194 protein-coding genes and 3 tRNA genes (2 of these 197 running past the window's edge) are annotated in these 230,686 nt (G+C 66.2%); 97 read left to right on the top strand and 100 right to left on the bottom strand.

Annotated elements, in window-relative coordinates:
- From alr to ACVKN3_RS12700, 9 genes are all read right to left on the bottom strand, one after another.
- A protein-coding gene (gene alr / locus ACVKN3_RS12740) for an alanine racemase (RefSeq protein WP_354515279.1) crosses the window boundary here: on the bottom strand, positions 1-110 show its 5' portion. Its footprint begins 979 nt before the window's first position; the window shows 110 of its 1,089 coding nt (coding positions 1-110); the start codon lies at positions 108-110; the stop codon falls past the left edge of the window.
- Positions 111-221: 111 nt separating this feature from the next.
- Positions 222-1,190, bottom strand: a complete 969-nt coding sequence (locus ACVKN3_RS12735) for a CsgG/HfaB family protein (protein ID WP_354515281.1) — start codon at positions 1,188-1,190, stop codon at positions 222-224.
- Between the two features lie 302 nt (positions 1,191-1,492).
- Entirely contained in the window at positions 1,493-2,299 is an 807-nt protein-coding gene (locus ACVKN3_RS12730) for an SGNH/GDSL hydrolase family protein (protein WP_354515283.1), read from the bottom strand.
- Positions 2,280-3,701: a replicative DNA helicase gene (locus ACVKN3_RS12725; RefSeq protein ID WP_285402193.1), complete on the bottom strand. Its 1,422-nt coding sequence runs from the start codon at positions 3,699-3,701 to the stop codon at positions 2,280-2,282. The genes ACVKN3_RS12730 and ACVKN3_RS12725 overlap by 20 nt, the downstream gene beginning before the upstream one ends.
- 119 nt (positions 3,702-3,820) lie before the next feature.
- On the bottom strand, positions 3,821-5,041 hold the full coding sequence (locus ACVKN3_RS12720) for an alginate export family protein (RefSeq protein WP_354515285.1): 1,221 nt from the start codon (positions 5,039-5,041) through the stop codon (positions 3,821-3,823).
- A 277-nt stretch (positions 5,042-5,318) separates the two neighbouring features.
- Positions 5,319-5,765 carry a 50S ribosomal protein L9 gene (rplI, locus tag ACVKN3_RS12715; RefSeq protein WP_036142996.1) on the bottom strand — a complete coding sequence of 149 codons (447 nt, stop codon included), beginning with the start codon at positions 5,763-5,765 and terminating at the stop codon, positions 5,319-5,321.
- A gap of 115 nt (positions 5,766-5,880) precedes the next feature.
- Positions 5,881-6,111, bottom strand: coding sequence for a 30S ribosomal protein S18 (gene rpsR / locus ACVKN3_RS12710; protein WP_029214018.1), 231 nt, complete (start codon positions 6,109-6,111; stop codon positions 5,881-5,883).
- Between the two features lie 15 nt (positions 6,112-6,126).
- Positions 6,127-6,549: a 30S ribosomal protein S6 gene (gene rpsF, locus ACVKN3_RS12705; protein ID WP_036142999.1), complete on the bottom strand. Its 423-nt coding sequence runs from the start codon at positions 6,547-6,549 to the stop codon at positions 6,127-6,129.
- A gap of 193 nt (positions 6,550-6,742) precedes the next feature.
- On the bottom strand, positions 6,743-7,069 hold the full coding sequence (locus ACVKN3_RS12700) for a HesB/IscA family protein (protein ID WP_285402202.1): 327 nt from the start codon (positions 7,067-7,069) through the stop codon (positions 6,743-6,745).
- A gap of 125 nt (positions 7,070-7,194) precedes the next feature.
- On the opposite strand from ACVKN3_RS12700, the gene asnS reads away from it, so the two are divergent.
- The 6 genes from asnS to ACVKN3_RS12670 are packed head-to-tail and all read left to right on the top strand — an operon-like array spanning position 7,195 to position 12,460.
- Positions 7,195-8,598 (top strand): asparagine--tRNA ligase, encoded by a 1,404-nt coding sequence (gene asnS / locus ACVKN3_RS12695; protein WP_354515288.1) that lies wholly within the window; start codon positions 7,195-7,197, stop codon positions 8,596-8,598.
- A gap of 20 nt (positions 8,599-8,618) precedes the next feature.
- Entirely contained in the window at positions 8,619-9,431 is an 813-nt protein-coding gene (locus ACVKN3_RS12690) for a MalM family protein (RefSeq protein ID WP_354515290.1), read from the top strand.
- A gap of 7 nt (positions 9,432-9,438) precedes the next feature.
- Complete coding sequence (locus tag ACVKN3_RS12685; RefSeq protein WP_285402209.1) at positions 9,439-9,771, top strand: hypothetical protein; 333 nt, start codon at positions 9,439-9,441, stop codon at positions 9,769-9,771.
- Positions 9,772-9,799: 28 nt separating this feature from the next.
- On the top strand, positions 9,800-10,588 hold the full coding sequence (locus ACVKN3_RS12680) for an SDR family oxidoreductase (RefSeq protein WP_285402212.1): 789 nt from the start codon (positions 9,800-9,802) through the stop codon (positions 10,586-10,588).
- An 8-nt stretch (positions 10,589-10,596) separates the two neighbouring features.
- The gene (locus tag ACVKN3_RS12675; protein ID WP_354515293.1) at positions 10,597-12,048 is read left to right on the top strand and encodes an aldehyde dehydrogenase; all 1,452 of its coding nucleotides are present in this window, start codon (positions 10,597-10,599) and stop codon (positions 12,046-12,048) included.
- Positions 12,023-12,460, top strand: a complete 438-nt coding sequence (locus ACVKN3_RS12670) for a RidA family protein (RefSeq protein ID WP_456991854.1) — start codon at positions 12,023-12,025, stop codon at positions 12,458-12,460. The genes ACVKN3_RS12675 and ACVKN3_RS12670 overlap by 26 nt, the downstream gene beginning before the upstream one ends.
- On the opposite strand, the gene hutG is transcribed toward ACVKN3_RS12670, so the two are convergent.
- Positions 12,453-13,232, bottom strand: a complete 780-nt coding sequence (gene hutG, locus ACVKN3_RS12665) for an N-formylglutamate deformylase (RefSeq protein WP_036143020.1) — start codon at positions 13,230-13,232, stop codon at positions 12,453-12,455. The two genes, ACVKN3_RS12670 and hutG, sit on opposite strands and share 8 nt — an antisense overlap.
- A gap of 17 nt (positions 13,233-13,249) precedes the next feature.
- Positions 13,250-14,611 carry a glutathione-disulfide reductase gene (gene gorA / locus ACVKN3_RS12660; protein ID WP_354515295.1) on the bottom strand — a complete coding sequence of 454 codons (1,362 nt, stop codon included), beginning with the start codon at positions 14,609-14,611 and terminating at the stop codon, positions 13,250-13,252.
- Positions 14,612-14,786: 175 nt separating this feature from the next.
- On the opposite strand from gorA, the gene ACVKN3_RS12655 reads away from it, so the two are divergent.
- Both ACVKN3_RS12655 and ACVKN3_RS12650 read left to right on the top strand, forming a co-directional pair.
- Positions 14,787-15,350, top strand: a complete 564-nt coding sequence (locus ACVKN3_RS12655) for a C40 family peptidase (RefSeq protein WP_285402219.1) — start codon at positions 14,787-14,789, stop codon at positions 15,348-15,350.
- Positions 15,351-15,476: 126 nt separating this feature from the next.
- Positions 15,477-15,929 carry an organic hydroperoxide resistance protein gene (locus ACVKN3_RS12650; RefSeq protein WP_354515297.1) on the top strand — a complete coding sequence of 151 codons (453 nt, stop codon included), beginning with the start codon at positions 15,477-15,479 and terminating at the stop codon, positions 15,927-15,929.
- A gap of 81 nt (positions 15,930-16,010) precedes the next feature.
- Here the strand turns inward: ACVKN3_RS12650 and ACVKN3_RS12645 are convergent, their stop codons facing one another.
- A complete protein-coding gene (locus ACVKN3_RS12645) occupies positions 16,011-16,499 on the bottom strand; it encodes an FKBP-type peptidyl-prolyl cis-trans isomerase (protein WP_036144792.1) in 489 nt (162 codons plus the stop codon).
- A gap of 31 nt (positions 16,500-16,530) precedes the next feature.
- On the bottom strand, positions 16,531-17,787 hold the full coding sequence (locus ACVKN3_RS12640; RefSeq protein WP_354515299.1) for an MFS transporter: 1,257 nt from the start codon (positions 17,785-17,787) through the stop codon (positions 16,531-16,533).
- Positions 17,788-18,005: 218 nt separating this feature from the next.
- Here ACVKN3_RS12640 and ACVKN3_RS12635 point away from each other — a divergent pair, with 218 nt between their 5' ends.
- The 3 genes from ACVKN3_RS12635 to ACVKN3_RS12625 all read left to right on the top strand — a co-directional run bounded on the left by ACVKN3_RS12635 (position 18,006) and on the right by ACVKN3_RS12625 (position 20,662).
- The gene (locus ACVKN3_RS12635; RefSeq protein WP_036143027.1) at positions 18,006-18,305 is read left to right on the top strand and encodes an EF-hand domain-containing protein; all 300 of its coding nucleotides are present in this window, start codon (positions 18,006-18,008) and stop codon (positions 18,303-18,305) included.
- Positions 18,306-18,360: 55 nt separating this feature from the next.
- On the top strand, positions 18,361-19,023 hold the full coding sequence (locus ACVKN3_RS12630; RefSeq protein WP_285402227.1) for a class I SAM-dependent methyltransferase: 663 nt from the start codon (positions 18,361-18,363) through the stop codon (positions 19,021-19,023).
- A gap of 229 nt (positions 19,024-19,252) precedes the next feature.
- Positions 19,253-20,662 carry a DEAD/DEAH box helicase gene (locus tag ACVKN3_RS12625; protein WP_354515302.1) on the top strand — a complete coding sequence of 470 codons (1,410 nt, stop codon included), beginning with the start codon at positions 19,253-19,255 and terminating at the stop codon, positions 20,660-20,662.
- Between the two features lie 82 nt (positions 20,663-20,744).
- On the opposite strand, the gene rimJ is transcribed toward ACVKN3_RS12625, so the two are convergent.
- Complete coding sequence (rimJ, locus tag ACVKN3_RS12620) at positions 20,745-21,299, bottom strand: ribosomal protein S5-alanine N-acetyltransferase (RefSeq protein WP_285402231.1); 555 nt, start codon at positions 21,297-21,299, stop codon at positions 20,745-20,747.
- Positions 21,296-22,144 carry an S-formylglutathione hydrolase gene (gene fghA / locus ACVKN3_RS12615; RefSeq protein ID WP_285402233.1) on the bottom strand — a complete coding sequence of 283 codons (849 nt, stop codon included), beginning with the start codon at positions 22,142-22,144 and terminating at the stop codon, positions 21,296-21,298. The genes rimJ and fghA overlap by 4 nt, the downstream gene beginning before the upstream one ends.
- Before the next feature lie 148 nt (positions 22,145-22,292).
- Here fghA and ACVKN3_RS12610 point away from each other — a divergent pair, with 148 nt between their 5' ends.
- Complete coding sequence (locus ACVKN3_RS12610) at positions 22,293-24,182, top strand: DEAD/DEAH box helicase (RefSeq protein WP_285402235.1); 1,890 nt, start codon at positions 22,293-22,295, stop codon at positions 24,180-24,182.
- Between the two features lie 452 nt (positions 24,183-24,634).
- Here ACVKN3_RS12610 and ACVKN3_RS12605 read toward each other — a convergent pair whose 3' ends face one another.
- The gene (locus ACVKN3_RS12605; protein WP_354515305.1) at positions 24,635-25,531 is read right to left on the bottom strand and encodes a LysR family transcriptional regulator; all 897 of its coding nucleotides are present in this window, start codon (positions 25,529-25,531) and stop codon (positions 24,635-24,637) included.
- Here ACVKN3_RS12605 and ACVKN3_RS12600 point away from each other — a divergent pair.
- Positions 25,488-26,423, top strand: a complete 936-nt coding sequence (locus ACVKN3_RS12600) for an NAD(P)H-dependent oxidoreductase (protein WP_354515307.1) — start codon at positions 25,488-25,490, stop codon at positions 26,421-26,423. The two genes, ACVKN3_RS12605 and ACVKN3_RS12600, sit on opposite strands and share 44 nt — an antisense overlap.
- Positions 26,424-26,440: 17 nt before the next feature.
- Here ACVKN3_RS12600 and ACVKN3_RS12595 read toward each other — a convergent pair whose 3' ends face one another.
- The gene (locus ACVKN3_RS12595) at positions 26,441-26,782 is read right to left on the bottom strand and encodes a YkgJ family cysteine cluster protein (protein WP_036143039.1); all 342 of its coding nucleotides are present in this window, start codon (positions 26,780-26,782) and stop codon (positions 26,441-26,443) included.
- A 10-nt stretch (positions 26,783-26,792) separates the two neighbouring features.
- Positions 26,793-27,680, bottom strand: coding sequence for a KPN_02809 family neutral zinc metallopeptidase (ypfJ, locus tag ACVKN3_RS12590; protein ID WP_354515309.1), 888 nt, complete (start codon positions 27,678-27,680; stop codon positions 26,793-26,795).
- Positions 27,681-27,784: 104 nt separating this feature from the next.
- Between ypfJ and ACVKN3_RS12585 the strand changes: the two genes are divergently transcribed.
- Positions 27,785-28,219: an MAPEG family protein gene (locus tag ACVKN3_RS12585; protein WP_285405061.1), complete on the top strand. Its 435-nt coding sequence runs from the start codon at positions 27,785-27,787 to the stop codon at positions 28,217-28,219.
- Between the two features lie 6 nt (positions 28,220-28,225).
- Here the strand turns inward: ACVKN3_RS12585 and ACVKN3_RS12580 are convergent, their stop codons facing one another.
- Positions 28,226-29,800: a hemolysin family protein gene (locus ACVKN3_RS12580; RefSeq protein ID WP_285405060.1), complete on the bottom strand. Its 1,575-nt coding sequence runs from the start codon at positions 29,798-29,800 to the stop codon at positions 28,226-28,228.
- A gap of 122 nt (positions 29,801-29,922) precedes the next feature.
- On the opposite strand from ACVKN3_RS12580, the gene ACVKN3_RS12575 reads away from it, so the two are divergent.
- A complete protein-coding gene (locus ACVKN3_RS12575; RefSeq protein WP_354515312.1) occupies positions 29,923-30,702 on the top strand; it encodes a CPBP family intramembrane glutamic endopeptidase in 780 nt (259 codons plus the stop codon).
- On the opposite strand, the gene ACVKN3_RS12570 is transcribed toward ACVKN3_RS12575, so the two are convergent.
- Positions 30,699-31,295: a methyltransferase gene (locus ACVKN3_RS12570; RefSeq protein ID WP_285405058.1), complete on the bottom strand. Its 597-nt coding sequence runs from the start codon at positions 31,293-31,295 to the stop codon at positions 30,699-30,701. The two genes, ACVKN3_RS12575 and ACVKN3_RS12570, sit on opposite strands and share 4 nt — an antisense overlap.
- Positions 31,296-31,396: 101 nt before the next feature.
- Here ACVKN3_RS12570 and ACVKN3_RS12565 point away from each other — a divergent pair, with 101 nt between their 5' ends.
- The 3 genes from ACVKN3_RS12565 (at position 31,397) to ACVKN3_RS12555 (ending at position 34,504) form a co-directional block, all read left to right on the top strand.
- Positions 31,397-31,696 carry a hypothetical protein gene (locus ACVKN3_RS12565; RefSeq protein ID WP_285405057.1) on the top strand — a complete coding sequence of 100 codons (300 nt, stop codon included), beginning with the start codon at positions 31,397-31,399 and terminating at the stop codon, positions 31,694-31,696.
- Between the two features lie 100 nt (positions 31,697-31,796).
- On the top strand, positions 31,797-33,305 hold the full coding sequence (locus ACVKN3_RS12560) for a DUF1800 domain-containing protein (RefSeq protein ID WP_354515314.1): 1,509 nt from the start codon (positions 31,797-31,799) through the stop codon (positions 33,303-33,305).
- Positions 33,306-33,313: 8 nt separating this feature from the next.
- Complete coding sequence (locus ACVKN3_RS12555; protein WP_285405055.1) at positions 33,314-34,504, top strand: DUF1501 domain-containing protein; 1,191 nt, start codon at positions 33,314-33,316, stop codon at positions 34,502-34,504.
- Here ACVKN3_RS12555 and ACVKN3_RS12550 read toward each other — a convergent pair.
- Together ACVKN3_RS12550 and ACVKN3_RS12545 are read right to left on the bottom strand one after the other, a co-directional pair.
- A complete protein-coding gene (locus tag ACVKN3_RS12550) occupies positions 34,501-36,339 on the bottom strand; it encodes a glycoside hydrolase family 15 protein (protein ID WP_354515317.1) in 1,839 nt (612 codons plus the stop codon). The two genes, ACVKN3_RS12555 and ACVKN3_RS12550, sit on opposite strands and share 4 nt — an antisense overlap.
- Positions 36,340-36,386: 47 nt before the next feature.
- Positions 36,387-38,615: a DUF5916 domain-containing protein gene (locus ACVKN3_RS12545; protein ID WP_354515319.1), complete on the bottom strand. Its 2,229-nt coding sequence runs from the start codon at positions 38,613-38,615 to the stop codon at positions 36,387-36,389.
- Between the two features lie 167 nt (positions 38,616-38,782).
- On the opposite strand from ACVKN3_RS12545, the gene ACVKN3_RS12540 reads away from it, so the two are divergent.
- The 3 genes from ACVKN3_RS12540 (at position 38,783) to ACVKN3_RS12530 (ending at position 40,740) form a co-directional block, all read left to right on the top strand.
- On the top strand, positions 38,783-39,706 hold the full coding sequence (locus ACVKN3_RS12540; protein WP_285405052.1) for a peptidylprolyl isomerase: 924 nt from the start codon (positions 38,783-38,785) through the stop codon (positions 39,704-39,706).
- A 253-nt stretch (positions 39,707-39,959) separates the two neighbouring features.
- Positions 39,960-40,199 (top strand): ubiquitin-like protein, encoded by a 240-nt coding sequence (locus tag ACVKN3_RS12535; RefSeq protein ID WP_354515321.1) that lies wholly within the window; start codon positions 39,960-39,962, stop codon positions 40,197-40,199.
- Between the two features lie 226 nt (positions 40,200-40,425).
- A complete protein-coding gene (locus tag ACVKN3_RS12530) occupies positions 40,426-40,740 on the top strand; it encodes a hypothetical protein (protein ID WP_345782901.1) in 315 nt (104 codons plus the stop codon).
- Here the strand turns inward: ACVKN3_RS12530 and ACVKN3_RS12525 are convergent.
- The 5 genes from ACVKN3_RS12525 to ACVKN3_RS12505 all read right to left on the bottom strand — a co-directional run bounded on the left by ACVKN3_RS12525 (position 40,700) and on the right by ACVKN3_RS12505 (position 47,672).
- Positions 40,700-41,569, bottom strand: a complete 870-nt coding sequence (locus tag ACVKN3_RS12525; protein WP_354515323.1) for a DUF3014 domain-containing protein — start codon at positions 41,567-41,569, stop codon at positions 40,700-40,702. The genes ACVKN3_RS12530 and ACVKN3_RS12525 overlap by 41 nt on opposite strands.
- Positions 41,570-41,728: 159 nt before the next feature.
- Complete coding sequence (locus ACVKN3_RS12520; RefSeq protein ID WP_354515325.1) at positions 41,729-42,592, bottom strand: alpha/beta hydrolase; 864 nt, start codon at positions 42,590-42,592, stop codon at positions 41,729-41,731.
- A gap of 109 nt (positions 42,593-42,701) precedes the next feature.
- Positions 42,702-46,154 carry a methylmalonyl-CoA mutase family protein gene (locus ACVKN3_RS12515; RefSeq protein ID WP_354515327.1) on the bottom strand — a complete coding sequence of 1,151 codons (3,453 nt, stop codon included), beginning with the start codon at positions 46,152-46,154 and terminating at the stop codon, positions 42,702-42,704.
- A gap of 107 nt (positions 46,155-46,261) precedes the next feature.
- Positions 46,262-46,759: a DUF2199 domain-containing protein gene (locus ACVKN3_RS12510; protein ID WP_354515329.1), complete on the bottom strand. Its 498-nt coding sequence runs from the start codon at positions 46,757-46,759 to the stop codon at positions 46,262-46,264.
- Positions 46,760-46,793: 34 nt separating this feature from the next.
- The gene (locus ACVKN3_RS12505) at positions 46,794-47,672 is read right to left on the bottom strand and encodes an alpha/beta hydrolase (RefSeq protein ID WP_354515331.1); all 879 of its coding nucleotides are present in this window, start codon (positions 47,670-47,672) and stop codon (positions 46,794-46,796) included.
- 188 nt (positions 47,673-47,860) lie between these two features.
- On the opposite strand from ACVKN3_RS12505, the gene ACVKN3_RS12500 reads away from it, so the two are divergent.
- The 20 genes from ACVKN3_RS12500 to ACVKN3_RS12405 all read left to right on the top strand — a co-directional run bounded on the left by ACVKN3_RS12500 (position 47,861) and on the right by ACVKN3_RS12405 (position 67,271).
- Positions 47,861-48,202 carry a YXWGXW repeat-containing protein gene (locus tag ACVKN3_RS12500; protein ID WP_354515333.1) on the top strand — a complete coding sequence of 114 codons (342 nt, stop codon included), beginning with the start codon at positions 47,861-47,863 and terminating at the stop codon, positions 48,200-48,202.
- A 191-nt stretch (positions 48,203-48,393) separates the two neighbouring features.
- The gene (locus tag ACVKN3_RS12495) at positions 48,394-49,497 is read left to right on the top strand and encodes a Glu/Leu/Phe/Val dehydrogenase dimerization domain-containing protein (protein WP_036143059.1); all 1,104 of its coding nucleotides are present in this window, start codon (positions 48,394-48,396) and stop codon (positions 49,495-49,497) included.
- Positions 49,498-49,989: 492 nt separating this feature from the next.
- Positions 49,990-50,259, top strand: coding sequence for an acyl carrier protein (locus ACVKN3_RS12490; RefSeq protein WP_036143061.1), 270 nt, complete (start codon positions 49,990-49,992; stop codon positions 50,257-50,259).
- A gap of 8 nt (positions 50,260-50,267) precedes the next feature.
- Positions 50,268-51,053 (top strand): glycosyltransferase family 2 protein, encoded by a 786-nt coding sequence (locus ACVKN3_RS12485; protein ID WP_285405042.1) that lies wholly within the window; start codon positions 50,268-50,270, stop codon positions 51,051-51,053.
- Positions 51,053-51,661 (top strand): LolA family protein, encoded by a 609-nt coding sequence (locus tag ACVKN3_RS12480; RefSeq protein ID WP_036143065.1) that lies wholly within the window; start codon positions 51,053-51,055, stop codon positions 51,659-51,661. Before ACVKN3_RS12485 ends, ACVKN3_RS12480 begins: the two co-directional genes overlap by 1 nt.
- Positions 51,658-54,009: an MMPL family transporter gene (locus ACVKN3_RS12475; RefSeq protein WP_285405041.1), complete on the top strand. Its 2,352-nt coding sequence runs from the start codon at positions 51,658-51,660 to the stop codon at positions 54,007-54,009. Before ACVKN3_RS12480 ends, ACVKN3_RS12475 begins: the two co-directional genes overlap by 4 nt.
- Positions 54,006-55,271 (top strand): beta-ketoacyl-ACP synthase, encoded by a 1,266-nt coding sequence (locus ACVKN3_RS12470; RefSeq protein WP_354515336.1) that lies wholly within the window; start codon positions 54,006-54,008, stop codon positions 55,269-55,271. The genes ACVKN3_RS12475 and ACVKN3_RS12470 overlap by 4 nt, the downstream gene beginning before the upstream one ends.
- Positions 55,268-56,494 (top strand): beta-ketoacyl-[acyl-carrier-protein] synthase family protein, encoded by a 1,227-nt coding sequence (locus tag ACVKN3_RS12465; protein ID WP_285405039.1) that lies wholly within the window; start codon positions 55,268-55,270, stop codon positions 56,492-56,494. The genes ACVKN3_RS12470 and ACVKN3_RS12465 overlap by 4 nt, the downstream gene beginning before the upstream one ends.
- The gene (locus tag ACVKN3_RS12460) at positions 56,491-57,231 is read left to right on the top strand and encodes a beta-ketoacyl synthase chain length factor (protein WP_354515338.1); all 741 of its coding nucleotides are present in this window, start codon (positions 56,491-56,493) and stop codon (positions 57,229-57,231) included. The genes ACVKN3_RS12465 and ACVKN3_RS12460 overlap by 4 nt, the downstream gene beginning before the upstream one ends.
- Complete coding sequence (locus ACVKN3_RS12455) at positions 57,207-57,995, top strand: lysophospholipid acyltransferase family protein (RefSeq protein ID WP_285405037.1); 789 nt, start codon at positions 57,207-57,209, stop codon at positions 57,993-57,995. Before ACVKN3_RS12460 ends, ACVKN3_RS12455 begins: the two co-directional genes overlap by 25 nt.
- On the top strand, positions 57,992-58,261 hold the full coding sequence (locus tag ACVKN3_RS12450; protein WP_285405036.1) for a phosphopantetheine-binding protein: 270 nt from the start codon (positions 57,992-57,994) through the stop codon (positions 58,259-58,261). Before ACVKN3_RS12455 ends, ACVKN3_RS12450 begins: the two co-directional genes overlap by 4 nt.
- Positions 58,249-59,421 carry an ApeI family dehydratase gene (locus tag ACVKN3_RS12445; protein WP_354515341.1) on the top strand — a complete coding sequence of 391 codons (1,173 nt, stop codon included), beginning with the start codon at positions 58,249-58,251 and terminating at the stop codon, positions 59,419-59,421. The genes ACVKN3_RS12450 and ACVKN3_RS12445 overlap by 13 nt, the downstream gene beginning before the upstream one ends.
- Positions 59,414-60,367 carry an LpxL/LpxP family acyltransferase gene (locus ACVKN3_RS12440; protein WP_285405034.1) on the top strand — a complete coding sequence of 318 codons (954 nt, stop codon included), beginning with the start codon at positions 59,414-59,416 and terminating at the stop codon, positions 60,365-60,367. The genes ACVKN3_RS12445 and ACVKN3_RS12440 overlap by 8 nt, the downstream gene beginning before the upstream one ends.
- Positions 60,357-60,815, top strand: a complete 459-nt coding sequence (locus tag ACVKN3_RS12435; RefSeq protein ID WP_354515343.1) for an acyl-CoA thioesterase — start codon at positions 60,357-60,359, stop codon at positions 60,813-60,815. Before ACVKN3_RS12440 ends, ACVKN3_RS12435 begins: the two co-directional genes overlap by 11 nt.
- Positions 60,815-61,537 carry a class I SAM-dependent methyltransferase gene (locus ACVKN3_RS12430; RefSeq protein ID WP_354515345.1) on the top strand — a complete coding sequence of 241 codons (723 nt, stop codon included), beginning with the start codon at positions 60,815-60,817 and terminating at the stop codon, positions 61,535-61,537. The genes ACVKN3_RS12435 and ACVKN3_RS12430 overlap by 1 nt, the downstream gene beginning before the upstream one ends.
- Positions 61,534-62,712, top strand: a complete 1,179-nt coding sequence (locus ACVKN3_RS12425; RefSeq protein ID WP_354515347.1) for a beta-ketoacyl-ACP synthase — start codon at positions 61,534-61,536, stop codon at positions 62,710-62,712. The genes ACVKN3_RS12430 and ACVKN3_RS12425 overlap by 4 nt, the downstream gene beginning before the upstream one ends.
- Positions 62,709-63,185: an ApeP family dehydratase gene (locus ACVKN3_RS12420; protein ID WP_354515349.1), complete on the top strand. Its 477-nt coding sequence runs from the start codon at positions 62,709-62,711 to the stop codon at positions 63,183-63,185. Before ACVKN3_RS12425 ends, ACVKN3_RS12420 begins: the two co-directional genes overlap by 4 nt.
- Entirely contained in the window at positions 63,182-63,910 is a 729-nt protein-coding gene (gene fabG / locus ACVKN3_RS12415; protein ID WP_354515351.1) for a 3-oxoacyl-ACP reductase FabG, read from the top strand. Before ACVKN3_RS12420 ends, fabG begins: the two co-directional genes overlap by 4 nt.
- An 8-nt stretch (positions 63,911-63,918) precedes the next feature.
- Entirely contained in the window at positions 63,919-66,033 is a 2,115-nt protein-coding gene (yccS, locus tag ACVKN3_RS12410; RefSeq protein ID WP_354515353.1) for a YccS family putative transporter, read from the top strand.
- An 80-nt stretch (positions 66,034-66,113) separates the two neighbouring features.
- The gene (locus tag ACVKN3_RS12405; protein ID WP_354515355.1) at positions 66,114-67,271 is read left to right on the top strand and encodes an isovaleryl-CoA dehydrogenase; all 1,158 of its coding nucleotides are present in this window, start codon (positions 66,114-66,116) and stop codon (positions 67,269-67,271) included.
- A 1-nt stretch (position 67,272) separates the two neighbouring features.
- Here the strand turns inward: ACVKN3_RS12405 and ACVKN3_RS12400 are convergent, their stop codons facing one another.
- The gene (locus ACVKN3_RS12400) at positions 67,273-70,116 is read right to left on the bottom strand and encodes a S8 family serine peptidase (RefSeq protein ID WP_354515357.1); all 2,844 of its coding nucleotides are present in this window, start codon (positions 70,114-70,116) and stop codon (positions 67,273-67,275) included.
- Between the two features lie 214 nt (positions 70,117-70,330).
- Between ACVKN3_RS12400 and ACVKN3_RS12395 the strand changes: the two genes are divergently transcribed.
- The 7 genes from ACVKN3_RS12395 to ACVKN3_RS12365 all read left to right on the top strand — a co-directional run bounded on the left by ACVKN3_RS12395 (position 70,331) and on the right by ACVKN3_RS12365 (position 83,801).
- Positions 70,331-71,506 carry a thiolase family protein gene (locus ACVKN3_RS12395; RefSeq protein WP_285405025.1) on the top strand — a complete coding sequence of 392 codons (1,176 nt, stop codon included), beginning with the start codon at positions 70,331-70,333 and terminating at the stop codon, positions 71,504-71,506.
- Between the two features lie 162 nt (positions 71,507-71,668).
- Positions 71,669-72,055, top strand: coding sequence for a hypothetical protein (locus ACVKN3_RS12390; RefSeq protein ID WP_036143086.1), 387 nt, complete (start codon positions 71,669-71,671; stop codon positions 72,053-72,055).
- A 127-nt stretch (positions 72,056-72,182) separates the two neighbouring features.
- Positions 72,183-73,790, top strand: coding sequence for a carboxyl transferase domain-containing protein (locus tag ACVKN3_RS12385; RefSeq protein WP_285405024.1), 1,608 nt, complete (start codon positions 72,183-72,185; stop codon positions 73,788-73,790).
- A 96-nt stretch (positions 73,791-73,886) separates the two neighbouring features.
- Positions 73,887-75,233: an exodeoxyribonuclease VII large subunit gene (xseA, locus tag ACVKN3_RS12380; RefSeq protein WP_354515360.1), complete on the top strand. Its 1,347-nt coding sequence runs from the start codon at positions 73,887-73,889 to the stop codon at positions 75,231-75,233.
- Positions 75,234-75,308: 75 nt separating this feature from the next.
- Positions 75,309-76,739: an aldehyde dehydrogenase family protein gene (locus ACVKN3_RS12375; protein ID WP_285405022.1), complete on the top strand. Its 1,431-nt coding sequence runs from the start codon at positions 75,309-75,311 to the stop codon at positions 76,737-76,739.
- A gap of 13 nt (positions 76,740-76,752) precedes the next feature.
- Complete coding sequence (locus ACVKN3_RS12370; protein ID WP_354515362.1) at positions 76,753-78,183, top strand: esterase/lipase family protein; 1,431 nt, start codon at positions 76,753-76,755, stop codon at positions 78,181-78,183.
- A gap of 215 nt (positions 78,184-78,398) precedes the next feature.
- Positions 78,399-83,801, top strand: a complete 5,403-nt coding sequence (locus tag ACVKN3_RS12365; RefSeq protein ID WP_354515364.1) for an RHS repeat-associated core domain-containing protein — start codon at positions 78,399-78,401, stop codon at positions 83,799-83,801.
- A gap of 28 nt (positions 83,802-83,829) precedes the next feature.
- Here the strand turns inward: ACVKN3_RS12365 and ACVKN3_RS12360 are convergent, their stop codons facing one another.
- Together ACVKN3_RS12360 and ACVKN3_RS12355 are read right to left on the bottom strand one after the other, a co-directional pair.
- Positions 83,830-85,206, bottom strand: a complete 1,377-nt coding sequence (locus tag ACVKN3_RS12360; protein ID WP_354515366.1) for an FAD-containing oxidoreductase — start codon at positions 85,204-85,206, stop codon at positions 83,830-83,832.
- 32 nt (positions 85,207-85,238) lie between these two features.
- A tRNA-Arg gene (locus ACVKN3_RS12355) sits at positions 85,239-85,315 on the bottom strand.
- 143 nt (positions 85,316-85,458) lie between these two features.
- Here ACVKN3_RS12355 and ACVKN3_RS12350 point away from each other — a divergent pair.
- The 10 genes from ACVKN3_RS12350 (at position 85,459) to ACVKN3_RS12305 (ending at position 102,570) form a co-directional block, all read left to right on the top strand.
- Complete coding sequence (locus tag ACVKN3_RS12350; protein WP_285405018.1) at positions 85,459-86,004, top strand: hypothetical protein; 546 nt, start codon at positions 85,459-85,461, stop codon at positions 86,002-86,004.
- A 30-nt stretch (positions 86,005-86,034) separates the two neighbouring features.
- A complete protein-coding gene (locus tag ACVKN3_RS12345) occupies positions 86,035-87,270 on the top strand; it encodes a hypothetical protein (protein WP_354515368.1) in 1,236 nt (411 codons plus the stop codon).
- Positions 87,267-88,271, top strand: coding sequence for a hypothetical protein (locus ACVKN3_RS12340; protein WP_354515370.1), 1,005 nt, complete (start codon positions 87,267-87,269; stop codon positions 88,269-88,271). The genes ACVKN3_RS12345 and ACVKN3_RS12340 overlap by 4 nt, the downstream gene beginning before the upstream one ends.
- 13 nt (positions 88,272-88,284) lie before the next feature.
- Positions 88,285-93,573, top strand: a complete 5,289-nt coding sequence (locus ACVKN3_RS12335) for an RHS repeat-associated core domain-containing protein (protein WP_354515372.1) — start codon at positions 88,285-88,287, stop codon at positions 93,571-93,573.
- 509 nt (positions 93,574-94,082) lie between these two features.
- Positions 94,083-95,618 carry an L-piperidine-6-carboxylate dehydrogenase gene (amaB, locus tag ACVKN3_RS12330; RefSeq protein WP_354515374.1) on the top strand — a complete coding sequence of 512 codons (1,536 nt, stop codon included), beginning with the start codon at positions 94,083-94,085 and terminating at the stop codon, positions 95,616-95,618.
- A 15-nt stretch (positions 95,619-95,633) separates the two neighbouring features.
- The gene (locus ACVKN3_RS12325) at positions 95,634-96,401 is read left to right on the top strand and encodes a class I SAM-dependent methyltransferase (RefSeq protein ID WP_354515377.1); all 768 of its coding nucleotides are present in this window, start codon (positions 95,634-95,636) and stop codon (positions 96,399-96,401) included.
- Complete coding sequence (locus ACVKN3_RS12320; protein ID WP_354515379.1) at positions 96,401-97,429, top strand: quinone-dependent dihydroorotate dehydrogenase; 1,029 nt, start codon at positions 96,401-96,403, stop codon at positions 97,427-97,429. Before ACVKN3_RS12325 ends, ACVKN3_RS12320 begins: the two co-directional genes overlap by 1 nt.
- Complete coding sequence (gene murB / locus ACVKN3_RS12315) at positions 97,426-98,466, top strand: UDP-N-acetylmuramate dehydrogenase (RefSeq protein ID WP_285405011.1); 1,041 nt, start codon at positions 97,426-97,428, stop codon at positions 98,464-98,466. Before ACVKN3_RS12320 ends, murB begins: the two co-directional genes overlap by 4 nt.
- 129 nt (positions 98,467-98,595) lie before the next feature.
- Positions 98,596-100,767: a polyphosphate kinase 1 gene (ppk1, locus tag ACVKN3_RS12310; protein WP_285405010.1), complete on the top strand. Its 2,172-nt coding sequence runs from the start codon at positions 98,596-98,598 to the stop codon at positions 100,765-100,767.
- 81 nt (positions 100,768-100,848) lie between these two features.
- Entirely contained in the window at positions 100,849-102,570 is a 1,722-nt protein-coding gene (locus tag ACVKN3_RS12305; protein ID WP_354515381.1) for a sensor domain-containing diguanylate cyclase, read from the top strand.
- A 723-nt stretch (positions 102,571-103,293) separates the two neighbouring features.
- On the opposite strand, the gene ACVKN3_RS12300 is transcribed toward ACVKN3_RS12305, so the two are convergent.
- Both ACVKN3_RS12300 and ACVKN3_RS12295 read right to left on the bottom strand, forming a co-directional pair.
- Positions 103,294-105,564 (bottom strand): thiamine pyrophosphate-dependent enzyme, encoded by a 2,271-nt coding sequence (locus tag ACVKN3_RS12300; RefSeq protein ID WP_354515383.1) that lies wholly within the window; start codon positions 105,562-105,564, stop codon positions 103,294-103,296.
- Between the two features lie 29 nt (positions 105,565-105,593).
- A complete protein-coding gene (locus tag ACVKN3_RS12295; RefSeq protein ID WP_354515385.1) occupies positions 105,594-106,763 on the bottom strand; it encodes an acyl-CoA dehydrogenase family protein in 1,170 nt (389 codons plus the stop codon).
- Positions 106,764-106,948: 185 nt separating this feature from the next.
- Here ACVKN3_RS12295 and ACVKN3_RS12290 point away from each other — a divergent pair, with 185 nt between their 5' ends.
- On the top strand, positions 106,949-107,425 hold the full coding sequence (locus ACVKN3_RS12290; RefSeq protein ID WP_354515388.1) for a hypothetical protein: 477 nt from the start codon (positions 106,949-106,951) through the stop codon (positions 107,423-107,425).
- Positions 107,426-107,488: 63 nt separating this feature from the next.
- Positions 107,489-108,364: a DMT family transporter gene (locus ACVKN3_RS12285; RefSeq protein WP_285403149.1), complete on the top strand. Its 876-nt coding sequence runs from the start codon at positions 107,489-107,491 to the stop codon at positions 108,362-108,364.
- A gap of 29 nt (positions 108,365-108,393) precedes the next feature.
- Here ACVKN3_RS12285 and ACVKN3_RS12280 read toward each other — a convergent pair whose 3' ends face one another.
- The 3 genes from ACVKN3_RS12280 to ACVKN3_RS12270 all read right to left on the bottom strand — a co-directional run bounded on the left by ACVKN3_RS12280 (position 108,394) and on the right by ACVKN3_RS12270 (position 115,474).
- Positions 108,394-109,332, bottom strand: a complete 939-nt coding sequence (locus ACVKN3_RS12280) for a 5'-nucleotidase (RefSeq protein ID WP_285403148.1) — start codon at positions 109,330-109,332, stop codon at positions 108,394-108,396.
- Between the two features lie 97 nt (positions 109,333-109,429).
- Positions 109,430-110,188: an NAD kinase gene (locus ACVKN3_RS12275; protein WP_036143126.1), complete on the bottom strand. Its 759-nt coding sequence runs from the start codon at positions 110,186-110,188 to the stop codon at positions 109,430-109,432.
- A 366-nt stretch (positions 110,189-110,554) separates the two neighbouring features.
- Positions 110,555-115,474: an NAD-glutamate dehydrogenase gene (locus ACVKN3_RS12270; protein WP_354515391.1), complete on the bottom strand. Its 4,920-nt coding sequence runs from the start codon at positions 115,472-115,474 to the stop codon at positions 110,555-110,557.
- A gap of 272 nt (positions 115,475-115,746) precedes the next feature.
- Here ACVKN3_RS12270 and ACVKN3_RS12265 point away from each other — a divergent pair, with 272 nt between their 5' ends.
- The 3 genes from ACVKN3_RS12265 to ACVKN3_RS12255 are packed head-to-tail and all read left to right on the top strand — an operon-like array spanning position 115,747 to position 120,971.
- Positions 115,747-116,403: a TetR/AcrR family transcriptional regulator gene (locus tag ACVKN3_RS12265; protein WP_036143130.1), complete on the top strand. Its 657-nt coding sequence runs from the start codon at positions 115,747-115,749 to the stop codon at positions 116,401-116,403.
- On the top strand, positions 116,400-117,620 hold the full coding sequence (locus ACVKN3_RS12260) for an efflux RND transporter periplasmic adaptor subunit (protein ID WP_285403146.1): 1,221 nt from the start codon (positions 116,400-116,402) through the stop codon (positions 117,618-117,620). Before ACVKN3_RS12265 ends, ACVKN3_RS12260 begins: the two co-directional genes overlap by 4 nt.
- Positions 117,621-117,632: 12 nt before the next feature.
- Positions 117,633-120,971 (top strand): multidrug efflux RND transporter permease subunit, encoded by a 3,339-nt coding sequence (locus ACVKN3_RS12255; RefSeq protein ID WP_354515394.1) that lies wholly within the window; start codon positions 117,633-117,635, stop codon positions 120,969-120,971.
- Between the two features lie 167 nt (positions 120,972-121,138).
- Here ACVKN3_RS12255 and ACVKN3_RS12250 read toward each other — a convergent pair whose 3' ends face one another.
- On the bottom strand, positions 121,139-122,299 hold the full coding sequence (locus ACVKN3_RS12250; RefSeq protein ID WP_285403145.1) for an acyl-CoA dehydrogenase family protein: 1,161 nt from the start codon (positions 122,297-122,299) through the stop codon (positions 121,139-121,141).
- Positions 122,300-122,475: 176 nt separating this feature from the next.
- Here ACVKN3_RS12250 and ACVKN3_RS12245 point away from each other — a divergent pair, with 176 nt between their 5' ends.
- The 3 genes from ACVKN3_RS12245 to metH are packed head-to-tail and all read left to right on the top strand — an operon-like array spanning position 122,476 to position 127,195.
- The gene (locus ACVKN3_RS12245; RefSeq protein ID WP_354515396.1) at positions 122,476-123,420 is read left to right on the top strand and encodes an ArsR/SmtB family transcription factor; all 945 of its coding nucleotides are present in this window, start codon (positions 122,476-122,478) and stop codon (positions 123,418-123,420) included.
- Complete coding sequence (locus ACVKN3_RS12240; RefSeq protein WP_354515398.1) at positions 123,417-124,499, top strand: homocysteine S-methyltransferase family protein; 1,083 nt, start codon at positions 123,417-123,419, stop codon at positions 124,497-124,499. Before ACVKN3_RS12245 ends, ACVKN3_RS12240 begins: the two co-directional genes overlap by 4 nt.
- Positions 124,496-127,195, top strand: a complete 2,700-nt coding sequence (metH, locus tag ACVKN3_RS12235; RefSeq protein ID WP_354515400.1) for a methionine synthase — start codon at positions 124,496-124,498, stop codon at positions 127,193-127,195. The genes ACVKN3_RS12240 and metH overlap by 4 nt, the downstream gene beginning before the upstream one ends.
- 7 nt (positions 127,196-127,202) lie before the next feature.
- On the opposite strand, the gene ACVKN3_RS12230 is transcribed toward metH, so the two are convergent.
- The 8 genes from ACVKN3_RS12230 to ACVKN3_RS12195 form a co-directional block, all read right to left on the bottom strand.
- Positions 127,203-127,535 carry a lipid-A-disaccharide synthase N-terminal domain-containing protein gene (locus ACVKN3_RS12230; RefSeq protein WP_354515402.1) on the bottom strand — a complete coding sequence of 111 codons (333 nt, stop codon included), beginning with the start codon at positions 127,533-127,535 and terminating at the stop codon, positions 127,203-127,205.
- Positions 127,536-127,635: 100 nt separating this feature from the next.
- Positions 127,636-127,710 (bottom strand) — tRNA-Val (locus tag ACVKN3_RS12225).
- A 55-nt stretch (positions 127,711-127,765) separates the two neighbouring features.
- A complete protein-coding gene (locus ACVKN3_RS12220; protein ID WP_354515404.1) occupies positions 127,766-131,764 on the bottom strand; it encodes a pilus assembly protein in 3,999 nt (1,332 codons plus the stop codon).
- A gap of 121 nt (positions 131,765-131,885) precedes the next feature.
- A complete protein-coding gene (locus tag ACVKN3_RS12215; RefSeq protein WP_354515406.1) occupies positions 131,886-132,488 on the bottom strand; it encodes a pilus assembly PilX family protein in 603 nt (200 codons plus the stop codon).
- Between the two features lie 7 nt (positions 132,489-132,495).
- Complete coding sequence (locus ACVKN3_RS12210) at positions 132,496-133,716, bottom strand: PilW family protein (protein ID WP_354515408.1); 1,221 nt, start codon at positions 133,714-133,716, stop codon at positions 132,496-132,498.
- Positions 133,717-133,733: 17 nt separating this feature from the next.
- Positions 133,734-134,198 (bottom strand): hypothetical protein, encoded by a 465-nt coding sequence (locus ACVKN3_RS12205; RefSeq protein WP_354515410.1) that lies wholly within the window; start codon positions 134,196-134,198, stop codon positions 133,734-133,736.
- A gap of 10 nt (positions 134,199-134,208) precedes the next feature.
- The gene (locus tag ACVKN3_RS12200) at positions 134,209-134,787 is read right to left on the bottom strand and encodes a GspH/FimT family pseudopilin (RefSeq protein ID WP_354515412.1); all 579 of its coding nucleotides are present in this window, start codon (positions 134,785-134,787) and stop codon (positions 134,209-134,211) included.
- Positions 134,784-135,242 carry a type IV pilin protein gene (locus tag ACVKN3_RS12195; RefSeq protein ID WP_354515414.1) on the bottom strand — a complete coding sequence of 153 codons (459 nt, stop codon included), beginning with the start codon at positions 135,240-135,242 and terminating at the stop codon, positions 134,784-134,786. The genes ACVKN3_RS12200 and ACVKN3_RS12195 overlap by 4 nt, the downstream gene beginning before the upstream one ends.
- A gap of 199 nt (positions 135,243-135,441) precedes the next feature.
- On the opposite strand from ACVKN3_RS12195, the gene ACVKN3_RS12190 reads away from it, so the two are divergent.
- The 3 genes from ACVKN3_RS12190 (at position 135,442) to ACVKN3_RS12180 (ending at position 136,394) form a co-directional block, all read left to right on the top strand.
- A complete protein-coding gene (locus ACVKN3_RS12190) occupies positions 135,442-135,621 on the top strand; it encodes a hypothetical protein (protein WP_285403127.1) in 180 nt (59 codons plus the stop codon).
- A 116-nt stretch (positions 135,622-135,737) separates the two neighbouring features.
- The gene (locus ACVKN3_RS12185; protein WP_354515416.1) at positions 135,738-135,998 is read left to right on the top strand and encodes a hypothetical protein; all 261 of its coding nucleotides are present in this window, start codon (positions 135,738-135,740) and stop codon (positions 135,996-135,998) included.
- A gap of 159 nt (positions 135,999-136,157) precedes the next feature.
- Positions 136,158-136,394: a hypothetical protein gene (locus ACVKN3_RS12180; RefSeq protein ID WP_285403123.1), complete on the top strand. Its 237-nt coding sequence runs from the start codon at positions 136,158-136,160 to the stop codon at positions 136,392-136,394.
- Positions 136,395-136,404: 10 nt separating this feature from the next.
- Here ACVKN3_RS12180 and ACVKN3_RS12175 read toward each other — a convergent pair whose 3' ends face one another.
- The gene (locus ACVKN3_RS12175) at positions 136,405-136,830 is read right to left on the bottom strand and encodes a winged helix-turn-helix transcriptional regulator (protein WP_354515418.1); all 426 of its coding nucleotides are present in this window, start codon (positions 136,828-136,830) and stop codon (positions 136,405-136,407) included.
- Between the two features lie 111 nt (positions 136,831-136,941).
- On the opposite strand from ACVKN3_RS12175, the gene ACVKN3_RS12170 reads away from it, so the two are divergent.
- From ACVKN3_RS12170 to ACVKN3_RS12160, 3 genes are all read left to right on the top strand, one after another.
- Positions 136,942-137,706 (top strand): SDR family oxidoreductase, encoded by a 765-nt coding sequence (locus ACVKN3_RS12170; RefSeq protein ID WP_354515420.1) that lies wholly within the window; start codon positions 136,942-136,944, stop codon positions 137,704-137,706.
- 102 nt (positions 137,707-137,808) lie between these two features.
- Positions 137,809-138,246 carry a hypothetical protein gene (locus tag ACVKN3_RS12165; RefSeq protein ID WP_285403117.1) on the top strand — a complete coding sequence of 146 codons (438 nt, stop codon included), beginning with the start codon at positions 137,809-137,811 and terminating at the stop codon, positions 138,244-138,246.
- 76 nt (positions 138,247-138,322) lie between these two features.
- Entirely contained in the window at positions 138,323-138,661 is a 339-nt protein-coding gene (locus ACVKN3_RS12160; protein WP_354515422.1) for a cupin domain-containing protein, read from the top strand.
- 224 nt (positions 138,662-138,885) lie between these two features.
- Here ACVKN3_RS12160 and ACVKN3_RS12155 read toward each other — a convergent pair whose 3' ends face one another.
- The 7 genes from ACVKN3_RS12155 to murJ all read right to left on the bottom strand — a co-directional run bounded on the left by ACVKN3_RS12155 (position 138,886) and on the right by murJ (position 147,395).
- Positions 138,886-139,083: a DUF3606 domain-containing protein gene (locus ACVKN3_RS12155; RefSeq protein WP_285403113.1), complete on the bottom strand. Its 198-nt coding sequence runs from the start codon at positions 139,081-139,083 to the stop codon at positions 138,886-138,888.
- 1,040 nt (positions 139,084-140,123) lie between these two features.
- Positions 140,124-140,199, bottom strand: a tRNA-Thr gene (locus ACVKN3_RS12150).
- Between the two features lie 43 nt (positions 140,200-140,242).
- Positions 140,243-141,184 (bottom strand): 4-hydroxy-3-methylbut-2-enyl diphosphate reductase, encoded by a 942-nt coding sequence (gene ispH / locus ACVKN3_RS12145; protein ID WP_285403110.1) that lies wholly within the window; start codon positions 141,182-141,184, stop codon positions 140,243-140,245.
- A 47-nt stretch (positions 141,185-141,231) separates the two neighbouring features.
- Positions 141,232-141,738: a signal peptidase II gene (gene lspA / locus ACVKN3_RS12140; protein WP_036143164.1), complete on the bottom strand. Its 507-nt coding sequence runs from the start codon at positions 141,736-141,738 to the stop codon at positions 141,232-141,234.
- Positions 141,739-141,820: 82 nt separating this feature from the next.
- Positions 141,821-144,682 (bottom strand): isoleucine--tRNA ligase, encoded by a 2,862-nt coding sequence (gene ileS / locus ACVKN3_RS12135; RefSeq protein WP_285403108.1) that lies wholly within the window; start codon positions 144,680-144,682, stop codon positions 141,821-141,823.
- A 48-nt stretch (positions 144,683-144,730) separates the two neighbouring features.
- The gene (locus tag ACVKN3_RS12130) at positions 144,731-145,687 is read right to left on the bottom strand and encodes a bifunctional riboflavin kinase/FAD synthetase (protein WP_354515425.1); all 957 of its coding nucleotides are present in this window, start codon (positions 145,685-145,687) and stop codon (positions 144,731-144,733) included.
- A gap of 100 nt (positions 145,688-145,787) precedes the next feature.
- Positions 145,788-147,395 carry a murein biosynthesis integral membrane protein MurJ gene (murJ, locus tag ACVKN3_RS12125; RefSeq protein WP_354515427.1) on the bottom strand — a complete coding sequence of 536 codons (1,608 nt, stop codon included), beginning with the start codon at positions 147,393-147,395 and terminating at the stop codon, positions 145,788-145,790.
- A gap of 200 nt (positions 147,396-147,595) precedes the next feature.
- Here murJ and rpsT point away from each other — a divergent pair, with 200 nt between their 5' ends.
- Positions 147,596-147,859 carry a 30S ribosomal protein S20 gene (gene rpsT / locus ACVKN3_RS12120; protein ID WP_036143173.1) on the top strand — a complete coding sequence of 88 codons (264 nt, stop codon included), beginning with the start codon at positions 147,596-147,598 and terminating at the stop codon, positions 147,857-147,859.
- A gap of 252 nt (positions 147,860-148,111) precedes the next feature.
- On the opposite strand, the gene cgtA is transcribed toward rpsT, so the two are convergent.
- The 4 genes from cgtA to ACVKN3_RS12100 all read right to left on the bottom strand — a co-directional run bounded on the left by cgtA (position 148,112) and on the right by ACVKN3_RS12100 (position 150,645).
- Positions 148,112-149,179: an Obg family GTPase CgtA gene (cgtA, locus tag ACVKN3_RS12115; RefSeq protein WP_354515430.1), complete on the bottom strand. Its 1,068-nt coding sequence runs from the start codon at positions 149,177-149,179 to the stop codon at positions 148,112-148,114.
- Positions 149,180-149,266: 87 nt separating this feature from the next.
- Entirely contained in the window at positions 149,267-149,524 is a 258-nt protein-coding gene (gene rpmA, locus ACVKN3_RS12110) for a 50S ribosomal protein L27 (RefSeq protein ID WP_036111438.1), read from the bottom strand.
- A 20-nt stretch (positions 149,525-149,544) separates the two neighbouring features.
- Positions 149,545-149,859, bottom strand: a complete 315-nt coding sequence (rplU, locus tag ACVKN3_RS12105) for a 50S ribosomal protein L21 (RefSeq protein WP_036143179.1) — start codon at positions 149,857-149,859, stop codon at positions 149,545-149,547.
- A gap of 264 nt (positions 149,860-150,123) precedes the next feature.
- The gene (locus ACVKN3_RS12100) at positions 150,124-150,645 is read right to left on the bottom strand and encodes a DUF2059 domain-containing protein (RefSeq protein WP_354515433.1); all 522 of its coding nucleotides are present in this window, start codon (positions 150,643-150,645) and stop codon (positions 150,124-150,126) included.
- A gap of 226 nt (positions 150,646-150,871) precedes the next feature.
- On the opposite strand from ACVKN3_RS12100, the gene uvrA reads away from it, so the two are divergent.
- The 4 genes from uvrA (at position 150,872) to ACVKN3_RS12080 (ending at position 156,615) form a co-directional block, all read left to right on the top strand.
- The gene (gene uvrA / locus ACVKN3_RS12095; protein WP_285403982.1) at positions 150,872-153,874 is read left to right on the top strand and encodes an excinuclease ABC subunit UvrA; all 3,003 of its coding nucleotides are present in this window, start codon (positions 150,872-150,874) and stop codon (positions 153,872-153,874) included.
- A complete protein-coding gene (locus tag ACVKN3_RS12090) occupies positions 153,871-154,302 on the top strand; it encodes an acyl-CoA thioesterase (RefSeq protein ID WP_354515435.1) in 432 nt (143 codons plus the stop codon). Before uvrA ends, ACVKN3_RS12090 begins: the two co-directional genes overlap by 4 nt.
- Before the next feature lie 85 nt (positions 154,303-154,387).
- The gene (locus ACVKN3_RS12085; protein WP_354515437.1) at positions 154,388-155,848 is read left to right on the top strand and encodes a DUF4139 domain-containing protein; all 1,461 of its coding nucleotides are present in this window, start codon (positions 154,388-154,390) and stop codon (positions 155,846-155,848) included.
- An 11-nt stretch (positions 155,849-155,859) separates the two neighbouring features.
- Positions 155,860-156,615 (top strand): enoyl-CoA hydratase/isomerase family protein, encoded by a 756-nt coding sequence (locus ACVKN3_RS12080; protein WP_354515439.1) that lies wholly within the window; start codon positions 155,860-155,862, stop codon positions 156,613-156,615.
- Between the two features lie 11 nt (positions 156,616-156,626).
- Here ACVKN3_RS12080 and ACVKN3_RS12075 read toward each other — a convergent pair whose 3' ends face one another.
- The 3 genes from ACVKN3_RS12075 to ACVKN3_RS12065 all read right to left on the bottom strand — a co-directional run bounded on the left by ACVKN3_RS12075 (position 156,627) and on the right by ACVKN3_RS12065 (position 158,541).
- Positions 156,627-157,559 (bottom strand): Nudix family hydrolase, encoded by a 933-nt coding sequence (locus tag ACVKN3_RS12075; RefSeq protein WP_354515441.1) that lies wholly within the window; start codon positions 157,557-157,559, stop codon positions 156,627-156,629.
- Entirely contained in the window at positions 157,559-158,047 is a 489-nt protein-coding gene (locus tag ACVKN3_RS12070; RefSeq protein ID WP_285403987.1) for a dihydrofolate reductase, read from the bottom strand. The genes ACVKN3_RS12075 and ACVKN3_RS12070 overlap by 1 nt, the downstream gene beginning before the upstream one ends.
- Before the next feature lie 110 nt (positions 158,048-158,157).
- The gene (locus tag ACVKN3_RS12065; RefSeq protein ID WP_036143202.1) at positions 158,158-158,541 is read right to left on the bottom strand and encodes a winged helix-turn-helix transcriptional regulator; all 384 of its coding nucleotides are present in this window, start codon (positions 158,539-158,541) and stop codon (positions 158,158-158,160) included.
- A gap of 81 nt (positions 158,542-158,622) precedes the next feature.
- Here ACVKN3_RS12065 and ACVKN3_RS12060 point away from each other — a divergent pair, with 81 nt between their 5' ends.
- Positions 158,623-159,681 (top strand): SDR family oxidoreductase, encoded by a 1,059-nt coding sequence (locus ACVKN3_RS12060; RefSeq protein ID WP_354515444.1) that lies wholly within the window; start codon positions 158,623-158,625, stop codon positions 159,679-159,681.
- A gap of 19 nt (positions 159,682-159,700) precedes the next feature.
- On the opposite strand, the gene ACVKN3_RS12055 is transcribed toward ACVKN3_RS12060, so the two are convergent.
- The 3 genes from ACVKN3_RS12055 to lgt all read right to left on the bottom strand — a co-directional run bounded on the left by ACVKN3_RS12055 (position 159,701) and on the right by lgt (position 161,932).
- Positions 159,701-159,916, bottom strand: coding sequence for a hypervirulence associated TUDOR domain-containing protein (locus ACVKN3_RS12055; protein WP_354515446.1), 216 nt, complete (start codon positions 159,914-159,916; stop codon positions 159,701-159,703).
- 364 nt (positions 159,917-160,280) lie between these two features.
- Positions 160,281-161,075: a thymidylate synthase gene (locus ACVKN3_RS12050; RefSeq protein WP_285403991.1), complete on the bottom strand. Its 795-nt coding sequence runs from the start codon at positions 161,073-161,075 to the stop codon at positions 160,281-160,283.
- A 14-nt stretch (positions 161,076-161,089) separates the two neighbouring features.
- Positions 161,090-161,932, bottom strand: a complete 843-nt coding sequence (lgt, locus tag ACVKN3_RS12045) for a prolipoprotein diacylglyceryl transferase (protein WP_285403992.1) — start codon at positions 161,930-161,932, stop codon at positions 161,090-161,092.
- A gap of 224 nt (positions 161,933-162,156) precedes the next feature.
- Here lgt and ACVKN3_RS12040 point away from each other — a divergent pair, with 224 nt between their 5' ends.
- Complete coding sequence (locus tag ACVKN3_RS12040) at positions 162,157-164,130, top strand: alpha/beta hydrolase family protein (protein ID WP_354515449.1); 1,974 nt, start codon at positions 162,157-162,159, stop codon at positions 164,128-164,130.
- 104 nt (positions 164,131-164,234) lie between these two features.
- A complete protein-coding gene (locus ACVKN3_RS12035) occupies positions 164,235-167,114 on the top strand; it encodes a TonB-dependent receptor domain-containing protein (RefSeq protein WP_354515451.1) in 2,880 nt (959 codons plus the stop codon).
- A gap of 88 nt (positions 167,115-167,202) precedes the next feature.
- Here ACVKN3_RS12035 and ACVKN3_RS12030 read toward each other — a convergent pair whose 3' ends face one another.
- The 7 genes from ACVKN3_RS12030 to ACVKN3_RS12000 all read right to left on the bottom strand — a co-directional run bounded on the left by ACVKN3_RS12030 (position 167,203) and on the right by ACVKN3_RS12000 (position 175,005).
- Positions 167,203-169,617, bottom strand: coding sequence for a phospholipase effector Tle1 domain-containing protein (locus ACVKN3_RS12030; protein WP_354515453.1), 2,415 nt, complete (start codon positions 169,615-169,617; stop codon positions 167,203-167,205).
- A gap of 15 nt (positions 169,618-169,632) precedes the next feature.
- Positions 169,633-170,511: a hypothetical protein gene (locus ACVKN3_RS12025; RefSeq protein WP_354515455.1), complete on the bottom strand. Its 879-nt coding sequence runs from the start codon at positions 170,509-170,511 to the stop codon at positions 169,633-169,635.
- Between the two features lie 21 nt (positions 170,512-170,532).
- The gene (locus ACVKN3_RS12020; RefSeq protein WP_354515457.1) at positions 170,533-172,353 is read right to left on the bottom strand and encodes a type IV secretory system conjugative DNA transfer family protein; all 1,821 of its coding nucleotides are present in this window, start codon (positions 172,351-172,353) and stop codon (positions 170,533-170,535) included.
- Positions 172,354-172,496: 143 nt separating this feature from the next.
- Positions 172,497-172,997: a TPM domain-containing protein gene (locus ACVKN3_RS12015; RefSeq protein ID WP_354515458.1), complete on the bottom strand. Its 501-nt coding sequence runs from the start codon at positions 172,995-172,997 to the stop codon at positions 172,497-172,499.
- Positions 172,997-173,905: a TPM domain-containing protein gene (locus ACVKN3_RS12010; RefSeq protein WP_354515460.1), complete on the bottom strand. Its 909-nt coding sequence runs from the start codon at positions 173,903-173,905 to the stop codon at positions 172,997-172,999. The genes ACVKN3_RS12015 and ACVKN3_RS12010 overlap by 1 nt, the downstream gene beginning before the upstream one ends.
- Complete coding sequence (locus tag ACVKN3_RS12005) at positions 173,905-174,552, bottom strand: LemA family protein (protein WP_285404000.1); 648 nt, start codon at positions 174,550-174,552, stop codon at positions 173,905-173,907. Before ACVKN3_RS12005 ends, ACVKN3_RS12010 begins: the two co-directional genes overlap by 1 nt.
- A 78-nt stretch (positions 174,553-174,630) precedes the next feature.
- A complete protein-coding gene (locus tag ACVKN3_RS12000; RefSeq protein WP_285404001.1) occupies positions 174,631-175,005 on the bottom strand; it encodes a diacylglycerol kinase in 375 nt (124 codons plus the stop codon).
- 284 nt (positions 175,006-175,289) lie between these two features.
- On the opposite strand from ACVKN3_RS12000, the gene ACVKN3_RS11995 reads away from it, so the two are divergent.
- The 3 genes from ACVKN3_RS11995 to ACVKN3_RS11985 are packed head-to-tail and all read left to right on the top strand — an operon-like array spanning position 175,290 to position 178,741.
- On the top strand, positions 175,290-176,825 hold the full coding sequence (locus ACVKN3_RS11995; protein WP_285404002.1) for a peptide MFS transporter: 1,536 nt from the start codon (positions 175,290-175,292) through the stop codon (positions 176,823-176,825).
- Between the two features lie 57 nt (positions 176,826-176,882).
- Positions 176,883-178,163, top strand: coding sequence for an ATP-binding protein (locus ACVKN3_RS11990; RefSeq protein WP_354515463.1), 1,281 nt, complete (start codon positions 176,883-176,885; stop codon positions 178,161-178,163).
- Positions 178,160-178,741 carry a response regulator transcription factor gene (locus ACVKN3_RS11985; RefSeq protein WP_285404003.1) on the top strand — a complete coding sequence of 194 codons (582 nt, stop codon included), beginning with the start codon at positions 178,160-178,162 and terminating at the stop codon, positions 178,739-178,741. The genes ACVKN3_RS11990 and ACVKN3_RS11985 overlap by 4 nt, the downstream gene beginning before the upstream one ends.
- 42 nt (positions 178,742-178,783) lie before the next feature.
- Here the strand turns inward: ACVKN3_RS11985 and ACVKN3_RS11980 are convergent, their stop codons facing one another.
- From ACVKN3_RS11980 to ACVKN3_RS11970, 3 genes are all read right to left on the bottom strand, one after another.
- On the bottom strand, positions 178,784-179,773 hold the full coding sequence (locus ACVKN3_RS11980; RefSeq protein ID WP_285404004.1) for a sensor histidine kinase: 990 nt from the start codon (positions 179,771-179,773) through the stop codon (positions 178,784-178,786).
- A 26-nt stretch (positions 179,774-179,799) separates the two neighbouring features.
- Entirely contained in the window at positions 179,800-180,528 is a 729-nt protein-coding gene (locus ACVKN3_RS11975; protein WP_285404005.1) for a response regulator transcription factor, read from the bottom strand.
- Between the two features lie 118 nt (positions 180,529-180,646).
- Complete coding sequence (locus tag ACVKN3_RS11970; RefSeq protein WP_285404006.1) at positions 180,647-181,258, bottom strand: arylesterase; 612 nt, start codon at positions 181,256-181,258, stop codon at positions 180,647-180,649.
- Between ACVKN3_RS11970 and ACVKN3_RS11965 the strand changes: the two genes are divergently transcribed.
- Together ACVKN3_RS11965 and ACVKN3_RS11960 are read left to right on the top strand one after the other, a co-directional pair.
- Entirely contained in the window at positions 181,257-181,943 is a 687-nt protein-coding gene (locus ACVKN3_RS11965; protein ID WP_285404007.1) for an ABC transporter ATP-binding protein, read from the top strand. The two genes, ACVKN3_RS11970 and ACVKN3_RS11965, sit on opposite strands and share 2 nt — an antisense overlap.
- Positions 181,940-184,423 (top strand): ABC transporter permease, encoded by a 2,484-nt coding sequence (locus tag ACVKN3_RS11960; protein WP_354515467.1) that lies wholly within the window; start codon positions 181,940-181,942, stop codon positions 184,421-184,423. Before ACVKN3_RS11965 ends, ACVKN3_RS11960 begins: the two co-directional genes overlap by 4 nt.
- 8 nt (positions 184,424-184,431) lie before the next feature.
- Here the strand turns inward: ACVKN3_RS11960 and rimI are convergent, their stop codons facing one another.
- From rimI to pssA, 3 genes are read right to left on the bottom strand one after another with little or no spacing between them, the layout of a single operon-like run.
- Entirely contained in the window at positions 184,432-184,905 is a 474-nt protein-coding gene (gene rimI / locus ACVKN3_RS11955) for a ribosomal protein S18-alanine N-acetyltransferase (RefSeq protein WP_285404009.1), read from the bottom strand.
- A 6-nt stretch (positions 184,906-184,911) separates the two neighbouring features.
- Positions 184,912-185,382 carry a hypothetical protein gene (locus ACVKN3_RS11950; RefSeq protein ID WP_285404010.1) on the bottom strand — a complete coding sequence of 157 codons (471 nt, stop codon included), beginning with the start codon at positions 185,380-185,382 and terminating at the stop codon, positions 184,912-184,914.
- A complete protein-coding gene (gene pssA / locus ACVKN3_RS11945; RefSeq protein WP_036143247.1) occupies positions 185,382-186,173 on the bottom strand; it encodes a CDP-diacylglycerol--serine O-phosphatidyltransferase in 792 nt (263 codons plus the stop codon). The genes ACVKN3_RS11950 and pssA overlap by 1 nt, the downstream gene beginning before the upstream one ends.
- Positions 186,174-186,280: 107 nt before the next feature.
- Between pssA and ACVKN3_RS11940 the strand changes: the two genes are divergently transcribed.
- Both ACVKN3_RS11940 and ACVKN3_RS11935 read left to right on the top strand, forming a co-directional pair.
- A complete protein-coding gene (locus ACVKN3_RS11940) occupies positions 186,281-186,700 on the top strand; it encodes a DUF4124 domain-containing protein (RefSeq protein ID WP_285404011.1) in 420 nt (139 codons plus the stop codon).
- Between the two features lie 63 nt (positions 186,701-186,763).
- Positions 186,764-188,464 (top strand): proline--tRNA ligase, encoded by a 1,701-nt coding sequence (locus tag ACVKN3_RS11935; protein ID WP_285404012.1) that lies wholly within the window; start codon positions 186,764-186,766, stop codon positions 188,462-188,464.
- Between the two features lie 179 nt (positions 188,465-188,643).
- On the opposite strand, the gene ACVKN3_RS11930 is transcribed toward ACVKN3_RS11935, so the two are convergent.
- The gene (locus ACVKN3_RS11930; RefSeq protein WP_354515470.1) at positions 188,644-189,543 is read right to left on the bottom strand and encodes a hypothetical protein; all 900 of its coding nucleotides are present in this window, start codon (positions 189,541-189,543) and stop codon (positions 188,644-188,646) included.
- A gap of 248 nt (positions 189,544-189,791) precedes the next feature.
- On the opposite strand from ACVKN3_RS11930, the gene ACVKN3_RS11925 reads away from it, so the two are divergent.
- Entirely contained in the window at positions 189,792-190,115 is a 324-nt protein-coding gene (locus ACVKN3_RS11925; protein ID WP_036143256.1) for an H-NS histone family protein, read from the top strand.
- Positions 190,116-190,193: 78 nt separating this feature from the next.
- Here the strand turns inward: ACVKN3_RS11925 and ACVKN3_RS11920 are convergent, their stop codons facing one another.
- The 21 genes from ACVKN3_RS11920 to pilG all read right to left on the bottom strand — a co-directional run bounded on the left by ACVKN3_RS11920 (position 190,194) and on the right by pilG (position 220,002).
- Complete coding sequence (locus ACVKN3_RS11920) at positions 190,194-193,916, bottom strand: hypothetical protein (RefSeq protein WP_354515473.1); 3,723 nt, start codon at positions 193,914-193,916, stop codon at positions 190,194-190,196.
- Positions 193,917-194,053: 137 nt separating this feature from the next.
- Positions 194,054-195,337, bottom strand: a complete 1,284-nt coding sequence (locus ACVKN3_RS11915) for a threonine/serine exporter family protein (RefSeq protein WP_285404015.1) — start codon at positions 195,335-195,337, stop codon at positions 194,054-194,056.
- Entirely contained in the window at positions 195,330-195,782 is a 453-nt protein-coding gene (locus ACVKN3_RS11910; protein ID WP_285404016.1) for an NfeD family protein, read from the bottom strand. Before ACVKN3_RS11910 ends, ACVKN3_RS11915 begins: the two co-directional genes overlap by 8 nt.
- A 4-nt stretch (positions 195,783-195,786) precedes the next feature.
- Positions 195,787-196,758, bottom strand: a complete 972-nt coding sequence (locus tag ACVKN3_RS11905) for an SPFH domain-containing protein (protein WP_285404017.1) — start codon at positions 196,756-196,758, stop codon at positions 195,787-195,789.
- Between the two features lie 51 nt (positions 196,759-196,809).
- Positions 196,810-198,201: a sensor histidine kinase gene (locus ACVKN3_RS11900; RefSeq protein WP_354515476.1), complete on the bottom strand. Its 1,392-nt coding sequence runs from the start codon at positions 198,199-198,201 to the stop codon at positions 196,810-196,812.
- Between the two features lie 11 nt (positions 198,202-198,212).
- Positions 198,213-199,547: a sigma-54-dependent transcriptional regulator gene (locus ACVKN3_RS11895; protein WP_285404018.1), complete on the bottom strand. Its 1,335-nt coding sequence runs from the start codon at positions 199,545-199,547 to the stop codon at positions 198,213-198,215.
- A gap of 75 nt (positions 199,548-199,622) precedes the next feature.
- Complete coding sequence (locus ACVKN3_RS11890) at positions 199,623-200,840, bottom strand: ABC transporter permease (protein ID WP_354515479.1); 1,218 nt, start codon at positions 200,838-200,840, stop codon at positions 199,623-199,625.
- A gap of 1 nt (position 200,841) precedes the next feature.
- The gene (locus tag ACVKN3_RS11885; RefSeq protein WP_354515481.1) at positions 200,842-202,143 is read right to left on the bottom strand and encodes an ABC transporter permease; all 1,302 of its coding nucleotides are present in this window, start codon (positions 202,141-202,143) and stop codon (positions 200,842-200,844) included.
- Between the two features lie 15 nt (positions 202,144-202,158).
- A complete protein-coding gene (locus ACVKN3_RS11880; protein ID WP_354515483.1) occupies positions 202,159-203,373 on the bottom strand; it encodes an ABC transporter permease in 1,215 nt (404 codons plus the stop codon).
- Positions 203,374-203,383: 10 nt separating this feature from the next.
- Positions 203,384-204,691: an ABC transporter permease gene (locus tag ACVKN3_RS11875; protein ID WP_354515485.1), complete on the bottom strand. Its 1,308-nt coding sequence runs from the start codon at positions 204,689-204,691 to the stop codon at positions 203,384-203,386.
- A 29-nt stretch (positions 204,692-204,720) separates the two neighbouring features.
- A complete protein-coding gene (locus ACVKN3_RS11870) occupies positions 204,721-205,431 on the bottom strand; it encodes an ABC transporter ATP-binding protein (RefSeq protein ID WP_354515487.1) in 711 nt (236 codons plus the stop codon).
- 34 nt (positions 205,432-205,465) lie between these two features.
- The gene (locus ACVKN3_RS11865) at positions 205,466-206,737 is read right to left on the bottom strand and encodes an efflux RND transporter periplasmic adaptor subunit (RefSeq protein ID WP_354515488.1); all 1,272 of its coding nucleotides are present in this window, start codon (positions 206,735-206,737) and stop codon (positions 205,466-205,468) included.
- A gap of 277 nt (positions 206,738-207,014) precedes the next feature.
- Positions 207,015-207,578, bottom strand: coding sequence for a hypothetical protein (locus ACVKN3_RS11860; protein ID WP_285404023.1), 564 nt, complete (start codon positions 207,576-207,578; stop codon positions 207,015-207,017).
- 247 nt (positions 207,579-207,825) lie between these two features.
- Positions 207,826-207,963, bottom strand: a complete 138-nt coding sequence (hemP, locus tag ACVKN3_RS11855; protein ID WP_354515522.1) for a hemin uptake protein HemP — start codon at positions 207,961-207,963, stop codon at positions 207,826-207,828.
- 138 nt (positions 207,964-208,101) lie between these two features.
- A complete protein-coding gene (locus ACVKN3_RS11850; RefSeq protein ID WP_354515490.1) occupies positions 208,102-208,593 on the bottom strand; it encodes a chemotaxis protein CheW in 492 nt (163 codons plus the stop codon).
- Positions 208,590-210,299: a chemotaxis protein CheB gene (locus tag ACVKN3_RS11845; protein WP_354515492.1), complete on the bottom strand. Its 1,710-nt coding sequence runs from the start codon at positions 210,297-210,299 to the stop codon at positions 208,590-208,592. Before ACVKN3_RS11845 ends, ACVKN3_RS11850 begins: the two co-directional genes overlap by 4 nt.
- A complete protein-coding gene (locus ACVKN3_RS11840) occupies positions 210,292-216,471 on the bottom strand; it encodes an Hpt domain-containing protein (RefSeq protein WP_354515493.1) in 6,180 nt (2,059 codons plus the stop codon). The genes ACVKN3_RS11845 and ACVKN3_RS11840 overlap by 8 nt, the downstream gene beginning before the upstream one ends.
- 4 nt (positions 216,472-216,475) lie before the next feature.
- Entirely contained in the window at positions 216,476-218,509 is a 2,034-nt protein-coding gene (locus ACVKN3_RS11835) for a methyl-accepting chemotaxis protein (protein WP_036136907.1), read from the bottom strand.
- A 172-nt stretch (positions 218,510-218,681) separates the two neighbouring features.
- The gene (locus ACVKN3_RS11830; protein ID WP_354515495.1) at positions 218,682-219,227 is read right to left on the bottom strand and encodes a chemotaxis protein CheW; all 546 of its coding nucleotides are present in this window, start codon (positions 219,225-219,227) and stop codon (positions 218,682-218,684) included.
- A 7-nt stretch (positions 219,228-219,234) separates the two neighbouring features.
- Complete coding sequence (locus tag ACVKN3_RS11825; protein ID WP_036136911.1) at positions 219,235-219,609, bottom strand: response regulator; 375 nt, start codon at positions 219,607-219,609, stop codon at positions 219,235-219,237.
- Positions 219,610-219,645: 36 nt separating this feature from the next.
- Complete coding sequence (gene pilG, locus ACVKN3_RS11820; protein WP_081916779.1) at positions 219,646-220,002, bottom strand: twitching motility response regulator PilG; 357 nt, start codon at positions 220,000-220,002, stop codon at positions 219,646-219,648.
- Between the two features lie 300 nt (positions 220,003-220,302).
- Between pilG and gshB the strand changes: the two genes are divergently transcribed.
- Both gshB and ACVKN3_RS11810 read left to right on the top strand, forming a co-directional pair.
- The gene (gshB, locus tag ACVKN3_RS11815) at positions 220,303-221,247 is read left to right on the top strand and encodes a glutathione synthase (protein WP_354515498.1); all 945 of its coding nucleotides are present in this window, start codon (positions 220,303-220,305) and stop codon (positions 221,245-221,247) included.
- On the top strand, positions 221,244-222,104 hold the full coding sequence (locus ACVKN3_RS11810; RefSeq protein ID WP_354515499.1) for an energy transducer TonB: 861 nt from the start codon (positions 221,244-221,246) through the stop codon (positions 222,102-222,104). The genes gshB and ACVKN3_RS11810 overlap by 4 nt, the downstream gene beginning before the upstream one ends.
- A 184-nt stretch (positions 222,105-222,288) precedes the next feature.
- On the opposite strand, the gene ACVKN3_RS11805 is transcribed toward ACVKN3_RS11810, so the two are convergent.
- A complete protein-coding gene (locus ACVKN3_RS11805) occupies positions 222,289-222,576 on the bottom strand; it encodes a hypothetical protein (protein WP_354515501.1) in 288 nt (95 codons plus the stop codon).
- A gap of 126 nt (positions 222,577-222,702) precedes the next feature.
- Here ACVKN3_RS11805 and ACVKN3_RS11800 point away from each other — a divergent pair, with 126 nt between their 5' ends.
- The 5 genes from ACVKN3_RS11800 to ACVKN3_RS11780 all read left to right on the top strand — a co-directional run bounded on the left by ACVKN3_RS11800 (position 222,703) and on the right by ACVKN3_RS11780 (position 227,097).
- Positions 222,703-223,269, top strand: a complete 567-nt coding sequence (locus tag ACVKN3_RS11800) for a YqgE/AlgH family protein (RefSeq protein ID WP_285404032.1) — start codon at positions 222,703-222,705, stop codon at positions 223,267-223,269.
- 13 nt (positions 223,270-223,282) lie between these two features.
- A complete protein-coding gene (gene ruvX, locus ACVKN3_RS11795; protein ID WP_285404033.1) occupies positions 223,283-223,702 on the top strand; it encodes a Holliday junction resolvase RuvX in 420 nt (139 codons plus the stop codon).
- Positions 223,703-223,747: 45 nt separating this feature from the next.
- Positions 223,748-224,674 (top strand): aspartate carbamoyltransferase catalytic subunit, encoded by a 927-nt coding sequence (locus ACVKN3_RS11790; protein WP_036136919.1) that lies wholly within the window; start codon positions 223,748-223,750, stop codon positions 224,672-224,674.
- A gap of 69 nt (positions 224,675-224,743) precedes the next feature.
- Positions 224,744-226,492 (top strand): hypothetical protein, encoded by a 1,749-nt coding sequence (locus ACVKN3_RS11785; RefSeq protein ID WP_354515505.1) that lies wholly within the window; start codon positions 224,744-224,746, stop codon positions 226,490-226,492.
- A gap of 230 nt (positions 226,493-226,722) precedes the next feature.
- The gene (locus tag ACVKN3_RS11780) at positions 226,723-227,097 is read left to right on the top strand and encodes a BON domain-containing protein (RefSeq protein WP_036136924.1); all 375 of its coding nucleotides are present in this window, start codon (positions 226,723-226,725) and stop codon (positions 227,095-227,097) included.
- Between the two features lie 107 nt (positions 227,098-227,204).
- On the opposite strand, the gene ACVKN3_RS11775 is transcribed toward ACVKN3_RS11780, so the two are convergent.
- Positions 227,205-228,368 carry a PilT/PilU family type 4a pilus ATPase gene (locus ACVKN3_RS11775; protein WP_036136936.1) on the bottom strand — a complete coding sequence of 388 codons (1,164 nt, stop codon included), beginning with the start codon at positions 228,366-228,368 and terminating at the stop codon, positions 227,205-227,207.
- A 74-nt stretch (positions 228,369-228,442) separates the two neighbouring features.
- Positions 228,443-229,480, bottom strand: a complete 1,038-nt coding sequence (locus ACVKN3_RS11770; RefSeq protein WP_036136938.1) for a type IV pilus twitching motility protein PilT — start codon at positions 229,478-229,480, stop codon at positions 228,443-228,445.
- A 116-nt stretch (positions 229,481-229,596) separates the two neighbouring features.
- Here ACVKN3_RS11770 and proC point away from each other — a divergent pair, with 116 nt between their 5' ends.
- Together proC and ACVKN3_RS11760 are read left to right on the top strand one after the other, a co-directional pair.
- Positions 229,597-230,421, top strand: coding sequence for a pyrroline-5-carboxylate reductase (gene proC, locus ACVKN3_RS11765; RefSeq protein WP_354515508.1), 825 nt, complete (start codon positions 229,597-229,599; stop codon positions 230,419-230,421).
- Positions 230,418-230,686, top strand: partial view of a YggT family protein gene (locus tag ACVKN3_RS11760; RefSeq protein WP_285404036.1) — the start only. The gene runs 307 nt beyond the window's last position; only the first 269 of its 576 coding nucleotides appear in the window; the start codon lies at positions 230,418-230,420; its stop codon lies off the right edge, out of view. The genes proC and ACVKN3_RS11760 overlap by 4 nt, the downstream gene beginning before the upstream one ends.

Here is a 230,686-nt window from a genome sequence, read left to right as displayed (position 1 = left end):
TCGGCCTTGACCACGGCCATGACCCTTGCGCTGCCGGCCAACGCCCGGACACGTGCAAGGTTGTGGCGCAGCGCGCCCAGATGGATGGTGGCGACAGTGGTACGGCTCATGGCTCGACGGCGGCATGCCTGGCGGAAGTGACCGCCCAGTCTAGCCGCATCGACCGGGCAACCGTAGGGCACCGGGATGGCGGCCAGGGGACGGGGCCGCCATCGACGGTGTTATCTGGCCAGGTCGAAATGTTCCGAGGACACCCAGCCACGGTTGCCGTGCTCGTCCTCCACTTCCCAGACCAAGCCGACCTTGTCGCCCGTCGGGTAGACCACCATGCCGGGATCAAGCGAGCGCACCGCCTTGCCCTTCATCGTTGACGTGGCGAACATGCGCGTCGCAACACGTACCGTGCCGGATTGCCGCGCGTTGGCTGCCGACGCATTGCCGGGCATGCCGCCCATTTCGTTGACCAGCTTGGTGTACGCATCGAGGTAGGCCATGGTGATGACCTGGCCGATGGTGGTGTTGGCGTAACCGCCGATACCGGCACCGCCGAGACTCTGGCTGCCGAACAGCGAACCGCGGGCGCCGAGGCCGATGTCGTTCTTCTCGCCGTGGCCTTCGGTCATGGCGACCTGCTCGGATGAGCGAACGTCCGTGACGGTGAGCACGACGTCGGATGTCTTGGAACTGATGTTGATCGCCCCGACCAGGCGGCCGGTGCTGCCGCCGATCAGGCCGCTGGCGAGCGCGCTGAGCGCGCTGCCGCCGGCATCCGCGTTGGCGGAGATCAGATCCGGCACCATCACATAATCCGCGGCCTTGACCTGCCCCTTGCCCACGTTGGCGCCGCCGCGCAGTTCGCCGCCCGCGGCCAGCGCCCGCTCGCGCATGGCGGCGCCCATGCCCATGCCACGATCGAGCAGCGTGAAGCAGCCGGACTTGTTGATGAACACCTTGATCAGCTTGGTGGGCGAAGGCAACTGCTGCTGGGTCCACCAGTGCACGTCGCCCTCCGGCTCGATCACCGAAATGGTGCCGAGCTTGCGGGCACAATGGGGAATGGCGGCGACTTTTTCCTCGTGTTGTTTCTGCGCTTTTGCCACGAGCGGATTGGCCGCCGTGCATCCGGAAAGCGAAAGAGTAAGGCCAAGCGCAAGCGACGCCACGCCGGCGTGCCTGATCGAAATGTCCATAGGTGATCCTGTGTTATGCCGTCAAACCAGGGCACGATGCTAGAGAACCGACCGGACGCAGTAAGTCAGTCGATACCCGGAAACAAAGCAGGGCGCTGGCGCGTCTGATGTACGAATGCTTCGGAGGAAACGCGTCCGCATGCGACGGGATGAAACCTGTCACGGCACGGAAGCGATCGCCGATATTCCATCAGCGCGGCATACCCGAATCCATTGGGCGATGTCTTAAAACAACGTGTCAGGCCGCGAGCCGCGCGGACCTTCGTTGAGGCGGCATGTCTAACCCGGAAGCACCGATCGGGCTACCGTCCGTCACGTGCCCCGCTATCGGCCAGCGCCTTCTCGACAGCATGCTCCGCCAGCGGCGACATGACCGCGTATCCCTGTGCATTGGGATGCAGGCCGTCGTCACTGAGTTCGCGCCTGAGTGCGGTGTGGCCGTCGGTCATGGCCGGGGCGTAGTCGAGCAAAACAAGGTGCTGGCTGGCGCAGTACTGGCGAATCCACGCATTCAACGCACGGATGGTCGATGGCGGCCGGCGCACCGACTGATCCGCCACCACCCCATCGTGCACGGGAAGCAACGTCGACAGAACCACGCCAATACCATGGGCACGCGCCAGTTCGGTCATCGACGACAGGTTGTCCTCGATCATGCCCAGCGACGACGCACCGGTGTTGCCGGCGATATCGTTGGTGCCGGCGAGAATGACCACCACCGCCGGTTTCAGCGCGATCACGTCCGCGCGAAAACGCACCAGCATCTGCGGCGTGGTCTGCCCGCTGATGCCGCGATTGATATAGCCGTGCCCGGGGAAGAATTCGCCCACCGGGCGCCCCCAGAAATCGGTGATGGAGTCGCCGAAGAAGACCACGCGCTTCTCGCCCGGCTTCGGTGGCGGGTAGGTCGCGTTGTCCCGGGCGAAACGCGCCAGCAACGGCCAGTCGTTGAGGCGCTGCTCGATGTCCGCGCGCTGATCGACGGTGGGATGCTCGGGCAGTGTGATCTGTCCGGCGGCGGCTGACATGCCGGCATACAGGCACATCGACAGCCACGCCGCGGCCGCGATGACCCGGCGAGGCGCCGGATCAGTCGAACGAGCCCACATACGCATCCGGAGCCCAGTTCTCGAACTTGGTGTAATGCCCGAGGAAGGCCAGCTTGATCGTGTCCGTCGGACCGTTACGCTGCTTGCCGATGATGATCTCGGCCAGGCCCTTGTCGGGCGATTCCTTGTTGTAGTACTCGTCGCGGTAGATGAACATGATGACGTCGGCGTCCTGCTCGATAGCGCCAGACTCGCGCAGGTCGGACATCATCGGACGTTTATCGGCACGCTGCTCCAGCGAGCGGTTCAACTGCGACAGCGCAATCACCGGCACGTTGAGCTCCTTCGCCAGCGCTTTCAGCCCGCGGGAGATTTCCGAGATTTCCGTGGCGCGGTTTTCGCTGTTGCCCGGCACCTGCATCAGCTGCAGGTAGTCGATGACGATCAGGCCCAGGCCATGCTCGCGCTGCAGGCGGCGCGAGCGCGAACGCATTTCTACCGGCGACATGGCGGGCGTGTCGTCGATGAAGATCTTCGCATCCGACAACATGGTGATGGCGGAGGTGACGCGCGGCCAGTCTTCCTCGGCCAGGTCGCCGTTGCGCAGGTGCTGTGCGTGGACGCGACCCAGCGACGAGATCAGACGGAAGGCCAGCTGCGATGCCGACATTTCCATCGAGAACACCGCCACCGCCTTCTTGCCGCGCAGGGCGGCGGCTTCGGCGAGGTTGAGCGCGAACGCCGTCTTGCCCATCGACGGGCGCGCCGCGATGATCACCAGATCGGACGGCTGCAGGCCGGAGGTGAGCTCGTCCAGATCGGTAAACCCCGTGGAAAGACCGGTCAGCTGGCCGCGCTTCTCGTAGCGTTCGGTCAGCATGCGGAAAGCCTCGCCCACGGCCTCGCGCACCGAGACGATGTCCTTCTTGCCACGCGCGCCGGATTCCGCGATGCGGAACACGCGCTGCTCCGCCAGCTCCATCACTTCCTGGACGCTCTTGCCTTCGGGGCGGAAGCCGTCCTCGGTGATCGACGTACCAGCGTCGATCAGCATGCGCAGCACGGATTTCTCGCGCACGATGTCGCCATAGGCGCCGATATTGGCGGCGCTGGGCGTGGAGTTGGCCAGTTCCATCAGATAACTGGCGCCACCGACCATCTCGGCCATGTCGTTGGCGGCGAACCAGTCGCCCAGCGTCACGGCGTCGCACGGCATGCCCTTGTTGGCCAGCTCGTTGATGGCGCGCCAGATCAGCCGGTGGTCCTTGCGGTAGAAATCGTCGTCGGTGAGCTTGTCGGCCACCTTGTCCAGGGAATCCGGCGACAGCATCAGGCCGCCCAGCACGGCCTGCTCGGCCTCGATGGAGTTCGGCGGGATGCGCAGGGACTCGAACGCCGTGGGCTCACGATCGCGGCGGCGCTTGCGATCGCCGCGATCGCCGCGTTCTGGATTGAAAGACATGGTTTACCTCGTCATACGTCGGCGCGTGACCCGGGCCCGGGTCGCCGTCCGGCCATGATACGCGCCCCGGTCGCAGGCGTTGAGAGGATAAGTCTGTGGATAACCTGTGGGCGAAACCGTCAGCGCGGCATGTCGCCGAAACGATACTGCCCGATCAGCCAGAGCTTACGCTCGTCCACGCCGTGCCCGGCAGCCCGGTAATCGCCAAACTGGACATCCAACGAGAAGCCGTGGCCCAGGTCGGTCAGCACGCCGGCATCCAGTTCGCGACCCAGCACCGCCCCGCCCTCGTCCGCGACGAAGTGCCGCGAGGTGACCTGCCAGCCGATCTTCCGGCCGGCGTCGAGGGAGCCCAGCAGCCCGACGTAGCGCTCGCGCAGGCCGCTGCGCGGGATGCGGAAAGCCACCACCCAGCCGTTGAAGGCACGTGCCGCGCCATAGGCGACGTTGATGGCTTTGCGGCCGTTACCGTCCAGCCGTTCCTCACCCACCCGCAGCGACAACGCGGGCACGCCCCAGGTGGCGTCGATGAGGTGATAGCCGAGGCTGAACCGCGCGGGGTTGTTCGCATAGGCGTGCTGCCGCGCGGTGTCCGCCGTCCAGCCCAGGGTCGCACCCGCGGGCCCCACGGCCGCACTTCCCGTCCAGCGCACGCCGACCGTCTTCACCGACTGGGCGGCCACGGTGTCGTTGCGGATGAAATAGCCGTAGGCGGAGAGCTTGCCGAGGGCCAAGTCCTGGTCGACGTGGAGCAGGTGGGCGTCCAGCTTCCATCGGCGCTGGTCACGGTCGTGAAAATCGTAGCCGAGCGTGCGATTGACCCTGCCGAGCCAGTAATAACGAAGCTCCGCGCCCTGCCAGGCCTTCCAGGTGACGCCGACGCCGTCGAACGACTGCAGGCTTTGCCGCCACGGGTTGTTGCTGACGAAGCGCCCCCCGTCCAGGCGGATGTACTGCCGGCCCGCGCGCACGGCCACATCGTCGTTGCGCCAAGACACCCAGGCATTGCTGATACCGGTGGAGGACGGGTCCGCCTCGGCCGGATACGGCGTGCGGCGCCCGGAGCCGTCGTCGTACTGCTGGCCGAACAACGACCATGTGCGACTGGCTTCGCCGTAGGCGCTCCATCCGTTGCCGATCCGCCAGTAATAACCGACCCGCGTGCGCAGGGTGTTGGCATGGCCGCGCTTCGGCGCCCCGTCGGAATGCAGGTTGCTGTAGCGATACCGCACGTCGAGATTGAACGGGCTCTCGACCGGCGCATCCGCGGCCCACGCCGACGCCCCACCCATCCAGCTACCGGCCATGCCGAGGCACGACCGCCACCACCACTTACGCATCCGACGCCTTCCATCCACCCACGGGACACCCGACTCTAGGTGGCGGCACGAGGCCGGCCAAGGCGGAGCGGACGGTTGACGCGCAAAACGGCGTCGCTACGCCGGTCGCCCTCGGCGAACGGCCGCGACGGCGTGCGTCGGGGCGAGGCGGAAGCCTGAGACATTACGCAATGCCGCACGCCGTCGCCTGCCATGGCAAGCCGGGACGACACGTCGCGCGGCACCAACGAAAACGGGCGCCACAAGGGCGCCCGTCGGGTATCGCGGTAACCGGTGCTTACGCGCCGATGACCTTGACCTTGACCATCTGCTGCACATCGGCGTGGAGGACGACAGTGACTTCGTACTCGCCGGTGTTGCGGAACGGGCCTTCGGCCTGGATCACTTCGCTCTTGTCGACTTCCAGACCCTTGGCGGTCAGGGCCTCGGCCACGTCACGCGGGGTGACCGAGCCGAACAGCTTGCCTTCCGGCGAAGCGTTGACTTCGATGGTGACCTCGGCGCCGTCGAGCTTGGCGGCACGACCCTCGGCACCGGACAGCTGGTCCTTGGCCTTGGCTTCGTACTCGGCACGACGTGCTTCGAACGCTTCGAGGTTGGCAGCGGTCGCGCGGGCGGCCTTGCCGGTCGGGAGGAGGAAGTTACGACCGTAACCCGGCTTGACGTTGACCTTGTCGCCGAGGTTGCCGAGGTTCTTCACCTTCTCGAGGAGAATGAGTTCCATGGGTATTTCCTATCGTTTCGTTAGCACGGGATGGGCCCCATGCAGCCAGGACGGTTGTCCGAAATAAAACGTGTGACGCCGGACGCCCTCCCCTGTTCAGGGAGGGCTACCGCGATCAGACGTCGTGGTTGTCGGTGTACGGCAGCAGCGAGAGGAAGCGAGCGCGCTTGATCGCGGTCGCCAGCTGGCGCTGGTAACGGGCCTTCGTGCCGGTGATGCGGCTCGGGACGATCTTGCCGTTCTCGGTCACGTACTGGCGGAGGGTGTTGAGATCCTTGTAATCGATCTCTTTGACGCCTTCGGCGGTGAAACGGCAGAACTTGCGGCGGCGGAAGAACTTGGACATGGCTGTGATCCCCGATTAGTCGTCGCTGTCGCGATCGTTGTCGTTGTCGCGACCACCGCGGCGGTCGTCGCCGTCGCTGTCGTCGTCACGGCGACGCGAACCCTTCTGTTCATCCTTTTCCTTGCTCTTGAGGATGAAGGACGGCTCGGTGTCGGCCTCGTCACGACGGACGACCAGGTGGCGCAGCACGGCATCGTTGAAACGGAAGCCCGTCTCGAGCTCGTTCAGGGCGTTCTGCGAAACCTCGATGTTCAGCATCACGTAGTGAGCCTTGGCGAGGTTTTCGATCGGGTAAGCCAGCTGGCGGCGGCCCCAGTCTTCGAGACGGTGGATCGTGCCGTTGTCGCCTTCGATCAGCGCCTTGTAGCGCTCGATCATGGCGGGCACCTGTTCGCTCTGGTCCGGATGGACCAGGAACACGACTTCATAATGACGCATGGTGACTCCTTGTGGATGCACCCCTTACGGGGATGGCAGCCTCCCGTTCGTACGGTGAGGCAAGAAGACCCCTCCTTGGGGAAGGGCCAGCCGCCTATTGTAGGGAGAAACCGGGGGGTGTCGCAACCGGGGCGGCACGGGTGGCCTGTGAGGCGTGTATCGCCGACATCGTCGGCTCCTACGGGGGAGGGCTTCAGGCGACGGTGAACGACTCGCCGCAGCCGCATTCGCCCGTGGCGTTCGGGTTGTGGAACACGAAGGAGGCGTTCAGGCCCTGGCGCTGGAAGTCGATCAGGGTACCGTCGACCAGCGGGAGGCTGGTGGGATCGACCACGACACGGATGCCGTCGATATCGAGCACCTGGTCCTCGGCGGCGATGGCGCCGGCCAGGTCGACCACATAGCCGAAGCCCGAGCAGCCCATCCGCTTGACGGAGAAGCGCACACCGGCGGCCTGCGGGGCCCGGGAAAGGAAGCTGCGCATGCGCTCGGAGGCGGCGGGAGTGATCTGGATGCTCATCGATTCGTTTTATTGCCGTGGTATACCCGGGGAACGGTGCCGTTCACCTGACCCTTACATTATCATGCAAGGTCGTGTCCTACGCGCCAGCTTTAAATGCGGCGCCTTTTCCGGAGTTTCAATCGATGACGGTGGTAAGCGTCAAGCAGGCCCTCGCCGGCGGCACGGCCGCAGGCGAACACGAGGTGACCGTCCGCGGCTGGGTGCGCACCCTGCGCGAGTCCAAGGGTGGCCTCTCCTTCGTCAACGTGAGTGACGGCTCCTGCTTCGCGCCCATCCAGGTGGTCGCCACGGCCGATCTCGCCAACTACGAGACCGAGGTGAAGCACCTGTCCGCCGGCGCCGGCGTCATCGCCACCGGTCGGCTGGTGCCCTCGCAGGGCAAGGGCCAGGCCTTCGAGATCCAGGCCACGCGGGTGGAAGTCACCGGTTTCGTCGAGAACCCGCTCACCTACCCCATCCAGCCCAAGCAGCACTCGATGGAGTTCCTGCGCGAGGTGGCCCACCTGCGCCCGCGCACCAACCTGTTCGGCGCGGTGACCCGCGTGCGCCACACCATGATGACGGCGATCCACCGGCTGCTGACCGAGCAGGGCTTCTTCTGGATCAACACGCCGATCATCACCACGTCGGATGCCGAAGGCGCCGGCGACATGTTCCGCCTGTCCACCCTGGACCTGGCCAACCTGCCGCGCGACGACAAGGGCGGCATCGACTGGCGCAAGGATTTCTTCGGTCGCGAGGCCTTCCTGACCGTGTCCGGCCAGCTCAACGTCGAGGCCTACGCCCTGGCCATGAGCAAGGTGTACACCTTCGGGCCCACCTTCCGCGCCGAGAACTCGAACACCACCCGCCACCTGGCGGAGTTCTGGATGGTCGAGCCGGAGGTGGCCTTCGCCAACCTGGACGACAACGCCGACCTGGCCGAGCTGTTCCTCAAGGGCATCTTCAAGGCGGTGCTGGACGAACGCCAGGACGATATGGCCTTCTTCGCCGAGCGCGTGCAGTCGGACGCCATCACCCGGCTGGAGGCGTTCATCGCCAAGCCGTTCGAGCGCATCCAGTACACCGAGGCGGTCGAGATCCTGCAGAAGTGCGGCAAGTCGTTCGAGCACCCGGTGGCCTGGGGCATCGACCTGCAGACCGAGCACGAGCGTTACCTCGCCGAGGAACATATCGGCCGTCCCGTGGTCGTCATGAACTACCCCGAGGAAATCAAGGCGTTCTACATGCGGCTGAACGACGACGGCAGGACGGTCGCGGCCATGGACGTCCTTGCACCGGGCATCGGCGAGATCATCGGCGGCGCCCAGCGCGAAGAGCGCCTGGACTACCTCGACCGCCGCATGGACCAGTTCGGCCTCGATAAGGACGTCTACAACTGGTATCGCGACCTGCGCCGCTACGGCACGGTGCCGCACGCCGGCTTCGGCCTCGGTTTCGAGCGCCTGCTGGTGTACGTCTGCGGCCTGGCCAACATCCGCGATGCCATTCCCTATCCCCGTGCCGCAGGAAGCGCCGAGTTCTGACGAGCTTCCCTGAAAAAATCATGCCCCCACACGTCCTACGCCCCCTGCTGATCGCCGTGGCCCTCCTGGGCCTCGGCGCCTGCCACACGATGAGCGCCATCGTGCCGCCCAACTTCCGCCCACCGGAGAAGACCACGGCGGCCATCGATGCGGCGCGCAAGACGCTGGACGCGGCGACGCCCTGCTGCGGCAGCTTCGCCGACCTGTCCTACCAGGACATGCTGCCCTGGCAGCCGCAGCGGTTCGAACTGACCAAGGACAGCCCGGTCGCCAACCTCAATGGCGACCGCAGCTACTTCCTGGCGTTCCGCCTGCCCACCGGTGCCCAGCTGCCCTACACCATCGCCATGAAGTCGGAGCTCAACGGCCGCTGGCTGAGTTCCAGCTACTTATTCGCGCCCACGGTGGTGCTGCTGGACGACGCCTTCCAGCCGCTGCACGCCGAGGACATCCAGCTATGCGAATACATGGGCTGGACCAGCGAAACCACCGGTGCCTTCGGCAAGTTCAAGGTCGAGGACGAGAAAGCCCGCTACATGGTGGTGTATTCGTCGGCCAAGCAGCAGAAAGACCAGACCTACTGGGAACAGTCACCCAGCAGCTTCTCGGCCGAGGCGCCGGTGAAGATGAGCTCGGCCGGCAGCTTCAAGATTCCGCACGGCCCCGATGGCGTGCTGTTCCTCGGCATGCAGAACGACACCTACAAGCGGGCGATCAACAATGCCGTCTGCTCCAAGGCGTCGCAGGGCAACGGCGTGATCTCCACCCTCCGCAGCGTGGTCACCACCGACCTGCTGGGCACCGACGCCAAGAAGAAAGACAAGGACAGCTGACCCCGCCATGCAGACCCCGGTGATCCTCTATCTCGCGCTCCTGCTGGGGGCCATTGCCTTCTTCGTGCTGCACTTCGTCGCGCAGTGGCGCTTCACGGCGATTCTCCGCGCACGCTATCCGGACCAGTGGAAAACCATCACCGAAGCGGACACCGGCCGGCCCAACGGCATGGCCAACTGGTTGCGCGTGCGCCGCGTGCTGCGCTCGGATGCACCGGCCCTTTTCAACGATGCCGACCTCAACCGCTGGCAGGCCTGGTGGCGCCGCGCGCCCTGGCTGGCCTGGCCGTGCTGGCTGGCGGCGATGGCGTTACAGTGGTGGGCCGCGAAACAACGCTGACGCTTGCCATTCCAACGAGGGAGTTCGCATGGATCTTCGCCTCACCGGTCGCCACGCCCTGGTCTGCGGCGCTTCGCAGGGCATAGGCCGCGCCACCGCCTTCGAACTGGCGGCACTCGGCGCAAGCGTCACCCTGCTCGCCCGCTCGGCGGACACCCTGGCGGCCCTGGCACGCGAACTGCCCGCCGGTCAGCCCGGGCAGGCCCACGAACCCATCGCCGTGGACATGCTCGATACCGATGCATTGGCCACCGCCGTGGCGCGCATCGTCGGCCTGCATGCCGTGCACGTGGTGGTGAACAACAGTGGCGGCCCGCCGCCGGGGCCGGCTGCCAGCGCCACACCCGACGATTTCCTCACCGCCTTCCGCCAGCACCTGCTGGCGGCGCAGGTGGTCACCCAGGCGTGTCTGCCCGGCATGCGTGCCGCGCGCTACGGGCGCGTGGTCAATGTCATTTCCACCTCGGTCAAGGAACCGATCCCCAACCTCGGCGTGTCCAATACGGTGCGCGCCGCCGTGGCGGGTTGGGCCAAGACCCTGTCGGCGGAGGTGGCGCACGACGGCATCACTGTCAACAACGTGCTGCCGGGGTATACGCGCACACCCCGCCTGGAGGCCCTGGTCGAGGCCAGCTGCAAGGCAGGACGCAGCCGTGAGGATGTCGAGCGTGGCCTGCTGGCCAGCGTCCCGGCGGCACGCTTCGGCGACCCGGCCGAGGTGGCGGCGGTGATCGCCTTCCTGGCCAGCCCGGCGGCCGGCTACGTCAACGGGGTCAGCCTGAGCGTCGATGGCGGGCGCACCCGCAGCCTCAACTGACGGCACGCATGATCGTCCTGGCCAACTTCATCGACGGCGCACCGCGTGCACCCCACGGCGGGGCCTATCTCGATGTGGTCGATCCCGCCACGGGCAGCGTTTTCGCCAGCTGCCCGGACTCCGACGCCACCGACGTCGCCGCCGCGGTGGCTGCCGCCGGCCGCGCGGGACCGGGCTGGGCCACGACGCCGGCCGATGTCCGCGCTGCCTGCCTGTTCCGCCTGGCCGACCTGGTCCAGGCACGCCTGGATACCTTCGCCACCGCGGAATCGCAGGACAGCGGCAAGCCCGTCGCGCTTGCCCGCTCGCTGGACATTCCCCGCGCCATCGCCAACCTGCGCTTCTTCGCCGCGGCCGCCACGCAGTGGAGCAGCGAGTCGCACGGCATGGCGCACGGCGCCATCAACTACACGCTGCGCCTGCCGCTCGGCGTGGTCGGCTGCATCAGCCCCTGGAACCTGCCGCTCTACCTGTTCACCTGGAAGATCGCGCCGGCGCTGGCCGCCGGCAACACCGTGGTGGCCAAGCCGTCGGAGGTGACGCCCTACACGGCGTGGCTGCTGGGCACGCTGGTCACGGAGGCGGGCTTTCCGCCGGGCGTGCTCAACATCGTGCAGGGCACGGGCGCCCGCGTGGGCGAGGCCATCGTCACCCACGATGCGGTGAAGGCGGTGTCCTTCACCGGCAGCACGCGCACGGGCACGGCGATCGCCACCGCCGCGGCGGCCCGGTTGAAAAAAACGTCGCTGGAACTGGGCGGCAAGAACGCCACGCTGGTGTTCGACGATTTCGACTTCAGCGACGCGGCCATGGCCACGCTGGTGCGTTCCGGGTTCGCCAACCAGGGCGAGATCTGCCTCTGCGGTTCGCGCCTGCTGGTGCAGCGGGGCATCTACGAACGTTTCCGTGCGGCCTACCTCGATCGCGTCCGGGCCCTGCGTGTCGGCGACCCCGCGGATGACACCAGCGACCTGGGCGCACTCGTCTCTCGCGCGCACTTCGACAAGGTCATGGCGTGCATCGAGCGCGCCCGGGCCGATGGCGGGCAGGTGCTGTGCGGCGGCCATCGCGTCGCTGTGCCCGGCCGCTGCGCCTCGGGCTGGTTCATCGCCCCCACCGTCATCGAAGGATTGCCTGCCGAAGCAGCCGCCAACCAGGAGGAGATCTTCGGCCCGGTGGTCACGCTGCTGCCGTTCGACACGGAAGACGAGGCGTTGGCGATCGCCAACGGCACGCCCTACGGCCTGGCCGCCTCGGTGTGGACCCACGACGTATCGCGCGCCCATCGTGTCGCCGCCAGGCTGGATGTCGGCATCGTCTGGGTGAACTGCTGGATGCTGCGCGACCTGCGCACGCCGTTCGGCGGCACCCGGCAATCCGGCATGGGACGCGAGGGCGGCGTGGAAGCCATGCGTTTTTTCACCGAGGCCAGGAATGTCTGCATCGACCATGGGCACTGAGGGCATCCATACCGCGAACGCACCGGAACCGGTGGGCGCCTACCCGCATGCACGGCGCGTGGGGCCATTCCTGTTCCTCTCCGGCATCGGCCCGCGCAGGCCTGCCGACAACAGCATCCCCGGCAACGTCGTGGATGCCGATGGACGGCTGCTTCGCTACGACATCGAAGCGCAGTGCCGACAGGTGTTCGCCAACGTGCGCGCCGTGCTCGAGGCCAGCGGTGCCCGCTTCGAGGATCTGGTGGACGTCACGGTCTACCTCACCCACATGGCCGACGACTTCGCCACGTACAACCGGCTGTACGCGGAAGCGTTCGCCGGCGTGGATGCCTGCCGGACCACCGTGGAGGTGACCGCGTTGCCCACGCCCATCGCCATCGAGCTCAAGTGCGTGGCGGCCGTGGTCAGCTGACGAGGCAGGCCTCGAGCATCCCGCCGATCAGCGTCTGCACGCCCGCGGCCTGGCGCGGCAGGTATTCGAACGAGTCTTCGTCCATGTAGTTGATCTGCGCCAGCTCCAGCTGGATCGCGTCGATGCCCTTGTCCGGACGCCCGTAGTGACGCGTGATATGGCCGCCCTTGAAGCGTCCGTTGACTGCAAAGGTGTACTCGTCCTGCGCCTGCAGCAGGTCGACCACGCGCTGCTGCAGCGCGGGCGAGCAACTGGCGCCATCCGCCGTGCCCAGGTTGAAATCCGGCAGGCGACCTTCGAACAGCATGGGCACCTGGCTGCGGATGGAGTGCCCTTCCCACAGCACCACGCGCCCGAACTGCTTGCGCAGCCGGGCGATCTCGTCGCCCAGGGCCTGGTGGTAAGGCTTCCACCAGCGGGTGACACGGTCCGCGATCTCCGCGGCATCCGGTTCCGCGCCCGGCCGGTAGATCGGGCTGCCGTCGAACATCACCAGCGGCGCCAGCCCGGTTTCGGCCTGGCCCGGGTAAAGGGCGTGCCCATCCGACGGACGGTTGAGGTCGACCACGTAGCGCGAGGCGAACGGCTTGATGATGCTCGCGCCCATGTTCCGGGCGAAGTCGTACAACTCGGCCACGTGCCAGTCCGTATCCACCGATCGTCGGGCGCGGCGTTTCATCCGCGCGCCGATGTCGTCGGGAATGGCGCTGCCGTTGTGCGGCAGGCTGATCAGGAGCGGCGCGTTGCCGCGATGCAGGGTGTACGGAATCATGGGGCCAGTGTAAACGCTCAACCGGGTACGCGGTCACCCATGGTTACCATCTCTTCCGCCGACGTGGGATGGATGGCCAGGGTGGCGTCGAAGTCGTCCTTGGTCGCACCCATCTTGATCGCCACGGCAAAGCCCTGGAGGATTTCGTCGACACCCGGGCCGAGCATCTGCAGGCCGACGATGCGAGCGTCCTCGCCCACACAGATCAGCTTGAACCGCACCATCATCGGACGCTGCGCCAGCGCCAGCTGCATGGGCACGAACGACTGCTTGTACAGCTGCACGTCGTCGCCGTACGCCTCGCGGGCCTGCTGCTCGGACATGCCGATCGTGCCGAGCGGCGGGTGCGAGAACACCACGCTGGGCACGTTGCGGTAATCCAGCTGCGCGTTCGGTTTGCCGCCGAACAGGCGGTCGGCCAGCTTGCGCCCCGCCGAGACGGCCACCGGTGTCAGCGCCAGCCGCTGGGTCACGTCGCCCACCGCATACACGCCGGGCACGGACGTGTTCTGGAAGTCGTCGACCTCGATATGGCCCTGCCCGTCCGCATGCACGCCGATACGGTCGATGTCGAGTGAATGGGTATTCGCATGACGGCCGACGGCCCACACCAGCAGATCGTATGGCCCGGGGTGGCTGCCCCGGTCGCAGTCAAGCATCAGCACGCCGTCCTTTTCGTGCACCGCGTCGATCTGGCACGTGTAGTGGATGCCGATGCCATGCTTCTGCATCTCCTCGCCCAACTGGTAGGACATCTCCTCGTCGAAGTCGCTCATCAGGCGGCCGCGGACATACAGGTCCACCTCGCTGCCCAGGGCGCGAAGCACGCCGGCCAGTTCCACGGCGATGTAACCGCCGCCGACAATGGCCGTGCGCTTCGGGCTTTCCCGCAGGCGGAAGAAACCGTCCGACGTGACGCCGAGATCGAAGCCGGGCTTCTCCAGCGTGTTCGGCGTGGAGCCCGTGGCGATGACGATGTGCGGCGCGGTGAGCTCCCGCTCGCCGGCCAGGATGCGATCCGCAGCGAGAAACCGGCCGCGCTCGTGAACCAGAGTGACGTGCGCCTTGTCCAGCGACTGCCGGTAGCTGCCATGGATACGCTCGATGTAGGCGTTGCGCCGGTCGATGAAACGCGGCCAGTCCAGGCGGCCCGGTGTCTCGTGGAAGCCGTAGTCCACCGCGATGTACTGCGCCTCGGCCATCTGCGCCGCGAACCACATCGCCTTCTTCGGCACGCAGCCGGCGTTGACGCAGGTGCCGCCGAGTTCCGCCGGCTCCACCAGCGCCACCCGGGCGCCGTGTTTCCCCGCCCGAATGGCCGTCGCAAGACCTCCCGAGCCGCCGCCGATAACGATGAGGTCGAAGGCTTCCACGGTCATGCGGCACTCCATCAGGTCAAAACCGGAGGCTAGCCAGCCACCAGTGAAGATCGCGAATGAGCGAGCCTGTCCGTGAGATAAATTCGTGCGGTTTAGCAGGTGTTCCGTGCAACCCCTTGATTTGTTAACCTCATGGCCGCCTATCCTTCCTGGGGAACGATCCGTGGTATCTGCCTTGCCCACTTCCTGTCGTCCGTGGCGCCTGTTCGGGCGGCTGACGCTAGCCGTGGGCATGAGCCTGATCGCCGCCTGCGGCAGCGCACCGCCCAAGCGATCGTCGTCGCAGCAACGCAATCCCGCAGCGGCCGTACCGCTGGCGAAGAACCTCGAGTGGTCGACCCGACCGGCAGATGCGCCTCCGGCCGATGCCGCCAACGATGTGCTGTTCCGTGCCATCGGCCTGGTCGGCACGCCCTACCGCTGGGGCGGCAACACCCCGCAGGGCGGCTTCGACTGTAGCGGGCTGATCAATTACATCTACCTGACGTCCACGGGGCTACGCTTGCCCCGCACCTCGCAGGAGATGGCCGCGCTGGACAAGCCCAAGGTCGACGAATCCAGCCTCGCCAGTGGCGACCTGGTCTTCTTCGGGCGCGGCCACGTGACCCATGTGGGCGTGTATGTCGGCAAGGGCCGCTTCGTGCATGCGCCCAACTCCGGCGGCACCGTGCGCCTGGACGACCTGGACGGTTCGTACTGGAAGCAGAATTTCGTCTACGGACGGCGCGTCCTCAACTGAACGAAACACAACGGACCCCCTATCGTCACGCCATTTGAATTGTGCACGATTTAATTGTGTGGTCTTATAAGCCTCGTGGTCGGCCCGCCCGGCCCTCCCTTCCCTGACACGTCAAAGGACAACGCCATGAGCAACCTCTCGAAAGTGCAGAAGATCGTCTACACCGCCCATGCCAAGGTCGCCGGCGGCCGCGAAGGCCATGTCGAAAGCGACGACGGCCTGATCAAGCTCGACCTGCGCCTGCCGAAGGAAATGGGCGGCAACGGCGGCGGCAGCAACCCCGAGCAGCTCTTCGCCGCTGGCTACGCCGCATGCTTCGAAGGCGCCGTGCGCTTCGTCGCTGGCCAGAAGAAGGTCAAGGTCGACGACGCCTCGGTGGCCAGCAGCGTCGGTATCGGTCCGCGTGAAGGCTCCGGCTTTGCCGTGCAGGTCAAGCTCGAGGTGACCCTGCCGGGCGTCGACGACGCCGTGGCCCAGGAGATCGTCAAGACCGCGCACGAAGATGTCTGCCCTTACTCGCACGCCACCCGCGGCAATGTCGACGTGGACGTGTCGGTCAACGGCAAGGCGCTGGCCTAAACATCAGCCCGGCCGCTCGATGGCCGGAAAACAAAACGGCGCCCCATGGGGCGCCGTTTTTTTATGCCTGTGCCCGGGGGCTCAGTGCTCGCCGTCACCCTTGGGATGGGCGTGGCCATGGGCGATTTCTTCCTCCGTCGCGTCGCGCACGGTCTGCACGTCGACATGGAAGGTCAGGCTCTTGCCGGCCATGGGGTGGTTGAGGTCGACATCGACCACGCTGGAGCCGATCTTCTGCACCACGACCACGCGGTTGCCGCCTTCCTTCAGCGACAGCACGGTGGAATCACCGACGGCCAGACCCTTGCCCTGCTTCGGGAAATACTTCTTGGGCACGCGCTGGGTCATGCCTTCCTGGCGCGGACCGTAGCCGTTCTCGGGCGAGATCTCGATATCGAACGCGTCGCCTTCCGACTTGCCCTCGAGCCCGGCTTCCAGGCCCGGGATCAGCTGGCCATGGCCCAGCAGGATCCACAACGGCTCGCCGCCCTCGATCGAGCTTTCGACCTTCTCGCCATCGACGGTCAGCGTGTAGTGGAACGAGATGACCTTGTCCTTGCCAGCCTGCATGTTGGTTTCTACCGGAGGAAAACGCGGCAGTTTACCGACCGGGACGGCCGTCGTCACGCGGCCCGACCTTGCCACCGAAGCCGACGCCCCGTGCCTCGGGGCCCAGCCAGGTCAGCAGGGCCAGCAGCACCGCCACCACGGCGATCCAGGTGGACATGGCGAAGGCGAAGTCGCCGCCCCGCTGTCCCGCCAGCCAGGTCTGCGCGGTCGCGGTGATGGCGGCCAGCAGGTTGCCCATCTGGTAGGCGAAGCCGGGCAAGGTGCCGCGGACGGCATCGGGCGACAGTTCGTTGAGATGGGTGGGCACCACGCCCCAGGCACCCTGGACCATCACCTGGATAAGGAAGGCGCCCAGGCCCAGCAGCAGCAACGAGCCGCCATAGGTCCATAGCGGGATCACCGGGATCGCCAGTACCGCCGCGATGATGATCGCCCGCCGCCGGCCGATCCGCTCCGACAGCGAACCGAAGGTGAGGCCACCCACCAGGGCACCCAGGTTGAGCAGCGCGGTGAGCAGGAAGGCGGTGCCCGAGCCGGCGGGAATCTTCAGTGTCTCCTGCACGAACGTGGGGTACATGTCCTGCGAGCCGTGGCTGAACATGTTGAACGCCGCCATCAGCAGCATGAGGTAGATGAACAGCTTCCAGTGGCCGCGCATGGCGGCGAAGACGCCCTCGCGTGCCTGCGACCGGCGCCCCTCCCAGACCGGGGATTCGGGCACCTTGCGGCGGATATACAGAACAAGGAACGCTGGCAGCGCGCCCACGATGAACAGGCCACGCCAGCCGATGTGATCGACCAGCAGCCAGTTGACCAGCGCCGCGAGGAAAAATCCGCAGGGGTAGCCACTCTGCAACAGGCCCGAGACGAGGCCTCGCGAGCGCGCCGGGATGGACTCCATGGCCAGCGACGCGCCGATGCCCCACTCCCCGCCCATGGCGATGCCGAACAGGAAGCGCAGGCCCAGCAGGATGCCGAGGCTGGGCGCGAAGGCGCAGGCCACCTCCAGCACCGAGAACAGCACGATGTCGAACATCAGCACCGGGCGGCGACCGTAGCGGTCCGCGAGACGCCCGAAGACCAGCGCACCGATGGGCCGGGCCGCCAGCGTAAGGAACAGGCCGTAGGTGACCTCCTGCTTGGGCACGTTGAACTCGTGCGCCACGGCGAGGATGACGAAGGTCAGCAGGAAGTAGTCGAAGGCGTCCAGGGTCCAGCCGAGGAAACTGGCAAGCACCGTATGGCGCTGGGTGGCGTCCAGTTCGCGGAGCGCGGCGGGAAGTGGCATCAGAATTTCCTCAAGACTCCGGGGCGGCGCCGAGGCTAGCACAGCGCATCGGATCGACAGGCAGGCCGGCGCCCCGCCCGCTAGACTGGCCGCGATGACCTGGGTGCGAGGCGCGGGCCGGAGCCGATGGTTTACCGGCGAAGTACACGACCTGCACATGCGCCGGGGCATCGTCCAAAGCCCGCATCGGTCTCGATGCACCATCGACGGAGGGATTCATGAAGCACTCGCGTTTCATCGTTTCGATCGGCCTGGTCACGGCCCTGGCAGCCGGCGCCGTTTCCGCGCACCCCGCAGCCGCACCGCAGGCCGGCGACGACGCCCATGCGGCACCGGCCTTCAGCGACCTGGACAAGGACGGCAAGGGCTACATCACGCGCAAGGACATGCCCAAGGATGTCGAGGCCCTCAAGACCCTGCGCGCCCATATCCAGGAGGCCGACACCAACCATGACGGCAAGGTGGACAAGAGCGAGTACGAGGCCTACATGAGCAAGAGCCCGACGCCCCAGCACTAGCGCTTCCCGCCGGGCACCTCGCGTGCCCGGCGTCTTTTTCACGGACGGAGACGCCATGCACCCCGATACCCGGACACGCCGCCGCATCGCCTCGCGGTTCAGCCGCTACGGCGACCGCATCTACATCCACGGCAAGCTGGCCAGCGATCCGGTATACGCCGCCGCCGCGCAGGCGATTCGCGGCCGACCGCTACCCCTGCTGGATATCGGCTGCGGGCTGGGCCTGCTGGGGCACTACCTGCACGCGTGCGACGTGCTCGAGGGTTACGTCGGCATCGACCACGATCCGCGCAAGATCGCCATGGGGCGCGAGGCCGCGGAGCGCGCCGGGCTGACCGCGAGCATCGCGCTGCACGAGGCGGACGCCACGGCCACCCAGCCGCTGCGCGGGCACGTGGCCATGCTGGATGTGCTGCACTACCTGCCCCGGGATCGCCAGGTCGACCTGCTCGGCTTCGCGGTGGACCACCTGGCGGACGACGGCGTGCTGATCCTGCGCAACGTCATCCGCGACGGCACCTGGCGCTACCGGGCCACGGTGCTGGAAGAAAAGTTCATCCACGCGGTGGGCTGGATTCCCGGCGGGGCGCAGTATTTCCCGACAGAATCGGATATCCGCGACGTGCTGGAGCCGCGCGGCATCCGGGTCGACTTCCGCCCGCTGTTCGGCCGCACGCCCTACAACAGCTACCTGATGACGGCCTCCCGCCAGGGTTGACCCGGGCGACGCCCATTGTGCGTCGCAATAAGGTATACTCACCCGGTCGAGAAGCGCTCCGACTCCCTTGCGGACCCCCGGCGCGGAGTTTTCTCCCGCCCGTTCCCCCACCCCCGGAAGCGCGCTCGACACCGGCCAGCCTGCTGTCTTCGTCATGGTTAGCGGCCGCCAATCCATAACTCGTAGCGCGGTTCCAGGGAACGCTCGAGTCAAGCAGGAGCTCCACCCCATGTCTTTTGATTCGCTGGGCCTTGCGCCCGCGTTGCTGCGTGCCCTTTCCGAAGCCGGCTACGTAAAACCGACGCCGATCCAGGCCGCCGCCATCCCGCAGGTCATCGCCGGCCACGACCTCATGGCCGCCGCGCAGACCGGCACCGGCAAGACCGCCGCGTTCGCCCTTCCCTTGCTGCAGCGCATCGCCAACGAAGTGCGCGGCGAGAAGGCGCGCCCCATCCGCGCGCTGATCCTCACCCCTACCCGTGAGCTGGCCGCCCAGGTGCAGGACAACCTGCGCGACTACGGCAAGTACCTGCCCCTTTCCAGCACCGTCATCTTCGGCGGCGTCGGCATGGGCAACCAGCTGCACGCGCTGCGTCGCGGCGTCGATATCGTGGTGGCCACGCCGGGTCGCCTGCTCGACCACATGCAGCAGCGCTCGGTGAACCTGTCCAAGGTCGACGTGCTGGTGCTGGACGAGGCCGACCGCATGCTCGACATGGGCTTCCTGCCTGCGTTGAAGCGCATCCTGGCCGCCGTGCCGAAGGAGCGCCAGACGCTGCTGTTCTCGGCCACGTTCGCGCCCGAGATCAAGGCCCTGGCCCAGCAGTTCATGCGCAACCCGCGCGAGATCTCCACCGAGCCGGCCAACACGGTCGCCAACACCGTGACGCACCGCGTGCATCCGGTGGACGCCGCCAAGAAGCGCGACCTCCTGCTGCACATCCTGTCGCAGGACAGCCGCCGCCAGACCCTGGTGTTCAGCCGCACCAAGCACGGCGCCGACAAGCTCGTGCGCCACCTGGAGCAGTCGGGCATCAAGTCGGCAGCCATCCACGGCAACAAGAGCCAGAACGCACGCACCCGCGCGCTGTCCGACTTCAAGACCAACCGCATCACCGTGCTGGTCGCCACGGACATCGCCGCACGCGGTATCGACATCGACCAGCTGCCGGTGGTGATCAACTTCGACCTGCCCATGGTCGCGGAAGACTACGTGCACCGCATCGGCCGTACCGGCCGCGCCGGCTCCACGGGTGAGGCCATTTCGCTGGTCAGCCATGACGAATCCGGCCTGCTGCGCGACATCGGCCGCCTGCTCAAGTCCGACCTGGAAATCGTCAACGTGGCCGGTTACGAGCCCAGCACCCCGCTGCGCCTGGATGCCGGTGCACCGCGTCCGAAGCAGGGTGGCGGCCAGCAGCGCCAGCCGCGCGCACCGGGTTCCGGTGGCGGTGGCCAGGGTCGTACTGCAGCCGGCAACGGCCAGTCGCGCCAGGGCGCCGGTGGCGGCAACGGTGTCGGTCGCCCGGCGTCGCATCGTCCGCATGGGCACTCGGCGGCCGGTACCGGTGAAAACACCGGCAACCACAAGCGTCGTCGCCAGGGTCGCGGTGGCCGTCCGGCCAGCAGCAACGCGTAAGCATCGCTGCCACGCTCCGGCGTGATCGATGGGCCGCACGGACACCTCGTCCGTGCGGCCCATCGCGTTTTCGGGGATGTCGTCAGCCCTGGCTACGTATCCTGGCGGTGAGGACATGGTCTTCCCACACGCCGTCGATCTTCAGGTAACGCCGCGCGTAGCCTTCCTTTTCGAAGCCCAACCGCGCCAGCAGGCGACCACTGCGCTCGTTGCGCGGCATGTGGTTGGCCATGATGCGATGGAAGTCCAGAGGGCCGAACCCGTAGCGGACCGCCGCATCCAGCGCTTCGAACATCAGCCCCTGCCCCTCGTATTTCCGCGCGATGCCGTAACCGAGGTGACAGGCCTGGAACACGCCACGCACCACATTGGCGAAGGTGAAGCTGCCGATCATGTCGGACGCATCCGGCGTGAGTATCGCGAACGGGTACCCGCGATCGGCGCGCGCCGCTTCCCCACCGGCGTCGATAGCAGCGCGGCACGCGTCCATCGTGTAATGCGCGTCGCTGCGCAACGGTTCCCACGGCGCGAGGTGTTCGCGATTTTCCGCGCGATAGGTGCGCAATAACGCCGCATCCTCCACGTCGAGCAATCGGATCACCGTGCGCGAGGTGCGCATACGGATCGGCTCGTTCATGCGGACAAGGCTTTCGCATGGTGGCGCAGGTGATCCTCGACGAAGCTCTGGATGAAGTAATAGCTGTGGTCGTAACCGGGGTGCATACGCAGTTCGAGCTTCTGGCCCGCGTCCTCGCACGCGGCTTCGAAGCGCTGCGGCTGCAACTGGCCGACCAGGAAACCATCGGCCTCGCCCTGGTCGATCAGTATCCGGCCGTCGAAGCGCGCGCCCGCGGTCACGAGCGCCGTGGCGTCGTACTTCGCCCAGGCCTTGCGATCGTTGCCCAGGTAGCGCGGAAAGGCCTTTTCGCCCCACGGCACACTGGCCGGCGCGACGATGGGCGCGAACGCGGACACCGAGCGATAGCGCCCGGGATTGCGCAACGCCACGGTCAGTGCGCCGTGTCCGCCCATCGAATGGCCGAAGATGCCCTGACGGCCCATGTCCAGGGCGAACCGCTCCGCAAGCACGCGCGGCAGTTCATCCACCACGTAGGTATACATGCGGAAACGCGAAGCCCACGGCTGTTCGGTAGCGTCGAGATAGAAACCCGCGCCTTCGCCGAATTCCCAGTCACCGGTGGCACCGGGCAATTCCGTCTCACGCGGGCTGGTATCGGGCATGACCAGCGCGATGCCCAGTTCCGCGGCCATGCGCTGCGCACCGGCCTTGGTGGTAAACGTTTCCGCCGTGCAGGTCAGGCCCGCAAGAAAGTACAGGACCGGCACCGGCCCGTGTTCGGCCGCGGGAGGCAGGTAGACGGCGAAGCGCATGGGCCCGCCGCATGCGTCCGAACCATGGGAATAGAAGCCCTGGACGCCACCGAAGCATCGCTGTTCGGACACCGTTTCGACTGCCGACATGCCCTTCTCCTATCTGAAAGCTGACCGGGAAGTGTAACGCTGGCGTGACAAGTGGCCACACACCACAACGAACAGCGTCCATCGCTGCTACAATAACGCTACTGCCGGCGCGCGAATGTCGCCGTCGCGCCCCCTCTTCGAGGTCGCCATGTCATCCCCCGAAACAGACAACGCTCCGGCCCTGCCCGGTTTCAGCGCGCTCGCTCTCGACGCTAACGTCGTGCGCGCGCTGACCGAGGTAGGTTACGAGACCCCCTCTCCCATCCAGGCTGCCACCATCCCGGCCCTGCTCGAAGGCCGTGACGTCATCGGCCAGGCACAGACCGGTACCGGCAAGACGGCCGCGTTCGCGCTGCCCGTGCTGTCGCGCCTGGACCTGCGCGCCGGCAACAAGCCGCAGGCGCTGGTGCTCGCCCCCACGCGCGAGTTGGCCATCCAGGTGGCCGAGGCGTTCCAGAAGTACGCCACGTACCTGCCCGGTTTCCAGGTGCTGCCGATCTACGGCGGCCAGAGCTACGGTCCGCAGCTGCAGGGCCTGAAGCGCGGTGCCCAGGTCCTGGTCGGTACGCCGGGTCGCGTCATCGACCACCTCGACAAGGGCACGCTGGATCTTTCCGCGCTGCGCTTCCTGGTGCTGGACGAAGCCGACGAAATGCTCCGCATGGGCTTCATCGACGATGTCGAGAAACTGCTGCAGGCCACGCCGGAAGGTCGCCAGGTCGCCCTGTTCTCCGCGACCATGCCGGCGCCCATCCGCCGCATCGCGCAGACCTACCTGAAAGACCCGGTCGAAGTCACGATCAAGAACAAGACCACCACCGCGGCCAACATCCGCCAGCGCTACTGGTGGGTCAGCGGCGTGCACAAGCTGGATGCGCTCACCCGCATCCTCGAGGCCGAGAGCTTCGACGCCATGATCGTCTTCGCCCGCACCAAGTCGGCGACGGAAGAACTCGCCAGCAAGCTGCAGGCGCGCGGTTTCGCCGCCGCGGCGATCAACGGCGACATCGCGCAGGCCCAGCGTGAGCGCGTGATCGACCAGCTGAAGACCGGCAAGCTCGACATCCTCATCGCCACCGACGTCGCCGCGCGCGGCCTCGATGTCGAACGGATCAGCCACGTGCTGAACTACGACATCCCGCACGACACCGAGTCGTACGTGCACCGCATCGGCCGCACCGGTCGTGCCGGTCGCAGCGGTGAGGCGATCCTGTTCGTCACCCCGCGCGAGAAGAACCTGCTCCGCCAGATCGAGCGCGCCACGCGCCAGCCGATCGAGCAGATGCAGCTGCCGACCATCGAGGCGGTAAACGACACGCGCGTCAACAAGTTCAACCAGAAGATCTCCGACACGCTGGCCACGGGCGACCTCGGCTTCTTCCAGCAGATGGTCGAGAAGTTCGAGCAGGAGCACAACGTGCCGGCGATCGAAATCGCCGCCGCGCTGGCCAAGATCGCCCAGGGCGACCAGCCACTGCTGCTCGAGCCGCCGGCCAAGCGTGAGTACACCGAGCGCCCGCCGCGTGATTTCGATCGCGAGCGTCCGCAGCGAGACTTCGACCGCGATCGCGGTCCGCGTGAAGGTGGCGGCGGTGACTTCAGCGACCGGCGCCCGGTCCGCGAGGGCATGCGCCAGCCGCGTCCGCACACCACGGAAGCGGGCAAGCGCACGTACCGCATCGAAGTGGGCCACGAGCACGGCGTGAAGCCCGGCAACATCGTCGGCGCCATCGCCAACGAGGGCGGCGTGGAAGCGAAGTTCATCGGCCGCGTCAGCATCCGCGACGATTACAGCCTGATCGACCTGCCGGACGGCATGCCCGCTGAGACATTCACCCACCTGAAGAAGGTTTGGGTCGCGCAGCAGCAGCTGAAGATCGCCGAGTGGGACGGCAAGGAATCGCCGCAGAGCGGCAACGGTGGCGCCGGTGCCGGTGGCCCGGGCGGCGCATCGCGTCCGCCGTCGCGCGGCAACTTCCGTCCCTCGGGCAACCGCCCGAGCGGTGGCAAGCCGCCACGCAAGAAACGCGATTCCTGATCGATGTGAAGAGGCCCCGGAAACGGGGCCTTTTTTTGTTGCGGGTTTCTGTGTGGGCTCGCCTTCGGCATCGCGTTTGGCGTTAGAGCACTGAGCGCTCGAGCAAGAGCCGGCGGGTAGCCCCCTCGGGGCCACGCCTGCGGCGACCCGTCAAGGAAGGGCCGCGTGCGCGGCCGTTTATCTATTCCCCTACGGGGCGGGTCGGGCTTCGAACGGGGATTTTCGCTGAGCCATGGATGGCGAATCGAAAATCCCCGGTCGAAGCCCGACCCGGATGTGGCGCGGGTAGGAGCGCACGATGTGCGCGAATCAGGCACACGGCCGCGGAGCGGCCCTTCCTTGACGGGTCGCCGCAGGCGTGGCCCCGAGGGTGGCACCCGCCGGCTCTTGCTCCAAGGCCCAAGGCCCAAGGCCAAACGCCAAACGCGATGCCGAAGGCAAGCCCACCAACCTCACACCGATCCAGCAATACGCTCCCGCAACCACTGATGCCCCGGATCGCGGTGGACCCGCTCAGGCCAGAGCATCAGCATGTCGAAGCCGGGCACATCCACGGGCGGCTCGACGACCCGAAGCATCGCGTTGCCGCGCACCAGACGCGACGGCACCATCGCCACCAGGTCGGTACTCGCCAGCACGGCGCTCATGAACAGGAAATGCGGCACTGACAGGACGACGCGACGGTGCATGCCACGCTCGGCCAGCACCGCGTCGGTCGCACCCTGGAAGCCGCCCCCATCCGGCGACACGATCACCTGGTCGAGCTTGCAGAACTGCGCCAGCGTCGGGCGGCGTTTCAGCTGGGGATGGTCGGCACGGCCCGCCAATACGTAGCGCTCGGTGAACAGCGGCCTGCAACGCAGGTCAGGCGAGGCTTCGCTGCCGATCAGGAAGGCAAGGTCGATATCGCCTTGCTCGGCCCGGCGGGCTACCTGCGCCGGCGCGCTCTGCACCACGGCAAGCCGCATGGCCGGCGCCATCGCGCGCAGCTCGGCCAGCGCGGGCAGCAACACGGTGAACTCGCTGTAGTCGAAGGCGGCGATACGCCAGGTCCGGTCGGACCGGGCCGGATCGAACGGGCGGGCCGGCGCCACGGCCTGTTCGAGCGCGGCCAGGGCCAGCCGGAGCGGCTCGCGCAACTCGTCCGCGCGTGCGGTCGGCCGCATGCCGCGCGGGCCCGGCAGCAGCAGGGGGTCGCCGAAAATCTCCCGCAGCCGGGCGAGCTGCACGCTGACCGATGGCTGCGAGAGATGCAGGCGCACGGCGGCGCGGGTCACGCTGTGCTCGACCAGCAAGGCATCCAGCGTGACCAGCAGGTTCAGGTCGAGACGTCGCAAGGCATTGTTCATGGCAATACCTAAGATAGCTGAAATTCATTTCCACTATGAGCGAGCGGCCATCAGTCTGTCCTGCTTCAGCGAAGGAAGCCCGACCATGAAAGTTCTGCTCGTCCATGCACACCCCGAACCGACCTCCGTGACGCACCAACTGGCCGACATCTCGCACGAGGTACTGCAAGCGCAGGGGCACGAGGTGATGCGATCCGATCTGTATGCCATGGGATGGAAGGCCGTCTTCGACGCGCAGGACTTTCCCGAGCGAGTGCAGCGGGATCGCTTCTCCTTCATCGACGAGTCGCGGCATGCGTTCGCGCAGGCGTGCCAGACGGCCGACGTACAAGCCGAGCAACACAAGCTGCAGGAAGCCGATGCGGTGATCCTGCACTTTCCGCTGTGGTGGTTCAGCATGCCGGCGATCATGAAGGGCTGGGTGGATCGGGTGTGGGCCTACGGGCTCGCGTATGGCTATCGGGAGGCCGGCAACGCCTTCCGATACGGTGATGGTGGCTTTGCTGGCAAGCGTGCGCTGCTGGCCGTCGCCGTGGGCGGCCCGGCGATCGACTACTCCCCTCGCGGCATCAATGGTCCGCTGGACCAGCTGCTCTTTCCCATTACCCATGGGACACTGTTTTTCCCGGGGATGCAGGTATTGCCCACGTTCGCCGTCTACGGCGCCGCCGCCATCGATGCCGCGGCGATGGCCGAAGCCGCTACGGCATGGCGCAGGCGGGTGGAGGGGCTATTCGACGACGCACCTATCCCCTTTCGTACACAGAACGGTGGCGACTACCCGGACCGTCATGTACTGGCCGATCATCTCGTGCCGGATCGCAGGGGGCTGATGGCGCACGTGGCCGAAGCCCTCGCGGAGACGGAGGGCCAGGCGCCGGTCGATCGTTGAGGTGCGCCGTTGACGCGCTACGCGAAATCCGCAGGCGTCAGCGGCACCATGCCGTGCTTCAGCCTCGCCTTGTCGCACTGCGGGCTGGGCTGTCCGTTTTCCCACGCGGGCTGCAGGTCGTGACAGGGCGAGGGGCGTACTGCGTAGATACCGCAATGCGCCGCCACGCCCACCTCGCCGACCAACGACCGGCACCGCGGCTCGTACGCGTTGGTGCCGTGCATGTTCACGCGATGCGGATCGAGGTGCTCCGTCAGCGCCGACGGCACGATGCCGCCGGCGAGGTCGGTTTCCATCCAGTGGAAGGCCACGCGATACGTGGCGCAGCACGCGCCGCAGCGCAGGCAGGGATGCGTCATGAGCAGCTGGTCAGAGCGAACCGGCGAACGTGTCGCACTGGGCCATGTCGCCCGAGGCAAGGCCGGTCTTGAACCAGTGCACGCGCTGCGCGGAGGTGCCATGGGTGAACGAGTCGGGCACGACGCGACCCTGCGCCTGTTCCTGCAAGGTGTCGTCGCCGATGGCGGTGGCCGCGTTGATCGCCGACTCGATGTCGCCGGCCTGCAACCACTTCTGCCGCTGGTCGGAGTGGTTGGCCCAGACGCCGGCGTAGCAATCGGCCTGGAGCTCCTGGCGCACCGACAGGCCGGTGGCGCCTTCCACCGAGGCGCCTCGACGCTTGGCACCGTCGACCTTGTCGAACACGCCGGTCAGGTTCTGTACGTGGTGGCCGACCTCGTGCGCGATGACGTAGGCACGGGCGAAGTCGCCTGCCTCGTGGAATCGCTGCTGCATGGTCTGGAAGAAACCGAGGTCGAGGTACACCTTGTGATCGGACGGGCAGTAGAACGGGCCGACCGCGGACGAGGCGGAACCGCAGGCCGTGCGCACGCCGTCGCGGAACAGGACCAGCATTGGCCGCTCGTATTGCTGCCCCTTCGCGGCGAAGATCGCCCCCCAGGTGTCCTCCGTCTCGCCCAGGATGGCGCGCACGAAGTCCTTCTGCGGATCGGCGGAGGCCGCGGCGTCGTCCACCGGTTGCGCCGACTGCTGCTGCGTCTGCTGCCCGGATGTCGCGCCCGGATCGCCCTGCCCGCCCAGGAGCGCGGTGGGGTCCTTGAAGAACACCATGCCGATGATCGCCAGCAGGATGATGCCGCCGATGCCCAGGCCCCGACCGCCGAAGCCGCCACCACCGCCGCTGCCGCGACCGGCATCTTCCACGTTGTCGCTTCTGCGACCCTTTTGCCAAAGCATGTCGGTGTCTCCTCCCATGGGGCGCCTCCAGCGAGACGCGGTCGGCATGATCGCATGGACGGTTGCCGGTAGACTCGCAGGTCATTCAGCCTACGGATCGCTTCATGACCAGCCAGCTACCCGCCGTCGTCACCCTGCTCACCCTGCTGCTCATGTTCTACACGGTATGGACGGTAGGCCACGCACGCAAACGCTATGGCATCAAGGCGCCGTCCATCTCGGGCGATCCTGCGTTCGAGCGCGCCTGGCGGGTGCAGATGAACACGCTGGAGAACGCCGTGATGTTCATCCCGGCGCTGTGGCTTGCCGCCCAGTACGTGGATCCGCTGTGGGCCGGCATCGCCGGTATCGTCTGGCTGGTCGGGCGCGTGTGGTACGCGATGGCCTATGTGCGCGACGCCTCGCGCCGCGGCCCGGGCTACCTCGTGTCGATGATCGCCTGGGCGGCGCTCATGCTGATGGCCGCCGGCGGCATGGGCATGGCCATCATGGAGAACAACGCGTCGCCGCCGGTGGACGACGCCGCCGCGGCGGGCTGAGGCCTCTCAGGCCTCGTCCCGCGGCAACGACAGCACGCGCACGCGCTGGATGCGGGCGCCATCCATGGCGGTCACCTCGAAGTCGAAACCGTCGACATCGAAGCGATCGCCAGCCGCTGGCAGCCGGCCCAGCTGGGACAGGACAAAGCCCGCCAGCGTGGAGAAGTTGCCCTCGGCCGAGCCCGGCAGGCGATGACCCAGCAGGTGCTCGACGCGACGCACGTCCAGGCTGGCATCCAGCAACCAGGCCCCATCGGGCTCGCTGACCGCCGAGGGGTCGCCTTCGCGGCTCTCGTCGGGGAATTCGCCGGCGATCACTTCCAGCACGTCGGCGGGGGTGACCAGGCCGAGGATGCTGCCGTATTCGTCCACCACGAGTGCCATCTGCAGCGGCGCGCGGCGGAACTCGTCGATCAGGCGCAGCACGCTCAGCGATTCCAGCACCGTGATCGGCTTGCGCACGAAGTGCGAGGTTTCCAGGCGGCCGTGATCGGCCAGGCTGGCCAGCAGGTCGCGTGAGGACACCACGCCCACCAGCTGGTCGAGGTCGCCCTCGGCCACCAGCATCCAGTGGTGCGCCGACTCGCGCGCTTCCGTCAGCAGCGTGGTCAGGTCCTCGCCGGGGTCCACCCAGACGATCTCCGTGCGCGGCGTCATGATGGAGCGCACCGGGCGCTGGGAGAGGTCGAGCACGCCCTGCACCATCTCCAGTTCGTCCTTGCCGAACACTGGCGTGTCCGCGGCTTCGACGCCGGTGTCGTTCTTGCCGTTGTCCGGCTCGTCGTCGGAGCGGCCGCCGAGCAGGCGCAGCACGGCCTTGGCGGTGCGGTCGCGCATGGCGCGGCCGCCGACCAGCAGCGAGCGGTGGCGATTGCGCCGCATCGTCTGGTTGAACACCTCGATCATGATCGAGAAGCCGATGGCCGCGTACAGGTAGCCCTTGGGAATGTGGAAGCCGAAGCCCTCGGCGATGAGGCTGAAGCCGATCATCAGCAGGAAGGACAGGCAGAGGATCACCACCGTCGGACGCGCGTTGACGAACGCGGTCAGCGGCTTGCTGGCGGTGATCATCAGGGCCATGGCCACCACGACGCCGACCATCATGATCGACAGGTGATCCACCATGCCCACGGCGGTAATCACCGAATCCAGCGAGAACACCGCGTCGAGGATGACGATCTGCGCCACCACCAGCCAGAAGCTGGCGCGGCGACCGGACTTGCCGCCGTCGTCGTCGTCGGCCTCCAGGCGCTCGTGCAGTTCCAGCGTGGCCTTGAACAACAGGAAGCCGCCGCCGATCACCAGGATCAGGTCGCGCCAGGACAGGCCGAAGCCGTTCCAGTTGAACAAGGGGGTCGTCAGCGTCACCAGCCAGGACATGGCGGCCAGCAGGCACAGGCGCATGACCAGCGCGAGGCCCAGGCCCATCAGCCGCGCGTGGTCGCGCTGGCGGGCGGGAAGCTTGTCGGCGAGGATCGCGACAAAGACGAGGTTGTCGATACCGAGCACGATCTCCAGCACGATCAACGTGAGAAGACCCGCCCAGGCCGAAGGGTCGGCAAGCCAGTCGAATGCGAACATGGGTCGGCGCGGCGAAGCGCCCGGTTTCCTCCTGAAGGGACGAAATACTATACAGGTGCCACGTGACGGTCGACGCCACGCGCGTCGTTGCATTTGCCGCGGGGCCTCCGCTAGGGTGCCGCATGCCTCACGACCTGCCCCTCGCCACACCTCCGCCCGTTCCGGTCGCCGCCCCTGTCCGCGCGCCCGGGCTGGTGGAGGCCATTATCACGATCCTGGCCTACTTCGCCCTGCAAGTGGGCTTCGGCGTGGGGTTCAAGCTCAGCACCGACCTGCTCGCCCGCTGGTTTCCGGACGCCATGCCGGATGCGCCGGACCGCATCATCCTGGTGGTGATGGCGACCGTGGCGCTGTCCACCTGGCTGATCGTGCACGTCGTGCTGCGCCGCTGGGGTCCACTGGCGCGGTCCGGCGACGCCCTCGGCCTCGGTTTCCGCGAGCCAGACGGCAAGTTCATTGCCATCGGCGCCGGGCTGGGCATCGCCGCGGCCATCCTCGGCGGGTTGCTCACTCAGTGGCTGGCGGGCGATCGCGCGGTCTCGCAGACCGTCACCGAGATCGCCGATAAAGCGCACCTGGGCATGCGCATGGCCCTGGTGCCTGTCGCCGTCCTGGTCGGGCCGCTGGTCGAAGAGGTGCTGTTCCGTGGCGCGCTGCTGGCCCGCCTGCGTGTGCGCCTGGGCGACGGCTGGGCCATCGCGATATCGAGCGTGATCTTCGGCGCCGTGCACCTGCCCGACCTGGGCTGGCTCTGGTATGCCGTGCCCAACCTGATCCTGGTGGGCGTGTTCTGCGGGTGGCTGCGCGTGCGCAGCGGCTCGATCTGGCCCGCCTATGTGGCCCACGCGGCCAACAACGGCCTGGCCGTGATGGCCTGGTTCTCGGCTACCGCAGCGGGTTAGCAGGTCTCCAGCGCGGCCACGTGGCGCGCCAGCCGCGGGCTGGCGTAGCACTGCGAGCCCACCGGGATCAGCCCCACGGCGTTGAACGCCTCGCGATAGAACCGGGCCGGCCGGCCGTGGAAGCCCACGCGATCGCCGCCGGGATCGTCTTCCCGCGTGTACACCTCGAGGAAGGCCAGGCCTTCGGTCATTTCGCCGATGCCGACAAGTCCCGCGCGGATCTCGGCGGGCTTGAGGTAGTGCAGTACGTCGGTGCACACGATCAGGTCGAAGCGGGTGTCGAAGCGCAGCTCGGCCAGCTGACCGAAACGAGCCAGGCCGATCTGCCGGGAGCGGCCGTAGCGCGCCACGGCGTATTCGCTGGCTTCCAGGCCGCGGTAGGCGATGCCCGGACGCAACCGGCGCAGCACGGCCCGCCAGGGCGCCTCGCCGCAGCCCACGTCCAGCACGTTGCGCACCGGCCGGCCGAGATAGAACTCCGCCTGGCCCAGCACCATCGATACCTTGCGGGTCAGCTCGGCCGGGGAACGCACGGCGTGCTCCGCGCTGCGATACCACTTGTCGAAATAGGCCTGGTCGTAGGTCTTGCTCATGCGCCGCACGCCACCGGAAAACCGCCATGGTAGCGGGCCGTACACCCGGGGCATACATCGATCGCCGCAGCATCGGGGCTCTTTGTTCCGAGGACCAGCCCATGCCCCTTATCCAGCTCCGTATCACCGGCGACCGCGACATCTTCGACGACGTGATGAACGCCATCCATGGCATCGACCGGGTCGAGCGGGTCGAGGAAATCGACGACCTGATGATGGGCGTCCGCGACGATTCGAGCTCCAGCGAGTTGTCCGACGATGTCTCGTCGCGTACGTACGTACTCGAGGTCGAGGTGCCGAACGACAAGGTCGGCGAAGAAGTGCGAAGCGTGGCCGAAGAGACCGCCGGAACGCGCGAGGCCGCGATCGAATTCGTCGATCCGGACGAAAGCGAAATCTGAACCGACCCATGAATGCTGCATTTTCTTGCGGCATTCATGCGTAAACCCCTTGAAAGGGTCGCCGTTCTAAGGTGTTGCACGCACCGAGAACGGAGGTTCCATGCGATCGCTCGCTATCGCTACCCTGCTGGCCCTGACTGCCCTGCCCGCCGCCGCGCGCGATGCGCCGCTATCCAAAGACGACGTAGCGTGGCTGAATCGCGTCACCTTCGGCGTGGATTCGGCCACCGTGGCGCGCTACCGCGAACTGGGGAGGCGACGCTTCCTCGACGAACAGCTGCACCCCACGACCCAGGGCCTGCCTGAGGCGGTACGCGCGCAGATCGCCGCCTACGACGTGATGAAGGCGCCGCTGCCCCTGCGCATGGCGCAGCTTCGCCAACGCTACCAGTACATCAAGGCGATGCCCGACGGCGATGCCAAAACGGAAGCGAAAAAGGCCGTGCAGAAGGAAGGCAGCCAGTACGCCGAGCAGGCGCAGGCGATCGAACTGCTGCGCGCGGTGTACGACGAGAACCAGCTACGCGAACAGATGGTCTGGTTCTGGCTGAACCACTTCAGCGTGTTCCAGGCCAAGGACCGCGTGCGCTGGCTGGTGGCCAGTTACGAAGAAGACACCATCCGCCCGCATGCGCTGGGCAAGTTCCGCGACCTGATCATGGCCACGCTGCGCAGCCCGGCCATGCTGGAATACCTGGACAACGCGCAGAACGCGCGCGACAAAATCAACGAGAACTACGCGCGTGAACTGATGGAACTGCATACGCTGGGCGTAGGCTCCGGCTACACGCAGGACGATGTGCAGAACCTGGCCCACGTGCTCACCGGCGTGGGCATCGACAACGACGGGCAGCCGCGGAAGATCCGCCCGGCTTGGCAGGCGTACTACGTCAAGGACGGCCTGTTCGAATTCAACCCGAACCGCCACGATTTCAGCGACCAACACCTCCTGGGTCAGACCCTCAAGGGCGGCGGCATGGACGAGGTCGAGAAAGCGGTCGACCTGATCGTCAGCCAGCCGGCATGCGCGACGTTCGTGTCCACCAAGCTGGCCAAGTACTTCGTCTCAGACAACCCGCCGCCGTCGCTGGTCGCAGCCATGGCCAGGACATTCCACCGTACCGACGGCGACATCGCGGCGGTGATGCAGACGATGCTGGAGTCGAAGGAGTTCACCGCCTCGCTGGGCAAGCGCTACAAGGACCCGACCCAGTTCCTGGTGTCGACCATGCGGCTGGCCTACGACGGCAAACCCGTGAGCAATCCCCGCCCGCTGGTGAACTGGATCAACCAGCTCGGCCAGGCGCCGTTCGGCCGTATCACGCCCGATGGCTGGCCCACCGCCGACACCGAGTGGTCCAGTTCCGGCCAGGTAGCCAAGCGCTTCGAGATAGCTCGCTCCATAGGCAGCGGCGCCAACCACCTGTTCGATGTGGACGACAGCGGCAAGGTGCAGGGCGGCGGTTTTCCGCAACTGACCACACCCACTTACTACGCCACCATCGAACCGTGGCTGAGCCCGAAGACGCGCGACGCGCTGGCCCAGGCCACGTCGCAGCAGGAATGGAACACCTTCCTGCTGTCCTCCCCCGACTTCAATTACCACTGAGGCTTCCCATGGATCGCCGCCAGTTCCTGCTCGCCCTCGCCGCCACCGTGCCCGCCCTGACCCTGGGCGGACAGGTATTCGCCGCACCCGCCGGCTCGCCGCGTTTCCTGTTGGTGTTCCTGCGTGGCGGCTACGACGCCAACAACCTGCTGGTGCCTTATTCCAGCGATTTCTACTACGAATCGCGCAAAAACATCGCGCTGGCCCGACCCACGCCCGGCGATCCTAAGTCCGTGCGCGCCCTGGACGCGAACTGGGGCCTGGCGCCGGCAGTCGCGGCCAGCATGGGCCCGCTGTGGGACAAACGGCAGCTGGCCTTCGTCCCCTTTGCCGGTACCGACGACCTCTCGCGCAGCCATTTCGAGACCCAGGACAACATCGAGGCCGGTGCCTCGGGTAACAGTCGCGACTACGGCTCGGGCTTCATGGGCCGTCTGTCGTCGGTATTGCGCGGCGTGCCGCCGATCGCCTTCACCGATGCGCTGCCGCTGACGTTCCGCGGCACGGGCGACGTGCCCAACATCTCGCTGAAAGGCGGCGACAAGGCCGTGTTCGACGACCGTCAGTCGAAGATCCTTGCCGATATGTACCAGGGCACGACACTGCAGGCGGCGGCCACCGACGGCCTGCAACTGCGCCAGCAGGTCGCGAAGGACCTGCAGACCGAGATGGTCGCCGCCAGCCGCGGTGCGGTGAACGCGCGCGGCTTCGCCCAGCAGGGCCAGCGCATGGCCACCCTGATGCGCGATCGCTTCCGCCTGGGCTTCGTCGACGTGGGCGGCTGGGACACGCACGTCAACCAGGGCGGTGCCGATGGCCAGTTGGCTGGCAACCTCGACAACCTCGGCCAGGGCCTGGCGGCGTTCGCCGATGGCCTGGGCGAGGCGGAATGGAACAACACCGTCGTGGTGGTCGTGTCCGAATTCGGCCGTACCTTCCGCGAGAACGGCAACAAGGGTACCGACCACGGCCACGGCACCACGTACTGGGTGATGGGCGGCAAGGTGAACGGCGGTCGCATCGCCGGGCAGCAGGTCGCGGTGGATGCGAAGAACCTGCTACAGAACCGCGACTACCCGGTGCTCAACAACTACCGCGACCTGCTCGGTGGCCTGATGCAGCGCATGTACGGGTTATCCCAGGAGGACATCAACCGGGTGTTTCCCGAGGCAAAGCCCACCGACCTGCATCTGGTCTAGGGCTGCCAGACCTGCCCGTCGGGATCGCTCAACTGACGATCCAGATAGAACGCGGCACTGATGAAAGCCAGATGCGTCAGCGCCTGCGGGAAGTTGCCCAGCAGTTCGGCTCGCAGGCTCAGTTCCTCGGAGAACAGGCCGAGGTGGTTCGCGTAAAGCACGCCGCGCGCCATGATCTCGCGCGCCTCGGTCAGGCGACCGGCGCGCGCCAGGCATTCCACGTACCAGAACGTGCACGTGGTAAAGGCACCCTCCCCGCCTTCCAGGCCGTCCTCGTTGCGATAACGGAACATCATCCCGTCGTCGGCCAGTTGCTCGTGGATCGCATCCAGCGTGGCCAGCCAGACCGGATCGGTAGCGGAGACGAAGCGCACCAGCGGCATCATCAGCAGCGCCGCATCCAGATCGGTGCCACCTCGCGTCTGCACGAAGTAACCGTGCTCGGGGTGACGGAAGTTCGTCCAGATGTCGTCGGCGATGCGGTCGCGCACGGCGGCCCACTCCACCACGGGACCCGGCAGCGAGCGCTTGCCCGCCAGCCGGACGGCGCGGTCCAGGGCCACCCAGCACATCAGCCGGGAGTGCAGGAAATGCTGCTGGCCGCCGCGAATCTCCCAGATGCCTTCGTCGGGGTCCTGCCAATGGCGACTGACGTGATCGACCATGCGCACCACGTGCAGCCAGCCGGTGTGGCTGATCGCGCGGCCGTACTTGTTGGCCAGGTACAGGCTGTCCATCAACTCGCCGAAGATATCCAGCTGGGTCTGCGTACGCGCGCCGTTGCCGATACGCACGGGGCGTGACCCGGCGTAGCCGGCCAGGTGGTCCAGCGTGTCTTCCTCCGCTGCTTCGGTGCCGTCGATGGCATACATGATGCGCAGCGCGGTGTCCTCGTCCAGGTCCATCAGCCGGGCTTCCGTCCAGCGACGGAAGTGCTCCGCTTCGTCGATGTAGCCCAGGCGCATGAACGCGTACACGGTGAACGAGGCGTCGCGTATCCAGGTGGCGCGATAATCCCAGTTGCGACCGTGGCCGGTGGCTTCGGGCAGGCCGAAGGTCGCGGCGGCCGCCACCGAGCCGTGCGTGTGCGACGTAAGCAGTTTCAGCACCAGCGCGGAGCGCTCGACACGCTCGCGCCAGCGACCGCGGTAGGTCGATCGACGCGTCCAGCGGCGCCAGGCCTCGGCGGTGTCCTCGCAGGCGGCTCGGCATTCCGCTTCGTCGGGCGGATCGTGCGCCTCGTCGCCAAGGGTGAACCACACTTCCTCGCCAGGATTTAGCTCGAACTCGGCGTGCGCGGCGCCCTCGCCTTCCTCGATCATCAGCGGCACCTTGGACGCCAGGCGCAGGGACTGCGGCCCATCGTGGAAGACCACGCTGTCGCCATACTCCTCCACCGCCGGCACCCGCCGCGCGTAATCCAGTCGCGGGCGGCAGCGCACGCGGATACGCACCCTGCCACGCGGCACGCGGATACAGCGCATCACGCAGGCCGCCACGCGCGGTTGTGTCTCGGGATGGGGCATGAAATCAGTGAGTTCGACGCTGCCCGCCTCGCTCATCCAGCGCGTAATGAGCACGTTGGTCTCGGGTACGTAGAGCTGCATGGTGCGCGCATCGACCAGGTCCGGCGTCACCGTGAACTCGCCACCCTTGTCCGGATCGAGCAACCCGGCGAACACGGTGGGGCTGTCCATGTGCGGCCAGCACATGAAATCGATGGTGCCGTCGCTGGCGACCAGTGCCGTGGTGTCGAGGTTGCCGACGATACCGTGTTCGCCGATGGTGCGGCCGGGCACGGGGTTGGGCTGCGGTGTTTTCGAGGGCTTGGACATGGCTAACCCATGCCACAGCACATGTGAAGACGAAGCGGTAGGACCGCTCAGAACTCCATGCGGTAGGCCACCTTGACCAGGCCCTCCTGCACGTCCTTCAGGGAGAAACTGCGCCGGAACTGGGATTGGACGTCATCGTCGACGTCGTCGGTGTAGCCGCCGCGGTTGTAGACCACGTAGAGGTTGGACAAGGGGGCGATTTCATAGCGGTAGCGGATCTGGAAGCCCAGGTTGGCCACGCCCAGGCCGTCGATCGGCTGGTCGGTATCGACCGCGGTGCCCGAGGGCGTGATCTCCAGACGGCGGCGCAGCGTCGCGCCCACCGCCAGGGCCTGCATCTTCACCCGCAGCTCCTGCTTGTTGCCCAGGTTCCAGTTGAGTCCGCCGTCCAGACCCACTGTGCGTCCGTCATAGGCACCCACCAGGTTGTCGTGCTGCCAGATCAGCCAGTTCGGGTCCCACTCGTAGCTGGCCCCGGCAAACACACTGAAGGCGTCGGTGATGAAATAGGTAGGCGTGAACTTGAAGTAGCCGCCCAGGCGGTGGTAACCGGTGAGCGCATTGCCGCCGATGAAGCCCTCGGCTTCCCAGGCCCAGCGGCCGACGCGCGGGTGCGTGCGGTCGTAGCTGAGCTTGGCCGTCGGCGGCGTGCGCTGCTTGTTGCCGCCGCGCGTGAGCAGGTCGTCGTAGGCCGCCGTGAGGGCGTCCAGCCGCCACATCTCCTGGCCGCCGTCGCGCCGCTGGCTGTTCCGCTGGACACGGAAGCGACGGCGCACGATGAGGCCCTCGGTGTTGGTCTGCGCCGACACGCGATACCGCCACACATGCGATGCGTAGGCCGAGTCGGCCGGCAGGCCGGTTTCCCGTTGCCGCACTTCCCAGTGCAGGTAGCGCATATCGTTGCGCGGCAGGTAGCCGAAGTCGTCGATGTCCAGCCGCCGGCCGAAGTACATGCCCAGCCACTGCTGGCTCCACACGTCGTTCATTTCCCAGAACGCGATACTTGTGGCGCCCAGCCCGGCGCTGTCGTTACGCGGCTGGTCGATCTTGCTGCCCACCACGTTGCTGGTGAGGGTGAAGCTCTCGTTAGGCTGCCAGCGGTGATCCAATCCCAGCACGTTGGCGTCGCGGTCCAGGTAGGGATGGTTCACCCGCGTGGCCAGAAGACCGAAGGATTGCGTGCCGGCGTTCTGCAGCAGGCGAAACGCGCCGAAGGTGCGGCCGTCGTCGCCTTTCTCCTGTGCCGTGAGGATGCCGTAGCTGGTCGAGCCGACGCTGCCGTTGACCTTTACCGCCGCGGCGATATCGGCGGCACCGTGACCATCGTCCGCGGCGCCGCCCACGCGCCGGGTGTAAAGCAACTGCGAATCGTCGTCGAGCAGGCTGAAGTCGAAGATGCCCTGGCTTTCCGTGAAGAACGGGCGCTTGTCGGTGAAGAAGGTTTCCTGCGGCGAAAAGTTCACCACCAGGTCGTCGCTTTCCACCTGGCCGAAATCCGGGTTGATCGTGGCGGTGAGCTGGGTTTGCCCGTTCGGTTTCCAGAGGATGTCCGCGCCCTGTTCGAACGACGTGCCGCCGTGCGCGCGATCCACCTTGCCGACGAGGTAGGGTGTCACGGCCACCAGCGACTGCGAGTACGCGGGCACCTCCACGCGCTCGAAGCGCGAGAGGAAACGCCCGCGATCGAAGGCGACCGCCGGCCACGCCATCCGTTCGCCGGTGGCGGCGATCACCCGGTCGATGTACAGGCCGATGGTGCGCGTCTCGCCATCGGCCTTGCGCATGGGTGCGATGTACCAGGGAATCAGCAACTCGACGGAGTAGCCTTCGGCATCCTCGCTGACCGCGTGGTCCCAGCGACCATCCCAGTCGTAGCTGAAGTCGGATTCGTTGGTGATGACCTCGTCGGCCACGCCGCCCATGGACTTCACCTCGAAGTCGTAGCCGACGCGTCCATCCGCATCGAAGTCCACCATGACGTTGATCCGATCGACCATGGCGTCCTCGTCGCGGCGGGTCTGTTGCCGCGAGCGGGGCACGTCGGCCGACTGGGTGACGCGGATGGCCACGGCCAGCCCTTTCGGCGTGGACATCACCCAGGCCTCGGTCGGCTGGCTGCCGGGCTTGCCGGTCATGGGCTGGGTGTCGCGAAAATCCGCGATGCGCCGCGCGCCCGCCCACTCGGCGGGGTCGATGTGGCCATCGATGACCACCTCGGCCCTGGCAACCGCCGTGACGAGGAAGAGCACGGCGAGCAAGGCGAGGCGACAGCGCATGAGGGGTCCGGAGGGTCGTGACATTCTGCGGATAGGATGCCTGCCGTTCGCAAAAGGTTGGGCATGACTATCGGCCTATGCGCCGCGGCGGCCGGCGTGGGTGCTGCCCCGAAGGCGACGCGCTCTGCTACTTTCACGGCGTTCGCCACTTTTTCCAGGGGTTTTCCATGCTCGCTCGTAACTGTATTGCGCTCGCCCTTGCCTTCGCCCTGCCCGTCCCCGTCATGGCCGCGGACGCGCCCGCCGGGGCGCATACGCCGACACCGAAGGAACTGCTCGCCAAGGCCGCTCCGGCGGAATGGCGCACGCCGGACCCGCAGAACCTGGTCTACATGGACCTGCCGCAGGGCCGCGTGGTGATCGAACTGGCACCGGACTGGTCGCCGCTGCATGCCGCCAATATCCGCACGCTGATCCGCGAGCACTATTTCGACGGCACCCAGGTGATCCGCGTCCAGGACAATTTCGTCACCCAGTGGGGCGACCCCGATGGCGACGACAAGAAGAAAGCGAAATCACTGGGCACGGCGAAGGAGACCCTGCCGCCGGAGTTCACGCGCAAGGGCGGCAAGCCCTACCCGTTCACCCGGTTGCCGGATGGCGACGTGTACGCCCCCGAGGTCGGTTTCTCCGACGGTTTCCCCGTGGCCCGCGACAAGGGCGAGGCATGGATCGCCCACTGCTACGGCACCGTGGGCGTGGCCCGCGACGTCGGCGCGGACACCGGCAACGGCAGCTCGCTCTACGCCATCATCGGCCAGGCCCCGCGCAACCTGGACCGCAATCTCGCGGTGGCCGGCAAGGTCATCGAGGGCATGGACCTGCTCGCCGCGTACCCACGCGGCGGCGAGCCGATGGGCTTCTACGACAAGCCCGAACAGCGGGTCACGATCAAGCAAGTACGCCTTGCTGCCGATGTACCAGTGGCGGAGCGCACTTCAATCCAGGTCCTGCGGACCGACAGCACGACGTTCGCCGCGCTGATCGAGGCCAAGCGCAACCGCAAGGACGCTTTCTACACCCGTCCGGCCGGGAAGATCGACCTCTGCAACATCGGTGTGCCGTCGCGGAATCCGTCAGGCAAGCCGTGACCGATACCATCGAAGCCGGCGGCGACTACCTTATGAAGACCTTCTCCCGGCTCGACCTGGCGAAACCCAAGGACTAACGCAAGTCGAATCAAGCCTTTGGAAATCTCCTGCCGCGCCACCTGGGTGATTTTGAGGCGATTAATCGGCGTGCGACTAGATTTGGGCTGCTTTCGGCCATGTTGCCATGGTGGTTTTCGTGTCCTCTAGCAGCCGACCGTCCGCGGCTTTGATCGGATAGGAAAAAGGGAATGTCATGCAGATCTTCATAAACACGCTGATCGGAAAACAAATCGCTTTGGAAGTAGAATCAGACACGACCGTCGACGAAGTCAAATCCAAAATCGCTGATAAGGAAGGCATACCGACGGATCAACAGCGCCTGTCGTTACCGGGCGGGAAAATAGTGCTCGAAGATGGAAAAAATCTCTCTTCTTATGGCATAGGATTCAATGCCAAGATCAACTTGACCGTCAAATTAAGCGGAGAGAGCTGACTTTGCGCGAATGCCCTCGTTTGCTATTTGCAGAATCAATGCTCGCCGTGGGCGGTTTTGCAGCGCCGCATAGTGCAGGGCTGATCACATAGGTTAACGACCTGCCTGCCGCCGTCGGCCTGTTTGAAGTCGCGACAATCTAACTATTGGGCAGGTTTGCTTGTACGCACCGCGGGTCTCCTTACCGGTATTTTGTTTCGAGACCTCGGTGTGTTTGGAGCAGTGCATGGCCGATCGTCAGATTGCCCAGCGTGTCGCTAAGGCACGGCAGGAGACGATCTATCCGCGTGGCGGCGAACCCATGGGCGTCTACGACAAGCCCGCGCAGCGCGTGTCGATCAAGAGCGTGCGCGTGGCCGCCGACGTGCCCGAAGCGGAGCGCACGTCTATACAGGTGCTGCGGACGGACAGCACCCCTTTCGCCGCGCTGATCGAGGCCAAGCGCAATCGCAAGGACGATTTCTACACGCGACCAGCGGGGAAGATCGACCTGTGCAACATCAACGTGCCGGTGCGGGATCCTTCGCAGAGGAAGCCGTAGGCGCCTCGGACCCGGACGAGGCCGCGTCCGGCTTGACCACTTCCTGCCGCAACCCGCGAAGCTTCGCTTTCAGCTTCGCCTCATTGATCGGACCGACACGGATCATGAAGCGCTGCCCGGCCGAGAGCTGCTCGATGGCCGGGTTGGCGTAGAGGTAACCCTCTTTCTCCGGCAGCAGCTGCAGGTTACCCTGCGGCTCCGGCGCGGCCAGCAGGTCGTCGATCACCTGCACCAGCCGGTCGTTGAAATAGCCGCCGGTACCCAGGTCGCGATAGGCCTGCTGGAACAGCGGGTAGTTGTGCTTGTACCAGGCAGCCGCGGCCTTGGGGCTGATGCGGTCGGCGACATACATGTAGGTCGCGTAGCGCTCCGCATTTTTCTTCGACGCGACGAAGCTTCCATCGTCCGACACCACCTGGAAGCGGCCGGCCGGCGTATGCAGCGGCAACACGTTCGTGCCCACGGTGCGTTTCGGCAGCGCGTCGATCGTCGAGACCATGCGCGAGACGATGGCATCGGACTTGAGCAGCGACTTCAGTGCATCGTCGCTGGTCAGGGCCAGCAGGCCCGACAGCACCGCATCGTCACTCTGGTCCAGGCTGGGCAGCGCGGCCGTGGAACCCGTGGCGGGGCCGATGGGGTGCTGGGGAAGCGCGGGTTCGTTCAACGCCGTGGACGTCGCGCCAGCAACCGACGACGCAGCCGTGGGAGCGGGCGTGGCGGCGTCGCGCGCCTGTTTTTCGCGCCAGAAGAACACACCGGCCACCGCAACGATGGCAAGGATCAACACCCCGGCGATCCACTTCGAACCCGACGACTGACTGCTCAATGTACCGCTCCCACGACAAAATCCGTCCCCATGGGACTACGGATGGGGGCGATGGTTCAAGGTTGCAGGGTGAATCCAGCGGTGGCAACTACACGAGTTACCATGGAAGGATGCCGGTATTCCACCATTACCGCGGCATCTCACGCTTCACGCTTTCCTTCATCGGCCAGGCACGACGGCCGCAGGCTTCAGCGGGGGATACGCCCAGCGTAGTGCGTAGTGCTCGGAGGCTCGATAAATGGTGTCGTGCTGCTGGTCCGGGCGGGGCACGTACGTCCAAGTGAGGCCAGCGGGCGGTGCAGCGGCCAGAAGGCGATCCAGCTGAGCGACGTGCGGGCCGATGGTGTCCTCGTCGGCGGAGGTGAGGAACAGACGCCGCGGGGCGGCGGGCATCGCGGCGATCAGCGCGGGTGCGTCACGCACCAGCGCCGCGTCGTTCCACCAGAGACTGGGGCTGATCGCGATCACGGTGTCGAACAGCGCGGGCTCGCGCAGCAGGCTTTCCACGGAAAACAGCCCCGCTAGCGATTCGCCGATGATGCCGCGGTGCCCATCCACGCGGTAACGCCGGGCAATCTCCGGCACCAGCTGCCGGGCGATGAAGGCTCGGAATAAGGCCGAGCCGCCCACGTGTGGGGCGATCTTCTTGTCCTCAGCCACCGTAGTGGGCCCGGTCATGTCGCGGCGCCGTTCGGTGTTTTCGATGCCCACCAGGATCACCGGCCGGATCTCCCCTGCCCGGATGCCTTCGTCGAGGGTGGCGGCTACATGTGGAAAATCCTCCTGCAACCCGCCGTCGGGCATGTAGAGGACGGGATAGCGGTCTTTAGAGGAGCCGTAGCCCGGGGGCGTGTAGACGTTGATGTGGCGGGTTTCGGCGGATGCCGTGGCAACCAGCGTGAAGCCGTCGCTATGCGGAGTCACCTCGGTGGCCTGCGTGGCTTGCGCGACCTGGGCGGCCCGCGTTCCCGGCGCCACTATCGCGAAAATCGTAAAACCCAAAGCGATGGCCATCCGTTGCATGCAGGACTTCCCTGAAAGTATCGCCCCAGCTTAGCCGCATCGACCCGATGGGACCAAGCCTTGCCGGGTCCACATCGGGCACTGCCGCGGCGCCTGGCCGCCGCGCCGATTACATGTTTCGGCGGTACTCGCCACCCACGTCGTACAGCGCGTGGCTGATCTGGCCGAGGGAGTTGTTCTTCACCGCGTCCATCAGCTGCTCGAACACGTTACGCCGGTCGCGCGCCGTCTTCTGCAACGTCACCAGGCTCTCCGGGGCCAGGTCGTTGCGCGCCTTGCCGTAGAGCAGCACGTTGTCGATCTGCTGGCCCTTTTCTTCTTCCGTGGAGCGGATCAGCTCGATCTCGGTGGCGATCTCGCCGCCATGGTCCTTGGGCAGGAAGGTGTTGACGCCGATCAGCGGCAGCGTGCCGTCGTGCTTGCGGTGCTCGTAGTACATCGACTCTTCCTGGATCTTGCCGCGCTGGTACATGGTGTCCATGGCGCCCAGCACGCCGCCGCGCTCGCTGATCGCTTCGAACTCCTTGTACACCGCTTCTTCCACCAGGTCGGTCAGTTCGTCGACCACGTAGCTGCCCTGCCACGGGTTTTCGTTGAAATTGAGGCCAAGCTCGCGATTGATGATGAGCTGGATCGCCACGGCGCGTCGCACGCTTTCCTCGGTGGGCGTGGTGATCGCCTCGTCATACGCATTGGTGTGCAGGCTGTTGCAGTTATCGAACAGCGCGTACAGCGCCTGCAGCGTGGTGCGGATATCGTTGAACTGGATCTCCTGCGCATGCAGCGAGCGGCCGGAGGTCTGGATGTGGTACTTGAGCATCTGGCTGCGCGCGGTGGCGCCGTACCGCTCGCGCATCGCGCGCGCCCAGATGCGCCGCGCCACGCGGCCGATCACCGTGTATTCCGGGTCCATGCCGTTGGAAAAGAAGAACGACAGGTTGGGTGCGAAGTCGTCGATCTTCATCCCGCGGGCGAGGTAGTACTCGACGATGGTGAAGCCATTGGACAGGGTAAAGGCCAGCTGGCTGATCGGGTTGGCGCCGGCTTCGGCGATGTGATACCCCGAGATCGACACCGAGTAGAAATTGCGCACCTTGTGGTCGACGAAATACTGCTGGATGTCGCCCATCATGCGCAGGGCGAACTCCGTGCTGAAGATGCAGGTGTTCTGGGCCTGGTCTTCCTTGAGGATGTCCGCCTGCACCGTGCCGCGCACGTTGGCCAGGGTCCAGGCCTTGATGCGCGCGTAGGTTTCCGGATCGACCACCTCTTCGCCGGAAACGCCGAGCAAGCCGAGGCCCAGCCCGTCGTTACCCTCCGGCAGGTCGCCGTGGTACGTCGGGCGGTTGCCGTCGGGGTACAGGCGCGCGATATGCGCGTTGGCGGCATCCCAGCGCGAGGCGTCCTCGTTGAGGTACTTCTCGATGTTCTGGTCGATCGCAGTGTTCATGAACATCGCGAGGATGATCGGCGCGGGGCCGTTGATCGTCATCGACACGGACGTGGATGGCGCCGAGAGGTCGAAGCCCGAATACAGCTTCTTCATGTCGTCCAGCGTGGCGATGGACACGCCGGAGTTGCCGATCTTGCCGTAAATGTCCGGCCGCGGCGCCGGGTCTTCTCCGTACAGCGTGACCGAATCGAACGCAGTGGACAGCCGCGCGGCGGCACCGCCCAGCGACAGGTAATGGAAACGACGGTTGGTGCGTTCCGGCGTGCCCTCGCCCGCGAACATGCGGGTGGGGTCCTCCCCTGCGCGGCGATACGGGAAGACACCGCCGGTATACGGGTAATGGCCGGGCAGGTTCTCCCGCATCAGGAACGACAGCAGCTCGCCCCAATCCTTCGTCTTCGGCGGCGACACCTTGGGGATCTTCTGGTGGCTGAGCGATTCGCGGTAGTTCTCGACCCGGATCACCTTGTCGCGCACCTGGTACTCGTTGAACTCCGCCGTGACCGCGGCGAAGCGTGACGGCCACTCCCGCAACAGGTGGATGGCCTCGCTGGTCAGTTCGCGCACGGCTTCGTTATAACGTTGGCGGAGCGTGACCAGCGAGCGGTCGCCTTCCACGGTGAGCGCCGCGTGGTCGTAGAGGTCGAACGCCCGCGGCAGCGCGTCGTCACCGATGTCCTTCAGCGATTCGTAGTAGTGCTGCGCCTTGCTCGCCGCCTCGGCCTGCTTCGCGATGCCGTGGTTCACGCCGCGCCCCTGCTCGGCGATTTCCGCGAGATAGCGCACGCGGTTGCCGGGAATCAATACCGTGGCGCGCGGCTCGCGCAGCGTGGTATCCACCACCGGCGTCCATGTCGCGCCGGGCAGCGCCAGCTTCTCGCGCAGCAGCCGGCACAGATTGTCGAACATCCAGGTGACGCCCGGGTCGTTGAACTGGCTGGCGATGGTGGGGTAAACCGGCACGTTCTCGTCGGCCATCTGGAAGGCGGTGCGGTTACGCTTCCACTGCTTGCGCACGTCGCGCAGGGCGTCTTCGGCGCCACGCTTGTCGTACTTGTTCAGCACCACTAGCTCGGCGAAGTCCAGCATGTCGATCTTCTCGAGCTGGCTGGCCGCGCCGTATTCGCTGGTCATCACGTAGACCGGGAAATCGACCAGGTCGACGATTTCCGAATCGCTCTGGCCGATGCCGGCGGTTTCCACGATCACCAGGTCATACGCCTGCGATTTCAGGAAATCGATGCAGTCGTGCAGCACGATGGACGTGGCGGCGTGCTGCCGGCGCGTGGCCATCGAGCGCATGTACACACGCGGGCTGCGCAGCGAGTTCATGCGGATGCGATCGCCCAGCAGCGCACCGCCGCTGCGGCGACGCGTGGGATCGACGGCCAGCACGGCGATGCGCATGTCCGGGAACGCATGCAGGAAACGCAGCAGCAGCTCGTCCACGACCGACGACTTGCCCGCGCCACCGGTGCCGGTCAAGCCGAGCACCGGCGTCTTGCCGCCGGCCAGCTGCCAGGCCTTGCGCTGGCGCGCCAGCTCCGCCTCGGGAAGCTGGTCTTCCTCGATGGCGGACAGCATGGCGCCGATGGAAATCTCGTCGTCCACCGAGGTAGCTTCCGGCGTGGTGACGGTGCGTTCGCGCGTGGCGTTGCGCGTGCGCGTCATCACGTCCTCGATCATCTCGGTGAGGCCGAGCTTCATGCCGTCGTTGGGGTGGTAGATGCGCTCCACGCCATACGCCTGCAGTTCGCGGATCTCCTCCGGCGTGATGGTGCCCCCGCCACCGCCGAACACGCGCACATGGCCGGCGCCGCGCTCGCGCAGCATGTCGACCATGTACTTGAAGTACTCCACGTGGCCCCCCTGGTACGACGACAGCGCGATGGCATCGGCGTCTTCCTGCAAGGCGGCGCGCACCACGTCTTCCACCGAGCGGTTGTGGCCCAGGTGGATCACCTCGGCGCCCTGGCTCTGGATGATCCGTCGCATGATGTTGATCGCGGCGTCGTGGCCGTCGAACAGGCTGGCCGCCGTGACGAAACGCAGCGGCGTTCCCTCCGCGTCGGTATGGCTGGCGGGGATAGGCTTGGGCTGCGAGCTCATGGAAACTCCGGGGAACGCGACGTCTGGGGAGGGAACCGGTCGATTCTAGCCCCGGCGCCCTCCGGACCTCTGACGCAGTGCAGCGATACGGCCGCGCACCGCCCCGCTCAGGCCGACTTGAGTCCCGCGGAGTACTCGCTGGCGCGATGGGGAGTAATGCCGTGGCGCTGTTCGCTGCCCAACGAGAACGTTGGGTCGAGCACGAACACCTGCGGCCGCGTGGTCGGTCCCATCAGTTGCAGCAGCAAGGCCTGGCCGAGGCTGTTCGGATGGTGGCGTACCTCGTTGGCCAGCGTCGCCGACATCGGTGGCTCCACGGCTTGCGCAGGGTCGGTCCACAGCTTGCCGATGCGGTCGAAGTCGGCCGGGGATACCTCCACCCACACGCCGATCTGGTACCGGTCGTTGCGCCCCGTCAGCGGTAGCGGCAACGTAGAGCGAACGAAGAAACGACGCGCGTCGATCACGCAGAGGTCGTCGTTCTCGAACACGCTGGCGGCGCGGGTGGCCTCGTCGAGTTCCAGTACGGCATCCGGGCGGCGATAGCCCAGTTCGAGTGCTTCCGGGTCGTGCTCCGATCCACACACCGCGCAGGTGGTTGTCATGGCTCGCTCCTGGAAAAGAGGCTGGATGGGCGGGTCAGCAAGGCGCCGCGCCCGCGAGAAAGCGTATCGCTGCCGTCATGACGCCTGCGTCATCGACGATGCGGCGGTGCCCCAGGCCGTGCGTCTTCAGCAGCGTCGCACCGGGCCAGAGGCGGGCATACAGTTCTCCCTCGCCGACCGGCACATCGCGGTCGGCGTCGTCGTGCACCACCAGCAGGGGCTGCGTGCGTTGCGGCCCATGGTGCGCGATGTGCAGGGCCTCGATGGCGACGCCCGTGCGCCGCGCCAGGGCGTCGTGCATGGATGGGCGCAGGTGCTGGCCCAGCCGCACGAAACGGGCGAATCGCGCGGTGGCGGCTTCCGGATCGGCCGCGGGCGCGATCAGTACCACGCGCTTCGTCGTCCAGCCACGCTCCAGTGCCAGCGTCGCGGCTGCGCCACCGAGGGAATGGGCGACCACGCCTTCCGGATCGCCGAAATGCCGGGCCACGGCGGTCAGCGTGCGAACGAAATCCGGCAGGGTGCACAGTTCGCCGCCGCTGTGGCCGTGCGCCGGCTGATCGAACGCCACAACCGCCCAGCCCTGGGCAAGCAGATGGGGCGCCCATGCCTCCCAACGCAGGCCGAGGCTGGACCAGCCATGGACAAGCAGGATGTACGGCTGCGTGGCCGGATCGCCCCAGACGTAGGTCGCGATGGACTCTCCATCCAGGGACAACGTGCCACGGTGTGCGGATGTCGACGCCACGGCATGCACCGCCCGCTGGCGGCTGCTGGTCAGCGGCGTCTGGAAGATGCGCGCGGCGTGAGCGACCGTGCGACCGGGCGCGAGCCGGCTGCCCAGCCGATAGGCGAGGCGGATGCCAAGCAGGGTCGCGACGGTGCGCGCACTGAACCGGCGGGGAGGCTTCATGGACTCGGCAGGTCGATGGAGGAAAAGGGAAGCATGCGGGAATTCGAGCACGGGCGGGGAACAAGGTTCCCGCAGCGCGGCGATTTCACGAACCTGAACGCGCCAGAGGCAAGGGTCAACCGGCATCGGCACGCCCACGTTCTGGCACACGAATCCGCAACCGCGGAGCGTCGCGAAGGAGACCGTCCATGAAGCGCCCCATGCCCCTGCTCGCCACCCTGGCCGTCCTTGGCCTCACCTTCGGCGCCGCGAGCTACACCGCGCCCGCCGTGGCGCGCGAATACGTCACGGTCACCGTGACTGACCGTCCGCCGCCGCCGCGCTTCGAGCGCATGCCGCCGCCCCGGGTGGGCTATGTCTGGGCCCCCGGTTACTGGAACTGGTATGGCGGCCGCTACGTCTGGGTCGGCGGTCGCTGGGCCGCGCAGCGCCCCGGCTACGTCTACCACCCGCCGGTCTGGCATCCCTACGGCCGCGGCTGGCGCGTCGAACGCGAGACCTGGGTGCGCGACCCCTACTGGCACCGCTGAGACCGTCTGCTGCGCCGCAACCACACGAACCGGCGCAAGGGTTTAAACTAGGCGCCTGACACGACAGATCGCCCCCGCCCTTGCAGGCCGGGGCGATTTTTTTGGACGGTCATTATCGACCGGCGGTCCCCGCCGCCGGTCATTCACCTAGAAGCGGCCTCGCCGCCGCTTGCCACTGGAGTTTGCGCTCGATGATTTTCGAAACCATCGCCAACACGGGCCACGAAGAAGTCGTCTTCTGCCACAACAAGGACGCCGGCCTGAAGGCCATCATCGCGATCCACAACACCGTGCTGGGCCCCTCCCTCGGCGGCCTGCGCATGTGGCCCTACAAGACCGAGCAGGATGCCGTGAACGACGTGCTGCGCCTGTCGCGCGGCATGACGTACAAGAACGCGGTGGCGGGCCTGAACCTGGGCGGCGGCAAGGCCGTGATCATCGGCGATCCCTCCAAGGACAAGTCCGAGGCGCTGTTCCGCGCGTTCGGCCGTTTCGTCAACTCGCTCAACGGCCGGTACATCACCGCCGAGGACGTGGGCATCGACGTCAACGACATGGAATACGTCTACCGTGAAACCGAGTACGTCACCGGCGTGCACCAGGTACACGGTGGCTCGGGCGATCCCTCGCCGTTCACCGCGTTCGGCACGCTGCAGGGCCTGATGGCCGCGCTGCAGTCCAAGCACGGCAACGAGGACGTGGGCAAGTACAGCTACGCCGTGCAGGGCTGCGGTCACGTGGGCAGCGAGTTCATCAAGCTGCTGCGCGAGCAGGGCGCCAAGGTGTTCGTCACCGACATCAACAAGGATGCCGTGCAGCGCTGCGTCGACGAACTCGGCTGCGAGGCCGTGGGCCTGGACGAGATCTACGACGTGGACGCCGACGTCTACAGCCCGTGCGCCCTGGGCGGCACGGTCAACGAGCAGACCATCGACCGGATCAAGGCGAAGATCATCTGCGGCGCGGCCAACAACCAGCTCGCCACGGACGCGATCGGCGACGAACTGGCCCGTCGCGGCATCGTCTACGCCCCGGATTACGCCGTGAACGCCGGCGGCGTGATGAACGTCTCGCTGGAGATCGACGGCTACAACCGCGAGCGCGCCATGCGCATGATGCGGACGATCTACTACAACGTGGGCCGGATCTTCGAGATCTCCGCCCGTGACAACATCCCGACCTACAAAGCCGCGGACCGCATGGCCGAGGAGCGCATCAGCGCCATCGGCAAGATCCGCCTTCCCCACATGGGCAACGGTGCGCCGCGGTTCCAGGGACGTATGCGCGGGCAGTAAGTCCGGCGCGATGTGTGTGGTGAAGAGCCGCCCGGGCGACCGGGCGGCTTTTTTGTTGGGGAGCGCCGGCCCGGGATGCGCGGCGCGGGGCCGGCTGGGGTAGGAGCGGACGATGTCCGCGATGCCCTCAGGCTGACCAGGGCGAAAGGCGAAACCCCGGAAAGAACACGTGTGACCGCCAGGGTGGCTTCGTTGAGCTCACGGAACCGCCTGGACCTTGGGGCGCATGGCGTCTTTCGCCTCGACCGAAGGTGAGGGTTCGCCCACATCGTGGGCTCCTACCTGGCCTTATGATCTGTTATGCTTTTGGCGCCCCTGGGTTCTTGTAAGGCTTTGCCTACACGGCGCTTTTGGGGCCAAGGGGATGCCGCCCAAGGGCTGGCGACGACACGACACTTCCGATCACCTTCATCGCCTCGGTGATGCGCATCCATGACTGGCACAAGCCATCGGTGGATCGCCCGTCCGGGGATGAAATGGACTTACCGAGCTATGAGCGCGATCCCAGCTGACACCCTCACCTACGACGACGTCCTGGTTCGGCTGCGCGCCGTGCTGCAGGAAACGTTCGAGATCGACCCGGCCAAGGTCACGCCCGAGGCCAACCTGTTCACCGATCTGGAGCTGGACAGCATCGACGCGATCGATCTGGCCATCCAGGTGCAGGACATGACCGGCACCCGGATCAAGCCCGAGGATTTCAAGAGCGTGCGTACGGTGGGCGACGTGGTCGCCACCGTGCAGACGCTGGTCGCCCGCTGAGCGGACCGATGGCGGGCCGGTACGAACCGCGCGACGACGCGGCGCCCTCCTTCGCGCCCTGCGCGGTCGTACCGATCTACAACCACGGATCGACCATCGCCGCCACGGCCGAGGCCCTGGCGGCCCATGGCCTGCCCGTGCTGATCGTGGACGACGGCTCCGAGGCCGCTACCGCCGATGTGCTGGACCGGCTGGTGGCCGGACGCGACGACCTCCGCCTGATCCGCCTGCCGGTCAACGGCGGCAAGGGTGCCGCGCTCACCGCCGGGTTCCTCGCCGCCCATGCCGCCGGCTACAGCCACGTGCTGCAGATCGACGCGGACGGACAGCACGACACCGCCGACGTGCCGCGCTTCCTGGCCGCCGCGGCCGCCGCGCCCGATGCCATGGTCTGCGGCAAGCCGATCTACGACGACTCCGTGCCCCGGGCGCGCCTCTACGGTCGCTACCTGACGCACGCCTGCGTCTGGGCGGAAACGCTGTCCTTCGACATCGCCGACTCCATGTGCGGCTACCGGCTGTACCCGCTGGCCCCGACCCGCGCGGAAATCGCGCGCAAGCCGCTGCCCTCGCGAATGGATTTCGACACCGAGATCGCCGTGCGCCTGTTCTGGCGCGGGGTTCCGGTCATCAACCTGCCGACCCGGGTGATCTACCCCGAGAACGGCCTCTCCCATTTCCGCATGTGGCGCGACAATGCGCGCATCACCGCCATGCATACGCGACTGCTGCTCGGCATGCTGCCGCGCGCGCCGCGCCTGCTCCTTCGCACCTTCCACCACGGAAACCGCTGATGCGTCGTCTTTTCGCCTTGTTTGCCCTGCTCCTCGTCTCCACCGCCCATGCCCAGGCCCCGTCGCTTGTCGACGACGTGCTGGGTCGCCTCGCGAAGCATCCCCAGGTGCGCGCCGAATTCACCCAGCAGCGCGACAACCCTGCCCTGGCTGCGCCGCAGGTAAGCAAGGGCGACCTGTTGTTCGTGATCGGGCACGGCATGATCTGGCATACCCGCGAACCGTTCGAGGACACGCTGGTGCTGACCTCCGGCAACAGCGCCCGCCTGAATGCGCAGGGCAAGCTGGAGCGCGTGCGCGATGGCAACCGCGGCGTCAGCCAGGTATCCGGCATGCTGCAATCGCTGCTGGCCGGCAAGTCGGACGAGGCCATGCGCCAGTTCACCATCACGGCCGAGGGCAGCCCGGAGGCGTGGTCGCTCCGCTTCGTGCCGCGCCAGGCGCGCGTCGCGCGTGTCCTCGCCGGCATCACGCTCAAGGGCGATGCGTTCCTCGAATCCATCGAGGTGAACCTCGCCAGCGGCGAGCGCACGCTGATCACCTTCACCGGCACGCGCGACGCCGATACGCTCACCCCGCTCGAAACGCAGGTCCTCGGCGTCAAATGAAGGCGTCGCCGACCACTGTGCGCGCCGGTCTGTTCGCCATCGCGGCGCTGGGCGTCTGCCTGCTGTGTGCGTGGCTGCTGTTCGGTCGCGCCACGTCGCCGTTGCAGACGGACATCCTGACCATCCTGCCGGCCACGGAGCGCCACCCCCTGGCCGAAGACGCCGTCGAGCGCCTGGCCCGCGCCAGCGGCGACCGGATGATCCTGCTGGTGGCGAACCGCGACGACGCCTCCGCCAAGGACGCCGCTCGTGAACTGGGCGAGACGCTGGGCAAGGACCCGACGTTCGCGTCGGTGATCGCCGAGCTGCCGCCGTTCGACCTCGACCAGCTGGTCACGCCGTTCCTGCCGTTCCGCTTCCACCTGCTGACGCCGGAAGATCGCGCCGCCGTGACCCTGCCGGGCTTCGATGCCGTCGCCACGCTGTCGCGCCGGCTCAACGAGCCGTTCGGTGCCAACGTGGGCGCGAAGCTCACCGACGATCCGTTCGGCTGGATGCAGCACTGGCTGGACCGCCAGCCCTGGAACCGCTCGGCCCTCGTTCCCGAGGACGACATGCTGACCGCGCACCAGGGCGACACCAGCTACGTGCTGGTGATCGCCACGCTCAAGGGCTCGTCGTACGACGACACGGTGCAGCGCGCGGCGCTGGCCACGCTGGAGCGTGCCGAGGCCGGCATGCTGGCGAAATACCCCGGCACCACGCTGCTGCGCACCGGGGCGATCTTCTACGCGGCGGCGGCGCGCGCCGGCGCCGAGCGCGACACCCACGTAGTGGGTATCGCCTCGTCGGTGGGTATCGCCCTGCTGTTGCTGCTGGTGTTCCGCTCGGCGCGGCCGTTGCTGATCGCCTTCCTTTCCACCGCGCTGGGCGTGGTCGGCGCCATCGTCGCCACGGTGCTCGTGTTCGGCCAGCTGCACCTGCTGACCCTGGTGTTCGGCGCAGCGCTGCTGGGCGAAGCGGTCGATTACTCGATCCAGTACCTCTGTGCGCGTGCAAACGCCGGTGCCGCCTGGAACGCCGAACGCGGCGTGCGCCAGGTGCGTCCGGCGCTGCTGCTGGCGCTGGGCACCTCCCTGCTGGGTTACGCGCTGCTCGGCGTGGTGCCGTTCCCGGCCTTGCAGCAGATGGCCGTGTTCGCCATGTCGGGCATGGCCGTGGCCTGCGCCAGCGTGTTCTGGCTGCTGCCGGCGCTGGCGCAGAAACCGGCGCGCGCGCCGCTGTCGCCGGCGCTGGTGCGCCTGGCGCTGGGCTGGCAGCGGGCCGCCTCGGGCCGGCGCGCCCTCGTCGTGCTGGCCGTGCTCGCGCTGGTCGCGATACCGGGCTGGCTGCGGCTGGGCCACGACGACGACATCCACCTGCTGATCTCGCCGCCGAAGACGCTGGAAGCACAGACGAACGCGATCCGCGACGTCGCCGGCTTCGGCGGCGGCACGCAGTTCTGGCTGGTGGAGGGCGCCACGCCCGAGGACGTGCTGCAGCGTGAGGAAGCGCTGACCGATCGCCTCCAGGCCTGGATCGCGCAAGGCAAGCTCACCGGCTTCACCGGCATCACCGCCATGCTGCCCTCGGCGAAGCGACAGGCGGCCAACATCGCCGCGCTCGATCCACTGTTCACGCCGCGCGAGCGCATGACCGGCTGGCTGGGCGCGGCCGGCTTCCGGCCGGAAGGCACCGCCGCCTTCGTCGCCGCCTACCCGGGGCGCGCCTTCACGCTGGACGACTGGCGCGCCATGCCCGCCTATACGCCGTTCCGTTACCTGTGGCTTGAAGGTGAACACGGCACCGGCAGCATCGTGGTGCCGCAGGGCCAGGACGACGTGGCGCTGTTGCGCGACGCATCGGCGGGCCTGCCGGGCGTATCGCTGATCGACAAGCCGGCCAGCATTTCCGCACTGTTCGGCCGCTATCGCAGCTACGCCGACGTCTGGCTGGGCGGCGCGCTGGCCCTGGTCGGGCTGGCCTTCCTGTGGCGCTACGGCCCGCGTGCGGTGGGCCGCGTGCTGTTGCCGCCGATGGCCGGCATCGTCTTCAGCGTGGCCGCGCTGGGTTATCTCGGCCAACCGCTCACGCTGTTCCACATCATGGCCCTGATGCTGGTGCTGGGCGTGGGCGCGAACTACGCCGTGTTCCTGCGCGAGGGTGAGCCGCATGCGGCGCATATCCCCGGTGCCGCGTACGCGGGCGTGCTGCTGTCCGCCGTCACCGCCTTGCTGTCCTTCGGCCTGCTCGCGCTGAGCACGATGCCGGCCCTGCAACATTTTGGCCTCACCCTGTTACTCGGGATCGGCTTCACGGCGCTGGTGGCGCCCGTGAGCGTTCCCGCACCGAAGAAACCACTCGCATGAACAGCGCAGCACAGGTCACCGGCGGACGGACGCCCCGGCGCGTCGTCGTCACCGGCTTCGGCGGCATCACCCCGCTGGGCAACGACTGGGACGCCATCGAGGCGCGCCTGCGCAGCTTGCGCAACGCCGTGCGTCGCATGGGCGAGTGGGATTACTTCGATGCACTGAACGGCCGCCTGGGCTGCCCCGTCGATGATTTCACCCTGCCCGCCCACTGGTCGCGCAAGCACCTGCGGTCGATGGGTCGCGTGGCGCAGCTGGCCGTGGCCGCAAGCGAGCGGGCACTGGCCGATGCCGGCCTGCTCGACGATCCGGCCATCGGTGACGGCCGCATGGGTGTGGCGTACGGTTCGTCCGGCGGCAGCATCGCGCCGGCCCGCACCATCGGCCGCATGCTGGAAACCGGCTCCATGCAGGGCGTGACCGCCACCAGCTACATCCAGATGATGGCGCACACCACTGCGGTGAACGTGGGCGTGTTCTTCGGCCTGCGCGGGCGCATCATCACCACGTCCAGCGCCTGCACGTCGGGCAGCCAGGCCATCGGCTATGGCTACGAGGCCATCCAGCAGGGCAAGCAGACGCTGATGCTGTGTGGCGGCGCGGAGGAATTGTCTGGCCCGGGCGCGGCGGTATTCGACACCTTGTTCGCTACCAGCACGCGCAACGACGCGCCGGCCACCACGCCGCGTCCGTTCGACGCGAAACGCGACGGCCTGGTGGTGGGCGAAGGCGCCACGACCCTGGTGCTGGAAGAATACGAGCATGCGCTGGCACGCGGCGCCGCGATGTACGCCGAGGTGGTCGGCTTCGGCACCAACTCCGACGGCCAGCACATCACCCAGCCCACGCGCGAGACCATGGCCGCGGCCATGCGCATGGCGCTGGCCGACGCCGGGCTGCCTGCCGATGCGATCGGCTACGTGAGCGCGCACGGCACCGCCACCGATCGCGGCGACGTGGCCGAGAGCCACGCCACCGCCGACGTGCTGGGCGCGGGCGTGCCGATCAGCTCGATGAAGAGCTACGTGGGCCACACGCTGGGCGCGTGCGGCGCGCTGGAATCGTGGTGGGCGATCGAGATGATGCGTCGCGGCTGGTTCGCGCCCACCATCAACCTGGACACTCCCGATCCGGAATGCGCCGCGCTGGATTACCTCACCGGCCAGGGCCGGGAGATCCGCACCGGGTACGTGATGAACAACAACTTCGCGTTCGGCGGCATCAACACCTCGCTGATCTTCAAAGCCCTGCCCGAATGAGGCGCGTCGTCGTCACCGGCATGGGCGCCGTGTCCTGCCTCGGGCCGGATCGACGCGCCCTGTTCGACGGACTGCGCGCCGGACGCGCGGGTTTCCGCGACATGCCGGACTTCGCGGCGCTGGGCATGCGCTGCCGCGTGGCCGCACCGGTCGAGCTGGACGGCCTGGCGCCACCACCGCGCAAGCTGCGTCGCTACCTGCCGCCGGCCGCGGAATACGCCTGGCACGCCACGCGTGAGGCGCTGGACGAGGCCGGTCTGGACGCCGCGCGCCTGCACGAGCGCGATGCCGGCGTCGTCATGGGCGGCTCGGCCGCACTGAGCGAATACGACGCGGGCCTGACGGTGTTCCAGGGCCGCGGCATCGGGCGGCTGTCGCCGTTCACGGTGCCGCGCACCATGGGCAGCGCGATAGCGGCGACGCTGACGCATGCCTTCGGTTTCGGCGGCCGCGCCTTTACCGTCAGCTCGGCCTGCAGCAGCGCCACGCATGCCATCGGCCAGGCAATGGAACTGATCCAGCTGGGCCGCCAGGACATCGTGGTCTGCGGTGGCGCGGAAGAACTGCACGACAAGGCCGCGATGTGCTTCGACGTGATGCATGCGCTGTCCACCGGCAGCGTGGCCGGGCAACGTGTGTCCGCGCCTTACGAAGCCGATCGCGACGGCCTGCTGCTGGGCGGCGGCGCCGGCGTGCTGGTGCTCGAATCGCTCGACCACGCCCTGGCTCGCGGCGCAACCATCCTCGCGGAAATGGCAGGTTACGGCGCCGCGTCCGATCCGGACGGCATGATCGGGCCGGCGGCGGACGGCATGGCCGAGGCCATGCACCAGGCGATCGACCTGGCCGGCATCCTGCCCGACTACGTGAACACCCATGCCTGCGCGACCGTGCACGGCGACCTGGCCGAGTGGCAGGCGTTGCAGCGCGTGTTCGCCGATCGCGGGCAAGCGGTGCCGTGGATGTCCTCGATCAAGGGGCTGACCGGACACGCACCCGCGGCGGCCGGCGCGCTGGATGCGATCGCCGCCATCGCCATGATGGACGCCGGCGTGATGCTGGGCGGCGCGCCCCTTCGCGAACGCGATGCCGCCTTCGCCGACGCGCCGCTGGTGGAAGGCGAGCACGCGGCACGCATCGACAGCGTGCTGTCGAACACCTTCGGTTTCGGCGGCAGCTGCGCGGCCCTGCTGGTGCGCCGCTTCGACGAGGCCGCCGCATGATCGCGCTGCGCGTGGACGACTGGCGTGCGTGGGCACCCGGCATCGAGGATGCCGACGCATGGGCACGCTGGGCGGCGGCACCGCATGTTCCCGCGGAAACCAACGAACAACCCGACTGCGCCTTCGTGCCGCCTATGCAGCGGCGGCGGCTCAGCCGGCTCGCACGGATCGTGATGCATGCCGCCTGGCCGCTGTGCGGTGAGGACGAACAGCTGCCCTTCGTCTATGCGTCGCGCCACGGCGAAACCACGCACACCTTCGCGATGCTCGACGACATCGGCCGCGGCGTGCCGTTGTCGCCTACCCGCTTCGGCCTGTCCGTGCACAACGCGATTGCCGGGCAATGGTCGATCCTGCGCGGACAGCGCGGCGAGTCCGTGGCCATCACCGGGGAAGCGGATACGTTCGAACACGCCATCGTCGAGGCCGCCACGCTGCTCGATGACGACGTGCCCGCAGTGATCGTCGTCATGGCTGAAGAGCGGCCGCCGGCTGCCTACGACGGCTGGATCGACGACGTGCCGTGTTCCTATGCCGTTGCGCTGCGCCTGTCGCGTATCGGCGCAGAGGGCGCCGGACCCTGCTGGCGTTTGTCGCTGGGCAAGGCGGACACCACACCGCTGCCGATGTCGTCCGATTACCCGCATGCCTTGCGCTTCGTCCGCGCGCTGCACGATGGCGCTCCCTTCGCACCTGCATGGAAGGCCCGGCAGTGGACCTGGCGACCGCTCCCGTGACGCGCCGCCGCGACGCCTGGGCCTGGCGTTTCGTCGCCACGGCGCTCAGCTTCGCGCTGTTCGGTGTCGGCGGGCTTCTGCTGCGCGGGCTGATCCTGCCCATCGTGCTGCATTGGCCGGGCGAGCCTGCCGTGCGCCGCCGACGCGCGCGACATACCGTGGGCCGCGCCTTCTGGCTGCATTCGCGGTTCATGCAGCGCATGGGCGTGCTCGAGATGCGTTTCGAGGGCCAGGAACGCCTGGGCAAGCCGGGGCAGATGATCGTCGCCAACCATCCGTCGCTGATCGACGTGGTGTACCTGCTGGGCCACGTGCCCGACGCCAACTGCATCGTCAAGCACGGGCTGTGGAAGAACCCGTACATGCGTGGCCCCGTGACCGTCGCCGAATACATCAGCAACGACGGCAGCGCCGAGATGCTCGACCGCGCGGCTGCGGTGTTGCGCGAGGGACAGACACTGATCGTCTTCCCCGAGGGCACGCGCACCACGCCTGGGCAGCACCCGGTATTCCACCGCGGCGCGGCCGCCATCGCCGTGCGCGGCGCACGGGTGGTCACGCCCGTGTACATCACCGTGGAACCGACCACGTTGACCAAGGCCGACCGCTGGTACCACGTGCCCGACCGTCGCGTCCGCATGCGCCTGCGCGTGGGCGACGACATCGATGTGTCGGCCTTCAGCGACGGCGTGCCCGCGCCGATCGCCTCCCGCCGCCTCAATGAGCACCTTCACCACCTTTACGCCACGGAACGGACGTCATGAACGACCTCGAAAGGGATATCGCGCAACTGATCATCGATACGCTGGCGCTGGAACACCTGCGCGTGGACGACATCGCGGTGGACCAGCCACTGTTCGGGCAGGGGCTGGGGCTGGATTCCGTGGATGCGCTGGAACTCGCCCTGGCCTTGCAGAACCGCTATGGCCTGAAGGTGGGCTCGGATTCGCGCGAGGCGCGCAAGCACTTCGACACGCTGCGCAGCCTGGCCCTGTACGTACACGCGGAAGGCACGCCATGCGCAAGCTGAGCTCCCTGGTGCTGCTGATCGTCGGCATCCTGTATCCGTTCATCGTCTACTTCGGCATGGACCATGTGTCCACGCCGATGTTCGGGCTGATCCTCGGCGCGCTGTGGCTGGTTCGCGCGCCGGCGCTGATGCGCCAGCCGGGCGGTCGCTGGATGCTGGCGATCACGCTGGTCTACTGCGCGGTGCTGGCGTTCGGCGGCGAGGAACACCTGCTGCGCTGGTACCCCAGCCTGATCTGCGCGCTGCTGTTCGCAGCGTTCGCGCTCAGCCTGAAGTTCGGGCCGCCGATGATCGAGCGCATCGCGCGCGTGGCCGAGCCCGACCTGCCGCCGGTGGCCGTGGTCTATACGCGCAAGGTCACCTGGGTGTGGGTGGCGTTCTTCGTGGCCAACGGCACCGCATCGGGCCTGCTGGCCGCGTGGGGCCCGCTGTCCTGGTGGACGTTCTACAACGGCATCCTGGCCTACTCGGTGATGGGCGTGCTGTTCGTCGGCGAGTGGATCATGCGCCAGCGCCTGCGCCGCCGGATCAACAAGGCACCGATGGACGCGGCCGCCGCGCGACTGCACTCGCATCCGTGGGTGGACGGTGCCATGGGCGGCTATGCCGGAAAGAAGGGTCCCGGCATGGTCGTGGCTCTCTCCGCGGCAGGGCGTACCGCCCTGCTGCGCCACGGGCGCACGGGCCTGCTCAACGAACTCGGCCAGCAGGCCGCGGGCGACGATGCGCTGTCCACACCGCTGGTCTGGCGCTTCGCTTCCGGACTGCCGGAAAGCGCCGGCGTGGACGACGTGCTGCGCGGCGCCTTGCCCGACGATCCGGTGATCCTGGCCGAGCGCCGCGACGGCGACGACGTGGTCATCGACCTCGAACTGCCGCTCGACCTGGCCTGCTTCGCCGACCATTTCCCGGAAGCCCCGGTGCTGCCGGGCGTGACCCAGGTCGGCTGGGCGCTGGCCTTCGCCGCGCCGCGACTGGGTACGTCGACGACCTGCCGCGCGATGGATGCGCTGAAGTTCCAGCGGCTGCTGCGCCCCGGCGACCGTATACAGCTGACCCTGCGCCACGATGCCGAACGGGGACGGCTGCACTTCGCCTACCGCATCGACGGCGAGCCGGTGTCCTCGGCATGGCTGCGCATGGGCGATGCGCATGCCTGACTCCGTCGCCACCGGGCACTGGGCCACGCGCCGGGAGCGCGGCAGCTTCCACCTGCTCAAGCTCACCGCCATCGCCGTGCGGCTGCTCGGCCGCCGTCCCGTGGCGCCCGTCATCGGGCTGGTGGTCCTGTATTTCTTCGTCACCGGACGCCGGGCGCGCCGGGCGGTCGCCGACTACCAGCGACGGCTGGCGGCATGGAGCGGCCGGGACGACCTGTTCCCCCGCCGCCGTGCCGCGCTGGCCCAATACCGCGCCTTCGGCGAGTGCATGCTCGATCGCTTCGACCTGTGGCGCGGCCGGCTGACCCTCGCCGGCGTCGACATGCTGGACCCGGACGACGTGCGTGGCGCCCTGCTCGGCGGCGGCCGTGGCCAGATCCTGGTCTGCACGCACCTGGGTAACCTGGACGTGTGCCGCGCCATGGCGCAGATCGGCGAGGGCGTGGCGCTGAACGTGCTGATGCACCTGCCGCAGGCCGCCCATTTCAACCGCCTGCTGGCCCAGTCGGGCGACCCGCGGCTGCGGCTGATGCATGTGGGCGACCTGGATACGGCAACCATGCTGGACCTGTCGCAGCGGCTGGACCGCGGCGAGTGGATCGCCATCGCGGGCGACCGCGTGCCCGTGCATGGTGGCCGTACCGTGGCCGCCGACTTCCTCGGCGCTCCGGCGCCCTTTCCGCAGGGGCCGTGGCTGATGGCCGCCCTGCTGCGTTGCCCGGTCAACCTGGTGTGCTGCCTGAAACAGGGCGGGCGCTATCGCATCCACCTGCGCCGTTTCGACGACGCGTCCGGCTGGGACCGATCGCACCGCGAACGTATCATCGGCGAATCGGTGCAGCGCTATGCCGACTGGCTGGCGCAGCGCTGCCTCGACGCACCCCTGCAGTGGTTCAACTTTCACCCGTACTGGCAAGGTACGAACGGAGCGTCGCATGCGCGCTAGCGGTGTGCTCGGCACGCAGATCGAACTGGTGGTGCCGTTCTTCGACGTGGATTCCATGGAGGTGGTCTGGCACGGCCACTACGTGAAATACCTGGAGCTGGCGCGCTGCGCGCTGCTGGACGAACTGGGCCACAACTATGTGCGCATGAAGGAGACCGGCTTCGTCTGGCCGATCATCGACATGCAGTTGCGCTATGCGCAGGCGGCACGCTTTGGCCAGACCCTGATCGCGCGCGCCGACCTGGTGGAATGGCAGAACCGCCTGAAAATCCATTACACGCTGAGCGACGCCGCCAGCGGCGAGCGCCTCACCCGCGCCAGCACCGTGCAGGTGGCGGTCAGCCTGGCCACGGGCGAGATGCAGCTGGTCTCGCCCCGTGTCTTCACCGACGACGTGGAACGGCGCCTGGCGCGTTCGCCGTCGTACGCCGTCCTGGATCGCCCGTGATGAAATACGCCAGCGCCACGTACGTGGAAGAAACCCGCCTCGGCTTCGTCTTCCTGCGCACCCACACCTGGCAGCACCATGTGCTGCGCGTGGCTATCGACGACCTGAAACGCCTGATCGGATCGCCGCTGCCGCAGGGCGGCACGCTGCTGGACGTGGGCTGCGGCCAGGGGCGCTCGTTCCGCTACCTGCGCGATGCGTTCCGGCCGGATCGCCTGATCGGCCTGGATGCGGATCCGCACAGCCTGGAGCACTCGCAGGCGGAAGCGTCGCGCGAAGGCATCCGGGCCACCCTGTTGCTGGGCGACTGCGCGCACATCGACCTGCCCGACGCCAGCGTGGACGTACTGTTCTGCCACCAGACCTTCCACCACCTGGTGGAACAGGAACGCGCGCTGGACGAATTCTGGCGCGTGCTTAAACCGGGCGGCCTGCTGCTGTTCGCCGAGTCGACGCGGGCGTATATCGACACCTGGGTGATCCGCTGGTTCTTCCGCCACCCGATGCACGTGCAGAAGAGCGCGGACGAATACCTGGCGATGCTCCGCGACCGGGGGTTTGGTTTCGACGCGCGCCAGGTCTCGCTGCCCTACCTGTGGTGGAGCCGCGCGAAAGACTTCGGCCTGCTCGAGCGCTGGGGCATCCGCCGGCCACCGCCGCCGGGCAAGCGCGACGAAACGCTGGTGAACGTCGCCGCGCGCAAACCACTCGACCCCGCATGACCACCTTCCTCAACGCACTGGGTGTGGCCTGCTCGCTCGGCGTCGGCAAGGCGGCCGTGGCCGAGGCCCTGTTCGGCGGCGCAATGCACGGCCTGCGTGACAGCCCCGACTGGGTGCCCGGCCGCACGCTGCCGGTGGGTGGCATCGACGCAGCGCTGCCGTCGCCGCCGCCGGCAATGGCCGATCGCGACACGCGCAACAACCGCCTGCTGCTGCTCGCCGCGCAGGAGATCGAGGACGACCTGCGCGCCGCGGTGGCACGCTACGGTGCCGATCGCGTGGGCGTGGTCATCGGCACCAGCACCACGGGCATCGAGGAAGCCACCGCACACATCGGCACGCGGGGCGCCACGGGCACGTGGCCTGCCGCGTACCGCTACACCGACCAGGAACTGGGCGCACCGGCGGCCTTCCTCGCCGAGTGGCTGGGCACCGCCGGGCCGGCCTACGGCATTTCCACGGCCTGCACCTCGGGAGCGCGCGCCTTGCTTAGCGCGCGGCGCCTGCTGCGCCTGGGCCTCTGCGACGCCGTGGTCTGCGGTGGCGTGGACACGCTATGCCGGCTGGCCACGCAGGGTTTCGCGGCGCTGGAGGCGATCGACGACCGGCGCTGCCTGCCGTTTTCGCAGGCACGCCGGGGCATCAACATCGGCGAGGCGTCCGCGCTGTTCCTGATGACGCGCGACACCGGGCCAGTGGCCTGCGTGGGCGGCGGCGCCAGCGCCGATGCCCACCATATGTCCTCGCCGCTGCCCGACGGCAGCGGCGCCGCCGAAGCGATGCGCCATGCCCTCGCCGACGCCGGCATCCCGGCGGCCGCCATCGACTACGTGAACCTGCACGGCACCGCGACGGAGCACAACGACGCCATGGAAAGCCACGCGATGGCCCGGACCTTCGGTCACCCCGTGCCTTGCTCGTCCACCAAGGCCCTTACCGGCCACACGCTGGGCGCGGCCGGTGCACTGGAAGCGGCGTTCTGCTGGCTGGTGCTGACCGATCCCGCGCGTCGTCTGCCGCCGCATGTGTGGGACGACGATACCGACCCCGCCCTGCCGCCGCTGCATTTCACCGCACAAGGCCACCGCCTGGCGGACGGCACACGGCACCTCATGAGCAACTCGTTCGCGTTCGGCGGCAACAACGCGAGCCTGATCCTGGCGAACGCGACATGACCCTCTGGCCTATCGAAACCCTGCTGCCCCACGCCGGGCGGATGATCCTGCTCGATCGCCTGGTGTCGTGGGACGCCGAAAGCGTGGTCTGCGAGCGCCTGGTCCGCCGCGGCGACCCCTTCGTCGACGCCACCGGCCTGCCCGCGTGGGCGGGCGTCGAGCTGATGGCCCAGGCCATCGCCGCCTGGAACGGCTGCGGCATCCTCGCCGCCGGCGGCAGCGTGCGCCCGGGTTTCCTGCTGGGCACGCGCAGCTACCGCGCCGATGCCGACGCCTTCGCCCACGGTGCGCTGCTGCGTATCGAGGCGGTCCGCCATTTCCACGACGAGGACGGCATGGGCGCGTTCGCCTGCCGCATCGACAGCGACACGGCACACGCCGAAGCGCGCCTGACCGTCTTCAGTCCGGTCGACCCGACGCCGTTCCTCGATCCCCGCCATAACCGTCTCGACTCCAGGGGTACCGCACCATGACCGACACCGTTCTCGTTACCGGCTCCAGCCGCGGCATCGGCCGCGCCATCGCGCTCAACCTCGCCGACGCGGGCTACGACCTCGTGGTGCACTGCCGGTCGCGTCGCGAGGAAGCCGATGCCGTGGTCGCCGAAATCCTCGGCAAGGGCCGCGCGGCACGCGCGATCCAGTTCGACATCGCCGACCGCGCGGCCTCCGCCGCGGCGCTGGAAGCCGACGTGGCGGAACATGGGGCGTATTACGGCGTGGTCTGCAACGCCGGCCTGACGCGCGACGGTGCGTTCCCCGGCCTGACCTCCGAAGACTGGGACCAGGTGCTGCGCACCAACCTCGACGGTTTCTACAACGTGCTGCATCCGCTGGTGATGCCGATGATCCGTCGGCGCAAGGCGGGGCGCATCGTCTGCATCACCTCGGTATCGGGCCTGATCGGCAACCGCGGCCAGGTGAACTACAGTGCGTCCAAAGCCGGCGTGATCGGCGCGGCGAAGGCACTGGCGGTGGAACTGGCCAAGCGGAAGATCACCGTCAACTGCGTGGCGCCGGGCCTCATCGACACCGACATGCTCGATCCGGAGGTGCCGGTGGAACAGATCCTCAAGGTGATCCCGATGGAGCGCACCGGCACGCCGGAGGAAGTGGCCGCCGCGGTGCGCTTCCTGGTCAGTCCGGAAGCCGGCTACATCACCCGCCAGGTGCTGGCCGTCAACGGCGGCCTCTGCTGAGGCCACGCATGCGCCGCCTACGCGAACTTGCCGAGTCCGACCGCTTCGCCGATGTCGTGCGCGTGCTGTTCGCGCTGACCGGCATCGCCGTGTGGTGCACGATGGCCGGCCCGGCCGACGCCATCGTGCCGGCGCTGCTCGGTGCCATCGCCTGTGCGCTGGCGGAGACCGACGATGCATGGCGGGGACGCCTGCGCGGGCTGATGGTCACCCTGCTGTGCTTCGCGGTGGCCGCCGCCGCGGTGAAGGCTTCCCTCGGTACGCCCGTGATCTTCGCGTTGCTGCTCCCGCTAGGCACGTTCGCGCTGGTGATGCTGGGTGCAGCCAGCGGACGCTACGCCACCATCGCCACGGCGACGCTCATCCTGTCCGTGTACACGATGATCGCCAGCGACGGTGCCGGCGCGACGACGGACGGCTGGCGCGGCACGCTGGCGATCCTGGCCGGCGCGGCCTGGTACGGATCGCTGTCGCTGATGTGGAGCGCACTGGCACCCCAGCGTGCAGTGCGCCATGCGCTGGCGCGGCTGTTCACCTCGCTGGCCGACCTGATCGAGGCCAAGGCCGCGCTGTTCGAACCGGTACGCGGCCTGGACCGCGACGCGCTCGACCTCGCCGTCTCCCGGCGCAACTTGCGCACAGTGGATGCGCTGACCGCCGCGCGCGGCGCCCTGCTCGACCGGATCGGCCGGCGGCAGCCGCGTGGCCGCGCCGCCGCGCGCCTGGGCATGTTCTTCGTGGCCCAGGACATCCACGAGCGGATCAGTTCGTCGCACTATCCCTACGATGAACTGGCAGGCGCGCTTTACCACAGCGACCTCATGTTCCGTTTCGGTCGCCTGTTGCGCCTGCAGGCCATGGCGTGCCGCGAGCGTGCCGACGCCATCCGGCGGGTAGCGCCGCTGCGCTCCATCGCCCTGCCCCGCGCCGCGCTGGACGATGTGCGCGAGGCGATGGCCTATCGCCGCCGCCACGACCCGCCCGACCAGGCCGTGGACGATGCCCTGTCCGCGCTGCTCACCAACATGCAACGCCTGCAGGAAGGCATCGAGGATGAAGGCAGCCTGCGTGAGGATGCGGACATCGCCCTGCAGGGCAACGAGCCCGCGTCGCTGCGTGAAGCCCTGGCACGTGTCCGGCTGCGGCTGGACCGCCGCTCGATGCATTTTCGTCACGCCATGCGACTGGCCGTCGGCATGCTGGGCGGCTATGCGCTGATGCTCGCGCTGCATCCGCGACACGGCTACTGGATCCTGCTGACCACCCTGTTCGTCTGCCAGCCCGGCTACGGGGCCACCCGGCGCCGCCTGATCCAGCGCGTGGCCGGCACCACCGCGGGGCTGGTGGCCGGCTGGGCCCTGCTGCGCCTGCTGCCGCCGGGCGACTGGCGGCTGCCGGTGCTGGTCGCCAGCGGCGCCGCCTTCTTCGCTTTCCGGCTGCGCCGCTACACCCTGGCCACGGGTGTCATCACCCTGTTCGTCCTGCTCTGCTTCGATCGCGTGGGCGCCGGGTACGACGCGATCGGGCCGCGCCTGCTCGACACGCTGCTGGGTGCCCTGGTGGCGGCCGCGGCCATCCGCTGGGTGTTGCCCGACTGGCGCGTGCGACGGCTGGACGACATCGTGGCCGACGCATTGCTCGCCCTGGGACGCTATCTCGAACGCATCGCCGACCAATATGCGCACGGCAAGGTCGACGACCTGTCCTACCGTATCGCGCGCCGCGACGCGCACGCAGCGCTGGCCGCCGTGGCGGGCAACGTGGCGGAACTGCTGGCCGAGCCCGGGCACCCGCGCGACCGTGGCGAACGCGCGCTGCGCCGACTCAGCGCGCTGCAGGCGGGGCTGTCGCACCTTTCCACGCTGGGCGCGCACCGCCAGCGCCTCGCCGACGCCGATGCTGCCGCCTTCCGGCAGCGGGCGCAGCGGATCGCCGACGGCTTCGACACGCTGGCCGCGCACGTCCGCGCCGGCACGCCGATGCAAGCCCTGCACGGCCTGGACGGCAGCGATGGCGTCCCGCCGGACACCGGCTTGCCCGACGAGACCCTCCGACTGGTCCATCGCCAGTGCCGCCTGCTGGTCCGCGTGCACGACCGCATCGCGGCCATCGAGCCCGCCTGATTGCTGCGTCGCGCCGTGGCTTGACCCCCTGCGCACGCTAGGATGGACGGGTTTTCCCATCCCTTCCCCGGAGTTGCACCATGCGCCCGTTCTCCCTCGGCGACGACCTCGACCTCCTGCGCGAAAGCGTCCGCGCGTTCGCCGACAAGGAAATCGCCCCGCGCGCCGACCGCATCGATCGCGAAAACGTCTTCCCTGAAGACCTCTGGCGCAAGTTCGGCGACATGGGCCTGCTGGGCATCACCATTCCCGAGGCATACGGCGGCTCCGGCATGGGCTTCCTCGCCCACATGGTGGCGATGGAGGAAATCTCGCGCGCATCGGCGTCGGTCGGCCTGTCCTACGGCGCGCATTCCAACCTGTGCGTGCAGAACATCTACCACAACGGCAACGACGAACAGCGCCGCAAATACCTCCCCAAGCTGGCCAGCGGCGAGTGGGTGGGCGCGCTGGCGATGAGCGAACCGGGTGCGGGGTCCGACGTGGTCGGCTCGATGAATTGCCGCGCCGAGCTGGTAGACGGCAAGTGGATCGCCAACGGCACCAAGATGTGGATCACCAACGGCCCGGACGCCGACGTGCTGCTGGTCTACATGCGCACCGCGCCGCGCCCGGCCGGCAGCCGCTGCATGACCGCCTTCATCATCGAGAAGGGCATGCCCGGGTTCACCACCGCGCAGAAGCTGGACAAGCTGGGCATGCGCGGTTCCAACACCTGCGAGCTGGTGTTCGACAACTGCGAGATTCCCGCGGAAAACATCGTGGGCGAAGTGAACGAAGGCGTGCGCGTGCTGATGGGCGGCCTGGACACGGAGCGCCTGGTGCTCTCCGGTGGTCCGATCGGCATCATGCAGGCCGCGCTCGACCTGGTGCTGCCGTACGTGCGCGAGCGCAAGCAGTTCAACGCCCCGATCGGCACCTTCGGCATGATGCAGGCCAAGGTGGCCGACATGTACACCGCGCTGCAATCGTCACGCGGCTTCGCGTACATGGTGGCGCAGCAGCTGGACAACGGGGTGAAGTCGCGCATCGACCCCGCCGCCTGCCTGCTCAACGTCTCCACCAATGCTGTCAAGGTGGCGCTCGAAGCCATCCAGTCCCTGGGCGGCAACGGCTACATCAACGAGTTTCCCGCCGGTCGGCTGCTGCGCGACGCCAAGCTCTACGAGATCGGCGCCGGCACCAACGAGATCCGGCGCATGCTGATCGGCCGCGAACTGTTCCACGGCAAATCCTGACTCACCAGGCCATGCGGAAACTCGCGTTCGCCGAACGCGAGTGATCCCGGTCCGCGAAGCGCTGGTCCACGTTGAAACCGAGCTGCGTGCTCGCGGTCATGTCCCAGCCCAGCGACATACCAGCGGTGCCCGCGCGACGGGACAGGCCGATGCCGTCCACCGGCGCCCACTGCGCAAAGCCGGTGTAGCGCGCGGCGAACACTTCGCCCCGGGTGGCGAAGGCGTTCTGCCAGCCGAGCTTCGCGTCCAGGTGCACGGCGCCACGCGTGGTCAGCCACGAACTGCCCGCGCGCAGACCGAACCCGGCCTGCCAGCGTGAGGTGGTGTGTCCGTCCGCGGTGAGGCCGAAGCCGTCGCCACCGCTCTCGGAGAAACCGTCGCGACGGATGCTGGCGTACTGCACGTTGGCGAAGGGCGTGACGGTGAATGCACCCGCCTGGCTGCGGAAGCCCACTTCGCCATAGGCGGAGTTGTAGCTGCCGTTCTGGTCGCTGCCCGCGAAGGCGGCCTGATCACCGAAACGCAGCAGGCGGCGCATGTCGCCGCGGAAGCTGCCGAAGCCGACCTGGCCGACGCCGTACCACTGGGCGCCACGCGAACCGGCGTAGAACATGCCCGCCGTGGAGCGGCTGCGCTGGCTGTCGAAGCTGCCATTGAGCTGCCCGCGACTGGACATCTGCGCCACGGCGACACCGGCAAAACCGTTCATGCCCAGACGGACATCGTGGCCCGCCAGGCCACCGTTGAGGTTGAAGCCGACGTTGCCGTAACCGCCGCGGCTCATGCCGCCCTGATAGCCGAGCGACTGCGTCCACGCGCCCGTGCCCTGCTGGTCGAGGTGGGCGATCAGCGCCTCGTTGCCGGCATCGATACCGGCCAGCGTCACCGCCGTGCCCGCCGCGTACAGCTGACCGGACAGGGATTCCAGCGAGGCCTTGGCCACCGCATCGGTACGCGACTGCTGGATCTGCCCCGCCGCCACCAGCGTGCCGGTGGATGGCGTGGTGACCGATGCCGCAGGCGACGCGAGCGAACCCTGGATCTGCTCGAACGCGCCATCCAGTCGCGTGGCCGAGGTCATCGCCGCCGCCGAGCCGGACATGACCGCGCTGGCGCCTGCCACCGCGGTCACCTTCAGGCTGGTGGTGTCGACCCAGATTTCTTTCGGCGCGTACTGCACCGTGGCGGCAAGGAACACTCCCTGGGCCAGCGTGGTTGTGGTGAAGCGACCGCTGACCGAAGTGGCGGTCAGCACCGATTGATGGCTTGTCACGGTGTAACCGGGTGTCGCACCGGCAATGTAAAGATCGCCGCCGTACAGCTGCGTGGTGCCGTTCACTGTCACCGGTGCACCCAGCAGGACCGACAGCCGTGACGGGCCGTACATTGTCAGGTCGGCGTTGACCTGGGCGGGATGCGCCGCAAGCTGCAAGGTGCCGTTGACATCGACGCGGCTCCGGTTCGCACCGGAACCGCCGCGGCCGATGTCGCCGTGGACGATGGCCCTGGCACCGGTGCCGGCGATGGTCAGCGTGTCGGGCACGTCGTTCATCACTTCCACGGTGCTCGTGCCGCTGACCGTCAACGCGCCGAAGCTGTTCTTTCCGGTCAGCGTGAGCTTGCCGCTGCCCAGGACGTTGAGGTCGCCGCTGCCGGAGATGTCGTTGGAGAAGGTGACGTTGGCCGTGCCGATGTCCGCGTTGAATCGCCCGAAGTCCAGCCGCGAGGGACCGAGGATCGCCTTGCCCAGATTGAGCCGCCCGTTGCCGTACACGGCATCCACGCCGGGATCGCCCAGGTCGTCTGCCGTGCCCAGGATCAACTGGCGCAGGCTGTCGGTGTTGAACTGCGGGAACGTGGACGAGAGCACGGCGGCGGCACCGGCCACCTGCGGGGCGGCCAGCGAGGTACCGGTCCAAACCTGATAGGCCGGCTTCGCCGCCGTGGACGATGCGGCGAGTGTGACGACGGCGCCGGGCGCCGCGACGCAGAAGGCCTTCGCATCGCCGCAGCGGTTGGAATAGGACGCGATCTGGCTGGTGTTGTTGCTGTCCAGCGCGACCACGGCGATCCACCCGCCGGCGAGGTTGGGCACGCGCAATGGCAACGCGGCGATGTCGGACGGGTTGGCCCGGCTGTCGTTGCCCGCGGCGAAGACGTAGAGCGTATCCAGGCTGCCCGCGTGCTTGTACGCATCGGCGAAGCTCGCCGTCACCGCGGTATCGGTGGCATCCCAGTACACCCCGCCCCACGAGTTGTTGGAGATGCGAGCGCCGGCCTGGTAGACCGCATCGTTGACGCTGCCCAGCGGGTCCGCCGAGGTCACCTTGTTGCCGTTGCCCGAGCCGTCGTCCTTGGGTTCGGTGTCGCTGACGATGCGTGCCGAGACGATCGTCGCATCGGGCGCCACGCCACCGGCGAACTGGCCGAACGGACGGCCGGCGGCTATCTCGGCGACGGCCGTGCCGTGGCCGACCACGTCGTCGACATTGAGGTTGTTCGCGCGCGGGTCGACGTAGTTGAGCTTGGCCACGACCCGCCCCGACAAGGCCGGGCTGGCGGCGGTGACGCCGCTGTCGACGATGCCGATGACGGCGCCCGCGCCGGTCAGCTTCGCTGCGTGGGCCACGTCGGCGCCGGTGGCGGCCAGTTGCACGTCGGACGGCGGCTGCGGCTGGGTGGGCGTGGTGGGCTGGGACGGGGTGCTGGGCGGCTGCGGCGTGACCGTTTTTGGAATGTTGTAGCTCGGCACGCTGCCGCCACCACCACCGCAGGCGGTCAGGCCCAGGCTCACGCACACGGCCAGCGCGATCTCGCGCCGACGCGGCAGATTCGTCGTGTTCACGTTGTTCCCCTGATATGACGTCAATGTCTCACGCCCGTCCCCGACGGGCGTATCAGGGCGGATGGTGCCACAACACATTGCGAAAAACCTCACCGACCGTGCAGAAGCTCGACGCATGTCGCAGCGCAGATTGCCCCCCGCGCGCCGCCACTGCGATACTCGACGGGTTTCCGTCCCGTAAGGGGCGGCCATAACGATGTCCCACGGAGTCTCCATGTCTGAGATCGTCATCGCGGGCGCCAAGCGCACCGCCATCGGTTCCTTCCTCGGTCAGTTCACCGGCGTACCCACGCCCACGCTCGGCGCCGTCGCCATCAAGGCGGCACTGGAACAGGCGGGCGTCGCGCCGGACGACGTCAGCGAGGTGATCATGGGCTGCGTGCTGCCCGCCAACCTCGGCCAGGCGCCCGCACGCCAGGCGTCGCTGCAGGCCGGGCTACCCACCTCGGCGGGCTGCACCACGATCAACAAGGTGTGCGGTTCCGGCATGAAGGCCATGATGCTGGCCCACGACCTGATCAAGGCCGGGTCCGCCGCCATCGTGGTGGCCGGCGGCATGGAGTCGATGACCAACGCGCCGCACATGGTCAACGCGCGTACGGGCATCCGCTACGGCGACGGCCAGCTGGTCGACCACATGGCATGGGACGGCCTGACCAACCCGTACGACGGCCAGTCGATGGGTGTGTTCGGCGAGCAGTGCGCCGACAAATACCACTTCACCCGCGAGGAACAGGACGCCTTCGCCATTGCCTCCGTCGAGCGCGCCAAGGCCGCCCAGGCGTCTTCCGCCTTCGCCGGCGAGATCGTTCCGGTGACCGTGCAGGGCCGTAAGGGCGCGCAGGATTTCGTCGAGGACGAGCAGCCGGGACGCTCCGATACGGCAAAGATTCCCACCCTGCGCGCCGCGTTCCGCAAGGAAAACGGCACGATCACGGCGGCCAGTTCGTCCAGCATTTCCGACGGCGCGGCGGCACTGGTGCTGCTTTCGGCCGATGATGCGAAGGCCCGCGGCGTCACCGCGCTGGCCCGCATCGTGGCCCACGCCACCCATTCGCAGGCGCCGGAGTGGTTCACCACGGCCCCGGTCGGCGCCATTTCCAAGGTGCTGGAAAAGGCCGGCTGGTCGGTCGGTGACGTGGACCTGTTCGAGATCAACGAGGCGTTTGCCGTCGTGCCGATGGCCGTCATGCGCGAGCTGGACGTGCCCCACGAGAAGGTCAACGTCAACGGCGGCGCCTGTGCGCTGGGCCATCCGATCGGCGCCAGCGGTGCCCGGATCGTGGTCACCCTTCTCAATGCGTTGACGGCCCGTGGCGCAAAAAGGGGCGTCGCCGCGCTATGCATCGGTGGCGGCGAGGCAACGGCAATCGCCATCGAAGTGGTGTAAAACCGGGGTCGACGCATTATTTCCAGGCATTGAACCGCAATCACGCCAAATACATGGGCTTTAATGCCCACTGAAGCGGCACGATGAGGTTTATAGCTAAGTTACGATAACTAGGCTTTAATACGCCCGCCTCACGGCATTCCACGGCTAAGGAGAAACATAATGAATTTGACGCGTACCCTTCTCGCCTCTGCGCTCGTCGCGCTTCTGGCAGCTTGCAGCAACGGCGCGCAGGATTCCGCGCAGGACGCCCAGAAGTCGGCTTCCGACGCCCAGCAGCAGGCTGACAAGGCACAGCAGGCCGCCGACCAGTCGGCCAATGCCGCCACGACGCAGGCTGCCGACCAGGCTCAGCAGTCCGCCGACCAGGCCAAGGCTGCTGCCAACCAGGCTTCGCAGGCCGCTTCGGCCTCGACGGCTGGTGGCACCCCGGAAGCTGCCAAGGACGCCGCTGCCAACGCTGCTGATCAGGCCGACAAGTCGGCTGACCAGGCGAAGGACGCTGCTTCCAACGCGGATAGCGCCAAGGACGACAGCACCAAGAAGTAAGCCGCAAGGTTTGCTTCGCTGTCGAAACGGCCACCTTCGGGTGGCCGTTTTTTTTGGCGCATTGCAGCGTTTGCCCACCTCGCGCGACCGCTATCATGGTCGTTTCGTCATAGCGCGAACGCCCACCATGCCCATCCTCGATTCGCAGCTCGATACCCGCTCGGCCGAGTTCCAGGCCGCCAGCCAGCGCCTGCGCGCACTGACCGACGACCTGCGTGCCACGTTGGCACGTACCGCCGAGGGAGGCGGAGCCAAGGCCCGCGACAAGCACGTGGCCCGCGGCAAGCTGCTGCCCCGCGAGCGCATCGCTGCCTTGCTCGATCCCGGTTCGCCCTTCCTCGAGATCGCCCCCCTGGCTGCCCATGGCATGTACGACGACGCCGCGCCGGCCGCCGGTGTCATCGCCGGCATCGGCCGGGTGATGGGCCAGGAGGTGGTGGTGCTGGCCAACGATGCGACGGTCAAGGGCGGCACGTATTTCCCGATGACGGTGAAGAAGCACCTGCGCGCGCAGGAAGTGGCGATGGAGAACCGCCTGCCCTGCGTCTACCTGGTGGACTCCGGCGGCGCGTTCCTGCCGCTGCAGGACGAGGTGTTCCCCGATCGCGAACACTTCGGCCGCATCTTCTACAACCAGGCGCGCATGAGTGCCCAGGGCATTCCCCAGATCGCGGTGGTGATGGGTTCGTGCACCGCCGGCGGTGCCTACGTGCCGGCCATGAGCGACGAGACGATCATCGTGCGCGAGCAGGGCACGATCTTCCTCGGTGGCCCACCGCTGGTGAAGGCCGCCACCGGCGAGGTGGTGGATGCCGAGGCGCTGGGCGGTGCCGACGTGCACACGTCGGTATCGGGCGTGGCCGATCATTTCGCCGAGAACGATGCGCATGCGCTGGCGATCGCCCGTGACATCGTCGGCACGCTCAACCGCGTGAAGCAGCAGCCGCTGGCCGTGCGTGCGCCGCGCGAGCCACGCTTCGCCGCCGAGGAACTGTATGGCGTAATCCCCGAGGACACGCGCCGCCCGTTCGACATCCACGAGGTGATCGCGCGGGTGGTAGACGACTCGGAGTTCCACGAGTTCAAGGCGCGCTACGGCAAGACGCTGGTCACCGGCTTCGCACATATCCATGGCTACCCCGTGGGCATCGTGGCCAACAACGGCATCCTGTTCGGTGAATCCGCGCAGAAGGGTGCGCATTTCATCGAACTGTGCAACCAGCGCAACGTGCCACTGGTGTTCCTGCAGAACATCACCGGCTTCATGGTCGGGCGTAAATACGAGAATGCCGGCATTGCCAAGGACGGCGCGAAGATGGTGACGGCGGTGGCGTGTTCGCACGTGCCCAAGTTCACCGTGGTGATCGGCGGCAGCTTCGGTGCCGGCAACTACGCGATGTGCGGGCGAGCGTATGGCGCGCGCTTCCTGTGGATGTGGCCCAACGCGCGGATCAGCGTCATGGGCGGCGAGCAGGCCGCCTCGGTGCTGGCCACCGTGCGCCGCGACGGCATCGAGGCCGGCGGCGGCCAGTGGAGCGCCGAGGAGGAGGAAGCCTTCAAGGCCCCCGTACGCGACCAGTACGAACGTCAGGGGCATCCTTACTACGCCAGCGCGCGCCTGTGGGACGACGGCATCATCGATCCGGCGGATACGCGTCGCGTGCTCGGGCTGGCCATCTCGGCCTCGCTCAATGCGCCGATCGAGCAGGGCCGCTTCGGCGTATTCCGCATGTAATGCGTTAAGCGTCAGGCGTAAACCGTTAGGCGATAAGGCATTCGGTGCGCGCTAGCGCTTTACGGTTCACGGTTGACGCTTTACGCTTCACGGTCCATGTCCGCCTTCGACGACCGCGCGCCCCCCGAGATATTCACGCCCTCCGGCCTGAACCGGCTGGTGCGCGACCTGCTGGAAGACGCCCTGCCCATGGGCGTGTGGATCGAGGGCGAGCTGTCCAACGTCGCCCGCCCCGCTTCCGGCCATGTCTATTTCACGTTGAAGGACGCCAGCGCCCAGGTGCGCTGCGCCATGTTCCGCACCGCCGCCTCGCGCCTGCGCTTCCGTCCCGCGGACGGCATGCATGTGCTGATGCGGGCCAAGGTCGGGCTGTACGAGGCACGCGGCGAGTTCCAGCTGGTCGCCGACCACATGGAGCCCGCGGGTGAAGGTGCCCTGCAGCGCGAGTTCGAGCAACTCAAGGCACGACTGGGCGCCGAAGGCCTGTTCAATGCGGAGCGCAAGCGCGCCCTGCCGGCGTTCGCGCGCCGCATCGGCGTCATCACCTCGCCCTCGGGCGCGGCGGTCCGCGACGTGCTCAGTGTGCTGGGCCGGCGCTTTCCGCTCGCCGAAGTGGACGTGCTGCCCGTGCCCGTGCAGGGCCGCGAGGCCCCGCCCGCGATCGCGGCCATGCTGCGCAAGGCCTCCGCCTGCGGCCGCTACGACGTGCTGCTGGTCACCCGTGGCGGTGGCTCGCTCGAAGACCTCTGGGCGTTCAACGACGAGGACGTGGCCCGTGCCATCCATGCCAGCGCGGTGCCGGTGGTCTCGGCCGTGGGCCACGAGGTGGACTTCACCATCGCCGACTTCGTGGCCGACCTGCGCGCGGCCACCCCCTCGGCCGCGGCGGAACTGCTGGTGCCGGACGGCGTCGACCTGCAACACCGCCTCGATCGCCTGCGCCAGCGCATGACCACCCTGACCACGCGTCGCCTGCAGGCCGCTGCGCAACGGGCGGACCACTGGCAGGCGCGGCTGAACGCGCAGCGCCCGCAGGCCCGACTGGCGCGCGACGGCCAGCGCCTGGAAGCGCTGCACCGACGCCTCGTGATGACGGCCGGTCAAGCCGGCGCCTTGCGCCGCGCACGGCTGGAACGTCTGCAGGCGCGGCTTGCCGCGCAGCACCCACGCCTGCGGCTGGCGCCGTCGCAACGGCGTCTCTCCGACCTGCGCCAGCGACTGGCCGCGTCCATGGCGCGACGCCTGGAACGCCAGCGTGCCCGCCTCACGGAACAGGCGCGCACCCTGCATGCGGTCAGCCCGCTGGCCACGCTGGAACGCGGCTACGCCATCGTGTTCGACGAACGCGACGGTATCGTGCGTCGCGCCGGCGATGTCGCCGTGGGTGAGCGGCTGCGCGTGATGCTGGGCGACGGCGAACTGCACGTACGCCGCGACGACTGAACCCGCCCGGGTCTATACAGCCACTGAACACCGCCGACGGCATCATGGCGGATCGCTCACGACGAGGCCCGCGCCATGCTCGAGAAGAGCTACCCCTATTACGTGGCCAACAAGGCCCGTAAGACCGGCAAGAAGCTGGATGTTCTGGACAAATACACCGGCAAGGTCGCGACACGCGTCGCCCTGCCCGACGCCGCTGCGCTGGAACAGGCCATCGCGGCGGCGCACGCGGCCACCCGCCCGATGAAACAGTTCAAGCCCTACCAGCGCCAGGCCGTGCTGGAGCATTGCGTGCGCCGCTTCGGCGAGCGCCGCGACGAACTGGCCTATGCCCTGTGCGTGGAAGCGGGCAAGCCGATCAACGACGCGGCCGGCGAAGTCACCCGGCTGATCGAGACGTTCAAGATCGCCGCGGAGGAAGCCGTGCGGATCAACGGCGAGACGATCAACCTGGAGATCTCCGCACGCGCTGCCGGGTACCACGGCTACACGCGGCGCGTGCCGCTGGGCGCCGTGTCGTTCATCACGCCGTTCAATTTTCCGCTGAACCTGGTCGCGCACAAGGTCGCGCCGGCCATCGCCGCCGGCTGCCCATTCGTATTGAAGCCGTCTGAGCGCACCCCGCTGGGCGCCCTGATCATCGGGCAGATCCTGGCCGAGACCGATCTGCCTAAAGGCGCGTTCTCGGTGCTGCCACTGGACGGCAAGCATGCCGACCCACTGGTCACCGACCCGCGGTTCAAGCTGTTGTCCTTCACCGGTGGCCTGATCGGCTGGGACCTGAAAGCCCGTGCCGGCCAGAAGAAGGTGACGTTGGAACTGGGCGGCAACGCCGCATGCATCGTGGACGGCGATCAGGCCATCCATCTGGACGCGGTGGTCGAGCGTCTTGTGTTCGGCGCGTTTTACCAATCGGGGCAAAGTTGCATCAGCGTGCAGCGCATCCTCGTCCACGACGACGTGTACGACGCACTGCGCCGCAAGCTGGTGGCCCGGGTGCGCACGCTCAAGGCCGGCGATCCGAAGAAGAAAACCACCTTCCTCGGGCCGATGATCGACGAGGCCGCCGCGGCGCGCCTGGAAGGCTGGGTGAAGGAAGCCAGGCAAGGCGGCGCACGGGTGCTGTGCGGCGGCGGCCGCAAGGGCGCCATGCTGGAAGCGACGCTGCTGGAGAACGTGCCGCACGACGCGAAGCTGCAACGCATGGAGGCGTTCGGCCCGGTCGCGTCGATCCAGCGCTTCCTCTCCTTCGACGAGGCGCTGGCCACGGTGAACGACTCGGACTTCGGCCTGCAGGCGGGCATCTTCACCAACGACCTGCGCCATGCGATGCGGGCGTGGGACGAACTCGAGCAAGGCGGCGTCATCGTCAACGACGTACCCAGCTTCCGCGTGGACAACATGCCGTACGGCGGCGCCAAGTCCTCCGGGATCGGCAGGGAGGGCGTGCGCTACGCCATCGATGACATGAGCGAGACACGACTGATGGTCATCCGCGACGTCTGACGAGGAAACAGGCATGGCTACCCTGGTTTTCGTACACGGCTGGAGCGTTACCGATACATCCACTTACGGCAGCCTGCCGAAGGCACTGGCCGACCGCGCGGCGCAAGCGGGCGCGCCATTGCGGATCGTGGACATCCGGCTGTCGGAGTACGTCACCTTCGACGACCGCGTCACCATGGACGATATCGTGCGCGCATTCGATCACGCCCTGCGCGGGTTGCAGCTGGCCGATGGCACGTTCGACTGCATCACCCACTCCACCGGCGGCACGGTGGCCGTCGCCTGGTTGAACGCGCAGCGCGATCGCCCCGCCCTCTACGCGCCGATCCGGCTGCGCCATCTGGTGATGCTCGCCTCCGCGCACTTCGGCTCCGCCCTGGCTGCCCTGGGCAAGGGCGTGGTCGGTCGATTGAAGGCCTGGTTCAATGGTGTCGAGCCGGGACAGCGCATCCTCGACTGGCTGGAGCACGGTAGCCCCGAGTCGCTGGCGCAGGCGTTGAATGTCATCCATGGTCCGGACTACGCCACGCACGGCACCTATCTCTTCGACCTGATCGGCGATCGCCCCGATCGCAAGCTCTACGACTACGTCAACTCGTACACCGGCGAGGACGGCTCCGACGGCGTGATCCGCCTGGCGGCGGCCAACCTCAACGCACGGCATGTGGTGCTGACGCAGGATCGTGCCAGCGCCGCGTTATCGATGACGACCACGAAAGCGCCGCGTACGGCGTTCAAGCTGCTGGCCGGCCTGTCCCACTCCGGCAGCGACCACGGCATCATGGCCGCCGAGACGCCGTCACCGCTCACCGTCGAGACGATCATGCGCTGCTTCGCCGTGGAATCCCCGGCCGCCTATACGGCGCTGTGCGATGCGTTCGCCGCGGAAAACGCGCGGCGCGACCGTGACAAGGTCGAGGTGGAAACCAAGCTGCTTACCACGCGCACGCACATCCACGATCCGCACAGCCTGCTGATCTTCCGGCTGCTGGACGATCGCGGCGAGCCGCTGCCGCAGGCGCACTTCCTGCTGACAGCGGGACCCACCGCGTCGCCCAACGACCTGCCACCGGGCTTCTCCACCGACCGGCAGGCCAACGCGCGCAGCCCGGCCACGGTCACCCTGTTCCTGAACCACGCGCTCCTGGCCGGCGATGGGCCCGTCGTGGATCCGCGCGATGCAGGCAAGGTTCTGCGTGAGGCGCAGCCCTCGCATGCGCCTTACGGCGTACGGATCGACCCTGTGGACCCCACGGGGCTGATCGGCCATGTGGTCGCCTCCACCCTGCCGCGTGACGACCTGCTCGCGGTGCTGGGCGCGCATGAGACCACGATCCTCGACGTGGTGTTGTCCCGCCGCGTGGCCGAGGGTGTGTTTCGTTTCACCACCGACCTGACACCGGCAAATTTCCGCACGCCGGTCGCGGGTGCGGATATTCCCTGAGAGACGCGAACGAGCGAAGGGGCGCCCTGTGGCGAAGACGCTGCTCCTACGACTTCCGGCCTACTGGACGTGAGATGAGCTTCGTACTATCACGGAATGGTGAGCAACGTAGGCCATGGCGGCCAAGGAAGCACGCCATGACATGGAAAGTCAGCTGATCGCCGACAAGCGCGGCGCAGTCGCACTACGCATGGACAGCACAAAGGATCCCACCCGTGACGGACCAACCCCAGCGTGCCCCCGCGCCCCTCGCGAAGGACGATTTTTACTCCAACGCGTTCGGCTTCTACAGTCATATCAGCGGCGCCGTCGACCCGCGCACAGGTATGTATTCGGCGACGATCGACCTGCCCACCGGTAAAGGCAACCGGCTGCGCGGCCCTCACCTTGAATTCCGCCTAAGCTACAGCGCGTTGAACCCCAACGACGACGGTTTCGGCGTGGGCTGGCGCCTCGGCCTGACCGAGCTGAATCGCGATACCAACATGCTCACCCTGGGCGACGGCGACAGCCACCGCATCGAGTGGTTTTTCACCGACACCCCCGCGACCTTCCCTGATCGGAAGCTGGAGAGCTTCCGGCTCGTCCCGGGCGCCGGCAACCTCACCGCGGTGCTCACCCACGCGACCGGCGTGATCGAGTACCTGGAACCGACGCCAGCGAACTCTTATGTCATGCGCCCCGTGCGCATCGTCAACCCAGGGGGGAACGCCATCCACCTTACCTGGGAACTTGGGCCCCACGGTGGCGCGGTGCTGACCCGCGTCACCGACGATGAGGGCGTCGAGATGCTGCGCCTGGCCTATCCCAACCTTGACGAGATACAGCTGCGCATTTCAACAGGATCCACCGATCCCGTGGACATGAACTTCGAGCGCCTCGGCGATGATCTCGTGCGCATACGCATCCCGGCGATCATGGAGCTCAACGCCGGGACCACGGCAGAGGAAGACGAACCCGTCTGGGCGTTCGGCTACCGCAACACCCTAAACGAGATACCGCCGCGCATTTCAACAGGATCCACCGATCCCGTGGACACGAACTTCGAGCGCCTCGGCGATGATCTCTTGCGCATACGCATCCCGGCGACCATGGAGCTCAACGCCGGGACCACGGCAGAGGAAGACGAACCCGTCGGGGCGTTCGGCCACCGCAATACCCTGGACGCACCGTACCTGCGCATGCTTACCTCGATCGTGTCGCCGGATGGCATCCAGGACGAGGTCGACTACGCCGAGCGTGCCCTCGAGTTGCCGCCAGGCGCGCCGCGGCGCTACATGCCAGCCGTTACGAAGCGCCGCCGCACACTCGTCGCAGCACCGGTGCGGCCACGCCAGCACGGTCCGCGCGCCGTGCGCTCGCGCTTCGTCCAGACCAGCACCTACACCTATGGCAACCACGGCTACAACAATTTCTATGGTTTCCCGCTCGTTCCCGACTGGCAAAGCCGCAACGACCAGCTGATGCAGCACGGCAACGCCGACGGCTTCGTCTACGGCTCGACCGAGACCCAGCGTGATGAGGACGATAGCGTGCTGTGCACCATCGAGCGCGACTACAACCATTTCCATCTGCTGACCACCGAGACCACCCGGCGCGGGCACGTGGTCCAGACGGTCGCCACCACCTATGGTGAAGTGAGGGGCAGACCGTTTCGCGATCAGCCGACCAGCTTCCAGCTGCCGCACACGATCGCCACGACCCTCTACGACGACCGTAATGACACCATCCGACAGGTCATCGTCGCCCAGACTACCTACGACGACTACGGCAACGTTCTGAGCCGATTCGACGGCGCCTCCGGCGTCACCGAGCGCTCGGCGTACTACCCGCTCGACGGCGAGCAAGGGAAGTGTCCGCCCGATCCATTCCGACTCACGCGCCGGCTCAAGCAACAGACCGTCGAACCGGGTCCGGGCGGCGGCCCCACGCTCAGCACCTATTACCGTTACTGCGACGTGCCACTGCGCCACCGCGAGGGAGAAGCGGACGGGGTCTACGTACAGGCCTGCGGCGAATGGACCACGCTCGACGATGCCGAGGATAGACTAAGCGAAAGCCAGCAGGGCTTTGTCCTCGATCAAGGCGACCAGCATGGCGCCATCGCCTGGGAGACCCGCAAGCAGGACGGCCTGACCGAGTGCCGGGATTTTTACTATCGCGCCGAGGCTCCCGGTACGCTGACTACCCGCACCGTGAACACTACGCACGACGGCCTGACCACCGCCGAGGAGGAAACGCTGACGCTGGTGGGTGGCCTGACCAGGCAGACCCAGGACGCCTTAGGCAACAATGTCCGGTTTACCTACGACTCGCTCGCTCGTCCTGAAGAACAAACACATTTTCGTAGTCGCGACGAAGAAATCGTCGTCAGCCGCTCCAAATATTTCGTGACCAATAAAGAGCGGTGGATAGGTCGTTCCGGCATTACCGGCTTGCTGCACCGCGCATGGCTGGACGAGCAAGGTCGCTTGATCGAGCAGGAAGAGCCCCTGCCCGATGGCGGTGCGATGACGGTACGGGAGGTGGTCTACAACGCCTTCGGCGAAACGATCGAAGACATCGCTTTCGACCGTCTGGCGCCCGACAGAACGCTCGCCCTGGTCTCCCGCTTCACCTATGACGACTGGGGTCAATGCAACGACATCGCCTTGCCCGACGGCAGCCATATCCGCAGCGAAACCGCACTGATCGAACGTTCAGGGGAGGTACTTACCCGCACCACGACCTGGCGGGAAGCGGCCGGTCAGCGTGTGGGCGGCTGGCAGTCCACCGATACCGATGCGGCTGGCAGGCAGCGATTTGCGGAGGCTGGCGTATGGGATGCGGAGGGAAACCGCCTTCCTAAGGCGACGGCGGCCTGGCGCTACGACGGGCTCGGCCGCTGCGTCGAGACGATCGATGCGATGAACCTCGTCACGCTGCAGACCTGGGATCACTTCGATCGTCTGATCCGGACCACACTTCCGGACGCAACAGCCATCGTTCGCCGCTATGCACCGGGCGGCGGCGAGTCGGTTGCGAGCATCGAGGTCACGCCGCCGGGCGAGGAAGCGGGCACGGTCATAGGTACCCGGCAGCATGACGGCCTGGGCCGGATGACCGAAGAAGCGGCCGGCAGCCTTGTCACGCAGCTGTTTTACAAGCCGAGGCAGATCCGTGCGACCACCGAGCGGCATCCCGGCGGGGGGATGATCGAGCGAACCTACGATCCATGGCTTGACGAAGCACTTCTCAGCGAGGTGCTGTTGGGAAGCCCGCCGGTCATGCTGAAGCAGGCGACTTACGATCCCAGGCTTGGCACACCGATTTCCTTCAGTTCCGACAGTGCCGCGATGACCATGCGCACGGACTACCTGGGCCGCATAACGGAGCAGCAGGTGACCGTGGGCGGCGCGCCATCCCGCTCCACGAAGGTCGAGGTTTCACCGGGCGGTATCGAGCTAAACAAGACCGGTGCGGACGGTATGCGGCAGGTCTTCGATTGCGACGATCAAGGGAGGCTCATCGGCACAAGGCATTGTGCGCCCAACGGCGAAGTCCTGCTGGATATCGCATTCGTTTACGACGCCCTGTCCCGCTCCGTCTCGCGGACGGCACGCGATGTCAGCGGTTCGGTCGCCGAAGCGGTGTCCTACGACGAACTCGGCCGTCTGGCCAGCACCACCTGGACCTACGAAGCGGGCGGTACAGCCGGACGACGCAAGCTGGTATTCGCATGGCGCGAAGACAACAAGCTGGTCGGCAAGCGTTGGTATGGCGACGACGATCGATGGCTTCGCGACGAGGCCATGGACTACGACAAGCGTGGTCGGCTCATAGATCACCAGATCCTTGCTGACACAACGGACGAGTTTCCCATCGACGATGCCGGACAGGCCTACCGCCAGCAGTGCTTCGTCTATGACTGTCTCGACAATCTGCTGAGCGTGACGACGACACTGTGCGATGGGCAGGTCAACGTCACGACCTACGAGTACGACGACATCGACCGCGACCGACTGACCGGCGTGAGCAGCACCTCGCCTGGGTACCCCGGCTACGGGGTCAAACTTGCGCTGCGCTACGACGGAAACGGCAACGTGGTCGATGACGGAGAAGGACGCGCACTTGCCTGGGATGCTGCCGGTCGCCTGACCTCGATGAGCTTGCCGGATGGTAAGGTCATCGAGTATGGCTACGGCCCCGACGGGCGCATCGCGCGACTGCGTCGCAGTGGTCGCACCCACTACCGTTACTACGACGACGGACGACTGTATGGCGAGTTTTCCGATGACGACCAGCGACGCTACTTCCGCGCCGCCGGAATCGTCGTTGCCGAGAGCCTCCTCTCCCAGGCCATCCGCACCACGTGGCTGCTCGGAAACGACCCGCAGGGCTCCGTGATCGTCGAAGCAGGCGAGCACACGACCTTGCGCACGTATGGGGCGTACGGCGGTCGGGACACGACCGACGACGGCGCACGTACCGGCTTCGCCGGCGAAATCGGCGAGGAGGACACCGGCTGGTACCTTCTGGGTAACAGGTTGTACTCACCAACGTTACGCCGCTTTCTCAGTCCGGACGGCGCCAGTCCGTTCGATGCGGGTGGGCTGAACCGCTATGCCTACTGCGCCGGCGACCCGATCAATCGTGTCGATCCCAGCGGCGGCGCCTGGTGGGACTGGCTCGGCGTCGCCGTGGGCGTGATCGCCTCCGCCGTCGCCATCGTCGCGACGGGCGGCGCCCTGCTGGGCGTCGTTGCAGCCGCTGCGGCAGGCAGCATCACGGCCGCTGTTTCTACGCCAACCATGGCGGCCATGGCAGCGTCTGTCGTACTCGAAATAACCTCCGTCGCCGTGGAGATCGGTTCGGCAGCGGCCGCAGAAGTCGGCGACGAGGGTGCCGCCGGTATCCTCGGCTGGCTGGCGCTGGGAACAGGGTTGGCCACTGGGGCCCTGTCCGCCGCACCCGCCACCGGGGCAAGGGCTTCCCGGTTCATCGGAAACGGGCCCGTCGTGGCACAGAAACGAGCGATCGGTTCCCTACCGCCGTTACCCGGCCTGAGCAAGCAAGGGGCGGGCTACAGCAGGCGGACGTATAAGTACGCCGGAGGGAGACAAGTCAAATCCTATACCGTGTCCAGGCAGGCAGCCGGCAACGAGATCAGACTTCACTACGATAAAAAAAAGAAACAGTTCATCGACGAGCTCAAGCCAGTTTGGTCGAGGATCCCTAACGGAGCCGGAGGTTATGTGTACGCTCCCCACACCAGCATCCGCGGACCCGATGTCAGCGAACTCTTGAAGGAAATTCCGCGAAATGACGGAAAAAACGTCATTATTCTCACGGGTGTGCACGGGAACGAGGCGGGATTCAACTGGTTTTTTGGCAGAAGAGTTCTCTCCGACAGCGCGTTATACCGTGACGACACGTATAGGCTCACGAACTATTCGCTCAGGTCAGGGAGAAACCAGGCAGATATACAAATCACCGATATCGGATGGAAGAGTAGCCAGGAAATAAGGGATCTGTGGAATACCGATGCCCACGTCGTGTACGCGACATGCTTCGGCGCAGCAGATGCAAAACTCATGAAGGCATTCGGTATCGACCGCGTCAAAGTTTTCGACCTGTGAGTGACGCGCGTTTACCTCTCTTAGATCGTCAGGCGACGGGCTGGAAGTCGCCGACAAGCGTGGGAATAAGCTCCGACACCGTGGGATGGATGGGCACCGCCCATTGCAGCGTGCCGATGTCCGCGCGGGCGTTCATCATGTCGAGTATCCCGTGGATGGCCTCGTCGCCGCCGACACCCAGGATGGCGGCGCCCAGGATCTGCTTCGTTTGCGCATCTGCCACCAGCTTCATGAAACCCAGCGTTTCGCCCTTCTCCACTGCGCGTCCCACGCGGCTCATCGGTCGTTTGGATACCAGCAAGGGGCGACCGGACGCGCGTGCCTGGGTCTCGGTCATGCCGACGCGGCCGAGTGGCGGATCGACGTAGAGCGCGTATCCGAGGATGCGGTCGCTCACCTTGCGCGCGGCGCCATCGAGCAGGTTGGCGGCGACGATCTCGTAGTCGTTCCAGGCGGTGTGAGTGAAGGCGCCCTTGCCGTTGCAGTCGCCCATCGCCCAGACGCCGTCGGCCGTGGTCCGCAGGTGGTCGTCCACGACGATGTATCCCCGCTCGTCCGTGGCGATGCCGGCTGCGGCCAGACCCAGGTCGTCCGTGTTGGGCCGACGGCCGACCGCGAGCAACACATGGCTGCCCGTGACGTGCGGTGCCCCGTCGCGGCAATCCACGCCCACGCGCACCCCGGCGGGATCGGTGCGCACCGTGATGCAACAGGCGTCCGTGCGCACGGCAATGCCTTCCGCTTCGAGGAAAGCGCGGATCGCCGCGGAGACGTCCTCGTCCTCGTGGGCCACCAGTCGCGGCCCTTTCTCGACGACGGTTACCTCACAGCCGAACCGGCGGTACATCTGGGCGAATTCCAGCCCGATGTAACTGCCGCCGACCACGACCAGATGGACCGGCGGCGACTCCAGCGGGATGATCGTGCTGTTGGTGAGGTAGTCCACCCCGTCCAGCCCCGGGAAGTCCGGCACCTGCGCCCGTCCGCCCACATTGAGGAAGACCTGCGCCGCCTCCAGCACCTCGCCGTCGACCTCGATCCGCCGGGGGCCGACGAAGCGCGCGTGACCGCGGATCAGTGACAGGCCCGGCATACCGGCGAGCCAGTCTTCGTTACCCTTGCGCGCGTCCAGAATCACCTGCCGCGCGCGGGCCGCGACCGTCGGCATGTCGATGGTAACGGGGCCGACGCCGACGCCGAACTCGGCACCCCGCCGTGCAAGGTGGGCGGCGTAGGCACTGGCGACCAGCGTCTTGGTGGGCTTGCAGCCGGTGTTGACGCACGTGCCACCGACCAGGTGCCGCTCGATGATGGCCACGTGCTTGCCGGCGGCGGTGAGCCGCCCGGCGAGGGCGGGGCCGGCCTGGCCGGCACCCACGATGATGGCGTCGAAGGTACGCGTCATGGGCTGCTCCGGCGGCGTGCGCCTGCTCAGGATGGTGACCCCGGCCCGATTCGAACGGGCGACCTTCCCCTTAGGAGGGGGACGCTCTATCCAGCTGAGCTACGGGGCCGACATTCCTCAGGATAACCGAGCGCCCCCCCGGAACGAAAGTCGAATCGCCCCTACAACTTCCGACCGATAGACCCGGGCACCGTTATGCGATATCACTCAGACGTCCCATCCACGATGGCCAAGACGGCCGAGGAAGCACCTATGACACGGAATGTCGCCCTCCACGCGGGGCTGCTCGCCTTCTGCCTCATCGCCGGCCCCGCGCGCGTTACGGCGCAGACCCAGGCCGCCGGCAGCGCTTCGGCGCCGACACAAGCCGCCGTTGCGCAGCCACAAAGCGAGCCGCCCCAGGTGCGGTTGTTCGAAGGCAATAACGCGTCGCAGAACGTGGTGTGCACCATTGCCCTCGCTGCGCCGTTTTCCCAGATGTTCCGATTTAAATCGAAAGACGGCGGCTGCATGAATGACGAGGCCAAATCAATCGATTTCCATTGGATCCCGCCGGGCACCGTGATCGAACTCTACGACGACCCGGACTGCCTTAAGCGCGACGACTGGGTGAAGTTCACCTTCCTCAAGCGAGTCAAATACACGTGGGCCGGTAACTTCGAATCCAGCAAGGACGACACGGATTACGGCGAAGGCGATGTCGTCTACTCGAGGACGTACCACAAAGAAAACGGGCTGGACGGTAAGGTTTCCTGCATGACGATCAACATACCGCCCCCGCCCACGCGCGCCGAATGAATCAACCCGAAATCGACAAGGAAAGTCGCTATGTCAACAGGCACCTCACAGACACAGGCCCAGCCGTGGGTCCAGCTCGCATTGTTCAGAGTCTACAAGAACGCATTCCCGGATAACGAGCCCGCGTTGCACGTCTTCAACAACGGACGGCAGCAATGCGAGGTGCGGATTGTCCTGTCCGCCCTCGACGCCAACGGCAATTCGGTCGCCTTGTCGGATGCGGACATCGCGACGATCGAACTGATCGACTATGTCACCGGTGAGCCCCTGCCGCGCCTGGAAGACCGGCCGAAGGACCTGACCTGGAGCTTTTCATCCACCAGCGCCGGCTACGTCTGGGATGAAGCGATAGTCGCGGTGGCCGCAGCGCCCGACGGGGCCATCGCTGTCGCGGCCGAGCCGCACCCGTTCCCCAATGAGCCGGGCCAGACCACACTGACGCTTTACGTGGCCACGACGTCCACCAGGGATCGACAGCTCGCGGCGCGCATTCGCCTGCCTTCGGGCGCCGGCTCCCCGCAGTATATCTCGACGAACAGTGCAGGCGCCCACGACCCTGACGGCCAGGGCGAGGATGGTCGCTTCAATTCCTCCGTCATCGTGCACCCCACCGCGTTTCCTTCGCTTCCCCTCAGCAGCTACGGTGACGTCACGAATGAGCGATACCTGACTCCGACACGCGTGGGCAACGACGAACATTTCTACTGGGCACGCGAGCACTATCTGCACGTGTTCTACAAGAACAACCTGCTGCGCATCAGGTCGGTGAGAGGGGCGTCGGCGCAGGCATCCGGATTTGCGATATACGCGTCCGGCGCAGCCAACGACACGGTCAAATGGGCCATCAGCTACTACGGGCAACCGGGTGCGGCCCAGCCCGAGAATTTCCCGCCGCCTCCCCTGGCCAACGTCGAGGTGGCAACCCGGACGACACATCCTGAGGGGAGTACCGAGGGCGCAGTGCTGGAGAACCCTGGCGCTGCTCTCCTCTACGAACCGCGCGAGATGTACAACAAGTGCGTCGGCAACCTGGTCGGTCGCTCGGTCGATCGCGTGGTAGTGGGCCTGCTCATGGGCAACATCGCTGCACGCTTTCTGGACAAGGACAACAAACCCCTCAGCGCCATCAAACAGACCACCCTGCACATCATGGATGTGCACGGCAACGACCACGAGCTATCGATCGCGTTCGGCGGCAAGGTCAACGAGCTGATCCTCACCAAAACAGGCCGCGCCCCGCGCCATGCCAAGGAAGACAAAACATGAGCCGGAATAAGCCCACAAAACCGATGCTGGAGCCAGAATGGATTATCGCCAGGGTAGCATTCGATATCCAGCATCCGATGCTCTATGCCAACGGCAGGCAGCAGTCCAAGGTGATTGCCTACATCGAAGCACAGAAGAATGCTCAGCGCGTGAAGCTGACGGCGACCGAGCGAGCCAGCATCCGCCTCATCGATTACATGGCGCCCGACGCGGAGATTCCCTTCGCCAATGACGCCACGGGAGAGTCCTACAAGGGCTGGTCGGCCCAACGCGAGCCGCGTGGTTACCTCTTCCATCCCGCCACGCTTACACAGGACAAGGCGTCGCCAGACGAGACGACTCCGATGGCCGGCGGAGATTACGTGGAGCTTTTCGTTACCGCCGATGCGGGTGCCGTCGGTGGTCCCCTGAGCCTCGCCTTTGTGGTAACGGGAGACAATGGCTGGCGATACCGCACCGATGGCTATGTATTCGCGCCGGATGGGACAACGGCATTTAACGAGATTATCGACACGGGAAGGGATAAGAGCGTCCGCCCCGATACACCGTTGGAATACGGGCGCGGGCAGTTTCAGCTGGAACAGCTTCGCCATACCGACAAGGCCGCCATTTTCAACGATACGGTCACGCTGTCGATACAGGACGGCCGCGTGATCGCCCTGAAACACATGCAGTGCACACCGGCGGGCATGATCCACTGGATCGACAACCTGCCATCGACGCAGAACCCGTGTTACACGGGCTATGCCGAGCCCGGTGACACGCACATCCATTGGAACGAGGCTGTACCGACCGGAGGTCAGCCCAGGCCGACGCTCGCAGCGGCCGAGCCGGGCAAGGGCGTCATCATGCTGTGTGGCCGGATCGACATACCGCGCCGCGACCATGTCGATCCACCCCTTGGCCCGATGATCGTGACCATGATCGACGCCTATGGCTCGGACCAAACGTGCTCGATCGAATTCGTACCCGGCACACGCGACGAGCTACAAGTCACCTGAGGGGGTCCATCGCATGGACGATAAAAGCAAGGGCGCCGGTACCGCAGTCGTCAAGGACGACTTCTACTCCAGTGCATTCGGCTTCTACAGCAACATCAGCGGGGCGGTCGATCCGCGCACCGGCATGTATTCGGCAAGCATCGACTTACCGGTCGGCAAGGGAAACCGCCTTCGCGGCCCGGGCTTCGGCTTCCGCCTGCGCTACAGTCCGCTAAGCAATGTCGACCACGGCTTCGGCGAGGGCTGGCTGCTCGGGATGACCGAGCTGGACCTCAACTCCAACATGCTCACCCTCGACAGTGGCGACACCCATCGCATCGATTGGATGTTTCCTGGATACGCCGCGCGGTTTCCCGATCGCAAGCTGGAAAGCTTTCGCCTCACACCGGGGGCCGGCATGGCGAACGCCACGCTCGAGCACGCGACAGGGGTGGTCGAGTACCTCGAAAAGATGCAGCACGATCCGTCGATCATGCGCACGGTCAGGATCTCCAGCCCCAGTGGTGACGCGCTGCATCTCGCCTGGAAGCTCGGTCCCCACGGCACCGTCGTGCTGGCAGGCATCACCGATGACGAGGGTACCGTGCTGCTCGGCATCGACTATCCGGACCTGAGGGAGATAAGGCTGCACTTGGCCACTGGCCTGACGGAGCCGCTCGAAGTGGTCTTCGAACGACAAGGCGCCCAATTGCAACGGGTGCGCATACCTGCGATCGCCCGACTCAACGAGGGCCCCAAGTTGACGGACGAAGAACCCCTGTGGGCCTTCGGATACATCAACACGCTCGAGTTGCCGCCCCTCTGCCTGCTCGCCTCGATCGACTCGCCGGACGGTATCCAAGAGAAAGTGAAATACGACGAGCATGCGTTTATCCTGCCCCGAGGCGCGCCGCGGGCTTATATGCCGGCGGTAGTGGTGCGAACGCGCATGCTCGCCGCGTCACCGATCGCCCGCGCAGATATCCGTCGGGCCCCACGAACGAGCTTCGTGCAGGCATCGTCCTATACGTACGACAACCACGGTTATGCCAACTTCTACGGCTATCCCATCGTACCCGACTGGCAAAGCAGGGTGGACCAGCTGCTGCGTCATGTCGGTAGCGACGATTTCCGTTACGGATCGACGGAAACCCAGCGCAATGAGGACGATAAGGACCTGTGCAGCATCAGCCGTGAATATGATCATTTTCATCTCATGACGGCGGAAACCACGCATCGAGGCACCGTCAAACAGGCGGTGACGATCACGTACGGCAACGTCCGGGGTCGGCCCTTCGACGACCAGCCGGCGGACTTCCAGCTTCCCCATGCAGTCACCACCGCTGTTTACGACACCCGCGACGATGCCGTGAAGCAGGTCACCGTGGTTCTCAGCGACTATGACGCCGATGGCAACCTGACTGGCCGACTGGATACGGCGTCGGGCATCGAAGAGCGGTTCAGGTACTTTCCGCTCGAAGGTGAGGCCGGTCGATGTCCCGGCGATCCGTTCAAACTGGTCCGCCGACTCAAAAGCGCCACGGTGATACCCGGACCGGGGGGCGGCCCGACCCTCACCACGCACTACACCTATGCCGCCCTGCCCAAACGTGCCGCCCTGCCCAAACGTGCCGCCCTGCCCAAACGCAAGCGCAAGCGCAAGCACTCCAAGGCCGACGCGGATGCTGTCTACGTGCAGGCGATCGCCGAATGGACCACGCTGGGCGACACCGGGCAGCCACTGACGCAAAGCCAGCAGGCCTTCATCGTCGACCAGGGCGCGCATCACGGCGCGCTGACGCGGGAAACGCATACCGTGGACGACAAGAAGCACACGCGTGAGCTGTCCTATCGCACCGACGCCCCGGGTACGGTGACACTGCAAACCACCGACACCACACCCGACGGCATCGTGTGCGTCACCGAGGACGTGCTCGCGCTGGTAGGCGGCTTCGCTCTCGAAACGACTGACATGGCCCGCAACAAGATACGTCGCGCCTACGACAACCTGGGCCGCCTCACGGAGGAAGTCGATTTCCGCGACGGTGTCGGCCAGCGTTCCACCAACCGTTGGACATACCGGCTCACCCGCGCGTCGCGGTCGGTCACCCGCATCGGTAGCACGGGGCTGGCGCACCGGCAATGGCTGGATGAACAGGGGCGACTGATCGCACAGGAAGAGCCGCTCCCCGACGGTGGAATGCAGATCGTCGGCGAGACGGTGTACGACGCCTTCGGCGACGTGGTCGAAGACATCGCTTTCGACCGACTGGCCGATGGCCGACGGCTCGCGCTGACGACGCGCTACACTTACGACGATTGGGGTCAGTGCACCGATACGGTGGCCCCCGATGGCAGCCACACGCGCGCCCTGACTTCGCTGAACGATGAGGCGGGCGAGGTCATGACCCACCGCATCACCTGGCAGGAAGCCGGCGGCGTGCGTATCGGCGGTTGGCAGTCGGTTGATGAGGACGCCGCCGGTCGCCAACGGCGCGTGCAGACCGGTTGCTGGGATACCGACAGCAACCCGGTAGCGTGCACTACCGAAACCTGGCTCTACGACGGGTTGGGTCGCTGCATCGAAGCCTGCGACACCATGGGCCGTGTGACGCGGCAGCGGTGGGATCACTTCGGCCGCCTGACGGAGACGCTGCTTCCCGATGGCAGCGTGGTCACGAGGACCTATGCCACCGGCCAGACCGGCGAACTGATCGCCTGCCTCGCCGTCACCGCGCCTGGCGAAACCGCCCCGATCGTTCTGGGCACGCGTCGCTACGACGGCCTGACCCGTTTGACCCAGGAAACGGCGGGAAGCCTGAACTGGAAACTCGGCTATGTCGCAAGGCAGATCAGCCCGGCCAGCGAGGAACGGCCGGACGGCGCCGTCATCGATCGCACCTACGACGCGTGGCTGGGCGAAGCGTTGCTGACCGAAACCCTGCGCGGCGCACGTCCGCAGGTGCTCATGCAGGCCACCTACGCGCCCGTCACGGGCATGCCCGCCAGCCTTAGTTCCGACGCGGGCGCCATGATGTTCCGTACCGATTATCTGGGCCGCATGACCGAGCAGGACATCGTCACGAGCGGCACCCTCAGCCGCAGTACATGCGTGGAAATTTCACCCGGCGGCCTGGAACAGGCCAAAACCGGTGTCGACGGCATGCGTCGCGTGTTCGTTTACGACGATGTCGGCCGTGTCACCCGCACCACCGATTACGACGCCGCGGATGCGCTCGTCGTCGAAATGAGTTTTGCGTATGACGCGATATCCCGCCCTCACAGCCGCACCAGCCGTGACGCCGACAGTGCATTGACCGAGACCGTGACCTATGACGATCGCGACCGAATCGCGCGCACGACATGGACCCACGAACGGCAAGGCACGACAACCCGGCGTTCGCTTGCGCTCGCCTGGCGCGACGACGGCAAGCTGATCGGCAAGCAGTGGCACGACGGGACAGACGATATCTATCGGAGCGAATCGATGGATTACGACGTGCGCGGACGTCTGTCCTGCCACGCGATCTCGTCGGCCACCGGCGATCTCCCCGTCGACGACACGGGGCGACCCTTCACACACCAGAGCTTCACCTACGACTGCCTGGACAACCTGCTGGCGGTCGACACCACGTTCGTCGACGGAAGCGGCGAAGCGACCCGCTACGAGCACGACCCCGTCGATCGCGACCGCGTCACCGCCGTCGTCACGATGCTTACTGATAACGGCGTCAGTCGGCAGCGCCGCGCGGTGATGCGCTACGACGAGGCCGGTCGTCTCGTGGATGACGGGGTCGGCGGCAGCTTCGAATGGAACGGGGCGGGACGCCTCGCGTTCGCCTCACCGAAGGACGGCGAACGCCGCGGCTACCGTTACGGCCCCGATGGCCGTGCGACGTCTGTGGATAGCGCCCGAGGTACAGCGTACCGATATTACGACGATGGTCGTCTCTACGGCGAGTTCAGCGACGACGACGAGCGACGTTTCATACGCGCTGGCGATGTGGCGATCGCGGAAACCGTCCTCAGCCACGCCGTGCGCTCCACCTGGCTGCTGGGCACCGATCCGCAGGGCTCCGTCGTGATGGAGGCCGGAGATAGGCTCCACTGGCGCACGTACGGCGCCTACGGTGAACGCAACACGTCCGGGGACGGTGCTCGCGGCGGCTTTGCTGGTGAGAACCATGAAGACGGCACCGGCTGCTATCTGCTGGGCGATCGTCTGTACTCGCCTCGTTTGCGGCGGTTTCTCAGCCCGGACCACGCCAGCCCTTTCGAGGCGGGCGGGCTGAACCGCTATGCCTACTGTGGTGGCGACCCGATCAACCGCGTCGATCCGACCGGCGAATCCTGGCTGGACTGGCTCGGCGTGGCGGTCGGTATCGTGGGCGCCGTGATCGCCACCGTGGCCACCGGAGGGGCATTCGCGGGAGTGGTGGGCGCCGCCGCGGCCGGCAGCCTTGCAGGCGCAGTGGTCACGCCGGGCATGATGGTCATGGCGACCGCCACGGTACTTGAGGTGACCACCACCGCCGTCGACCTGGCCTCCAACATCGCCGCGGAAGCGGGCGAGGATCGCACGGCCGGCATCCTGGGCTGGATAGCCTTGGGCACAGGGGTGGGGGCGGCTGTCACGGGGGGGCTATCGGTGCTGCCGGCAGCGGGCCGCTCCGGTGGGCAAGCCTCGCGCCGTTTCGTCGGTCGGTCGCTGGATAGGGGCGCGATGCGTTCGCCACCGGCTTTCCTCGGAAACAAGTACTACCCCGGTGCAGCAGGTCCCGCCAGCGCCAAGGAGCGATGGGAGCATCCAGGAGGTCGGGTAGTGAAGTTGTATAGGGACCATGCGGCGCTCAGGAAGGTCGCTCCCCATCGCGTCAGTGCCACGGGCGAGCACATAAAGCCTCAGTGGCACATCCGCCGTAACCGCGCAGGCGGATACATCTATGCATCCGACACAAGAATAAGAGCAGGCGATGTCAATGAACTGATCGATCAGATCATACAGACCAGTGGCGATAACAAGCGCATCATCATTAAGACTGGGGCCCATGGGAACCCCTTGGGCCATAACTACACGCCTAACGGCCGCAGAGGCATCGAGAACGCCACATTCTTATCGGAGGACAGGCGAATCGCTGCATGGCATCAACAATTCACCACGCGCGGCATCGAGGTCGTCAAGATCAGTCGCAAGTCGAAGGCGACCCTGGCCGCCTACGCCCAGAAGAACGCGCACGTCATCGAGGGCTTCTGCTACTCCGCCGCCGACCCCGTGGTCATGGAAGCCATGAACCTCGACAAGGTCAAAGTGTTCCTCATATAACGGGGCAACAGCCAACTGCGGAGCACCGCCTCACCTCACGTGCGCTAGTGCGGGACAGAAACGGAAGTACGCCGGGCGGGCATAGGGATAGCCACCGGCCGCTTTATATCCGTACCGAAGGGGCGCCATACCCCATCGGCGCCTTCGACATCGATGCGCGCATCGCCGCCGTCGCTGGAGGCCCTGCTTACCGCGCACCGCAGTGCGTCGTATCGCGAATCGCAACGCTCGATCACCCTGCCGGCCAGACGCACTTCCCACGCTCTTCCGGCATGGGGGTGAAACGGAACCTCGTAGATACGCACCATGGTGCCCTCCGCCCGGCTGGGATCGTGATATGCAGCGTGCGCGTCGCCGTGTCTTCGTCAGGTGCTTTCCGCCCATGGCTGTCATAACACGACGACCACGTGCGTCCCGCGCCGCACAACGGAGTGTGAAGGGCACGTTTGCTAGAATCGCGGCTTTAGGTCGCGTCGGCATTCCGTTGGCGCGTCGTCCAAGGAGTCGTCATGTCCTCGAATATCCTCGCCGCAATCGGCCTCAACGCCACCGAATCGGGCACCTACCTCGGCCGCGGGGAGTGGGCGTCCGCCACCGACGCCGGCACGCTGACACCGGTCAACCCCGCCACCGGCGAGGCGATCGCCACTGTGCACGCCACCGGCGCGGCCGACTACGACACCATCGTGCAGCGGGCTCAGGAGGCCTTCACGGTCTGGCGCACCACCCCGGCACCCCGCCGCGGCGAGGCGGTGCGCCTGTGCGGCGAGGCGCTGCGTCGGCACAAGGACGCACTGGGCTCGCTGGTCGCCCTGGAAATGGGCAAGATCAAGCCCGAGGGCGATGGCGAAGTGCAGGAAATGATCGACATCGCCGATTTCGCCGTCGGCCAGAGCCGCATGCTGTACGGCTACACCATGCACTCGGAGCGCCCGGGGCACCGCATGTACGAGCAGTGGCATCCGGTCGGCCTGGTCGGCATCGTCAGCGCGTTCAACTTCCCGGTGGCCGTGTGGGCGTGGAACGCCTTCCTTGCCGCCATCTGCGGCGACATCTGCATCTGGAAGCCCTCGCCCAAGACCCCACTCTCGGCCATCGCCACGATGAAGATCTGCAACGAGGCGCTGCGCGACGCCGGCTTCCCGGACATCTTCTTCCTGTTCAACGATGCCGGCACCGACCTCGCGCAGGCGTTCGTGGACGACAAGCGCATCCCGCTGATCAGCTTCACCGGTTCCACCAAGGTGGGCCGGTCCGTCGGTGAGCGCGTTGCGAAGCGCATGGGCCGCAGCCTGCTGGAGCTGGGCGGCAACAATGCCATCATTCTCGACAAGACGGCCGACCTGAAACTGGCCATCCCGGCGATCGTATTCGGCGCCGTGGGCACGGCGGGCCAGCGCTGCACCAGCACGCGCCGCGTGCTCGTGCACCGGTCCATCCACGATCAGGTGGTGGACACCCTGGTCAAGGCCTACGGCCAGGTGGAGCAGAAGATCGGCGACCCCACGCTGGCCACCACGCTGATGGGTCCGCTGAACAGCCCCGAAGCCGTGCAGGCCTTCGTCGACGCGGTGGCCCGGGCCGAGGCGGCCGGTGGCACCGTGCGCACGGGCGGCAAGGCCCTGACCGATCGCAAGGGCAACTTCGTTCTGCCGACCATCGTCACCGGCCTGAGCAACGCCGATGAGGTGGTGCAGACCGAGACCTTCGCGCCGATCCTCTACGTGATGCCGTTCGATACGCTGGACGATGCCATTGCCCAGCAGAACGCCGTGCCGCAAGGCCTCTCGTCGGCCATCTTCACGCAGGACCTGAAGGCCGCCGAGCATTATCTGTCGGCCGCCGGTTCGGACTGCGGCATCGCCAATGTCAATATCGGCACTTCGGGCGCGGAAATCGGCGGCGCCTTCGGTGGCGAGAAGGAAACCGGCGGTGGCCGCGAGTCCGGTTCGGATGCCTGGAAGGTGTACATGCGCCGCCAGACCAACACCATCAACTACTCCGACTCGCTGCCACTGGCACAGGGCATCAAGTTCGAGTTCTGACCCGCGGATGACGCCATGACCGACCTTCGCTCCACGGACCGTTTTTCCGACCGCGTGGCGGACTATGTCCGTTACCGGCCGGACTACCCGAAAGCGCTGGTCGGCTGGCTCCATGGGCTGGGCGTGGATACCGACTGGACGGTCGCCGATATCGGCGCGGGCACCGGCATGTCGGCCAAGCTGTTCCTCGATGCCGGCCACCGCGTGATCGGCGTCGAACCCAATGCGCCGATGCGCGACGCGGCACGCCAGTGGCTGGCCGGGGCGGAAGGCTTCCGTGCCCATGACGCTACGGCGGAAGCCACCGGCTTGCCGGATGCCTCGGTGGACCTGGTGATCGCCGGCCAGGCCTTCCACTGGTTCGATCCGGTGGCGGTGCGCCGTGAATTCGCGCGGCTACTCACGCCGCGTGGGCTCGTCGCCATCTTCTGGAACACACGCCGGCTGGTCGGCACGCCATTCCTCGAGGGCTACGAGCGTCTGTTGCACGAGTACGGCATCGACTATGCCAGCGTGGCCGAGCGCTACGCCGACGATGAAGCCATGGCCCGCTGGTTCGCACATGGCTATCGTGGCATGGCGTCGTTCCCCCACACGCAGAATCTCGACTACACGCAGTTGCTGGGACGCACGATGTCGTCCTCCTACATGCCGATGGCCGGCCACCCGAACCACGAACCGCTGCTGGTCGCGCTACGCGCACTGTTCGACGCCACGCAGTCGGGCGGTACCATCGCCTTCGATTACGACACCCGCATCTTCGCGGGTCATCCGGACACCTGATGTACGACCTGATTCGCCCCTTGCTGTTCGCCCTGGATGCGGAAACCGCGCACGACCTTACCCTTTACGCCTGCGATGTGGCGCAACGCAGCGGCCTGTCCCGGTGGATCGCCACGCCGCCGGCCGATCTGCCGGTCAGGGCGTTCGGCATCGACTTTCCCAATCCCGTGGGCCTGGCCGCCGGACTGGACAAGAACGGTGCCCACCTCGACGGGCTGGCCGCGCTGGGCTTCGGTTTCCTCGAGATCGGCACGGTCACGCCGCGCCCGCAGCAGGGCAACGACACCCCCCGCATGTTCCGCCTGCCGGGCCACGAGGCCGTGATCAACCGGCTGGGCTTCAACAACGGCGGCATCGACGCGCTGGTGCGGAACGTGGAGAAAGCCGCGTTCCGTGGTGTGCTCGGCATCAACATAGGCAAGAACAAGGACACCCCCAACGAGCGCGCCGTCGACGATTACCTGCTCTGCCTGGAGCGGGCCTATCCCCTGGCCAGCTACGTCACGGTGAACATCTCCTCGCCGAACACCCAGGGCCTGCGCGACCTGCAGGAAGAGGACACCCTGCGCCGCTTCATCGGCACGCTGCGCGAGGCGCAGGAACGCCTGGCGTCCCGGCATGGTGCACGTAAGCCGATGCTCCTGAAGATCGCGCCGGACCTGTCGGGCGTCGAACTGGACGCCATCGCCGACGTGCTGCTGGCCTCGGGTATCGACGGCGTGATCTGCACCAATACCACCGTGGATCGCGACACCGTGGCGGGCGCGCCGCATGCGCAGGAAGCCGGTGGCCTTTCCGGCCGCCCCTTGTTCGACAAAGCCACCGGGGTATTGCGCGCCATGAAGGCACGGGTGGGCGATCGCCTGCCGATCATCGGCGTCGGCGGCATCGTCGACGGTGACACGGCGGCGGAAAAACTTGCCGCCGGCGCGGCGCTGGTCCAGGTGTATTCCGGGCTGGTGTTCCGCGGACCGAAACTGGTGGCCGAGGCCGTGACCGAAATCCGTCGCCGGGGCCTGCCTGCATGAACAACGAACCGGTCGACATGGGCGGATTCCAGCTCACCAGCGATGCCGCCATGGGCCGGCGCAACACGCTGCGCGTGGATGCGCGCGCGCGGTTGCTGGCCGAGGTGCACGACGTGACACGGCTGCCCGAGGTGCTGGCCTACCCCGCCATCGCGGGCGGCAAGGTACTGGTGCTCGGCGAAGGCAGCAACCTGCTGATCCGTGGCGACATCGACGCCACGGTACTGGCGATTGCCAACCGCGGTGTCGAGACCTTCCAGCGCGACGACCACGTGCTGGTCCGCGTGGCCGCCGGCGAGCGCTGGGACGACTTCGTCCGCTGGTCGCTGGGCCAGGGCCTGGCCGGTCTGGAAAACCTGATCCTGATTCCCGGCACGGTGGGCGCCTCCCCTATCCAGAACATCGGTGCCTATGGCGTGGAAGTGGCGGAGTTCATCGATACGGTGGAAGCCTGGGACACGCAACAGGGTGAGTTCGTGGTGCTGGACAAGGCTGCCTGCGCGTTCTCCTATCGCCACTCGACCTTCAAGCAGCAGGCCGGCCGCTGGATCGTCGTGGCGGTGACCTTCCGCCTGCCGCGCGAGCGGCCGTTGTCGCTGGACTACGCCGGCATCGCCGAGGAAATGGACAAGATGGACGTACAGCGCCCGACGCCCTATCACGTGGCCGAGGCCGTGGTCCGCCTGCGCTCGAGCAAGCTGCCGGACCCCGCGGTGATCGGCAACGCCGGCAGTTTCTTCAAGAACCCGATCGTCGGCGCCGTGCAGGCCGATGCCATGGCGCTCGCGCATCCTGGCCTCCCCGCCTGGCCGCATGCCGGCGGCACGGCCAAGTTGTCCGCCGGATGGCTGATCGAAGCCGCAGGATTCAAGGGCGCGCGCGACGGCGATGCCGGCATGTCGAACCGACACGCCCTGGTGCTGGTCAACCACGGCAAGGCCACCGGTCCGCAGCTGTGGGCATTCGCGCAGAAAGTGATCGCCGGCGTGGAAGCCATGTTCGGCGTCACCCTCGAACCCGAGCCGCAGGTGGTCTGATACCGCCGCCAGCCTGTACGAAGGCCCGATGGCGGTGTCACCGGGATGTAAGGGCGTGGTCATAAGCTTCGCCGGGCGGCGTACCATGGGGTCGTCGTAATTCGCGACGAGGACGACGCCCTGGACACGATGACGCCACCCACCGAGACGCCGGCCGCGCCGAAGCCGACCGCCGCCAGGCCCGCGCCCGTTCCCGAGATACCGGAGATCGACCTCGGCGACAGCAGTCTCTACATCCATCGCGAGCTGTCCCAGCTGCAGTTCAACATCCGGGTGCTCGATCAGGCACTGGACGAGTCCAAGCCGCTCATCGAGCGGCTCAAGTTCCTGCTGATCTTCTCGTCCAACATGGACGAGTTCTTCGAGATCCGCGTGGCGGGACTCAAGCAGCAGATCGCCTTCGACCACGAAGTGATCGGGGCCGATGGTATCCCGCCGCGGCGCGTGCTGGCCGAGATCGCCGAGGTGGCGCACCGGCAGATCGACCGCCAGTACCGGATACTCAACGACCATATCCTCCCGGCGCTGGCGCTGGAGGGCATCCGCATCGTCCGGCGCAACCAGTGGTCACACAAGCAGAAACTGTGGATACGCCGGTATTTCCGCCACGAGGTGGCGCCGCTGGTCACGCCCATCGGACTCGACCCCACGCATCCGTTCCCGCGGCTGGTCAACAAGAGCCTCAACTTCATCGTCCAGCTGGAGGGCACCGACGCCTTCGGCCGCGACTCGGGCCTGGCCATCGTCCCGGCACCGCGCATCCTGCCGCGGCTCATCCGCATGCCGGCCGATATCTGCGAGGACGGCGACAACTACGTGCTGCTGTCGTCGATCATCCACGCGCATGCGGACGACCTGTTCCCGGGCATGCGCGTGCTGGGCTCCTATCAGTTCCGGCTCACCCGCAACGCCGACCTGACCATCGACCCCGAAGACGTCGAAGACCTTGCGCGCACCCTGCGCGGCGAACTCTTCTCGCGCCGTTACGGCGACGCGGTTCGCCTGGAAGTGGCGGACAACTGCCCCAAGCCACTGGTGGATTACCTGCTGAAGCAGTTCGCGCTGGAAGCCGACTCGCTCTACGAGGTCAACGGCCCGGTCAACCTCGCCCGCCTGTTCGAGATGACCCTGCAACCGCAGTACGCGCGGCTGCAATTTCCCACCTTCGTGCCCGCCCTGCCCAAGGTGCTGGCCGATGCCGAGGACATGTTCTCGGTGATCGGCAAGCAGGACGTGCTGCTCTACCACCCGTTCGAGTCGTTCTCCCCCGTGGTGGACTTCCTGCGCCAGGCCGCCAAGGATCCGCAGGTCCTCACCATCAAGCAGACGCTGTACCGCAGCGGCGCCAATTCCGAGATCGTCGATGCGCTGGTGGAAGCCGCGCGCTCGGGCAAGGAAGTGACGGCCGTGGTCGAGCTGCGCGCGCGCTTCGACGAGGAATCCAACCTCAGCCTGGCCTCGCGCCTGCAACAGGCCGGCGCCGTGGTCACCTATGGCGTGGTCGGCGTGAAGACACACGCCAAGCTGATGCTGGTGCAGCGCCGCGAGAACGGCAAGCTGGTCAGTTACGCCCACCTGGGCACCGGCAACTACCATTCAGGCAACGCGCGGCTGTACACCGACTACAGCCTGCTTACCTCGGACGTGGCGCTGTGCGACGACGTCCACCGCCTGTTCCGCCTGCTCACCGGCATGGGCAAGGCGCTGAAGATGAAGCGCATGCTCTATGCGCCGTTCACGCTGAAAAAGGGGCTGCTCGACCTCATCGCGCGCGAAGCCCTGCACGCCGCCGCGGGCAAGAAGGCGGAACTGGTCTTCAAGCTCAATGCCGTCACCGACCCGAAACTGATCCGCGCCCTGTACCGGGCCAGCCAGGCGGGAGTGAAGGTGGAACTGATCGTGCGCGGCATGTGCTGCCTGAGGCCAGGCATCCCGGGTGTCTCGCAGAACATCCGCGTGCGCTCGGTGGTCGGCAGGTTCCTCGAGCACAGCCGGGTCTACTGGTTCCACAACGACGGCGAGCCCGACCTGTTCCTTGCCAGCGCCGACCTGATGGAGCGCAACCTCGACCGCCGCGTGGAAACCTGCTTCCCCATCGAGGGCAAGAAACTGCGCCAGCGCGTTCGCCGGGAACTCGAGCTCTACCTGACCGACAACCACTCGGCGTGGATACAGCAGGCCGACGGCGGCTATACCCTGCTGCAGCCCGCCACCGGCCAGCCGGTACGGGACGCGCAGACGCAGTTGCTGGAGCGCTTCGGCGGCCTGGCCGCACCGGCCACGAAGCAGACATTCACCTGACCGGAACGGCACTCAGGACAAGCTCCCTGGATTGACGGCACAATACGGTCGCCGGTGGCGATCGCTGGACGCAGGACGGGCATGGGTTCGAGGGACGTACAGCAACGTTGGCTCCATCGCCTGCTCCGGGCGGCGAGCACCTGCCTGCTGTTCCTCACCATGGCCGCGCCGGCCGCCACGCTCACCGGCAACTGGCGCGACGCCCACCCCGGTGACGTGCCCGCCAACGTGCTCGAAGAAGCGTACACCCGCCCCCTGGCGTCGTTCGATCCGGCGCGCATGCAGGTGTTTCCCAGTGCCGCCGACGGAACCTGGGTGATCCTGCGGCAGTTGCCGCCATGGACCGCCGGCGATCGGGTGGTCAGCATCAACACGCCGGGCCTGGGCGCCGTCTCGCTGTACGACGAGCACGGCCGGGTGGCCACCACCTCGCTGGAGGATTTCAGTCCCGTCGTGCACGGCCACGGACGCCTGATGTTCAGCCTACCGGCTTCGATACCGGCCTCCCGGCCCATCCTGCTCAAGTTCGAGCCGACCGGCATGCCGCCCGGCGCGGTCACCGTGTCGACCCGTTCGTGGCCCGACTACCTGCGTGAGGACAGCGGCTGGGTGGCCTTCGCCACCGCATGCTTTGCGGTCATCCTGACCATGGCACTGATGGCCACGTGTTTCGCGGTCATCCTGCGCGACATGACGTTCGGCTGGTACGCCGCCTACCTGGTCTGCTACGTGCTGATCCAGAGCGTGAAGACGGGCTACATCTTCCACCCGCTGGAGTTCGAGTCTTTGGCGGGCATGGGCGACACCCTGGCGGCCGCGGCCACGGCGTTGTCGGTGTCGTTCTCGGCCTTGTTCCTGCTGCGCTTCGCGAAGATCGACGACTATGCCCCGCTGCTGAAGATGCCGGTGCTGGCGCTGTCCGTGGGCATGCCGCTACTGGTAGTGCTGCGGGCCACCGGCGTCGCCGTCCTGGTGCAGACAGCGGCGCTGCTGCTGCAGCCGCTGCTGCTGATCGGCGCCTCGCTGTTGCTGGTCGCCGGCGCCATGGCCGCCGCCCGCGGCTCGCGGCATGCGTGGTTCTTCCTCGTCGGCTGGACACCGTTGCTCGTGCTGACCGCGCTGTGCGGCGCGCAGGAGCAAGGCATGCTGGCGGGTGCGCCCTGGCTGCCGGACGCGGCGATCGCTTTCGGTGCGTTCGAGGCCATCGTCCTGTCGATCGGCCTGTCCGATCGTGCCCTGACCATCCGGCACGACCGCGACCGCGCGCGCCAGCTGGCAGACAGCGACCCGCTGACTGGCGTGCACAACCGTCGCGCATGGACGGACGCCGCGCTGGAACGGCTCGACCAGGGCATGGCGCGTCCCATCGCCCTGCTCTTCCTCGATCTGGATCACTTCAAGGAACTCAACGATCGCTACGGCCATGCGGCCGGCGATCGCGCGCTGGTCGCCGTGTCGGCCGCGCTGCGCGACGAGCTGCGCCCCTCGGACCTGCTGGGGCGTTTCGGCGGAGAAGAGTTCGTCGCCTTGCTGCAGGGCGTGGACCGCGACAACGCCATGCAGGTGTCGACACGGCTGTGTCGCCGTATCACCCGTCTGGACGTCCACCTGGGTGAGGACTGCGAGCCGCTCACCGTGTCCATCGGCGTGGCGCTGCGCACGCCGGCCGATACGTTGCAGTCACTGATCGAGCGTGCGGATGCCGCGATGTACGCGGCGAAGCTGGCAGGCCGCAACCGCGTGGTGTGCTCCGGGCCCGCCGGTCCCACCCTGGTACGGCGAGAGGCCAAGTTGGCGCGGTGAGGGGTGGGTGCCGGTGGTTTAACGGTGGCACGCTCGCCTTCGGCATGCGTTTAGCCTTGGAGCCTTGGGCACTGGAGCAAGAGCCGGCGGGTAGCCCCCTCGGGGCCACCCGCCGGCTCTTTCGCAGACTGAGGTGGGTTGTGACGCGAGCACCGTAGACGTGCAGGGTACGGCGTCGCCGCTTCGTTGGCTTTTCGCCCACATCGTGGGCTCCTACCCCCACGGGTAGGGCCGGTTGTGGCATATCCAACGCGTGGCCTGCCGTCCGGGGGTAGGAGCGCACGCACGTGCGCGAACCCTCGACATACCTAAGGCGACCGATGCCATGCAAAGCAGGCAAGCGAGCGTTCCCACCCACGAAGCGAAACCCGGCTCTACGCTCTTCCCACACGCAACCTCACCGTTGGAAAGAGCCGGCGGGTGCCACCCTCGGGGCCGGTAGCCGCAGGCGAGGGATTCGAACGGACAAGGCCCGAAGGGGGCCGGCCAGGACGGCCGGCCGTTTCCGCTGAGCCACGGAGGGCGAATCGGAAACCCCCGTTCGAAGCCCGACCCGCCCCGTAGGGCAATAGATACACGGCCGCGCGTAGGAGCGCACGATGTGCGCGAACCAGGTACACGGCCGCGCCAGCGGCCTTTCCTTGACGGGTCGCCGTAGGCGTGGCCCCGAGGGTGGCACCCGCCGGCTCTTGCCTCGCAGCCTCGCAGCCTCGCAGCCGAACCCTAACCGCCCGCCAGCGCATGCGCCGCGGCAACGATGTCGTCATCTCCAGGCAATACCAGGAAAGCCGCGCCCGCCAGCGGCGTGAAGGTATCGGCGCCGACCACACGACGCAGCGGCAGGTGACCCAGCCCGGCTTCCACGATCGCCGTGATCACGCCCTCGCCCACCCCTGCACTCTTGCGCCCCTCGTCCACGACCAGGATGCGCTTCGCCCCGGCCGCCTGGGCGGCGATGAAACCATCGTTGAGCGGCACCAGCCAGCGCAGGTCCACCACGCGCACCTTCCAGCCATGCGCCGCCTCGATGCGCCGCGCGGCGCGCAGGCTCATCGGCACACCGTTGCCGAAGGTGAACACGACCAGGTCCGTCGCATCCTCGTCGTACACGCGTCCCTCGCCCAGCGGCATCGCCTGCCCGAGCGCCGGATAGGCGAACTGCCACTGCCCGTCGCCGGCCTCGTAGAGGTCCTTCGTCATGTAAAGGGCGATCGGCTCGAGAAACGCGGTAACCCGGCCATCCACCTTCGCCAGCGCGGCCAGCGTGCGCAACATGGTGGCCGCATCGTCGCCGCGGCTCGGGCAACCGACGACGAGGCCGGGAATGTCACGCAGCGCGGTGATCGAGTTGTCGTTGTGGAAGTGCCCGCCGAAGCCGCGCTGGTAACCCAGCGACGCCACGCGCATCAGCATCGGGTTGCGATACTGGTCGTTGGAGAAGAACTGCAGCGATGCCGCCTCGCCACGGATCTGGTCGCAGGCGTTGTGGAAATAGGCCAGGTACTGGATCTCCGGCAGCGGCAACATGCCCATGTTGGCGTAACCCTGGGCCAGGCCCAGGATCATCGTCTCGTCCAGCAGCGTGTTGAATACGCGCGTGTTCCGGAAGGCCTTGTGCAGGCCCTTGGTCACCGTGTACACGCCACCCTTCTGCGCCACGTCCTCGCCGAACAGCAGGCTTTCCGGATACTTGGCCATCAGGTCGTGCAGCGCCTGGCCGATCTGGACGGCCATATGCTTTGGCGGCTGCACCTCGGGCAGGCGGTCCACGCCACCGAAGACGCGTTCGCGCTCGGCCGTGTCGCCACTACGCTCGGCTTCCGCGCGCACCGCATCGGGCGTGTAGGGCGCCAGCGGTGCCATCACCTCGGCGAGCGAGGTGATGCGTGGCCGCCGGTCGGCTTCCTCGGCCGCCTCGAAACACCGGTCGCGGGTGGCGTTGTAGAGGTTGAGCAGATCGTCCTTGGTGTACAGGCCCGACGCCAGCGCGATGGCCGCGCTGCGCAGCAGCGGATCGGTGGCTTCCAGCGCCACCAGTTCCTCGATCGCCCGCCATTCGATCTCGAAGTCGGTACCCGCGTGGCCCATCACCCGCGTGGTGGTGAGATGCAGGAAGGTGGGCCGGCGCGTGCGCCGGCAATGCTCTACCGCGCGCTGCACATCGGCATAGCCGCCGGCCAGGTCCAGGCCATCCGCGTGGAAGTAGTCCAGATCCGCACGGTGGCGGAAGTTGTTGGCCACCCAACCGCCAGGGGTCTTCACCGAGATGCCGATGCCGTTGTCTTCGCACACGAACAGTGCGGGCGCGGGCAGCTTCTGGTAAGCCGTCCACGCCGCGGCGTTGAAGGCGGTCTGCGCGGTGGCGTGGTTGGATGAGGCATCACCGAACGAACAGATGGCGATGGAATCCTGCGGGATCGGCAGCGCATGGCCGATCCGCCGTGCCTGCTCGATCGCAATGGCGGTGCCCAGCGCCTTCGGCAGGTGGGAAGCGATGGTCGAGGTCTGCGGCAGCACCCACAGCGGTTTGCTGCCCCACACCTTGTGCCGGCCACCGGAAGCGGGATCGTCCTGGCTGGCGGCGAAGGACAACGCCGAATCCATCACCGGGTCCATGCCAGGCAACTTGCGGAAGCGCTCGGCCATGAAACCGCCGCTGCGATAGTGCAGGAACGCCGGGTCGGTATGACGCGTGAGGCGCGCCACCATCGCGTTGCCTTCGTGGCCGGACGACCCGATGGTGTAGAACACCTTGTTCTGCACGCGCAGTACCCGCGCCATCAGGTCGAGGTGCCGGCTGATCAGCTGCGATTCCAGCAGCTCGCGGAAACCGCGCGCATCCAGCGCGCTGCCCGGCAGGACCGGTTGGTCGTCGTCCGGCGCGCGGGACACGTCGCCCTGCCAGAACTGCACGAACTCGACGAAGTTCTGGTCGACGATTTCGGCTCGGTTGAAGCCCTTGTGGCGGGCGGCGATCGGGTGCGGGACGGACATGGAGGCAGGAGACTCGCTGGAAAGGAAGCTCAGAACGCGTTGATGCCCGTGAGTTCACGGCCGACCACCAGCTGGTGCACGGTCTCGGTGCCCTCGTAAGTGATGACCGATTCCAGGTTCAGCGCATGGCGGATCGCCGAATGCTCGGTGGTGATGCCCGCGCCACCGAGGATGTCGCGGCAATCACGCGCGATGTCCAGCGCCATGCGCACGTTGTTCCACTTCGCCAGCGATACCTGCGTCGGCTGAAGGCGACCGGCATCCTTCAGGCGGCCCAGCTGCAGCGACAGCAGCTGCGCGGTGGTGATGCGACGGGCCATGTCGGCCAGGCGGATCTGTACGGCCTGGTTGGCCGCCAGCGGACGACCGAACAGGATGCGCTGGGACGAGTAGTCGAGCACTTCCTTCAGGCAGGCCTGCGCGGCACCGATGGGGCCCCAGGTGATACCGAAACGCGCCTGGTTGAGGCAGCCGAGCGGACCCTTGAGGCCCTTCACATTCGGCAGGCGGGCGCTGTCGGGCACGCGGACATCGTCGAAGAACAGGCCCGACGTGACGGATGCACGCAGGCTCATCTTCTTGTGGACTTCCTGGGCGGTGAAGCCCTTGGTGTCGGTCGGCACCACGAAACCCTGGATACCGTCGTCGGTCTGCGCCCAGACGATGGCGATATGGGCCAGGTTGCCGTTGGTGATCCACATCTTGGCGCCGTTGATCACCCAGTCGCCGCCGTCCTGGCGGGCCACGGTTTTCATGTTGGCCGGATCGGACCCGCCGTGCGGCTCGGTGAGCCCGAAACAGCCGATGACCTCACCCGCCGCCATGCGCGGCAGGTACTCGCGCTTCTGCTCCTCGGAGCCGTACGCGAAAATCGGATACATGCACAGCGAACTCTGCACGGAGGCGAAGCTGCGCAGGCCCGAATCGCCGCGCTCCAGCTCCTGGCAGATCAGGCCATAGCTGACGGCGTTCATGCCGGCGCAGCCGTACTCCTCGGGCAGGGTGGCGCCGAGCAGGCCCAGTGAGGCGATCTCGGACACGAGCTCGGACGGGAAGCGGCCCTGTTCGAAGGCATCGCCGATGATCGGCAGCACCTTCTCGTCGACGAAGCGGCCGACGGCGTCCTGCACGGCACGCTCCTCGTCGGTGAGCAGCGAGCGGACATCGTAAAGATCGAGCGGGTCGAGACGGTGAGCCATGCGGATACTCGTACGTGGGCGGCCGGAAACCGCCGATTGTAGACCTCCGGACAGGGGTCGGTCATGGCGTCCCGCAACATGTTCGATCGGCAAGCGCCTACATGGTCTGCGACCAAAGCTGACATCGGCCCAGGGGCGCGACTTGCGAGCATAGCGCCTCCCTCCCCGCATGAAAGGAATGCACCATGCGCTGTTTCCTCGCTCCCTTCGCCCTCCTGGCCGGCCTGACGGCATCCGGAGCCGGCCTTGCCGCCTCGTCGAACGACATTCCCAGGGAAAAGGGCCTGCTCCGGTTCATCGATCGCGATGGCAACCTCGTCGGCATTCCCGAGAAGGGCAACGGCCCCCTGCACCTCACCCCCCAGCTGAAGGACACCGCCAACGCCCGTATGCCTGGGCCGTCGGCCACGGGTCCGGTCATCAACCAGCAAGGGCGCTGCCTGACCCTGCTCTCACCGTTCAAGATCCAATGGGCCACGTGCGAGCCGGGTGCCAACAAGCAGCTGTGGACACGCCACGCCGGCGGGCTGCAGGGGTCCGCGCCATACGCCGGACAGATCGACGCCGACAGCCGGGTCGCCAACGGCAAACTGCACATCGTGCGCGGCGAGCACGGGTTGACCTTCGCCGATCCAGATAGCTTCGGCCCTGCGAACGACTGACGCCCGCTCCAACCAGGGGGGACAGCTGCATAATGGGCCGTCCCCGCTCCCAGGATCACCCCCATGTTCAAAGGCGTCCTTCTCGGCTTTGCCTGCTACGCCGCCTACGCATGGAGCGATGCCTTCGTGAAGTCACTCGAAGGCTCACTGCCACCCTACGAGGCGGTGTTCTTCGGTGCCGTCCTGGCCATGGCGGCGTTTCCCTTCCTGAAGAAGCCCGGCGACCGCTGGAGCGAGATCGTGGTCTCGAAGATGCCCGGCCTGTGGCTGCTGCGCGCCATGGCGGGCGCCATCGGCAACATCACCGCGGTGATGGCGTTCACCGCCCTGCCCATGGCCGAGGCGTTCTCGCTGATCTTCCTGCTGCCCATCTTCGTCACCATCCTCTCGGTGGTGTTCCTGCGCGAGCACGTGGGCTGGCGGCGCTGGTCGGCGGTGGTGGTGGGCTTCCTGGGCGTGCTGGTGGTGCTTCGCCCCGGATTCCGTCACCTGGGCCAGGGCCATGTAGCCGCGATCATCTGCGGCATCACCGGGGCCCTGTCGATCATCGCCCTGCGCATGGCCGGCGCGACCGAGAAACGCATCACCCTCTACGGCGCCGGCGTGGTCGGGCCGATGATCGCCGGCTTCATCATGATGCTGCCGCACTTCGTCTGGCCGGACGCACACCAGTGGTTGCTGGTGCTCGGCTACGGCCTGCTCGCCGCGGCCGGTGCCGTGCTGCTGATGCTGGCCACGCAGAACGCACCGGCGGCGCGCGTGGCACCCACGCAGTACAGCCAGATGCTGTGGGCCATCCTGTTCGGCTACCTGATCTTCCACGACCACCTGGACTGGCCGATGCTGGTAGGCATCGTGCTGATCCTGGGCGCCGGCCTGTTCACCTTCGTCCGCGAGGAAAAGAAGACTGACTGGTGGCGGTGGACGAACATCGTCTGAGCCAGGCGGCCCGTCGAGCCGCCCGGCATCTAGGGGTTGGACACGCCGTGCGGCACGTGCCCGGTGGCCACGTGCCGCCGGGCCGACTCCACGTTGGCCGGGGAGTCATCGAAGAAGATGTCGGCGCCGAACGCGTCCAGGAACGGGCCCTTGTCGCGGCCACCAAGGAACAACGCTTCGTCGATGCGCACACCCCACCGGCGCAGCGTGAGGATCACGCGCTTGTGCGCGGGCGCGGAGCGGGCAGTGACCAGGGCCGTGCGGATCGGCGAGGTCTCGGCGGGAAACGCCGCCTGCAGACGATGCAGTGCAGCCAGGAAGCCACGGAACGGGCCACCCGACAGCGGCTCGGCCCATAGCTCGGATTCGCTGCGATGGAACGCATCCAGACCCTGCTCCTTGGACACCCGCTCGCCTTCGTCGCCGAAGATCACCGCGTCACCGTCGAAGGCGATGCGCAGCTGCTCGCGGGAGCGCTGCGGGGCCGTGGAGGGCAGGATCGTCGCGGCGGCGACACCGGCACGCAGGGCACGACCCACGTCCTCCGCATTGGCGGACAGGAAAAGGTCGGCGCGGAACGGCGCGATGTAATCGGAGGTGGGCGCACCGCTGGTGAAGGCGGCGCGCGAGATGCCCAGCTTGTAGTGCTGGATCGCGTTGAAGATGCGCAGGCCGGTATCACCCGAGTTGCGCGACAGCAGGATGACCTCTACCGGGGGGACATTGCCGGACAGCGCGTTCAGGCCGAGCAGCTTCTGCACCAGCGGGAACGCCACGCCCGGTTGCAGCAGGTCGTCCTCGTGCTCGATCTGGAAGGCGCGGTAGGCATCCAGGCCGTCGCGCTCGAACAGGTCGTGGCTATCTTCCATGTCGAACAGCGCACGCGACGAGATGGCGACGACGAGGCGGTTGTCGCTTATGGCGCTGTCGGCGTGGGCGTTGGTGGCGTCTTGGGAGGGATGGGTCATAGTGGGTTTGGGGGGTGCATGATTTACGTGGGTCGGGCGCTGTGGCGCCTTGTTTTCGCGCACATCGTGCGCTCCCACCCTCGCGGTGCGGGTGGGGTCAAGGGGCGAATTGTTCGTCGAGGATGCGTTGCTGGAGGTTGTGTTCGGGGTCGAACAGCAGGCGCACCGCGTTGCGGCGGGATTGCTTTATCTCGACCGACTTCACGTCGCGCACCTCGTGGAAATCCGCCGTGGCGCTGATCGGGCGCTTGTTCGGGTCCTTGGTGTGCAGGGTGACGCGCGTGGCGTGCGGCAGGATGGCGCCGCGCCAGCGCCGTGGGCGGAACGGACTGATCGGCGTCATGGCCAGCACGTTGGCGTCCAGCGGCAGGATGGGACCGTGCGCGGACAGGTTGTACGCCGTGGAACCCGCCGGGGTGCAGACGAGCACGCCGTCACAGACGAGTTCATCGAGCTTCAGGTCGCCGTTGAGGCTGACCGTCAGGTGGGCCGCCTGGTTGCTCTGGCGCAACAGCGCCACTTCATTGAAGGCCAGGGCACGGTGCTCCGTGCCGTCGCAGCAGGTGGTATGCATCTCCAGCGGATGGAGCACGGCCGGGTGGGCCCGTTCGATACGCTCGGGCAACTGATCGAGGTCATGCTGGTTCATCAGGAAGCCCAGGCGACCGAGCTTCATGCCGTAGAACGGCAGGCCGAGGGTGCGATGGGCATGCAGCGTACGCAGCATGAAGCCGTCGCCCCCGAGTGAGACCACGATCTCGGCGTCTTCGGGCGCCACGCCCTTGTAGCGTTTGACCAGCGCCGCACGGGCGCGCTGGGCCACATCGGTTTCGCTGGCGACAAAGGCTAGACGCATGGGAAAAGGGGTTCCATATCCAGTGCGGAGCTTAGTCCCTAAATGCGGCGGACGGATAGGCCGGGGTGTTGCGGGGTGGATGGTGGGCGTTGGGGTGTGGCGGGATGGTTGGGTGCGGCGGATTGCCCGCGGACGCGGGATCGCCGACATCGTCGGCTCCTACAAGGCATCGCGGTGCCTGTGTAGGAGCCGACGATGTCGGCGACAAGGCACCACATTGCCCTGGTAGGAGCCGACGATGTCGGCGATAAGGCATCGCGGTGACTGGGTAGGAGCCGACGATGTCGGCGATGCGGCCGCCAGGCCGCTGGAGACGCCGCCACAGACCCGCGTGGTCGCCGGCCATGCGGCCGGCGACCACACCGTTTACACCGGAATCTGCGCCAGCTGGGCCAGGCGGCGGACGGCGACCGAGGCGATCGGGTAGTCGGCATTCTGGGTCAGGATCTCCGCCAGCATGGCGCGGGTGTATTTCAGCGTGGCATCGTCACGCTGCAGCCAGGCCTGCACCGGGCTGACATCCGTGCGATCGCCGGCGACCGAGAGCACCTGCAAGGCCAGGGCGCGATGCTGGGCGTTGAGCTCATCCAACAATGAGCCACGGGCCTGCGCGTGCCATGCGCCTTCGACCGGCAGCGCCTCGATCTGGCCGCGCAGCCATTCCAGGTCCAGCACCTCGGCCAGCTCGTAGAACACATGCGCCACGGCGGCCATGTCCTTGCCGCTCTGCTTGGATACCTCGACCATATCCAGCGCCGCACGCAGCACCGGCACCCGGGCCAGGCGTACCGCCAGGGTGTCGGGAACGCCCAGGCCTTCCCACTTCTCGCGGCTGGCGTCGAAATCGCCACGGCCGGTGTCGGTGAGCGCATCGGGCAGTGCCTTGCGCAGCACCGTCACCTCGTTGGCGAAGCGATCCACGTTGGCGGCGATATCCAGCGTGCCGCCCGGGCGGTTGAGCAGCCAGCGGGTCAGGTGACGCAGCAGCGACCAGATATGCAGGATCGCGTCGATCTGCGTGTCCTCGGCCACCGCGCCGTCCAGCTTCTCGATCTCGGCCCACAGCTCGCGCGCATCCAGGATCTCGCGGGCGGCGGTGTAGGCCTTGGCGATGGACGCCGGGCCGTGGCCCGTGTCTTCCTGCATCCGCATCATGAACGTGGCGCCCATGCGGTTGATCGTCGAGTTGGTCACCGCGGTGGCGATGATCTCGCGCTTCAGGCGATGCCGCTGCATGTGCTCGGCGTACTTCTCGTGCAGGGGCAGCGGGAAATAGCGCACCAACTCGCGCGACAGGTACGGGTCTTCAGGGACATCCGATTCCAGCAGCTGCTGGAACAGGCGGATCTTGTCGTACGACAGCAGCACCGACAGTTCAGGACGGGTGAGGCCCTGGCCACGCAGCTTGCGCTCGGCCAGCTCGGCCGCGGTGGGCAGCGACTCGACCGCGCGGTCGAGCATGCCTTCCGCTTCCAGCGTGCTGATGAAATGCGCCATCGAACCCAGGCGGCGCACCGACTGGTGCTCCATCACGGTGATCGCCTGGTTCTGCCGGTAGTTGTCCCACAGCACGAGGCGGCCCACTTCGTCGGTCATCTCGGCCAGCTGGCGGTTGCGGCCCTCGAAGGTCAGCTCGCCGCGCTGTACGGCATCGTTGAGCAGGATCTTGATGTTGACCTCGTGGTCCGAGGTATCCACACCGGCGGAGTTGTCGATGAAGTCGGTATTGAGCAGCACGCCGGCCTGGCTGGCTTCGATGCGGCCCTTCTGGGTCATGCCCAGGTTGCCGCCCTCGCCCACCACCTTGCAGCGCAGTTCGTTGCCGTTGACACGCAGTGCGTTGTTGGCGCGGTCGCCGACATCCGCATGCGTTTCGCTGGCCGCCTTGACGTAGGTGCCGATGCCGCCGTTCCAGAGCAGGTCCACCGGCGCCTTCAGGATCGCCGAAAGCAGGTCGGTCGGTGCCATGTGGGTGGCTTCGCTGCGAATGCCGAGCACCGCCTTGATCTCCGCCGACACGGGAATGGACTTGGCCGTGCGCGGCCAGACGCCGCCGCCCGCCGAGATCAGCGAGGTGTCGTAGTCGGCCCACGAGGAACGCGGCAGGGCGAACATGCGCTCGCGCTCGGCGAACGAGGTCGCGGCATCCGGATTCGGATCGAGGAAGATGTGGCGGTGATCGAAAGCGGCCAGCAGGCGAATCTTCCGCGACAGCAGCATGCCGTTGCCGAACACGTCGCCCGACATGTCGCCCACGCCGACCACGGTGAAATCCTCGGTCTGGCAATCACGACCCATGGCACGGAAGTGGCGCTTGACCGACTCCCACGCGCCCTTGGCCGTGATGCCCATGCCCTTGTGGTCGTAGCCGTTGGAACCGCCGGAGGCGAACGCGTCGTCCAGCCAGAAGCCGTGCTCCGTGGAAATGGCGTTGGCGATGTCCGAGAAGGTGGCCGTGCCCTTGTCCGCGGCGACTACCAGGTAGGGGTCGTCCTGGTCGTGGCGAACCACATCGTGCGGCGGCACCACGGCACCCTCGACGAGGTTGTCGGTGATGTCCAGCAGCCCGTTGATGAACATGCGATAGCAGGCGATACCCTCGGCCAGCTGCGCATCGCGATCGGCACTCGCCGGCGGCCGCTTGACGAAGAAACCGCCCTTGGAGCCGACGGGCACGATGACGGTGTTCTTCACCATCTGCGCCTTCACCAGGCCCAGCACCTCCGTGCGGAAATCCTCGCGGCGATCCGACCAGCGCAGGCCGCCACGCGCCACCGCACCGAAGCGCAGGTGGATGCCTTCCACGCGCGGCGCGTACACGAAGATCTCGCGGAACGGCACCGGCTTGGGCAGGTCGGGCACCTGGTGCGAATCGAACTTGAAGCTGATGTACGGACGGAACACGCCGTCCCACGACTGGAAGAAGCTGGTGCGCAGCGTGGCGTGGACCAGGGCCAGGTAGCTGCGCAGGATGCGGTCTTCGTCGAGGCTGGACACGTTGTCCAGCAGCGCGTTGATGGCCTCCTCGATACCGGCGACCTGCTCGTCTCGCGAGCGCGACAGCGACGCCACCAGCGTGTCGATCAGGCCGGGATGGGCGGACAGCGTGTCCTCGCCGATCAGCGTGTGCATCTCGTGCGAGAGCATCGCCTCGGCGGTGGCGCGCTCGGCGCCGTCGAGGTGCTCTCGACGTGGGTCGAAGCGCGCGTTGAACAGCTCGACGATCAGGCCGGCGATGGCCGGATACCGGTTGAGCGCATCCTCCATATAGGCCTGCGAGAACGCCACGCCTGTCTGCAGCAGGTACTTGGTGTAGCTGCGCAGCACGGCGACCTGGCGCCAGCCGAGCTTCGCGCCCAGCACCAGGCGGTTGAAGCCGTCGTTCTCGGCGTTGCCCCGCCAGATCTGCTCGAAGGCGTCCTCGAACAGCGTGCCCACTTGCGCCACGTCGAATGCCAGCCGGCCCACGGGCTGCACTTCGAAATCCTGGATGTACAACAGGCTGTCGCCGACCCGAACCTCGTACATGTGCTCGGTGAGTACGCGCAAGCCCAGGTTTTCCAGCTGCGGCAGTACCTCGGACAAGGCGATGTCGGAACCGGAGCGGTACACCTTGAAACGCAGTTCTTCCGGCCGATGCGGTGGGTGGTAGAACGACATGCTGATGGCGTCGGGGCCATCCAGCCCCGCCAGCGCGCGTACGTCGGCGGCGGCCACCTGCGGGGACACCTCGTCGACGTAACCGGCCGGCAGCAGCTTGCCGTAGCGATTGGCCAGGATGATGCCTTCCTGTTCGCTGGTCTTCTCGATCAGGCGATCGCGCAGGTCGTCGTGCCAGTTGCGCGCGATGGCCGTGATCTGCGCCTCGATACGCGCGGCATCGTAGACCGGGTGATCGCCGATGCGCGGGCGCACCACCACGTGCAGGCGCACCAGGGCGGCTTCGCCCATCAGTACTGCGGAGTCCACGTGCTCGCCGTGGAAGGCTTCGCGCAGCACGTTTTCCACGCGCTCGCGCACGCTGGTGTTGAAACGATCGCGCGGGACGAACACCAGGCACGAGAAGAAACGGCCGTAGCTGTCGCGGCGGATGAACAGGCGCGTACGCGTGCGCTGGGCCAGTTCGAGCAACCCGGTGGACAGGGCGTAGAGCTCATCGGTGCTGCACTGGAACAGTTCCTCGCGCGGCAGCGTGTCGAGGATGTGGCGCAGCGCCTTGCCCGAGTGGGAATCGCGCTTGAGGCCCGAACGGGTCATCACCGCTTCGCATTTGTCGCGCACCAGCGGCACGTGCTGCGGATGGGCCATGTACGCGTTGGACGAGAACAGGCCGAGGAAGCGCTGCTCCGCCACCGGGCGGCCCGCGTCGTCGAACTTGAGGACGCCGATGTAATCCATGTAGCCCGCGCGGTGGATGGGCGAGCGCGCGTTGGTCTTGGTCAGGATGATGGCGTCGGTGGCACCCGAGCGCGGCAGTTCGCTGGCCACCAGGGTGCGCAGCGAGCGCGGCGCCAGCGAGCGTTCCGCCGTGCGCAGGATGCCCAGGCCGGAGCCCTCGACGGTCTTGAGCACGTCGTCGCCCTGTCCCGGCGCCACCTCGTACTCGCGATAGCCCATGAAGGTGAAATGGTCGTCGGCGACCCAGCGCAGGAAATCGCTGGCCTCGCTCACTTCCTCGGCCGTGTACGGCAGGGAGCGACGGCCCAGGTCGTCGGCGATCTCGTTCATCTTGCCGCGCATGGCACGCCAGTCGTCCACCGATTCGCGCACATCGGACAGGGCCGATTCGACGTGGGACTTGAGCGTGTCCAGCTCGGTGTCGTCGATGCGGTCGATCTCGAAGCGCATGATCGACTCGGTGGTCGTGCCGCGGCCGATCGCCTCGAGCACGCCGGTGGCCGAACGCAGTACCGGCACCACGGGATGGATGATGGCGTGCACGTCGGCGTGCGTGGCGGCGACCATCGACACGGTATCGACCAGGAACGGCATGTCGTCGGTAACGACCTCGACCACGGCGCGCGTACCGGATAGCCCCGGGTTGTAGACACGGACCTTGGCCTTGCCCGGCGTGCGCTCACGCGCGAACGACAACAGGTCGGCGATCAGCGCGGCCCAGCGATCCGGCGCGTGCAGCGCATGGTCGGCCGGCGCGATGCGCTCGAAAAAGGCCTGGATAAAAAAGTGCGCCTCATCGAGGCGCTCCGCGGGGTAGTCGATCTTCTTCAGTTCAGCGAAGACGAGGGCTTCGAACTGGCCGCTTTCGGCGGTGCGAATCGCATTCATGGGCGGATATCGATGTGGGGACGGGAAGGAAATCCGTGAAAGCATAGCGCCCACGCAGGGGATGTAGCCACACCGCAGGTTTGCCTTGGCAAGGCGCTTTTTCACTGCATCGCGACATCCGGCGTGTGCAGCTTTCGGTCCGGCCGGCAACAGGGCCTCGTCCGCGTCGAGCTGCGATGCAGCAATTCGCCCGCGAATGGCACGGCTGCCCGTTGACGCTGGTCCGAAGCAGATACTAAACTGGACGGTATAGTCCAGCAGGTAATCGGTCGATGTCGCACCTGGAGTTACGCCCCGCGTCGGATCATCAGCAGCGGGTGCTTCAGGCGGCGTGCGCCCTGTTCCTGCGTGACGGTTACCGGGTCAGCATGGGGGCGGTGGCTCGCGAGGCCGGCGTATCCAAGCAGACCGTGTACGCCCATTTCGAAAACAAGGACACCCTGTTCCACGCCGCCGTCCAACAGCTCGCCCACCCCTTGCACGCGAGTCTTGCGCCTGAGAGTCGCGGTCTGGCCGACACCCTGTATGCGTTGGCACAGGCGCACCACACGTACGTGATGGACCACGAGCACGTCGCGCTGGGCCGAATGTTGATCGCCGAGGCGCCCCGTTTCCCGGCTGCCGCGAAGACCTTCTTCCGCACGGCGATCGGCACGGTCGCCGTGCGGCTGTCGCGCTGCATGGCCGAGGCCATGGACGCAGGCGGCATGCGCCGGGACGACCCGGAGGTGGCCGCCGAGCTGTTCCTGGCCATGCTTCACGGCCTGGAAGGCGACCGGCGGCTCTTCGGGATGCAGGCGCGGGGGCAGGAAGCGCAGGACGACTGGGCGCGACACGCGGTAACCGTATTTATGCACGCGTACGACATCCCCACGGATGACCGGCCGCGAAAGATCAAGAAACCTGGAATAGGAACGGAGTTTTCATGAATCCCCTGCCCCTGCGCACGTCCCTCATGGCCTTCGGCCTGACCGCGGCGCTCGCCGCCTGCCACAAGCAGGAGGCGCCTCAGCAGCCGCCTCCGCCCGAGGTGGGCGTCATCACCGCCCAGCCCCAGGATGTTCCCCTGGTCCAGGACCAGGTCGGCCGCGTCTCGGCCTTCCGCACCGCCGACGTGCGCGCCCGCGTACCCGGCATCCTGCTGCACCGCCTTTACGACGAAGGCACCGACGTGAAGGCCGGCCAGAAGCTGTTCAAGATCGACCCGCAGCCGCTGACCGCCGAGCTCGACGCCCAGCTGGCCGCGCTCTCGTCGGCCAAGGCCGCCGCGGCCAACTACAAGGCCACGGCGGATCGCTCGCGCGGGCTGATCGGCAAGAACTACATCTCGCGCCAGGACCTGGACACGGCCGAGGCCAACGAGCGCACCGGTAACGCCTCGGTGAAGCAGGCCGAGGCCAACGTCCAGTCCGCCCGGATCAACCTCGGCTTCACCGACGTGGTCTCGCCCATCGACGGCCGCGCCGGTCGCCAGCAGGTCACCGAGGGTGCCCTGGTGGGCCAGGGCGACACCACGCTGCTGACCCAGGTCGACCAGATCGACAAGGTCTACGTCAACTTCAACATGTCCGTAGGCGACCTTGACACCATGCGTGGCGCCGCCGCCAAGGGCAATGTCACCCTGAGCGACACCGACAAGTCCACCGTCAGCATCCAGCTGCCCGACGGCAGCGACTTCGGCGAGCAGGGCACGATGGATTTCTCTTCCGCCACGGTGAACCCGCAGACCGGCACGGTCGACCTCCGCGCCTTGCTCACCAACACGGGCACGCGCCTGCTGCCGGGCCAGTTCGTGACGGTGAAGGCCAACCTGGGCAGCCTGCACAACGTCTACCTGGTGCCCCAGGCCGCCGTGCTGCGCGACGCCAACTCGGCCTACGTGCTGGTCGTGGACAAGGCCACCAGCAAGGACCAGGCCGGCAAGGAGCAGACCATCGACTCCGCCGCTGTCCGCCGTCCCATCCAGACCGACCGCATCGCGGGCGGCAACTGGGTGGTCACGGGTGGCCTGAAGCCGGGTGACAAGATCATCGTGCAGGGCGTGCCCAAGGCCAAGGAGAACGCGCCCGTCAAGGCGTCTCCTGCCCAGCCGGCCGCCGATCCGGCGAAGGCGGGCTCGTCCGCCGCGCCGGCCGGTCAGCAGTAAGGGAGTTCCGTCATGCCGAGTTTCTTCATCGACCGCCCCATCTTCGCGTGGGTGCTGGCGATCCTGATCAGCCTTTGCGGCACGATCTCCCTGCTCAACATGGGTATCGAGTCGTATCCCAACATCGCTCCCCCCCAGGTCACCGTTACGGCGACCTACCCGGGTGCGAGCGCGGATACGACCGAAAAAACCGTGACGCAGGTGATCGAGCAGCAGCTGACGGGTATCGACCACCTGATCTACTTCAGCTCGCAGTCCAGCTCGTCGGGCCAGGCCACGATCACGCTGACCTTCGACACCGGTACCGACCCCGACATCGCTCAGGTGCAGGTGCAGAACAAGGTGTCGCTGGCCACGCCGCGCCTGCCTTCGGAGGTGACCCAGCAGGGCGTCGTGGTGGCGAAGGCCAACCCCGACTTCCTGATGTTCATCGCGCTCACCTCGTCCAACAAGGCGATCGACAGCAACGCGCTCACCGACCTGGTGTCCTCGCGCGTGCTCGACCAGGTGGCGCGTCTGCCCGGTGTGGGTAGCACCCGCCAGCTGGGCGCCGAGTACGGCATGCGCGTCTGGCTCAACCCGGACAAGCTGCGCGGCTACGGCCTCTCCGCCACCGACCTGCGCACCGCCCTGTCGGCGCAGAACGTGCAGTTCGCCGCGGGCTCGCTGGGTACCGACCCGGCCACCAACGGCCAGGGCTTCAGTGCCACGGTGTCCGCCGAAGGCCGCTTCACTTCGGCCGAGGAGTTCTCCAACGTCATCCTGCGTGCCAACAACGACGGCACCGTGGTTCGCCTGAAGGACGTGGCGCGCGTTGAGCTGGGCCCGCAGAACTACGGCTTCGCCACCGAGTACAACGGCATCCCCACCGGTGCCTTCGGTGTGCAGCTGCTGCCCGGCGCCAACGCGCTGGACGTGGCCAACTCCGTCCGTTCCAAGATGGACGAGCTGGCCAAGAGCTTCCCGGACGGCGTGACCTGGTTCGCCCCGTACGAGTCCACCAAGTTCGTGGTGATCTCGATCGAGGAAGTGGCGCACACGCTAGTGGAGGCGATCATCCTCGTCTTCCTGGTGATGCTGATCTTCCTGCAGAACTTCCGCGCGACCATCATCCCCACGCTGGTCATCCCGGTGGCCCTGCTGGGTACGTTCATCGGCCTGGCGCCGCTGGGCTTCACCATCAACCAGCTCACCCTGTTCGGCATGGTGCTGGCCATCGGTATCGTGGTCGACGACGCCATCGTGGTCATCGAGAACGTCGAGCGCATCATGTCGGAGGAGCACCTGCCTCCGAAGGAAGCCACGCGCAAGGCGATGGGCCAGATCACCGGCGCCATCGTGGCGATCACCGTGGTGCTGGCGGCGGTGTTCATCCCGTCCGCGCTGCAGCCGGGCGCCTCGGGCATCATCTACAAGCAGTTCGCGCTGACCATCGCCGTGTCCATGGGCTTCTCGGCGTTCCTCGCCGTGACCTTCACCCCGGCCTTGTGCGCCACCCTGCTCAAACACGAACCGGAAAAGCGGAAGAACGTCGTCTACCGCAAGTTCAACCAGATGTTCGACTGGACCACGCACAAGTACGGCGGTCATATCGACTCGGCCGTGCGCCATGGTCCACGCTGGATGATCGTGTTCGTGGCCGTCGCCGTACTCACGGGCTTCCTGTATACACGGCTGCCGTCCAGCTTCGTGCCGGACGAGGACCAGGGCTATGCGCTGGCCATCGTGCAGCTGCCGCCGGGCGCCAGCCTGGCCCGCACGCAGAAAGTGCAGGAGCAGATCCGCGGCATCCTGCTGAAGAATCCGGAAGTGGAAGGCGTCTTCCAGATTTCGGGCTTCAGCTTCGTCGGCCAGGGCGAAAACGTGGGCATGGACTTCATCCGCATGAAGGACTGGTCCGATCGCGACATCACCGTGCCCGAGTTTCTGGGCAAGGCCAACGGCCAGATGCAGGGCGTGCGCGATGCCACGGTGTTCGTGGTCAACCTGCCGACCATCCGCGGCCTGTCGCAGTTCGGCGGCGTGGACATGTACCTGCAGGCCCGCTCCGGCCAGGAACGCACCGAGCTGACCCAGGCGCGCAACCAGTTGCTCGGCGCCGCGGCGCAGGACAAGTCGCTGGTGGGCGTGCGTCCCAACACGCTCGAGGATGCTCCGCTGCTGCAGCTGAAGGTCGACCGGACCCAGGCGCAGACCATGGGCCTATCGGTCAGTGACATCTATACCGCCATCCAGCTCACCCTGGCGCCGGTATACATCAACGACTTCCAGTACGGCGGACGCGTGAAGCGCGTGATGATGCAGGCCGATGCCCCGTACCGCATGGGCACGGATGCGTTCGCGCACATCTTCACGCCGAGCACGCTCGCCGCCTCCAGCGCCAGCGGTTCCACGAGCACCACGTCCACCGTGGCCAGCGCGTCCACCGCCACGGACAGCAGCATGATCCCGCTGTCCACCGTGGTGCATTCGGACTGGACCATGGCGGCCCCGACCCTCACCCGTTACAACGGCTACTCGGCGGTGGAAATCGTGGGCAACAATGCGCCGGGCACGTCCACGGGCCAGGCCATGAGCACGATGGAGAGCATCGTCAACGACAAGCTGGGCAAGGGCTTCGGCTTCGACTGGACCGGCACCTCCTACCAGGAAGTGCTGGCGGGTAACTCGGCCACGGCGCTGATGGTGCTGTCCATCGTCATCGTGTTCCTGTGCCTTGCCGCGCTGTACGAGAGCTGGTCGATCCCGGTGGCGGTGCTGCTGGTGGTGCCGCTGGGCCTGCTGGGCGTGGTGGTGTTCTCCATGCTGCGCGGCCTGCCGAACGACATCTTCTTCAAGATCGGCATGATCACCGTCATCGGCCTGGCCGCGAAGAACGCGATCCTGATCGTGGAATTCGCGGTGGAGCAGCAGCAGGCAGGCAAGACACTGCGCGACAGCGTGGTCGAAGCCGCCCGCCTGCGACTGCGCCCCATCCTGATGACCTCCATGGCCTTCATCCTCGGCGTGCTGCCGCTGGCGATCTCCACGGGTGCGGGTGCGAATTCCCGCCACGCCATCGGTACCGGCGTGATCGGCGGCATGCTGTTCGCCACGATCCTCGGCCTGCTGCTCATCCCGGTGTTCTACACCTCGGTGCGACGCATGCTGGGCGACAAGCTGGACGAGGTGTCGCACAACATGCCGCACGTGGGCCATGACGGCGACCACGATCCGGACGGTGGCGGCCATGACGGCAACGGTGGCGGCAACGGCCCGAACGGCCCGACCAACCTCCACCCGCACGCCCCCAACGTCGGTGATGTCCGGGCGTTCGACTCGGACCCCCGGCGCGGCACCGACCGACCGTAACCCCCGGTCGATTGCAAACGAAAAAGCCCGGCAATGCCGGGCTTTTTCTTTATCCGCGGATGATCCCGCCGGCTACCTTTCCGTGTCGGCCATGCATCCGTGCCGGCCATGCTTCACGTAGGAGCGCACGATGTGCGCGATGTGCGCGATCCGGAAAAACCGAACGCTTACCGCAACCCCGTCTCCGCCCGCGCAATCACCAACCGCTGGATCTCGCTCGTGCCCTCGTAGATCTCGGTGATCTTCGCATCGCGGAAGTATCGCTCCAGCGGCATCTCCTTCGAGTAACCCATGCCGCCATGGATCTGCACGGCCTGGTGGGTGATCCACATCGCCGATTCCGAAGCTACCAGCTTGGCCATCGAGGCCTCGGTGCCGAATCGGCCACCGTTCTTGTCGGCCTGTGCCTTGGTCCAGGCGGCGCGCAGCGTGAGCAGCAGCGACGTGTCCAGCTTGCACTTCATGTCGGCGATCTTGGATTGCGTCATCTGGAACGTGCCGATGGGCTGGCCGAACGCCTTGCGGTCGCGCGACCACTGCAACGTGGCCTCGTAGGCGGCGCGGGAAATACCCACCGCCTGGGACGCGATGCCGATGCGACCGGCGTCCAGCACGCCCATGGCGATGCCGAAGCCCTTGCCCTCCGCGCCCAGCATGTCTTCCTGCGGGCAGATGTAGTCGTGGAACTCAATCTCGCAGGTGGCCGACGCGCGGATGCCCAGCTTCGGCTCCGTCTTGCCGGCCAGGAAGCCGGGGCGCTGGGTATCGATGACGAAGGCGGACACGCCACGCGCACCCATGCCCGGCGTGGTGACCGCGAACAGCACGATGTAACGGGCCACGGGGCCGGAGGTGATCCAGCTCTTCTTGCCGTTGATGACCCAGTCGCCCTCGGCGTTCTTCACCGCACGCGTATGCATGTTGGAAGCGTCGGAGCCCGACTGTGGCTCCGTCAGCGCGTAGGCGCCGATGGCCTCGCCCGACGCGATGGCGCGCACGTACTTCTGCTTCTGTTCTTCCGTGCCGTTCTTCAGGATGCCGTTGCAGAACAGCGAGTTGTTCACCGACATGATCGTGGAGGTGGCGGCGTCGGCCGCGGCAATCTCCACCATGGCCAGCACGTAGGACACCGGGTCCATGCCCGCGCCACCGTATTCCTCCGGCACCTCGATGCCCATCAGGCCCAGCTGGCCCATCTCCTGGATGTTCTCCAGTGGGAACTCCCCCTTGGCGTCCAGTTCGGCCGCAACGGGAACGATGCGCTTCTGGGCGAAGTCGCGGGCAATGGCCTGGATCGACAGCTGGTCGTCGGTAAAGCGAAAATCCATGGGGGTTCCTCGCGCCGGCCTTCACGGGCGGCAGATCGTGGGGGTGGAGGTGGTAATCCGGTCATTCTAACGGTCGTTCGAGCGGTTGCCGCCCTGCACTGCAACATGTGGCCTTGACGCTGGCCGGGTCGGGCCCCATTCTTAGGCATCTTTCTATCGCGATATAAGGATGCAGGATGGACCTGTCGACGGCCTCCGCGGTGCTGCGACTCCTGGCCGACCCGACGCGCGTCCGCCTGCTCGCCCTGCTGGACCGCGAGGAACTGACCGTGGCCGAGTTGGCCGCGGTGCTGCACCTGGCCCAGCCACGCGTGTCCACGCACCTGGCCAAGCTCAAGGAAGCCGAGCTGGTGCGGGATCGCCGCGCCGGCGTCTCGGCGTATTACCGGGCCAACGCCGAAGCCGACCCCACCCTGGCCGCCCTGGTCGCGTCGTTGCGCGACACGCTGAGCGACGCCCTGCTCCGCGAGGACGCGGAGCGACTGCCCGCCGTGCTGGCGCAGCGCGCGCGTGCCGAAGGCTGGGCCGATACGGTGGCCGGCGACATGGAGCGCCATTACTCACCCGGGCGCACCTGGGAAACCCTGGCCCGCTCGCTGTTGCAGCTGCTGGCCACCGGCGACGTGCTGGACATCGCCTCCGGCGACGGCGTCACCGCCGAACTGCTGGCCCCGCACGCCCATTCCATCGTGTGCATCGACAGCTCCGACCGCGTGGTGGATGCGGCGCGCCAGCGCCTGAGCACCTTCGGCAACGTGGACGTGCGCACCGGCGACATGCACGCGCTGGACCTGGCCGACGAACGCTTCGACCTGGCCCTGCTGCTGCACGCCCTTACCTATTCCGAACGCCCCGACGCGGTATTCGCGGAGGTGACCCGTGTGCTCAAGCCCGGCGGGCGCGTGCTGGCCTCCACGCTGGGCGAGCACGATCACCGCGCCGTGGTGGAGCCGTTCGACCACCGCAACCTGGGCTTCACCTGCGAATCGCTCACGGCGCTCGCCCTGGGTGCCGGCCTGGAAGTGGTCAGTTGCGAGCGCCTGAGCCGCGAGCGCCGCGCGCCGCATTTCGAAGTCATCAGCCTGCTCGCCCGCAAGCCCGATACCCGGAGAACCGCATGAGCGCCCTTCCCTGGCTGCACCCCGATCGCGTCGCCCTGATCCACAAGGGGCTGGCCGAACGCATCATGATCCTCGACGGTGGCATGGGCACCATGCTGCAGGGCCATCGGCTGGACGAAGCGGGCTATCGCGGCGACCGCTTCGCCGGCGGCCTGGACAGCGCGCATACGCACCACCATGACCACCCCGGCGAGTGCGATCTGAAGGGCAACAACGACCTGCTGTTGCTGACCCAGCCCGAGATCATCCGCGGCGTGCACATGGCTTACCTCGAGGCCGGTGCGGACTTCGTCGAGACCAACACGTTCAACGCCACGCGGGTCAGCCAGGCCGATTACCACCTCGAGCACCTCGTGCCGGAACTGAACCGCGAGGGCGCCCGCATCGCCCGCGAAGCCTGCGACGCCATGACCGCGCGTACCCCGGACCGGCCGCGCTTCGTCATCGGCGTGCTCGGCCCCACCAGCCGCACGGCGTCCATCTCGCCGGACGTGAACGACCCGGGCTTCCGTAACATCGACTTCGATTCGCTCAAGGCGAACTACGTCGAGGCCGCGCGCGCACTGATCGAAGGCGGCGCCGACACCATCATGGTCGAGACCATCTTCGATACGCTGAATGCGAAAGCCGCGCTGTTCGCCCTGAGCGAACTGTTCGACGAACTGGGTGCCCGCCTGCCCGTAATGATCTCCGGCACCATCACCGATCGTTCCGGCCGCACGCTGTCGGGCCAGACCGCCGAGGCGTTCTTCTATTCGGTGGAGCACATCCAGCCGTTGTCCGTCGGCCTCAACTGCGCGCTGGGCGCGGAGGATCTGCGCCCCCATGTGCAGATGCTCTCGCGCATCGCCGGCAGCGCCATCAGCACACACCCTAATGCGGGGCTGCCCAACGCCTTCGGTGAATACGACGAAAGTCCCGAAGCCATGGCCGAGACCATCCGCGGCTTTGCCGAGGAAGGCCTGATCAACATCGTAGGCGGCTGTTGCGGCACCACGCCGGCGCATATCGCCGCCATCGCCGCCGCCGTCGCGCCTTACCCGCCACGCCAGACCAGGGACATCGCGCAAGCCGCATGAGCATCCGATACACCCGCCTCTCCGGCCTCGAGCCGCTGGTCCTCACCCCGGACCTGAACTTCATCAATGTCGGTGAACGGACCAACGTCACCGGCTCGGCGCAGTTCCGCAAGCTGATCAAGGAAGGCCGCTACGAAGAAGCGGTGGACGTCGCGCGCCAGCAGGTGGAAAACGGCGCGCAGATCATCGACATCAATATGGACGAGGGCCTGATCGATTCCGAGGCGGCCATGACCCGCTTCGTCAACCTGATCTCGTCCGAGCCCGACATCGCGCGCGTGCCGATCATGGTCGACTCCTCCAAGTGGAGCGTGATCGAGGCGGGCCTGCGCTGCATGCAGGGCAAGGGCATCGTCAACTCCATCTCGATGAAGGAAGGCGAGGCGCCGTTCCTGCAGCAAGCACGCAAGGTGCGCCAGTACGGCGCGGCGGTGGTCGTGATGGCCTTCGACGAGGTGGGCCAGGCCGACACGAAAGAGCGCAAGGTCGAGATCTGCTCGCGCGCGTTCGAGCTGCTGGTGAACGAGGTGAACTTCCCGCCGGAAGACATCATCTTCGATCCCAACATCTTCGCGATCGCCACGGGCATCGAGGAACACAACAACTACGCCGTGGACTTCATTGAGGCCACGCGCGAGCTGAAACGGCGGTTCCCGTCGTCGCACATCTCCGGCGGCGTGTCCAACGTGTCGTTCTCGTTCCGCGGCAACAACCCGGTGCGTGAGGCGATCCACTCCGTGTTCCTGTACCACGCCATCGCGGCGGGCATGGACATGGGCATCGTCAATGCCGGCGGTTTGTCCATCTACGACGACCTGCCCGAGGAACTGCGCGAGCGTGTCGAGGACGTGGTGCTCAACCGCCGCGACGACGCTACCGAACGCCTGCTGGAAGTGGCCGACCGCTACAAGGGCGGCAAGGCCGAGGCCGTGGTGGAGACCGCGGCCTGGCGCGAGAAACCCGTGATCGAGCGCCTCACCCACGCCTTGGTGCACGGCATCGACCAGTACGTGGTGGAAGACACCGAAGAGGCCCGCCAGCTGTCCACGCGTCCGCTCGACGTCATCGAGGGCCCACTGATGACCGGCATGAACGTGGTCGGCGACCTGTTCGGCGCCGGCAAGATGTTCCTGCCGCAGGTGGTCAAGTCCGCGCGCGTGATGAAGCGCGCCGTGGCCCACCTGATTCCCTTCATCGAGGAAGAGAAGAAGATCTCCGGCAACGTCACCAAGAACAACGGCAAGATCATCATGGCGACGGTCAAGGGCGATGTCCACGACATCGGCAAGAACATCGTCGGCGTCGTGCTCCAGTGCAACAACTTCGAGGTGATCGATCTCGGCGTGATGGTGCCGACGCAGAAGATCCTCGACGTGGCCCGCGCCGAGAACGCCGACATCATCGGCCTGTCCGGCCTGATCACGCCCTCGCTGGAAGAGATGAGCCAGGTCGCACGCGAGATGCAGCGGCAGAATTTCCACGTACCGCTGATGATCGGCGGCGCCACGACGTCACGCGCGCACACGGCACTGCGCATCGAGCCGCACTACACGTCGCCAACGGTGTGGGTGAAGGATGCCTCGCGCGCCGTCGGCGTGGCGCAGTCCCTGGTCAGCAAGGACCTGGTCGACGACTTCATGCTGAAGGTGCGCGCGGAGTATGCCGAGGTGCGCGAGCGCCACAAGGGCCGTGGCACCGGCAAGCAGCTGGTGCCGCTGACCAAGGCACGGGCGCAGCGTTACCAGGGCGACTGGGCCGCGTATACGCCGCCCGAGCCAAGGCAACCCGGCATCACCGTGTTCGACGACTACGACCTGGCGGAACTGCGCCGCTACATCGACTGGTCGCCCTTCTTCAACGCCTGGGAGCTGGCCGGAAAATTCCCGGCGATCCTCACCGACGAAGTGGTCGGCACGCAGGCCTCGGAACTGTATACCGACGCGCAGGCCATGCTGGACCGGTTGATCGCCGAAAAATGGCTGACCGCCAAGGGCGTGATCGGCTTCTGGCCCGCGGCCCAGGTGGGCGACAGCATCGAGGTGTACGCCGAGCCCGGCACGGGCAAGCGCAAGCCGATGGCCATGTTGCATCACCTGCGCCAGCAGGTGGACAAGCCCGCGGAGCGGCCGGACTTCTGCCTGGCCGACTTCATCGCGCCGAAGGACAGCGGCGTGCAGGACTGGGTGGGTGGCTTCGCGGTCACCGCCGGCATCGGCATCGATGAGCACGTGGCGCGCTTCGAGGCAGACCACGACGATTATTCGTCGATCCTGCTCAAGGCCCTGGCCGACCGCCTGGCCGAGGCGTTCGCCGAGCGCCTGCACGAGCGGGTCCGCAAGGAGTTCTGGGGCTACCAGCCGCAGGAGTCGCTGGACAACGATTCGCTGATCGCCGAGGCCTATCGCGGCATCCGTCCGGCGCCGGGCTATCCCGCCTGCCCCGAGCACAGCGAGAAGCGCACCCTGTTCGATCTGCTCGATGCCACCACGCACACCACGGTGCAGCTCACCGACAACTTCGCCATGTACCCCACGGCGGCGGTGTCCGGCTGGTACTTCTCGCACCCGGACAGCCAGTATTTCGTCGTGGGCCGCATGACCCGCGAACAGGTGGACGACTATGCCCGCCGCAAGGGCTGGGAGCGGACCGAAGCCGAGCGCTGGCTGGCGCCCTACCTGGACTACGACCCGGACTGAGCCGGGATCAGGTGTCTTCCGGACCGCCCGGCTTGACCTCTTCCTTCGCGTTTCGCTGCTTCAGGTGCGCGAACACGTTGTAGAACGAGACCAGCATCGGGAAAGCGGTCTGGATGATGCCCACCGAATCGTTCTTGCCCCAGATGAAATACGCCAGCGTGAGGACGCTGCCGCAGACCGAGAGGTACCAGAAGGACATCGGCACGGTTACCTGCTTGTTCTTCTTCGTGGCATAGAACTGCACGAACCAGCGCGCGGTGAACAGGATGGTGCCGAGGAGGCCGATCAGCTTCCAGGGCGTCAGGGTGAGCATGTAAAGGTCGGCGAGCGCTTGGTGCATGGCGGTATCCGGGGGCGGCGACCGGCGCATTGTACCGGCGGGGAGCGGAGGGGTGACCAAAAGAAAACCCGGCGCTAGGCCGGGTTTTCAGGGTATCGAGTGGTGGGCGGTACAAGGATCGAACTTGTGACACCTGCCGTGTGAAGGCAGTGCTCTACCGCTGAGCTAACCGCCCATCGAGCGGGGCATTTTACGAGACACCCTGCCCCTCGTCAATCCTCTCCACCGACCTAATTCAGGATCTCTCGCCAGTTGGTTCGGGTCACGCCGTTGATCGCACTGCCGCTTTGAATATTCGCTGTGGCCGGCAAGCCCGAGGTCTGGCCGTAGAGGAGCACGAACTGTCCCGTGGGGAGCTGTACCGCCTGAAGATTCGTAATGGCGCTGTCAGTCGTTATAGACGGCATCGGCTTACCGTCAGTGCCCAGCAAGTTACTCTGCCCGGAGGCAAACGTCGATGAGTAGACCGAACCCTTGAGCGAACACGGATCGCTAGTAGGGATCAATGTGCCCCAGTTGATGGCAAAGATACCCGCTACGGCATCCGGATCGACAACAATTCGCTCCGTCGCGCCACCCGTGCCGGCCGCACTTCCTGTCAGGTCATACACCCAACCGCTACTTGCATCCTGAAGGTTCAGATTGGTAGTCAGATCGTTCTTCGCCAGCGTCGCGCGCGTCAACGGCAACCCCGTCGTGCGTGGTGCGGAACCCGAACCGTCGCGCAATGCGTACATCGATTGCACCTGCGTATCGGTGAGGTCGCTCGTATCGAGGAACTTGCCGGTACCCACGAACACCCAGCGACGCGTATCGAGGCCCGATGCCGAGAAGTCGGTTTCAATGCGCGGCGCCGTAGTGATGGGCTGCACGACACCGGCGCTATCCTTGAGCGTGGCAAGAACAACCGGCGCAGGATAGCTACCGTCTCCGCTCATGGAAAGATCGAAACGCCATACATTACCCTGCAGATCGCCTGCATAGACCTGCTCGATAGTGTTGTCAGAGATGTCCTGTGTGAACGCAGAGGGTCTGGCCAGCCCGATCGGGGAGGTGGTACTACCGATCGCCGTGTTCATCGTTTCCAGCAACTGACCCGTCTTTGCGTTGATTATGAAAAGATAACCCTTGCCATCTGCGTTGTTATAACCCGACGTCACCAATACCACCCAACCGTACTTGCGTGTCTTCACCACCAGGGGCCGCGCATAGGTATAGCCAAGATTGGGATCGGTGAACTCCCAAAGCACCTTGCTCTTTATATCGTCCATCGACGGGGCAGTATTACCGATAACTGAGGGCACCTGCGTTACATCGAGAGCGTACAAACCCTTGCCACCCTTGCCCACACCACCGACGAGCAGCGTGCGCCAGTCCGGTGTGGTTCCGCGGGCGCCTTGCTTGGCCGGGGCAGTGGAAGTCCAGGCAAAGTCGACGTCGGCTACCTGCGGCGTCTGATCGACATAAAAATGGTGGGAATAAGAGTTGGCCGTCACGCCTTTCAGATTGCTGAGCGCGGCAAGTCCGTCGACATCAGCATTGCTCGGACCATTGAACAGAAAGGAGGGCACATACGCCCAAAGCTCCTGCCCGCCGCCACCAAACGTGACACCTGTAGGCGTTGACGAAAAATCCGCGGCGAATGCATGCATCATGCCGTCGTTGGCGCCCACATAGGTAACCGGCGCACGATTACTGACCGATGCGACGAAGGCTCGATAACCAGGGTTGGACGAATCGACATACTGATTGCTCAGCGCCGCCTGCACCAACGTCGCCTGCGAGTTGACGATGTCACCGAGAAGACCACTGCGAACTCGGAACTTTGTCCCTTCATTGCTGCGGTCACCGCGAAGATAGTCGAGAAGGCTTGAATCGTTACGCAAGGCTGTCTTCTGACCATTCGACAAATCGTTCCAAGTGAAGGAGATGCCAGCCCCAGCCTTTGTCGTTGCGATACGACGAAGATCACGCCACCCCTTCACCGTACCATCCGAACTCACGTAGCTCGCCATTAGCAAAAGCTGCCCTGCAGCACTCCACTGGTTGCCATTGGCAACCGGTGAGACATTGGCTCCAACGGCAGCGGAAGCGACGTAGCCATTGACGTCGCCTGTCCAGACGCCGGGCAAATAGCTGGTGTTGTAGGTAGGAAAGCCCGCCTGCGGTGAATTATAAGGGGCCGTATTGGCGGCGACATTGGAAAGTACGCGCGTAGGCGAAACGCTCGGACCTGCGGCACTCAGTGACTTTGTCGAAGAAATATTACTGAAGATGGACGACAGGCCCGCCACGATGAGGTCCGGCCGATTACCAATAAAGTAATTGTCCGGACGCAGATCCTTGGCTTTCTGAGTCGACGTATTGGTGTGCCAGGTCAAAAAATTAGCGGGGCGCCCATCGCCGTTGATGTCGTTGAAACCACCGTATTTGGCAGCGAGCCAGTACATGTTCGGGCCGTGGTTTCCCGCAGCACTAGCTACGCTAAAAATCTCGTAATTCGTCGCGCCGGAATACGTATTAGGCTCCATAACGTCGACCACGTATGTATCTACCGTCTGCTTACCGGTAAACGTGCCATCGGTGCGAATATCCTGCGTATGTGCGAAGTACGCCAGGCCCGCCATGTTATAGGTGGAATCCGTGCCGGCACCCGGCTCGGCGATCGATGCCAGTGAGGTGGTTCCCTGCAACTGAGCCATCGTCTTGCTGGCAGCCGTACTGGTTGACGGGTCTGCCTCGACAAGCGGCAGATTGCCGAGTGCATTGACGTACTTCCCGGCGTCGGCACCATTGACCACAGGAAGCGTGGTGCGATTGACGGTACCGCAAGTGCTGTTGCTACCGATGGCGCCTGTAGAGGTAGGAACACCCGAATCGCAATGCGTGTGGGAGTCACCGATCATTAGGATCGCATTACTCTGGCACGTATATGCCATGGGATCGTTCGTATCCCATACCCCACTTGAATCCGGCCGACCCTTGAAAACAGGAAATGTCGTGTCAAGCGAGTTGGCCGATGTAACAGAAGAAGTATAGGCGTCGGCCAGGGGCACATGCATATAGTAAGCGAGCGTCGCCCAATACAGATCGGCGATGGTGTCATATCGCTCGTAGTTGTTCGTGTTACCGAACTTGTTGAGATAATTGATGACGCCGGAATCCGTAGGCGCTGAGCCCGCCGCTGTCAAACCTTCGGTGGACGTCGGGTTGCTATAGAACGTTCCATCGACCGAGCTCCATTCCGCCTTGGTATTAGCCTGCCGCGCCCCGTTTCCGTTGTAGGTCGTCGGTCCGTTATCGTGCAGCAACGCGCGAATCGCACCGTTTGGATAGTCCGCATTGCTCGAAGTGAATTTGTAAGCATACGCTGATGCACCGACGCGTATACGCTCAAAATTCTGCTGAATAAGACCCTCTGGCTTGTAATTACTGCCATAGGCCTTGCAGTTGGCCTCTAGCAGCGTCGGCACGCAAACCTTCACTTGCGCGTTGAAAACCTTCTGCTTCGTGGCATCTTTCTGAGAAAAGTCAGAAGCGGTCGACACTATGAACTGTGTTCCCTGATTGTAAGAACGAATATACAGCGTCGATTGCCCACTGAGGTCCGAATCACCGACCACTGTCGACGGAGAAACGTTGGATTTCGCGTTGAGCTGACGATCAGGGAAGTTACCCGCACTGCTTTGACTACCCAGCTTCGAGCGCACAAGTACCGTCGTACCGACGGTATCTACGGAACGCGCGCCGCCCGTCAGCGCCTGACGAAACTCGTCCAGGGACGTCATCAGTGACCAGTTGAGCATGTTGCCGCTCCAGTACCCCGTACAGTCCGAGGCGACCTTTACAGGCGTGAAGTAGCCATTCAAACCATCGTATGAATAGCACTTTGCATTGTCGAAGTAGCCCAGATATCGCATCGCGGGGTAATAGCAAATGCCGCCACCATTGCAGCTGGTGATGGACTGCACCACGCCATTACTGTCGGTATAGACGTAAGGAATGCCTTGCGCATCCTTGTAAGCCGCGACGACGGCCGTCGGGTACTCGACCGACAAGGCCAGCATCAGGTTCGCTGGCACGTTGGATGCGCTGTACAGGGGCATATCGGACAATGTAGTGCCACTGGATGTCGCGGCAGAGGCAATGCCACCAATCAGAGTCGCAAAGGACAGGACTGACGCCAAAAACAGGCGAAGATCGGGAATGAATCGCTTCGAGGTCTGCATAGCTGTTCCGTAGGGCGCACGGCCCGAAGTTTTTACAAAGGCCGACAGACGTCGGATACCATCACAGCCTGTCACTACCTGCCCTTTTTACCGTCGAACGCGTTGTCCGCGCGCGGCTGGCTCAGCGCAGGATCGTCTGCACGAACGCCACCGAATTCTTCCCGCTTTCCACCCGCACACTCAATCTATACGCCGCAGCGGAACCCGTCGTGTTGAATGGGATACCTGGGTCGCTCGTCGTATTGGAACTGGTGCCACCCGTCAATGCTTTTCCGGGAACCACGCATGTCGTGAGAGTGGCAGGGCCTGTGGTGGGGCACAGGCGCTCGATCATGTAGTAAACATGATTACCTGAACTCACCGCCCCATAAGTCACTTCATGGATCTTCGAGTAGTCCGGATCATAAATTGCCTTGGGCAAGTCCGGACGAACCTCGGAAGCCGTCTGCACCGATGAGTAATAACCAATCGTCGGATCGTTCTGATCACTGCTCGGAGGCGCATAGACCGTCAGCGACTTGACCTCACCATAGGCTCGCTCGGCTTCCTGCAGCGCGGATTGCCGAAATGCCAGTGTGCCCGCCACCGAGTTCGATGTATCGACCGAATGCATGAGAGCGACTACGGCAAGCAATGTCACGATGAGCACAATCAGAGCGATGAGCGTAGCGACCATGCCGCGCTGTCGCGAAGGACCACCGTGGAAGACCTTCAATCTGCGCATGATCACCTCAAAAATACTGCTTGATGTAATTGTTGCGAATGGGGATGACCATGTCGTAGACCTTGTAGCGATAGCTCGACGATGTGGTAATCGTGTACTGGTTGGCCGTGGCCTGGTCGGGAAACAGCGTAAGCGTGGTCGGGCCGGTATACCCGATGTAACCCGCACCCTGCACCGACGCCGCGGTGGCCGGAGCCGCACGCTCCATCTGCCGGCTTTGCACGACGATGGCGACACGTACGGCGAGAATCTGCGCGCGCGCCAGAACAGCTGCCGGTGTGTCCGTTGCAGGACTCAGTGCGGCAATACCCCACGTTGCACCTATCGGCTGCACCCACTCGTCAATGATGCCATCGCCCGCTAAATGACCTGTACCCGCCCCATCGTCGACTCCATACAGCGTTTTCATGTTAACGACGCTGTCGGCAACAGCAATTCCCGGCACGGCAGTTGCACTGGTCGCGGATTTCTGAAGAAGGTCGTAGGAAAGCAGCGAGTTGGTCGTGGTATCGACCCCAAAAAGGCTGACCGCGGGATCAAGACCCCAGTCCATGAGATAGGCTGCGCCGGTGTATGTACCGTCAAAGCTGCCCGAAGGCGCGTCACCAGCGGTCAACAGGATCGTGCCCGTGCCTGAGCCGATCGTTACACTCTGCGTCTTGCCCAGAGTGCAAGAACCGCTCTTGTCGGAAATCAGGACATACTCGCCCGCTGCGAAGCCAAAAGCGTTGTCTACAACCACGTTCGCCCCCGAAGTGGAGGTCACGTTGGTTTTGAAAACTCGCAAGGAAGGATTGCCACGAACGATACCGATGACGTCGGGGCTGATGGCCCCTCCACTTGCGACGAGCACGGGGGTAGCTCGGGTTACCAACGGCCAGTTGGCGAAGGGTGCTGCCAAGGCACTTGCACGCGGAAGACGCTTGGTTGATTGCGAATAGGCCGTAATCGCGCAACCCCAAACCCCATAGTTCTTACCTTGTACGAGAGCGCTTCCCGCAGTACGTATCTCACGCTCCAGAGCAACAGCCGCAAAGCTACCGCTCTGCTGCGCATCGCTACCAGCGGTGGTTGTTCGCTTCTGCGACTCAAAAGCAGCGAATGCCGACATGATGCCAAGCGTGCAGATGATGCTGATCACGATGCCGACCATAAGTTCTACCAGCGAAAAGCCAGCAACGTTTTTTGCTCTGCGCTCGTATACCGAGGCTCCATGCGACCTGTGCATACACCTTAGCCTCTCTGTCACGTACGATCGATCTGAGTAATAGTGACGTACTGGTGTGCCGGGTCGGCATTTGCGGCGTTAGGACTCTTCCACCGCACGGTGATCGTAACTAGGCCAGCCGCAGTGATGGCAACCGTCGGAGGGTAGGCAGCGACGCCTGGAAGGCAATTCGTGGAAGCCTTCGCCTGACTGCAGTCAAGCTGATTCAACCATGCAGCATACGCGGGCGCAGTGAGCGTGTTGGGGTCGCCCTGAAAGTTTGCAACGAGCGTAGCCGTATCGGACGTCCACATCTGTGCCACGAGGCGATCCGCCTGCAAGGCGGCATCGGTGCGGTATTTCGCCTCGGCCGCCAGCAGCGTTGCATTCGCCTGCACAGCCAGCAAACCCATCACGCCTACCGAAAAAATGAGGATGGCTATCAAGGCGTCGATCATCACGAAGCCAGACCGGTGGCTAGCGCGCAACCTGAGACGTTTCATGAGCACACCTTTAGAGACAACCGTTTGCCGCAGTGCTTCGGGAAAGACCCGCGTCGCACATCTGGATAGATCCGCCTGCACTTATGGTGGTGGCAAGCCTTCGTGTACCCGCCGCGCTCGAAGAGGTATCGATGCGAATAAGCGCATTGCTGCCGAAGTCTGAACTTAGTGGGCGTGCGAGCGGCGTAAAGGTTATCCCGCCAGGGGGGCTACCCGTAACAGGAGAAAAATTGGTCAATGCAGCGACCGTCTTGTCCGTGGATACGATTACCCCGGCGGTTTCACCGGCGGCGTGGACCTCGATGATGCTGGCGGGGACGCTGGGATCGCACGCGGTAGCCGTTACGGCCAGCTGGCAGACCTGCCAGGTCGTATCGGTGGACGTCAGCTCGAACCGGACATTGACGCCTCGCTGAGTCGCTTCGTTACGTGCAAGCCTGATGCCATTTTGAATGGACTCGGCCGCACCACGCACGCGCGTATTGGCTGTCCAAACACGGTAGTTCGGTACAGCGAGCGCCACGAGAATCGCCACGATGGTGATCGTGATCAATAATTCGACCAAGCTGAACCCGCTCATCCGCTTCATGTGCAGTCGCCGGACTTTCGCACCACCCAGCAAGAACTCGTCGGCGCAGTCCATTTTGGCGGCAGGCCTGCCGTTTTCCGCGTATTCGTCTGGTCGATGGTGAAAACGAAGCTATCCGCACCTTTACCTGCAATGCCCGTTGCCATTGCGAGGTAGGTCGATTGGGTTCCGGTGCACGTGTACGTAAAGAAATTGGTTGCGGCCGCGGGAAGCGGAGCGCCACAGGCTGCTCCATTCACATAGGAACGATTGTCCTGGTAATACTGCTCCATCTTCGTTCGATAATCGGACAGTAGATTCTGCGCCTCGGTCAACTTGGACCTAGTCAGATAGTCGCGATACATCGGAATCGCGATCGCCGCGAGAATGGCAATAATCGCCACCACAATCATGAGTTCGATCAGGGTAAAACCCGACGACGCGCGAGTGTCGCGCGACAGGATGCGTTGCTTCACGATGCCCCCAAAAACAGATAAATCCGTTAGCCCAACGTACCCTCGGCCTACAAGCAAGCCAAGTACCGCTAGACGAACGGGAGTATTTCGCCGACAAGCGGCTTGGACCGTTCCCGTCATGGGCCGGCGACGCGCCGGGTACGGCGAGTTCACGCCATGTGCCCTCACATAGCGCCGAACCCTATTGAGGAAATTCGCCATGACCCACGACCGCCAGGACGTCACCCACCCCGACCACGGCCAGCCCACGCACCCCGAGACCGAGGCCGAGAAGCAGTCCCGCAAGGACAAGGCCAGCGAGAACCTCGACCATGCGCTGGAAGAAAGCATGGACGGCAGCGACCCGGTGTCGCCCTTCGTGCCCGCCAAGGCCCCCTGAGTAAGCCGGGGCCGCAACGTCATAACGCCACCCGCCGACATCGTGCCGTAGCGTTGGGATAACGAAGCGGTCACGGATCGGCGGAGACAATAGCGGGGTTAAGTAGGAGTGCCCCAGTGCTAGCGCAATACGTTTTCACAGCCGCCAACGCCATTTTTCGCATCGTCCGCCATGGCCATCGCTGGCGCGCCCTGCGCGATACCATCGAGCTGGGCCGGTTCGAGACGGCGGAGGCTGCCATGATCGGCTTGCGCGAAATGTGCCGCGATGTTCGCCTGCCGCGCCGCCTCACTGACTGGCGTTTCCTGCCGCCCGCCGCCCTGGGTCATCTCGCGCCGCCCAGCCCGGCCGTGCTCGCCCGCCTGTCGGCCGCCTGATGCGTTGGACCACCGCAGGTGGTTGAAGGATCTGCCGTTCCGGCTGCCGATTCGGCGCAAGAGTCCGACGCCTCCACCGATAGAAAGGTAACCGAGCGACCCGACCGCCTGTCCGAGGCTTCCGAGGGCTCGCCGGGAGGCGGTGTGCGAGGCGTAGTGATGTGGTACCACCCCGAGTTGAAGATGGCCCTGGTGGAAATCGAAGACGGGTTCGCCGTAGGGGCCGTCGAGGAAGGTTCGTGCACCATCGGCGATATCCTCAGTGGCCAGTTCCGCCGTGACGAGGTCGAGCACCTCTGCAACCTGAGCACCGGCGGCTCCGTGATGTTCCACGTCGAGGCGGATCACGTCTCCGAAGGCGAAGCCAACGACCTGCTCGGCCTCCTGCGGGACTGAGTAGGGGGAGTCAGTCGTCCGCCTGCCGCGCCTTGAATGCGGCACGCGACGCGACGATGGCGTCGTGGTGCTCTTCCGCCCATAGCCACACCCCGCAGAATGCCGCGCCCAGGCTCAGTCCGATCGGCGTCAGCTCGTATTCCACACGCGGCGGAACCACGGGATACACCGTGCGGGTGACCAGCCCATCGGCCTCCATCTGGCGCAGCGTCTTGGTCAGCATCTTCTGGCTGACGTCACCGATGAGCTGGGCCAGGCGGCCGAAACGCAAGCGACCGTGGTCCGCCAATACCTCAAGGCAAAGCATCGTCCACTGATCGGCGATACGCCCGATGATGTCGCGCACCAGCGCATCCAGCGCGGAGTCGGTGCGCTGCTCTCCCAGGGCGCGACAGGGCTCGTCGTAGTGAGGCTTGCGCGGTGATGGAGACGACATGAGCGAACCCGTGGTTACCGATCGGTAAGTATGGAACATTTCGGAGCCTACTTTCCATGGGAGAGTGATGGTTCTAGCCTTGGCCTTACCTGTTCACTACGAGGCGACCCTATGGACATTCAGGGCAATACCATTCTCATCACGGGCGGCGGTTCCGGCATCGGTCGCGCGTTAGCCGAGGCCTTCCATACGCACGGCAACCGCGTCGTGATCGCGGGACGTCGCCAGGCCGCGCTGGACGAAACGACCGCCGCCAACCCTGGCATGGCCTCCGCCCTGCTCGACATCGAGGACCCCTCGTCCATCGGCCCGTTCGCGGAGCAGCTCACCCGTGACCATCCCACGCTCAACGTGGTGATCCACAACGCCGGCATCATGCGGCCCGAGGACATAAAGGACGGCGCCACGGATGCCGCCGAGGCCACTATCGCCACCAACCTGCTGGGCCCCATCCGCCTCAACGCCGCGCTGATCGGCCATTTGCTGGCGCAGCCGAAGGCAACGGTGATGACGGTGTCCTCCGGCCTGGCATTCACCCCGCTCTCGCTCACGCCGACCTACTGCGCCACCAAGGCGGCGATCCACTCGTACTCGAACGCGCTGCGCTACCAGCTCCGGAACAGCAACGTGCAGGTGATGGAGCTGGTGCCCCCTTACGTGCAGACCGAGCTGATGGGCGAACGCCAGAAGAGCGACCCGAATGCCATGCCATTGGACGTGTTCATCACGGAAGTGATGGGGCTGATCGAATCGCAGCCGGATGCCCACGAGATCCTGGTCGAGCGGGTCAAGCCGTTGCGCTTCGCCGAAGCCAGCGGCAACTTCGAGGCGTTCTTCCAGCAGTTCAACGACCAGATGGCCAGGCACGCGCCCTGACGGCATCTTTTACGACAGCGTTACCCGGAAAGCGCCCGGGTAGCGCAGCGTTTTTACGCATCGCCGCCGGATACTGGACTCCCTTTCATGGAGTCACCGGCAATGTCGATCGTCGTGATCACGGGCCCGCGCCACGGCGCGGCACACGCCACTTTGGCCGACGAGGCCATGTGTCGCCTGTGGGACCGCGCGCAGGCCGCCGGCACGGACCTCCTCTGGCGTCCGTGCAGTGACTTCCACGACGTGGTGATGCAACTGGATCACTCGCCCGCCGACCACGCGCAGCTGGTGCTGCTGGATGTCGATGCCGACGAGGTGCCCGCCTGTGACGTAGGGCCGCTACGCGATGCGCTGGCGGCGTTGCATGTGCCCTACATCGAGATGCACGACGACAGCGACGCCTCCGACGCGTCGGCACTGGTGCCGTCGCATCCGTCGCTGGTGAGCGTGGTGGTGCCGGGCGACACGATGGCCGGGTATGACATGGCGCTGTCGATCGGGTTGCGGTATCTGGCGTGCGATGTGCGAATGGCGGCTTGAGTGGGCGTTGCCGGCGGCGATAACTCACATCGCATACTCGGCGTGGCTATCATGGACCTGCGCGCAGGACCACCTGATGGACCGCACTCCGAGAGTATTCATCGTGAAAATTATTCGCAGCAAAGACTTTGTAGCGTCGAAAGCCTGGGGAGCCCTGGATATCGCCAATATGCGAGGCATCACTACCAGGCTTCACTGGGCGGATCAGCCCTATAAATGGCACGTCAACGATGGTGAAGAAGTCTTCGCCTTGCTGGATGGTCGCGTCCGGATGCTCTATCGGGAGCACGGGCTAGAAAAGTCAGTCACCCTCGAAACAGGCGACGTGTTCTATGCGTCGGTTGGTACAGAACATGTAGCTCACCCGATCGGCGAGGCGCGCATCCTAGTCATAGAGACCGCCGGTAGCGTGTAGTTAATATCGGGGGCCATGGTTCCGGAGTTCCTTACTCTGCCTCTATGGGCGACGCCATCTTTACCGGCGAATACTATGGGGGCGCGGTTCCGTGCCCAGCCAGTCGTAAACAAGACTGATGCTGCTGGTCAGCAGGACGTCGCCCGGGCAGTCTTTGCCACCGGGACACTCCGCGTGACCGAAGCCCTGAACGCCATCGGGCACGACCGTACGTAAGGGCCAGCCTACGCCGAGTGCACCTGTGGCCAGCTGTCCAGGAATGCCTTCACATCCTCCGCATCGTTGCCCACTTGGTGGGTCGCATCGAGTAACGCCTGTGGAACGACGCCAAGGACAAGAGACCACAGCTGAACATCGTTCGGGTCGTCAAGCCGGATGCGCCTGTCAATCGTGTAACCCATTTCGTTGTCTTTAGTGTCCACGGCGATGCTCGATGGTTGAGTATTACGAATTAATCGGGGCGGTCGAAAACCCGAGTTTCTATGAGTTTTTCGACGTAGATACGTAGCTGATCAAGCCGTCCCGTACCATGATCCGGACCGCGTATGAGCATGCGCGCTGAACGGACGCAGCGTCGCAACGTTCGCTCCGTAGCAATGCAGCTTGCAGCTCCTCTATCGCTTCGCGCGTTTCACCAAACCCTCGATCTGCTGCCATCTCGCGCAATGCGAACGAGTGGGCCCTGGCTTGGCTAACGTCTTCGGATTTAAGAGCAAGGAAGAGCTCAAAGGCTCTCCGCGATAGCGCGTGATGACGCCCCACCGGCGATAGACGGCCAAACAGAGCCACCCATACGTCGTCGGCAGCGCCATCGGATATCTGGAGCGCATCGTCGAACGCCCTGCCGGCGTTTATTCGTTGCTGAAATTGTTGGCGGAGCATGTGCCTTCCCCCCTTAGGAACCCACTGAATATCGGGAAGCATCACGCGTGCCAAGTCCAAAGCCTTTGATTTCACGGCTAACTTATTCAGCCCTTGCCGAAAAAGGGCCACTTTTCGCCGAGCCTGGACACAAGGTGGCAAAGGCGACGCGCTCGTCAGGTGCGCCTCGGATCGGGCGAGTCGAGCCTCTCCCGCCGCATCCATCCAGAAAATGGCGACCACCGTATCTATCGATATGCCCATGCAAACTGCCCGCCGTGCCAACCTCAAAGCCTTGATAGGGCAGCTGGAGGCTGATGACGTATCCACTCGGCAGGCACAAGCGGTGCACCTCGGGCGAGCACGTGCTTTTAAAGCCAATGGGCTGGATGAGCGATCCACGCACGTGCGAAGAGATTCGGATGGCGGGGCGAATGGCCTCGAACCGTTCCGGACGGTTGTTCTTCTGCGATGTCATGGCCTTCGACATGGGGTGATAGACCATGCCATGGGTGACCGAAGGCTGGGCACAAAAAAACCCGCTGTGAGGCGGGTTCAGATGCATTCCATGGAGTCTTGTGGACGGCCCTGGATAGATACTTGGTGCCGGAAATAGGAATCGAACCTACGACCTCATCATTACGAATGACGCGCTCTACCAACTGAGCTATTCCGGCGAGAAGCGGAATTCTAGGGAAGCTTGGCCTCCGGTGCAAGTCCTCAACCGGCCAGGCGGAGTTCCTTCGGCAGCGCGAAGGTGATGTTCTCGGCCTCGCCGTCCAGTTCGCGGACGGTGCCCGCGCCCCACGATTGCAGCCGGGCGATCACTTCCTGGACCAGTTTCTCCGGTGCAGAGGCGCCCGCGGTGACACCGATACGGGTGCGACCCTCCAGCCATTCGCGCTGGATGTACTCGGCGCCGTCGATCAGATAGGCGGTAACGCCCTGCTTCTCGGCCAGCTCCTTCAGGCGGTTGGAGTTGGAGCTGTTGATCGAGCCCACCACCAGCACCAGGTCTACGGCGTCGGCCAGGCGGCGCACGGCGTCCTGCCGGTTCTGGGTGGCGTAGCAGATGTCGTCCTTGCGCGGCCCCTCGATGGCGGCGAAACGCGCCCGGAGCGCCGCGATGATGGCGATGGTGTCGTCCACGGACAACGTGGTCTGGGTGACGAAGGCCAGCTTGTCGGGCTGCGACGGCGTCAGCTCGGCGACATCTTCCACGGACTCGACCAGGTAGATGCGGCCCTCGTTGGCCCGGTTCCACTGACCCATCGTGCCCTGCACCTCGGGATGCCCGGCATGGCCGATGAGAATGACGTCGTGGCCGGCGCGGCCCAGGCGCGCCACTTCCATGTGCACCTTGGTGACCAGCGGGCAGGTGGCGTCGAACACGTTGAGGCCGCGGCGGTCGGCTTCCTCGCGGACGGCCTTGGGCACGCCGTGGGCGCTGAAGATCACGGTGGAGCCGTCGGGTACGTCGTCCAGTTCCTCGACGAACACGGCGCCATCGGCGCGCAGGCGCTCGACGACGAAGCGGTTGTGGACCACTTCATGACGGACGTAGATCGGGGCGCCGTACGACTCCAGGGCGCGCTCCACGATCGCGATGGCGCGGTCGACGCCGGCGCAGAAACCACGGGGATTGGCGAGCAGGATGTCCAAGGGGACCTCGGTAGGAGCGATGGCCGCCGGGCGGCCGGACACCGCGATTATCGCACGGTCGGCTTATCGGGGCCGCTGAACAGGCTGAACACGATCAGGGCCACGGCGCCGACGCTGATGGCGGAATCGGCCACGTTGAACACCGGGAACGGGTAGCTGCCCAGGAACACCTGGATGAAATCGGTGACCTTGGCCGCATGCACGCGGTCGATCACGTTGCCCAGCGCACCGCCGACGATCAGCGCCAGCGGCAGCGCCGTCCGCCAGTCGCGTCGCGGCGTACGCGCCAGCCAGACCGTCAGCGTCACGCTGATGACGGCGGCCAGCAGCACGAAGAACCAGCGCTGCCAGCCCGCGCTATCGGCCAGGAAGCTGAAGGCCGCGCCGGTGTTGAAGGTCAGCGTCCAGTTGAGGATGCCGGGTATCACCGGGTGCGGCGTCTCGGCCGGCTGCAGGGCGGCCAGCGCCCACCACTTGGTGAGCTGGTCGAGCACGATCATCGCCGCGGCGAGCCACAGCCAGGACAGGGCATTGGGTTGGGGGCGTGCGGTCATGCGTAAGGCCAGTCAGCGAAGGCGAAGCGGTCCGCGCCGCCGGCACGGCGACGCGGGTGGTGCGTGCGGGGCAAGGACGCCCTCAGAACCAGCGGCGATCCTCGCCCTGCCCCGTCACGTTGTCCACGCAGCGACCGCAGATCTCCGGGTGCGCCGGATCGACCCCGACATCGGGGCGGTGGTGCCAGCAACGGATGCACTTGGCTGCATCGCTGACAGCGGCGGACACGTAGACCTCCGCGCCGTCCAGCTCTACCCGCTCCGCCGAGGCCGGGCGACTTTCCAGGTCCGCCAGCGCCACGTCCGAGGTGATGAAGAAGAAGCGCAATTCGCTCGCCGACGCCGCCAGCGCGACCTGGGTGGCCTTGTCGGCGTGGATCGTCAGCGTGGCATCCAGCGAGGCACCGATCTGGCCAACCTTGCGCATGCCCTCGAGCACGCGGGACGCCGTCTCGCGGATGGCCAGCAGGTGGCTCCACCAGCCGCGCGTCTCGGCATCCTGGCGCGCGTCCAAGCCCTCGTACCACGTCTCGAACAGCGGCGATTCCTCGCGCGTGCCCGGCAGCTGAGCCCAGGCCTCTTCGGCTGTGAAGGTGACGATCGGCGTCAGCCAGCGCAGCATGGCCTCGGCGATGCGGTACATCGCGCTCTGCGCGCTGCGGCGGCCACGGCTGTCGGTCGGCATCGTGTAGAGCCGGTCCTTGGTGATATCCAGGTACAGCGCGCCCAGTTCGTTGGTGCAGAAGTTCTGCACACGCTGCACGATCTCCGGGAAGTCGTAGCGCTCGTAGGCCGCGACGATCGCAGCCTGCGTGTCGGCGGCCTGCTGCACGGCCCAGCGGTCCAGGTCGAGGCAGGCGTCCGTGGCGAGCAAGTGCTTGTCCGGATCGAAGCCGTCGAGGTTGCCGAGCAGGAAGCGCACCGTGTTGCGGATGCGCCGGTAGGTATCGGCCACGCGCTTGAGGATCTCGTCCGACAGCGACATCTCGTTACGGTAATCGGTCGAGCAGATCCACAGGCGCAGGATGTCCGCGCCGAGGGTCTTCATGATGTCCTGCGGCTCGATGCCGTTGCCCAGCGACTTGGACATCTTGCGGCCCTGCGCGTCCACCGTGAACCCGTGGGTCAGCACGTGGTCGTACGGCGCGCGGCCGTGGATGGCGGCCGAGGTAAGCAGCGAGGACTGGAACCACCCGCGATGCTGGTCCGAGCCCTCGAGGTACATCACCTTGTATTCGCTGGCGTTGCCGGCCTGCAGCTCCGGGCGCGCACCGACCACGGCGAAGTGGCTGGTGCCCGAATCGAACCACACGTCCAGGACGTCGGTGACTTTCTCGTAGGTGTCGGCGTCGTCGCCGATCAGCTCGCGCGGGTCCAGCGTGAACCAGCAGTCGATGCCCTCCTGGGCCACCTTCTGCGCCACTTTCTCCATCAGGGCAACGGAGTCCGGATGCGGCTCGTGCGTGTTCTTGTCGATGAACAGGGTGATCGGCACGCCCCAGGTGCGCTGGCGCGAGATGCACCAGTCCGGGCGACCTTCCACCATGCCGCCGATGCGCTCTTCACCCCAGCCCGGCACCCAGCGCACGGAGCCGATCGCATCGAGCGCGGTGCGGCGCAGGCCGGCGGTCTCCATGCCGATGAACCACTGCGGCGTGGCGCGGTAGATCACCGGGGTCTTGTGACGCCAGCAATGCGGGTAGCTGTGGGTGAGCTTGGCGAAGGCCAGCAGCACGCCACGACCACGCAGCAGGTCGACCAGCTGGTCGTTGGCCTTCCAGATGTGCGTGCCGGCCAGTGAGACATCGCCCGCAAGCGGCAGGTCCGAACGATAGACGCCGCGGCCGTCGACATAGTTGAGCGTGCCGATGCCGTAGTGCTGCCCGACCGCGAAGTCTTCCGCGCCGTGGTCCGGCGAGGTGTGCACGGCACCGGTGCCGTCTTCGTCCGACACGTGGTCGCCGAGGATCAGCGGCACCTGCCGGTCGTAGAACGGATGGCGCAGCGGCTTGTTTTCCAGCACGGCGCCCTGCACGCGGCCGAGCACACCGCCGGTGGTTTCCACGCCGTAACGGGCCAGCGCCTTCTCCACGAGGGCCGAGGCGATCACCAGCAGCACCCGCTTGCCGTCGCGCGACGGGCCCTCGACGAGTGCGTAGTCGATCTCGCCACCCAGCGACACCGCCTGGCTGGACGGCAGCGTCCACGGCGTGGTGGTCCAGATGGGCACGGCGACGATGGCATCGCCCACATCCACGCCGAACTCGGCACCGAGGTCCTTCGGGTACACGGCGTCGTAGGCCACGTCCACCGCCGGCGAGGTGCGCTCGGCATACTCGATCTCGGCCTCGGCCAGCGCCGAGCCGCAGTCGAAACACCAGTACACCGGCTTGGCGCCGCGGACCACGTGGCCGTTGTCGACGATGCGCGCCAGCGCGCGAATCATGTCGGCCTCGTAGGTGAAATCGAGCGTGCGGTACGGCTTTTCCCAGTCGCCCAGCACGCCCAGGCGCTTGAAGTCGGCGCGCTGCAGGTCGATCTGCGCCATCGCGTACTCGCGGCACTTCTGCCGGAATTCAGCGGCATTGAGCTTGTCGCCCGCCTTGCCGAACTTCTTCTCGATCGCGATCTCGATCGGCAGGCCGTGGCAATCCCAGCCGGGCACGTAAGGCGCGCGGTAGCCGGCCATCAGCCTGGACTTGACCACGACGTCCTTCAGCACCTTGTTGACCGCGTGGCCCAGGTGGATGGCGCCGTTGGCGTACGGCGGGCCGTCGTGCAGCACGAACACCTTGTCGCGACCGGCGGCCTTGGCCTGGATCTGCGCGTAGCGGCCCACGCGCTCCCACGTGGCCAGCCAGCCCGGCTCACGCTTGGGCAGGTCGCCGCGCATCGGGAAAGCCGTCTGCGGCAGGTTGATGGTGTTCTTGTAATCCTGGGTCATCGCTGGCAACCGTGGGTTTCGGGGCGGACGCGCGGTGCGCGCGTTCCGTCATGCATCGACAAGTATGGGGTTCATGCCAAGGGCCTGCCGGGCGGCGATCTCGTCCTGGCGCATCTGCGCGGTCAGGGCGTCAAGGCCGTCGAATTTTTCTTCGTCACGCAGTTTCCGGACGAATTCCACGGCGATGCGCATGCCGTAGAGGTCGCCGGAGAAGTCGAACAGGTGGGCTTCCAGCAGGGGCTCGGCCACTTCGTTCACGGTGGGCCGGACACCCAGGCTGGCCACGCCGGGCCAGCTGCACGGGCCCTCGCCCACACCGATGCGCACCGCGAAGATGCCGCGCACGGGGCTGACCCGCTCCGGCAGGTGCACGTTGGCGGTGGGATAGCCCAGGGTGCGGCCCAGCTGCTTGCCGTACTCCACGTGTCCGTCGATGACGAACGGGCGGCCCAGCAGGGTGGCGGCATCGGCGAAACGGCTTTCGCCCAGCAACTGGCGCACCCGCGTGGACGACACGCGCTCGCCATCCACAAGCACCGGCGCCACGGCATGGGCCGTGAAGCCCAGCTCGGCGCCCATCGACTGCAGCAGGGCGAAATCCCCACCGCGACGATGGCCGAAACGGAAGTCCTCGCCCACCCACACCTCACGGGCGGCCAGACGCCCGACGATGACGCGACGGACGAAGTCCTCGGCGGACATCTGCGTCAGGGCTTCGTCGAAGCGCAGGGATAGCAATTGATCGATGCCGGCCGCCGTCATGCCTTCCGCCTTCTCGCGCATGCCCGACAGGCGCGGCACCGGCTCCTTCGAGAAGAAAGCGCGGGGCAGCGGCTCGAAGGTGATGACCGCAGGAACCAGGTCCTGGGCTTCGGCACGCTGGCGCACTTCGGCAAGGATGGCCTGGTGGCCCAGGTGGAGCCCGTCGAAGGCGCCGATCGCCACGACGCTGCCCTGGGGGGCGAGGCACGGGCCGTCGACGTCGCGGTGCAGTTGCAACGTCATGCGTGGTCGCCCTGGAATCGATGCGGAATAAAAGCCATCGGGCCAGTATAGCGGCCCCATTGCGCCGCACAATGCGACGCGGCAACGGTAGCCGGGCCCGTCAGCGCGCGCGGAGGTCGCGCAGGCGGAATCCGAGGGCGAACAACGCCGTGACGTAGGCACCCCCACCGGCGGCGACCAGGATGGCGAGGTGGCCGACGCGCTCCCACTTTTCCACGTCGCTCCACTCCGGCCAGACGTGCAGGCCGGCCAGCAGTACCACGATCATCGCGGCGCAGGCCACCGCCAGGCGGACCAGATGCCGGCCCCATCCGGGCTGCCGCGTATACACACCGGCGTTGCCCAGCCAGCGCCACAGCAACAGCAGGTTGATGTAGCTGGCCAGGGCGCTGGCCATGCCCAATGCCATGTGCAGCCCCGGAATGGTCGCCAGCGCCGCCATCCAGGAGCCCGCTTTCTGCGCCGGGGTGGCCCAGAGGAAGAACAGCAGGCCCAGGAAAGCGACGTTGAACACCATGTTGGCCACCAGCGAGGCCACGCCCGCGCGGACGGGCGTGCGGGTGTCCTTGCGGGCGTAGAAGGCCGGCAACACCACCTTGACCAGGGCGAACGCCGGCAGGCCGAAGCTCAGCGCGGAAATCGACATCGACGCCATCTTCGTGTCGAACGCCGTGAAACGGCCGTGCTGGAAGATGGTCGCCACCAGGGGAAACGACAGGATCATCAGGGCGAACATGGCCGGCACCGCGATCAGCAGCGTGGTGCGCAGGCCCCAGTCCAGGGCGCGGGAGAAGCCGTCCTTGTCGGTGGCCACATGGTGTCGCGACAGCGAAGGCAGGATCACCGTGCCCAGCGCAACCCCGAACACGCCCAGCGGCAGTTCGAGGAAGCGATCGGCCTGGGACAGCCAGCTCTGCGAGCCGGCGATCAGCAGCGAAGCGATCACCGTATCCAGCAGCAGGTTGATCTGCGCCACGGACGAGCCGAACAGGGTCGGCACCATTAGCGTCATGATCCGGCGCACCTCCGGCGAGTGCCAGCCCCAGCGCGGCAGCGCCAGCAGATCCAGCCGCTTCAGCGTGGGCAGCTGGAACACCAGTTGCAGGAAACCGGCGACCAGGATCGCCCAGCCCATCGCCATGATCGGCGTCTGCAGACGCGGCGCGAGCCACAAGGCGCCGGCGATCATGCACAGGTTGAGGATCACCGGGGTGAGCGCCGGCAGGCCGAAGCGGTGGAAGCTGTTGAGCGCGCCACCGCTCAGCGCGGTGAGCGAGACGAACAGCAGGAAGGGGAAGGTCAGGCGCAGCAGGTCCACCGTGAGGTCGAATTTGCCCGCGGAGTCCACCGCGCCCGGCGAAAACAGCGCGGTGACCTGCGGCGCGAAGATCACCCCCAGCGCCACGACCACCAGCAGCACGCCACCCAACGTGCCGGAGGTGCGCGCCATCAGGTCCTTCAGGTCCGCGTGCGGCCGGGTTTCCTTGACCTCGGTGAACACCGGCACGAAGGCGGTGGAGAACGAGCCCTCGGCGAACAGGCGGCGCATGAAGTTGGGGATGCGAAAGGCCACCCAGAACGCATCCGTGGCGGCGTTGGCACCGAACGACGCGTTGATCGCCATGTCGCGTACCAGGCCGAGCACGCGAGAGATCATGGTCATGCCGCTGAAGGACAGCATGCCGCGAAGGAGACTGGGGGTTTTCATCCGTGCCGGGGGTTGCCTAAACGCGTAGTTTGACAGCGGCGACCGGGCGGAGGACAGTCCACCTTCTGGAAATTTCCGGGCGGTCACCGCCGGATCGCCCGACGGGCCTGCCCGCGCGGGCCCTAAGCTATTGACGCGCCCCGGCTTTGGCCTCAAAATGGGCGTCTTTCTTAAAACCAACCGAACTCTGGAGCTTCACCTTGGCCAACATCAAGTCCGCGAAGAAGCGTGCGCGTCAGTCGGAGCAGCGCCGTCTGCGCAACGTCAGCGCGCGTTCCATGGTGCGTTCCGCACTGAAGAAGGTCGTCAAGGCGATCGACGCCAAGGACAAGGCCAGCGCAGTCAGCGCGTACGCCATCGCCGTGCCGGTGATGGATCGTTACGCTGCCCGCGGCCTGATCCACAAGAACAAGGCCGCTCGTCACAAGAGCCGCCTGAACGCGAAGATCCGCGACCTGGCGTAAGCCTGCGCGACATCGCTGTTTACGGAAAAGCCGGCGCAAGCCGGCTTTTTTGTGTGCGTTTTTTCAGGGAGATCGCGTGGATCGTGGATCGTGGATCGCGGATCGTGGATCGTGGATCGCGCACATCGTGCGCTCCTATACGGGTAGGCGGTGCGTCACGCTTTGTAGGAGCGCACGATGTGCGCGATAGGCCGGCACGACGCAAAACGACGCCCCGGCATACCGCACCCCACCCCACTACGCCACCCCGCGTTAATCGCCCCGCATACGTACGTCGTTGGACACTTCCTTCTGGTCGCGGTGCTTCTCGCGCTCGGCGTCGAAGAACTGCTGCACCTTCAGGCAGACATCCCACGTGCCGATCTCCGATGCGGCCGACACCAGGAACCAGGGCTCCTTCCATTCCAGTCGGGCAACGATGTCGTCGGCAACCTGCTTCAGCTCGTCCTCGTCGGAATAGACGTCGGACTTGTTGATGACCAGCCAGCGCGGACGCTCAACCAACTCGGCATCGAAGTTCTTCAGCTCGTGCTCGATCGTACGCACCTGCTCCACCGGGTCCGAGCCGTCGATGGGCCGGATGTCCACCACGTGCAGTAGCAGGCTGGTACGCGACACATGGCGCAGGAACTGGATACCCAGGCCCGCACCCTCGGCCGCACCCTCGATGATGCCGGGGATATCGGCAACGACGAAACTCTGGTCGGTGCCGATGCGCACGACACCCAGGTTCGGATGCAGCGTGGTAAACGGGTAATCCGCCACGCGCGGCGTGGCCGCCGACACGGCACGGATGAACGTGCTCTTGCCTGCGTTGGGAAAGCCCAGCAAGCCGACATCCGCCAGCAGGCGCAGCTCCATCTTGATGTCGCGAACCTCACCGGGCGTACCCGGGGTGAACTTGCGCGGCGCGCGGTTCACCGAGCTCTTGAAATGAATGTTGCCGAGGCCGCCACGACCGCCCTGCGCCACCTTCAGGCGCTGGCCGTGAGCCGTGAGGTCGCCAATCACCTCATCGGTATCGACGTTGGTGATCACCGTGCCGACGGGCACGCGGATCTCGACATCGTCGGCGCCCTTGCCGTACATCTGGCTACCCATGCCGGCCTGGCCGCGCTTGGCCTTGAACGAGCGCATGTGGCGGAAGTCGACCAGCGTGTTCAGGCCCTCGTCCGCCACCAGCCAGACCGAGCCGCCGCTGCCGCCGTCGCCACCGTCCGGCCCACCGAAGGGGATGAATTTCTCTCGACGGAAGCTGACGCAGCCGTTGCCGCCGTCACCGGCCGAGACTCTGATTTGCGCTTCGTCGACGAATTTCATGGATAGGAACCTGGATAAAAAGTGATGCCGCTTTACAAACGAAAAGCCCCGCCGTGGGCGGGGCCTTCGTTATCGCGTCGGAAAGGCTTACGCCTGGACGACGTCGACGAACTTGCGACCCTTGTCGCCGCGGGTCTTGAAGGCAACCGTGCCATCGACCAGCGCGAACAGGGTGTGGTCGCGGCCGAGGCCGACGCCCACGCCAGCGTGGAACTTGGTGCCACGCTGACGAACGATGATGTTGCCGGCTTCGACAGCCTGGCCGCCATAGATCTTCACACCGAGATACTTCGGGTTCGAATCGCGACCGTTACGGCTGGAACCTACGCCTTTCTTATGTGCCATGACTCATATCCTCCGGCAGATCAGGCGTTGATGCCCGTGATCTCGATTTCGGTGTAATGCTGACGATGTCCCTGCGTGCGCTTGTAGTGCTTGCGACGACGGAACTTGACGATGCGGATCTTATCCGCGCGGCCGTGGGCGCGAATCTTCGCGCTGACGGTGGCACCGGCGACCAGCGGGGCGCCGACGGTGATCGACTCGCCTTCGCCCACCAGGAGGACCTGGTCGAACTGGACGGTGGAATCGACTTCAGCGGTGAGCAGCTCGACGCGCAGGACTTCGCCTGCCATCACACGATACTGCTTGCCACCGGTCTTGATGACTGCGTAGCTCATGGTTATTTCCTGTTGCTGATTATGTAGTTCTTTTTAGGTGTTACGGGTCGTGCGAACTGCCAATTATAGCCAGTGGGAAAAGGGCAGGTCAATCAGAGGCGTAGGAGCGCACGATGTGCGCGAAAAGCCAACAAAGCGGCGACGAGGCACCCTCCAGCGCCCACGCCCTGGGCCCCAGGCATCAGCACCGAACCATGGGGCAATCCCAGGCCCCACGCGGCCCCATCGCGCACATCGTGCGCTCCTACCCCTCCCGTCGGGCCGTTACTTCTTCTTGGTGGGGGTCGGTGCCGGCGCGGGCACCGGCTTGGCGGCCGCTCCAGCCGCCGGGCACTGGCCCTGGGCGTTGAGGGTACCCTGGGTCTGCAGCTGGGCGATCATCTGCTGGCCGCGTTCCTGGCCCCACTGCTTGCCGATCTGCATGCCCTCGGCCATGGTCGCGGGCATCTGGGTGATGACCTTCTGGCCCAGGGGCGAGCGATAGAACTTCAGCAGGCCGTCGATATCCTCGGCGGTGAAATGCTTCTGGTAGACGGGGACCATCCGGCCGATCAGCTGGTTGGTGGCGTTGGCGTCCACGAAGCCCTGCCAGTAGCTGGCCGGCACGCAGGGCAGCGCGTTCTGCATCACGCCTGCCATCTGGCTGTTCATCTGGCTGAGCATCCGCCCCATGCCCACGGCGTCCATCAGCTGGCGCACCTGCTGCTCGCTCGGCGCGGCGGCCATCGCCTGGCCCGTACAAACCGCCAGCACCAGGCCGGCCGCGATCCCTGTCCACTTACGCATGGGTATGTTCCTCTTCGGATGGATGGTCACCCCTCCCCGGGGTAGCGGCCATGGTAGCCGAGTCGGGCCGCCCGCCTGCGCCCGCCTTCGGCAGGGCTCACGAAACCCACCGCAGCGGCCCCGACCATCCCCGCACAACTGCTGTGATGAACCGTCAAAAGTCGACGCTGAATGAAGGCGGAAAACCCTTGGTATAGTCCGGGGCTTCCCCCATTTATGTAGGCACATGGACAGCATTCGCATCCGCGGCGCCCGCACGCACAATCTCAAGAATATCGACCTCGACCTGCCCCGGGACAAGCTCATTGTCATCACGGGGCTGTCTGGTTCGGGCAAATCCTCGCTGGCTTTTGACACGATCTATGCCGAAGGCCAGCGTCGCTACGTCGAGTCGCTGTCCGCCTATGCGCGGCAGTTCCTCTCGATGATGGAAAAGCCCGACGTGGACACGATCGAAGGCCTCTCGCCGGCCATCTCGATCGAGCAGAAGTCGACCTCCCACAACCCCCGCTCCACCGTCGGCACGATCACCGAGGTGTACGACTACCTGCGCCTGCTCTACGCGCGTGTCGGCACCCCGCGTTGCCCGACCCACGCGATTCCACTGGAGGCCCAGACGGTCAGCCAGATGGTGGACACGGCGATGGCGCTGGACCCGGAGAAGCGCTGGATGCTGCTGGCGCCGGTCATCCGCGAGCGCAAGGGCGAGCATGTCCAGGTGTTCGACCAGCTGCGGGCCCAGGGCTTCGTCCGCGCGCGCGTGGACGGCGAGGTCTACGACCTGGATGCCGTGCCGCCCCTGACGCTGCGCCAGAAGCACACCATCGAGGCGGTGATCGACCGCTTCCGCCCGCGCGACGACATCAAGCAGCGCCTGGCTGAGTCGTTCGAGACCGCCTTGCGCCTGGGCGACGGCATCGTGGTGCTGGTGGACATGGACGACCGCAAGGCCGACGAGCAGCTGTTCTCGTCACGCTACTCGTGCCCCCTGTGCGACTACTCGCTGCCGGAGCTCGAGCCGCGCCTGTTCTCGTTCAACTCCCCGGTGGGTGCCTGCCCGACCTGCGACGGCCTGGGCGTGACCCAGGTGTTCGATGGCGCGCGCGTGGTCGGCCACCCCGAGCTCAGCCTGGCCGGCGGTGCCGTGCGCGGCTGGGATCGCCGTAATGCGCACTATTTCCAGCTGATCGTATCGCTGGCCAAGTACTACGGCTTCGACCCGGAAACGCCCTGGCGCGAGCTGCCCAAGTCGGTGCAGAACGCCGTGCTCAACGGCTCGGGCAAGGACGTCATCCCGTTCCGCTATATCACCGAGCGTGGTGGCAAGGTCACCCGCGAGCACAAGTTCGAAGGCATCCTGCCCAATCTCGAGCGCCGCTACCGTGAAACCGAATCCAACGCCGTCCGCGAGGAGCTGGCCCGCTACATTGCCGATCATCCCTGCCCCGACTGCGGCGGCCAGCGGCTGAACCCGTCAGCGCGCAACGTCTTCGTCGCCGACCAGGCCATCCCCTCGCTGACCTCGCTGGCCATCGACCGCGCCCTGGCCTTCTTCGACGGGCTGAAGCTGCCCGGCTGGCGCGGCGAGATCGCGGTCAAGATCGTCAAGGAAATCCGCGAGCGGCTGACCTTCCTCAACGACGTGGGGCTCAACTACCTCACGCTGGATCGCCAGGCCGACTCGCTCTCGGGCGGCGAGGCCCAGCGTATCCGCCTGGCCAGCCAGATCGGCGCCGGCCTGGTCGGCGTGATGTACGTGCTGGACGAGCCGTCCATCGGCCTGCACCAGCGCGACAACGAACGCCTGCTGGGCACGCTTACCCGACTGCGCGACCTGGGCAACACGGTGATCGTGGTCGAGCACGACGAGGACGCGATCCGTGCCGCTGACCACATCCTGGACATCGGCCCCGGCGCCGGCGTGCATGGCGGCCATATCGTGGCCGAGGGCACGCTGGCGCAGGTGCTGGCCACGCCGGCTTCGGTCACCGCCAAGTACCTCACCGGTGAGCGCGGCATCGTCGTGCCCAAGGTGCGGCGTCCGGCCCGCAATGACCAGTGGCTGGAGTTGAAGGGTGCCACCGGCAACAACCTGAAGGACGTGGATGTGCGCATCCCCGTCGGTACGTTCACCTGCGTGACTGGCGTCTCGGGTTCGGGCAAGTCCACCCTGATCAACGACACGCTCTACCGCCTTGCCGCGATGGAACTCAACGGTGCCGGCGAACAGCCGGCCGCTTACGAGTCGATCGAAGGCCTGTCGCTGTTCGACAAGGTGGTGGACATCGACCAGTCGCCGATCGGACGTACCCCACGCTCCAACCCCGCGACCTACACGGGGCTGTTCACCCCGCTCCGCGAGCTCTACGCGCAGGTGCCCGAGTCGCGCCAGCGCGGCTACCTGGCGGGACGCTTCAGCTTCAACGTGCGCGGCGGTCGCTGCGAAGCCTGCGAAGGCGACGGCATGATCAAGGTGGAGATGCACTTCCTCCCGGACGTGTATGTGCCTTGCGATGTCTGCCACGGCAAGCGCTACAACCGCGAAACGCTGGAAGTGCTCTACAAGGGCCACACCATCGCCGACGTGCTGAACATGACGGTGGAAGATGCGTTCAAGCTGTTCGAGAACGTGCCGGTGATCGCCCGCAAGCTGGAAACGCTGCGCGCGGTCGGCCTGGATTACATCAAGCTCGGCCAGAGCGCCACCACGCTGTCCGGTGGTGAAGCCCAACGCGTGAAACTGTCGAAGGAGCTGTCCAAGCGTGACACGGGCAGCACGCTCTATATCCTCGACGAGCCGACGACCGGCCTGCACTTCCACGACATCGAACAGCTGCTCGAGGTGCTTCATAAACTCGTCGAGCACGGCAACACCGTGGTGGTGATCGAGCACAACCTCGACGTGATCAAGACAGCCGACTGGCTGGTGGACCTGGGTCCCGAAGGCGGCGCCGGTGGCGGACGCATCCTCGTCAGCGGCACGCCCGAGACGGTGGCCGCCACGGCGGAGTCGCATACAGGCAGGTTCCTGAAGACCCACCTGAAACCGGTGCGTGCGCCGGTGCCGAAGACCGCTCTCAAGGCGACCGGCAAGACGCCCGCGAAATCCGCCGCTCCCGCCAAACCGGCCGCGCCGGTGAAGACGCCCGCGGTGAAGAAAACGGCCGCCGCGACGAAAACGAGCGCTGCGACGAAGAAGACCGCCACGAAGAAGAAAGCCAAGGCATGACGACCGAGACTCCGAACACCGCCACCCCCGTCTTCATCACCCCGATGGAGGTTCGCTGGCAGGACCTGGACGCCTACAACCACGTCAATAACGCCAACTACCTCGTGTACCTGCAGGAAGCCCGGATCAAGTGGCTGCAGCAGTTGCCGGACAAGTGGTACGGCGAGGACGGTGCACCGGTCATGGCGCACAGCGAACTCAACTACCGGCTGCCCATCGAGTGGCCGGCGGACATCCAGATCGAGCTCTACATCAACCGCATCGGCAACAGCTCCATGACGATCGGCCACCGCATCGTGACCAGCGACGACGCGACGAAGATCCACTGCGACGGCAGCGTCACGATGGTCTGGATCAGCCCGAAGACCGGCCGCCCGGTACCGATCCCGCAGGCGATCCGCGATGCGGCGGGCACCATGCCCGCCTGAGCTCGGGGCGCGGCGATTCGCAAGATCACGCGCATTCACAAAGGCTATGTATGATTCGGCAGGGTCATCATGGAGAGAGTGAATCATGTCGCGTCGTATCCTTGCCCTTGCGATAGCCAGCGCCGTCGCCCTGCCCGCCCTCGCGGCCGGTGAGCGCACATCGCTCACCCTGTACCGCGCCGACGGCGACCAGCTGTTCGCCACCAACGGCGATGCCGTCTCCGCCGAGGGCTACGCCGTCGTCCACGAGCGCCGATCCTTCGACCTCAAGGGTGGCACCCAGGACCTGTCGATCGACGGCCTGCCGTCCGCCCTGGACAGCGAGGCACTATCGCTGCGCTTCCCCGGCAAGGACACCCGCGTGCTGTCGCAGCGCCTGCTGCTCGGCCAGGGTTTCGACGGTGCGGTGGCCGGCCTGGTGGGCCGCAACGTCACCGTGATCGGCGACGGCGGCCAGCCGATCGCCAGCGGCACGCTGGTGCGCGGTGGCGATGCGCTGGTGGTCCGCGACACCGGCGGCCAGGCCACGCTGATCCGCAACTACTCGGCCCTGCGCGCCACGGACGCGGCGGACTTCGCCCGCGGATCGACGCTGCAGGTACGCGTAGCCGGCTCGGGAGCGGGCAGCACGTCCGCCCAGCTCGACTACCCCACCTCGGGCATCGGCTGGCGCGGCGCCTACGTCGCCACGCTGGCACCCGGCGACACGTGCTCGATGAATTTCACCGCCGCGGCAAGCATCGCCAACCGCAGCGGACGCGACTGGAAGGATGTTTCGCTCAAGCTGGTCGCCGGCGATGCCAACCGGGCGAAGGCCGCACCGCAGCCCAAGATGTTCATGGCACGCGCCGTCGCCGCGCCCGCCCCCATGGCGATGGAAGATGCCGCACCCGAGCAGGCCACGCTGGGCGACCTGCGCACCTACACCCTGCCAGCCGCCGTGGACCTTCCCGACGGCAGCGTGACGCAGACGCCGCTGTACGAAAGCCGCACCCTGTCGTGCGAGCGCCAGGCGGTCTACGACACCGGCATGCGTTACTACAACTCGCGGCCGCGGACGGAACCCGACATCGGCCAGCCGGCGGAAGGCACACCCATCGTCTCCACGGTCGGCTTCAAGGCGTTCGATGCCCTGCCCGCCGGCTACGTACGTGTGCTGACGGTGGATCGCGACGGCAATGCCGAACTGCTGGGCGAAGGCCGCCTGGACGACACGCCGAAGAACAAGGACGCGACGATCACCCTCGGCAACGCCTTCGACCTCACCGCCAAGCGCGAGCAGACCTCGTTCACCGCCAACGAAGCCCAGCATCGCATCGACGAAGGCACGCGCATCGTGCTGAGCAACGCCAGCGACGTGAAGCGCACGGTCACCCTGCGCGAGCATCCGGCGCGCTGGCGTGCCTGGACGGTGGTGTCGTCGTCGGTGAAACCGACGAAGAGCACGCCCGACGTCCTGGAATTCAACGTCGAGGTGCCGGCCAACGGCTCCGCCACGCTGGATTACGCGCTGCGCTACACGTGGTCGCCCGGCGACATCAAATAAGGAACCGCGCCATGCTCGACATCCTTCCGCACGAGGGCGGCATCCACGAAATCCGTCTGGCCCGCGCGCCGGTCAACGCGCTCGACATGGACCTGGTCACGGCATTGCGTGAGGCCATCGTCGATGCACCCCGCAACGGCGCCCGGGCCATCGTGCTGTCGGGTGCGCAGGGCATGTTCTCGGCGGGCGTCGACGTTCCCTCCCTGATGCAGCGCGATCGCGACGGCGTGGGCGAGTTCTGGACAGGGTTCTTCGCCCTGTGCGGCGCCATCGCCGCGTCGCCGGTGCCCACCGTCGCCGCCATCACCGGGCACAGCCCGGCCGGTGGCGCGGTGCTCACTTTGTTCTGCGATTACCGGGTCATGGCCCATGGCGTCTACAAGATCGGCCTGAACGAGGTCCAGGTAGGTCTGTCGGTGCCCGAGCCGATCCAGTTCGCCCTGCGCCGCATCGTCGGCGCCTGGCGCGCCGAGCGGCTGCTGGTGGCCGGGGCGCTGATCGATGCCGAACAGGCCCACGCCATCGGTCTGGTCGACGAGTTGGATACGGTGGAACAGGTGGTCACGCGCGCTGTGCTGTGGGCCGGCGAACTGCTCAAGGCACCGCCGGGCGCCATGCTCCGTACGCGCGCCATCGCCCGGGCCGACCTGCTCGCCGTCTGGGGAAACACCGACGGGCTGCTGGGTGCGGACTTCATCGACGGCTTTTTCAGCGACGAGACCCAGGCCACCCTGCGCGCGCTGGTCGCCCGGCTGAAAAGCAAATAAGCCAAAACGTTTCAGAAAAACCCAGTGATACCCGCCACGCCCTGTGCGGCGTGCAACCGCGCTTCCGCCACATCGTCAGGGCCGAGTCCACCCAGCGCGTAGACCGGTAGGGATGCCGCTTCCGCAAGCCGGGCAAAGCGCGGCCAGCCCATCGGCTCGGCGTCCGGATGGCTGCGCGTCGGCTGCACCGGCGAGAGCGTGGCGAAATCGCAGCCCAGCCGGGATGCCAGCGCTAGCTCGTCGGTGTCGTGACACGAGGCGCCGACCCTTTGCGCGAACGGTAGCGGGCGCGCGCTCAACGCATGCAACTGCGCGGCACCCAGGTGCACGCCGAAGCCCTCGCCCAGCGCCAGCGCACCTTCGATATCCCGGTTGAGCAGCAACGTCGCTCCGAAGCGATGCAGCTCGTCCTTCATCGATGCCGCGATCTGGCGCGTCACCGCGCAGGGCTGCCCCGGAAGACGCAGCTGCAGGAGCCGCTCTCCCCGCGCCAGCGCCACGCGCAAGACGCTGGCCACGCGATCCGGTGCTTCGTCGGCGGGCGTGATCGGGTAATGGGCCGGCAGGCGCATCGCGGCGAGGATGGGGCGATCGGCCGGCGCCAGCTGCGCCGCATCGATGTGCCGCGGGTCCTTCCATGCCAGCGCCGTGGCTTCGAGCGCCCGGGGTTCGCCGCTCCAGGCGCGGATGCAGATCGCCTCGAGCAGCATCGTGCGCTCGCCGTAGGTCCACGGAATGCGGATCAGCGCCTCGAACGAGAGTGGATCGGCAGCGATGCCCAGTTCCTCGTCCAGCTCGCGCAGCAGCGCCTCCACCGGGGTTTCTCCGGCTTCCCGCTTGCCGCCCGGGAACTCCCACAGCCCGGCCAGGTGCTTGCCGGGCGGCCGCTGGGCGATGAGCAGCCTGCCGGCGCCGTCGACAAGGACGCCGGCCAGCACGTGCATCAGACGTTCCGGACATATTCGACCATGTCGAACGAGAAGGCGTGCTCCTTGTCCGCCGCGTGGTGCACGCGCGACACCTCGGACCACTCCTTGAAATCGATGCCCGGGAAGAACACGTCGGCCCCATCGACCGCGGCATACACCCAGGTCAGGTAGAGGGTGCGCGCATAGGGCAGCGCCTCGCGGAAGACTTCACCGCCGCCGATCACCATCAGCCCCGAGTAGCTGCAGCTGGCCTGGGCCTCCTGCACCGAACGCACCGTGACCTGCCCCGGGAAAGGGGCCTCGCCCTTGCGCGACAGCACGTAGTTGGTGCGGTCCGGCAGCGCCCTGCCGATCGATTCGGCGGTCTTGCGGCCCATCAGCACCGACTTGCCGGTGGTCAGTTTCTTGAAGTAACGCAGGTCGTCGGGGAGGTTCCAGGGAAGGCCTCCCTGCTTGCCGATGGCAAAGTTTTCGTCGAGCGCGGCAACCAGGTGTACGGCCATGGAACATCCTTCAACAAGGGAAAAGAGATCGGGCGGCGTGCGCCCGTGCGGTGCGAATGGTAGTCCTCCCCGGCCGGCGGGGAAACTAACGACCGTTTGATTTTGCCGTGCTAGCGGCGCCGCGAGGTGGCACGGGGCCGTAAATCGTCGAGTGCGCGGGCATTGTCGCGGGCCCACCCATAGATCATCTCGATCGGCTCGACCAGCCGTTGCCCGAGCGGGGTCAGGGCATACAGGACACTCGGTGGCACCGCGCCGTCCTCGACACGGCGCTGGACCAGCCCGCTGTCCGCCAGCTCGCGCAGGGTCTGGGTAAGCATCTTCTTCGAGATACCGGGCAGACTGCGCAACAGCACGCCGGAGCGGGCCTCGCCCCCGTGGCGCGCGTGCAGGGTATGCAGGATCATGCTGGTCCACTTCGTGGCGAACAGTTCCAGCACGCGGCGCGGCGCGCAGTCTTCCAGCCAGTCGTCGTCGGGGGAACCGGGTTTCATGCGTGGGTACCTTTTGGTGCCTTCTTGGAACGGGCTGCCAGCGTCTTTATGGTGAGGGGATGTCCCCATAAGAGTAACCCCATGAACCATGCACTCGTCGTCGGCGCCAGCGGCATTATCGGCAGCGCCCTCACCGAACGCCTCGTGGCGAGCGACTGGCAGGTCTCCGCGCTGGCCCGCCGACCCGGCGAACGCGCCGGCGTGACTGGCATCGCCGCGGACCTCACCGACGCCCAGGCCACCCGCGATGCGCTGGCCGGCATCGCGCCCACCCACGTCTACATCGCTACATGGTCGCGCCAGGCGAACGAGAAGGAAAACATCCGGGTCAACAGCGCGATGGTTCGCCACCTGCTGGACGGCCTGCGCGAGGCCGGCAGCGTGCGGCACGTGGCACTCGTGACCGGCCTGAAGCATTACCTCGGCCCCTTCGAGGCCTATGGACAGGGCGCGTTGCCCGAAACCCCGTTCCGCGAGGAGCAGGGGCGACTGGACGTTGACAACTTCTATTACGCCCAGGAAGACGAGGTGTTCGCGGCGGCAAAACGCGACGGCTTCCACTGGAGCGTGCACCGCCCGCATACGGTGATCGGCGTGGCGGTGGGCAACGCCATGAACATGGCGACCACGCTCGCGGTATACGCCTCGATCTGCAAGGCCACCGGCCGGCCGTTCCGCTTTCCGGGGTCCGACGCACAATGGCGCAGCCTTACCGACATGACCGATGCACGCCAGATGGCGCGGCACCTGGCCTGGGCATCGACCACGCCTGTCGCGGCGGACGAGGCGTTCAACGTCGTCAATGGCGACGTGTTCCGCTGGAGCTGGATGTGGTCGCGCATCGCGCAGTGGTTCGGCCTGGAGGCCGCGCCGTTCGACGGCAACGTGCTGCCACTCGAACGACAGATGGAAGCGGACGCGCCGGTATGGGAACGTATCGTCGCCGAGCATGGCCTGGCCGAACCCGACATGCACCGCCTGGTCTCCGCATGGCACAGCGACGCCGACCTCGGCCGCCCCATCGAGGTCGTCACCGACATGTCGAAGAGCCGCCGCATGGGCTTCCTCGATTACCAGCCCACGGACGACGCGTTCTTCGACGCCTTCGCCCGCCTTCGCGCGGAACGCATCATCCCGTAATCGGGATGATGCCATCGGGTCAGGCGCCCCGGTCCTTCTTCAGGGCGCCTGCCTTGTGCGCGGCCTTCGCGCCCGTCTTCTCGCTGACGACCAGGTATTCAGGGTTGTCAGGCGACGCGGCCACCTCGTGGCCCTTGATCTTCGTGGGTGCGGTGAGCTTGCGCTCTACCGTGCCCTTCGTCGTGCCTTGCGACGTCTTCCACGTCACCTTTTCGCCACGCTTGGGGTTATCCATCGGTCACCTCCGCGTCAAAACGCGACCGTAGACCGCTCCATGTCGACACGACGTCTCGTCAAGCCCACGTCGACGTAAACGCGCGGAACGTCATTACCACTCGCCCGTGCCCTCGCCGCGACCCGCCCCTCGTAGGAGCCCACGATGTGGGCGAAACCTCATCGTTTTCTGAGGCGAATGAGGCAGAAGGTTAGGAAAAGCGACGGCTTCGTTTGGCGGTCGGAAACGCCTACAGGCATGAGGGGCGCGGCATCGGTCGCGCTAGCTACGTTGAGGGTTCGCGCACGTACGTGCGCTCCTACATTGAGGGTTCGCGCACGTACGTGCGCTCCTACATTGAGGGTTCGCGCACGCGCGTGCGCTCCTACACGGCAACCGGCGCCCGAATGGCCGCATGCGGCTCATAACCTTCGATGGCGACATCCTCGAAGCGGAAATCGAACACCGAGGTCACCGCCGGATTCAATACCAGGCGCGGCAACGCACGGGGCGTCCGCGCCAGCTGTGTCGTCGCCTGTTCGACATGGTTCGCGTACAAATGCGCATCGCCCAGGGTGTGTACGAAGTCACCGACGCCCAGCCCGGTCGCCTGCGCGATCATGTGGGTCAGCAAGGCGTAGCTGGCGATGTTGAACGGCACACCGAGGAAGATGTCACCGGAACGCTGGTACAACTGGCACGACAGTTTCCCGTCCGCCACGTAGAACTGGAACAGGGTGTGGCACGGCATCAGCGCCATCCGCGGCAGTTCGCCCACGTTCCAGGCGGAAACGATGAGCCGTCGCGAATCCGGGTTGCGCTTGATCTCGTCCACCACCCAGGCGATCTGGTCGACGGTCTTGCCGTCCGCGGTGGGCCAGGCCCGCCATTGGCGGCCATAGACCGGACCGAGATCACCGTTGGCGTCGGCCCACTCGTCCCAGATGCGGACGCCGTGTTCCTTCAGATATGCGATGTTGGTGTCGCCCTGGAGGAACCAGATCAACTCATGGACGATCGACTTCAGGTGAAGTTTTTTCGTCGTGACCAGCGGGAAACCTTTGGACAGGTCGTAACGCATCTGCCAGCCGAATACGCTGCGTGTACCGGTGCCGGTACGGTCGGCCTTGGTCGCGCCATGGTCGAGCACGTGGCGCAGGAGTTCGAGATAGGGTTGCATGATGGCTGTCGTCGTCAGGGCGCCGGGGCGGTAGCCGCCGACGTCGCGGGAGCCGCCAGCGGCGCATAGGGTGCGCGCCGGGACAGGGCCAGCAGCAGGATGCCCAGCGCAATGAGCGGCAGCGACAGCACCTGGCCCATGGTGACCCAGCCGAAGGCGAGGTAACCCAACTGGGCATCGGGCACCCGCACGAATTCGATCAGGAACCGGAAGCACCCGTAGAGCAGCCCGAACAGGCCGGACACCGCGTAACGGCGGCGCGGCTTCATCGAGAAGATCCACAGCACGATGAACATCACCACGCCCTCGAGCGCGAACTCGTACAGCGGATTGGGATGGCGCGGCAGCGCATCCGGCGCGTGCGGGAAGATCATGCCGATGGGCAGGTCGGTGGGCTTGCCCCACAGCTCGCCGTTGATGAAATTGCCCAGTCGACCCAGGCCGAGGCCCAGGGGCACCAGCGGTGCGACGAAGTCGATCGTGTCGAACAGCTTGATACCGTTGCGCCGCGACCAGAACAGGCCAGCCAGCACCACGCCCATCAGGCCACCATGGAACGACATGCCGCCGTCCCAGACGCGGAACAGCGCCAGCGGGTCGGTCCAGATCCAGTTGATCGGCGTGTAGAACAGCATGTAGCCGACGCGACCGCCCAGCACCACGCCCATCATCAGGTAGAACATGAGGTCGCCCAGGCGCTCCGAGCTGACCGGCAGGCGGCCCTGCCGGCGGCGGTATTCGCCGAGGGCCCAACCACCGAGGAAACCGCCCAGGTACATCAAGCCATACCAGTGGACCTGGAGGGGCCCGAGCGACAGGGCGACGGGATCGAAATGGACGACGAACGGAGTGCTCATGGAAGACCTGGGGCGAACGCAGGCGCCCAGTGTAACGCCCCACCCCCGGTGTCGGGGACTGCCGGCGGCGAGGCCACCGGCGCCGGGCCCGATTCGATGCCTCGCCTTGCCAAGGTCTTGCCGTCACGCCTTGCCGTATCCGCACGAATCGGCTATATCCCGGCGCTGGGTGCCGTCCGGGGGACGGTGCCGTCATGGATGCCGAACCACCAGGGGAGTTGAGGATGAACCATCGTCTTGTCCGGCCGTTACTGGCCGCGCTGTGCCTTGCCACGACCGCCGCCGCTGCCGCGGACCTGATTCCGGTCGCCGATTTCGCCCGCCGCATGCCGCTGACCGACCCCAAGCTTTCCCCGGACGGGCAATACGTCTCCATGGCGTTCCACGACCCTGACGGCAAGACGCACGGGTTGTCGATCTACCGCGTGAGCGACCTGAACAAGCCGGTGACGCTGATCCGCATGCCCACCTACGAGATGCCGGCGGACATGGTCTGGGCCAGCAATACGCGACTGGTGGTGGCGCGCGGCAAGGTGGACGGTTCCATTGGCGCCGCCTCCTATACCGGCGAACTGATGGCCATCGACGTCGACGGCAAGAACGCCGACTACCTCTACGGTTTCGAGAGCGTCGGCAAGCGTGCGTCCACGCGCGCCCTCGACCGCGGATGGGGCACGATCGAGGGTGCGCCGGTGACCGCCAACGGCCACTTCTACATGCGCGCCACGCCGTGGGACAACCAGGACCAGAGCACGCTTTACGACGTGGACGCCCAGTCCAGTGCCCGGCGGCAGATGGCCGACATCGCGCAGGGCGGTCTCAGTTTCATGATCGCCCCCGATGGCACGCCCCGCTTCGCCTTCGGCACGGACGACAATTTCAAGTGGGTGGTGCTGCGCCACGACGGCAGCGGCTGGACCAAGCTGCCGGGCAACGCGGACCACCAGAACTTCACGCCGATCGCCAAGGTGGCCGGCAGCGAGCGCATCTACGCGCGATACAGCCCCAACGGCCGCGGCGGCGAGTACGTCGAGCAGGACGAGGACGGCGGTAACACGAAGGTGATCCGCAAGGACGACTTCAGCATGGTGAGCTCCGCCGGCCTGTGGACGCCGGCACCGCTGCGTCCGTTCGGCACGATCGCCGACACGGGCGTGCCGAAGGCCGAGTACATCGACCCGCAGGCACCGATCGCCAAGCTGCACCTGGCGCTGTCGCAGAAATTCCCGGGCGCCTTCGTCAGCTTCATCGGCTTCAGCCAGGACGGCGGGCAGCTGATGTTCAAGGTGGCCAGCGACCGCGAGCCGGGCCGCTACATGCTGATCGACACCAAGACGTACAAGGTGTCCAAGCTGTTCGACGCACAGCCCTGGATCGATCCGGCGAAAATGGCCGAGCGTCGGCCGATGCGCTTCAAGGCCAGCGACGGTCTTGAACTGGAAGCCATCCTCACCTTTCCCAAGGGCGCCTCGCAAGCCAACCTGCCGATGGTGCTGCTGCCCCACGGCGGACCGCACGGCATCGCCGACGACTGGTACTACGACACGGACGCGCAGTTCCTGGCCAGCCGGGGCTACCTCGTGCTGCAGGTCAACTACCGCGGCTCAGGCGGTCGCGGCAGCGCCTTCGAGCAGGCGGGCTACCTCAAGTGGGGCACGCGCATCCAGGACGACCTGATCGACGGGGTGAAGTGGGCCATTGCCCAGAACTTCGCCGACCCCAAGCGGGTCTGCGTGTTCGGCGCCAGCTTCGGCGGTTACTCGGCGCTGATGGTGCCGGTGCGTGCGCCCGGTGTGTTCAAGTGTGCGGTGGCCTACGACGGCATCTACGACCTGAACATGATGTACGCCAAGGGCGACATCAAGCAGTCCAAGAGCGGTCGCAGCTACCTCACTACGGTGATCGGCCGCGACGAGGCCGACCTCGCCGCCAACTCGCCGACGCACCTGGCCGACAAGATCGACGTGCCGGTGTTCCTCGTTCACGGCGAAGACGACCAGCGCGCGCCCTTCGCGCAGTTCAAGGCGATGCGCGCGGCGCTGGACGCCGCCCACAAGCCCTACGAGACGCTGACCAAGCCGGACGAGCGCCACGGCTTCGTCAAGCCGGCCAACGTCGAGGAGTTCTACAACCGCTTGCAGGCCTTCCTCGAGAAGAACATCGGTTCCGGCCAGGCGACGACCGCGTCCGTGCCCTGACCGACCCATGACCTTCGCCGGTTGCCCCGGTCACGTCGCACGCGTTATCTTCGCGTGATCGTCGTGGCCGGGTGGATCGCGGCGGGTTTGGGAGGTTTCAGGGTATGCACGTCAGTTCCGGGCAGAAGCGCCACGTTGCAGGTCGACGTGCGGCGCTCGCCGTCGCGCTCGGGGGCTGCCTGCTCGGCTCCGTGGCACGCGCCCAGCAGACCGCGCCGTCGTCGGCGGAGACACTCTCGCCCGTCAATGTGACCGTCACCGGTTCGCGCATCCGCGGCACCGATGTGGAAACCGCCCAGCCGGTGGTCGTCATGGATCGCCAGGCCATCAAGGCCACGGGCCTTACCCGCCTGGACGACATCATCGCGAGGATGCCCTCCGCGGGCACACCCGAAGTCACGCCACAGGACACCCTGTCCTCCAGCCGCGATGCCGGTGGACGCTATGCCAACCTGCGCAACCTGGGCGCGGTACGCACCCTGGTACTGGTCAACGGCCGGCGCTGGACCACCAGCCTCGGTGGCCTCACCGATCTCTCCACCCTCCCCGTCGCCCTCGTGGAGCGCATCGAGGTGCTCAAGGACGGTGCCTCGTCGATCTATGGTTCCGATGCCATCGGCGGCGTGGTCAACATCATCACTACCGATCGCTTCGAGGGTGCCTCGGCGGACGTGCTGTACGGCGTCAACGGCCGCGGCGACGGCGCACAGAAGAACGGCAGCTTCACCTGGGGCAAAAGCACGCAGGACGCCTCGCTCATCCTGGGCGCCAACTACGAAGACGGCGACGACCTGAGCGATGCCAAGCGGGCACTGACGCGGTTGCCCAGCGGCCCGCGCCATCCGGACAGCGGTTTCGGGATGGGACCCTACGGCGGCGTCTACGATCCACGCCAGTCGGGGCGAGCCTACGTGCTGAACCACGGCCCCGGCGTCGCCGCGGACAGCGCCGACCTGGCCGACTACCATCCCTACGACCCCAACAGCACCGCGGACAAGTACGCGACCACACGCGACATGACCTTCCGCGCGGGCAGCAAGCTGCGCAACCTGTTCGCCACGGGCCGCTACAACCTCACCGACGACATCGCGCTGCGCGGCATGGCCAGCTACGGCGTGCGCGACACCTCGTGGCAGGCCGCGGGTTACCCTCTGCAAAGCGGCGCGGGTCGCGGCACACCGCTGCTGATCGACGCCAACAATGCCTACAACCCGTTCCCCGGTGACGACACCGCATTCTTCCGGCGCACCACCGAGTTTCCGCGTGTCACGTGGGCGAAGAGCAAGACGTTCCATATCGACGGTGGTGCCGAAGGCAACTTCAACTGGGGCGACCACGTCTGGAACTGGGACGTCACCTACGCGTACTCCGAGGCGCGCGGCAGCACCACCACTAGCGGCAACATCGACCTGGACCACGCGCGCAAGGCGCTCGGCCCCACGACTCCGATCGACGGGCAACCGACCTGCGCCGATGCCGCCGACCGTGCGGCCGGCTGCCTGCCGTGGAATATCCTCGCCGGTCCGGGCGCTACCCCCGCTTCGGTGTGGCGCTATGTCTCCTCGACCGGCACCTCGCGACAGACCACGCGCAGCAACGACATCATCGCCAACCTGACCGGCGGCGTGGTCGACCTGCCCGCTGGTGTCCTGCGCGTGGCGGGCGGCGTCGAGCACCGCGACGAGCGCGGCCGCTATGCGCCGTACGCCGCGGATGCCGCCGGGCTGACCACGCAACTGGCCAGCGCGCCCACCGATGGCGGCTACGTGGCGAACGAAGCCTACGTGGAGCTGGACATACCGCTGCTGGCCGACCTGCCGCTGGCACGCGAGCTGGCCGTCAACGTATCGACACGCTATTCGCACTACTCCGCCTTCGGCGGCCGCAGCGCGCGCAAGTACAGCTTCCGCTGGAAGCCGTTCGACGACCTGCTGCTGCGCGGCACATACGCGGAGGGCTTCCGGGCGCCGACGGTGGCCGACCTCTATGCCGGCACCAGCGAAAGCTTCGAGAGCTTCCTCGACCCCTGCGACACCGCCTACGGTGCCGCAGCCGGCCACGCCGACGTGGCCGCACGCTGTGCCGCCGCCGGTCTGCCGCCAGGTTACCGCCAGGTCGCGCAATCCGGTGCGCAGATCGCCTCGGCGACGGGTGGGCAGAACCCCGTCGCCTTCACCACGGGCGCCAATCCGGCGCTCAAGCCGGAGTCGTCCATCACGCGCACCGCCGGCCTGGTTTACAGCCCCAGCCGGCTCGATGGCCTGGACGTCACGCTCGACTACTACAAGGTGGCCATCCGGGACGTCATCACCCCGATCCTCGCGGGCGACATCCTCGACTTCTGCTACGTCGCCAACGACCCGACCTACTGCGGACGCTTCACGCGCAATGCCGCCGGGGCCATCACCTCGCTGGACGAGAGCCTGGCCAACCTTGGCTCGCTGCGCACCGAAGGTTACGACCTGGGCGTGCATTACCGCTTCCCGGTGACGCGATGGGGCGAGTTCGCCCTGCTCTCGGACAGCACCTATCTGCAGGACTACGCGCAGACCAGCGCCACGGGCGCCACGCCACGCCAACTGGCCGGCTACATGAACGGCGCGCAGGGACTGTATCGCGTGCGTTCCAACCTTTCCCTGGACTGGGCGCGCGAGCGCTTCGGCGCCACATGGACGGTACGTTATTTCTCCGGCCTGAACGATGCGTGCTGGTCGCCCGGCGTCGAGTGCAATCGACCCACGCAGACCAACGCGCTAACTGGCGTCACCGGCATCAGCCGCAAGGGCGGTGTCGCCTTCCACGACGCCCAACTCCGCTGGCAGGCGCCCTGGAACGGCAGCTTCCGCATCGGCATCAACAACGTGTTCGCACGCAAGGGCCCGCTGTTCTACAACGTGTCCTCATCCGGCGGCGGCAGCCCGCCCTACAACCCCGCCTACGACATCGACCGCTACTTCTACGTCGGCTACCAGCAAAAGTTCTGACCGCCCAACGTACGCCGCACACGCGTACCTCATGCTGCATACCCCGTGTAGGAGCCCACGATGTGGGCGATCCACCCCGCCGCACCCCTCACTGAACCATCGACGCACCTTGCTGCTGCGCCTGCGCCATCTGCTGCGTCATCTGCTCCCTCTGCCGATCAACATCACCGATCTGCTGTATCGACTGACCTGCCTCGGGCGGCGGCCGACTCAGATCGATCTTTGCCGGTGTCGACATCGGATCGTTGGAATCCACAACCAGCCGCATGCGCTCACCATCGAGGTGGACATAGTCCAGGCCGCCGGCGGCAATGCGGTTCTGGTGGCAGGCGGCGGTGAACTGAAGTAGGCGATCTTCCGACGCTTCCGGCAGCCGCTGCTGCAACTCGTTATAAAGAGCGTGCTGCGCACTATCAGGATGACGGGGGTCGTTGCGGGAAGGTGATGCTTGCGGTGAAGCGATCACGGCTCGATCCATCGGATGCGCCGCAGGGCCGTCACGCTCCGCGTTACTTCGCGAGTGCTGCATGGGCTCGACGACGCGGTTCTCCGTTCCGATGCCTACGTGCCCCGCCGATCTCAGTTCTGCGATGAAGGCCTGCCCTTGCACCATCGATTGCGTCGCGTCATCCGCCCTCCCGGTGACCGGCAAGGCATGAGCGGACTGGAAGCGAGCGACCGCCGTCTGTGTCGCCATGTCGAGTTCACCGTGGGTGGCCAGCGGCTTGCCTGCCATGTCGCGGATGCCGAGGGTGTTGAGGTTCTGCTGGAGGCTGCGGATGGCGTCCGAGCCTTGGCGCTCAGGCTGTACCTCGTGGGATTGTGCGCCGTGGGGCTGTGCAACATCGGGCAGGACAAAGGCGGCGTTCCCGCGCTCGGCGTTGGCGGCACGAGCCATGAGTTGCGGCTCTTCATGGTCCATCGACCGGGAACGCATTGGCTCCGGTGTCGCCTCCGGCAGCGGCGCCATCGACGGAACGTCACTATCCCGCTGCCGAACCGCTGCATCTCGCGCCGTATCCAGCGCCTGCAAGGCATCGATACTGGCCGACCGCGAAACCGGGACGCCCAGCGTGTCAGATGACGTCTGTATGGCTTGCAAGCTCGGCCGACCCGGACCGATCTCCCCGCCGAAGCGCACATCCGTGATCTCGGTCATGCCCTGACGCTTCGCCTCGTCGACGAGCCCGGCCGCCAGACGCTCCACCTGACCCGGATCGAGATCGAAGCCGGAGCGCACATGCAACTCCAGGATCTGCACGCTGGCCGATTGATACATGGCATGGTCGGGATGAGAAGGTTCGCTCAGCTTGGCAGGTCGGTCGACAACCGCAGCGCCGACGCCATCACCATGCACGCCGACGGGATAGCGCGGACCGACCTGCGACGCGAGGCTTGGATCGAAAGGATCGGGTGGTGCGCACGCAATGACCTCGCGAACATCCACGCAATGCGGCGGCGAAGCCTGCGAGCCCATGATGTCGCGGTGACCGTGCTGCCTGAACTCCGACGTGCCGTAGAACCACATGTGGTCCTCGGAGTGGTGAATCACGTACATGCTGGGGTCGGTCGGCTCCGGTAGCCGGCTCACCAGTGGTACGTCGCTGTGCGCGTTCAGGAAATCGGCAGCCATGTTGAAGTTGAGCGTCGACAGGCCGTTCTGGTGATAGCTTCCGCCAATGTCGGAGTGAGCGCCGGGGACGGTCACACCTACGAATCGCCCATCCGCCGAACGGCCAGGCGGCAGGATTTGCGTAGACGGGAAAGCGTTACGACGCTCGTCGCGTGCCGTGATCTGCAAGCCGGATACTGTCGACGAGGTAGGCTGTCGATCGTGGTCGTTTGGCGCTCCCGTCCCCACTGGATCGAACAGGATTTCGCTCATCAGCGTCTTGCCGGGCTCTCGAACGGCCCGGCGGGTCCACTTGATGCTGTCATAGCCGAGAGAGTCGCTGACTTCTTTATAATCGCTGTAGTCCTGAATGCCTCGTTCGTGAACCATGCGGACAAAGCCAGCGGCTTGCTCTGCACCTCGACTAAAACCTGTAGCCATCACGCGTATGTCAGCGTCGGGATCGTCGACAAGCCATTCGCTCGCCTGAATCGCGAACTTCTGATACATCCATTCGATCCGCTCGTCGTATGACCGACCTGTGAGTCCATCAACCGTTCTGGAAACCAGATTATCTTGGGTACCAGCACCTTTTATATAATCCGAAACGATACGAGGATCACGACGATGCGCCATTTCCAGCTTATCGTGAAGCACCGCGACATTTGTCGTGTGCTCTGGATCTTCTTCCTTGTCGTTCCCCGTACCGTCAAAATTTGCTACGTATAACCGGGCATGAGGGTTGGAAGCCTCGAACATCCGCGGCACTTCCATTGCCCGCATTTCACTTGAGGCTCGTTCATACGCCAAATAGTCATACCGATTCATCGAATCGACTCTTACATCATCTACCAGACGACCCTGCGTGTTTCGCTTGTGCTTCTCACTCACTTCCATGTCCTCGTCTTAAAGCGTCTTCGTGTACGCCATGACCATTTCGATACGAGCGTTGCTATGTATATTTCTTGGATCGACTGGCTTAATTAGAGGAATCAGGGTCTTGAGGTATACGTAAATCGATCTGTTCTCAATAACTAGAATGATGTCGGGCGTCCTGTAGTAGGCATGAAGATTTACATCACGCACATCCAGTTCAGGCGAATAAAGAACCAACTTTGATTTAAAAATTTCTTCAAGGTCAATATCTTCTTCGTGCGCCTCACCATCTTTCGAGGTCCATGCGACATGCGCTTTCGAAGGAAAGTCGAGACTACCCCAACCACCTCTGAGGTTCTTACGAATCACAGGCGTGAGAGGGCCAGACGGCTCTTCCTCATTAACGACATAAGAATTCTCATACAGAACACGACAGGCAAGTGTGTCGTAGCAACTAGCAGAAAAGCTGTGGTCAAAGAAAGGCATGATCAATTTGCCATTTTTTATGGTGGGCGGAATGTATCTACGATCGATTCGCGGACCATCGAAAACATGACGACCTGCCTCATGACCTCTCCTTGGATTTTCATGACCATCAGAAGCACAGCCAGTCGCAACGCATAGCGCCACTGCCGTAGCGAGTTTTTGATAACTACTCATTTCTCCACCCTCCCTTTCCCTGTCTTTCGGTTTTTCCAGAGTTACCGAGTCAGCTATGCAAGGCTTCCGCTTCGGATCTCCAGCCACGCAACCTCCCGCAGCACCCAACTCGATTCGCGTACGCGCATTGGCTATTTCCAATTCCCGCTGCAAACGCAAGTCGTACAGAGGATCGGGCGTTCCCAACTTGTGTACCGCACGAAGCGACGATGATCGCGTCTGCCCCGGCAAGGATTCATCATTTGTCATTTCTACCTCGATCCCGTCCCACTACGCCCCGCTGGACGTCTGCCGCAACGCATCCAACACCGGCCCAGTTCCTCGTTCACCAGCCGGACGACCAGGTTCAGGCAGCGGAGCGCTCTTCTCCCTACGCACGCGCACAGGCGCCACCCCCGCCCGCTCGCGGAACATCTTGTCCTTGAAGAACCAGTTCTTCCGCGCACGAATCGGCTTGCAGCCTTCGTAGAAGATCAGCTCCTCATCACCCGGAAGCTCCTTGATCTCCTGCGGCAACAACAACGCCCGGCGTTCCTCGCTGTGACTGGTCGACACCTGATGCGACCCACTGCCGCGACTGGTATTGCGGTGCTCCTTGCGAACGGTCTTGTAACCGAGCATCTCGCTGTATTGATTGGCGTCGGCCTGCTCGCGCGGTGCGAACACCACCTGCGCACCGTGGTTCGTAATGAAGTTCTCCGCGTCGTGATCGCCATACGCCGCCCGTAGCTGCGCCCGACTCTGCACGATGCACAGGTCACGTACGCCATAGCTGGCGGAGATGGAAATGCGCTTGGCCCATACATCGACCCGGCCCATGGCGGTGAACTCGTCCATGAGCATCAGCATCTGGTACCGAAGTTCGGGGTCTTCACCAAGCTGCCTGCCGAGGTTGTTGCCGATCACGGTGCTGAAGAAGATGTTCAGCAGCTTCGCGCTCTCGTCCAGCTTGTTGGTCGGAATGATGACGTAGAGCGTGGTCAGCCTCTTGCGCAGGCTGGTCACGTCAATGTCGCTGGCATTGGTGGCCGCCGCGAGGATGGGGCTCAGGAACTGCTGCAGCGGTGCCTGCATGGACGCGATAACCGACGAGAACGTCTGCTCGGCGAGGCCCACGAGGTTGCCGAACACCGTGCGTGTCTGCGGGCTGATGTAATCGTAGGAGGGATCTTTCAGCAGGTTTTCCAGCGTCTCCTTGGTACCACCGTGCCGTGATCCGCTGGAGAAGCGCAGCACCCGTTCGAAGCTGGGGAATACCGGCGCGTCGTCCTTGTCGCCCGCCGCGCTGCCGGGCACGAGGCGATCCGCCGTTTTCCGCTCCCACGCTTCGAACAGGTACGACGTGAACGCCGTAAAGGCGGCACGACTCTGCGACGTCCAGAAGGGATCGCCGCCCGGCTGGTCGGGATACAGGATGGCGGCGATCGTCTGGATTTCACCGATGCGCTTGTCCGGGCTCATGCCCTCGAGCGTGGTCATGGGATTGAAGCGATGCGTGTCGCCGTTCTCGTCGTAGGGCGCCCACACGCGGATGAGCTGGCCCTGTTGCTCGCGCCAGCCGCTGGTGGCCTTGTGCAGCTCACCCTTGAGGTCGAGCACCACCATCGACTGCTGGTAGGAAAGCAGCACGGGAATGGCGATGCTCGTGGTCTTGCCCGAACGGGTCGGACTGATCGTGATGACGTGCTGCGCACCGCCCAGCCAGAGGTAGCGCCCCCTGAACTTGCCGAGCAGGATGCTCTGCGGTGTCTGCTTGAGCAGGCCCGCCTTCTTCAGGTCCGATAGCTTCGCGAAGCGTGCCTCGCCGTGCATGGACTCGGCACGCCCGCGCAGCAACGTAACGAGGACGAGCAGCCACGCGAGCAGCGGCACGCCGAAGCCCGCCGCACCGCACAGCTTGATCTTCATGGCATACGGCGCGACCTGCGGTAGCTCCAGCGCACGCACATACTGCCAGTAGGTAACCGCCTCCAGCGGCACCTGGTCCAGCTGCAGGGCCCACAAGGTAAGAAACCCCGCCAGGTATTCCCCGCCCGCTGCGCCGAGCACTGCGAGGATGGCGAGCGTCGTCGCCTTGGTCGTGCCACTCATCGTCCGGTGATCCGTCACTGAAAAATCGGATCGCAAGGATGCGCCAGCGGCACGCCGAATCAGAGCGTCCCGGGCAAGAAAGTCCTATTTTTCAGATTTATTCTATGCCGGTGAACTTTCTCATCGGCTAGGTGCCCGGGGGATCAGAGCACCAGCGGACGATCGGGCAACTGGTTCTCACGCGGCCGGCCGTCGCCCGGAAAATGCCGTGACAGCAAGGCTCCCGCTTCGGCCACGCCCGTCTGCACCGCTTCGCGGAAACGGCCGCGGGCGAACTCGTCGCGCATGTGGGCCGTGATGGCATCCCACTCCGGTGAGGAGACCAGGCGCGAGATGCCCCGATCGGCGACGATCTCGATGCGGTGCTCGGCGAGCAGGACATACAGCAGCACACCCGAGTTGTCCTCGGTGTCCCACACGCGCAGGTGCGAGAACAGCATGGCGGCGCGATCGCGTGCAGTAACGCCGACGAGTACCGACGACAGCGGCAAGCGCGACTCGATCACCACACGCAACTCGCCTCGGTGGGTGACCTCCCCCGCCGCGACGGTTTTCGCGATGGCATCCAGCGTGGCGGCCGGGAATTGCCGGTTCATTTGGAACCAGGCGCCAAACAGGTTGCTGACGATCCGTTGCATCACCATCACCAGCTCCCCGACGAACCGCCACCACCAAAGCTGCCGCCGCCTCCGCTGAAGCCGCCACCGCCACCACCGCCGAAACCTCCACCACCACCGCCGAAGCCACCGCCACCAAACCCGCCGCCACCAAACCCGCCGAAGCCGCCCCAGCCACCGCCGCCGATATCGCGACCGCTGCCGAGCGGGATAGCCATGAACAGCGCACCCGCCACCAGGCCCACCACCCCGCCAAGCAGCGAATGCAGGAACAGCCAGCCCAGGCCGCCCGTCACCAGGCCGCCGAGCGGTGCACGAACCCCCAGCGGGGCGCGACCGAGCACACCGCGCAGCATCAGCACGCCGAAGATCAGAGGAAGCAGCAGGCTGCCGCCGCCACGACGTCGCTCATGGCTCTCGTCCGGAGCGACGGGCGCCGGTAACGCCTCGCCCTGCACGATCTGGGTGATCGCATTGAGCGCCTCGGTGATGCCGCCGTAGTAATCGTTGGTGCGTAGTTTGGGCGCCATGTACTCGCGGATGATCCGCGAGGCGATGGCGTCGGGAAGCGCACCCTCGAGCCCGTAGCCGACCTCGATGCGTACGCGACGGTCGTCCTTGGCCAGCAGAAGCAACACGCCGTCGTCCGAGCCCTTGCGGCCCACCTTGTTGGCCTCGGCCACCTTCAGCGAGTAGTCCTCCAGGTCGTCCGGCTGGGTGGTCGGCACCATCAGCACGACCACTTGCGCTCCCTTGGTCTTTTCCAGGTCGACCAGGCGGGCATCCAGCTGGGCTACCTGGTCGGTGGACAGCGTGCCCGTCAGGTCGGTGACATGCCGCGACAGCGTCGGCACGACCGCATCGTCCGCCGACACCGCCAGGGGCGGCGCCAGCAGGGCAACGGCAAGCAACAGCCGTGCGGCCAGCCGCCGCATCAGTGAGCGGCCGACGCCGCCGGGGCCGGAGCCTGGCCGGGTGCCGGCGCCGGGGTCGAGCCGAAGTCGACGGTGGGCGCGGTGGAGATGGCCTTCTCGTTCTCGACGCTGAAGTTCGGCTTCACCTGGTAGCCCATGACCTTGGCCGTCAGGTTGTTGGGGAACGAGCGGATCAGCACGTTATAGGACTGCACGGCCTGCACGTACCGGTTGCGCGCCACGGTGATGCGGTTCTCAGTACCTTCCAGCTGGGCCTGCAGGTCGCGGAACGAGCCGTCGGCCTTCAGCTGCGGGTAGTTCTCGCTGACCACCATCAGCCGCGACAAGGCGCCGGTGAGCTGGCCCTGGGCCGCCTGGAACTTGGCCAGGGCTGCCGGATCATTGGCCAGCTCGGGGGTGATCTGCGTGGAGCCGACGCGGGCGCGGGCGTTGGTCACCTCGGTGAGCACGCGCTCCTCGTGCTGGGCGTAGCCCTTCACGGTATTGACGAGGTTGGGAACCAGGTCGGCGCGGCGCTGGTACTGGTTGAGCACCTCGGACCAGGCGGCCTTGACCCCTTCGTCCTCGCGCTGGATGGCGTTATAGCCACACCCGGACAGGAAACCCGCCAGGGCGACGAGGGCAAAAGCACGAAGAACGTTTTTCATGGCGCGGATTCCTTTGGGTGTGCGGGGCACAACTTAACCCAAAGGCGGTGAAAGCGGACGATACGTCGACGACGCGGCTCAACCCAGCCAGCGCGGCACCAGGATAAGGCCCCAGCTGATCATGACCATCACCAGCAGCAGGAACACCGCGGCGGAACCCATGTCCTTGGCCCGGCCGGCCAGTTCGTGGAACTCCGGACTGACCTTGTCGACCACGGCCTCGATGGCGGAGTTGAGCAGTTCGGCCGACAGCACCAGGATCGGGAAGGTGATCAGGACGATTTTCTCGACGCCGCCGTGCCCCAGCCAGAGCCCCAGCGGAACGACGACCACGGCGAGAAATACCTCAAGCCGGAAGGACGCCTCATGGAGATACGCCGCTTTCAGGCCCTTCATGGACCACTGGAAGGCCGCGAAGATCTGCCGCGGGCCGCGGGGGACGGTGGTGGCCATGAGGGATCAGGCGCCGGAAGCGGACGGGGGAAACGGGATCGGGAACATGGCGCCGGCCTGGGAGGTCACGAAACAGCCTCGCATCATGCCATAGGCCGCCTGCCCGGCGTCTGGCCGGGTCGCCCACGGCCTGCCGTGGTGAATCGCCGCGCCCCTCTGGCGCTGCAGCACAACCCGGCGGAGCATTTGTATTACGCTTGAAAAGCTGTGGCCCCGTTCAGGGTCGCCGCGATGGGAGCGGGCCTGCGGGCCCGTTCGCTGTTTCCAATGCGTCCGGAAAATACATGGCAACCCAGAACCCGCCCATTTCACAGACCAAGTCCTTCAGCACGGTCTTCCTCATCGAGATGTGGGAGCGCTTCGGCTTCTACGGCATGCAGGTGCTGATGGTCACCTATATGGTGAAGAAGCTCGGCTTTCCCGATGTCGACGCCAACCTCGTCTGGGGCGCGGCCGCCGCCCTGATCTATGCCACCCCGGCCATCGGCGGCTGGATCGGCGACCGGTTCCTGGGTACCCGCCGCACCATGCTCACCGGTGCCGTGGTGCTCATGGTCGGCTACGCGCTGCTGTGGATTCCGACCGAGAACACCTCGTTCCTGTATATCGCGCTGGGCGTGATCATCCTCGGCAATGGCCTGTTCAAGCCCAACGCCGGCAACCTGGTGCGCAAGATCTACGAAGGCGACGAGGTCAAGATCGACAGCGCGTTCACCATCTACTACATGGCAGTGAACGTCGGCTCGACCATCTCGATGCTGCTCACGCCCTGGATCCGCGACTACGTCGGCGCCCATTACGGCGACGCACTGGGCTGGCACACGGCCTTCGGCGTCTGCTCCATCGGCCTGATCCTTGGCCTGGTCAACTACTTCTTCATGCGTCGCACACTGGCCCACGTCGGCTCGACGCCCGACGAGGTGCCGCCGGTGATGAAGAACGTGCTGGGCATCATCGGTGCCGGCATCCTGATCATCGCCGCCTCGGCCTACATCCTCCAGAACCAGGGCGTGGCACAAGCCTGCGTGTATATCGCCGGCGTGGTCATCCTGGGCATCTTCGCGCACCTGATCCGCTCCAGCCAGCAGGGCGAGCGGGCCGGCCTGATCGCCGCGCTGGTGCTCACGGTACAGACGATCTTCTTCTTCATCTTCTACCAGCAGATGTCGACCTCGCTGAACCTGTTCGCGCAGCGCAACGTCGACCTGGACTTCAGCCTGTTCGGCTGGCACATCCTCACGTGGATTCCCGAGCAGTTCCAGTCGCTCAACGCGATCTGGATCGTGATCCTCTCGCCGATCCTGGTCTGGATCTACAACGCGCTGGGCCGTCGCGGCAAGGATTTCCCGGTCGCGGCCAAGTTCGCCCTCGGCTTCGTCGCCGTGGCCGTGGGCTTCTTCATGTATGGCCTGGGCGCGACCACCGCGGTCGCCGGCAAGATCTCGTCCTGGTACATGGTCTGGGGCTACGGCTTCTACTCGCTGGGCGAGGTGCTGGTCAGCGGCCTGGGGCTGGCGATGATCGCCCGCTACGTGCCCGCGCGCATGGGCGGCTTCATGATGGGCGCCTACTACGTCGCCTCCGGCGTGGCCCAGTACATGGGCAGCGTGGTCGCCAACTATGCGGCCATCCCGGACAACATCACCGATCCGCTGGAATCCCTGCGGATCTACACCAGCCTGTTCAACAAGCTGGGCTTCGTCGGCGTGGGCTGCGTCCTCATCGCCGTGGCGATGCTGCCGCTGATGAAGAAGCTGTCGCTCAACCATGCCCTGGCCAACGTGCCGCCGGTACCCCCGGTACACAACGAAGACCTGTGACGCGACGAGGGCCGCCCTAGCGGGCGGCCCTCGTGACTTCAACGAGATCCTGCCACCGTGAGCGACACCCTGCACTCGCCATCGTCACGCTCCGGTCCCTTCGCACTCGCGCGCACGCTCGCCTGGCTTCGCCTCTGCGCGATCGCCGGCCAGAGCGTGGCCATCCTCTCCTGCGTCGCCCTGCTCCGGCTCGACATCCCGCTGCTGCCGCTGATGATCGGCGTATGCGTGCTGGCCGTGTTCGCAGCCGCCGCGGCGTTCCGGCTGGGCATGCCGTGGAAGGTGAGCGAGGGTGAGGCCATCGTGCATATCGCCGCCGACACGCTGGTGCTGGGCTACCTGCTGTATTTCACCGGCGGCGCGGCCAATCCCTTCGTCGCCCTGCTCCTGGTACCGATCGCGCTGTCCGCCGCCGCGCTGTCCATCGCCGGGGTATCGCTGGTCGCCATCCTCACCGGCGTGGCATACGTGCTGCTGGTGCCCTACCACCTGCCGCTGCCCACCCTGGGCGACAAGAGCCAGGATTTCGACCTGTACGTGGCCGGCATGGGCGTCAACTTCGTCATCATGGCCGTGCTGCTGGGCGTGTTCATCAGCAACCTGGCCAAGGCGATCCGCCTGCAACAGGGCGAGGTGCAGCGGGTGCGCGAGCGCGCCCTGCGCGATGAGGGCATCCTGGCCATTGCCACGCAGGCGGCGGGCGCGGCGCATGAGCTCAACACGCCGCTGTCCACCATGCGCACCCTGCTCCCGGAGATCCGCCGCGAGCACGCCGGCGATAACGCGCTGGGCGACGATCTCGACCTGCTCGACGGCCAGGTGGAGCGCTGCCGCACCATCCTGCGCGAGATGGTGGCCTTCGGCCAGGCACAGCTGTCGCAGGTGCCGGAGCGCGTTACCCTGGACCAGTTCATCCATGGCTGCCTGGAACGCTTCCAGTTGCTGCGGCCTGAGGCCGAGGTAGCCCTTTCCGTGGAACCCGGCGCCGGTCGCGTCGCCCTGCGCTCACCACCCGGGCTACGCCACGCATTGATCAACCTGCTCAACAACGCCGCCGACGCGTCCGCGATGAACGACAGCACGGCCGTGTCGCTGTCCATCGGTATCGTCGGTGCCTGGCTCGAGCTGGTCGTGACGGACGAAGGCCCGGGGTTCGACGAGTTCGACGAACTGGGCACGCTTGGCCTGTCGCAGAAGGACACCGGCCTGGGCATCGGCCTGGCGCTGGCCGAGGCCACGGCCGAGCGACTCGACGGCGAGCTTGCCGCCAGCAATACAGGGCACGGCGCCAGAATGCGCCTGCGCCTCCCCCTTTCGGTCATTGGAGATCACACATGAACGAGCTGGTTCCGCCGGGCGGACGCCCGCTGCTGATCGTCGATGACGACACAACGTTTGCCCGCGTGCTCGGTCGCGCCCTCACCTCCCGCGGCTTCGAGGTGATCACGACGCATACGGCCGACGACGCGCGTGCCCTGACCCGCCGTCACCAGCCGCGTTACTGCGTGCTCGACCTGAAACTGGGCGACGAGAACGGCCTGCGCCTGATCCCGGAACTGCAGTCGCTGGTGCCGGACATGCGCGTATTGCTGCTGACGGGTTACGCCTCGATCGCCACGGCCGTCGAAGCGATCAAGCGCGGTGCGCACGACTACCTGGCCAAGCCCGTGGATGCGGATGCCGTGGTCCGCGCCCTGCTCGACGGCGATTCCGGCCCACTGGATTCCGACGACTTCGCCGACGCACCGGATGCCCCGCTGCCGCTGCGGCGCCTTGAGTGGGAACACATCCAGCGCGTGCTGACCGAATGCGAAGGCAATATCTCGGAAACGGCGCGTCGCCTCGGCATGCATCGGCGCACGTTGCAACGCAAGCTCAGCAAGCACCCCGTGCGCGAGCGGCCGGACGAGACCTGACGGCGCCTTGCGTGACAGCGCTCGGCACGCTGCAGTCGGGAATCAGGCCTCGACGGGCTGTGGATGCGGGAAGCGGACGCTGGACACGCGGTTGGCACCCGGAAGCGAACGGGTCTCCAACGGCCACTGGAAGCGATCCGACAGTCGCCGCGCGATGGCCAGGTCGAATCCATGTGGATTGACCGACGCATGCCGACGCGTGCCCGGTTCCGGCGCGTCCACCGCGGGATTGATGACACTGACGCTGCCGGGCATGACGGTGACCACCACCGTGCCCTGATCGGTCTGCTGCAAGGCATGCCGGATCAGCTGGCCGCATAGCACCGCGAACACACGCGGCGACGCATGCAAGGCAAACGTGGCCGGCTCGTCCAGCACCAGTTCGACGGGGCGGCCCGCGATCAACTCGCGTGCGTAATCCACTTCCTGGCGCAACACCTTGTTGACCACGAAGTCTTCCTCGGCAAGCCCCTGGTCGGACTCGCGGGAAAGAATCAGGAAGGCCTCGACCAGCGCCTCGAGTTCGCGTGTGGAGCGCCGGATGCGTTCCAGTGAGCGATGCCCGAATTCGGAGAGGTCTGCTTCGTCGGCCAGCATGTCAGACGACATCTTGATGACCGTGAGCGGGCTGCGCAGTTCGTGGCTGGCGTCACGCGTGAAGTTGCGCTCGCGCTCGCTGTAACCTTCGATGCGCGACGCAAGGCCGTGCAGTCCACGCACCAGCCGCGACACATCGCCGTCCGACTTGCGTCCGCTTTGCTCGTGCAGGCCCGCCATGTCCGGGCGATCGGGGTCCCAGCCTTCCAGCAGGCGTGCCAGTGCCTGGACGGGCATCCACTCACGGGACACGGCCAGCCAGGCCAGGCCGCCCGATGAAAGCATGATGGCGATCGCGGCGCTGATCGGCGCCACGTTGTTCGCCGCCATCAGCGATGCGATGACGACGACGAGGGTCTGCAGGACGAAAACCACCGCGATACGGGCTTTGAACGAGCCCCGCCGGATGGTTCCCCGCGTTTTGCTGCCTTCCATCGACTATGCCCGGTCCTGCACGTTCCTCATGCCGTCTGCGACGCGGCGACTTCGGAATCCAGGTCCGCCAGGCGGTAGCCGGCCGAATGGATCGTGTGCAGCAGCGGACGCTCGAACGGCTTGTCGATCACGCGACGCAGGTTGTACAGGTGCGAGCGCAGCGTGTCGGAATCGGGCAACGTATCGCCCCAGATCTCGCGCTCGATATCGCGGCGGCTGACCACGCGCGGGGATTCGCGCATGAGGATGGCCAGAAGCTTCAGGCCAATCGGCGAAACGGTGAGTTCCTGCCCACCGCGCGTCAGGCGCAGCGTGGCGGTGTCGAGCGTCATGTCGCCGACGTTGAGCACCTCGGAGGAGACCTGGCGGCGGTCGCGGCGGATCAGGGCGCGCAGGCGCGCTTCCAGCTCACGCACTTCGAACGGCTTGACCAGGTAATCGTCGGCACCGGCCTCGAGGCCGACCAGCTTGTCTTCCAGCGTGTCGCGCGCCGTGAGCATCAGCACCGGCGTGGACTTCTTGCCGTCCTTGCGGAGCTTGCGGCACACGTCCAGACCGTCCATGCCAGGAAGCATGAGGTCGAGCACGATCACGTCATAGCTGTTGGATACGGCCAGGTGGAGACCACTGACGCCATCGGCGGCATAGTCGACCGAATAGCCCCTGCGCTCGAGGAACTCGCCGACCATCTCGGCAATCTGGCGGTTGTCTTCGACCAGAAGGATCAGGCCTGCCTGTTCATCGCGGTTGCTCATCGCTCCACTCCTTCGCTGATTCACAAATGTGAAGAGTTAACGGCCGAACCGGTGAGCACAGCGTGAAGACCGGAAACCAACGTTTATTCTGGGTACGACGACGTGCACGCGGCGTCGTCTACCTAAGTAAAGGGCTTAGCGTTTTCCACACATTCTCCGCGACACGCGGCTCGCCCTTGGCCTTCGGATGGAGGCCGTCGTCCTGCATGAGCGACGGGTCGAGTGCCACGCCGTCGAGCAGGAACGGCACCAGCGGCACGCCGTGGCGGGCAGCGGCATCCGCGTAGACCTTGCGTAGCCCGTCGCGGTACTGCGGGCCGTAATTGACCGGCAGTTCGATGCCCAGCAGCAGCACCTTGGCGCCGGAGGCCTTCGCGGCGGCGACCATCGCATCCAGGTTGGCCGTCAGCTGCGTCAACGGCAGGCCTTGCAGGCCATCGTTCGCGCCCAGTTCGATCACCACGACGGCGGGATGCTGTGCCTTGAGCAAGGCAGGCAGGCGATTCTTCCCGCTGAGCGAGGTCTCGCCGCTGATGCTGGCATTGACCATCGTCCACGGCGTCGCCATGTTCGACATGCGAGCCTCGAGCAGGCGAACCCATCCCGCGTCCACGGGGATGTTGTGCGCCGCCGACAGCGAGTCCCCGAGCACCAGCACCTTGCGTGGCGCATCCGCCGCGGAGGCGATGGCGCAGCAAACCCATAGCAACAGGACCAGGCAACGACGCATGAGCGATTCTTCCCGTGTTCTTCTCGAAGTGACCGATGTTACCAAGTCGGTCTTCGGCCCGGAGGGACGACTCGACATCCTCTCGGGCGTGAACCTGCAAGTGGCCGCGGGCGAGAGTTTCGCCATCGTCGGCGCCTCCGGCTCCGGCAAGACCACGTTGCTGGGACTGCTTGCCGGGCTGGACGTCGCTACCTCGGGCAGCGTGCGGATCGACGGCCAGGCGCTGGAAGCGGTGGACGAGGAAGCCCGCGCGGCGATCCGGCGGCGGTTGGTCGGCTTCGTCTTCCAGTCGTTCCACCTGCTGCCCGCGCTCACTGCGGAGGAAAACGTGATGCTGCCCCTGGAGCTGGAAGGCGACGACGGTGCGCGCGAACGTGCGCACGCCGCGCTCGACGCGGTGGGGCTGACGGCGCGGCGCCGCCATTATCCCGCCCAGCTGTCCGGCGGCGAGCAACAGCGCGTGGCCCTGGCGCGCGCCTTCGTACACCGGCCACGCGTGCTCTTCGCCGACGAGCCCACGGGCAACCTCGACCAGCACACCGGCGAACAGGTGGGCGACCTGCTGTTCGCGATGAATCGCCAGCATGCGACCACCCTGATCCTGGTGACCCACGATCCGCGCCTGGCCGCTCGCTGCGCACGCTCGGCCACGCTGCACGAGGGCCGTCTCGAGGTTGCCGCGTGAACGTCACACGACTGGCCCTGCGTACCCTGCGCCGCGAGTGGCATCTGGTCGAGCTGCGTACGCTGGCCGCGTCGCTGGTGCTGGCGGTCATCGCACTCGGCGTGGTGGCCACGCTGTCCACGCGGATCGAGCGCGGCATCCTCGCCAGCGCGGCCGAGTTGATCGGCGGCGACCTCGGCGTGACCGCCCCGGCACCTTTGCCCGAGCCGTTGTTCCGTGCCGCGCAGGATGACGGCCTGACCGTGTCGCGCGGCGCCTCGTTCCGTAGCGTGGCGTTCGTCGGCGAGCGCAGCCAGCTGGTCGAGGTGCAGGCCACCGATGCCACCTATCCGTTGCGTGGCACGCTGGAAGTGCGCGGTGCGGACGGGCGCAGCCGAGTGGCGCACGGGCCCGGCCGCGGCGAGTTGTTCCTCGATCACCGCGCCATGGTCGGGCTGGGCATCCGGCCGGGGCAGACCGTGCAGGTGGGCGGCAAGGACCTGCACGTCACGGGCGAGCTGCTCCGCCAGCCAGACGGCGGCGAGCTGTTCGCCCTGGCGCCGCGTGCCCTGATGAACCTCGACGACGCCAGCGAGGCCGGCCTGCTCTCCGTCGGCAGTCGCGCCCGTCATCGCCTGCTGGTGTCCGGCCCCGCCGGCGCCGTGGCGACCTGGCGAGGCACGCTGGAAGCCTCGCCGCTGCCCCAGGGCGCCGAGCTGGTCACGCCGGAGAAGATGCAGGAGCGCATGCGCTCGGCGTTCGACCGGGCCAGCGCCTTCCTGCGCCTGACCGCCCTGCTTTCCGCCCTGCTTGCTGGCGTGGCGATCGCGCTCGCGGCGTCGCGCTATGCACGGCGCAAGGCCTCCGAAGTGGCCTTGCTGCGCGCGCTCGGCGTCCCCCGTCGACGGGTGGCCGCCCTGCTGGTCGGCACCCTCGCGGCGCTGGCGCTGCCCGCCGCCGCGCTGGGCATGGTGATTGCCCTCGCGCTGGCCCAGGGCGCGTGGTATTTCGCGCAGCAACTGTTCGACAACATACCGACCACGCTGCCGCTCGGCCCCGCGTTCGCAGCCGCCGCCATGGGCCTGGCCGTGCTCGCGGGCTTTGCGTTGCCGCCCCTGGTCCGTCTCGCGGAGGTGCCGCCCGTGGCGGTGTTCCGCGAGTCCATGCAGCGTCGCGTGCGCCGTTTCGACATGCTGTACCTGATCCCGTTGCTGACCGCCATCGCGCTGGTCTGGGTACAGAGCGACTCGGCCAAGCTGGCCGGCATCCTTGCCGCCAGCCTGGCCGGCGTGGCCGTAGTCGCGGCCCTGCTGTCCGCCCTGCTGCTGGTGATCGCCCGTCGCGTGGCGCCGGGTGCGCATCCCGCTCTGCGACTCGGCCTGGCCGCGCTCGCCCGCCGCCGCGGCCTGTCGCTGGTGCAGGCCACGGCGCTGTCTCTCGGCCTGTGCGCGCTGCTCCTTCTGGCGGTGATCGCACCGTCGCTGCTGGACGGCTGGCGACGCGAGCTTCCTGCCGACACGCCGAACTGGTTCGCGCTCAACCTGCAGGACGACCAGCGCCAGGGTTTCACCGATGCCCTGGCGAAGATGGGCGCCACGCGCAGCAACATGATGCCGCTGGCCGTGGGCAAGCTCACGGCGATCAACGGCCACGCCGTGGATACGCTGACGTTCGCCGACCCACAGGCGCGCGATGCCGCGGACCAACAGCTGCGCCTGTCGTGGAGCGCGGACCTGCCGCCGTCCAACCAGGTGATCGCCGGTGCGTGGCCAGGCCCCGCACCCGCGCAGGCGGAGGTGTCGCTGGATACGTCCTGGCGCGACCGGTTCCAGCTCAAGCTGGGCGACACCCTGCGTTTCGAGGTGGGTGAAGGCAGCATCGACGCTCGCGTGACCAGCATCCGCAAGGTTGACTGGAGTTCGTTCCGGGTCAACTTCTTCCTGATGCTCGATCCGGCCCACGCGTCCGACCTTCCACACACGTGGCTGACCAGCTTCTACCTGCCACGTGGCCATGCGGACGAGCTGGCGCGCCTGTCGCGCGATTACGGCAACCTCAGCCTGATCGATGTCGATGCCCTGCTCGATCGCGTGCGCGACATCGTCGACCGGGTGGGTGGCGCGGTGCGCTGGGTGCTCGGATTCAGCCTGCTCGCAGGCGCCCTGGTGCTCACCGCGGCGCTGGCCGCCAGCGCGCAGGAACGCCGCAAGGAAGCCGCCCTGCTGCGCACGCTGGGCGCCACGCGCACGCAGTTGCGCGCGGCGGCGGCCTGCGAGTTCGCGCTGTTGGGGCTGGTCGCGGGGCTGACGGCGGCACTGGGCGCGGCGGGGGCGGGGCTATGGATGGGCCAGGCGGTGTTCCGCATCGAGCACTTCGTTCCTCCGCTGTGGCCGCTGATCGGCACGGCGGCCGGGGCGGCGGTCGTGGTGATGCTGATCGGGCTGTTCGGCACGCGACGGGTGCTGAACACCTCGCCGATGGCCCTGCTGCGCGAGGGCTGAGCCTTCGACTAGGCGGGGCGCTGCATGTCGAAGGCCATGACGATGGCTTCTTCGCGGCCGCCTTCCGCGGGGTAGTAGCCCGGCCGGCGGCCGATCTCGTGGAAACCCAGCGAGTCGTACAAGGCCTTGGCGGCGGGATTGGACGGGCGCACCTCGAGGAACACCCGCTCCACGCCATACCACCGGGCCAGATCGATCAGCCGGCGCATCATGCGCCTTCCGTAGCCCAGGCCGCGCCAGGCGTCGCCGATGCAGATGTTGAGTACATGGGCCTCGCCCGCGGCCACCGACAGGATGCCGTAGCCGGCCACCTGGTCGTCGTGCACGAGCACCCAGCAGTTGTGCCCGGCCTGCAGGCAGTCGCGGAAGATGCCCGCTGTCCAAGGGAAGGGATAGGACGCATGTTCGATGGCGACCACGGCATCGAGGTCTTCGCGGCGCATCACGCGGACTTCGGTGGACGGGCGGGTGACGGCAGCCATGGCGGATCAGTTCCGTGCGAACGCGCGGCCCAGGGCGCGCAGGCCGTTCCAGAGGCGGCGCTTGGCGGCGGCATCGGTCAGGATGAGCGAGGGCGTGTCCACGAGCACGATCTGCGCTGCGCCCTGCTGTGCGGCGGAAAGCTGGTGGCCGAGGGCGCGCGCCTGGGCATCGCCGAAGACCAGGTACGTGGCCGCCGCGGGTACGTGCCCCAGGCCGGCGGCGCCAACCTCCAGGCGTGCTGCGCGAGCCGTGACCGCACCGAAGGCGCGCAACGCATGCCCGACCACGTCCCGCTCGCGCTCGGTGCATCCCGCGGGCAGGATGACGACGCAGGTGGCACGCTCTCCCGTGGTCGCCGGACCCTCACCCTCGATGGCATCGACGGAACGCGATGCCATCTCACCCGCCCGAAGACGCCACGGCGTGACGCCCATGACCTTCAGCAAGCGCGCATGGCGGACGGGCACGGCCGACATCAGGGAGCCCCCGTCGTCCTGGCGTGGCGACGCACACGACGACGGTGCGCGGCGCGGCCCCACAACGTCATGACCGGACCGGACACCGTGTAGAACACGGCCACCGCGAACAGCACGCGGGCGGTGTCGATCACCAGCAGCACGACGACCAGCACGGCGGCGATGAGCCAGATAAAGGGCACGCGGTCGCCCTGGGGCCACGCCTTGAAGCTGTAGTAGCGCACGTTGCTGACCATCAACAGCCCGGCGATGACGGCCAGCGGCAAGGCGAAGAAGGCCACCGACGGACCCGATACGTCGAACTTGGCCATCGTCCAGACGAACGACATGCACAGACCCGCCGCAGCGGGACTGGCCAGCCCCTGGAAATAGCGCTTGTCGGCCACGCCCACCTGCGTGTTGAAACGGGCAAGCCGAAGGGCGGCACACACCGCGTAGATGAACGCCCCCGCCCAGCCGATCTTGCCCCAGACGGGGCCGTAATCCGCCAGCGACGACAACGCCCACGTGTAGAGCACCAGCGCGGGGGCCAGGCCGAAGCTGACCAGGTCGGACAGCGAGTCGTACTGCACGCCGAATTCGCTCTGGGTGTTGGTCATCCGAGCGACGCGGCCGTCCATGCCGTCGAGGATGGCGGCGACGAACACCGCCAGGGCGGCCGTCTGGTAGTGGCCGGCGATCGCCGAGACGATCGCGTAGAACCCCGAGAACATCGCGCCCGTGGTGAACAGGTTCGGCAGCAGATAGATGCCGCGGTGTCGCGGCCCCCGGGGTTGGATCGAATCGCTCATAGCCAAAGCCGTAACGTGGGCCATCAGTGTAGCCCAGGCGTCGTCGCTTGCACGCGCGCGGGCCCGGTGATACTTGTTGCGCCACCCTTCCCCTGCCGGAACCACGCATGCGCCGCTGCCTCGCTCTCGCGATCCTCGTCACGGCCTGCCCCCTGGCGATGGCCCAGGCCTACAAGTGGAAGGACGCCCAGGGCGTCACGCACTACGCCGACACGCCGCCCCCGGGCAAGGTGAAGTACGAGACCGTGAAGACCAGCGGCACCGCGGCAGCGCCCGCACCCTCAACCGCACCGGCCGCACCCGCGAAAGCTGCCAGCACGCCTCCGCCGCCGGGTAGCCCGGTGGCCGACAACCCGGCCAACCGGGCCAGGCTGTGCGACCAGTTGCGCAAGAACATGGACGTGCTGGGCAAGGACCAGGTCGTCTCCGTGGACGACGGCAAGGGCGGCACCCAGCCACTCGACGACGCCGGCAAGAAGCGCCAGGTGGAAACCACCCAGGCCCAGATGACCCTGTACTGCAAATAGATGCCCGGCGCGGGGCCGGGCTTGCACCTATAATCGTCCGTTCACTCCCGACGAATCGCCCGCATGCGCCTCAGCCAGTTCCATCTCGCCACCGTCAAGGAAGTTCCCGCCGACGCGGAAATCGCCAGCCACCAGCTGATGCTGCGCGCCGGCATGATCCGCAAGCTGGCGTCCGGCCTGTACACCTGGTCGCCGCTGGGTCTGCGCATCATGCGCAAGGTGGAAGCCATCGTGCGCGAGGAAATGGTCCGCGCCGGCGCCATCGAGGTCCTGATGCCCTCGGTGCAACCGCGTGAGCTGTGGGAAGAGACCGGCCGCTGGGAGAAGTTCGGCGGGCAGTTGCTGAAGATCAAGGATCGCAAGGAGCAGGAGTTCTGCTACGGCCCCACGCACGAGGAAGTCATCACCGATTTCGCGCGCAACGAGCTGAAAAGCTACAAGCAGCTGCCGCTCAACTTCTTCCAGATCCAGACCAAGTTCCGTGACGAGATCCGCCCTCGCTTCGGCGTGATGCGCGCGCGCGAGTTCCTGATGAAGGATGCCTATTCCTTCCACCTCACGCCGGAATCGCTGGGCGACACCTACAAGGTGATGTACGACGCCTATTCGCGCATCTTCACCCGCCTGGGCCTCACCTTCCGCGCCGTGGATGCCGACACCGGCGCCATTGGCGGCAGCGCTAGCCACGAATTCCAGGTCATCGCCGACTCGGGCGAGGATGCCATCGCGTTCTCCGACGGTTCGTCCTACGCGGCCAACATCGAGAAAGCCGAAGCCATGGCGCCCGGCATCGAGCGTCCGGCACCGTCGGCCGAACTGGCGCGCGTCGCCACGCCGACCCAGCGCACCATCGAGGAGATCACGGCGCTCCTTGGCGTGCCCGCGGCGCAGACGGTCAAGACGATCCTGGTGCGCGGCGCGGAAGGCCTGGTCGCGCTGGTGGTGCGTGGCGACCACGACATCAACGAAGTGAAGGCGGCCCACCTGCCCGAGCTGCCGGACACCTCCGAACTGGCCAGCGAGGCGGACATCCTCGCCGCGATCGGTACGCGTCCCGGCTTCATCGGCCCGGTCGGCCTGCCCGACACCATCCCGGTCATCGTCGACCGCAGCGCCGCGGTGCTGGCGGATTTCGTCTGCGGCGGCAACCAGGACGGCACCCATTACACCGGCGCCAACTGGCAGCGCGATGCGCGGATCAACCGTGTGGCCGACATCCGCAAGGTAGTCGACGGCGACACCTCCCCGGATGGCCATGGCACGCTGCGCCTGGCCCGCGGCATCGAGGTCGGCCATATCTTCCAGCTCGGCCAGAAATACGCCGAGGCCATGGGCGCCCGCGTACTCGACAACAACGGCAAGATGGCCACCATGTATATGGGCTGCTACGGCATCGGCGTCAGCCGCATCGTGGCCGCGGCGATCGAGCAGCGCCACGACGACGCCGGCATGATCTGGACCGACGCCATGGCGCCATGGCGCGTGGCCGTCTGCATCATCAATCCGAAGAACGACCCGCTCGTCACCGAAGCCGCCGAGTCGCTCTACCAGACGCTGTCACAGGCCGGGGTGGATGCCGTGCTGGACGACCGCGGCCTGCGTCCCGGCCCGATGTTCGCGGACATGGAGCTGATCGGCATCCCGCACCGCGTGGTGGTCAGCGGACGCGGACTGGAAGCCGGCACCTTCGAATACCGCGCGCGCACGGATGCCGAAGCCCGCAACATCACCCGCGACGACCTGCTGGCGCTGCTCAACCCCTGAGCAGGCCGTAACGCCCCATGTAGGAGCGCGCGCTCGCGCGCGACATGTGTTGAGGCCGAACCCCTGGGCTGGCGCGCCAGCCCAGGGGTCATCGCGAAAAGATGTCGCGCGAACGCGCGCTCCTACATGTCGAGGCCCCGGCGCATCGCACTGGCGTCGTCAGCCTCAGCGACATCGCATCATTCCACCGCGGTATTGATCGCCTTCGCGTAATCCGCCGTGGTCCGGCCCGACGCGGAGCACTTCTGGATATCGTCGTACAGCCACATGAAGCCACCCGGGATACCGGCGCTCTGCTTCCACGCCGCCATCTTCGACTGCACGGCCGCCGGTGAATCACCGGCCGAGCAGCCGCTACCATTCTTCGACCACAGCCCCGGAATCACCGGCATGCCCAGCGCACTCGTCCACTGCGCCGGATTGTTGCCCGTCCCGCCGGCATAGGCCTGCAGGTAGATCTTGTCCACAGCGCTACCCAGGTTGGTCTTCAACGACGCCCAGAAGCTGCGATTGGTGTAAGGCGCAAACGTGATCTTGTAACCCAGACCAGCCAGCATTTTTCCGAAAGCCGTCGCGGACGCCAGATCGTAAGCGCTCTCGTCGTCAAAATTGGCCGCATCCGCCCCGGTAATCTGCTTGAGCAGCTGGAAATTCCGGTACAGGATGCTGTCCGGGCCAGTGCCGGAACCCGCGCCGGTGCCGTTGACCAACGCCTCAATACTTTCGAAATCCGTGGTGCCGCCTGCCCCGATCGATACCTCGATGCGATTGACCGAGGTGGGCGCCTGTTTAAGGGTCGCCAGTTCAGCCGACCAGCCGGTATTCGGACCGATATAGCTGCCATTGCTGATAAGCGGTTCATCGTTGAGGTGCAGGTCGCCGTTGGTATCCACATGCACGCTCCACAACATCACGGTAGTGAATCCGGACGCGCGAAGGTCGTTCATCACAGCGGTACCGCCGCTGTAAAAGGGGCCACCGCCGTAAATGGCGGATTCGGCGAGGGCGCTCCCGGAAAGACAAAGGCTACCGGCGAGGATGAGGCCTAATAGGGATTGACGTGGACGCGCGATAGACATGACGATTTCCTTGTTGAGGAAGACGAGGGCCGGCGATCACAACGGCCGGCGATCGAGCTGAATTGGGCCAGATAGCCCGTCATGAACTGTAGGACTAATCCGATAATTTAGTGCGATAACGTCGAGCATCCCATATGGAGTTCCCATGGGTACGCCAATTAGGTCACAATTACGCTCGTTAACCCTTTCCGGTTAATAGCCTGATTAACCGGGCAACCACCCTCTTAAATCACCACCGGGAGATGCCCATGGCCATCGATATCAAGAATCTCAACCTCAACCAGCTCAGCGAGTTGATCGCCAAGGCCCAGTCGCGCCAGAACGAAATGCGCAAGGACCGGATTTCCGACCTGCGCGATAAAATCAATGGCATGATCAAGGCCGAGGGTTTGACCTTTGATGAGGTGTTCGGCGTACGAGCCCCGAAGTCACGTCGTACCGGCACGTCCGTAGCGGCAAAGTACCGCAATCCGGACGATGCCGAACAGACCTGGTCGGGTCGCGGCAAGCGCCCCCGCTGGTTCAACGATGCACTGAAGGCTGGCAAGAAAGAAAGCGACCTGCTGGCCTGAGCCTCACGCTACACCGAAGAAGCACGACCGACGCCAGACGGCTTGCCGTACTGGCGTCATTCGTATCCGCTCCCAGCGTCAGCGCTTCACGAGTGGTGGAGCAACGCTGTCACGATCGATCGTCCCCTCATCCCTCGCTATCGAGAAGCCCTCAAGCTCAAGGGGGTAACGCGTCGAATAGGCCGCTTTCCTGGAAAAAACACTGATGGTGACCGACGACGATGTCGCAACGAACGATGTGTGGTGAAATCGACCCGCTATGTACCGGTCACGCACGTCCGTCGCACCTGCCACCTCGATATCAACGCCCGGCTGAAAGTACCGGGTCACGGAAATAATCGTGTACCGCTTTCCTGGAACGGTCATGACGTCGAATTCGAGCAACAGACGACGCACCTGGTCCGCAAGATATACCGGCGTGCCCTTAATAGTCGCCGGCTTCAACGGATACCCTGTCGGGCCTGGCCGGCTATAGGCAAGCAGGCGATTTTCCGCAACGCCGAGGAATCCCGACCAGTGATAATGCACGAGATCGATAAACGCACTGTCCGAGTTGTTTGTCCCGCCAGACCCACCGCCGCCCACTCCAGCGTCTCCCGCGCCGGTATCCCCGGTATTCCCCGAGCCACCTGTGCCGGCATTCTCCGAGCCTCCCGTATTACCTGTGCCGTCCGTACTACTTGCGCCGTCCGTACTACTTGCGCCGTCCGTACTACTTGCGCCGCCGGTACTACTTGTGCCGCTCGTATTACCTGTGCTTCCGGCGCCAGCATTACCGGGAGAAACACCTTCGCCCGAGCCGCCCGCGCCGTGCTTCGTCAGAATCACCGTCGCAAAGAAGTCCTTTTTCCGGTTGCACAAACCTTCGAAGTCGAGCTGAAGCGGAAAGCCCTGTCGTTGCACCACGTCCTGGAGCCAGGACCGTGACAGCGGGAACCGGATGGTCGTCCCCAGGTCGCGTGCCGTGATCGCGTACTTGTCTATCACCGTGGCAGTGGCGGAAGCCGTGGCGCTTACGCCGGTCATTCGCGTCGCTGCGACCACGACATGAATGCGGTCGCCGATGGCCATGCCCGTCCAGGGTTTCAGCACTAACGTCGCGTCGTTCTCCAGCCTCGTCATGTCCAGATAGGGCGTGGTATTGCCGGCGTAAGTGCGGGCTTCCTCGATCGCAAGCGACGGACGATCCTCGACCGGGGGCAACGGTGGTCCGCCGCCTGCCTCGGGATTTGTGGCCGCCCCCGCTCCCTCACTCGACTTCCGTACCTCGTCGAGATTGACCACGTTGACGACGGCCACGGGCAAGGTCATGTAGCGAAAACCGGCCGCTGCCAAGGGACGCTCGATGCTGACGACGATCTCGATGTCGGTGGCAGCGACCTTGGGTTGCCCGAGCAGCCACGACCTGGGCAAGCGAACGGCGACGCCCTTCTCCAGATGCGAGGCGGTCACCACCATGGCGTCCGCCAGATCGATGGTATCGGCCAGCAGGATCGAATCGATGAACCCGCGTGCCGACACCGTCAGGCGCTGGCCCGCGCGCATGAACGGCCAGCGCGGGACCCGGACGGTAAGGAACTCCGGGAGCGGCCGGTTCATGTCCAGGAACGGATGGCCCTTGCCGCCGGGTTTTTCCGTGGCCTCGTCGATCGACGCCTTGGGCAGCCGGGGATCGTTGGAGTTGTAGCCCCGAAGGGGAACGGACAGGGTATCGGAGGTTCGCGACAGGCCGTCGCGGGTGACGACGTAGCGGGCTTCGAACACGCCACCCAGCGCAGGGATGAGCTGGTCCGCACTGACGCTTGCACTCGCATGACCGGTGGCCGCGGTCGCCAAGAGATCATTCCATGGCGATCCAGGAACACGACACTGGAAACGCACTGCATCGTCTGGACGCACGTCAGCCGTCGAGGGCGTGGTGAGCGTGATGCCATCGGCCGACCGGGTGACATCGAGTGAGTCGCCATTCAGTGCATCGGTATGCGGTGGTGGAAGGTCGCCGATGGTCGCCGCAGCGATACGGACGGCCAGGGCTTTCGCGGGTAAGGGACCGATCACCGTCCCGTGGCGTTTCACCGTGTAAACCACCGATATCGTCTTGCCAGCGTCCTTTGCCGCCTCCTGCCGAGGTACGTCGAAGACCATGGCCCGCGGTGGCACGCCTTGCACGACGCACGATCCCGAGGCCCTGCCTGCCCATTCCAGGGATACGTCATCCCCATCCTGGAAGAGGCCGTTCGGCGTCAGCACGACTTTTACCGACGCATCGCGCAGCGCAGATAACGCCAGTTCGTTGTCGGCGGATGCCTGCGGCAACGCCAGGTCGGGCCAGGATATCGCCGCGGGCGCCTGGCGCAGGTTTACGGTAGCGACGCCGGAAAGCCATGTCGCCTTGTCCGCGTTGGCAAAGGCGACGGTTAGCCGCCATGTCTTCGCACGCAGTTCCTCGAGGCGACCGCGCGGCAGCATCCAGACCAGCCGATCCTGATCGTCCGCCTGGCCAACGGTCATGCTCATTTCGAGGCTCTGGGCCGATTCGTCGCTGCGCATCCGCAGGGTAGCCACCCACTCGGCCGGAAAGGTCGACCCGACCGGCATGCGTACCTCGATGTCACCCTTTACCGTGGCCAGGTCAAGCACCCCATCCACACTCTGTGGCACATCGGGCGCGGGAGGGACGGCGGCCTCACCGATAATCGGTCGGGTTCGGGTCGCCGACTCACGGATGCTCGCGCCGCGCTTCACCACGTAACCGGCAAACACCGTTCCGCCCACGAAGTAAGCCAGCCAGCTGCGGAGAATGCTGAATTCGTACCGCGTCATCACGGGGCCGTCCGGCGTCGAAAGGCCTTCCGTCCGGGGATCGTCGGGCATGCCACCGCCAGCGAAGGTGGTCTCCAGATAAGGATTGAGGACCAGGCCGGTCGAGGTCGTACCCGTGAGCGTCAGGGTAATCTCGTCCCCGTCGACGACATCGGGATACGCCACCTCGACCGTCACCGTCGAAGCCTGGCTATCGTAGTCACTTGCAGGCGCGCGCCCCAGATCCAGCTGGCCACGCGCATTGACACCGGCAAACGTGGGCATGGGCAGGAGCGTGTCGAAAACGGCGTTGACGTCGACGGCCGGCGCCTTGCCTGACGTATTGCCGACGCGATCGCGAATGTCGTACGACACCGATACGATGCCTTGCGGCGATGCCGCGATCACGGCCCACGGAACGATGGCCTCGACCGGACGCCCCACGACAACCGTCGCCGGATCGACCTCAACCACCTCGCTTCCCCAATACACGGCAGGCCGCGCACCCTCCTCCATGTTTTCCCAAGCGGGAATGGACAACGCCAGGTCCTGTCCCTTCGTCAGCCCGTCGGTACCTTCGATAGGCCTCAGGTTTTCGTTGACCGCCGTCATGTCGGTAGGCGAAGGTCCCTCGCCGCCAGGACGGGTGAACTTTGCATCCAGGGTGAGCGAGGGTGAACGCCGCGCCTGCCGGGTATCCGGCTCGCCCACCGTCTGCACCACGTAATACACCTCGATGCTGCCCGGGTGTCGTTGCAGCACCGGCGGCGGCACCGCGAAGTCGATCCAGTAGTTGTACCAGGACACTTCGGCCGTATCGATCCGCTCGCCATCCCAATAGAGGTGGATCAGGTCGCCGGTATTCCTCTCGGACGTGGATACCGTCAGCAACATCCCACCGACATCGGGTGACAAATGGGAGCGGTTGACTACCGCAGGGACGTCCGTGCCGAGCGCGGGCCGCGGGTAGGTGGGGTCGATCGTGAATGTGTCCGTCATGGGGATGTCTCGCTCCGTGAGTCCGTCGTGTTTCAGCCTGCGTCGTGCAGACCGTCTCCCCAGCGTAGGAGCGAGCCCCCGCCACCACCATCGTCCGGAAGTCGTAGGATGAGCGTAAGCCGATTCGGCAGCCCTGGTTACAACGACCGGCGCGGCGCCACGATCAGGTCACCGAACAACAGGCCGGCCACCAGCGACACCAACAGGGTCACGCCCAGCAGCCCGGTATCCATGCCCAGCGATGCATCGTGGTCGAGCAGGTACGACACGCTGCGGAAACTGACCGATCCCGGCACCAGCAGGATGATGCCCGGCTCGCGGACCACCGCGCCGGGCTGCTTCGCGTAGCGCGCGTAGACGTTGCTCAGCGAGCCCAGCAACAGCCCCCCGACGAACACACCGAACGGTGCCCCCGGCAGCGAGCCGGAGATGCTGCCGCCCCAGCGCGTGGCCAGGTAGCCCACGATCACTGCCCCCATGACCACCAGCCAGTCACGGCGCGCGGCGCGGAACAGGATGGCGAACGAGAACGCACCGATCGCCAGCATCGGCCAGTCTGCCCAACCGGGTAACGGCGCCAGCGCGTAGTCGCGCGACACGATGCCGAAGGCCTCACACAGTTGGCTGGCCGCCACCGTACCGAAGGTCAGTTTCAGCAGCGTGGCGATGGCCCCGCCCATGCGGGCCACGCCCGCGACCAGGTGCTGGCTGGAAATCTCGCGCACCGCCGTGGTCAGCGCCATGCCCGGCATCAGCACGATCAGGCTGCCGAGGATCACCGACTTCACCGCCAGCGGCACGAGGTAGGCGCTGACCACGATGGCGATCGCCGTGGCCACCATGGCACTGATGGCGTCGCTGGCCGTAGCCAGCCGCGGCCGGCTGCCCGAGGCCACCGTGATCCAGCCGATGATGACGCCGATGAATCCCGCAGTGATGAGGTCGGGCCAGGCGCTGTGCAACAGCAGGCCGACGACCGTAGCGGCACACAGTCCGTAGCTGGCGATGACGCCCAACGCCGCGCGGGAGGTCTCCGGCGCGCCGAGCTTGCGCAGCAGGTGGAAGCCTTCGCGCAGTTCCATCTGGCCGTCGATCACCGCGTCGGCGATGCGGTCGGCCTCGCACAGGCGGGCCAGGTTGACGTCGCCTGGGGGCAGCCGCATCACCTGGGTGACCTGGGCCACGCCGTCGTCGCCCTGCCCCAGGTCGGCGAAGGACACGATGATGGCGGTGGGACTGGACCAGACTTCCGCCGACAGGCCCAGGCGCTGTGCGGACCGGGAAATGGCGGTTTCCAGGCGTGGTGCCGTGGTGCCGTACTGGTGCAGGCGACGGGCGAGCTCGGTCAGGAACGCGATGCGGGTGTTGATCGCCGTGGTGGCGAAGCTCACCGGGACGGTCAGCGGTGCGGTGTCAGGCAACGTCCGCCGCCTTCACGCGAAGGGTGGTGCCGTCGATGCCGACGACTTCGACGGTGGCGCCCAGCGGCAGGTCGGGGCCGGCAACCAGCCACATGCCGTCACCGACCCTCGCCTTGCCGCGGCCCTGCACGATCGGCTCGCACAAGGTGTAACGCTGCCCGATCAATTGCTCGCCGCGCCGGTTCAGGCGCTCGTTACCCGCCGGAGAGCGGTTCAGGCGAGGCCGCAGCCACTTCCAGTAGAGGAAGCACGAGGCAAAGGCCAGCACCACGAATACCACCGCCTGCGCCAGCACGGTGAGGTCGGGTATCGCCAGCATCACGATGCCCGTGACGGCGGCGGCGATGCCGATCCAGAGCAGGAAATAGCCCGGTAGCAGCACCTCGCCGCCCAGCAGCAGCAAGGCGGCGATCCACCACAGGTAATGCAGTGCGATCTGGCTCATGGCGTCAGCGCGGCAACGGTGGGGTGCGGTTGGCGGTGCCGGTATCCGCCTGCGCACGCTGCTGTTGCTGCGTGGCCAAGGACGACTTGGCCAGCTCGGCGATGCCCGCCAGCGAGCCGAGGATGCCCGTGGCTTCCATCGGCAACAGCAGGGTTTTCTGGTTGGGCGACTTGGCCATTTCCTTCAGGGCCTCGACGTAGTTGTTGGCCACGAAGTAATTCAGCGCGTTGACGTCGCCGTGCGAGATGGCATCGGACACCATGGAGGTGGCCTTGGCTTCGGCCTCGGCCAGGCGTTCGCGGGCCTCGGCCTCACGGAAGGCGGCTTCCTTCTTGCCCTCGGCGCTGAGGATGGCGGATTGCTTTTCGCCCTCGGCCTTGAGGATGGCCGCCTGGCGGAAGCCCTCGGCGTCAAGGATGTTGGCGCGCTTCTCGCGCTCGGCCTTCATCTGGCGCGCCATGGCGTCCACCAGGTCGCGTGGCGGCGAGATGTCCTTGATTTCGATACGGGTGACCTTGACGCCCCAGGGATGCGTGGCTTCGTCGATCACGCCGAGCAGCTTGGCGTTGATCGCATCACGCTGGCTGAGGCTCTCGTCCAGGTCCATGGAGCCGAGCACCGTGCGGATGTTGGTCATGATGAGGGCCAGCGCCGCCCCTTCGAGGTTGGCCACTTCATAAGCAGCCTTGGCCGCGTCCAGCACCTGGTAGAACACCACGCCGTCCACACGGACTACCGCGTTATCCTTGGTGATGACGTCCTGCGAGGGGACCTCGAGCACCTGCTCCATCATGTTCATCTTGCGCCCGATGGCATAGACGAACGGAATCAGGAAATGAAGGCCCGGGCTCAGCGTGCCGGTGTACTTGCCGAACATTTCCACCGTCCACTCGTAGCCCTGCGGCACGATGCGGATCAGCTTCGCCAGGATCGTGACGGCAACCACGACTACGACCAGCGCGACGATACTTCCCATGACCTGTTATCCCTGTCCGAGGTGTGTTGCCCGGAGTATAGGCGAAGCGGGTCAGCCGGGACCGGCGGGCAGCGCCAGGGTGACGCGCAGGCCGCCGCCCTCGCGGTTGGACAGGGCGATGCGCCCGCCGTGGGCCTCGGCGATCTCCCGCGCCAGCGCCAGGCCCAGGCCGGTACCCGCGCGCTTGGTCGAATAGAACGGCAGCAGCGCCTGTGCCAGTACGGTGTCGCTCATGCCGGGTCCCTTATCGGCGACCTCGATCAGTATCTCGCGTCCCAACGCGTGCACCGCCAGACTGACACCGGATGCGTCGCCGCCGGCCTCGTGCGCATTCTTGATGAGGTTGATCAGCACCTGCTCGATCTGGCTCGCGTCGAACCAGCCGTCCCGTTCCGGCACCGCCGCGGCCAGTTGGAACTGCGCATGCAGTGCCAGGCCGTCGAGGAACGGCTTCCAAGGCACGGAGGCCGCCTGTGGCGCCGGCAGCTTGGCGAAACTGGCATAGCCCGAAATGAAACCGTGCAGGTGCTTCGCCCGGTCGCCGATGGAGGCGAACACGCCCGGCAGGCGTTCCAGGTCACCGCGCCGTGCCAGTTCGGCACCGGAATAGGAAAGCGACGAGATGGGCGCCAGTGAGTTGTTGAGCTCATGGCTGATGACGCGGATCACGCGTTTCCAGGTGTGCACTTCCTGGCGCGACAGTTCACGGGTCATCCGGCGGTAGAGCTGCAGGCGGTGTGGTCGCCCCTGCAGGCGGAAACCACGCTGGGAGAGGTGGAAGGTTTCCTCGCTGCCCTCCATCTCGACGTTGAACAGCGCATCCTCGCCCGCGGCCGCGGCGGCGCGCAGGCTTTCGGGCATGGCGTCCAGCAGCGTCTGGAAATCCAGGCCGGCCAGCGCGCGACCTTCATTGAAGAGCTGACGCGCGGCGATATTCGCGTAGGTAACCTTGCCTACGGTATCGGTGAGCACCAGGGCCACGGGCGTGTTCTGCACCACGGTGTCCAGCAGCAATTCACGCTGCGCCAGGTGCTGGCGCTGCTCGCGCAGGGTCTGGCCCAGTTCGTTGTGCATCCGGATCAGGTCACCCAGTTCGTCGTTGCGCTCCGACCGGATGGAGATGCTGAAGTCGCCGTCGCGATAGCTGGCCACCGCGCTTTCCAGCGCACGCATCAGCCGGCGCACCGGTTCGATCAGCACGTGGGCCATCAAAGCGGAAAGCGGCACCAGCAGGACGAGGCAGATCAGCAGGGCCGTAGTGGCGTCGAAAGTCTCGACCGGCACCGCTGGCAGCAACTTGCCCGATTTGGCGGGCACCGTGCGCATCCAGGTGACCAGCTGGGGGAAAGGCCAGAAGCATATCCCGGCGAACACCAGCGCACCGACGATGGCGGAGGTGGCCACCACCAGGGTCATGCGCCCTTCCAGGGTCAGTATGCGCATGCGGTGGCTCGTCAGCCCGCCAGCCCGTAGCGTTCCATGCGCCGGTAGAGCGCCTGGCGTGAAAGGCCCAGGCTGCTCGCCGCGCGACTGACCACGCCGCCGGCGGACGCCAACGCCGTTTCGACCGACTCGCGGCTGGGCTCATCCAGGCTGCGGCCGGGGCTGGCTACCGGCGGCGGCAGGTTGAGGTGCACGGGCTCGATGCGCCCGTCGGGCGCCAGCAGCGCAGCGCGGGCAATGGCGTTTTTCAGTTCGCGCACGTTGCCCGGCCAGGCATGCCCCAGTAGCGCTTCGCGCGCGTCCTCGCTGAGCACGGCGCGACCGTCGAGGAAGTGCTCGGCCAGGGGCAGGATGTCGTCGCTGCGCTCGGCCAGCGGCGGCAGGTTCACGTCGATCACGTTCAGGCGGTAATAAAGATCCTCACGGAAGGTGCCCGCGGCGATCATCGCCTTGAGATCGGCATTGGTAGCGCTGATGACGCGCACCTTGACCTGGCGCGTACGCCCCGAGCCCAGGCGCTCGAACTGGCCGGTTTCCAGCACGCGAAGCAACTTCATCTGGCCCGGCAGGGGCAGGTTGCCGATCTCGTCGAGGAACAGCGTGCCGCCATCGGCCATCTCGAAGCGACCCTCGCGGGCCTTGTTGGCGCCGGTGTAGGCACCGGCATCGGCACCGAAGAGCTCCGCCTCGATCAGTTCGCCCGGCAAGGCGCCGCAGTTCACCGCCACGAAAGGCCCGCGGCGAACAGCCGAGTTGGCATGCACGATGGCGGCGACGCGCTCCTTGCCGGCGCCATTGGGGCCCGTGACCAGCACCGAGACATCCGAACGGGCAACCTGGCAGGCCAGTTCGATGGTGCGGCTCATGGCTTCGGAGGCGAACACCAGGCCGCCGAGGTCGTAGCGGCTCTCCAGCGCCTCGCGGCGACGGCGACGCTCCACCCGCACGCGGGTGACCTCGCGCGTGGATTCGGATAGCTCCAGCAGGTTCTCCACCGTGGCCAGCAGCTTGGTGTCGTCCCAGGGCTTGGCCAGGTAATCGGAGGCGCCGGCCTTGATCAGTTCCACGGCAGCTTCCAGATGCGTCCAGGCCGTCAGCAGGATGACCGGGAGATCCGCATGCCGCGCGCGGATGGCCTGGAACAGCGCCACGCCCTCCTCTCCCGACGTGGTGTCGGCGGTGAAGTTCATGTCCTGGATGACGACATCGACACGCCCGGCGGCCAGCAAGGCCAGGCCCTCTTCGGGGGTAGTCGCCACGAGCGGGTGGATGTCACGCAGGCTGAGGACGAGCGAAAGCGCTTCACCCACGGCCGGGTTGTCATCGATGATCAGTACGCAGCGCATCTTTTCCCTTTGCATGCAGCCATGGATGCTTCCCCGGGCAAAAGGGTTGCATGCGTTTCGACACTTTCCACCATTCTAGCCACGAGTGGCCACGACCGGGGGAACCGCTGCCGCACGCAAGGCCGGCGCAAGCACGGCCACTTGTCCCAGCAACCAGAGCACCACGGCCCCCGCGGGCAGATAGGCGGCCGGCAGGCGTGGCGCTTCGTACTGCCACATCAGCAGCAGGTTGATGCCGTAGGCCATGACCATGCCGATACCGATGCCGATGCTGGTCAGCAGGAAGTTTTCGGTCTGGAAGTAGCGCAGCACGTCTACACGTCGCGCCCCGAGCGCGCGGCGCACGCCGATCTGACGGCGTCGCTGCCCCACCCAGAAGCTGGCCAGGCCGACGATACCGAGTGCGGTGACAGTCAGCAGCGCCACGCAGACGCCGACCAGGAGAACGGCCATGGCGCGATCACTGGCGAAGAACTCATCGCGGATCTGCCTGTAGGTCTGCTTTTCGGTGATCACCCGCCGCGGGTCGAGCTTGCGCAGGGTAGCGACCGCTGCGGCAAGCACGCGGTCTGCCTCGCCCGGCTTGACACGCAAGACGAAACCGGCGCCCCAGACGGGGGACTCGCGCAGTGGCGCGATCGTCGTCAGGCCTATCGTCGCACGGTCGTCATGACCCGCACGCGACAGGCGTGCGACGACGCCTACGATACGCATCTCGTTCTCGCCGACGAATACACGCCGCCCGAGGGCGTGCCCCTCGGGGAACAGCGTCTCGGCCGTAGCCATCGAGACGATGAGGGCAGGGGCAACCTTGACCCTGGCGCTGACCACGTCATCCATCCAGGCGTACTCATCGGGACGGAACCAGCGACCCGCGACCAGCTGCAGGCCCAGGGTTTCGCCGACGCCCTCACCGTAGAAATTGCCGGTATTCACGCTCGACTCGCGCTGGTTGCGCTCCAGGGTGATCCCGCCGTTCCAGCTGCGGTCGCCGAAGGGCAGCGAATTCATCACGGTCGCGGCCTGCACCCCGGGCAAGGCCCGCAGCGCCGTCAGGTCGGCTTCGGTGCGCGCATGCACGTCGCTGCGCGTACCAATGTCACCCACTTCCATCCGGACCAGCTGGTCTTCGGCCACGCCGCTGGGCGTGTCCATCCAGTCCAGTCGATCGCGCACGAGGAACACGGCATTGCAGACGATGGCGCAGGTCAGTGCGATCTGCAGGATGAGCAACGTGCATGTGATGCGGTGGCGCTTCAGCGTGGAAAGGATGGGGCGGATCTGCAGGTTCATATCATTGGCTCTTCAGTTGCAGGCCCGGCGTTACGCTGCATGCGCGCCACGCGGGCAACAGGCCGGCGACAAGCGCGGCCAGCACGGACAGCACCAGCGTGGCGGCGAGCATCGGGGCATCCATGTGCGCGAGCCGCGCGGAGTCGTGCGGTTGCATCCGGACCATCGCCAGCCCGGCGGCCGCGAGCAGCAGGCCGCCCAGCCCTCCCGCCACCCCGATCAATCCGGCTTCGGTCAGCAGTTGGGCGAACACGCTGCCGCGCGACGCGCCAAGCGCGCGACGCACGCCGACGTCACCCGAGCGACGCATGAACCTGGCGAGCATCAGGCCCACCGTGTTGACCAGGCAGACCACGAAGAAGCCCAGCGCCAGCCACACCTGGAGCCGAACGTCGCTGGGCACCACTTTCTGCTCGTCGAGGAAATCCATCAGGCCGGTCAACTGGGCAGGCACAGGCCTAGCGAAGCGCCCCGATCGCTGCTGCTCGCGCGCATAGCCATCGAGATACCGACGATAAGCGGCCACCCCTTCCGCGCTGTCGATCTGCACCCAGTACTGCAACCAGGTGCACGAGGCACGTTCCATGTCCGCCTCCGCCGTCGATCCCTCGCCCCAGCAACTGATGCCGCCGGCGCGGGTCATCGCCAGTGCACGGTACGTCGAGAGCGGTACGAACACGGCTTCGCTGCCGGAATAGCTGCCGGTGTAGATGTCATAGAAGTGAGGCACGGGATGCCACGGTTCGAGTACGCCGATGATACGCAGGTCCGCGCCATTGGCACGCAACGTACGGCCGACGCTATTGGCGCCAGCGAACAACCGATCGTTCAGCTCCGAACCGATCACGACGACACGGGCACGCGACTCGTCATCCGCGGCCGACCATCCCTGGCCGTAGCGAAAGCGCGGCTGGAACATCGGAAAAAAATCGGCGGTCGTATAACGCGCGCGCTCGAAGAAGGGGTCCATCCTAGGATCATCGGGCTGCACCGGCACGGTGCCGCCGACCATCAACGCCTGACGTTCGGCGCGGTGCTCGCGCAGCATCTGCATGCCGTCGGTCCAGCTGACCTGGATAGGCATGTCCCTGTTCTCGGCATGGTCCAGGCCGCGTGGGTCGAGCCGGGGCATGTAGATCGACCCGCTGCGTCCCGGCAGCGGATCGCCCGACATCACATGCAACACCGTCAGTGTGGTCATGCTGGCACCGATACCCAATGCGATGGCCACGACCATCAGCACCGTGAGTGCCTTGCTCCGCCTCAGCCCGAGTACCGCCAGTTCCAGGTAATAAGCGAACATCGGTCGTCCTTCGACTCAGACGCTGCGCGTCGCTTCGACGGGCGATACCCGTGAAGCGCGCAGGGCCGGCGCCAGCACGGCGGCCTGGCCAAGGCCCAGCAAGGCGACCACGCCGACCATGACATAGGTAAACGACAGTCGCTCCATCTCGAAGTGGGTGACCATCCACTGGCTGAGTCCGACCGCCAGTATCATGCCAACGATCACTCCGACCAAGGCGATCAGGAAGTTCTCGGTCATGAAATAACTGAGGATATCCCTGCGCCGTGCTCCCAACGCCCGCCGCACGCCAATCTGCTTGCGCCGCTGACCCACCCAGAAACTGGACAGCCCGACGATGCCCGCCGCCGTGATCGCCAGCAGCACGCCGCACACCACGCTCATCAGGATCGCCATGCCACGATCCGCCTCATAGGCATTTGCACGCATCATCTCGAACGTACGCACGCCGTATTTCTCTGGCAGCACGCGCATGCGGTTGGTGTCGTAGAGCACCTTGGCTACGCTCTTGAACACCGCGTCCTGCTGCCCGGGCTTGGTCCGTATGGCGAAGGTCTGCGCGCCGTCGTTCATAGTCACCGGCATGATCGTCACGTTGTCGTGGAACTGCGAATCGACCCAGGGCACGGTCAATCTGGCTACGATGCCGATAACGGTAGAGGGCTTACCTTCCCGGTAGTAGACCACCTTGCCCAGTGCGCTGCCGCCGGGGAAAAGCTTGTCGGCGAGTGCCTTGGTGATGATGACCTGGGCGGGCGTGGGCATGTCCTGGCGCGCGACACCCACGACCTCGCCCGCGGTGAAATTCCGTCCGGCCACGAGCTTTACCCCCAGCGTCTTCAGGGTGTGCTCATCACCGAAATACAACCCCGTCTGCGGCCCGTTCTTCGTTTTCTCCGGGGTGCTCGATACGGCCGTGGACCAGCCGCCCCTTCGCAGAGGTAAGGAATTGGTGACGTAGGCATCTTCGACACCCGGCATGTTGCGTATCGCCCGGATATCCGTGCCGATCAGGGGCAGGAAGCTGGAAGGTGCGCCCACATAGAGGTTCTGCACCACCACCACATCGGACTCGACCATGCCTGTGGCGCGATGCGCGCGCTCGATGCGTTGGTTCACGATGAACAGGGCATTGCAGACGATGGCTAGCGTGAGCGCGATCTGCAAGGCGATGAGGATGGTGCCGGACTTGTGCCGGCGCAACGCCGAGAGAATGGGACGAATCTGCATGGCGTGATCCTCAGTTGGACTTCAGCTGCCAGGCCGGCTGCACTTGCGCAGCACGCCAGGTGGGATAAAGGGCCGCACACACCGAAGCCACGACGGACACCAGCAGCGTGAGCATCACCAGCACCGGGTCCAGCGTGGCCAGGTGGGCGATACGCTCAGGGAACACCAGCCCGATGCCGAGCACACCGACGCCGGTCAGGAGCAGGCCCAGCAGGCCACCGACGATACCGATGGTGCCGGCCTCCATGAGGAACTGGGCGTAGATGTGCAAACGCGAGGCACCCAGCGCCCGACGCACGCCGATCTCCGGCGCGCGGCGCATGAACTTGGCCAGCAGCAGGCCCACCGTGTTGACCAGGCAGATCACCAGGAAACCGAGCGAGACCACTAGCGACACCTGCGATTCCTGCGGCACCACCTGCTGGAACGACAGCCAGTCCACGACGTTGCGCAACCGGCCGTTCGGCGCCCACCGGAAGCGGCCGGCGCGCTGTTGCTCGGCGGCATAACCGGCGAGGTACCGGCGGTAGGATTCCGCCGCGGCGGTCGTGGGCAGTTCGACCCACAAGGACAGCCAGATGCATTCCGAGCGGAGGTAGTTATCCCAGCCTTCGCCCGGATCGGATGTGCAGTTGTTGTTGCCGTTGTTCGGCAGCTTCAGGTCCAGCGCGCGAGTGAACGGCACGTAGACCGCGGCACCCTCATTGAAGCCGCCCGTATTGGGCACGTCGAAGAACACGGGCTGCGGCGCCCAGTCCTGGATGACCCCGGTAACACGGAATAGGTGTCCGTCGAGGTTGATCTGCTTGCCTACACTGTTTCCGCCGTTGAACAACGTGTCGTTCAGCGATTTCGAAATGACCGCCACATCCGCATGACGCTCGTCGTCTTCCCGCGTCCATCCCCTGCCCTGCAGGAACGGCACGTCGAACATGGGAAAGAAGTCGGCCCCGGTTGCGTATGCACCCTTGCGCACCGGCAGGCGTGTCGGATCGTCGGGAATGACGGAAACTCCGACGGGATATGTCACAGTCTGTCGTTCCGCTTGGCGTGCGCGAAGCAATGCCGTGGCATCGGTGTACGACAGCGCCTCGGGCGGCTCGCCCTTCTTCGTGTTCTCCGGCCCCCAGTTGTCCACCTGCACGTTGTAGAGCACGTCGGATTTCTGCGGGATGGGGTTGCGCGACGTGGCGCGGAACACCGAATACGTCGTCATCGACGCCGCCACGCCGAACCCGATGGCCATCACCATCAGGGCGGTGAGCACGGGATTCCGGCGCAGGCTGCGCAGGCCGAGTTGAAAGTAGTAGCTGAACATGGCGCATTCCCCCCGGGAGCGTGGAGCGGTCAGGATTGGACGACGTGTGAATGGGCCTGGAAACGCGGCTCTTCCGCCAGATCAACCACCTGCCCGTCGATCACATGAACGTTGCGCTGGGCCCGCGCGGCCAGCTCCGGATCGTGGGTAACCATGACGATCGTCGCGCCTTCACGATGGAGTTCCTCCAGCAGTTCCATCACGCCGCGCGCCATCTGCGTGTCGAGGTTGCCGGTCGGCTCATCCGCCAGAAGCAGTCGTGGCGAACCGGCCAGCGCGCGCGCGATAGCGACGCGCTGCTGCTGACCACCGGAGAGTTCCGCCGGGTAGTGCTTGGCACGTGAGGCCAGGCCGACCCGTTCCAGGGCATCCATGATCCGCTGCTTGCGCTCGGCGGCCTTCATCCCGCGATAACGCAGCGGCACTTCCACGTTGTCGAACACGTTCAGGTCGGGAATCAGGTTGAAGGCCTGAAAGATGAAACCGATCTTCTCGTTACGGATACGCGATCGCGCATTGTCGTCCAGTTTGCTCACTTCCACGCCATCGAGGTGGTACTCACCACCGGTGAAGGTTTCGAGCAGGCCGGCAATGGTGAGGAAAGTGGTCTTGCCCGAGCCGGACGGCCCCGTGACGGCGACGAACTCGCCCTGCTTTACGTCGATGTTGAAGTCGCGCAGCGCATAGGTTTCGACGACTTCCGTGCGGTAGACCTTGGCCAGATGATTCATCTTGAGCATGACGTGTCCCTCGTTTCGGTAAGTGGGTGCCGGATCAGCGGCTGATTGCGATGTGCTTGGCGGCACCGAAGGCATCCGCACCGGAGATGACGATCTTGTCACCTTCCTTCAGTCCGTCCAGAATTTCGACCTTGTCGATGCTGCTGGCCCCGACGCGGATGTCGCGGCGATCGGCCATGCCGTCGTTGACGACGTAGGCGTAGTGGCCGGCACTCTCGTCGACGAAGGAGCCACGCTCGACGGTGAGTACGTTGTCGCGCTTGTCCAGAAGGATACGCACGGACATGCGCTGGCTCTGGCGCAGCTGCTTGGGCGTATCGCCGTCGAAGCGCAGGCGTGCGGCCACTTCGCCGTTGACCACCTCCGGCGAGATGGCGCTGACCTTGCCGTTCCATACCTTGCCGTTGCCGGTGATCTCGCCCGGCATGCCGATGGCCAGGTCGCGTGCGAAGCTTTCCGGCACCTTCATCTCCACTTCCAGCGCGGACAGGTCGATTACGCTCACCAGCTGGGCGTCCTTGGCCACCGTGGCGCGCTCGGCGATGAACAACTGGCCCACCTGGCCGTCGACCGGGGACTTCACGTTAAGGTCGTCCACCTGGCGTTCCAGGTCCTTGACCATCAGCAGTTGCCGATCGTGCGCCAGCCCTTTGGACTGCACATCGAAGGTCAGGCTGTCGTTATCCATGGCGAGATCGGACTGCGCGTGTCTGGTGGTGACCGCCGCCTTGTCCAGGGTCGATTTGGCCTTATCGACGTCGGCCACGGGCACGGCGCCCTTGTCGAAGGCGGTCTGGTAGCGTTTAAGGTCGCGGTCGGCGGCGGTCTGGTCGATGGTCGCGTTGTCGAAAGCCTTCTGCAGTTCGGATCGCTTCTTCTTCGCGTCGATCTGCGCGCGCAGGAATTCCACCTGCATCGCGTCGGCGGCCGACTTTTCCTGCGCCAGCTTGCTGGTCAGTTCCGGACTGGTAATGACGGCCAGCACCTGGCCCTTCGTCACCACGTCGCCCGCGTGCACTTTCAACACCACCGCGCCTGCGGAGGCGGCGTAGAGGGTGGGGCTGACGGCCGCGACCACCTTGCCCTCGGCGGCGATATCGCGCACGAAGGGACCGCGCGACACCGTGCCAAAGGACAGGCGCGAGGCGCTGATCGACGAATCGGCCGAAAACAACGAGGCCACCTTCGGTGCGGCCAGCACAAGCATGGCCAGCAAAGCAGCGCCCCCGCCGATAAGCAGCAGCTTGCGGCGGTGGTTGGGGCGTACTTCGACGAGGCGGTCCGTGGCGGACGTGTCGCGAATCATGGCGATCTCCCTGGCTGATTTCACCGTGTAGCTCAGCAAGGGCCATGCCAGGGCGCCGACGTTAGTCCGATCAAGTACTTGGGTCGCCATGTAGCCACCGAAAGCGTGTCCGCGGACAGTGCCGGACACAGGCAGCGCTGTCCGCGCATGACGTGGTGGCGCCTACGACGACCAAGCGCGTGCCGCGACTCGCGCCGAGTGTTTTTCGGCCAAGTGCAACGTAGATGGCTTAACCCGCCAGGTTCGTCGGCGCCGATGCAACGGCGCCAACGCGGCGTCAGCCTGCGATGCCCACCGATTCCGACAGCGCGATATCGCGTGCCACGCCATGACCGAGGGTGGAGATGCGCGCGTCACGTGCACCAAGCACCGTGAAGCCGGCCATGCGGCGACGGGTGAAGGTGAGCACGCGGGCACGCGAGGCGCGGAGCCACTCCCTATCCGGCGCGCGACGCAACGGTGCATCGACCAGTACGGCGTCCGCGAACAGACCATCCCAGGCGAGATAGTCGGTATCCGGTAGCAGGTAAATGCGGGCGACGGTGTCGCCCTCCCCGCTCACACAGTCGATCCACTCACGCGGACCTTCCGCCGTGACGGCACAGGTCAGCCCCACGCAACGCGTCACCAGCAGCGGCGCGAGGTCGGCCGATTCCACGAGGCAGGTGTCGGCAGCCGGGGTACCAAGCACACATTTCGTCAGCGGCGGCGCGAGATAGAGCACGCCGCCGAGTTGCCCGAATCCCTCGAACAGGGTCCGTGGCGCCAGCGCCAGCCAGCGTGTGGTCGAGGAACTGCGGGCGCGCGTGGGCACGCCAAAGGACGAGAGCCAGCCGAACATGTCGCCTCCGGGAGGTGGGACGAGTAACGGAGGCCTGGCTGGCGCGGTCCGGGGAGGTGCCGCGTGGCTTGGCGTCGGGGAGAAGGGCGTGCGTCTAAGCGATAGTGCGAGGACATGCAGGCTTGGCCTCGACACATGTCGCACATATCGTGCGCCGATACACAGGCTCGGCCTCAACACATGTCGCGCACATCGTGCGCCGATACACAGGCTCGGCCTCAACACATGTCGCGCACATCGTGCGCTCCTACTTTGTCAGGATGAGTTTGTCGTTGCGGGTCAGGCGCAGGTGGTATTCGCTGCCCTGGTGCTCGATGACGAGCTCGCGGGATCCGTCGAGCAGGTTCTTGCTTTCGATACGGCGCGTGGCGACCGTTGTCGTCATGCGCAGGGGAACGACCTTGTCTCGGCCGCCGTTGTCGGTCAGGGGAAGCGTTCTCAGCAACATGGTCCACTCCGCAGTTGAGGGTGCGGAGTTGATGATAATGATTCTCAGTTACGTGTCAACCTCCCTGACGGGTCGTCAGTCCTCGACGGCGTCGTCCGGTGCCTCGTCCGGCATCGCCGCGAGCGTCCGTTCCAGGGCTTCCAGATCGGGAATGATGGCGGTGTCGTCGCGCACCAGTACGCGTGCACGGACACCGAAAGGTAGGTCGTGGCCGTCGTGGGTCGGCAGGAGAAGCTCGGCGTTGAGCGTCGTCAGGCGCGGAAAACCGTGGGTCAGCACGGCGATGTAAGGCAGCTCGGGCGTGTTGCCCAACGCTTTGAGCACCGCCACACGGGCCGCCTGCGGCGGGGCGTCGTCGGGCAGCGCCGCCACATGGTCGAAGCGCACCAGCGGAATGCGCCAGCCACGCCAGGCGATACGACCGATCAACCATGCCGGCGAATCGGGCACCGGCTCCACGCCCGTCAACGTGATCACTTCCGCCACCGCGGCGTTAGGCAGCAGCAGGCGCACACCCGCGCTGGGGATCAGTACGCAGCGGATTTCGCGCGGTAACGGCTCGCTCATGGGAATTCCTCGATCAGTTTCTGCGCCAGCGCGGCCGCGTCGCCTGCGTAGGCGGCAACACGCTCCTCGCGGATGCCGGCCACCGCATGGCCACGTTCGTCGCCGATGGGCACGCTTTCGATCCACACGCGACCGCCGGCGTCGTACACCGCCTGGGCGCCAGCCACGGCGTCGCTGCCGCGACCGTCGAACACGATGGCAAGGGCATCGGCACCGAAACCCTCCGCCACGGTGGCGAGGACATCGTCCAGGGACGGCCCCGCGCTGCGGCTCGCGCTGTCGTCTTCACCTACCACGACGCGACCGTCGCGACGGACCTGTACACGCGTGCCTAGCGGCACCACAAGCCGCTCACCGTGCGCGGTATGCGACTGCTGGCCCGCCACGGCCAGGCCGCCCAGCTGGCTCGCCAGGTGTTGTGTGTCGTCGTGGTGCACGGCCACGAGCAGCACGGCGGGCAGGCGCGTGGGCACCGCCGCAAGGAATGCCGCGACCGACGCCTCGCTGTCGGCACCGCCCGCCAGCACAACCACGCGGCGCACCGCACGCGCGCTGCCTTCGAGGAACATTTCGTGCGAGAACGCACCGTCGGTGCGCGGGGCAATCGCTTCTTCCAACGACACCAGTTCCAGCGACATGCCCGGGATGATGCCATGGCTGCCGTCATCGACGACGTCCTGGGCCAGGTACTCGGCAGCCGTCAACGTCTCGATCCCGAACTCGGATGCATCCGGACGTGCCGGGGTATCGGCCGTGATCGTGTCGTGGTCCACCAGGTCCCACGACGGTGCCGGTGGCGGCGCGTATTCGGTGGCGCGGTGTTCGATGTCCAGCGTGGGCGGGGCGGCCTGCGCTGCGCCCGACAGGTCCGGGGCATCGGCGGCCAGGCTGAACTGGCTGAGGTCGAATGCCCGTTCCGGCACCGCGGTGGGCGTCGGGGCGTCGTCGATGACCTCGAAGCCGGACAGGTCGAGCGATGCCAGTTCGGTCAGTTCGAGTGGCGCCGACGGTACGTCCTCCAGGCCGTCCGTGGTAATCGCCGATGCATCGGTGTCCGCCAGCAGGGCTTCCAGCTCGGCAGCGAGGTCGGCCGGATCGACACCCTCGTCATCCGCGGTGGCCGACAGGGTCGTGGAGAACACCAGCGGGTCGGACACATCGCTCGCGACATCGGGCACCCTATCCAGCGACACGGCCCTCTCGTCGGCACTCGGCACGAACGGCGAAGTGGCATAGCCGTGCGCCCCGGTGATCGCGAGATCGTCGGTCAGCGGCATGTCGATCGCCTCCTCGGCGGGCGCGGCGACGCCGGCGATGGCCGCCAGTCGCGGCGCTAGCGCACGCGCATCGACCGGACGGGCCGGGTCCGACGGCGGGGAACCCACCAGCTTCGCCGCCAGGTGGCGCGCCCAACGAGCCCGCGCCCAGCCTTCGAGATGGCGGCTGACATCGGAATCGTTGAATACGAGGCGCGGGTGACCGCTTTCCACGGTGTCGTAGAGACGGTCCAGGTCGTCGTCACCCGGGTCATCCAGGTCGATCACCACCACGTCCGCCGACGAGCCCACGAGTTCGGCGGGCGCGAAGGCGCGCAAGTCCGATTCGTAGACGATCGTCGCGCCGTGTTCGACCAATGCCTCGCGCAGGTAACCCGACAAGGCCGCATCGTCGAACAACAACGCGACCCTTGGCGCATGGTCAGTCATGGTGCACCCCGAGGACGTCGTTGATCTGCACGATGAGATCGTTTTCCTGGTACGGCTTGCCGATGTAGCGCTCCACACCGATGTCGAACGCGCGCTGGCGGTGCTTGTCGCCGGTGCGCGAGGTAATCATGATGATCGGCACCGCGGCCAGCCGTCCGTCGGCCTTCATCTGCGTCGCCAGCTCGTAGCCGTCCATGCGCGGCATCTCGATATCCAGCAGCATCAGGTCGGGCACGCGTTCGTTGAGTTTTTCCAGTGCGTCCACCCCGTCCTTGGCGGTCATCATCTCGAACCCGTGGCGCTCGAGCACGCGCCCGGTGACCTTGCGCATGGTGATGGAATCGTCCACCACCATCACCAGCGGCTTCACGCGCACCTCGTCCTGCGCGCGCGGCGCCTGTGGCATGGCGGCTTCGGCCTCGAAGGCGCGACGCGCCACGCCGTGGCGAACCAGCGGCGCCAGGTCGAGGATCATCAGCACCGAGCCGTCGCCCATGATGGTCGCACCCAGGATGCCCGGCACCGAACTGACCTGCGGGCCGACCGGCTTGACCACGATCTCGCGCGAGCCCAGCACGGCATCCACGCGGATGGCCGCGCGCAGGTCGCCCGAGCGTGCCAGCAGCAGCGGAATGTCGCCTTCGTCCGGCGTGGCCACGATGTGCGTGCCCAGCAGCTGCGGCAGGTCGTGGATGGCGAACTCTTCGCCGAGGTAATCGAACGACGGCTGCTCGTCCGCCATGCGGTGGGCGAGCTCGTTGGGCTCGACATGCGCCACGCCGTTGACCGAGGTCATCGGGATGGCGAAGCTGGTTTCGCCGATGCGCACGATCAGTGCCTGGGTCACCGCCAGGGTAAACGGCAGGCGCATCACGAAGGTGGTGCCGCTACCCATGTCCGACTCGATCGCCAGCGTGCCGCCGAGCTGCTTGATCTCGTTGGCCACCACATCCATGCCGACGCCACGGCCGGCCACCTGGGTCACCGTCTCGGCGGTGGAAAACCCGGGCACCTGCGTCAGCTGCAGGATCTGGTCGTCGGACACGCGCGCATCCGGGCGCAACAGCCCGCGCTCGATCGCCTTGGCCCGGATGGCCTCGCGATCCATGCCGGCACCGTCGTCAGACAAGCGCACCACCACCTCGGTGGCCTCACGGGCCACCTGGATGCGCACGGTGCCTTCGGGGTTCTTGCCGATGGCCTCGCGCTGCTCGGGTGCCTCGATGCCATGGGCCACCGCATTGCGCAGCATGTGCTCGAAAGGCGCCTTGATCCTGTCGAGCATGTTGCGGTCCATTTCGCCGTTGGCACCCTCCACCACCAGCTGGGCCCGCTTGCCGACATCGTTGGCGGCCTGGCGCAGCGTGCGGCGCAGGTTGGGCACCATGGCGTCGAACGGCAGCATGCGGGTCTGCATGAGGCCCTCCTGCAGTTCCGCATTCACGCGCTGCTGCTGGAGCAGCAGGGTTTCGGACTGCCGGGTCAGTTCGTCCAGGATCGTCTGCAACGACACCAGATCGGATACCGACTCCGCCAGCGCACGCGAGTACTGCTGCAACTGCGAGAAACGATCGAGTTCGAGCGGATCGAAGGTGGCCGAACCGGTGTCCGGATGCTCCTGGTGGTAGCGCGCGATGATCTGCGCCTCGGTTTCGATCTCCAGCATGCGCAGCTGGCTGCGCAGGCGGCTGACCGTCTGCTCGTGCTCGGTCAGCGTCGAACGGAAGCTGGCCGTCTGCTGCTCCAGGCGCGAACGGTAGATCGACACCTCGCCGGCATGGTTCACCAGCGTATCGAGCATGTCGGCGCGAACGCGGATCTGCTCCTGCGAGGCGCGTTGCAGCTCTTCCTCCTCGAACTCGGGCAGCAGCTCCGGAAGATCGCGCTCGAGCACCGGGATGATGTCGGGCTCCGGCACGGGTTCGGGGGCCGGAATGTACTCGGCGGCTTCGCGCTCTTCGCGGTAGGCCTCGGCCGTGAGCGTGTCCGGTGCGATCGGCGCACCGGCCAGGCGCGCGAACGGTTCGATATCGGCATCGCCCAGCCAGATCGGGCGATGCTGCGCAATGCCCTGGATCATGCCGTGCAGGCGATCGAAACCGGTTTCCATCGCTTCGATGGACGCCCGGTCGCTGTCGCGCTGCCCGGAAGCCACCGCGTCGAGCAGCGCTTCCATGGCGTGGGCCATGTCGCCCACGGGCGGCAGGCCCGCCATGCGCGCACTGCCCTTGAGGGTGTGCAGGTCGCGCTGCAACGCCGTCACGTGCTCGGCGACATGCGGCTCGTTGCGCCACGCGGCCAGGGCGCCATCGGCATGGTCGAGGATCTCCCTGCCCTCCTCGATGAACACCTCGAGCAGGTCGGGATCGATGTCCGCATAGGGCGACAGTTCGGGCACCAGCGCCGGGGCCGGATCGTCCACCGGTATATGCACCGGCTCCGCGAGCGGCTCGTGCGACTGATCCTCGATGACGACCGGCACCTCGGGCTCGGTGACGGGAACGGCGGCTTCGACGACCGGAGCGTCGATGTCCTGTTCCTCGCTCGCCGAAAGAGCGGCATCGTAAGCATCCTCGTCCGAGGGTGTCTCGTCGATGGTCTCGTCGTCCGCCACGGCGTCGAGCTCGTCGGAGCGCGCCTCGACAAGACCGTCGTCGACATGCAGGACATCGCCGTCGTGCGACATCGGCTGTGGCAGATCGTGGACTTCGGCAGGCTCGCCACGAGCCGGTGCATCGGCCGTGGCATCGAAACCTTCGGTCAGCGAGCGCCAGGCGGCGGCTTCCTGCTCGTCGTACTTCGTGATCGGTTCGACCACGCCCTCCGGCGTGTCGATCTCGAAACGCTCGATCGACGCAAGCAGTTCGGCCGTGAGGGAGTCGGTGGTGTCTACCGGTTGCAGGGGTTCCAACTCGACAGGCGGCAGCTCGTCGGACGGGGCGTCGGCCGGCTCTGCTTCGCCATCGCGGTGCGAAGCCGCCGCGGCCTCGAGGTCCGCCAGTTCACCCGCAAGCATGGCTTCCAGATCGGCTTCCAGATCCGCCGGTTCGCTCGCGTGTTCGGCGACCTCCTCGACCTCGGCGATCTCGTCGGTCTCGTCGGTCTCGTCGGTCTCGTCGAGCGGCTGCCCATAGTCCGGCTCGTACAGGATATGGGCGACGGTGGCTTCGGGCTGCTCGTCACGCAGTGCGACGATGTGCGCCGCGAGCGCGGTGACATCCGGCACGTGCGGATCGGGCGCGTCGAACTGGTGCATGACGTGATCGACCAGGTCGGCCGTGTCGGTCAGGGCATCCACGCCTTCCACGCTGAGCGGATGGCCGCTGGCACGCACACGTTTGATGAGGCCCTCCAGCGGTGCCAGCACCTGGATCAGCACCGGGATGTCGACCATGCCGATGGCGCCATGCAGCGTGTGCACCGCGCGCAGCAGCGCATCGTCCACCGGCAGCTCGCCGTCGCCGGCACGCGCGAGGTTGCTGCGGATGACGGTGAGGTACTGCGCCACTTCGGTACGCAGGATGTCCAGCAGCACCGCGTCCACCGGCGGCAGCGGTGGCACGACATAGGCGGGCTCGGCAGGTGCCGGCTCGGCCACGTCGGTGGGCGCCTGGCCGTAGGCGGCGAACGCGGCGGTGGGCACGTCGGCGATGGCGTCGCGCGGCACCCGGCGTTTCACCTTGGTGCGTACCGTCTGCACGGCGTTCCTCGCCACGTCCTCGACGAAGGCCATGTCGCCCATGCCGAGGCGATCGGCCGTCTCCATGATCGCAGCGATCGGCGCGCCCGGCGTGCTTTCGCCTTCCAGGGCGGCCTTCAGCTGCGGCAGCGCATCCACCGCGTGGCGGATCAGCGCCTGCACACCCTCGTGCGGCTCGATCGTCTTGTCGAGCACGCGGTTGAGCAGGTTCTCGACCTTCCAGGCGAATTCGCCCAGCAGGCGCGCGCCGACCAGGCGGCCGGAGCCCTTCAGGGTGTGGAACGATCGGCGAATCGGCACCAGCGCCTCGCTGCGCGCCGTATCCGCCAGCCACGCACCCTGCGCTGCGCGTAGGTTGTCGATCTCTTCCTGGGTTTCCTCCAGGAATATCTCGCGGATCTCGTCGTCGATGCCATCGACGGTGATCTGGAAGCCGGCGAACTCCGCATGGCCCGTGCCACCCACTTCCTGCTCGATCTCTTCCTCGATCTCGACCCAGTCGTCGTCGGCGCCCACAGGCACGGGGACGCGTTCGGGTTCGGGCTCCGCAGCGGCAGACGTTTCAGCCGCGGCGGCATGCGCAGCGATCTCCGCCTCGGTGGGCGGCTCGTCGACCAGGTCGAACGATTCCGCGAAGGTCGATACCGTTTCGCCCTCGTCCGCGCTCGTAGCCGGCACGGCGATGTGCTCGATCGCGGCGGTGTCGATGGCCTCCAGGGCGTCCTCGCCCATGGCTTCCGGCTCGTGCGAGGCGTGCACGGGCAACGGCCAGTAGCCGAGCTCGGCAAGGCTCTGCTGGGTCACGTCCAGGATATGTTCCAGCCCGCCGCGATGCTCGCGCGCCGCTTCGAGGTAATACTCCAGCGCCGCCAGCGCATCGGCAAGCCGGTCCATCTGCGCACCGTCGGGCACGCGACGATCGACCAGCAGCTCGCGGTGGATGAACAGGCCGACGCCGTCGGCCAGTTCCGCGGGGCGCAACGCGCCCAGCATGCGCATGGCCCCACCGATCTCCGCCATGAGTTCCGGCGCGCCGGCCAGTTGCTCGTGATCCCACGACGATTCGACGAAGGCGACGATCGCGTCCTTGACCTTCGAGGTGTTGCCGGTGGCCTCGCGCATCAGCGTAGCCAGGATGTGGCGCGCTTCGCTGCGCGGCAGCGGCGACGGCCCGAGCTCGGCTACCGCCTGCTCGTCGCCCTCGGCGCCGAGGCGTTCGATGTGGTCGTCCAGCGACGCCTCGACATAGAGCAGCGCGCCGGCCACGTCGAGCAGGGACTCCTCGTCGGGTTCGCGTACACCCGTGGCGATCTCGCCCAGGATGCGCCGTTGCTCCCCGACCACGCGACGCGGCACGCCCAGCGCCAGCATGCCCAGCGTGTCGCCCACGCGGTCGAGCACGTCGGCCTGCTGTCCGAGCTGGGCGGGGTCGCCGTCCGGACGACGCAGGAAGAGGTCCAGCGATTCCTTTACCCGCAGCAGGTCGTCCTTGATGGCGGCGGACACCGTATCCAGCAGCGCACGGTTGTGCCCCGACATGGAGCCGCGCGCATGCTCGACTTCGGCCTCGCGCGGCAGCAGGCCGTCCAGCCGGTAGGTCTGGCGCAGTTCATCCAGGCGCTCGCTGCCCGGTCGCGCTTGCGCCACGTAGTAAAGAAGCTTGCGTGCAAGGTCGTCGGCATCGCCCCGGAGCAGGGCCTCTTCGCCGCCATCGACCAGCTCGCGGATGGAACGGTCGACACGGCCGATCAGCTGGCGCACGTCCTTTTCGTGGGCGCGCAACACGCCGCGCTCCAGGCCCTCCAGCACGCCGGCGGCGATCCACCACAGCCGACGGCCGGCGAGGGTGTAGCAACGCGCGGCGATGCTGTCCAGCGTCGCGCGCATGCCCAGCAGCTGGCGCTCGTTGCCCTGCCCGCGGAACCAGGCCAGCAGCTGCTGCTGGAAACGCGCGCGCAGGTCAGCCAGCTCGCCACGCGCGGCTTCGGCCGTCGCGGGATCGCCCGCGCCGGGTGCGGTGGTGGGTAGCACGGTGTCGAGGTTGGGCGTGAACAGCGCGGACTCGTGCAGCGACTGCTCGCCGCGGCTGGCGCGCAGGTCGTTCAGCAGCGGCAGCAATACGATGGGCACATCGCGATGACCGCTCTGCAGGCGCTCGAGGTAGTCGGGCATCTGCATCATGCCGCGCATCAGCACGGCATAGGCCTCGTCGCGATGGGCCACGCGGTCGTCGATCAGCGCGGCGACCAGTTGTTCCATCTCGCCGACGACCATCGCCGCGCCGTACAGCTCCACCATGCGCAGCGTGCCGTGCACCTGGTGCAGGTCCGCGGCGCAGGTGTGCATGACATAGGCGTCGCGCGAGTTGTCGACGTAGGACTCGAGGGCCTGGCGTGCCTTGGACAGGGCGTCGTCCAGCTCAGCCTTGACCCAGTGCAGCGTCGTGAAATCGGTATGGTCTTGGAGTCTCACTGCATCAGCCCGGCAGCTTGAAGTTCGCGACGGACAGTCGCAGGTCGTTCGCGAGCTGGGCCAGGTTGCCGATGGATTCGGCCGTCTGGCTGGCGCCCAGCGACGTTTGCGAGGTGATCTCCTGGATGACGTTCATGGTGGCCGAGGTGTCCGTCGCCGCCGCCGACTGCTGGCGTGCCGCAGCAGAGATGTTCTGGATCAGCGCCGAAAGGTCGTTCGACACGCGCTCGATGTCGCCCAGGGCGGTACCCGCGTCCTCGGCCAGTCGCGCACCGGCCACCACCTCGGCGGTGGTCTGCTCCATGGAGCTGACCGCCTCGTTGGTATCGGACTGAATGGTCTGGACCAGGGTCTCGATGCGCTTGGTCGCGCTCGCCGAGCGTTCGGCGAGACGCTGCACTTCGTCCGCGACCACCGCGAAACCGCGTCCCGCCTCACCGGCCGAGGCCGCCTGGATCGCGGCGTTCAAGGCGAGGATGTTGGTCTGTTCGGCGATGTCGTTGATCAGTTCGACGATGGAGCCGATCTCCTGCGAGGATTCACCCAGGCGCTTGATGCGCTTGGAGGTTTCCTGGATCTGGTCACGGATCGAATCCATGCCCTGGATGGTTTCGCGCACCACTTCCGCGCCGCGCGAGGCGATCTGCACCGAGCGCTGGGCCACGTCGGCCGACTCCGCCGAATCCTTCGACACGGTATCCATCGAGGTGGCGATCTGGTTGATCGCCGAGGTGGCCGAGGTGATCTGCTGCGCCTGCTGCTCCGCCGCGTCGGCCAGGTGCATGGCGGTGGCCTGGGTTTCCTGCGCCGCCGCCGACACCCGTACAGCGGTCTCGTTGATGGTGGTGACGAGGTTGCGCATCTCGTCGACCGCGGAGTTCATGGCGTCCGCGATGGCGCCGGTGATGTCTTCGGTGACCGTGGCCTTGATGGTCAGGTCGCCCTCGGCGAGCGTGCCCATCTCGTCCAGCAACCGCATGATGGCGGTCTGGTTACGCTGGTTCAGTTCGGACGTGCTCTCCAGGCGACGCCGCTGGTCGCGCACCAGGTTGTACACCAGCAGCAGGGCGAACAGCACCGCGCCGATCGCGCCGAGCAGGCCCCACCAGACGTTCGGGAACAACCGGTTCAGCGGCAGCCTGGCGATATGGTCGGCGGACTCGTTGGCGCGCAGCAGCACCGTCTGCGAATCCAGCGAGGCCTGGTTGCCTGCGCGCTTGACGTCCTGAAGGTTGGGCGACGCGGCCACCAACTGGTTCACCGGGTCGACCAGGTCGCTCCAGGAGGTCTGCATGCCTTCGAGGATCTTCCGCGCGTTGGCGTCGGTCATTGCACGGACACCGCCTTCGGCGTTGCCGTCGATCAGCCCCTTCAGCACCGCACCATAGAGCTGCGCGTCGCGCGACAGGCCGTCGGCGGCGGACTGGGCGCCGTCGCCACCCTGCAGGATCTCCTGCACGCGGCGAATCATGCGGTCGGCCATCAGCATCCAGCGTGCGATGGTGAAGGTCTGCTCGACCGAGGCGTTCTTCTGCTGGACGATGTTCAGCACTTCGTCGGTGCGCGCATTGAGCAGCGGCATCTGCTTGGCGAAGAGGTCGGCCCGCTCGCCCGAGGACAGCACGAGGTCCTTGTTGGAGAGGATCTTGCCGATATCCGCGTCCAGCTGGTGCCATGCGTTGGCCAGGGCGGCCACCGAGCGGCCGGCCTGCGAGCCGCCGTTGTCCGCATAGGCTGGCATGCCGCTCTTGTCGTCGCCCTTCACCAGGCGCTGCACCGCCGAGTCGATGGTGTTGCGGGTAGCCGACAACTCACGGAACGAGTCGCGGTTGCCGTCGGACGCCTCCAGGGCGTATTTCGCGGTCTGCTGCGAGAGCACCTGTACCTGCGTGGTCAGGGCGATGGCTTCCCGGTCCTCGCCGTTCTTGGTGTTCAACCACCAGAAGTCGACCGACGCCAATCCGATCGCCAGGAGAAGAAACACGATGACGATCGTGTAGCCACGTTCCCGGCCTGCGCCGCCTGCTGTCGTGCTCATATCTACCTCACCCAAACCTGGCAAAGCTAGCCGCCGGCGCCTCGAGGCTGCCGGCAAGACGAAGCGGTCGATACGACCGCCCCTCCGTTCCCCACGCGCGCGCGGTCGAACCGCGTCGCGCCCATCCTGTAGCGGGCCGGCGATGCCGCCGTCCCGTCCCCCGAAAGACGCCTTACAGCGCCGCCTGCCGAAAATCCGGTGCCCGTACCAGCCGGCTCATGCTGAACAGCCCGAAGGACTGCTCGCCCAGCGTGACGTTCTCCGCCACGAAGCGCGCCACGCGCGGATCGCGCTCGTCCTCGGCGGCGCCTCGCTGAGCCTCGTCCATCGTCCGCTGGCCGAACACCTCGTCCACCAGCAGTCCCACCGTGCCGCCGTGCTGGCGGACCAGCAGCAGGCGCGTACGCTCCGACGAGGGCGTGCGCTCGTCGAACAGGAACCGGCCCAGGTCGATCGCGGGTACCAGGTTGCCGCGCACGTTGGCCACGCCCATCAGCCAGGGTTGCGTCCCCGGCACGTGGGTCAGTGCCGGCACGGCCAGCAGTTCGTTGATTTCCTCGATGCCGCTGACGAACGCGCGACGCCCCACCCGGAAAGCGATGCCACGCCACTGGCCGAGCGATTCGACCCGCTCGGGCGCGTCGGCCGTGTGCGCCAGACAGGCACGTTCATAGAGGGCGAGCAGCTCGAAGGGTGAGGTGGCGGCGTTCTCGCTCATGGCGACCTCAGTGTGTCGTGCCGGGGAGCAGGCCGGCGATGGTCGAGAGCAGTTCTTTCTCGTTCACCGGCTTGGTGATGAAGGCCTTCGCACCTTGGCGCAGACCCCATACCCGGTCGGTTTCCATCGACTTGGTAGTGATCATCACCACGGGAACGTCCGCCGTGGTCGGGTCGCGGCTCAGCGTTCGCGTCGCCTGGAAGCCGTTCATGCCGGGCATGATGACGTCCATGATGACCAGGTCGGGCTTGTTCGCGCGGATGCGCTCTATGCCGGCCTCGGCGTTTTCAACGCTGGAAACGGAAAAACCCGCCTTCTCGAGCAGCGTGGTGAACACGCGGACGTCGGTGGGCGAGTCGTCGATGATCAGGATATTTGCCACGCGTCCCCCTGGACGTCGTCGAGCGAGCCGGTTGGGTCAGCTCGCCGTCGCATAACGGTGAATCGCGCCGAGCAGCTCGTCGCGGGTGAAAGGCTTGGTGAGGTACTGGTCGGCGCCCACGATGCGGCCGCGCGCCTTGTCGAACAGACCGTCCTTGGATGAGAGCATGACCACCGGCGTACCCCGGAACTGGGCGTTGTTCTTGATCAGGGCGCAGGTCTGGTAGCCGTCCAGGCGCGGCATCATGATGTCGACGAAAATAATGTTGGGCTTCTGGTCGGAGATCTTCGCCAGCGCCTCGAAGCCGTCGACGGCGGTGAGTACGTCGCAGCCTTCCTTCTTCAACAGCGTTTCCGCCGTGCGCCGGATGGTTTTGGAATCGTCGATGACCATGACCCGCAAACCGGTCAGGTCGGTACCACGTCCGTTTTCGTTCACTGCGCCCCCGTGCCACGCAAAAAAACCGCAAATCCCGGAGCAGGATAGCCCCTCTTCCGGGCGTATTCCGTGCACTGGGTCGTCGTACGGGACCTGGAGCCCCGGCGGCACGCTCTTCTGGCGTTCCTCCCGATCGCTGTTTAATGGTTGGCACGGATTCCGTCAAGATGAATTGTTCTTAAAAGACCGGCGGCCGGTGAAATCCTGCCCGGCGCTCCACTAGACTTGGCACCTTTCCTGCTCGCCGGACACCCCATGTCGCTCACCGTCGCCGTCCTCATGGACCCGATCCGCGCCATCAAGATCGCCAAGGATTCCACGTTCGCCATGCTGCTGGAGGCCTCGCGCCGTGGCCATGACCTTTTTTATATGGAACAGGGCGACCTGGCGCTGCGCGACGGCGAGGCCTGGGCCCGCCTGCGCCCGCTGTCCGTGAAGGACGACCCGGCCGACTGGTTCACCCTCGGTGACGCCGCCTGGCGGCCGCTCGGCGAGATCGATATCGTGCTGGCCCGCAAGGATCCGCCGGTCGATGCCCAGTTCGTCTACGACACCATGGTGCTGGAGCGCGCCCAGCGGGCGGGCACCCGGGTGGTCAACGACCCGCGCAGCCTGCGCGATTGCAACGAGAAACTGTTCGCCCTGGATTTCCCCCAGTGCATCGCGCCCACGCTGGTCTCGCGCGACCGAGGCGACCTGAAGGCCTTCGTGGCCACGCATGGCGAGGCGGTACTCAAGCCGCTGGACGGCATGGGCGGTCGCGGCATCTTCCGCGTGCGCGCGGGCGACAGCAACCTCAATTCCATGCTGGAGACGCTGCTCGGCGAGGGCGGGCACGACTTCGTGATCGCCCAGAAATACATCCCCGAGATCACCGCCGGCGACAAGCGCATCCTGCTGATCGACGGCGAGCCCGTGCCCTATGCACTGGCCCGCATCCCCCAGGGCGACGAATTCCGCGGCAACCTGGCTGCCGGCGGCCGGGGCGAGGGCGTGCCGCTCTCCGAGCGCGACCGCTGGATCGCCGCCCAGGTAGCCCCCGAACTGCGTCGCCGTGGCCTGCGCTTCGTCGGCCTGGACGTCATCGGCTCGTACCTGACCGAGATCAACGTCACCTCGCCTACCTGTATCCGCGAACTGGACGCCCAGTTCGGGCTCAACATCGCCGGGCTGATGTTCGACGCCATCGAGGCCCGATGACGACCCGCACCACCGGCACCGACCTGATCGGGGCCACCCTGCTGTTTTCCCTGCTGCTGCATGGGGTGGTCATCCTCGGCGTCACCTTCGACGCGGAGAAGCCGAAGCCCAGCGTGGCCACGCTGGATGTCACCCTCGTGGACGTGGCCAACCAGGAACCGCCGGACAAGGCCGACTTCCTGGCCCAGGCCAACAACGCGGGTGGCGGCGACAAGGACAAGGCGGCCCGGCCCTCCGAGCCCGTCTCCGGCCCGTTGCCGACGCCGAACCGCGGCGTCACCCCCGAGCCGAAGGATGCCCAGGCACCGGCGCCGCAGGATCGTACGCCTGCACCGCTGTTGACCACCTCCGGCGAAACGGCCTTCGCCGTCGACACGAGCCGGCAGCAGAGCGAACACGCGCCCAGCCCCCTGCCGGTGTCCGACGAGGACGTGCAGCGCAAGCTGGAAATGGCCCGGCTGTCCGCCGAGGTCCGCGAGCAGTCGCAGGCCTATGCCAAGCGGCCCAAGAAGAAATTCATTTCCTCCAACACGCGCGAGTACGTCTACGCCGCCTATATGAAAGGCTGGGTCGGCCGCGTGGAGCGCGTGGGCAACCTCAACTACCCCGACGAGGCCCGCCGCCGAGGGCTGTACGGCGAGCTGGTGCTCACCGTGGGCCTCAACCGCGACGGCTCGATCAAGAGCATGGACGTGATCAAGAGCTCAGGGCACACGCTGCTGGACGATGCCGCCATGCGCATCGTCCGCCTCGCGGCCCCCTTCCCCGCCCTGCCCGCGGACAAGACGAAGGTGGACGAGCTCTACATCACCCGCACCTGGCAGTTCCTTCCGGGCAACGTGCTGAGGAATTACTAGCCCCGGCAGCAGCACGACCAAGCATGCATGTAGGAGCGCGCGATGCGCGCGACATCTTCTCGCGACAATCCCCCGACATTGCGCGCCAGGCCCGACACACGGCCTCAAAACATGTCGCGCGCATCGCGCGCTCCTACATCCTGGCCCGGACGTCCCGACTACCTTTCGCGCGCATCACGCGCTCCTACGGCAGCAGCTGGTCGGCTTCGCTGACGTAGGCCTTGCCGGCTTTTCGGTCCCATACGCACAGCTCGCGACCGGGGCGGTTGTTCATGTGTTTCTGCGGGTAGCGACCGGCCAGCACCAGCGCCGTCACGGTCACGCGGTCGTCGTAGGCGATCGGCCCACCGACCGGTCTTGCATCCTTCAGGCCGCTGGCCGCGATGCACGCCTGCGTCAGCTGTCGGTCATGATCCTTCCACGCAGACGGCGTCGATGCCTGCGCGATGGCGACCAGGAGCATACCGGACACGAACGTAAAACCTTTGGCAAACATGATGTTCCTCAGGAAACGACCTACACGGGGCAGGCCTGCACCGTAGCTTTTTTGCGCTTAACGCAGGCGCACTCGCCCGGCCGTAGCGGCTACAATGCGGCCATGACGATCGCCACTACATTCGCGGGTCAATTCCTCATCGCGATGCCCTCCCTCGCCGAGCCGCCGTTCGCGCGCGGCGTCGCCTTCCTGTGCCAGCACGGGGAAGACGGCGCGGTCGGCCTGCTGATCAACCAGATGTCCGAGTACCGCCTGGGCGACGTCCTCGCCCAGATGAAGCTGGAATGCGACGACCCGGAGATCGCCGACTACCCGGTACTCATCGGTGGCCCCGTCCAGCAGGAGCGCGGCTTCGTCCTGCATCGCGAGCCGGGACACTGGGATTCCAGCTACCGCGTGAACGACGACTGGTCGGTCACCACCTCGCGCGACATTCTCGTGGCCATAGCCAAGGGCGAAGGTCCCCGCCGCGCCCTCGTCACGCTGGGTTATGCGGGCTGGGAAGCCGGCCAGCTAGAGCAGGAAGTGATGGACAACGCATGGCTGACCACGCGGGCCGACGAGCGCATCGTCTTCGACACGCCCCTGGACGAACGCTGGGTCGCCGCCGCCCGCCAGCTGGGCATGCAGGATCCCTCCCAGTTGACCGGCTACGCCGGCCACGCGTGAGCCCCCTCCTTTCATGAGCTGTCTGTTCGGTTTCGATGTCGGTACGAAGATCGTCGGCGTCGCCGTCGGCAACCGCCTCACCGGCACGGCCCGCGGCATCGCGGCGCTGCCGGTGCGCGACGGCGAACCCGACTGGCAGGCGCTGGACACCCTTCGCCGCGAATGGCTGCCGGAGGCCCTCATCGTCGGCCTGCCACTGGACAACGACGGCAAGGAGCAACCGATGACGCGCAAGGCGCGCCGCTTCGCCGAGCGCATCGGCCAGCGCTACGACCTGCCGGTCGCCTTCGCCGACGAACGCATGAGTTCGCAGGAGGCCGCACGTCGCTTCGCCGCCGGGCGGGCCGCGGGCACGCGCAAGCGCTCGGATGTCCGCTCGATCGACGCCGAGGCCGCCGCGGTCATCCTCGAGTCGTATCTGCTCCTGCCATGAGCCACGTCACACACCCCCGCCTTCTTCCATCGCCTTGAGGCCGTCATGTCACAACGCCTGCGCCACCTGACCACCCTCGAGAACCTGCCACGCGAGACGATCGAGCGCCTGCTCGACCGGGCCAACAGCATGCGCGAAGCCACGGCGCACGGTACGCGCCACCTCGGGCTGCTCGATGGCCGCACGGTGCTGAACCTGTTCTTCGAGCCTTCCACGCGCACGCGCACCTCGTTCGAGCTGGCGGCCCGTCGGCTGGGCGCCGACGTCGTCAACTTCGACATCGGCCTCTCCTCGACCACCAAGGGCGAGGAACTGTTCGACACGCTGCACACGCTGGAAGCGATGCACCTGGACACCATCATCGTTCGGCACAAGGTGTCCGGCACCCCTGATGAGCTGGTGCGCCACGCCATGAGCGGCGTGGCGGTGGTCAACGCCGGCGACGGCAACCGCGCGCATCCCACCCAGGGCCTGCTGGATGCGCTCACCATCCGTAACCACCATCCGGATTTCCGCAAGCTGCGCCTGGTCATCTGCGGCGACGTGCGCCATTCCCGCGTCGCGCGCTCGGACATACACGCCTTTGCCGCGCTGGGCGCGAAGGACATCCGCATCGTCGGGCCGTCCTCGCTCATGCCGCCCGAAGGCGAATTGTCCGGCGTCAGCTATGTCGAGGATTTCGACGAGGCGATCGAAGGCGCCCACGCCGTGATCATGCTGCGCCTGCAGAAGGAGCGCATGGCCGCCACCGACCTTCCTGACGAGGCCGCCTATTTCGAGCGGTTCGGCCTCGACACCCGGCGCCTCGCACGCGCCGCCAAGGGCTGCCTGGTGATGCACCCCGGCCCGATCAACCGGGGTATCGAGATCGCTCCGGACGTCGCCGACGGCGCCCAGTCGCGCATCCTCGAGCAGGTCGGCAACGGCGTGTTCGTGCGCATGGCCGTACTGGCCGAGGTCATGGGGCGCTGAAGACGCCCCTTCGCGCGGACGCATTCCGGCATAATGGTCCCACCTAGGGATCAAACAACGGGATACAAAATGCGACCGACGAAGCGACTTCTCGCGCTCGGCGTCGCCAGCGTGCTGCTGGCGGCCTGCGGCCACAAGGATAAGGATGCCCCGCTGGCCTTCGTGCCGGCCGATACGCCGTACGTGGTGGCCAGCCTCGACAAGCTCGACGACGACGCCTACGAGGCCATGCTGGCCCAGGCCAACAGCGAGCTGCCCGGCCAGGTCGCACAGATGAAGGCCTTTGCGCAGGACCTCGACACCAAGGGCAACGCCGATGGCGCCCGCCTGGTCCGTGCCCTCGCCGCGGAATTCGACGGCAAGACCGCCGAGGCCGCCCTGAAGAACATGGGCCTGGACGCCAAGAGCGGCACCGCGTTCTACGGCCTGGGCCTGGCCCCGGTCGTGCGCGTGACGCTGGCCGACAACGCCGCGTGGGATGCCTTCGTGGGCCGCCTCGAAACGGCCTACGGCAAGAAGCTGGAGACCGCCGACGCGGGCGGCCAGTCGTATCGCCATGTCGCCCTGTCCGATTCCGGCGTACAGCTGGTCATCGCCACCGTGGGCAAGCAGGCCGTGGTCTCGCTGCTGCCGGTCGACGCCGCCCAGCCGCTGGTCCGCCAGGCGCTCGGCGCCGACCGCCCGGAAAAGAGCATCCAGGAAGACGGACGCCTGGCCGATCTGGCCAAGGCCAAGGGTTACAAGGATTACGCCGTCGGCCAGGTCGACCTGACCCGCCTGCTGCCGCTGATCGCCACCGGTAAGGATCCGCTCTTCGCGACCTTCCTCAAGCACCAGTCGGCCAAGTCCGGCGAGCCGGTGCCGGCCCTGCCACCCAGCTGCCAGACGGAAGCCACGCGTATCGCCGCGCGGGTGCCATCCGTCAGCTTCGGCTACACCAAGCTCGACCTGCACCACCAGGACCAGCGTGTCGACATCGCCCTGGCCGACGACATCACCAAGGCGTTCTCCGGCCTCAAGGTCGAAGTCCCGGGCCTGGGCAGCGACGCGAAGGGTCCGTTCGACATCAGCCTCGCACTGCCGGTCGAACAGCTGCGCACGTTCTTCACCGCCCAGGCGGAAGCCGTGGCAGCCAAGCCGTTCGAGTGCCCGGCCTTCGCCAGCATGAACGACAGCTTCGCCAAGATGGGCTCGACCATGCAGCAGGCGGCCATTCCGCCCATCGGCGACCTCCGCGGCCTGCGTCTGGTCATCGATTCGTTCAAGCCCGCGGCCAGCGCGCAGCAGATGCCGCAGATCACCGGTCGCGTGGTGATCGCCACGCGCAACCCGGCGGGCCTGCTCGCCATGGGTCAGGCGATGCTGGGCGGCGACTTCAAGCTGGCCGGCGACGGCAAGCCGGTCGCCCTGCCGCCGAACATCAGCGGCATGCTGGGCATGCCCGGCTGGGCAGCGATGAACGGCCAGGCGATCGCCGTCGGCGTGGGCGCCGGTGAAGACGCCCAGCTGGACGACGTGCTCATGGGCAGCACCGGCGACGCCGGTCGCGTGTCTCGCCTGCACCTCAATGGCGACATGTATCGCTCCTGGGTCGACGTGATGGCGGACAAGGCCAAGTCCTACGCCAGCGCGATGACCGAAGCCGCGGGTGCCGACGGCGCGCCGGACGACCAGGCCACCACGGCCGCTACGGCGCAGCGTTCCAATGCGCAGTTCGACGCGATGAAGGCCCAGGCCGCCCGCGTCGTGCAGGTGTCCGGCGAGTCGCACGTCGACGAGAAGGGCCTCGTGATCTCGGGATCGGTGGAATACAAATAAGCCGATCCATACGCGTCACGTGGTTGAAACAGGAAAGGCGGCCCTCGGGTCGCCTTTCTTTTTGCGCGCTGCACGAACCCGGCAGCTACCCGTGCAAGAAACTGAACGGCTGGCGTTTGCACGCACGAATCGTTCACGGATGCGCTGTTTCCATAGGCCCCGCGACACGGCAGCCACAGTGCGCGGCGCCTTCGCCAGACCCACAACAGATTTCAGATAAGGAGTTCACCATGAACCATTCCAACCTCCGCAAGGCCCTGTTCGCCGCCGCCCTCGTTGCCGGTCTCGGCACGGTCCCGTTCGCCCAGGTGAATGCACAGGACTCCGCGGCCGCCATGAGCAAGGGCGACAACCAGACCGTTGCCGGCAAGGCTGACGACACCTGGATCACCACCAAGGTGAAGTCCGAATTCGCTGCCAACAAGATGGTCAAGGCGACCGATATCTCGGTCAGCACCACCGAAGGCGTCGTTACCCTGACGGGTTCGGTCGCTACTGCCAAGGAAAAGAGCCACGCTGTCGCGATTGCCAAGAAGATCAAGGGCGTGAAGAGCGTGGACGCCAGCGGCGTGACGGTGTCGGCCGCGGCTGCCGCTTCCAACTAAGCGTTGGTGATGGTGGCATGAGAAAGGGAGCCTTTGGGCTCCCTTTTTTTTCGCCCACATCGTGGGCTCCTACACACGCATGCATGCGTGTTGCCAGGTCACGGGATTCAGCGGCTGAGCATGCCGCCGAAGGTCTGCTTGTCGTGCGAGGTGTCGATCTCGACGCCTTCCAGGCCCTGCGACAGGGTGTGCGCATCACCGCCCTGGGCGAGCTTGATCCGCAGGCGCACCTCGTTCGAGCTGTCCGCGTGGCGCAGCGCGTCCTCGTAGGAAATCTCGCCGGCGTGGTACAGCTCCACCAGGCTCTGGTCGAACGTGCGCATGCCCAGCTGGTTGGAGTCGCGCATCAGTTCCTTCAGCTTGTGCACCTCGCCCTGGCGGATATAGTCCTGCGCCAGCGGCGTGCCAAGCAGCACTTCCACCGCGACGCGGCGGGCCTTGCCGTCGGGCGTGGGAATAAGCTGCTGCGCCACGATGCCCTTCAGGTTCAACGACAGGTCCATGAACAGCGCGCTGCGGCGATCCTCCGGGAAGAAATGGAGGATACGGTCCAGCGCCTGGTTGGCGTTGTTGGCGTGCAGGGTGCACAGGCACAGATGCCCGGTTTCCGAGAAGTTGATGGCATGCTCCATCGTCTCGCGGGTACGCACCTCGCCGATCATGATGACGTCGGGCGCCTGGCGCAGCGTGTTCTTCAGCGCGTTCTCCCAGCTATCGGTATCGATGCCGAGCTCGCGCTGGGTGATGATGCAGCCTTCGTGCCTGTGCACGTATTCGATCGGGTCCTCGATCGTGATGATGTGGCCCGTGGAGTTCTGGTTGCGGTAGCCGATCATCGAGGCCATCGAGGTCGACTTGCCCGTACCGGTGCCGCCGACGAAGATGATGATGCCGCGCTTGGTCATCGCCAGCTGCTTGACGATCGGCGGCAGGTTCAACTCTTCCGGCGTGGGAATCTTCGATTCGATCCGGCGCAGCACCATGCCGACGCAGTTGCGTTGGTAGAAACACGATACGCGGAACCGGCCCACGCCCGACGCGCTGATGGCGAACTGGCATTCGTGGGTCTTTTCGAATTCCTGGCGCTGCGCCGGCGTCATCACGTTGAGCACCATGTCGCGCGCCTGCTGCGCGGAAAGCGGGCTCTGCGTGATGGGCACGATGCGGCCCTGCACCTTCATGGAGGGCGCGACGCCGGCGGTGATGAACAGGTCGGAGGCCTGCTTGTGCACCATCAGCTTCAGGAAGGAGGTGAAATCGAAATCGCTCATGACGGTCTGGTCCCCGTGTGCCGGACCGGGCCGGCGCCCCACGGGCGATCATATACCCGGGGCGCGGCGCGCCGTTAGCGGAAGCTTTCCTTGTTCTTGGCGTACATCATGCCTTCCTGGCGGGTGATCAGGCCGCGCTTGACCAGGTCAAGCAGGTTCTGGTCCAGCGTCTGCATGCCGTACTGCTGGCCGGTCTGGATCGCCGAATACATCTGGGCGACCTTGTCCTCGCGGATCAGGTTGCGGATGGCCGGGATGCCGACCATGATCTCGTGGACCGCCACGCGCCCACCGCCCACCTTCTTCAGCAGCGACTGCGAGATCACCGCGCGCAGAGACTCCGAAAGCATCGAGCGGACCATCGGTTTCTCACCGGCGGGGAAAACGTCGATGATGCGGTCGATGGTCTTGGCCGCCGACGAGGTGTGGAGGGTGCCGAACACCAGGTGGCCCGTTTCCGCGGCGGTGAGCGCCAGGCGGATGGTTTCCAGGTCGCGAAGCTCGCCGACCAGAATGTAGTCCGGATCTTCGCGCAACGCCGAGCGCAGCGCCTCGTTGAAGCCGTGGGTGTCGCGGTGCACCTCGCGCTGGTTGACCAGGCACTTCTGCGAGGTATGCACGAATTCGATCGGATCCTCCACGGTGAGGAGGTGGCCGTACTCGTTCTTGTTGATGTGGTCGACCATCGCCGCCAGCGTGGTGGACTTGCCCGAGCCGGTCGGACCGGTGACCAGGATCAGGCCCTGCGGCTGCTCGATCAGCTCGCGGAAGATCTTCGGCGCACCGAGGTCCTCCAGCGTGAGCACCTCGGACGGAATGGTACGGAACACCGCACCGGCGCCCCGGTTGTGGTTGAAGGCGTTGACGCGGAAACGCGCCAGGCCGGGAATCTCGAAGGAGAAGTCGGTCTCCAGGAACTCCTCGTAGTCGCGCCGCTGCTTGTCCGACATGATGTCGTAGATCAGCGAGTGCACCTGCTTGTGTTCCAGCGCGGGAATGTTGATACGCCGAACGTCACCGTCGACGCGGATCATGGGCGGCAGGCCCGCGGAGAGGTGCAGGTCGGAGGCCTTGTTCTTCACGGAGAAGGCAAGGAGTTCGGCGATGTCCATCAGGGTCCCCTTTCTTTGTGGGGCATAGGTAAACACGCCGAGGGGTCGGCGGCAAGGCGCCGCACCGTATATGCTTCCCGGACTGTGAAAACGACCGCGAGCGGAGCGAACACCCCATGAATCGGATCGCCTTCATCGGTGGCGGCAACATGGCCACCGCCCTGATCGCCGGCATGCTGCGCCACGGCGCCCAGCCGGGCGGCATCGCGGTGGCCGAGCCGCGCGCCGAGGCCCTGCAGGAGCTGTCCCGCCAGTACGGCGTTGCCACCTATACCGATAACCTCGACGCCGCGGAGGGTGCATCCATCCTCGTACTGGCGGTCAAGCCGCAGATGATGGCCGAGGTGTGCCGCGGCCTGCGTCCGGCGGTGCAGAAGTACCGGCCGGTGGTCATTTCCATCGCCGCCGGCATCCGCATCGCCCAACTGGAACGTTGGCTCGATGCCGCCCTGCCCGTGGTCCGTTGCATGCCCAATACCCCGGCCATGTTCGGGGCCGGAGCCACCGGGTTGTTCGCCAACGGTCGCGTCAGCGCCCCCCAGCGGGCCGAGGCCCAGCACGTGCTGGACGCCGGCGGCCTCACGGTCTGGGTACCCGACGAAGACCAGCTGGATATCGTCACGGCGCTGTCCGGCTCCGGTCCAGCCTATTTTTTCCTGATGGTCGAGGCGCTGGAAAACGCGGCATTTTCTCAGGGGCTGTCGCGCGAGGCGGCCCGTGCCCTGGCGGCGCAGACCGCCTTTGGCGCCGGCCGCATGCTGGTGGAGTCCGGCGAAAGCGCCGCCACGCTGCGCCAGCGCGTCACCTCGCCCCATGGCACCACCCAGGCCGCGCTGGAAAGCTTCCGTGACGACCATTTCCCTGCCATCGTGGCGCGGGCGGTCGACGCGGCGCGTCGGCGCAGCTTCCAACTTTCCGAAGACATGGAATCGAATACGTGAACTACCTGACCAATGCTGGCGGCCTGCTGCTCGAAGTCGCCTTCGGCGCACTTGTCACGCTCTTCATCCTGCGCATCCTGGCCGAGGCCTTCCGCGCGGATTTCAACAACCCGATCTGCCAGTTCCTCTACCGGTTCACCAATCCCGTACTGCGGCCGCTGCGCAAGGTGCTGCCACCGGTACGCCGGGTCAATACCGGCGCCCTGCTGATCGTGTACCTGCTGGAATGCCTGAAGTGGCTGCTGATCGCCGCCCTGGCCGGCAT

This window comes from Luteibacter sp. PvP120 (assembly GCF_054055715.1).
The sequence above is the reverse complement of the archived record's forward strand: the minus strand, read 5'-3'. Positions and strand labels throughout refer to the sequence as shown.

Excerpts from the sequence above, each read along its gene's own strand:
- ACVKN3_RS12545 (WP_354515319.1), bottom strand. The coding sequence starts at position 38,615 with ATGCGCTGTCGCCTCGCCTTGCTCGCCGTGCTCTTCCTCGTCACGGCG.
- ACVKN3_RS12340 (WP_354515370.1), top strand. The coding sequence starts at position 87,267 with ATGAGCCGGAATAAGCCCACAAAACCGATGCTGGAGCCAGAATGGATT.
- ppk1 (WP_285405010.1), top strand. The coding sequence starts at position 98,596 with ATGACGCCACCCACCGAGACGCCGGCCGCGCCGAAGCCGACCGCCGCC.
- ACVKN3_RS12335 (WP_354515372.1), top strand. The coding sequence starts at position 88,285 with ATGGACGATAAAAGCAAGGGCGCCGGTACCGCAGTCGTCAAGGACGAC.
- ACVKN3_RS12670 (WP_456991854.1), top strand. The coding sequence starts at position 12,023 with ATGTCTGCATCGACCATGGGCACTGAGGGCATCCATACCGCGAACGCA.
- ACVKN3_RS11975 (WP_285404005.1), bottom strand. The coding sequence starts at position 180,528 with ATGAGCAACCGCGATGAACAGGCAGGCCTGATCCTTCTGGTCGAAGAC.
- ACVKN3_RS12645 (WP_036144792.1), bottom strand. The coding sequence starts at position 16,499 with ATGCAGGCTGGCAAGGACAAGGTCATCTCGTTCCACTACACGCTGACC.
- ACVKN3_RS12565 (WP_285405057.1), top strand. The coding sequence starts at position 31,397 with ATGCCCCTTATCCAGCTCCGTATCACCGGCGACCGCGACATCTTCGAC.
- lspA (WP_036143164.1), bottom strand. The coding sequence starts at position 141,738 with ATGACCGCACGCCCCCAACCCAATGCCCTGTCCTGGCTGTGGCTCGCC.
- ACVKN3_RS12725 (WP_285402193.1), bottom strand. The coding sequence starts at position 3,701 with ATGTCTTTCAATCCAGAACGCGGCGATCGCGGCGATCGCAAGCGCCGC.
- ACVKN3_RS12270 (WP_354515391.1), bottom strand. The coding sequence starts at position 115,474 with ATGAATGCGATTCGCACCGCCGAAAGCGGCCAGTTCGAAGCCCTCGTC.
- ACVKN3_RS12470 (WP_354515336.1), top strand. The coding sequence starts at position 54,006 with ATGAACAGCGCAGCACAGGTCACCGGCGGACGGACGCCCCGGCGCGTC.
- fghA (WP_285402233.1), bottom strand. The coding sequence starts at position 22,144 with ATGTCGGCAGTCGAAACGGTGTCCGAACAGCGATGCTTCGGTGGCGTC.
- ACVKN3_RS12200 (WP_354515412.1), bottom strand. The coding sequence starts at position 134,787 with ATGAAGCGGATGAGCGGGTTCAGCTTGGTCGAATTATTGATCACGATC.
- ACVKN3_RS11890 (WP_354515479.1), bottom strand. The coding sequence starts at position 200,840 with ATGAACCTGCAGATCCGCCCCATCCTTTCCACGCTGAAGCGCCACCGC.
- ACVKN3_RS12055 (WP_354515446.1), bottom strand. The coding sequence starts at position 159,916 with ATGGATAACCCCAAGCGTGGCGAAAAGGTGACGTGGAAGACGTCGCAA.
- ACVKN3_RS12035 (WP_354515451.1), top strand. The coding sequence starts at position 164,235 with ATGCACGTCAGTTCCGGGCAGAAGCGCCACGTTGCAGGTCGACGTGCG.
- ACVKN3_RS12635 (WP_036143027.1), top strand. The coding sequence starts at position 18,006 with ATGAAGCACTCGCGTTTCATCGTTTCGATCGGCCTGGTCACGGCCCTG.
- hemP (WP_354515522.1), bottom strand. The coding sequence starts at position 207,963 with ATGACGACAACGGTCGCCACGCGCCGTATCGAAAGCAAGAACCTGCTC.
- ACVKN3_RS12050 (WP_285403991.1), bottom strand. The coding sequence starts at position 161,075 with ATGCAACCCTATCTCGAACTCCTGCGCCACGTGCTCGACCATGGCGCG.
- ACVKN3_RS11875 (WP_354515485.1), bottom strand. The coding sequence starts at position 204,691 with ATGTTCAGCTACTACTTTCAACTCGGCCTGCGCAGCCTGCGCCGGAAT.
- ACVKN3_RS12220 (WP_354515404.1), bottom strand. The coding sequence starts at position 131,764 with ATGCAGACCTCGAAGCGATTCATTCCCGATCTTCGCCTGTTTTTGGCG.
- ACVKN3_RS12280 (WP_285403148.1), bottom strand. The coding sequence starts at position 109,332 with ATGACCCATCCCTCCCAAGACGCCACCAACGCCCACGCCGACAGCGCC.
- ACVKN3_RS12020 (WP_354515457.1), bottom strand. The coding sequence starts at position 172,353 with ATGAGTGGCACGACCAAGGCGACGACGCTCGCCATCCTCGCAGTGCTC.
- ACVKN3_RS12075 (WP_354515441.1), bottom strand. The coding sequence starts at position 157,559 with ATGCACGTGCTGGCCGGCGTCCTTGTCGACGGCGCCGGCAGGCTGCTC.
- ACVKN3_RS12595 (WP_036143039.1), bottom strand. The coding sequence starts at position 26,782 with ATGACGCATCCCTGCCTGCGCTGCGGCGCGTGCTGCGCCACGTATCGC.
- uvrA (WP_285403982.1), top strand. The coding sequence starts at position 150,872 with ATGGACAGCATTCGCATCCGCGGCGCCCGCACGCACAATCTCAAGAAT.
- ACVKN3_RS12530 (WP_345782901.1), top strand. The coding sequence starts at position 40,426 with ATGGCCGATCGTCAGATTGCCCAGCGTGTCGCTAAGGCACGGCAGGAG.
- gorA (WP_354515295.1), bottom strand. The coding sequence starts at position 14,611 with ATGACCGTGGAAGCCTTCGACCTCATCGTTATCGGCGGCGGCTCGGGA.
- ACVKN3_RS12345 (WP_354515368.1), top strand. The coding sequence starts at position 86,035 with ATGTCAACAGGCACCTCACAGACACAGGCCCAGCCGTGGGTCCAGCTC.
- ACVKN3_RS12370 (WP_354515362.1), top strand. The coding sequence starts at position 76,753 with ATGGCTACCCTGGTTTTCGTACACGGCTGGAGCGTTACCGATACATCC.
- ACVKN3_RS12275 (WP_036143126.1), bottom strand. The coding sequence starts at position 110,188 with ATGCGTCTAGCCTTTGTCGCCAGCGAAACCGATGTGGCCCAGCGCGCC.
- ACVKN3_RS12535 (WP_354515321.1), top strand. The coding sequence starts at position 39,960 with ATGCAGATCTTCATAAACACGCTGATCGGAAAACAAATCGCTTTGGAA.
- ACVKN3_RS12250 (WP_285403145.1), bottom strand. The coding sequence starts at position 122,299 with ATGGATTTTCGCTTTACCGACGACCAGCTGTCGATCCAGGCCATTGCC.
- ACVKN3_RS12320 (WP_354515379.1), top strand. The coding sequence starts at position 96,401 with ATGTACGACCTGATTCGCCCCTTGCTGTTCGCCCTGGATGCGGAAACC.
- ACVKN3_RS12550 (WP_354515317.1), bottom strand. The coding sequence starts at position 36,339 with ATGTCCAAGCCCTCGAAAACACCGCAGCCCAACCCCGTGCCCGGCCGC.
- ACVKN3_RS11965 (WP_285404007.1), top strand. The coding sequence starts at position 181,257 with ATGAGCGATTCTTCCCGTGTTCTTCTCGAAGTGACCGATGTTACCAAG.
- rpmA (WP_036111438.1), bottom strand. The coding sequence starts at position 149,524 with ATGGCACATAAGAAAGGCGTAGGTTCCAGCCGTAACGGTCGCGATTCG.
- ACVKN3_RS12495 (WP_036143059.1), top strand. The coding sequence starts at position 48,394 with ATGATTTTCGAAACCATCGCCAACACGGGCCACGAAGAAGTCGTCTTC.
- lgt (WP_285403992.1), bottom strand. The coding sequence starts at position 161,932 with ATGAGCACTCCGTTCGTCGTCCATTTCGATCCCGTCGCCCTGTCGCTC.
- ACVKN3_RS12420 (WP_354515349.1), top strand. The coding sequence starts at position 62,709 with ATGACCCTCTGGCCTATCGAAACCCTGCTGCCCCACGCCGGGCGGATG.
- ACVKN3_RS12215 (WP_354515406.1), bottom strand. The coding sequence starts at position 132,488 with ATGCGCAGATTGAAGGTCTTCCACGGTGGTCCTTCGCGACAGCGCGGC.
- ACVKN3_RS12260 (WP_285403146.1), top strand. The coding sequence starts at position 116,400 with ATGAATCCCCTGCCCCTGCGCACGTCCCTCATGGCCTTCGGCCTGACC.
- ACVKN3_RS12435 (WP_354515343.1), top strand. The coding sequence starts at position 60,357 with ATGCGCGCTAGCGGTGTGCTCGGCACGCAGATCGAACTGGTGGTGCCG.
- rpsR (WP_029214018.1), bottom strand. The coding sequence starts at position 6,111 with ATGTCCAAGTTCTTCCGCCGCCGCAAGTTCTGCCGTTTCACCGCCGAA.
- ACVKN3_RS11980 (WP_285404004.1), bottom strand. The coding sequence starts at position 179,773 with ATGGAAGGCAGCAAAACGCGGGGAACCATCCGGCGGGGCTCGTTCAAA.
- rpsF (WP_036142999.1), bottom strand. The coding sequence starts at position 6,549 with ATGCGTCATTATGAAGTCGTGTTCCTGGTCCATCCGGACCAGAGCGAA.
- ACVKN3_RS12175 (WP_354515418.1), bottom strand. The coding sequence starts at position 136,830 with ATGTCGTCTCCATCACCGCGCAAGCCTCACTACGACGAGCCCTGTCGC.
- ACVKN3_RS12520 (WP_354515325.1), bottom strand. The coding sequence starts at position 42,592 with ATGCAACGGATGGCCATCGCTTTGGGTTTTACGATTTTCGCGATAGTG.
- ACVKN3_RS12505 (WP_354515331.1), bottom strand. The coding sequence starts at position 47,672 with ATGAAGCCTCCCCGCCGGTTCAGTGCGCGCACCGTCGCGACCCTGCTT.
- ACVKN3_RS12675 (WP_354515293.1), top strand. The coding sequence starts at position 10,597 with ATGATCGTCCTGGCCAACTTCATCGACGGCGCACCGCGTGCACCCCAC.
- ACVKN3_RS12475 (WP_285405041.1), top strand. The coding sequence starts at position 51,658 with ATGAAGGCGTCGCCGACCACTGTGCGCGCCGGTCTGTTCGCCATCGCG.
- ACVKN3_RS12730 (WP_354515283.1), bottom strand. The coding sequence starts at position 2,299 with ATGTGGGCTCGTTCGACTGATCCGGCGCCTCGCCGGGTCATCGCGGCC.
- ACVKN3_RS11900 (WP_354515476.1), bottom strand. The coding sequence starts at position 198,201 with ATGCGCATACTGACCCTGGAAGGGCGCATGACCCTGGTGGTGGCCACC.
- ACVKN3_RS12690 (WP_354515290.1), top strand. The coding sequence starts at position 8,619 with ATGCCCCCACACGTCCTACGCCCCCTGCTGATCGCCGTGGCCCTCCTG.
- ACVKN3_RS11775 (WP_036136936.1), bottom strand. The coding sequence starts at position 228,368 with ATGAGCGATTTCGATTTCACCTCCTTCCTGAAGCTGATGGTGCACAAG.
- ACVKN3_RS12720 (WP_354515285.1), bottom strand. The coding sequence starts at position 5,041 with ATGCGTAAGTGGTGGTGGCGGTCGTGCCTCGGCATGGCCGGTAGCTGG.
- ACVKN3_RS12390 (WP_036143086.1), top strand. The coding sequence starts at position 71,669 with ATGAATTTGACGCGTACCCTTCTCGCCTCTGCGCTCGTCGCGCTTCTG.
- ACVKN3_RS12010 (WP_354515460.1), bottom strand. The coding sequence starts at position 173,905 with ATGCGGCGGCTGGCCGCACGGCTGTTGCTTGCCGTTGCCCTGCTGGCG.
- ACVKN3_RS12735 (WP_354515281.1), bottom strand. The coding sequence starts at position 1,190 with ATGGACATTTCGATCAGGCACGCCGGCGTGGCGTCGCTTGCGCTTGGC.
- ACVKN3_RS11845 (WP_354515492.1), bottom strand. The coding sequence starts at position 210,299 with ATGACTGACCATGCGCCAAGGGTCGCGTTGTTGTTCGACGATGCGGCC.
- ACVKN3_RS12625 (WP_354515302.1), top strand. The coding sequence starts at position 19,253 with ATGTCTTTTGATTCGCTGGGCCTTGCGCCCGCGTTGCTGCGTGCCCTT.
- ACVKN3_RS12245 (WP_354515396.1), top strand. The coding sequence starts at position 122,476 with ATGGACCTGTCGACGGCCTCCGCGGTGCTGCGACTCCTGGCCGACCCG.
- ACVKN3_RS11935 (WP_285404012.1), top strand. The coding sequence starts at position 186,764 with ATGCGCCTCAGCCAGTTCCATCTCGCCACCGTCAAGGAAGTTCCCGCC.
- ACVKN3_RS12515 (WP_354515327.1), bottom strand. The coding sequence starts at position 46,154 with ATGAGCTCGCAGCCCAAGCCTATCCCCGCCAGCCATACCGACGCGGAG.
- ACVKN3_RS12610 (WP_285402235.1), top strand. The coding sequence starts at position 22,293 with ATGTCATCCCCCGAAACAGACAACGCTCCGGCCCTGCCCGGTTTCAGC.
- ACVKN3_RS12350 (WP_285405018.1), top strand. The coding sequence starts at position 85,459 with ATGACACGGAATGTCGCCCTCCACGCGGGGCTGCTCGCCTTCTGCCTC.
- xseA (WP_354515360.1), top strand. The coding sequence starts at position 73,887 with ATGTCCGCCTTCGACGACCGCGCGCCCCCCGAGATATTCACGCCCTCC.
- ACVKN3_RS12395 (WP_285405025.1), top strand. The coding sequence starts at position 70,331 with ATGTCTGAGATCGTCATCGCGGGCGCCAAGCGCACCGCCATCGGTTCC.
- ACVKN3_RS11985 (WP_285404003.1), top strand. The coding sequence starts at position 178,160 with ATGAACGAGCTGGTTCCGCCGGGCGGACGCCCGCTGCTGATCGTCGAT.
- ACVKN3_RS12540 (WP_285405052.1), top strand. The coding sequence starts at position 38,783 with ATGCTCGCTCGTAACTGTATTGCGCTCGCCCTTGCCTTCGCCCTGCCC.
- ACVKN3_RS11940 (WP_285404011.1), top strand. The coding sequence starts at position 186,281 with ATGCGCCGCTGCCTCGCTCTCGCGATCCTCGTCACGGCCTGCCCCCTG.
- ACVKN3_RS11790 (WP_036136919.1), top strand. The coding sequence starts at position 223,748 with ATGTCACAACGCCTGCGCCACCTGACCACCCTCGAGAACCTGCCACGC.
- ACVKN3_RS12190 (WP_285403127.1), top strand. The coding sequence starts at position 135,442 with ATGACCCACGACCGCCAGGACGTCACCCACCCCGACCACGGCCAGCCC.
- ACVKN3_RS12255 (WP_354515394.1), top strand. The coding sequence starts at position 117,633 with ATGCCGAGTTTCTTCATCGACCGCCCCATCTTCGCGTGGGTGCTGGCG.
- ACVKN3_RS12490 (WP_036143061.1), top strand. The coding sequence starts at position 49,990 with ATGAGCGCGATCCCAGCTGACACCCTCACCTACGACGACGTCCTGGTT.
- ACVKN3_RS12160 (WP_354515422.1), top strand. The coding sequence starts at position 138,323 with ATGGACCGCACTCCGAGAGTATTCATCGTGAAAATTATTCGCAGCAAA.
- ACVKN3_RS12005 (WP_285404000.1), bottom strand. The coding sequence starts at position 174,552 with ATGAAAAACGTTCTTCGTGCTTTTGCCCTCGTCGCCCTGGCGGGTTTC.
- ACVKN3_RS12385 (WP_285405024.1), top strand. The coding sequence starts at position 72,183 with ATGCCCATCCTCGATTCGCAGCTCGATACCCGCTCGGCCGAGTTCCAG.
- murB (WP_285405011.1), top strand. The coding sequence starts at position 97,426 with ATGAACAACGAACCGGTCGACATGGGCGGATTCCAGCTCACCAGCGAT.
- ACVKN3_RS12650 (WP_354515297.1), top strand. The coding sequence starts at position 15,477 with ATGAGCAACCTCTCGAAAGTGCAGAAGATCGTCTACACCGCCCATGCC.
- ACVKN3_RS11880 (WP_354515483.1), bottom strand. The coding sequence starts at position 203,373 with ATGCAGATTCGTCCCATTCTCTCGGCGTTGCGCCGGCACAAGTCCGGC.
- asnS (WP_354515288.1), top strand. The coding sequence starts at position 7,195 with ATGACGGTGGTAAGCGTCAAGCAGGCCCTCGCCGGCGGCACGGCCGCA.
- ACVKN3_RS12575 (WP_354515312.1), top strand. The coding sequence starts at position 29,923 with ATGCCTCACGACCTGCCCCTCGCCACACCTCCGCCCGTTCCGGTCGCC.
- ACVKN3_RS12165 (WP_285403117.1), top strand. The coding sequence starts at position 137,809 with ATGTCGATCGTCGTGATCACGGGCCCGCGCCACGGCGCGGCACACGCC.
- ACVKN3_RS12605 (WP_354515305.1), bottom strand. The coding sequence starts at position 25,531 with ATGAACAATGCCTTGCGACGTCTCGACCTGAACCTGCTGGTCACGCTG.
- ACVKN3_RS12285 (WP_285403149.1), top strand. The coding sequence starts at position 107,489 with ATGTTCAAAGGCGTCCTTCTCGGCTTTGCCTGCTACGCCGCCTACGCA.
- ACVKN3_RS12440 (WP_285405034.1), top strand. The coding sequence starts at position 59,414 with ATGCCTGACTCCGTCGCCACCGGGCACTGGGCCACGCGCCGGGAGCGC.
- yccS (WP_354515353.1), top strand. The coding sequence starts at position 63,919 with ATGCGCCGCCTACGCGAACTTGCCGAGTCCGACCGCTTCGCCGATGTC.
- ACVKN3_RS11785 (WP_354515505.1), top strand. The coding sequence starts at position 224,744 with ATGCGACCGACGAAGCGACTTCTCGCGCTCGGCGTCGCCAGCGTGCTG.
- ACVKN3_RS11850 (WP_354515490.1), bottom strand. The coding sequence starts at position 208,593 with ATGAGCGAGCCGTTACCGCGCGAAATCCGCTGCGTACTGATCCCCAGC.
- ACVKN3_RS12000 (WP_285404001.1), bottom strand. The coding sequence starts at position 175,005 with ATGGCCACCACCGTCCCCCGCGGCCCGCGGCAGATCTTCGCGGCCTTC.
- fabG (WP_354515351.1), top strand. The coding sequence starts at position 63,182 with ATGACCGACACCGTTCTCGTTACCGGCTCCAGCCGCGGCATCGGCCGC.
- metH (WP_354515400.1), top strand. The coding sequence starts at position 124,496 with ATGAGCATCCGATACACCCGCCTCTCCGGCCTCGAGCCGCTGGTCCTC.
- ACVKN3_RS11950 (WP_285404010.1), bottom strand. The coding sequence starts at position 185,382 with ATGTCGGCCGTGCCCGTCCGCCATGCGCGCTTGCTGAAGGTCATGGGC.
- ACVKN3_RS11860 (WP_285404023.1), bottom strand. The coding sequence starts at position 207,578 with ATGTTCGGCTGGCTCTCGTCCTTTGGCGTGCCCACGCGCGCCCGCAGT.
- murJ (WP_354515427.1), bottom strand. The coding sequence starts at position 147,395 with ATGAAAACCCCCAGTCTCCTTCGCGGCATGCTGTCCTTCAGCGGCATG.
- ACVKN3_RS12680 (WP_285402212.1), top strand. The coding sequence starts at position 9,800 with ATGGATCTTCGCCTCACCGGTCGCCACGCCCTGGTCTGCGGCGCTTCG.
- hutG (WP_036143020.1), bottom strand. The coding sequence starts at position 13,232 with ATGATTCCGTACACCCTGCATCGCGGCAACGCGCCGCTCCTGATCAGC.
- ACVKN3_RS12485 (WP_285405042.1), top strand. The coding sequence starts at position 50,268 with ATGGCGGGCCGGTACGAACCGCGCGACGACGCGGCGCCCTCCTTCGCG.
- ACVKN3_RS12015 (WP_354515458.1), bottom strand. The coding sequence starts at position 172,997 with ATGGTGATGCAACGGATCGTCAGCAACCTGTTTGGCGCCTGGTTCCAA.
- ACVKN3_RS12700 (WP_285402202.1), bottom strand. The coding sequence starts at position 7,069 with ATGAGCATCCAGATCACTCCCGCCGCCTCCGAGCGCATGCGCAGCTTC.
- ACVKN3_RS12640 (WP_354515299.1), bottom strand. The coding sequence starts at position 17,787 with ATGCCACTTCCCGCCGCGCTCCGCGAACTGGACGCCACCCAGCGCCAT.
- ACVKN3_RS12130 (WP_354515425.1), bottom strand. The coding sequence starts at position 145,687 with ATGACGTTGCAACTGCACCGCGACGTCGACGGCCCGTGCCTCGCCCCC.
- ACVKN3_RS11995 (WP_285404002.1), top strand. The coding sequence starts at position 175,290 with ATGGCAACCCAGAACCCGCCCATTTCACAGACCAAGTCCTTCAGCACG.
- pssA (WP_036143247.1), bottom strand. The coding sequence starts at position 186,173 with ATGAGCGATTCGATCCAACCCCGGGGGCCGCGACACCGCGGCATCTAT.
- ileS (WP_285403108.1), bottom strand. The coding sequence starts at position 144,682 with ATGACCCAGGATTACAAGAACACCATCAACCTGCCGCAGACGGCTTTC.
- rplI (WP_036142996.1), bottom strand. The coding sequence starts at position 5,765 with ATGGAACTCATTCTCCTCGAGAAGGTGAAGAACCTCGGCAACCTCGGC.
- rplU (WP_036143179.1), bottom strand. The coding sequence starts at position 149,859 with ATGAGCTACGCAGTCATCAAGACCGGTGGCAAGCAGTATCGTGTGATG.
- rimJ (WP_285402231.1), bottom strand. The coding sequence starts at position 21,299 with ATGAACGAGCCGATCCGTATGCGCACCTCGCGCACGGTGATCCGATTG.
- ACVKN3_RS11865 (WP_354515488.1), bottom strand. The coding sequence starts at position 206,737 with ATGATTCGCGACACGTCCGCCACGGACCGCCTCGTCGAAGTACGCCCC.
- ACVKN3_RS12500 (WP_354515333.1), top strand. The coding sequence starts at position 47,861 with ATGAAGCGCCCCATGCCCCTGCTCGCCACCCTGGCCGTCCTTGGCCTC.
- ACVKN3_RS11800 (WP_285404032.1), top strand. The coding sequence starts at position 222,703 with ATGACGATCGCCACTACATTCGCGGGTCAATTCCTCATCGCGATGCCC.
- ACVKN3_RS11970 (WP_285404006.1), bottom strand. The coding sequence starts at position 181,258 with ATGCGTCGTTGCCTGGTCCTGTTGCTATGGGTTTGCTGCGCCATCGCC.
- ACVKN3_RS11920 (WP_354515473.1), bottom strand. The coding sequence starts at position 193,916 with ATGACGGACACATTCACGATCGACCCCACCTACCCGCGGCCCGCGCTC.
- ACVKN3_RS11870 (WP_354515487.1), bottom strand. The coding sequence starts at position 205,431 with ATGCTCAAGATGAATCATCTGGCCAAGGTCTACCGCACGGAAGTCGTC.
- ACVKN3_RS12405 (WP_354515355.1), top strand. The coding sequence starts at position 66,114 with ATGCGCCCGTTCTCCCTCGGCGACGACCTCGACCTCCTGCGCGAAAGC.
- ACVKN3_RS12170 (WP_354515420.1), top strand. The coding sequence starts at position 136,942 with ATGGACATTCAGGGCAATACCATTCTCATCACGGGCGGCGGTTCCGGC.
- ACVKN3_RS12085 (WP_354515437.1), top strand. The coding sequence starts at position 154,388 with ATGTCGCGTCGTATCCTTGCCCTTGCGATAGCCAGCGCCGTCGCCCTG.
- ypfJ (WP_354515309.1), bottom strand. The coding sequence starts at position 27,680 with ATGCTTTGGCAAAAGGGTCGCAGAAGCGACAACGTGGAAGATGCCGGT.
- ACVKN3_RS12375 (WP_285405022.1), top strand. The coding sequence starts at position 75,309 with ATGCTCGAGAAGAGCTACCCCTATTACGTGGCCAACAAGGCCCGTAAG.
- ACVKN3_RS12570 (WP_285405058.1), bottom strand. The coding sequence starts at position 31,295 with ATGAGCAAGACCTACGACCAGGCCTATTTCGACAAGTGGTATCGCAGC.
- ACVKN3_RS11810 (WP_354515499.1), top strand. The coding sequence starts at position 221,244 with ATGACGACCCGCACCACCGGCACCGACCTGATCGGGGCCACCCTGCTG.
- ACVKN3_RS12180 (WP_285403123.1), top strand. The coding sequence starts at position 136,158 with ATGTGGTACCACCCCGAGTTGAAGATGGCCCTGGTGGAAATCGAAGAC.
- ACVKN3_RS12230 (WP_354515402.1), bottom strand. The coding sequence starts at position 127,535 with ATGCACCAAGCGCTCGCCGACCTTTACATGCTCACCCTGACGCCCTGG.
- ACVKN3_RS12325 (WP_354515377.1), top strand. The coding sequence starts at position 95,634 with ATGACCGACCTTCGCTCCACGGACCGTTTTTCCGACCGCGTGGCGGAC.
- ACVKN3_RS12210 (WP_354515408.1), bottom strand. The coding sequence starts at position 133,716 with ATGCACAGGTCGCATGGAGCCTCGGTATACGAGCGCAGAGCAAAAAAC.
- ACVKN3_RS11835 (WP_036136907.1), bottom strand. The coding sequence starts at position 218,509 with ATGAGCACGACAGCAGGCGGCGCAGGCCGGGAACGTGGCTACACGATC.
- ACVKN3_RS12465 (WP_285405039.1), top strand. The coding sequence starts at position 55,268 with ATGAGGCGCGTCGTCGTCACCGGCATGGGCGCCGTGTCCTGCCTCGGG.
- ACVKN3_RS11770 (WP_036136938.1), bottom strand. The coding sequence starts at position 229,480 with ATGGACATCGCCGAACTCCTTGCCTTCTCCGTGAAGAACAAGGCCTCC.
- ACVKN3_RS12460 (WP_354515338.1), top strand. The coding sequence starts at position 56,491 with ATGATCGCGCTGCGCGTGGACGACTGGCGTGCGTGGGCACCCGGCATC.
- ACVKN3_RS12445 (WP_354515341.1), top strand. The coding sequence starts at position 58,249 with ATGCGCAAGCTGAGCTCCCTGGTGCTGCTGATCGTCGGCATCCTGTAT.
- ACVKN3_RS12070 (WP_285403987.1), bottom strand. The coding sequence starts at position 158,047 with ATGGCCGTACACCTGGTTGCCGCGCTCGACGAAAACTTTGCCATCGGC.
- proC (WP_354515508.1), top strand. The coding sequence starts at position 229,597 with ATGAATCGGATCGCCTTCATCGGTGGCGGCAACATGGCCACCGCCCTG.
- ACVKN3_RS12555 (WP_285405055.1), top strand. The coding sequence starts at position 33,314 with ATGGATCGCCGCCAGTTCCTGCTCGCCCTCGCCGCCACCGTGCCCGCC.
- ACVKN3_RS12065 (WP_036143202.1), bottom strand. The coding sequence starts at position 158,541 with ATGAAACCCGGTTCCCCCGACGACGACTGGCTGGAAGACTGCGCGCCG.
- ACVKN3_RS12425 (WP_354515347.1), top strand. The coding sequence starts at position 61,534 with ATGACCACCTTCCTCAACGCACTGGGTGTGGCCTGCTCGCTCGGCGTC.
- ACVKN3_RS11930 (WP_354515470.1), bottom strand. The coding sequence starts at position 189,543 with ATGTCTATCGCGCGTCCACGTCAATCCCTATTAGGCCTCATCCTCGCC.
- ACVKN3_RS12060 (WP_354515444.1), top strand. The coding sequence starts at position 158,623 with ATGAACCATGCACTCGTCGTCGGCGCCAGCGGCATTATCGGCAGCGCC.
- ACVKN3_RS12480 (WP_036143065.1), top strand. The coding sequence starts at position 51,053 with ATGCGTCGTCTTTTCGCCTTGTTTGCCCTGCTCCTCGTCTCCACCGCC.
- ACVKN3_RS12265 (WP_036143130.1), top strand. The coding sequence starts at position 115,747 with ATGTCGCACCTGGAGTTACGCCCCGCGTCGGATCATCAGCAGCGGGTG.
- ACVKN3_RS12585 (WP_285405061.1), top strand. The coding sequence starts at position 27,785 with ATGACCAGCCAGCTACCCGCCGTCGTCACCCTGCTCACCCTGCTGCTC.
- ACVKN3_RS12510 (WP_354515329.1), bottom strand. The coding sequence starts at position 46,759 with ATGACAACCACCTGCGCGGTGTGTGGATCGGAGCACGACCCGGAAGCA.
- ACVKN3_RS11910 (WP_285404016.1), bottom strand. The coding sequence starts at position 195,782 with ATGAGCCAGATCGCACTGCATTACCTGTGGTGGATCGCCGCCTTGCTG.
- cgtA (WP_354515430.1), bottom strand. The coding sequence starts at position 149,179 with ATGAAATTCGTCGACGAAGCGCAAATCAGAGTCTCGGCCGGTGACGGC.
- ACVKN3_RS11925 (WP_036143256.1), top strand. The coding sequence starts at position 189,792 with ATGGCCATCGATATCAAGAATCTCAACCTCAACCAGCTCAGCGAGTTG.
- ACVKN3_RS11885 (WP_354515481.1), bottom strand. The coding sequence starts at position 202,143 with ATGTTCGCTTATTACCTGGAACTGGCGGTACTCGGGCTGAGGCGGAGC.
- ACVKN3_RS11905 (WP_285404017.1), bottom strand. The coding sequence starts at position 196,758 with ATGGGAAGTATCGTCGCGCTGGTCGTAGTCGTGGTTGCCGTCACGATC.
- ACVKN3_RS12300 (WP_354515383.1), bottom strand. The coding sequence starts at position 105,564 with ATGTCCGTCCCGCACCCGATCGCCGCCCGCCACAAGGGCTTCAACCGA.
- ACVKN3_RS12630 (WP_285402227.1), top strand. The coding sequence starts at position 18,361 with ATGCACCCCGATACCCGGACACGCCGCCGCATCGCCTCGCGGTTCAGC.
- ACVKN3_RS12685 (WP_285402209.1), top strand. The coding sequence starts at position 9,439 with ATGCAGACCCCGGTGATCCTCTATCTCGCGCTCCTGCTGGGGGCCATT.
- pilG (WP_081916779.1), bottom strand. The coding sequence starts at position 220,002 with ATGGTCATCGACGATTCCAAAACCATCCGGCGCACGGCGGAAACGCTG.
- ACVKN3_RS12450 (WP_285405036.1), top strand. The coding sequence starts at position 57,992 with ATGAACGACCTCGAAAGGGATATCGCGCAACTGATCATCGATACGCTG.
- ACVKN3_RS12080 (WP_354515439.1), top strand. The coding sequence starts at position 155,860 with ATGCTCGACATCCTTCCGCACGAGGGCGGCATCCACGAAATCCGTCTG.
- ACVKN3_RS12025 (WP_354515455.1), bottom strand. The coding sequence starts at position 170,511 with ATGACAAATGATGAATCCTTGCCGGGGCAGACGCGATCATCGTCGCTT.
- ACVKN3_RS12560 (WP_354515314.1), top strand. The coding sequence starts at position 31,797 with ATGCGATCGCTCGCTATCGCTACCCTGCTGGCCCTGACTGCCCTGCCC.
- ACVKN3_RS12090 (WP_354515435.1), top strand. The coding sequence starts at position 153,871 with ATGACGACCGAGACTCCGAACACCGCCACCCCCGTCTTCATCACCCCG.
- rimI (WP_285404009.1), bottom strand. The coding sequence starts at position 184,905 with ATGGCTGCCGTCACCCGCCCGTCCACCGAAGTCCGCGTGATGCGCCGC.
- ACVKN3_RS12040 (WP_354515449.1), top strand. The coding sequence starts at position 162,157 with ATGAACCATCGTCTTGTCCGGCCGTTACTGGCCGCGCTGTGCCTTGCC.
- ACVKN3_RS12295 (WP_354515385.1), bottom strand. The coding sequence starts at position 106,763 with ATGGCTCACCGTCTCGACCCGCTCGATCTTTACGATGTCCGCTCGCTG.
- ACVKN3_RS12205 (WP_354515410.1), bottom strand. The coding sequence starts at position 134,198 with ATGAAACGTCTCAGGTTGCGCGCTAGCCACCGGTCTGGCTTCGTGATG.
- ACVKN3_RS12360 (WP_354515366.1), bottom strand. The coding sequence starts at position 85,206 with ATGACGCGTACCTTCGACGCCATCATCGTGGGTGCCGGCCAGGCCGGC.
- gshB (WP_354515498.1), top strand. The coding sequence starts at position 220,303 with ATGTCGCTCACCGTCGCCGTCCTCATGGACCCGATCCGCGCCATCAAG.
- ACVKN3_RS11780 (WP_036136924.1), top strand. The coding sequence starts at position 226,723 with ATGAACCATTCCAACCTCCGCAAGGCCCTGTTCGCCGCCGCCCTCGTT.
- ACVKN3_RS12305 (WP_354515381.1), top strand. The coding sequence starts at position 100,849 with ATGGGTTCGAGGGACGTACAGCAACGTTGGCTCCATCGCCTGCTCCGG.
- ACVKN3_RS11895 (WP_285404018.1), bottom strand. The coding sequence starts at position 199,547 with ATGCGCTGCGTACTGATCATCGATGACAACCCGGCCGTGGGTGAAGCG.
- ACVKN3_RS12240 (WP_354515398.1), top strand. The coding sequence starts at position 123,417 with ATGAGCGCCCTTCCCTGGCTGCACCCCGATCGCGTCGCCCTGATCCAC.
- ACVKN3_RS12290 (WP_354515388.1), top strand. The coding sequence starts at position 106,949 with ATGCGCTGTTTCCTCGCTCCCTTCGCCCTCCTGGCCGGCCTGACGGCA.
- ACVKN3_RS12100 (WP_354515433.1), bottom strand. The coding sequence starts at position 150,645 with ATGCGTAAGTGGACAGGGATCGCGGCCGGCCTGGTGCTGGCGGTTTGT.
- ACVKN3_RS11830 (WP_354515495.1), bottom strand. The coding sequence starts at position 219,227 with ATGAGCGAGAACGCCGCCACCTCACCCTTCGAGCTGCTCGCCCTCTAT.
- ACVKN3_RS12580 (WP_285405060.1), bottom strand. The coding sequence starts at position 29,800 with ATGTTCGCATTCGACTGGCTTGCCGACCCTTCGGCCTGGGCGGGTCTT.
- ruvX (WP_285404033.1), top strand. The coding sequence starts at position 223,283 with ATGAGCTGTCTGTTCGGTTTCGATGTCGGTACGAAGATCGTCGGCGTC.
- ACVKN3_RS12430 (WP_354515345.1), top strand. The coding sequence starts at position 60,815 with ATGAAATACGCCAGCGCCACGTACGTGGAAGAAACCCGCCTCGGCTTC.
- amaB (WP_354515374.1), top strand. The coding sequence starts at position 94,083 with ATGTCCTCGAATATCCTCGCCGCAATCGGCCTCAACGCCACCGAATCG.